The organism is Actinomycetospora sp. NBC_00405, assembly GCF_036044095.1.
Taxonomy (GTDB): domain Bacteria; phylum Actinomycetota; class Actinomycetes; order Mycobacteriales; family Pseudonocardiaceae; genus Actinomycetospora; species Actinomycetospora callitridis.
Genome location: NZ_CP107938.1, coordinates 1814703 through 2045388, shown reverse-complemented (window position 1 = coordinate 2045388; position 230686 = coordinate 1814703). Strand labels below are relative to the sequence as shown.

Here is a 230686-nt window from a genome sequence, read left to right as displayed (position 1 = left end):
CGCGCCGACTTCCTGCACCGGCACGTAGATCAGCCCCGTGTTGGGGCTGTACGCCATGTGCGTCCATTCCTTGCCGCCGGCCGGGCCCGGCCAGAAGTGCACCGGAACACCTTCCTCGTCCGGGTACACCTTCGGCGTGACCTTGCCGTCGGGGCTGATGTCGCCCCAGGTGATGCGGTCGACGAACGGGAACACGCGGACGAGCTCGCCGTTCGTGCGGTCGAGGACGAAGAAGTATCCGTTCTTGTCCGCGTGGGCGAGCAGCTTCCGCCCGTCCGGCGCGTCGAAGAGGACGTTCTCCATCGTCGAGTCGTAGTCCCACAGGTCGTGGGGCGTGAACTGGTAGTGCCAGCGGATCTCGCCGGTGTTCACGTCGATCGCGACGGTGCTGTCGGTGTAGAGGTTGTCGCCCGGGCGGACGCCGCCGTCGAAGTCCGGCGCCGGGTTGCCCGTCCCCTGGAACAGGAGCTCGAGCTCCGGGTCGTAGGAGGGGGTGATCCAGCAGTTCGCGCCGCCGCGCTGCCAGGCCTCGCCGTCGTCCGGCCAGGTCTCCGAGCCGGGCTCGCCCGGCTTCGGCACCGTGTAGCAGCGCCACTGGCGCTCACCGGTCTGGGCGTCGAAGGCGTCCAGGTGGCCGCGGACACCGAACTCGCCGCCTGCGCTGCCGACGATGACCTTGTCCTTGACGATCAGCGGGGCGACCGAGCCGGACTCGCCCGCGCGCACGTCGCCGTTGGTGACGTCCCAGACCAGGTCACCGGTCTCCGCGTCGAGCGCGATGAGGTGGGCGTTGAGGGTGTACATGTACACCTTGCCGTGGCCCACGGCGACGCCGCGGTTGACGTTGCCGCAGCACAGCGAGACGTCGTACGGGGAGGCGTGCTTGTAGCGCCACAGCTCTTCGCCGGTCTTGCCGTCGATGGCCCAGACCTTGCCCTCGGGCCCGGAGATGAACATGACGCCGTCCACCACGAGCGGGGAGGCCTCGAACGAGTAGGTCGAGGAGCCCGAGTGCAGACCCGTCGAGCCGGCCTGGAACACCCACGCCGGGGTCAGGCGCTTGACGGTGTCCTTGTTGATCTGGTCGAGCCGGCTGTGCCGCTGGGCGTCGTAGGTGCCGTAGTAGGTGATCCAGTTGTGCGGCTCCGAGGTCGCGTTCTTGATGCGCTCGTAGTCGACGTTGCTGACCTGAGGGGCGTTGCCCTTGACGGCGCTCAGGGTCTTGTGGGGGACGGCCTCGCCGGCGTCCACGTAGTCAGTCATTGACGAGTTCCTCTCTACGGGCGCGGCTGCGGGGGACGGTCGAGCTTGGCCGAGTCCGGCACCTCGCCACCAAAGACGAGCGCGGCGGTCAGCCCGCGGCCCTCGTCGTTGCCTGTGGTGGAGCCGTAGTAGTACGTGCCCGGTCCGCCCAGGTTGAGCCGCGCCGTGCCCTTGGAGTGGTTGACCATCCAAATGATCTTGGGGTCACCGTTGTTGGGCAGCACCGCGCAGTGCGTGTTCTTGTCGTCGTTGATCAGCGTGAGCTCGATCTCGCCGCCGTGCGGGAAGACGAGGATCGAGGGCTCGAAGATGAGCTGGTCCTCCGGGATGCGGACCGTGGCCCGCATGACCCCGTCCGATCCCTCCTCGGCGTAACCGATGCCGCCGGTACCGAGCAGCCGGCCGAGGGCCGTCCTGTTCTGTCCGTCCAGTCCCGCTGCATGCAGCTCGGACTCGCGATCGCTATCCGTGGCCGTCATCGGCCGTCCCTCCTCGTCACTAGCGGACTCCTTGCGCGCGGTGGCATGGCCACCACGTGAACCTGCCCGTCCCTTCCGTCGTCGACGGTCACCCCGGCCCGGGACGACCGGGAGCTGTGGGCTCTCCCGGCCGGACGGGCTGCGTGATGTCGACGCGGCGGACGGCGGGATCGACGTGCGGGGAGGAGGAGTGACTGCTGCCGGGGCTGATGCCTCCCGGCGCGAGCGCGTCCGTGGACGCATGCTCGGGCACTCCCATGTGCTCCTCCTGGCTGTCGCCGTCCCGGGGACACCTCGGAGACGGCGTACAGCAGGTGCCGCCACGGTCCAGGAGGACCGTCTGGCCGAGGGTGTCGACCGCTGGGCGGCAGGACACGACGTTCTCGGCGACGAGCGGAGCAAGCCTGCCGACCAACGGTGTGTGCTGAGCCACAGGTGACCATAGGGATGCGGTCCGTGGTCGGCAAGGGCCAGATTGGTCCGTCCGCCATCTCGATCATGGTGAAGGGGCCGTCCCGACCGGGCCCGCCAGGGGAAACGGCGGCCCGCGGCGAATCTCGGAGCCGTTCCGGTTTCCGGAAGCACACCGGAGCGTCACGGCTCGCCGCGCACGCTCGGGGGCACCTGGCCAACCCGCCAGGTTTCGTGTCCCGAGGTGTCCCGGGTCACCGCGCGGAGCTATGGTCGCGGCAGGGCGATGCCGGCGACGGGGACCGACATACAGGTCCGGCAGGAGGTCGATCGGTGGGCAGTTTCGCGGCGGCCGAGGCGCTCGCCCAGCTGCACGGTCCCGGGGACGACAGCGCCAGCGTCGAGATGAAGTCGCTGCTGATGCCCCCGGCGGGAGCGGCGGCCGAGGCGCTGACGGGACGCCCGTCCCCGACGTGGAGCGTGCGCGAGTCCTACCTCGTCGACACCCCCTCTTTGGACCTGATCCGCGCCGGCGTCGAGATCCGCCTGCGCCGCCGGGCCCGCGGGCGCTTCGATCTCTGCGTGTCCACGCGCCGCAGCGGCACGACGAGGCCGGAGACGATCCCCCGGGGAGCGCGTGTGGAGTACGACGTCGTGCCCGGGGGCGTGTGGCAGGACATCGAGGTGCGCCGCGAGATCGATCGCGCCGCGGCCGCCGCGGTGATCGCCGGCTCGGCCGAGTCGCGGCAGCTGCTCTCGCCCACCCAGCAGGCGTGGGCGTGCGGCGGCGGCAGCGAGGCCGTCGACGACGACCTGCTCAAGGAGCTCCTGGTCCACGGCCCGCTGGTGGTCCGGCGGGTCAAGGTCGCGGCCGCCGAGGGGCTGAGCCGGGCCGACCTCGAGCACTTCCGCTTCCCCAGCGGTCGGGAGCTCCTCGAGCTCTCCACCCGGTGCTGCCCCCCGGACGTGGTCGCGACCGCGGCGGCGTTCGAGCGGCTGATCTCCGAGCGCGACGTCACCTGCGCGGGGGAGTACGTGCAGAAGACCTCGGTGTGGGCCGGCGAGGTCGGCTACCACGCCGGTCGCTGATCTCCGGGCTGCTGATCTCCGGGCTGCTGATCTCCGGGCTGCTGATCTCCGGGCTGCTGACCCTCCGGGGGCTCCGGGCCTCGAACGGGGACCGGCCGGGTCGTGGCGCGTGTGGCTACCGGGGCTCGTGGTGCGCCCGGGATACCGTGACGGCATGGCAGGGCGGACCGAGACACCAGACAAGCGCGCGTCCCGTAGCCGCCCGTTGACCGGCGGCCGGACGCCGCGCCGCAGTGGCGCCGGCCCGGAGACCCCCACGCGGTCGCCCCAGCAGCGCCCGCCCTCGAAGGGCGGGCGCCGCGCCGCCGGCGGCTCGAAGGGCCGGACGACGAAGGGTCGTGCGCCCGCACGCCGTGGCGGTCCCGGGCCGATCGTGCGCACGTTGCGCGGCGGCTGGGTGCTCACCGCGCGCGGCCTCGGGTCCCTCGTCCGCACCCTGGGCCGCGCCCGGGACGTCGACGCCGCCCACCGCCGCGACGGGGTGGCCCTCGGGCTCGTGGTGCTCGCCGTCCTCACCGCCGCGGGCGTGTGGTGGGGGGCCGGCGGCCCGGTCGGCGCGGGCCTGGACATCGGCCTGCGGACGATCATCGGCGCGGCCGCCCTCGTCCTGCCCGTCGTCCTGCTGGGCGTCGCGGTCATCCTCCTGCGCACCGACCCGTCGCCCGAGACCCGCCCGCGCAGCGTGGTGGGCGCGCTCCTGCTGGGCGTCGCCGTGCTCGCGGTCTGGCACCTGGTCACCGGCGCGCCCCGCGACCTCGGCGGCCGGCGCGCCGCGGGGGGTGTGATCGGTGCCGTCGTCGCCGACCCGCTGGCCCGCGGCGTCACCACCTGGATCGCCGGCATCGTGCTCGTGCTCGTCGGGCTCTACGGCCTGCTGGTGCTCACGGGCACCCCGGTGCGCGAGGTCGGCGAGCGCCTGCGCGCCCTCGTCACCGGCGAGTACCCCGAGGACGAGTGGGGCGGCCCCGAGGACGTCGACGTCGACGGGGTCGACGGGGACGACGGCACGGCGCCGACCACGCGGATCCGTCGTCGACGTCGCGGGGAGGACGCAGCCTCCGAGGAGGACCCGGACGCCGCCGCGCACCCCGCCCGCCACCGCGAGCGCACGCCGGGCGCGGTGCCCGACCTGACGACGCCCCCCGAGGGCGCCGCGGCCGTCGTCGCCGAGCCCGCTCCCGCGCCGCCCGCCAAGAAGCGCAAGCCGGCCGCGGCGGCGCCCGCCGTCGTGCCCGACGTGACCGCGCCGCCGGAGACCGAGCCCGACCCGCAGGCCGCGGCGTCGTTCAGCTCCCAGCGCGAGCCCGGCGCGGACGACGACTACCGCCTGCCGCCGCCGGACCTGCTGATCCCGGGCGACCCGCCCAAGGCCCGCAGCGCCGCGAACGACGCGATGATCGAGGCGATCACCGGCGTCCTCGAGCAGTTCAAGGTCGACGCGGAGGTCACCGGCTTCACCCGGGGTCCCACCGTCACCCGCTACGAGGTCGAGCTCGGGCACGGCGTGAAGGTCGAGAAGATCACCGCGCTGCACCGCAACCTGGCCTACGCCGCCGCGACCGACCGGATCCTGCTGCTCGCCCCCATCCCGGGGAAGTCCGCGGTGGGCATCGAGGTGCCCAACGCCGACCGCGAGATGGTGCGCCTGGCCGACGTCCTGAACTCGCCGACCGCCCGTGCCGAGACCCACCCGATGGTCATCGGGCTCGGCAAGGACATCGAGGGCCGGATGGTCACGGCCAACCTGGCGAAGATGCCCCACCTGCTGGTCGCCGGCTCCACCGGCTCCGGTAAGTCGAGCTTCGTCAACTCGATGCTGGTCTCGCTGCTCACGCGGTCGACGCCGGACGAGGTCCGGATGATCCTCATCGACCCGAAGATGGTCGAGCTGACGCCCTACGAGGGCATCCCGCACCTGATCACGCCGATCATCACCTCGCCGAAGAAGGCCGCCACCGCGCTGGCGTGGCTGGTCGAGGAGATGGAACAGCGCTACACGGACATGCAGGCCAACCGTGTGCGGCACATCGACGACTTCAACCGCAAGGTGCGCTCCGGGGAGATCACCGCGCCGCTCGGCTCCGAGCGCGTCTACCGGCCCTACCCGTACATCATGTGCATCGTCGACGAGCTCGCCGACCTCATGATGACCGCCCCGCGCGACGTCGAGGACGCGATCGTCCGCATCACGCAGAAGGCCCGCGCCGCCGGCATCCACCTGGTGCTCGCGACGCAGCGCCCGTCCGTCGACGTGGTCACCGGCCTGATCAAGACCAACGTGCCGTCGCGGCTGGCGTTCGCGACGTCGTCGCTGACCGACTCGCGGGTCATCCTCGACCAGCCCGGCGCCGAGAAGCTCATCGGCATGGGCGACGCCCTGTTCCTGCCCATGGGGGCGGGCAAGACCAACCGCCTGCAGGGCGCGTTCATCGCCGACGACGAGATCAGCGCCGTCGTCGAGCACTGCAAGGAGCAGGCCGACCCGGACTACACCGAGGGCGTCACCACCGAGGCCGCCGGCGAGAAGAAGGAGATCGACGCCGACATCGGCGACGACCTCGAGCTGCTCGTGGCTGCGGCGGAGCTGATCGTCACCAGCCAGTTCGGGTCGACCTCGATGCTCCAGCGCAAGCTGCGCGTCGGGTTCGCGAAGGCCGGGCGGCTCATGGACCTGCTCGAGACCCGCGCCGTCGTCGGGCCGTCCGAGGGCTCGAAGGCCCGCGACGTGCTGTTCAAGCCCGACGAGCTGCCCGATCTCCTCGCGTCGCTGCGTGGCGAGCCTGCGCCGTCGGCGGGTGGGGGCGAGTCCGAGGACCCGGAGGACACCCGCGTGCCGGACGACGACATCTGAGGACTCCGTCGTCAGCGGTGTTCCCGCCGGCCGTGGTTGTGGGGGGATGCTGCGAGAACCGAAGCGTCCGCAGAGGACTCACCCCGAGCGGCCGTCCCGGTGCTGGTCGAGCCGGGCGCTCACGACCCCCGTCTCGTAGGCCAGCACGACGGCCTGGACGCGGTCGCGCAGGTCGAGCTTGGTGAGGATGCGCCCGACGTGGGTCTTCACCGTCTGCTCGGCGAGGACGAGCTGCGTGGCGATCTCGCCGTTCGACAGCCCCCGGGCGATCAGGACGAGGACCTCGCGCTCGCGCGCGGTCAGCACGTCGATCCGGGCGGACACGGCGCGGGCGGGCACGGCGCGGCTGGCGAAGTCCGCGATGAGCCGGCGGGTGACCGACGGCGCCAGCAGCGCCTCGCCACCGGCGACCACCCGCACCGCGCGCACCAGCTCCTCGGCCGGCGCGTCCTTGAGCAGGAAGCCGCTGGCCCCGGCGCGCAGGGCCTCGTAGACGTAGTCGTCGACGTCGAACGTGGTGAGCATGAGGACCCGGACCGCGTCGTGCCGGGCGATGATCCGCCGGGCGGCGGCGAGCCCGTCGAGGCGCGGCATGCGGACGTCCATCAGGACGACGTCGGGGGAGAGGCGGTCGACCGCCTCGACGGCCTCCTCGCCGTCCGCCGCGTGCCCGACGACCTCGAGGCCCTCCTGCGCGGCCAGCAGGGCGCCGAAGCCCTCGCGGACCATCGCCTGGTCGTCGACGACGAGCACACGGGTCACGGGGCGACCCCGACGGCGCGGCCGGACGGCAGCCGGGCGTCGACCGCGAAGCCTCCGTCCTCGGTGGGGCCGACGGTCAGCTCGCCGCCCACCGCCGCGGCCCGCTCGCGCATCCCGGGCAGCCCGAGGCCGGAGCCGGGTCCGGTCGCGTCCCGGCCCGGACCGTTGACGACCCGCACGTGGACCGCGTCGGGGCCGTGGTCGAGGGTGACGGCGACCGGGGCGCCCGCGGCGTGCCGGGACGCGTTGGCCAGGGACTCGGCGAGGATCCGGTACGTCGACAGGGCGGCGGCGGGACTCGTCGACGCGGGGTCGCCGGTGGTGGTCACGGTGAGGCCGACGCCGGCGTCGGAGGTCGCGGCGAGCAGGGTGTCGACGTCGGCGACCGTCGGCTGCGGGGCGAGGCGGCTCTCGTCGTCGGTGCGCAGGACGTCGAGGACGCCGCGCAGCTCGGTGAGGGCCTGGCGCGCGGCGTCGGCGACCGCGGAGAACTCGCCGGCGGACGCCTCGTCCACACCCGGGAGCCGGTAACGGGCGGTCTCGGCGCGCACCACCACCATCGACATCGAGTGCGCGACGACGTCGTGCAGGTCGCGGGCCACGCGGGCGCGCTCCTGGAGCACGGCGCGGCGGGACTCCTCGTCGGCGCGGAGCTCCTCGACCACGGCGATCTCGCGGCGCTGGGTGAGCACGCGGCGCAGGAGCAGGCCGACGCCGAGGACGACCGCCGTCCAGAAGACGGCGAGCCCGAACCCTTCGGGTGCCGCGCCGGTGGCCAGGACGAACGATCCGGCGAGCCCGACCGCGGCGACCGCGGCGGCCCACGGCGCGCACCGGCCGACGACGAGCGCGGTCAGGCCACAGAGGACCACCAGGTGCACCGCCTGGACCCCGCCGGCGTGCCCGGGAGCGGGGCCGACGAGCAGCGCGATGAGCAGGGCGCCGAGCGCCGACGCCCCCCAGGCGCGCCACGGGTGCTCGGGCGCGACGAGCACGGGGAGGGCCACGACGAGGGCGACGGGCAGGGCGGTGGCGGGCGTGACGGCGAGCTCGTTCAGCGACGTCGGCCAGGCGATCGCCAGCAGGCCCCCCGCGAGGACGATCCGCCCGGCCCACGACCAGCGACGCCGTCGCGCGACCCGGGTCCCGTCCATGGCCGGAGAGTAGGAGGACGGCACGGGCCGTGTCGTCACTCCCGGGTACCGCCTCCGGCCTCACCCCTGGGTATGACCCGCGACCCGTCACGGACCCGGGGTGGCCCCGCCAGGACGGCTCCGTGGCACGACGCCCGGCGAGGCCCCCGGCGATGATCGTTCCGGGCCATGACCAGCACCGATGGGGTCCGCGTCCGGCCGTCGGGGATCGCCGTCGTGCTCGCCGTCCTCGTCGCGCTCGGGGTGCTCCTGCTGTCCACCGGCACCGGGCGCGCCACGATGACGCAGCGCGGCCCCGAGGACACCGGGTCCGCCCGCGCGGTCGCCGACCTCACGGGCCCCGACCGCGCCGCCGCCCGGTTGCCGGCGTCGTTCCTCGCGGCGGCGGACCGCCCGCCCGCCGTGACCGGCGGGATGCTCGTCGACCCGGGCGGGGCGTGCTCCTCGCCGGTCGCGCTGCCGCCGGCGTTCGACGACGCCTGCCGGGCCCACGACCTCGGGTACGACCTGCTGCGCCACGCCGCCGCCGAGGGCGGGGCGCTCGGGCCGTGGGCCCGCGAGTCGCTGGACGCGCAGCTCGCCCGTGACCTCGGCCGCGCGTGCGACACCAGCGCAGTCGAGCCCGTCCGCTGCCACCTCCTGGCGGGCCTCGCCGACGTCGCCGTCCGCGTGAACTCCTGGCGCCAGGGCTGGAGCGTCCCCGTCGTCGAGCACGGCCCGTTCGCGCGGGACACGACGTGATCGGCGCGCTCCTCCTGGCGGTCTCGACCTACCCGCCGCTGCTGCCGCGCGGGGTGCTCGTGCAGCTCGTGGAGTCGGGGGTGCTGTGGTCGCTGGGCACGTGGCTCGGTCGGGGGCGCGCACCGCTGGGTCCCGTCGGTGTCGTCGTGACCGCGGCCTGGGTGGCCGTCACGCTCGGGCTCCAGGACGTCCAGAGCGTGGACCTGGGCCTCGACCCGGTCGGCTGGGCGCCCGCGGTGGTGCTCGGGACGGTCGTGCTGCTCGTCGCCCGGGGCGGCGTCTCGCGGGTGGCGGTCGTGCCCGCGGTCCTCCTGGTCGCCGTGGCCCTCGTCCCGCTCGCGCACACCCCGCAGGCGGCGGCGTCGCCGGCGTCCGCCGTGGCACCCGTGCTCGGGACGACGCCGGTGCACGTGGACCTCGCCCTCGGGCCGGGCGCAGCCGGCGACCGGGCGGAGACGGCGGTCCGCCGGCTCGCCGCGGAGGGCGGCCTGGCGCGGCGGACGCTGGTGGTCGTGGTCCCGACCGGCTCGGGCTGGGTCGACGCGGCCGCCCTCGACACCCTCGCCGACGCCACGGACGGCGACGTCGCCTCGGTGGCCGTCGCCTACGACGACGCCCCGAGCTGGCTGTCGTACCTGACCGCTCGTGAGGACGCCGTCGCCACCACCGACGCCCTGCTCGCGGCCGTCGCCCGGCACCGGCCGGCGGGCACCCGCGTCGTGCTCTACGGCCAGAGCCTCGGCGCCCTCGCCGGGGCGCAGGCGTGGGCGCGCCATCCCGAGCGGGCCGACGGGGCGTTCTGGGTCGGGCCACCGGCCGACACGCCGTCTTCTCCGGGCGCGGTCACGCTCGCGCACCCGACCGATCCCGCCGCCGTCTGGTCGCCGTGGCTCCTGGTGACGCCGCCGGAGCGGCCCGTCGCCCGGCCCTGGCTGCCGGTCGTCTCCTTCGCGCAGACCTCCGTCGACCTCCTCGGGGCCGTCAGCGCACCGGCCGGGTCGGGGCACCACTACGGCGCCGAGCAGCGCGCGGGCTGGGATCGTGTGCTGGCACGGTGATCGCCGTGGGGATCCCGTGGCCCACGGCGTCGACGACGCCCTGGTCCTCGGCCCGACCGCGGCTCTGTTCCAGAGGTCGAGGTTCTCGAGGTCGAGGATCTAGAGGTCGAGCAGCATCCGGCTGTTGCCCAGGGTGTTCGGCTTGACGTAGGCGAGGTCGAGGAACTCGGCCACGCCCTCGTCGGCCGAGTGCAGCATCTCGGCGTAGACCTCGGGGGCCACCGGCGAGCCCTCGATCTCGCGGAAGCCGTGCTGCTGGAAGAAGGGGAGCTCGAAGGTGAGCACGAACAGGCTGCGCAGGCCGAGGGCCCGCGCCTGCGCCACCAGCTCCTCCACGAGCGCGTGGCCGATGCCCGCGCCCTGCATGCGCGGGTCGACGGCGATGGTGCGGATCTCGGCGAGGTCCTCCCAGAGCACGTGCAGCGCCCCGCACCCGACGACCTCCCGCCCGCGCACCGCGACCCGGAACTCCTGGACCGTCTCGTACAGGGTGACCAGGGGTTTGCGCAGCAGGATGTTGTCGTCGGCGAACGAGTCGACCAGGGCCTTGATGCCGCGGACGTCGGCCGTGCGGGCCCGCCTCAGCAGGACCGGCGCGGCCGTCTCGGGCGAGGGGGTCACCGGACGCTCACACCGGCGGAGGGTAGGCCAGCCCCCGGGCCGATAGGCTGGGCAGGTGGTCGAGAGCTCCCCCGGTACCGATGAGCGTCCCCCACGGGTCTCGCTCGTGACCCTGGGGTGCGCCCGCAACGACGTCGACTCCGAGGAGCTGGCGGGCCGGCTGGCCGCGGAGGGGTGGGACGTCAGCGCCTCGGCGGACGGTTCCGGGGGGACGGACGGGGACGCGGACGTCGTCGTCGTCAACACCTGCACCTTCGTCGAGCAGGCGAAGAAGGACTCCGTCGACGCCGTCCTGGCGGCGGGCGGGGGCAACGCCCGGGTCGTCGCGGTCGGCTGCATGGCGGAGCGCTACGGCGCCGAGCTCGCCGAGGCGCTGCCCGAGGCGGCCGCGGTGCTCGGGTTCGACCACTACGGCGACCTGCCCTCCCGGCTCGACGACGTCCTCGCCGGGCGGCCCCTCGCCTCCCACACGCCCAGCGACCGCCGCACGCTGCTCCCGATCAGCCCGGTGAAGCGGCCCGAGGCGGTGCGCGACCAGAGCATCCCCGGCCACGAGTGGGTGCCGACGGTGCCGCGGCAGCGCCTCGACGACGCCCCCGTGGCCCCGCTCAAGCTCGCCTCGGGGTGCGACCGGCGCTGCAGCTTCTGCGCGATCCCGTCGTTCCGCGGCGCCTTCGTCTCCCGCGACCCCCGCGACGTCGTCGCCGAGGCCGCCTGGCTGGCCGACCACGGTGTCGCCGAGGTCCTGCTGGTCAGCGAGAACTCCACGTCCTACGGCAAGGACATCGACGCCCGCGGAGCCGCCGGCGGCGCGCTCGAGCGCCTGCTCGGCGAGCTGGCCACCGTGCCCGGGCTGCGGCGCGTGCGCGTGTCGTACCTGCAGCCGGCCGAGGTCCGCCCGCCGCTGCTCGCCGCCATCGCCCGCACGCCCCGGGTGGCGCCCTACTTCGACCTCTCGTTCCAGCACGCCAGCGCCGCGGTGCTGCGCCGGATGCGGCGCTTCGGGTCGCGCGAGACGTTCCTCGCACTCTGCCGCGAGATCCGCGCGCTGGACCCCGAGGCGGGCATCCGGTCGAACGTGATCGTCGGCTTCCCGGGCGAGACCGAGGAGGACCTCGCCGAGCTCGAGGCGTTCCTCGCCGAGGCCGAGCTCGACGCGGTCGGGGTGTTCGGCTACTCCGACGAGGACGGCACCGAGGCGCTCGGCCTGCCCGACAAGGTCGACCCGACGGAGATCGCGGCCCGCGTCGAGCGGATCACCCAGCTCGCCGAGCACGTCGCGGAGGACCGGGCCGCGCGTCGGGTCGGCACCACCGTGGAGGTGCTGGTCGAGCGGTACGACGCCGACGACGACTGCTGGGTGGGCCGCGCCCCGCACCAGGGCCCGGACGTCGACGGCGAGTGCCGTCTGGAGGGCGATCCCGAGCTGCTCGACGGGCTCGCCCCGGGCGTCGTGGTCCGGGGGCCGGTGACCGACGCCGAGGGGATCGATCTCGTGGTCGAGGCGCTGGCCGTCGTGACCGACGGTTCCGACAGTGCCGGCACCGAGCTCGCGTCCGACCCCGCCACCGGTGCGCCGGTCGGTGCCGGAGCGTGGTGACCGACGCCGGCCCGGGCGGACCGACCACCCCGACGGGCGTGGTCGCCCCGGTGCCCTTGGTCAACATCGCGAACGGGCTCACCGTGGTGCGCCTGCTCCTCGTGCCGGTCTTCCTCGTCGTGCTGTTCGTCGACCACGGCCAGAGCCCTGCGTGGCGGTGGGCGGCGTTCGCCGTGTTCGCCTTCGCGTCGCTGACCGACACGTTCGACGGTGAGTTCGCCCGCCGCTGGGGGCTCGTCACCGACTTCGGCAAGATCGCCGACCCGATCGCCGACAAGGCCCTCACCGGTGCCGCCCTGGTGGGGCTGTCGATGCTGGGGGAGCTCGCGTGGTGGGTGACGATCACCATCGCGGTCCGCGAGCTGGGCGTGACGCTCCTGCGGTTCTGGGTGCTGCGCCACGGCGTGATCCCGGCGAGCCGCGGCGGGAAGATCAAAACGGTGGTGCAGACGCTCGCGCTGGGCCTCGCGATCATGCCGTTGCCCGCGGTGCTCGAGCCCGCGGTCGCGGTGCTGATGGTCGCCGCCGTGGTGGTCACGGTGGTCACCGGCTTCGACTACCTCATCCGCGCGCTGCGCCTGCGGTCGCGGGCGAAGGCCCGCACCGCGGCGGTCTGACTCCGCGGTCCGAGGCTCCGAGGGGCGGTTCGGGGGGTGGTCCGACCGCGTTCGCCCTCGGCGAACGCGGCGGGGCTCGCGACGCGCACCCTGATCGTTGCGCGTCGGTACGGTGGACGGACACGGTCGTCGACGGCCCTCCCTCCGAGGTGCCGCAGGGGAACCCCGCGCGGCCGGTGGTGGGAGGTGTGGCATGTCGCTGCTGTTGCGGGAGGCCATCGGCGGGAGCATCCGCCGCGCCCGGACCGAGCGTCGCCGCACGTTGCGTGACGTCTCGAAGGAGGCGCGCGTGAGCCTGGGCTACCTCTCCGAGATCGAGCGCGGTCGCAAGGAGCCGTCGAGCGAGCTGCTCGCCGCGATCTGCGAGGCGCTCTCGCTGCCGCTGCCCGAGCTGCTCGACGAGGTGGCCGACGTCCTGCGTCCCGCGCCGCGCCCGGTCCCGGCCGGGGTCGGCGCCGGTGCCGGTGCTCGACGGGGCTTCGGGGACGGGCCCGGTGTGGACGCCGCGCTGCGCTCCGCGGTCGAGGAGGCCTTCGAACCCGCGAGCTCCGGGGATGACGCCTCGCCCGGCATGTCGGCCGGCATGTCCGCCACCCTCCCGGCCCCGCCGGAGCCCGAGGAGCCCGCCGCGCCGCGCACGGTGGCGCTGCCCGAGCCCGAGGGCCTGCCGCAGCGTGACGCCGACGAGGACGTCGTCGCGCCGGTGGAGGGGGCGACGACGGTGCGTCTGGTCGGTCTGGCGGGCGGTGCGACCAGCGGTCCGCGGTCGCCCGTGGTGCGCGTCGCGGCCTGAGCCGTGTGATCGGTGTGAGCGTCCGACCCGCGTGATCGTCGCCGATGGGCGGGTCGGTGGAAGCCTCCGCGAGGAGGTGAGACGATGGTCGTGAGACCAGGCGCGGCTGTCGCGGCCTGAGCCGTATCGACGTCACGAGTTGGGCGGGAGCAGATGGCCAACCCCTTCGTCAAGGCCTGGCGGTACTTCCTGGCCGCGTTCTCCTCGAAGATCGACGAGAACGCGGACCCGAAGGTCCAGATCCAGCAGGCCATCGAGGACGCACAGCGTCAGCACCAGACGCTGTCGCAACAGGCCGCGTCGGTGATCGGCAACCAGCGCCAGCTGGAGATGAAGCTGAACCGTCAGCTGGCCGACATCGAGAAGCTGCAGGCCTCGGCGCGGCAGGCGCTGGTGATGTCCGACGACGCGCGCTCCAAGGGCGACGAGGAGTCGGCGCGCCGCTACGAGCAGAGCGCCGAGCAGTTCGCCTCGCAGCTGGTCACCGCGGAGCAGAACGTCGAGGACCTCAAGACGCTGCACGACCAGTCGATCGGCGCGGCGCAGCAGGCCAAGCAGGCTGTCGAGCGCAACGCCAACATGCTGCAGCAGAAGATCGCCGAGCGCACCAAGCTCCTGAGCCAGCTCGAGCAGGCCAAGATGCAGGAGCAGGTCTCCGCGTCGCTGCGCTCGATGAGCGAGGTCGCGGCGCCGGGCAACACGCCCTCGCTCGACGAGGTGCGCGACAAGATCGAGCGGCGGTACTCCACCGCGCTCGGTCAGGCCGAGCTGGCGCAGAACAGCGTGCAGGGCCGGATGCTCGAGGTGGAGGAGTCCACCCGCGACTTCGCGGGCAAGAGCCGCCTCGACCAGATCCGCGCCTCGATGGGCGGCGGCGCGCAGATCCCGGCCGGGCAGGCGGCCCAGCCGCAGGTCCAGCCGGCGCAGCCGACGCAGGCCCAGCCTGCGCCGGCCCAGCAGCCCACGCAGAACACGCAGGCCCCGCGCCAGTACTGAGCTCCGGTCCCGGAGGTCATCCGCGCCGGGCCGCTGTGAAGCGGCCCGGCGTGGTGCCGGTGACGCGGCGGAAGTGCCGGGTCAGGTGCGGCTGGTCGTGGAACCCCGCGGCCGTCGCCACCTCGGCCGGCGACATCCCGCCGAGCACGAGGCGCCGCGCGAGGTCCACCCGTCGTCCCGTGAGGTAGCGGTGCGGCGGCAGCCCGAACTCGGCGCCGAACGCCCGCACGAGGTGCGTCGGGTGGGCGTGGAGCAGCCGCGCGGCCTCGTCGAGGCCGAGGGCCTCGGGGAACCGGGCGTCGAGGAGATCCCGCAGGCGGTGGGCGAGGCCCGGGTCGCGGGGTGCCGCGGCGCGCTCGTCACCGAGGTGGGCCGCGAGCCGCTCGGTGATGAACGCGAGCCGGCTCTGCGCCGCCAGCTCCTCACCGGGGCGGGCGAGCGCGCGGTGCAGCTGGTCGATGCGCCGGCGCAGCACCGGGTCGTCGAACGCCGGCCGGTCCACGGCGCGCCCCGTGAGCGAGGGGCCGTCCAGGGTGGTGTCGTCGAGGTAGACGACCCGTTTGCGGAACCCGCCGGGCACGGCCGAGCGCCCGTCGTGGGCGACGTGGGGCGGCAGCAGCGTCACCGACGTCGGCAGCGCGCCGTGCTCGTGGCGGTCGAGGTCGTAGCGCACGGCGCCGTCGTCGACGATCAGCAGGGTCCACGCGTCGTGGGTGTGCGACGGGTAGGCGTGCTCGGTGAACCGGGCGTGGAACACCTCGGTGACCCCCGGGACCGCCGGACGCCAGGCGCGGACGTGCTCGGCCGGGCCAGCCATGCCAGGAACGTACAAGACCGGCGCGGTGCGCCCCGGTGACGCTGACCCGGTGAGCAGCGCATTCGACACCAAGGTCGCCGTCGTCCTGCGGGACGACCTCGCCGGCTGGCAGGCCCTCAACGTCACCGCGTTCCTCGTCAGCGGGATCACCGCGGCGACCCCCGAGCTGATCGGCGAGCCCTACGCCGACGCCGACGGCACCGCCTACCTGCCGATGCTCGGCCAGCCGGTGATGGTCTTCGCCGGCGACGCCGCCGTGGTGCGCGCCGCCCACGGGCGCGCCCTCGGCCGCGGGCTGCGCATCGCGGTCTTCACCGCCGACCTCTTCGCGACGGGCAACGACGCCGACAACCGCGCCGCCGTGGCCAAGGTCGGTCGAGACGACCTCGACCTCGTCGGCATCGCCGTTCACGGACCCCGCAACGCCGTCGACAAGATCGTCAAGGGCGCGCGGATGCACCCCTGAGGTCGACGTCGTGAGGATGCTTCGGTTTCCGAAGCTCTCCGTGGTGGCGGGACGGGGTCGGCGGCGGCCTGACCGGGTGCTGCTCGCTCGCTAGTAGCGGGCCTGGCGGCTCGACTGCTGCTGGGGCCGGCGGCCCCGCCGGCGCTCGAGCGGGGGGTGCGGGCCGGGCTGGCAGGTGGGGCAGAAGTAGGCGATGCGGTCCTCGCGGTCCGGAGACCCCCTATCGGCGTGCTGTGTTTCTGCCTGCCCCGCGGTCCGGACGACGTCGCGGCACCGGCGGCACCCGCGCCCACCGCGCTCGAACACCCAGTGCTGGGCGTTCCCGCCGAGGTCGCCGGTCGTCGACTGTTCGGGACGCCAGGCGTTGCGTTCGAGCAGCTTGCGGGCCCAGGCGACGGCGTCGTGGACCTGGCGGTCGGACAGGTCGCCCACCGGAGTCCACGGGGAGACGCCGACCAGGAAGCAGATCTCGGCCTTGTAGAGGTTGCCGACCCCGCAGGCCACCCGCTGGTCGAGCAGGGCGGCGCCGAGCTCGCGGGCCGGGTCGGCGCGCAGGCGGCGTTCGATCTCGGCGGCCGCGTCGGGCCCCCAGTCGTCGCCGAGCAGGTCGGGCCCGAGGTGGCCGACCCAGGTGTCCTCGTGCGCGGTGGGCAGCAGATCGAGGTCGTGCAGCCGGTAGCCGACGGCGACGCGCTCGGGCACCTCGAGGATCGCCCGGATCTGGTGGTCGGCGCCGCCGCGCCAGGGACGGCCCGGCCGGTAGAGGTGCCACGTGCCGTCCATGCGGAAGTGGCTGTGGAGGCTGGTGGCGTCGTCGAAGCGGGTGAACAGGTGCTTCCCGACGCTGACCACCTCGAGCACGGTGCGCCCGGCGAGGTCGAGCTGCACGAGACGCGGGTGCCGCAGCTCCCCGCGCGTCAGTGTCGCGCCGGCCAGCGCGTCGTGCAGGCGCTTGCCGGCGAGGAAGACGGTGTCACCCTCGGGCACGTCGCCATCGTCCCACCAGGTCAGTCGTCGGGCCGACCGACGCTGACCTGCTGGTCCTCGACGCGGTCGCGCGGGTCGTCGGCCACGTCGACGGGGCGGAGCGCGCCGGCGAGCCGCTCGCGCAGCAAGTTCAGGTCGCGGGTGTGCGGGTCGCGTGGATCGATGGTCGTCCGGTCGACGCTCTGCAGCACGTCGACCAGCTGCTCGACCAGGCCGCGGGCCTCCGCGCCCAGCAGCCCGAGGTCGTCGCTGTCGAGGGCACGCGTGACGGTGCCTGCTCGCAGCGCGGCGGTGGCCTGGCGGACCGCCACCACCGGGGTGTCGTCGCTGGACATGGAGTCCTCCCGGACACGTCGTCGGTCCTGGCGGGGAGGGGTGCCACGCGTGGGGCGCGGCACAAACTCCGGACTCAGCTCTCCCTGATCAGCGCCTTGGGCGTCGCCAGCACGAGCGGGCGGTCGAGGGTGTCCTGGCCCGGGACGACGTGGACGGCCGCGGGCCGGGCACCGGCGAGGCCCGCGATGAGCAGGACGGGGCGCTCCGCACCGGGGTCCGCGGCGAACCCGCCGTCAGGATCGACGGGGATGACCGCGAGCTGCCGGCCGTCGTGACCCACGAGCGTCACGCGGGCCCCGGTCGCCGGGGCGCCGTGGTCGTGCAGGACCCGGCCGCGGACCAGCGCCGGTGCGGCGGCCTCGTCCGCCACCGAGCCGTCGGGCGCGTCGTCCCCGAACGACTCCACGCGCCGGGCCGGGTCGGGCAGGGAGGGCACGGCGAGGCTGACGAGCAGGGCGAGGACGGCGCAGCCCGCGGCGATGATCAGCGTGGTGCGCAGCGCCCCCAGCGAGGGCACGAGCGTGCCCTCGATCGGCACGGTCGACGCCGAGAGCACGACCGCCGCGACGGCCGAGGCCGTCGACGTGCCGATCGAGCGCATGAGGGTGTTGAGGCCGTTGGCGGCGGCGGTGCGGGTGGTCGGCACCGCCCGCATGATCAGCGCGGGGAGCGCTCCGTAGGCCAGCGCGACACCGGCGCCGATCACGGCGATGACCAGCGAGACCTGCCAGGCCGCCGAGAGCAGCAGGGTGCCGGCGCCGTAGGCCGCGGCGATGATCACCAGGCCGATCTGCAGCGACGTCCGCGGGCCCCAGATCCTCGAGATGCGGGCGGTGACCGGCGACATCGCCATCATGACGATGCCGTTCGGGGCCAGGGTGAGCCCGGCGACGAGCAGGCTCAGACCGAGACCGTGGCCGGAGGCGAGCGGCGCGGAGAGCAGCTGCGGGAAGACGACCATGCCGGTGAACATCGCGACGCCGACCGGGATCGAGATCAGGTTCGGCAGCAGCACCGCGCGCTGGACGTTGAGGCGCAGGTCCACCAGCGGGTCGCGGACGCGCAGCTCGTAGAGCGCCCACCCGACGAGGGCGACGACGGCGACGCCTGCCGAGCCCAGGGTCGCGGCGCTGGTCCAGCCCCATTCGGCGCCCTTGGAGACGGCGAGCAGCAGCCCGATGAGGCCGATCGAGAGGCCGACGGCGCCGCCGGTGTCGAAGCGCCCGCCGGAGCGGGTGGTCGACTCGGGAATGATCACGGCGACGAGCGCGAGGCCCGCGAGCCCCAGGGCGCCCGCCACCCAGAACAGGGCGTGCCAGTCGGCGATCTCGACGATCACGGCGGCCAGCGGCAGGCCCAGGCCGCCGCCGATGCCCAGCGTCGCGCTCATCAGCGCGATCCCGGACCCGAGGCGCTCGGGCGGGAGCGTGTCGCGCATGAGGCTGATGCCCAGCGGCACCGCGCTCACCGCGACGCCCTGCAGGGCACGGCCGACGAGGACGGGCACGAGGTCCGAGGTCACCGCGCACAGCACCGAGCCGACGACGAGCAGCCCGAGCGTGGCGAGCAGGACGCGGCGCTTGCCGATCATGTCGCCGAGCCGGCCGGCGATCGGCGTGGCCACCGCACCCGCGAGCAGCGTCGCGGTGATCACCCAGGACGCGGTGGCGGACGTCGTCGAGAGCAGCTGGGGGAGCTGCGGCACCAGCGGCACGACCAGCGTCATGCACAACGAGGCGACGAGCCCGACCGACGACAGGACCGTGACCACGAGCGCCGGGCGGGGTGCGCCGCTGCCCGATGCCGAGTCCACCGACTCCGGAGCGCCGGTGTTCGGCACGCATCCTCCCGGAGGATGTGAGGGGTAATTGGCTGTGCCAACCAACTGTAGACGGCGGGCATTCCTCGGGACACGTGTCTCTAGTCGCGCCCCGCGTCCGGTCCGGGCGGTTGCCGTCACCGCGTCCGCACCGATCCGCTACGGTCCGTGAGCATGATCGCGTCTCGACGGAGCGCCGCGGCGCTGGTCATCGTGGCCGCCCTCGCGCTCGGGGCCTGCGGCAACGGGGGGAGCGGGGGCGCGGGGACGACGACCCCGCCCGAGCCCAGCCAGCAAGAGCCCAGCCCGGCGGCCGCGCCCACCGGTGACCCCGGGCTGCCGCGCCGGCTCGCCGAGCAGAGCACCGGCGACGCGGCGTTCGCGCGGCTGGAGGAGCTGCAGCGGATCGCGGACGCGAACGCCGGCAACCGCGCGGCCGGGTCGCCGGGCTACGACGCGAGCGTCGAGTACGTCGCGGGTGAGCTGCGCCGGGCGGGCTTCCGGGTGGAGACGCCGAGCTTCCCGTTCGACACCTTCGCCGTGGACGGCGAGACCCTCACCGTGGGTGGGGCGCCCGGTCCGGCGGTCACCGCGCTGACCTATTCACCGGCGACCCCGCCCGGCGGCGTCACCGCGCCGCTCGTGGTGGCCCCGGACGCGCCGGCCGACCCGACGCCGGGCTGCGAGGCGACCGACTACGCGAACCTGCCCGCCCGTGGCGCGGTGGTGCTCGTGCGCCGCGGCTCGTGCACGTTCACGCAGAAGCAGCAGGTCGCGGCGGACGTCGGGGCGGCGGCCGTGCTCGTCGGCAACAACGCACCGGGCCCCCTCGGCGGCACGCTCGGCTCCGTCGCCGAGGGCCGCCTGCCCACCGGCGGGCTCCTGCAGGCCGACTTCGACGGGCTCGTCGCCCGCGGCGGCACCCCGATCGGCCTCACCCTGGCCACGCGCACGGCGACGGTGACCACCCGCAACGTGATCGCGCAGACCACCACCGGGCGTCCCGACGAGGTGGTCATGAGCGGCGCCCACCTCGACTCCGTCCCGCAGGGACCGGGGATCAACGACAACGGCTCCGGGTCGGCCGCCCAGCTCGAGCTGGCGATGCGGATGGGCGGTGCCCCGCCGGTGACCAACGCCGTGCGCTTCGCGTGGTGGGGCGCCGAGGAGAACGGGCTGCTCGGGTCGACGGCCTACGTGCAGGGGCTGACGCCCGAGGCGCGCCGCGACATCGCGGTGCTGCTCAACTCGGACATGCTCGCCTCGCCGAACCCCGCCTACCTGATCTACGACGGCGACGACTCCGACCGCGTGGGCGCACCGCCCGGCCCGACCGGGTCCGACGGCATCGAACGGACCCTCGCCGCGGCGCTCACCGCCACCGGTGTGCAGCCGCGCGGCACCGACTTCGACGGCCGCTCGGACTACGGGCCCTTCGTGGAGGCGGGCATCCCGTCGGGCGGGCTGTTCACGGGGGCCGAGGAGGTCAAGACCCCGGAGGACGCCGCGCTGTGGGGCGGCCAGGCCGGTGTCCCGTTCGACCGGTGCTACCACCAGGCCTGCGACACCGTCGCCAACGTCGACCGCGTCGCCCTCGACCGGATGCTCGACGCGCTCGCGGTCTCGCTGGGCACCTACGCGATCGACCTCGGCGGGCCGAACGGCGTCCCGTCGCGGGAGCAGCGGCAGACACGCTGACGACACGCTAAGGTTGCGCATCCCGCAACCCGCGGTGGCCCCGCTCTCGCGCCGCACCCCGCCGCCCGGTCGCTACCGTCCGGTCGGAGAGGATGGCGGTCGATGGCACGCACCGACGGCGACGGCGACGGCAAGGAGCCCGCGCTCGTCCGTTCGGTCGATCGCGCGGTCACCGTGCTCGAGGTCGTGGCGGCCCGTGGCGAGATCGGCATCACCGAGCTGGCCGAGGAGCTCGGGGTGCACAAGTCCACGGCCTCGCGGCTCGTGGCCGCCCTGGCGCGTCGCGGGCTGCTCGAGCAGAAGGGCGACCGGGGCCGGATCGCCCTGGGCTTCGGCGTCGTCCGCCTCGCGGCGGCGGCCACCGGCAGCATGGACCTCGCCCGTCTCGGCCAGCCGACCTGCCAGCAGCTCGCCGAGGTGGTGGGGGAGACCGTCAACCTCGCGGTGCACGACGGCGAGGCCGCCATCAACGTCGCCCAGGAGTTCGGGACGTCGTCGGTGACCACCCGCAACTGGGTCGGGCGACGCACGCCGCTGCACGCGACCTCGGCGGGCAAGGTCCTGCTCGCGTACATGAGCGACGCCGACCGCCGTGCGTTCCTGCGCCGGCGCCTCCCCCGCTACACCGAGTCGACGATCACCGAGGCGGCCGCGCTGCGCGCCGAGCTCACCCGGGTGGTCGACGAGGGGAACGCGCGGTCCTTCGAGGAGCTCGAGGTGGGCCTGCACGCCGTGGCCGTGCCCGTGTGGGGTGCGGGCGACGTCGTCGTCGCCGCACTGAGCGCCGCCGGCCCGGCCTACCGCCTGCCGCGCCGTCGTGCCCGCGCGATCGTCCCGGACCTCCGGGCGGCGGCCGAGGAGCTCTCGACCCGGCTCGGCTGGGTCGGCACCTCGTCCTGACGTGACCCGGCGTCCGGGGACGGACGCCTGCGACGTGAAGTCCCTGTGTGGTCTCGGAGGGATCGAGACCGCACCATGGGCGGATGACGACCACGTCGCCCCGCGGGGGGATCGCGGCCCTGTTCCGTCGCAAGCCCGTCGAGGAGATCGAGACGGGTCCCGACGCGGGCGGGACGGGCCTGAGCAGGACGCTCACCCTGCGCCAGCTCACGGCGATCGGCGTCGGCGGGATCATCGGCGCCGGCATCTTCTCGCTGGCCGGGCAGGTGGCCAACGAGACGGCCGGGCCCGCGGTGCTCCTGTCGTTCCTGGTCGCCGGCGTGGCGAGTGCGGCCGCGGCGTTCTCGTACGCCGAGTTCGCCGGGCTCATCCCGCGGGCGGGGTCGGCGTACACCTACGGCTACGTGGTGCTCGGCGAGCTCGTCGGCTGGCTGATCGGCTGGGATCTCCTGCTCGAGTACACCGCGATCGTCGCCGTGGTCGCCATCGGGATCTCCGGCTACTTCAACGACCTGCTCGGCTTCCTGGGCCTCTCGCTACCCGAGTGGATGCTCGGGGCGCCGGGCACCGAGTCCGACGGCCTGGCGCCGGGGACGCACAAGGTCGACCTGTTCGCGATGCTGCTCTGCCTGCTCATCGCGTTCGTGCTCAACCGCGGGATGCGCAACGCCGCCCGCGCCGAGACCGCGCTGGTCTACCTCAAGGTCGGCGTCGTGCTGCTCGTCGTGGTCGTCGGCGCCTTCCACATCGACGCCGGCAACTACAGCCCGTTCGCGCCGTTCGGGCTGGCGGGCATCTTCACCGGGGCCGCGACGGTGTTCTTCGCGGTCTTCGGCTACGACGCGATGAGCACCGCCGCGGAGGAGTCGCAGGACTCCCAGAAGCACATGCCGAAGGCGATCCTCTACTCGCTGGCGATCTCGATGGTGCTCTACGTGCTCGCCTGCCTCGTGCTCACCGGCATGGTCGACTACACCCGCATCGACGGCGAGGCGGCGTTCTCGCAGGCGTTCGCCGACGTCGGGCTCCCCTTGGTGGGGCTCATCGTCGCCGTCGGCGCGATCCTCGGCATCCTCACCGTGCTGTTCACGTTCCTCATGGGCGCGACGCGCGTGGGCTACGCGATGAGCCGCGACGGGCTCTTGCCGCCGTGGTTCTCCAAGACCAGCGAGAAGCACCGCGTGCCGAACCGCATCACCTGGGTGCTCGGTGTCGCGTCCGCCGTCATCGCCGGGTTCCTGCCCATCGGCGAGGCCGCCGAGCTGACCAACATCGGCATCCTGCTGGCCTTCGTCGTCGTCTGCATCGCCGTGGTCGTGCTGCGCTACCGGCGCCCCGACCTGCCGCGCTCGTTCCGCTGCCCCGGGATGCCGGTGGTGCCGATCATCGGCGTGATCTTCTCGCTCTGGCTGATCACGTTCCTCGACCCGCAGACGTGGCTGCGCTTCGCGGTCTGGTTCGTGGTCGGGCTCGTGATCTACCTCGTCTACGGCCGCCGTCGCTCGAAGCTGGCCCCGGGGAACGAGGTCAGCCCAGGTCCGGGTGGTCCTTGACCCACCAGAGGAACTGGCGGGCGTGGTCGAGGTCGACGAAGCGGTGGCCGACGAGCTCGACGAGCAGGTCGTTGCTCCAGTGCACGAGCCGCCCGATCGTCTGCCCCGTCGTCGCGGGGGCCGGGAGCTCGATGCCGAACACCCTGCGGGCGATCTCGCGCTTGCCCCCGGCCGGGCTCGAGTAGACGAGGATCGGCAGGAACCGCTCGGGCTCGGCGATGCAGAGCACCCGGGTCAGCATCGACTCGCGGAAGCCGGGCATGGCCGGCGGCTCGTCCGAGGTGATCAGCGTCGTCAGCCGGTCCTCCCGGGCCGCCGGCTCCTCGCCGCGGAGCAGGTACTCGATCACCCCGCGGAACGCCTCGGCCGCCTGCTGGTTTCCGAGGGACTTCCACTCGTCGTTGAAGCGGCTCATGTTCCCGGGCTTCGCCACGACCTTGCTGTTGGCGAAGTCCTTGAGCGCGACCGGCGTGGTGTACGGCAGGGCGTCGGCCTCGAACGCCTGCCTGTAGACGTCGCGGTAGAGCCCTGCCTCGGGGTCGGGACGCGGGAAGTCGGCCAGGAACTCCTTGCGCAGGCTCTCCAGGCGCACCAGGGCGCCGGGCGCCACGTCGTCGACGGTCGGGAAGCGGCGACGGGCCATGTCGGCACCCTCGACCGGGCGGGCGCCGCGGGACGGCCGCGAGCTGCCCGGGACCGACGTCCGGGCCCGGGGCGTGCTCGCGCCGGGGGTGGTCGAGCGGGGGGTGGTGCGGGTCGTGGTGCTGCGCGACCGCGTCGTCTGGCTGATCGCCCGCGGGGAGACCGGCTTGGCGCCGAGCACCCACTCGTGCCCGCAGCTGGTGCACCGCATCATGTTGCGCCCGTCGTCGGCCATCCCGAGGTACTCGGCCGCGGACTGTTCGCACGTGGGGCACGCCAGCGCCATACCGCTCCCTGCTGTTCGCCTGCTCGGTGTCGGCGCCCACCCTAGGCCCGCAGGCGCAGGCCCTTCGGGCTGTGCCGGAAGCCGGCGTCGGTGAGCACCTCGGCCAGAACCCCGTCGAGGGCCCCCGAGCCGTCGGCCTTCTCGACGGCGATGCCGCCGAGCCAGCCCTCGTGCACGGCCGTGGCCAGCGCGGACGCGGCGGCGGCGAGGGCGTCGCGCTCGCCGGTGAAGCTCAGCAGCGACTTGCCGCCCCGCTCGACGTAGATCGCCGGCTCCCCGTTCGCGAGCACGACGAGGGCGCCCGCCTTGCGCCCCGGACGGTGGGAGTTGTCCCCGGTCGTCGGCGGCCACTCCAGCGCCGCGCCCCACGGCTGGGCGGGGTCGGTGGCGGCGAGGACGAGGGCGGTCGGCGCGCTGCCGTCGTCCTCGAGGCGCGACTCGGCCCGCAGCCGGTCGATCGCGCCGGGTACCGCGAACTGCGCCGCGCCGAGGCCCTCGATGACGTAGCCGCGCCGCGCCCGGCCCGACTCCTCCATCGCCCGCAGCACCGGGTAGATGCCGGCGAACCCGCCGGTGACGCGCTCGGTGTCGAGCGCGCCGCGGGTGAGCACGCCGTGGCGCTCGAGGAACGCCTCGGTGCGTGCCTGGGCCCGCCGGGTCGGCTCCGCCTCGCGGACGGGCACGCCCGACCAGCGGCCCTGGGCCGTCGGCGGGCCGGTGCGCGAGGGCATGGGCGCGCGCCCGAGCCGGGCGTAGCGGCCCCGCGACGGCGAGCGGCGCTGCTTGTGCGCCCCGCCCCGCGAGCCCCCGCTGCCGCGCGACCCGCCGCCGGACACCAGCGCCCGGACCGGCGCGAGCGTGTCGTTGGTGGCGAGACCGGCCCACACGAGGTCCCACAGCGCGGCGACGAGCGTCGCGTCGTCGGGCAGGGCCGTCTCGGCCTCGCCGCCCTCGCGCAGCAGCGCCTGCGTGCGCTCGGTGAGCTGGCGGAAGAACAGCGCCCCGCCCGCGTCGAGCGTCTCGTGCAGCGCGCGGTGCAGGGGGGTGTCGACGTGCTCGTCCTCGGGGTCGGGCAGCAGCAGGTCCGCGAGGTCGGTGGGTGCCACCGCCAGCCACCCGTCGCCGCCGGCCAGCGAGCCGCACCCGGTCCACGTGACCTCCCCGGCGCTGGTGAGCTCGTCGAGCAGCGCGGGGGAGTAGCCGGGCAGCCGGGCCGGGAGCACGAGGCTCTCGAGCGCGCTGGCCGGGATCGGCGCGCCGGCGAGCTGCTCGACGACGCCCAGGACGTCGTCGGGACCGGGGGAGCGGCGCATCCGCTTGGGCCCGATGCCGTGCCACGACGGCAGGAAGCGACCCAGCGCCGCGGGCTCGACGGGCTCGACCTCGGCGCGCAGCCGGGCCAGCGAGCCGCGCCGCAGCCGGCGCAGCACCTCGGCGTCGCACACGTCCGGCCCCGTGGCGGGCAGGTCGGCCGGCACGCCGGGCAGCGGCGGCGCGCCCTCGGGACGCAGCTCGCCGCGCATGAGCCGGCCGGACGAGACCAGGCGGTCGACCACCCCGCCGACGACGGCGGTGCCGAGCGCGAAGCGGTGGGCCGCGGCGGCCACCGGGAACGGCCCGCGGGTGCGGGCGAAGCGGGCGATGAGGTCGCCCAGCGGATCGGCCACCGGCTCGGTGAACGCCTCGGGCACGCCGACCGGCAGGCCGGCGCCGAGGGCGTCGCGGAACCGGCCCGCGTCCTCGATCGCGATCCAGCGCTCCTCGCCGGCGACCCGCACCCGGATCACCCGGCGCGCGGACTCCAGCTCGGTGAGCCACTGCTCCTGCACACCGCGGGCCGCCGCCTCGGCGGTGGTGAGGTCGCCGACGAAGCGCAGCAGGTCGGCGGTGCCCTCGGCGTCGCGGACGTGGCGTTCCGGGTCGGTGCGCTGCAGCTGCCCCTCGATCTCGGCGAGGACGTCGCCGTCGAGCAGCTCGCGGATGGCCTCCGAGCCCAGGAGCTCGGCGAGCAGCGTGGAGTCGAGCGAGAGGGCGGCCGCGCGGCGCTCGGCCAGCGGGGCGTCCAGCTCGTAGAGGAACATCCCGACGTAGCCGAACATCAGCGTGCGCGCGAAGGGCGACGCGCTGGTGGTGGCCACGTCGACCACCTGCACCGCGCGCGAGCGCACGTCGCGCATGAGCTCGGCGAGCCCCGGGACGTCGTAGACGTCCTGCAGGACCTCGCGCATCGTCTCGAGCACCACCGGGAACTGCTCGAACCGGCTCGCGACGCTCAGCAGCTGGGCGGCCTTCTGGCGCTGCTGCCACAGCGGGGTGCGGCGGGTCGGGTCGCGCCGGGGCAGCAGCAGCGAGCGGGCCGCGCACTCACGGAAGCGCGCGGCGAACAGCGCGGAGTTGCTGACCTCGGCCGTGACCACCTGCTCGACCTCGTCCGGGTCGAGCAGCACGTCCTCGGCGGTGGGCATGATCTCCTCGCCGGCGTCGTCGAGGGCCTCGGGCAGCCGCAGGACGATGCCGTCGTCCGCGCTCGCCGCGGACACCTCCAGGCCCCGCGTCTCGCGGAACCGCGCCGCGATCGCCAGCGCCCACGGCGCGTTGACCTGCGCGCCGAAGGGGGAGTGCACCACGAGTCGCCAGTCGCCCAGCTCGTCGCGGAAGCGCTCCACGACGATGGTGCGGTCGCTGGGGACGTGGCGCGTGGACTCCTTCTGCTCGCGCAGGTAGGTCAGGAGGTTGGTCGAGGCGTTGGCGTCCAGCCCGGCGGCCCCGGTGCGGGCGTGGGCGGCCTCGTCGTCGGCCGCGGCGACCTCGCGCACGAACGCCCCGAGCGCGCGGCCCAGCTCGAGCGGGCGACCGGGGGCGTCGCCCTTCCAGAACGGCATCCGCGCCGGCACCCCGGGCGCGGGCTCGGCGACGACGCGGTCGCGCGTGATGTCGAGGACGCGCCAGCTGGTGGACCCGAGCAGGAAGGTGTCGCCCACCCGGGACTCGTAGACCATCTCCTCGTCCAGCTCGCCCACCCGGGACCCGCCGGTGCCGCCCTCGCCCGAGCCGGGCGTGACCACCGTGTACAGCCCGCGGTCGGGGATCGTGCCGCCACTGGTGACCGCGAGGCGCTGCGCGCCGGGGCGCCCGGCCAGCTGGTCGGTGACGCGGTCCCAGGTGATGCGCGGGCGCAGCTCGCCGAAGTCGTCGCTGGGGTAGCGCCCGGCCAGCATGTCGAGCACGGCCTGCAGCGCGGAGTCGGGCAGCCCGGCGAAGGGCGCGGCCCGCCGGACCAGCGACGTGAGGTCGTCGACCGACCACGGCTCCATCGCCGTCATCGCCACGACGTGCTGGGCGAGGACGTCGAGCGGGTTGCGCGGGTAGCGCATCGCCTCGATCTGGCCGCCGGCCATGCGCTCGGCCACCACGGCGCACGAGACGAGGTCGCCCCGGTACTTCGGGAACACCACGCCCTCGCTCACGGCGCCGACCTGGTGGCCCGCGCGGCCGACCCGCTGCAGCCCGCTGGCCACCGACGGCGGCGCCTCGACCTGGATCACGAGATCCACCGCGCCCATGTCGATGCCCAGCTCGAGGCTCGACGTGGCCACGACGCAGGGGAGGTGGCCGGACTTCAGCGCCTCCTCGACCAGGGTGCGCTGGGTGCGGCTCATCGAGCCGTGGTGGGCGCGGGCGACGATCACCTCGGCGGGCTCGGCCGTCCCCGACTGCCCGACCGCCTCGGCGGGGAACGCGGTGCCGACGACCGGCGCGACCTCGTCCGCCTCGTCATCGGTGTCGAGCTCCACGGGCGGCCGCTCGTCCTCCGCGGCGTGCGCCCGCTCGGTGGCGAGCTCGTTGATCCGCGCGGTGAGCCGCTCGGCGAGCCGGCGGGAGTTGGCGAACACGATGGTCGAGCGGTGCTCGCCGACGAGGTCGAGCACGCGCTCCTGCACCGCGGGCCAGATCGACGCCTTCTGCGCCGCGCCGGCGGCCGAGCCCTCGACCTCCTCCTCGACGCCGGGGCCCGAGGCGTTGTCTCCCCCGTCGAGGGCCGCCATGTCCTCGACCGGCACCTCGACGCGGACCTGCACGGTCTTGGCCGTCTCGGGGTTGACGATCCGCACCGGGCGCCCGCCGCCGAGGAAGGACGCGACCTCGTCGACCGGGCGGACGGTGGCCGAGAGCCCGATGCGCTGGGCCGGGGCGTCGAGCAGGGCGTCGAGGCGCTCGAGGCTGAGCGCGAGGTGCGCCCCGCGCTTGGAGGCGAGCACGGCGTGCACCTCGTCGACGATCACCGTGTCGACCCCGCGCAGCGACTCGCGCGCCGCCGACGTGAGCAGCAGGAACAGCGACTCGGGCGTGGTGACGAGGATGTCCGGCGGCGTGCGGTTGAAGCTGCGCCGCTCGTCGGCGGGGGTGTCGCCGGTGCGCGAACCGACCGTGACGTCGGGCTCGGTCATCCCGAGGCGGTGCGCGGCCTGGCGCAGCCCGGCCAGCGGCGAGCGCAGGTTGCGCTGGACGTCGACGGTGAGCGCCTTCATCGGCGAGACGTAGAGGACCCGGCAGCGGCGCGTGGCCTCCTCGGGCGGCGGCGTGGTGGCCAGGCGGTCGAGCGCCCAGAGGAACGCCGCGAGCGTCTTGCCCGAGCCGGTGGGCGCCACGACCAGCGCGTGCTGCCCGTCGGCGACCGCGTCCCAGGCGCCCTCCTGCGCGGCGGTGGCTCCCTCGAACGCGCCGGTGAACCAGTCGCGGGTGGCGGGGGAGAAGCGATCGAGGACGGTCACGGCTCCATGGTGCCCCGCACCCCCGACAACGACCCGCCGAGCACTAGCGTGGCCGGGTGACCGTCCAGGTCCCGACGGGGCCCGCGCTGCCGAGGCTGTTCGTGGTGCTCGTCGGCGGCGCCGCGGCCGTCATCCTCGTCGTCGGCCTCCGCTCGCTGGCCTGGCTCATCGGCCCGTCGTCGACGTCGACCCGCGTGCCGCGTGGCTCGGGGACCTCTTGTCGGCACGTCCCGCCGAGACAGCGAAAGCAGAGGACCCATGAGGATCGCGCTGGCCTTCCAGGGCGGCGGCAGCCACACCGCCTTCACCGCCGGGGTGGTGTCCCGGCTCGTCGAGCGCGGGGTGTTCGACGGCCACGAGGTCGTCGCGGTCAGCGGCACCTCGGGCGGGGCGATCAACGCGCTGCTGACGTTCGCGGCGCTGCGCGACGGTCGGCGCGACCGGATCCCCGCCGACCTCGAGGGCTTCTGGGAGGACAACGCCGCGAGCAACCCGCTCGAACGCTTCGGCAACGCCGTCACGGTCGGCGCGGGCGTCGCCCAGAGCCTCGGCCTCGCGCCGCCGCTGAACCCCTACCTCGTGCCGCCGGCGTTCGACGGCCGCGAGGAGTTCCGTCGGCTGCTGCGCCGCCACGTCGACTTCGACGCGCTGGACGTCCCGGACACCGACGCCCGCCACCCGCGCCTCGTCCTCGGCGCCGTCGACGTCCGCAGCGGCGCGTTCCGTGCGTTCGACAGCCGCCGCGACCGCATCACCCCGGACACCGTGCTCGCCTCCGCGGCGATCCCGACCCTGTTCCGCGCGATCCACGTCGAGGGCGGCCTCTACTGGGACGGGCTGTTCTCGCAGAACCCGCCCGTGGCCCCGCTGCTCGACGACGACCCCGACGAGCTGTGGGTCGTCCAGATCAACCCGACGCGGCGCGACGACGAGCCCCGCACGACCCTCGACATCGCCGACCGCCGCAACGAGCTCGCCGGCAACCTCTCGCTCTACCAGGAGCTCGCGTCGATCGAGAAGATCGACCAGCTCCTCGCCGCCGGCACGCTCACCGCGGCCAGCGGGTACCGGCAGGTCGCCGTGCGCGTGCTCGAGCTCGACCGCTCGATCGTCAGCGGGCTGCTCGGCGCCGCGTCGAAGGTCAACCGCGACGTGGTGTTCCTGCGCGACCTGCGCCGGCGGGGCGCCGAGCAGGCCGACGTCTTCCTGACCTCGCTGCGGTTCGAGGAGGCCTGGACGGGGGGCGACGTCGCGCGCCTCCGGACGCTCCTGGCCGGCGCCCGCCTCGAGATCGAGGCCCCGTTCGGGCGCGCCACCGACGACGCCGCGGTCCTGCTCGCCACCGCCGTCACCCGCGACGTCACACGCAAGGAGCTCGTCGGCGAGGAGGTCGTCTGGCGGGTGGCGGCCTCCGGGACGCCCGGCGTGCTCACCGTGTCCTTCGCCGGCGAGCGGCTCGTCTCCCTGCACCTCGGCCCGGTGCCGGAGGACGAGCGGTGAGTGCCCCGTGAGCCCCGAGGCGCTGGTCCTCGGTCTCGTCAGCGCCGTGCGTGCCGTGCCGCTGGCGATCGTCTACGCGGTGCTGCTCACCGAGAGCCCGCGGCGCCTGCTGACCGCGTACCTGCTGGCCGGCGCGACGATCAGCGTCGTGGTCGGCGTCCTCGTCGTCACCGCGTTCGGTGCGAGCACCCGGAGCTCGGAGCACACCGCCGGGCGCCTGGTCGTCGACGTCGTCCTCGGCGTCCTGGCCATCGTCTGGGCCGCCGCCCGCGGGACGGGACGTCTCCCGCGCCCGCGTCGACGGCCCGACCGCGAGCGCTCGTCGGTGCTCCCCGACGCGCTCGCGGCGCGCCTGAAGTCCCCGACGCCGACCGCCATGGCCGGAGCGGGCCTCGTGACCAACCTCCCGGGCCTCTACTACATCGCGGCGCTGGTGGCGGTGCTCCAGACCCACCCGAGCGCCGTGGGCGGGATCGCGCAGGTGCTCGTCTACAACCTCCTGCGCTTCGCGGTGCCGGCCGCGGTGCTCGTGCTGGTGATCTCGCGCCCGGACCGGACCCTCGAGCTCGTGCGCGCGGTGCACGCGTGGGGACGCCGGCACGCCACGGTCCTGCTGGTGCTCGCCGTCGGCGGGGTCGGGATCTACCTCACCGGCAAGGGCGTCCTGGGGCTGCTCGGTTAGTCCTCCGACGACAGCCCGGCGTCGTGGGCCAGCAGCGCCAGCTGAGTGCGGTTGTCCAGGTCGAGCTTGGACAGCGCGCTCGACAGGTAGGTCTTGACCGTCGAGAGCGAGAGCAGCAGCTCGCGGCTGATGCGCGCGTTGCTCCAGCCCCGCCCGACGGCCGCCGCGACGGAACGCTCCTGGTCGGAGAGGGCGGCCAGCCGGGCCCGGGCGTCCGGGCGTCCCGAGGCCCGCCCGGTCGCCGCCGCGATCAGGCGGCGGGTCACCGACGGCGACAGCGACGTGCCGCCGGCCGCGACCCGGCGGATGGCGTCCTCGATGTCGGCCGGCGGGGTGTCCTTGACCAGGTAGCCCGTGGCGCCCGCGCGCAGGGCGGCGAGGACGTCCTGGTCGGAGTCGAAGGTGGTGAGGACGAGGACGGCGGGCGCCTCGGGCCGTGCGAGGAGCTCGGTGGTCGCCCGGACGCCGTCGACCCGGGGCATGCGGAGGTCCATCAGCACGACGTCGGGACGGTGCTCGGCGACCGCCGCGGGCACCTCGTCGCCGTCGGTGGCCTCGCCGACGATCGCGATGTCGTCGGCCTCGCCGAGCATCAGCCGCAGTCCGGATCGCACGAGCGCGTCGTCGTCGACGAGGAGCACGCGGACCGGGGTCGGGTCGGTCATCGCGGCTCCATGACCGGCCAGGGCACCCGCACCGCGACGCGGAAGCGGTCCTCATCGGGGCCGCGGGAGAGCACGTGACCGCCCGCGAGGTCGACGCGCTCGGTGATCCCGAGCAGCCCGTTGCCGGGCGGCCGGACGGTGCCGCGGGCGGGCAGCGGGTTGGAGACCTCGAGCTCGGCCTCGCCGCCCGGCGCGCCGCGCAGCACGATCTCGACGGGCCGGCCCGGGGCGTGGCGGGCGGCGTTGGTGAGCGCCTCCTGGGTGATCCGGTAGAGCGTGCGCCCGCACTCGTCGGGCAGCGCACCCTCGGCCAGCTCGTCGCGCAGGGTCACCGGGGTGCCCGCGGCGCGCACGCCGTCGAGGAGGCGCCCCAGGTCGGCCAGGGTCGGCTGCGGCGGCCGCTGGGCGGGATCGACGCCGGCGCCGGCCTCGTCGTCGGTGTCGGGGTCGCGCAGGACGCCGAGGATCGCCCGCAGGTCGACCAGCGCGTCGCGCGCTCCCGCCCGGATGACCTCGAGCGCGTCGCGGATCTCCTCGGGCGAGGCGGACCGGCGGTGCGCCAGCGCCCCGGCGTGCAGGGACACCATCGACAGGCGGTGGGCGAGGACGTCGTGCATCTCGCGGGCGATGCGGGTGCGCTCGGCCGTCCGGGCCGCCTCGGCCCGCAGCGCCGCCTCGGTCTCGGCCCGTTCGGCCCGCTCGACCAGCGAGTCGAGCAGCTCGTGGCGGGCGCGGATCGCCGCCCCCGTCGCCACCAGCGCCGCGGTGATGACCACCGCCCACCCGACGTTGGCCCACGAGGTGCTCTCCTCGGTCGGGAGACGGAAGAGGCCCTGGACGGGCGCGATCGCGAGGGAGAGCACGGCGAGACCCACCGCCGTGGGCCAGGGCCGGCGGACCGCCAGGGAGAAGGTCGCCACGGCACCGGCGAGCCAGGCGCCCGTGCACGGGATCGTCAGCGCGAAGACGACGAGCGCCGAGCCGATGGGGGCGCGGCGGCGGGCGAGCAGCACGAGGGCGGCGAGAACCCCGCCGACCAGGTCGATCCACCACCACGCCGGCGCCTCGGTGGGCAGGACCGGGCGCTCCGGCCACAGCACGAGGTAGAGCCCGAGCAGGGCGACCGCCAGCGCGCCGGCGTCGTACAGACGCGGGGTCAGCCCGGTGGACGGCACGGTGGTCACGCTAGCGCCGCCGTCCGACACGCCGCCCCGGCCGAAGGTCGACCGGGAGCGGTCCCTTCGACGGTGATCTCCGGCCGGTGCGCCGTGGTCGCCGGCCCCGCCGTGCCGCGACGCTCGTCGGCATGACGCTCACGGCTCCGCCCACGACCGCTGGCCCGTCCGTGCCCGCCACGGTGCCGCGTCTCGCGCGGTGGCCCGTCGGCATCGTCGCCGCCGCCGTCGCCGCCGCGCACCTGGCTGTCGCGTGGCTCCCCGGTTGGTGGTTCGACGAGGCCCTCATGCTGGCGATCGGGCGCCACCACCTCGACTGGGGCTCGGTCGACCAGCCGCCGGTGGCCCCGCTGCTCGCGGCGCTGGCGGACCTGATCGCGCCCGGGAACGTGCTGGTGCTGCGCCTGCCGGCGATCGCCGCGACGGCTGCGGCCGTGGTGCTCGCGGCGCTGATCGCCCGGGAGCTCGGAGGCGATGCGCGGGCGCAGACCCTCACCGCGATCGCCCAGGCCACGGGCATCTGGACGGCGTTCACCGGGCACTGGCTGACCCCGTACACGCTCGAGCCCGTCACCTGGCTGCTGATCGGCTGGCTGCTCGTGCGGTGGTGGCGGGTCCGTGACGACCGGCTGCTGCTCGCGCTCGGCGTCGCCGTGGGGGTCGCGGCGCAGACGAAGTTCCAGGTGATCCTGCTGGGCGCGGTCCTGCTCCTGTCGGTGGCCGTGCTCGGTCCGCGTGCCCTCCTGCGTCGGCCGCACCTCTGGATGGGCGTCGGCCTCGCCGCGGTGATCGCCGCCCCGACCCTGGTCTGGCAGGCCCTCAACGGGTGGCCGCAGCTGCGGATGGCGCCGATCGTCGCCGCCGAGGCGGCCGACCTCTACCAGGGTCGCACCGGGGTCATGATCGGGCTGATCGCCTCGGCCGGGGTCGTGGGCGTCCCGCTGGTGCTCCTCGGGCTGTGGCGTCTCGCCCGCGACCCGGCGTTGCGGGAGCTGCGCCACCTCGCGCTCACCGCGGTGGTGCTCTACGCCGCGTTCTCGATCACCATCGGACGGCCGTACTACCTCGTCGGCCTGTACGGGCTCCTCGCGGCGGTCGGTGCCGTGGGCCTGCAGCGCCGGCGGGAGGCCGGACACCGCCGGGGACGGTGGGTCGCGTGGCCGGCGGCCGCGCTCGGCGCCGCGGCCGCGGGCGCGATGCTGGCGGTGTCGGTACCGGCGGCCGCGCCCGCGGTCGGCGAGCAGGTCACGCAGGCGACGACGCGGGCGTACGACGCGCTCCCGCCCGAACGGCGCGTGCACACCGGGGTGATGGCCGAGTCCTACATCTACGCCGCCATCCTCGACGTCCAGGCCCCGGAGGGGACGCTCCCGCCCGTGCTGAGCAGCAACCGCAGCTACGGGTGGTTCCCGCCGCCGGGCGACGACGTGGACTCGGTCCTCTACGTCGGGTCGACAGCCGACGAGCTGCGGCCGTGGTTCGCCGAGGTCCGGCCCGTCGCGGAGGTCGGGAGCCCCACCGGCCCGGGGGCGCAGGTGTGGCTGGCCACCGGCCGGCTGGCCCCGTGGGACGCCGTCTGGCCGAGCCTGCGCCACCTCGACGTGCAGTGAGGAGGCCCTGGTCACCGCCCGCGGTTCTGGAACCACCAGCGCAGCAGGACGACCAGCGCCGCGAGCATCCCGAGCAGCGCCACGACCGCGCCGACGGTGCCCCCGAGGGAGTCGAAGGCCGTGGTGGTGAGCAGGAGGTCCACGCCCCCGAGGTTATCGTGGGGCCCGTGCGGCTGACCCATTTCCGCCGGCTCATGGACGACGAGTTCGGGGCCGTGCGTGCCGGCTCCATCGCCCGCGACCACGTCTTCGGCGCGCTCCGCGGGCGCACCGTCGAGCAGGCCCTCGAGGACGGCGACGAGCCCCGCGACGTGTGGCGGGCGGTGTGCGCCGAGTTCGAGGTGCCGGCCGAGAGGCGCTGAGCAGACCCGACACGCCGGTCGGCGACCGGGGCTCGGTATCGAACAGGTGTTCGTCTACCCTCCTCCGTACGGCCGTCGTGCGGCGTCAGCGTCGCCGTCGTCCGTCCACAACCGTTCCGTTCCTCCACAGGGCGGTCGGTCCGGCTCCACCGTTGTCGGACCCCCCGCCTAGCGTCGGCGCCAGAGAGTCGACCCCTGACCCCTGACACCCCGACCTTCGACGCAAGGTGGCACTCCATGGCACAGGCACCGGATCGCGACAAGGCGCTCGAGCTCGCCCTCGCCCAGATCGACAAGCAGTTCGGCAAGGGCTCGATCATGCGGCTCGGCGACGACGGCCGGGCGCCGGTCAACGTCATCCCGACCGGATCGATCGCCCTCGACGTGGCGCTCGGCGTGGGTGGGCTGCCCCGCGGCCGGGTGGTGGAGATCTACGGCCCGGAGTCCTCGGGCAAGACGACGGTCACGCTGCACGCGGTGGCCAACGCGCAGGCCCAGGGCGGCATCGCGGCGTTCATCGACGCCGAGCACGCGCTCGACCCGGAGTACGCCAAGGCCCTCGGGGTCGACACCGACGCGCTGCTGGTCTCGCAGCCCGACACCGGTGAGCAGGCGCTCGAGATCATGGACATGCTGATCCGGTCGAACGCGCTGGACGTGATCGTCGTCGACTCGGTGGCCGCGCTCGTGCCGCGCGCCGAGATCGAGGGCGACATGGGCGACAGCCACGTCGGTCTCCAGGCCCGCCTCATGAGCCAGGCGCTGCGCAAGATCACCGGTGCGCTGCACGCCTCGGGCACCACGGCGATCTTCATCAACCAGCTCCGCGAGAAGGTCGGCGTCATGTTCGGCTCGCCGGAGACCACCACGGGTGGCAAGGCGCTGAAGTTCTACGCCTCCGTGCGGCTCGACATCCGCCGCATCGAGACGCTCAAGGACGGAGCCGACGCGGTCGGCAACCGCACGCGGGTCAAGGTCGTGAAGAACAAGGTGGCCCCGCCGTTCAAGCAGGCCGAGTTCGACATGATCTACGGCAGCGGCATCTCCAAGGAGGGCTCGCTGATCGACATGGGTGTCGAGCAGGCGATCGTCCGCAAGTCGGGCGCCTGGTACACCTACGAGGGCGATCAGCTGGGGCAGGGCAAGGAGAACGCCCGCAAGTTCCTGCGCGAGAACCCCGACGTCGCCGACGAGATCGAGAAGCGCATCAAGGAGAAGCTCGGCATCGGGGCGAAGCTCGACGCCGAGGCGCCCGCCGCGGCGCCCGTCGACTTCTGAGTCGGATGGGCCTCGGTCAGGGGGTCGGGCGGCGGCGGTCGTCGCGGGGACGCGCGCCGGAACCACCCGACGCCGACCGTCCCGATCACGCGGCCGATCCGCCCGCCGACCCCGAGTCGGTGGCGCGCACGATCTGCCTGAACCTGCTCACCACCCGGGCCCGCTCACGTGCCGAGCTGGCCGGCGCCCTGGCCCGCAAGGACGTGGACGACGACGTCGCCGGGCGGGTGCTCGACCGCCTGGGCGCCGCCGGCCTGGTCGACGACGCCGCGTTCGCCGAGCAGTGGGTGTCCTCGCGGCACCGGCACCAGGGCCTCGGCAAGCGGGCGCTGGCGGGGGAGCTGCACCGCAAGGGCGTCGATCGCGAGACGGCCACCACGGCGGTCGAGGAGATCGGCCGCGACGACGAGCGCGCCCGCGCCCGGGCGCTGGTCGACCGGCGGCTGCCCTCGCTCGCCCGCTTCGAGCATGCGGTGGCAGCCCGCCGGCTGGTCGGGATGCTCGCGCGCAAGGGCTACGACGCGGGCGTGGCGTACGGGGTCGTCCGCGAGGCGCTCGCGGAGCGGCCGTCCCCGGACGAGACCGGGGATGAGGCGCTCGACGACCTGCTGTCCGATCCGGACGCGGACCACCGCTGACGCTCGCCGACGTCTCGATCACGCGACGTGGCCATCGTCACGCCCCGAGACGGGGGTGACCCGGGCGACACCGGGGTTTGACGCGTCGTAGTGTGCGGCCCACCACAGAGCGTCGCCGCGCCGTGGTTCCCTGCGGCTCTCCGCCCCGTACCGCGGCGGTCCCGGCGACGCGGAACGTCATCGCAGACGAGGACCGGGGTGCCGTGACCACCACACACGACTCCGGGACGTACCGGCCGCCGGCGCCGGGACGACCCGACATCCGACAGCGAACGCTGCGCACCGACCGCTGGTGGCTGCCGCCGCTGGCGAACGCGCTGGGCCTGGCCACGTTCGTCGTCTACGCGACGATCCGGTCGCTGTGGGGCTCCGCGTACTACGTGGAGGAGTACCACTACCTCTCGCCGTTCTACTCGCCGTGCGTGAGCGCCTCGTGCATCCCGGAGGCGAGTCACCTGGGCCAGTGGTTCGGCGAGATGCCCTGGTTCCTGCCCTACGCGCTCGTGTCGCTGCCGTTCCTGCTCGGCTTCCGGCTGACCTGCTACTACTACCGGAAGTCGTACTACCGGGCGTTCTGGTCCTCACCGCCCGCGTGTGCGGTCGCCGAGCCGCACGCCTCGTACTCCGGTGAGACGCGGTTCCCGCTGATCCTGCAGAACGCGCACCGCTACTTCTTCTACGTCGCGTTCGCGATCTCGATCCTCAACACCTACGACATGCTGCTCGCGTTCCAGAGCACCGACCCGGCCACCGGGCAGACGTCGTTCGGGGTGGGGCTGGGGACGCTCATCCTGCTGATCAACGTGATCGGGCTCTGGCTGTACACGCTCTCGTGCCACTCCTGCCGCCACATCACCGGCGGACGGCTCAAGCACTTCTCGAAGCACCCGGTTCGCTACAAGCTCTGGACCGGGCTCTCGAAGATCAACACCCGCCACATGCTGTTCGCCTGGCTGACGATCGGGACGCTGATCCTGGCCGACCTGTACGTGATGCTCGTGGCGAGCGGCACCATCTCCGACCTGCGGATCGTGAACTGATGACCGACCCGGGAACCACCACCGCGTTCGAGGCGGCCGGCGCGCCCACCACCGGCGAGGCCTCCGTCACCCACCACACCTACGACGTCGTCGTCATCGGCGCAGGCGGTGCCGGCCTGCGGGCCGCGATCGAGGCCCGCCTGCGCGGCAAGCGGGTCGCGATCATCTCGAAGTCGCTGTTCGGCAAGGCCCACACGGTCATGGCCGAGGGCGGGATCGCCGCGTCGATGGGCAACGCGAACCCCCGCGACAACTGGGAGGTCCACTTCCGCGACACCATGCGCGGAGGCAAGTTCCTCAACAACTGGCGCATGGCCGAGCTGCACGCCAAGGAGGCGCCGCAGCGGGTGTGGGAGCTCGAGACCTACGGGGCCCTGTTCGACCGCACGCCCGAGGGCAAGATCAGCCAGCGGAACTTCGGCGGGCACCAGTTCCCGCGGCTCGCCCACGTCGGCGACCGCACCGGGCTCGAGCTCATCCGCACCCTGCAGCAGAAGATCGTCTCGCTGCAGCAGGAGGACTTCGCCCGCACCGGCGACTACGAGTCCGACCTCGCGGTCTACCACGAGTACACGGTCACCGAGCTGCTCAAGGACGGCGACCGGATCGCCGGCGCCTTCGGCTACCGGCGCCCCACCGGCGAGCTGGTCTGCTTCCACTCCGCCGCGGTCGTGCTCGCCACCGGCGGCGTCGGCAAGTCGTTCAAGGTCACCAGCAACTCCTGGGAGTACACCGGCGACGGGCACGCGCTCGCCATGCGCGCCGGCGCGAAGCTGCTGAACATGGAGTTCGTCCAGTTCCACCCCACGGGGATGGTCTGGCCGCCCAGCGTCAAGGGCATCCTCGTCACCGAGTCGGTGCGGGGAGACGGCGGCGTCCTCAAGAACTCCGAGGGCGAGCGCTTCATGTTCAACTACATCCCCGAGGTGTTCCGCGAGCAGTACGCCACGAGCGAGGACGAGGGCGACCGTTGGTACACCGACGCGGACAACAACCGTCGCCCGCCGGAGCTGCTCCCGCGTGACGAGGTCGCCCGCGCGATCAACAACGAGGTCAAGGAGGGCCGCGGCTCCCCGGCCGGCGGCGTCTACCTCGACGTCTCCAGCCGCATGCCGGCCGCGGAGATCACCCGGCGCCTGCCGTCGATGTACCACCAGTTCAAGGAGCTGGCGGACGTCGACATCACGGCGGGGCCGATGGAGGTCGGGCCGACCTGCCACTACGTCATGGGTGGCGTCGAGGTCGACCCCGACACGGCCGCGTCGGCGGTGCCGGGACTCTTCGCCGCGGGCGAGGTCGCGGGCGGGATGCACGGCTCGAACCGCCTCGGCGGCAACTCGCTGTCCGACCTGCTCGTGTTCGGCTGCCGCGCCGGTGCCGGTGCCGCGGCCTACCTCGACGGGCTCGGCGAGATGCCGTCGGTCAGCGAACAGTCGATCACCACGGCCCGCGAGGACGTCGAGCGCCCGATCCACAACTCGGGTGGCGAGAACGCCTACACGGTCCACCAGGAACTGCAGCAGACGATGAACGACCTCGTCGGCATCATCCGCAAGGCCGACGAGATGGAGCTGGCGCTCAAGAAGCTCCACGAGCTCCGTGACCGGATCCCGCGCGTCGCGGTCGACGGACGCCGGGCCTACAACCCCGGCTGGCACCTCGCGCTCGACCTGCGCAACATGCTCATGGTCAGCGAGTGCATCGCGATGGCCGCGCTCGAGCGTCAGGAGAGCCGCGGCGGCCACACCCGCGACGACTACCCGACGATGGACGAGAACTGGCGCCAGGAGCTGCTGGTCTGCTCGCTGCGCGACGGCGAGGTGCACCTCGAGCACCAGCCCCAGCCGTCCATGCGCACCGACCTGTTCGACCTCTTCGAGCTCGACGAGCTGAAGAAGTACTACACCGGCGACGAGCTGGGCGGCCACCGTTCGGACGCGCCGCCACGGCAGTCGCGGGGCACCGAGGACGCGGGCGGCGACCCGGGCGGCGAGCTCACCGGAGGGGGAGCGTAGGCATGGGCTACCAGGCACAGTTCAAGGTCTGGCGCGGCGACGCCGAGGGCGGCGACTTCGTCGACTACGCCGTGGACGTCGAGGAGGGCGAGGTCGTCCTCGACATCATGCACCGCATCCAGGCCACCCAGGCCGGTGACATGGCGGTGCGGTGGAACTGCAAGGCCGGCAAGTGCGGGTCGTGCAGCGCCGAGGTCAACGGCCGCCCGCGGCTGATGTGCATGACGCGGATGTCGACGTTCGAGGAGGACGAGGAGATCAGCGTCGCGCCGATCCGGACCTTCCCGGTGATCCGCGACCTCGTCACCGACGTCGACTTCAACTACGTCAAGGCCCGCGAGGTGCCGGCGTTCGCGCCGCCCGAGGGCGTCGCTCCGGGCGAGTACCGGATGTTTCAGGTGGACGTGGAGCGCTCGCAGGAGTTCCGCAAGTGCATCGAGTGCTTCCTGTGCCAGAACGTCTGCCACGTGGTGCGGGATCACGAGGAGAACAAGCAGGAGTTCTCCGGTCCGCGCTACCTCATGCGGATCGCCGAGCTGGACATGCACCCGCTCGACGTGCGCAACCGCAAGGAGGACGCGCAGGAGGAGCACGGCCTCGGGTACTGCAACATCACCAAGTGCTGCACCGAGGTCTGCCCCGAGCACATCAAGATCACTGACAACGCGCTGATCCCCATGAAGGAGCGCGTCGTCGACCGCAAGTACGACCCGCTGGTGTGGCTCGGTAAGAAAATCTTCAAGCGTCAGGAGCTCGAGCAGCGCGGCGCCACCGGCGCCCGTTCGCTGGATGCCCCGGGGCCGGACAACGGCTCCGCGCTCGACGCCGACCACATCGCGCACATCGAGCAGCGCGGGGGCGCGCAGGCCTGACGCCCTCCGGTCGCCCGTCGGCCCGGGTCCGCTGCGGCGGGCCCGGGCCGCGGTGCGTCAGGGCCCCGGCTCCGTCGGGTCCGGCTCCGTCGTCTCTTGCCCCGTCGTCTCCCGGCCCGTCCCTGGTGAACGCCCGAACGCCGCGAGGCCGAGGGCGAACAGGCCGGCGAGCGCCAGCACGGGGACGAGGAGCAGCGGCAACGTCGTGCGCCACGGCCAGCCGTCGTCGACGAGTGCGGCGCGGGCCGGCGCGTCGGGATCCACCACGGTCGCGACGACGTCGCCGGGCTCGAGGTCCTCGCGCGGCGTCGCGACCTCCGTCCGGACGTCGTACGGGGCGGGGAGCGCCACGACGAGGTCGTCCATGCGACCGAGCCGGGAATCGTGGTCGGCGGCCACGACGGTCGCCGGCACGGACTCGCCACGGGCGAGCAGCACGGCGGCGTCCCACGTCGCCGTCCCGGCGTTCACCGCGGCCCACACGGCACCGACGAGGAGCAGGAGCCCCCGACGAGGTCGGTGATCCGGTGGATGCGCGAGCCGCGGGGCGGGGCGGCCGGTTCGGGGTCCACGCTGCCTCCTCGACGGCCGGGGTCACCGAGAGTAAGAACGGAACGGACGGACTTCCACGGTGGACCCTCAGAGCTCGCGGCGCATCGCCGTTCGGGGCCAGCGGTCCAGCCCCTTGGCGATCTCGGAGCCGCGCACGGCCCGCAGGCCCGGGCCGAGCTCGTCGTCGGCGAGCGGCCGGAAACCCAGACGCGCGTAGTAGGGCCCGTTCCAGGGGACGTCGACGAACGTCGTCAACGTGACCGCGTGGTGGCCGTCTGCGCGGGCCCGGGCGAGGAGGTCCTCGACGAGCCGCGCCCCGAGCCCGCGGCGCGCGTGGTCCGGGTGCACCGAGACCTGCTCGAGGTGGGGTTCACCGTCGACGACGTCGTCCATGAGGTAGCCCGCGACGGCGCCGCCGTCCTCGATCACCCACAGCCCGCCGCGGTCGAGCGCTCCGCGCAGCACGACCGTCGAGGGCGGGTCGTCGTCCGCGATCGGGTCCATGCCGAGGTCGCGGAACGGGGCACCGGCGGCGATCTCGAGCTCGCGGAGGGTCCCGAGCTCGTCGGGCCGCGCCGGCCGGATCGTCCCGTCGGTCACGCGTCGTCGGGTCGCTCGATCGCGACCGCGATGACGGCCGGGTTGCGCCGCGAACGCCGCTCGAGCCAGTTCGCCAGCGCCGACAGCAGCAGGCACAGGGTGATGTAGATGACCGCGACGACGAGGGCCACGGGGATCAGCGGCGAGCCGAGGGCGGCGTTGGAGCCCAGGAACTGCGCCTGGAACAGCAGCTCGGGATAGGTGATGAGGAACCCGAGGGCGGTGTCCTTGAGCAGCACCACGAGCTGGCTCACGATCGAGGGCAGCATGGAGCGGACGGCCTGGGGGAGCAGCACGAACCGCATGACGCCGGACTTGCGCATCCCCAGGGCGTAGGCGGCCTCGGACTGTCCCCGCGGCACGGCCAGCACGCCCGCGCGGAAGACCTCGGCGAGGACCGCGCCGTTGTAGAGCATCAGCCCCAGCACCACGGCCACGAAGGTCGACACGTTGATGCCGGCCGAGGGCAGGCCGTAGTAGAAGAGGAACATCAGCACGACGAGCGGCACGGCGCGGAACAGCTCGACGACCGTGCTGCACACCGACCGCAGCGGGCGGTGGTCCGAGAGCCGCCCCAGCGCCAGCAGCGCGCCGAGCGCCAGCGCCAGCGCGGCACCGGTCGCGAACGCCTGCAGCGTCTTGATCAGCCCGTCGAGGATCGCCAGCTGCACGTTCTCGTAGAGGACCCACTCCCACACGCGGGCGTCGAGCTGACCCGTGGCCGCGAGGCGCCAGACGAGGACCCCGAGCAGCGCCAGGACGACGGCGAGCGTGACGGCGCCGGCGACGGTGTTGCGGGCCCGCGCGCGGGGCCCGGGGACGTCGAAGAGGACCGCGGTCGGGGCGCTCACCGGGCCACGCTCCAGCGCTTCTCGAGCCGGCGCTGCAGCACCGTCAGGGGGATGACGAGCACGATGAACCCGAGCGCGACCCAGAGGAGGGCGACCAGGGTGGAGCCGCCGCGCTCGTTGACCGCGCGGTAGAACCCGCCGGCCTCGAACACCGAGAAGCCGGCGGCGACGGTCGTGTTCTTGAGCAGCGCGATCTGCACGCTGGTCAGCGGCGGCATGACCGAGCGCACCGCCTGGGGCAGCACGACGAGCGTGAGGGTCTGGGTGAAGCCGAACCCGAGGGCGCGGGCGGCCTCGGCCTGGCCCTCGGACACGGTGCTGATGCCGCCGCGCACGGTCTCGCACACGAAGGCGGCCGTGTAGAGCGAGAGCCCGATGACGGCGAGGAGGAAGAACGGCAGGTAGAAGAAGAGCTTGGTGAACCCGAGGGCGAAGAAGAACAGCACGAGGGTCAGCGGGGTGTTGCGCAGCAGGGTCACGTACACGGTGCCCGTGGCGCGCATCGCGGGCACCGGGCTGACGCGCATCGCCGCGAGGACGACGCCGAGGATCAGCGACGCGATCGCCGAGCACACGAACAGCCCGATGGTGCCGCCGAAGCGGGTCAGGAACTCACCGAGGTTGCCGAACAGGACGTCCACGTGTGGCCTCCATGGCTTCGCCACGTGAGTGATCCGGGTCGCCACGACGACCCGGATCACTCACGAGCGCGAAGCGCCTCAGTAGCGCTCGATGGGCGGGGGCTGGGGTGCCGGGGTCCCGGAGCGGCCCAGCGTCTCGTTGTAGAGCCGCGTCCAGGTGCCGTCGTTCTCGGAGGCCTGGAGCAGGTCGTTGACCTTGTTGCGCAGGGCGGCGTCGTCACGGTTCATACCGATGCCGTACGGCTCCTCGGAGAACGTCACGCCGACGACCTTGAGCTGGTCGGGCGTCTGGGCGGCGTAGCCCTGCAGGATCGCGTTGTCCGTGGTCACGGCGTCGACCTGGCCGCCGCGCAGGGCGTCGACGCACTGCGAGTAGTTCTGGAACTCGACCACGTTCTGGGTCAGGTTCTGCTGGCGCACCCGCTGGATCGGCGTCGACCCGGTGGCCGAGCAGACCCGCTTGCCCTGGAGCGTCTGCGGGCCGGTGATCGTCGTGTCGTCGGCGCGGACGAGCAGGTCCTGGCCGGCGACGAAGTACGGGCCGGCGAAGCCCACGCGCTGCTTGCGGCTGTCGTTGATCGTGTACGTGCCGACGTAGAGGTCGACGTCGCCGCGGGAGATCGCGTCCTCGCGGGCGGCCGACGGGATGACCCGGTACTCGATCTGCTCGGGGGAGAAGCCGAGCCCCGCGGCCACCATGCGGCCGATCTCGATGTCGAACCCGGTGTACTGCCCGGTGGTCGGGTCCTGGATGCCGAGGCCGGGCTGGTCGTTCTTGACGCCGAGCACGAGGCGGCCGCGCTGCTGCATCGCGGCGAACGTCGGTGAGCCGGGCACCTGCACGTTCTGGGCGACCGGCACGCCGGCCACCGGCTGGCCGCCGGGGCTGCCCTCGCGACCGCACGCCGCGCCGAAGGCGAGCGCGACGACCGCGAGGAGGACGCCGAGGGTCCGGACAGAGACGACGCGTCTCATGACGGCTCCGATCTAGTGGGTGAGGATCTTGCCGAGGAAGTCGCGGGCCCGTTCGGTGGCGGGCCGGGAGAAGAAGCTGTCGGGCGTGGTGTCCTCGACGATCTCGCCGTCGGCCATGAACACGACGCGGTGCGCCGCTCGGCGGGCGAAGCCCATCTCGTGGGTCACCACGACCATGGTCATGCCGTCCTTCGCGAGGCCCGCCATGACCTCGATGACCTCGCCGACCATCTCGGGGTCGAGCGCCGAGGTGGGCTCGTCGAACAGCATCACCTTGGGCTCCATCGCGAGCGCGCGGGCGATGGCCACGCGCTGCTGCTGGCCACCGGAGAGCTGGGCGGGGAACTTCTGGGCCTGCTCGGCGATCCCGACCCGGTCGAGCAGCGCGTGTGCCCGCTCCTGCGCCTCGGCCTTCGAGACGCCACGGACCCGGGTCGGGGCGAGCACGACGTTGTCGAGGATCGTCAGGTGGGCGAACAGGTTGAACTGCTGGAACACCATGCCCACGTCGGCGCGCAGCTTCGCGAGGTCCTTGCCCTCCTCGGGCAGCGGGGTGCCGTCGATCTCGACGGTGCCGCCGTCGATCGGCTCGAGGCGGTTGACCGCCCGGCACAGAGTCGACTTGCCCGATCCCGACGGCCCGAGCACGACGACGACCTCGCCGCGCGCGACCTCGAGGTCGATGTCCTTGAGGACGTGCAGGTCGCCGAAGTTCTTGTTGACCCCGGCCATCCGCACCATCGGGGCGCTGGAGCTCGCTGCGCCTGGGGCGCTCTGGTCACTCATCGCCACCGGTCCTCCTCGCTGTGCCACCGACCCGGTGGTGCGGAACGTGCCAGTGCGCCGAACCGGGCGTCCACGCTCTTGAGGAAGACTTAGGGTTACCGGGCCACCCCGTGGCGACGGTGACACCGGGGGAGGTGGGCCGGGAGGAGCGCGGCAGTGCGAGTGCTCGTGGTGGAGGACGACGACCGCGTCGCCGCGGCCCTGCGCGCCGCCCTCGAGCGCCACGAGATGCAGGTGGAGCGGGTCGCGCGCGGGCTCGCCGTGCCGGCGCACCTCGCCGGCACCGACGTCGTGCTCCTCGACCTCGGCCTGCCCGACGTCGACGGCCTCGAGGTGTGCCGGCGCATCCGCGAGGCCGGCGACGTACCCGTGATCGTGGTCAGCGCCCGCGGCCGGGTCGACGAGCGCATCCTCGGGCTGCACCACGGCGCCGACGACTACCTGGTCAAGCCCTACGACGTCGGGGAGCTGGTCGCCCGCATCCACGCCGTGCGCCGCCGTCGCGGCGTCGTGCCCCCGACCGGCGGGCCCCCCGCCGCCGTGGCGGAGCTCGGCGACGGTGTCGTGCTGGACCGGGCCCGGCACGCGCTGACCGTCGACGGGGAGGAGGTCGCGCTCTCCCGCAAGGAGTTCGCCGTCCTGGCCCTGCTCGCGGAGGCCGACGGCGCGGTGTGCACCCGCGACCGGCTGGTCGCCGAGGTGTGGGGCCGCCGCTGGCCGGGCGCCGACCGGACGCTCGACGTCCACGTCGCCACCCTGCGCACCAAGCTCGCCCGCCCCGGGATCGTGGCGACGGTGCGCGGGGTCGGGTACCGGCTGGCCGCCGGGGCCGACCGCCGCAGCGGGGCCTGACGGGGTGCGTACGCGACTGCTCGTCGTCTTCGGGGTCCTCGTGGGCCTGCTGGTCGTGGGCCTCGGCGCGCCGCTGGCGGGCGCCGCGGCGTCGGCGGCCACGTCGCGGCTGTTCGCCGACCGGCTGGGGGACACCACCCGGTTCGCGGCCCTGGCCCAGCGCGCGGTCACCGACGACGAGCCGGGGGCGCTGGCGGGCGAGCTCGCCCGCTACGACGAGCTGTACGGGATCGCCGCGGTGGTGCTCGACCGCGAGGGCCGGGTGCTCACGGCGTCGCGCCCGGAGGTGTCCGACGCGACCGTGGCGCGGGTGCAGCTCGCCCTGGTGGGGCAGCGCTCCGAGCCCCCGGACACCGTATGGCCCTGGGACACCGCACCGCTGCTGCTCGCCGAGCCCGTGCTGGTCGGCGGCGAGGTGCGGGGAGCCGCGGTCACGGTCTCGCCCACGGCGCCGGCGCGATGGGAGACGCTGCGCGCCTGGGCCGCGCTGGCCGGGGCGGCGCTCGTGGCACTCGGCATCGCCGCGGGGCTCGCGCTCCCGCTCGTGCGCTGGATCCTCGCCCCCGTCGAGAGCCTCGACAGGGGCACGGCCCAGGTCGCCGCGGCCGTGCGGGCGGGCCGGGCGCCCCGCCCGGTCGGCGACGACCACGGCCCGCCCGAGCTGCGGCGACTCTCCCGGCACTTCGACCAGATGGCCGTGGGCGTGACGCACGCGCTCGAGTCGCAGCGTGCGTTCGTCGCCGACGCCGGCCACCAGCTGCGCAACCCGCTGACCGCCCTGCGGCTGCGGCTGCAGAACGTCGGCGCCGCCCTCGCCGTGCCGGACGCCCGCGTTGACGACGCCCTGCGCGACGAGCACGGCGCGGCGCTGGAGGAGACCGATCGCCTGGCCTCGGTGCTCGACGCGCTGCTGGCGCTCGCGCGCGCCGAGGGCCGTCCGCCGCAGCCGGTGCCGATGCCGATCGACCCGGTGCTCGACGAGCGGGCGGACACGTGGGGCGTGCTCGCGGAGCACGAGAGCCTGTCCCTGCGTCGCCTCGGCCCCGGCGGGCTGGTGGCGCGCTCCGACGTGGACTCGGTGGTCGCGGTGCTCGACGCGGTGCTCGACAACGCGCTCAAGTACGCCCCGCCGGGCACCGACGTCGAGCTCTCCACGGCGCGGGTCGACGGCTGGGTCGAGATCGGCGTACGCGACCACGGCGACGGGATCGATCCGGGCGAGCTCGCCCGCGCCACCGACCGGTTCTGGCGCTCACCGGCCCAGGACGGCAGCGCCGGCACCGGCCTCGGGCTCGCCATCGCCGCCCGCTCGGCCGAGCGGGTCGGGGGCGAGCTCCTGCTGCAGTTGCCCGAGGACGGGGGCCTGCGCGTCGTGCTGCGCCTGCCGCCGGCCGCGGCGCCGGAGGCGGACGGAGAGCGGGCCGAGGCGGCGGCCGGCTCGGCCGACGCCCCCGTCTCCGATGCCCCCGTCTCCGATGCCCCCGTCTCCGATGTCCCCGTCCCCGATGTCCCCGTCTCCGGGGCGGCCGCATCCCGGTCGGCCGTGGATCAGAGCCCCTTGACCGCCCGGTAGGCGGCGACGGCCCCGGGGTGCAGCGCGACCGGCTGGGTGCCGATCGCCGAGCGCGGGTCGATGCTGCGACCGGCCGGATCGGCGACGGCAAGGGCCTCGCGCCCCTCGAGGAGCGCGCGGGTCAGCGACTCGGCGAGGTCCGGGGCCATGTCGCCGGTGACGAGCAGGACGTTGCGGACCGAGGCCACGCTGACGGGGTCGACGAGCCCGTAGGTGCCGGCGGGGACCGTGGTGACGTCGTAGACGGGGTACCGGGTGCGCAGCCGTACCGTCTCCTCGCCGAGGTCGAGCAGGCGGACCGGGCGGGTGGCGGCGAGCCGTTCGACCCCGGCGGTGGGTACGCCGCCCGACCAGAAGAAGGCGTCGATCTCGCCGCGTGCGAACGCTGCCGCCGACTCGTCGAGCCCGAGCATCACCGCCCGCATGTCCCGCTCGGCGGTCAGACCCACCGACGAGAGCAGGCGCGGGGCGACGACGAGCACGCCGGAGTTGCGGGCGCCCACCGAGACCCGGCGTCCCGCGAGGTCGGCGAGCCGGCGGATCGGCGACTCCGCCGGGACGACGATGTGGATCGCGTCGTCGTGCACCCGGGCGAGTGCCTGCAGCGGGTGGCGGGGACGGGCGCCGTCGACCGCGCCGTCGACCGCGACGTCGGCGGCGCAGAAGGCGACCCGCGCCCGGCCGGAGACGAGCATGCCGACGTTGTCGACCGAGCCCTCGCTGCCGAGGACCCCCGTCGGCACCCCGGGGTCGATCCGCCAGAGCTCGGCCATCGCCTCGCCGAGGCGCCGGTAGACCCCTTGCGGTCCGCCCGTGGCCACGACCACGGACGTCCTGTCGGGCGGGGCGCACCCGACGCCGAGCAGCGCTACGCCGCCCAGACCAGCCCCGAGGACCGTGCGGCGACGCAGGCCCCGGGTCATCGCGCCATGGTGCAGCATGCCCCCGTGACCGACGACACCACGAACGCCCCGACGACCGACGGATCCGGCGGTGGATCGGGCGGCGGCACGAGCCTGGTCCGCGCGATCGGGCCCAAGCTGCTCGTGTTCTTCATCATCGGGGACATCCTCGGCACCACGATCTACGCCCTCACCGGCACGGTGTCGGAGCGGGTCGGCGGGGCGTTGTGGCTGCCGTTCCTGCTGGCCTTCGTCGTGGCCTTCATGACGGCGTTCAGCTACCTCGAGCTGGTGGGCAAGTACCCCCGCGCCGCGGGCGCCGCCCTCTACACGCAGCTGGCCTTCAAGCGACCCTTCATCACGTTCCTCGTCGCCTTCACGGTGATGTGCTCGGGGATCACCTCCGCGGCCTCGGCCGCCCAGGCCTTCGGCGGACGGAACCTCGAGACGATCGTCGGCGAGCTGCCGAGCTGGGTCACGCCGCTGGTGGTCGTCGCCTTCCTCCTCATGCTCGCGGCGATCAACTTCCGCGGCGTGGGCGAGTCGGTGAAGGTCAACGTCGTGCTCACCTCGATCGAGCTGCTCGGCCTGCTCATCGTGATCGTGCTCGGTGGCTACGCGGTGCTGAACGGGCTGGGTGACCCGTCGCGGCTCACCGAGTTCGCGGCGTCGGCCCCGGAGAGCTCGATCTTCTCCGAGCCCGCCGTCCTGCTCGCGATCTCCTCGGCCACCGCGCTGGCGTTCTTCGCCATGGTCGGCTTCGAGGACTCGGTGAACATGGCCGAGGAGACCGTCGACCCGCCCAAGACGTTCCCCCGCGCGATGCTGCTCGCCATGGGGATCACCGCGACGATCTACCTGGTCGTGGCGGTCATCGCCTCGACGCTCGTGCCCACCGAGCAGCTCGCGGAGGCCGAGAGCGGGGCCCTGTTGACGGTGGTGCAGACCGCCTCGCCGGCCTTCCCGGCGATCCTGTTCGCCGCCATCACGCTGTTCGCGGTGACGAACACCGCGCTGATCAACATGATGATGGCCAGCCGGCTGCTCTACGGCATGGCGAACGAGCGGATCATCCCGAACGCGTTCGCCAAGGTGCACCCGGGACGTCGCACCCCGTGGTTCGCCATCGTCGTGACCAGCGGCCTCGCGATCATCCTGGTCCTGCTGCTCGACATCTCCGAGCTGGGCAGCATGACGTCCCTGCTCCTGCTCGTCGTGTTCACCATCGTCAACATCGCGGTGCTCGTGCTGCGTCGCGACCCGTCGGACCACGAGCACTTCCGGACCCCGACGGCGATCCCGGTGGTCGCCGCCGTGCTGTGCGCGTTCCTCGCCAGCCCCTTCTCCGGGCGCCCGCCGAAGGAGTACCTGTTCGGCGGCATCCTGATCCTCCTCGGCATCGTGCTGTGGGGCGTCAACCGCGCGACGGTGGGCAGGGTCGACGACTTCGACGCGGAGCGGCTCGGCAAGTGACGGGCGCCTACCCTGGGCGGTGATGACCGCAGGGATGAACGCCGGCCGGCCCCGCTTCCACATCCGGACCCACGGGTGCCAGATGAACGTGCACGACTCCGAGCGCCTGGCCGGGGTGCTCGAGGAGGCGGGCTACGAGCACACGCCCGACGCCGACGGCGCCGACCTCGTCGTGTTCAACACCTGCGCGGTGCGCGAGAACGCCGACAACAAGCTCTACGGCCAGCTCGGCAACCTCGCGCCCGAGAAGGCCCGCCGGCCCGGGATGCAGATCGCCGTCGGTGGCTGCCTGGCGCAGAAGGACCGCGACACCGTGGTCCGCAAGGCCCCCTGGGTCGACGTCGTCTTCGGCACGCACAACACCGGGTCCCTGCCCGCCCTGCTCGAGCGGGCCCGCCACAACGGCGAGGCGCAGGTCGAGATCCTCGAGGCGCTCGAGACCTTCCCGTCGCACCTGCCGGCGCGCCGCGACTCCGCCCACGCGGGCTGGGTCTCGATCTCGGTGGGCTGCAACAACACCTGCACGTTCTGCATCGTGCCCTCGCTGCGCGGCAAGGAGGTCGACCGGCGACCGGGCGAGATCCTCGCCGAGGTCGAGGCGCTGGTCGCCGAGGGCGTGCTCGAGGTGACGCTGCTCGGCCAGAACGTCAACGCCTACGGGGTCGGGTTCGAGGACAGGGCGACGGGACGGACGGCGTTCGCCGACCTGCTGCGCGCGTGCGGGGGGATCGAGGGCCTCGAGCGGGTGCGCTTCACCAGCCCGCACCCCCGCGATTTCACCTCCGACGTCATCACGGCCATGGCCGAGACCCCGAACGTGTGCCCCCAGCTGCACATGCCGCTGCAGTCCGGCTCGGACCGCGTGCTCAAGGCGATGCGCCGCTCCTACCGGGCGAAGCGCTACCTCGACATCGTCGCCGAGGTCCGCGAGGCGATGCCCGACGCGGCGCTGACCACCGACATCATCGTCGGCTTCCCGGGCGAGACCGAGGAGGACTTCGCCGAGACGCTGCGCGTGGTGGAGGAGTCGCGGTTCTCGCAGGCCTTCACGTTCCAGTACTCGCCGCGCCCCGGCACGCCCGCGGCGACGCTGCCCGACCAGGTGCCCAAGGCCGTCGTCCAGGAGCGCTACGACCGCCTCGTCGACCTCCAGGAGCGCATCTCCCTCGAGCTGCACCGCGAGCAGGTCGGCCGGGAGCTCGAGCTCGTCGTCTCGACCGGTGAGGGCCGCAAGGACGGGGTAACCCACCGGATGAGCGGACGCGCCCGCGACGGGCGGCTCGTGCACTTCACTCCTGTCGGCTGCGCCGTCGACGGCGAGGTGCGCCCCGGCGACGTCGTCACGGTGCGGGCCACCTACGGCGCGCCGCACCACATCGTCGCCGACGGTGACGTGCGCCTCCACCGGCGCACGCGCGCCGGTGACGCCCACGCCGCAGGGCAGCGGCCGACGACACCGCGCACCACGGGTCTCGGCCTGCCGGCGCTCGGGCCGCCGCCCGCTCCGGCCACGCCCGCCACCGGCTGCGGGGCGGGTCCCGAGGGGCCCGGCTCCCCTATCGGCGTGCTCGTCTGATGCTGCGTCTCCCCGCCACCCTCACGGAGGTCTGACGGTGACCGATCCCCGCACCACCGATCCCGACAGCACCGATCCCCACACCGGCCGGCCCCGCACCGACTTCCCGCCGCCGCGGGACGCGCGGGTCGACTTCGGCGCCGGCGCCCTGGTCGCCGCCGTCGCCGTCCTCGTCCTGCTGCTCGCCGCCGTGCTGCCCTGGACCGGTCTGGGCGCCTCGGGCTGGGAGGTCGTGCTCGGCCGCCCGGGCGTCACTGTCCTGCCCCGGCTCTTCGGCACGCTCGCCGTGGTGTTCGGCGTGGTCGGCACCGCGGCCACGCTGCTGACCGCCCGCTGGCCGCTGGTCTTCGTCACCGCGGCCGGGTGCGCGATCACGTCGGTCACCGGCCTGTGGGCGATCTGGTCGCAGAACACCTCGGCCGGCACGGGCCCGGGCGGCGGGCTCTGGCTCGCCCTGCTGGCGATGATCGTGCTCGCCGGCCGCTGGGCGGGGTACGCCTTCTCGCGGCGGTAGCCCCCTACCGCGCCGGGTCTACCGCGTCGCCTGCTCCGCCGCGGCGAGCCACTCGCGCCACTGGGCGGCCTGGCGCTCCGCCTCCTTCGCGCGACGGTGGTCGCCCGCGGCGTGCGCCTTGGCCGCCTGCGCCTCGTACCCCTCGACGCGCGAGCGGAACTGCGCGACGCGAGCCTCGGTCTCGGGATCGACCGCCTGCCAGCGGCGGTCGACAGCCGCGCGCACCCGGTCCTCGACCTCCTTGAGGCGTCCGGCGAACTCGCGCACCCGCTCGCGGGGCACCTTGCCGATCGCGTCCCACCGCTCCTGGACGTCGCGCAGCGCCGCCCGGGCGGCGTCGACGTCGGACAGGTCGATCCTCGCGGCCTCGGCGAGCAGCGCCTCCTTGGCCGTCGCGTTGCCGGTGAACTCGGCGTCGCGGGCGGAGAACGTCTCGGACCGGCGGGCGAAGAACCTGTCCTGGGCGCCGCGGAACCGCGCCCACAGCGCGTCGTCGGCGTCCTTGCTGGTGCGCCCGGCGGCCTTCCACTCCGCCATGAGCTCCTTGTAGCGCCCGGCGGTGGGGCCCCAGTCCTCGGAGTCGGTGAGCGCCTCCGCCTCGGCGACCAGCTCCTCCTTGCGGGCCTTCGCCGCGGTGCGCGCCCTGTCCAGCTCGGCGAAGTGCGCGCCGCGGCGGCGGGCGAAGGTCTCGCGGGCCCGGGAGAAGCGCTTCCAGAGCGCGTCGTCGGTGCGCCGGTCGATGCCCGTGACGGCCTTCCACTCGTCGACCATGGCTGCGAAGCGGTCACCGGCGTGCTTCCAGCGCGTGGTCTCCTCGGCCAGCGCCTCGGCCTCGGCGATGAGCGCCTCCTTGCGGGCCACCGCGTCCTCGCGGGCCCCGGCGCGGGCCGCGCGCTCGATCTCGTCGGCCTGCTCCGCGGCGGCCACGACGGCGTCGAGCCGGGCGGCGAGCCCCGCGACGTCGCCGACCACCGCCGCGTCGGTGAGGCGCTCGCGCAGGGCGGTGGCGCTGCGCAGCGTCGCGCGTGCCTCGCCGCGCCCGGAGGTCAGGCGGCGGACGAGCAGGTCGGCCTCGGTGCGCAGGTCGTCGAAGCGCAGCGCGAAGTGGGCCAGGCCCTCCGTGGCGTCGCCGGCCTGCCACGAGCCGACCGCCCGCTCGGTCACGGCGCCGTCGGGGCCCTCGACCCGCAGCCAGACCGTGCCCTCGTCGTCCACGCGGCCCCATCGGCCCGGGTCGGCGGCCGCTGCCGGCACGGACGGGAAGGTGGCCGGTGTCGCGTCGGGGGTCGGTGCGGGGGTGGCCGCGGGGGCCGCCGAGGGCGTCACCGTGGGCGGGGCCGCGCCGCCGGGAGCCGCGGTGTCCACGGCGCCCCGAGCCTGCTCGTCGGTCATCTCCGGCCGACACCTCCCGCTCCTCGGCGTCCGGGCATTCAAGCAGGTCCGGCGGTCACGCCGGAACTCCCTTCCCGGTCAGGTGGGGTGCTGCGGGGTCCGGGGCCCCTCCGGAATCCCGTGTCGGGGATCCCGGTCTGGGATCATCCCCGGGATGATCCGCCCGATCGCCCTGGTCGGCCCCACGGCGACCGGCAAGTCCGACCTCGCGCTGGATCTCGCCGCCGCCCTCGACCGCCGGGGGACCGGGGCGGAGGTCGTCAACGCCGACGCCATGCAGCTCTACCGCGGCATGGACGTCGGCACCGCCAAGCTGCCGCCCACGCAGCGCCGCGGCGTACCCCACCACCTGCTCGACGTCCTCGACGTCACCGACACCGCCACGGTCGCGGCCTACCAGCGCGACGCCCGCGCGGCCGTCGACGCGATCCGGGAGCGGGGCCGGGTCCCGCTGGTCGTGGGCGGGTCGGGCCTCTACGTCCAGGCGGTGCTCGACGACCTGCGCTTCCCGACCACCGACCCCGCGGTGCGCGCGCGGCTGGACGCCGAGCTCGCGACGGTCGGGCCTGCGGCGATGCACGCCCGGCTCGCCGACCGCGACCCCGACGCCGCCCGCGGGATCCTCGCGAGCAACGGGCGCCGCATCGTCCGCGCCCTCGAGGTCGTCGAGGTCACCGGCCTCCCGTTCGCGGCGAGCCTGCCCCGGCCGGGCGCCCCCCGCCACGACGCCCTGCTCGTCGGGCTCGACCGTGACACCGCCGTCCTGGACGAGCGGATCGAGATCCGCGTCGACGGGATGCTCGCGGCCGGGCTCGTCGACGAGGTCCGCGCGCTGGCCGGGCGCGGGCTGCGCGAGGGGGCCACCGCCTCGCGGGCCGTCGGCTACCGCGAGGTGCTCGAGCACCTCGACGGGACGATCGACCTCGACGAGGCCCGGCGCCGCACGGTCGTCGCCACCCGGCGGCTCGTGCGGCGTCAGCGATCGTGGTTCCGGCGCGACGAGCGGATCTCCTGGCTCGACGCCGGCGAGGCGGACGCGGACGCCGTCCTGGCCCTGCACCGGGCCTCCGGGAGCCACCCGTAGAAGACGGGGTCCGTCGTCAGGTGCGGCTGAGGGTGTGGCGTCCGGACGCGCCCGGCAGCGCGACGTCGCGGTACTGGGGTCCGGTGGCGCCGCCGAGGGCCTCGACGTGCGGGGTGCCGTGCCACTGGACGACGAGCAGGTGCGGGCGCCCGGCGTCCCGGGTGTCGACGGTGTAGGACCCGTCGCCGCCGGAGACCGCCCGTCCGAGCTGCTGCCCGTCGGCGTCGACGACGGTGAGGACGGCTCCCGGCGCCGGCTCCTCGCCCCGGCGGACGACGCCGGCCAGCGCCGGGCGGTGCAGCGGGGCGGGCGCGGTGTCCGGGTCGTGCACGGCGGGCCCGGCCGGCGGCACCTCCTCGACGTCGATCGTGGTGCGTAGCGGGACCTCGCGCAGGAACAGCACCGCGAGGAGGGCGACGAGCGCCAGCGGGGAGGCCGCGAGGAACACGTGGGCGATGGCGTCGCCGTAGGCGTTCTCGATCACGCCCCGGACCGGTCCGGGCAGGGCCGCGAGGTCCGGGATCTGGCCGGCGGAGCCGGTGGCCGAGGCGGGGAGGCCGAGGGCACCGAGGCCCTGGGTGATCGAGGTCGTCACCTGGGTGCTCAGCAGCGCGCCGAGCGCGGCCACACCGGCGGCACCGCCGAGCGAGCGGAAGAACGCGACGGTGGAGCTGGCGGCGCCCATCTCGCTCATGGCGACCTGGTTCTGCACGGCGAGCACGAGGTTCTGCTGGGTGGCACCGACGCCGACGCCGACCATCGCCATGAACACGGCGAGCACCGGGTAGGACACCGTCGCGCTGACCAGGAGCCCCTCGCCGAGGAGCCCGACGGTGAGCAGGACGCCGCCGCCGACGAGGTAGGGCTTCCAGCGTCCGTAGCGGGTGATCAGCTGGCCGACGATCGTCGAGGCCAGGAACAGCCCGCCGATCATGGGCAGGGTCAGCAGGCCGGCCTCGGTGGCCGACGCGCCGCGGGCGAGCTGGAAGAACTGGCTGAGGTAGACCGTCGACCCGAACATGGCGACACCGACACACAGGCCGGCGACGGTGGCCAGGGCGACCGTCGGGTTGCGGAACAGGTGCAGCGGGACGATCGGCTCGCGGACCCTCGACTCGACGACCACGGCGAGCACGAGGGCGAGGACGCCGCCGCCGACCCAGGCCACCGACGCCCACGAGCCCCACGCGAACTGCTTGCCGGCGAGCGAGGTCCAGCCGAGCAGCGCCGAGACGCCGGCCGCGATCAGGACCGCGCCGAGGTAGTCGATGTGCACCTCGCGCCGGACCGTCGGCACCGTCAGCGTGCGCTGCAGGACGACGAGCGCGACCACGGCGATCGGGACCGTGACGTAGAAGCACCAGCGCCAGCCGATGCTGTCGACGATGACGCCGCCGATGAGCGGGCCACCGACCGTCGCCACGGCCATGATCGCGCCGAGGTAGCCGGAGTACCGGCCCCGCTCGCGCGGCGGGATGATCGCCGCGATCACGACCTGGGCCAGGGCCATGAGCCCGCCCATGCCGAGCCCCTGCAGGACGCGGAAACCGATGAGCGCCTCGGTGTTCGTGGTGAGGCCGCAGAGCATCGAGCCGACGATGAAGACCGTGATCGCGATCTGGACGAGCAGCTTCTTCGAGAAGAGGTCGGCGAGCTTGCCCCAGATCGGTGTCGAGGCGGTCATCGCGAGCAGGGAGGCGGTGACCACCCACGTGTACTGCGCCTGCGACCCGCCGAGGTCCGCGAGGATCCGGGGCAGCGCGTTGGACACGATCGTCGACGACAGGATCGCGACGAACAGGGCCATGAGCAGGCCCGACAGCGCCACGAGCACGTGGCGGGTGCCCGGCGCGGCCGGGGCGGGGGCGGGGCTGGACACCGCGGACGGCGCCGTCGCGGGTGCGGACATGGGGGTCTCCGGAGGGGAGCGGGGGTGGTGGACGCGGCGCGGATGGACGGGCCGCGTCAGGGCGCCCGGGAGGGGTGGCGCAGGCCGGTCGCCAGCAGGTCGAGGGCGTCGTCGATGACGTCGCCGAGGTCGTCGTGCTCGTCGGAGCCGAGCCAGCGGTCGGTCGCGACCCGGATGGCCGCCATCACCGCGGCAGCGGTCAGCGCGGGGTGGAGGTCGTCCGGGGCGAGGCCGGTGCGCCCGGCGAGCACAGCCTGCAGGCTGTGCTCGATCTGGGCGTGGGCCGCGAGCTGGTGGGGCAGGAGCGCGGGGTTGGCGCGCACGAGCCGGACCTGGGCGACCCACTCCTTGGGCGGGGCGGTCTCGCCGAGCAACTCGCGCATGACGGCCCGCAGCGACGCCATCACCGCCTCGTCGGCCGGGCGCGCGGCGAGGCGGTCGGCCAGTTCCCGGGCGTGCTCGACGCCGGCGGCGACGACCGCCTCCTCCTTGGAGGAGAAGTAGTTGAAGAACGTCCGCGGCGAGACCTCGGCGGCCTCGGCGATCTGCTCGACGGTGACCTCGGCGAGCCCGTGCCGGACCGCGAGGTCGAGCGCGGCCGTGCCGAGCTCACGCCGGGTCCGGAGCTTCTTGCGCTCGCGCAGTCCCGTGGTCACGAGGACGACATTACGCCGAACTTGCAGTCTCTGCAGATTTGCAGGGCAAGCTGTTTTGCAGGTCACGCAAGGCCTCAGTCGCCGATAGTCTGGGGAGCGTGGAGTTCGTCAAAGGGCACGGCACCGAGAACGACTTCGTCGTCCTCCCCGACCCCGACGGCGCGATCGACCTGGACGCCGACGACGGCGCGCTGGTGCGCGCCCTGTGCCACCGCCGGCGGGGCATCGGCGCCGACGGGGTCCTGCGCGTCGCGCGCACCGACTCGCCCGCCGCGGCCGTGGCCGGGATCGACACCGGCGCGGCGACGTGGTTCATGGACTACCGCAACGCCGACGGCTCGCTCGCCGAGATGTGCGGCAACGGGGTGCGGGTGTTCGCCCGCCACCTCGTCGACGCGGGCCTCGTCGCCCCCGGCACCCACCCCGTCGCGACCCGCGCCGGCACCCGCTGGGTGACCGTCGACCACACCGGCCCCGTCACCGTCGACATGGGACCCGCCGTGATCGGGCCCGGGTCCTCGACGGTCGTCGACGGGGTCGAGCTCTCCGGCGTCGCGGTCGACGTCGGCAACCCGCACCTGGCCTGCGTGACGTCCACCGATCTCGACGCCCTCGACCTGGCCCGGCCGCCGCGGTTCGACACCTCGCTCTTCCCGCACGGCGTGAACGTCGAGGTGCTCACCCCGCTGACACACGGGGCGGTGCGCCTGCGGGTGCACGAACGCGGTTCGGGCGAGACGCGGTCGTGTGGCACCGGGACCGTCGCGGGCGCCGTCGCCGCCCTGCACGCGGCGGGTCGGGGCACCGGGGCGGTCACCGTCCACACCCCGGGCGGCACGCTCGTCGTGGGCGTCGACGGGGCCACCACGACCCTCACCGGCCCCGCCGAGCTCGTCGCTCACGGCACCTGGGGTGCCCCCGTGCCCGCGACGGCCTGAACGCGCGGTGGTTTTCGCGTTGCCGGTCGTGGAACCATGGGTCGCAACATGACAGAACCCGCACCGCAGGACCCCCGCGCATCGACGTCGCCCCTCGTCCGGGGCGGCCGTCGCGACCGCGCCAGCGACATCCGGCTCGACCCCCTGGCCCCGGACCCGGACCCCGACGGCTCTCCCGAGGAGCCCACCGGGGGTGCGCTCGATCTCGAGGAGCGCTCGTCCCTCCGGCGCGTCCCGGGGCTCACGGGGTCGTCCACCGAGCTCACCGACGTCACCGAGGTCGAGTACCGGCAGCTGCGCCTCGAGCGCGTCGTGCTCATCGGCGTGTGGACCGAGGGCACTTCCCGGGAGGCCGAGGCCTCGCTCGTGGAGCTGGCCCGCCTGGCCGAGACGGCGGGCTCCGAGGTCCTCGACGGCCTCATCCAGCGCCGCAAGAACCCCGACCCGGGCACGTTCGTGGGCTCCGGCAAGGTCGCCGAGCTCCGCGAGGCCGTGCAGGCCACCGGCGCCGACACCGTCATCGCCGACGGCGAGCTCTCGCCCGGGCAGCTGCGCCAGCTCGAGGAGAAGCTCAAGGTCAAGGTCGTCGACCGGACCGCGCTGATCCTCGACATCTTCGCCCAGCACGCCCGCTCCAAGGAGGGCAAGGCGCAGGTCGAGCTGGCCCAGCTGCGCTACTTCCTGCCCCGCCTGCGCGGCTGGGGCGAGTCGCTGTCCCGCCAGGGCGGCGGCGCCGGCGGTGGCGGCGGCGCGGGTGGTGGCGGCGTCGGCACCCGTGGTCCCGGTGAGACCAAGCTCGAGACCGACCGCCGGCGCATCCACCGCCGGATCTCCAAGCTGCGGCGCGAGATCGAGGACATGTCCACGGTCCGCGAGACGAAGCGCGGCCGCCGGCAGGCGCGCGCCGTGCCCGCCGTGGCCATCGCCGGCTACACCAATGCCGGCAAGTCCAGCCTGCTCAACGCGATCACCGACGCGGGCGTGCTGGTCGAGGACGCGCTGTTCGCGACCCTCGACCCCACCACCCGGCGCTGGGAGACCGCGGACGGGCGCGAGGTCACGCTCACCGACACCGTCGGCTTCGTGCGCCACCTGCCCCACCAGCTCGTCGACGCCTTCCGCTCGACGCTGGAGGAGGTCGGCGGGGCGGACCTGCTCCTGCACGTGGTCGACGGGTCCGACCCCTCGGCGCAGGACCAGATCGCGGCGGTGCGCGAGGTGATCGGGGAGCTCGAGGGCCCGAAGCCGCCCGAGCTGCTCGTGGTGAACAAGGTCGACGCCGCCGAGCCGATGGCGCTCGCGCAGCTGCGGGCGGCGCTGCCCGGCGCGGTGTTCGTCTCGGCGACCACCGGCGAGGGCCTCGACCGCCTGCGGGCGCGGCTCACCGAGGAGCTGCCGCACCCGGACGTCGAGCTCGAGGTGGTGCTGCCGTACACCGAGGGCGCGCTGGTCGCGCGGGCCCACGGTGAGGGGGAGGTGCTCGCCGAGCGCCACACCGCCGACGGCACGGTGCTGCACGCGCGGGTCTCCGAGGAGCTCGCGACGTCGCTGCGGCGCTCGGCGGTCGACCCGGCCCACGTGCTCTGAGGCGGGTCCTGCTCGTCCTGCTGGTGCTCGCCGGGCTCGTCGTGCCCGGGGTGGTCGTGCCCGGGGTGGCGCTGGCGGACCCCCGGGTCCGCTGCACGCTCGACGACGAGCGGCTGGCCGAGGCCTCCGGGCTCGTCGCCGAGCCCGGGGGCACCTACGCGGTGGTCAACGACAGCGGCAACGCGAGCACCGTCTACGTGCTCGACGACCGCTGCGCCGTCATCGGCGAGCGCGAGGTGCCCGAGAAGGGTCGCGACGTCGAGGACCTGGCCCGCGGCGCCGACGGCACCCTGTGGATCGCCGACATCGGGGACAACGGTCGGCGGCGTTCCTCGGTGGCCGTGCTGCGGCTGGCTCCCGACGGGGCGGAGACCGTCTCGCGGTTCGCCTACCCCGACGGCGCGCACGACGCCGAGTCCCTGCTGGTGCCCGGCGACGACCGCCCGGTGATCGTCACCAAGGACCTCAGCGGGCGCAGCGGGGTCTACGTGGCCGAGCAGGCCCCGGACGGCTCCGACGACTCCGGCGACTCCGACGAGCCCCGGCCGCTGCGGCGGGCCGGCGAGGTCGTGGTGCCCGGCGAGGCGATCACCAGCGTGGGCTCGGGCACCTACACCGGCGGCGCGCTCTCCGCCGACGGCCGGGTCGTCGCGCTGCGCACCTACACCGACGCCTGGCTCTACCCGGCGCCGGGCGGCACCGCGACCGCCGAGGACGTCGTCACCGCGCTGGCGTCGCCGCCGGTGCGCGTGCCGCTGTCCGGCGAGGTCCAGGGCGAGGCGCTGGCCTTCGCGCCGGACGGGACGCTGCTGGCGACGGGGGAGACGCCCTCGGGCGAGCGGCCGGCGCCCCTGCTCGCCGTGCCCGGGGCGACGACGCTGGCGACCGAGGGGACGCCGGCCACGTCCGCCGGCAGGCCGGCCCCGGAGCGCGCCGGCCTCCCGGAGCCGCTCACCACCATCGGCGTGGTCGTCGCCGTCGCCCTCGGGGTGTTCGCGCTCGTCGCCGTCGTGGCCGTGGTGCGCCGGCGCACGTCCCGGTAGCAGCGAACGCCCCGCTCGCTGCTTCTACGCGCGCGAACTCCCCGTTCGCTCGTCCGGATCCGTCAGCGGCAGCGTCAGCCGCCCGGCGAGCAGCGGGCAGCCGACGACGCTCGGGGCATGTCGTCGGGATCCCCGGAACCGAGCCGGTTCGTCCTCGAGCCGGCCGTCCTCGCCGCGGTGTGCGGGGCGCTGCCGGCGCTGCTCCTCGTCGCTGCGGTGCTCGTGGCGGCCGGCGTCCGGCGAGCATGGCGATCAGCCCCGCATCGCGCGCCGGACCCCTCGTCTCCGGCCCGGCCCACGGACGACTCCCCGCCCTGCTGCTCGTCATGACGGGGCGAGCTGTGGTCACCCGGCGGGTGCTCTCGGTGGCGATGATGTTCGGCGGCGCCCTGATCGGCGCCGTCCTCGTCCTGGACGCCGGGCTCGCCCGGGCGCTCCTGCCGGCCCCGGTGGTCCTCCTGGTGATCGCGCTCGTGCTCGCCGTCGTGGTCCGCCGCCCCGCGCCCGGGCAGGAGGGCGCGGCGGGCAGATCGGTCGGAGGCGTCAGAGTCGGCGCAGGACCGCCACGACCTTGCCGAGCACGGTGGCGTCCTCGCCCGGGATCGGCTCGAAGTTCACGTTGTGGGGCATCAGCCAGACCCGGCCGTCCTTGCGCTTGAAGGTCTTGACCGTGGCCTCGCCGTCGATCATCGCGGCCACGATCTCGCCGTTGTCGGCGACGGGCTGCTGGCGGACGACCACCCAGTCGCCGTCGGTGATCGCGGCGTCGACCATCGAGTCGCCGGCGACGCGCAGCAGGAACAGCGACCCCTCGCCGACCAGCTCGCGCGGCAGGGGGAAGACGTCCTCGACGGCCTGCTCGGCGAGGATCGGCCCACCGGCGGCGATGCGGCCGACGACGGGCACGAACGTCGGGGCGGGCCGGTCCGCGCGGATCTCCTCCGTGTGGTCGGCGGTGTCGGCGCCCTCGAGCTCCTCCGGCAGGCGCACGTCGAGCGCGCGCGGGCGGTTGGGGTCGCGGCGCAGGTAGCCCTTCTTCTCCAGCGTGCGCATCTGGTGCGCGACGGAGGAGGTGGACGTCAGCCCCACCGCGTCGCCGATCTCGCGCACGCTCGGCGGGTAGCCCTGACGCTCGACGTGGTCGCGGATGACCTCGAGGACCTTGCGCTGCCGCGGCGTCAGGCCGGGCGACGCGTCGGCGTCGGCGGGCTCGGGGAACGGGTGCACCCGCGCGGCGACGACGGCGTCGGCCGTGGCCCCCGACTCCTCGGGCCCGCGTGGGCCCTGGGGCGTACGTGCCATGACCGTGTCCTTTCCGATGTCGTGTCCGGCGTCGAAGGGACGCCGCGCCCGCGTGGCGGGGTTGCGCTGCGAAGTTAGCGCCGAGGACCGACGGGATCAAACACGTGTTCGAACGACACGCCGGGCGATCCGTCGACGTTGTCGGGGGTCGATGCTAGACATCGCACACGCGTTCGATCGAACGCGTGTGCGAGGCGAGGAGGTCGACATGTCCGTGGGGACCACCGGTGCGCGGGACCGGCGCGACGCCGAGGTGTCGGGTCAGGGGACGGGGCCCGCTGGGCCCGCCGCGCCCGTCGGCCGGTCGGCGGCGCGCCCGCAGCCCGCCGGGACGCGCCCGGCGCGCCCCGAGGACGCCCGCGGCCCGGTGCGCCCGGCCGGTCGGCGCGGCCCGGCCGTGCTGCCGCCCGTCCGGCCGCGGGTCGCCGGTGGCGGCGCCACGCCCGCCCGTCCCGCGCGTGCGCTCGAGGCCCCGGTCGCCCCGGCGGTGCTGCGGCGCCGGCGGATCGTCGCCGTCGCGGTCCTCGGTGTCGTGCTGGGGGTGCTGCTCGGCGTGCTCGTCGGGTTCGTGGTGCCGCTCGTCGGCGCCGCTGCTCCCGTCCCGTCCGGCACCACGGTCACGGTCGTCGGCTCCGGCGAGTCGCTGTCCGACGTCGCCGGCCGCATCGCGCCCGGGTCCGACGCGGACGCGGTCGTCGGCCGGATCCGCGAGCTCAACGAGCTCGACGGTTCCTCCCTCGCGCCCGGGCGTCCGCTCGTCGTGCCGGCCCCCGCGGCCGCCGGGTGAGGCCTGTCTCCGCCGGGGCTCCGTGCTCCCCGGCGACCTGCGGCGATGTGCCACGTCGCCCTCCGGTGGGCGCGGGCGTCCGCGTGATCAGGCCGTCCTCGCGGTCGTCGTCGGTGTCTCCGACGGTCGTCAGCGCGGCCTGATCGCACGGCGACCCCGGACACGTCCGGGGGGCGCCGCGCCCCGTCTTCACCCACTCGGGCACCGGCCGTCCCGCCTCCGCCCGCCCGTCCGGGCCCGACGTCCGCTCGGCGCCCGGGGGCGCGGGGGCGGTCCGTGGAGTTGCGCGGCGCGTCCGCGCGTCGCTACCGTCCCACCCCAACATCTAGTGGTTACACTGGTGTAGTTAGTCCACAGCTTGTGCACATGGTGGTGAGACGCTCCACAGGGTCATCCACCGCACGACGGTGGTCGATCCACGGGTGAGGGCCTTCGATCCACGGATCGGGCCCGGTGATCCCCAGTTCCGTCCCCAGGGACGGGGTGGGGAGCCGGGTCCCGGTGCAAGGGTTGGGGACAACTCCGCCGGTGGCCGCGCGCGACGAGGGGAGGGGGTGTCGGCATGCGGTGTCCGTTCTGCCGGAACACCGACTCCCGCGTCGTCGACTCGCGCGAGGCGGACGAGGGTCAGGCGATCCGGCGCCGCCGGTCGTGCTCGTCGTGCGGCAAGCGCTTCACCACGGTCGAGGAGCCGGTGCTCGCGGTGGTCAAGCGCAGCGGGGTCACCGAGCCCTTCAGCCGGGACAAGGTCGTGCGCGGCGTGGCCCGCGCCTGCCAGGGGCGCCCGGTCGACACCGACGCCCTCGCGCAGCTGGCGCACCGGGTCGAGGAGTCGGTCCGCGCGTCGGGCACCGCGGAGGTGCCCAGCCAGGAGGTCGGCATGGCGATCCTGGGCCCGTTGCGCGAGCTCGACGAGGTGGCCTACCTGCGGTTCGCCAGCGTCTACCGGAACTTCTCGTCGGCGGCCGACTTCGAGGCCGAGATCGCGGACCTGCGCGCCACGCGGGCCGGCGGTGTCGGGGGTCGGGGCGACACTGCGGGGACGACCGGGGACGACGTCGGGACCGCCGGGACGACAGCCGGAGCACGGGCCGGGGACTAGCGGTCGCAAGAACAGGGACGGGTCGGAGCGTGGGGAAGCGCCGCCGGGACGTCGGGGAACGAACAGAGGGATGACATCGATGACCGAGACCGTCGGCACCACGTCCGAGGAGTCGGGCACAGCTGCGCCCCGGCGCGGCCTGACGATCGAGCGTGTCCACACCACCGCGGGGGTCCATCCCTACGACGACGTGGCCTGGGAACGCCGTGACGTGGTGATGACGAACTGGCGCGACGGCTCGGTCAACTTCGAGCAGCGCGGCGTCGAGTTCCCGCAGTCCTGGTCGCTCAACGCGGTCAACATCGTCACCAGCAAGTACTTCCGCGGCGCGCTGGGCACCGAGGCGCGCGAGTCGAGCCTGCGCCAGCTCATCGACCGCGTCGTGGGCACCTACACCGAGGCCGGCACGCGGCACGGGTACTTCGCCACCCCCGCCGACGCCGAGGTGTTCTCCCACGAGCTCACCTGGATGCTGCTGCACCAGTACTTCAGCTTCAACTCGCCGGTGTGGTTCAACGTCGGCACCAGCTCGCCGCAGCAGGTCAGCGCCTGCTTCATCCTCTCGGTCGACGACACCATGGAGTCGATCCTCAACTGGTACCGCGAGGAGGGGCTGATCTTCAAGGGCGGCTCCGGCGCCGGCCTGAACCTCTCGCGCATCCGGTCGTCGAAGGAGCTGCTCTCCTCGGGCGGCACCGCGTCGGGCCCGGTCTCGTTCATGCGGGGTGCCGACGCCTCGGCCGGCACCATCAAGTCCGGCGGCGCCACCCGCCGCGCGGCGAAGATGGTCGTCCTCGACGTCGACCACCCCGACGTCGCCGAGTTCGTCGCCACCAAGCGCGACGAGGAGCGCAAGATCCGCGTGCTGCGCGACGCCGGGTTCGACATGGACCTCGGCGGGTCCGACATCGCCTCGGTGCAGTACCAGAACGCGAACAACTCGGTGCGCGTCTCCGACGAGTTCATGCGCGCGGTGCAGTCCGGCTCGGAGTTCGGCCTGCGGGCGCGGATGACCAACGAGGTGATCGACACCGTCGACGCCAAGCAGCTGTTCCGCAGCATGGCCGAGGCCGCCTGGGAGTGCGCCGACCCGGGCCTGCAGTACGACGACACGATCAACGACTGGCACACCTCGCCGGAGTCGGGGCGCATCACCGCGTCCAACCCGTGCTCGGAGTACCTGCACCTGGACAACTCCAGCTGCAACCTCGCGTCGCTGAACCTCATGAAGTTCCTCGGCGACGACGACACGTTCCGCGTGGACGACTTCGTGCGCTCGGTCGAGCTGGTCATCACCGCGATGGACATCTCGATCTGCTTCGCCGACTTCCCCACGGAGGCGATCGGCGACACCACGCGCGCGTTCCGCCAGCTGGGCATCGGCTACGCCAACCTGGGCGCGCTGCTGATGGCCACCGGCCGGGCCTACGACTCCGAGGGCGGCCGCGCGCTCGCGGCGTCGATCACCTCGCTGATGACCGGCGCCGCCTACCGGCGCTCGGCCGAGCTCGCCGGCGCGGTCGGCCCCTACGAGGGCTACGCCCGCAACGCCGACGCCCACCGCCGGGTCATGCGCAAGCACGCCGCGGCCAGCGACGCGATCCGCACGGTGCACCGCGAGGACGCCCGTGTCCGCGACGCGGCCACCCGCGAGTGGCAGCACGGCCTCGAGGTCGGGGCGCGCGACGGCTGGCGCAACGCCCAGGCCAGCGTGCTCGCCCCCACCGGCACCATCGGCTTCATGATGGACTGCGACACCACCGGGGTGGAGCCGGACTTCTCGCTGGTCAAGTTCAAGAAGCTGGTCGGTGGCGGCTCGATGCAGATCGTCAACCAGACCATCCCGCGCGCACTCGACCTCCTGGGCTACCAGCCCGAGCAGAGCGAGGCGATCGTCGAGTACATCGCCGAGCACGGCCACGTCATCGACGCCCCGGGACTGCGCCCCGAGCACTACGAGGTGTTCGACTGCGCGATGGGCACGCGCTCGATCGCCCCGATGGGCCACGTGCGGATGATGGCCGCGGTCCAGCCGTTCATCTCCGGCGCGATCTCCAAGACCGTCAACATGCCCGAGCAGGCGACGGTGGCGGACATCGAGGAGATCTACTTCGAGTCCTGGAAGCTGGGCCTCAAGGCGCTCGCGATCTACCGCGACAACTGCAAGGTCGGCCAGCCGCTGTCGACGGGCAAGACGAGCGGCAGCACCACGGAGAAGACCACGGGCGAAGCGGGCACGGCGGTCGCACAGGAGCACCGGCCGGTCCGCCGGCGGCTGCCCAAGAAGCGGCCGAGCCAGACGGTGTCGTTCACCGTCGCCGGTGCCGAGGGCTACATGACCGCCGGCAGCTACCCCGACGACGGCCTCGGCGAGATCTTCGTCAAGATGTCCAAGCAGGGCTCGACGCTGGCCGGCGTCATGGACGCGTTCTCGATGGCCATCTCGATCGCGCTGCAGTACGGCGTCCCGCTGGAGACCTACGTCTCCAAGTTCGTCAACATGCGCTTCGAGCCGGCGGGCATGACCGACGACCCGGACGTCCGTATTGCCACCAGCGTCGTCGACTACCTGTTCCGCCGCGTCGCGCTCGACCACCTGCCCTACGAGAAGCGCGCCCAGCTGGGCATCTTCTCGGCGGACGAGCGCTCGGCCCAGGTCGCGGCCACCGACTACGGCACCGGCGCCCCCGCGGCCCCGGCGGCGGACCCGGTGGACGTCGAGTCGCTGCGGACGTCGCTGGACATCTCGACGGACAAGGCCGAGGCCCCGGACCGCCGCCGGGCCGACGTCTCCGTCGGCAGCTCCACCGAGCTGCTCGAGCTGCAGCAGGGCAAGGCGGCCGACGCGCCGCTCTGCCTCACCTGCGGCACGAAGATGCGGCCCGCCGGCTCGTGCTACGTCTGCGAGGGCTGCGGCTCCACCAGCGGCTGCAGCTAGATCGTCCGCTCCCCGGCCCCGCCAGGGGCGCCCGGCCGCACGCCTGCCGGGCGCCCCTCGCGGAGGGTAGGTTCGCCCCGTGTCACGTGATCACGAGGCTGAGCAGGCGAACAAGGACCGGGTCGGCGCGGCGTTCGACGCCTGGGCGACGGGGACGGGAGGTCCGTTCGACCTCCTCGCCGACGACGCCACCTGGACGATCGTGGGCAACAGCCCGGTCTCGCGGACCTACGGCAGCAAGGCCGAGTTCATCGGGACGGTGATCGAGCCGTTCAACGCCCGCATGTCCGAGCCCCTCGTACCGTCCGTGCGCCACCTGTTCGCCGACGGCGACTGGACGATCGTCCTGTTCGACGCGCAGGCCACGCGGCGCGACGGAGCGCCCTACCGGAACACCTACACCTGGTACCTGCGCTTCGGGCCCGACGGCGCGGTCGTCGAGGTGATCGCCTTCTTCGACACCATCGAGTTCACCGACCTCTGGCAGCGGGTCGACCCCGCCTGACCGGGTGAGGGGTTGGAGCGAGGGTGACCTTCGCTCCCGGACCCGCGAGCTCAGCCGATGGGAACGACCGTCGCCGAGAGGGCGCGGTGATCGGAGAGCGGCGGGTGGTGGACGGACGGGCCGGAGGCGACGACGCCCCGGCCGAGCAGGTGGTCGATCTGGCGGCGTGGGGCGTCGGCGGGGAAGGTCCGCCCGGTCACCAGGCCCTGCAGCCCGCTGGAGAAGCGGGCGCGCCGCGGGCCGAGGTTGAGGTCCCCGGTGATCACGACGGGGCCGGTGCCGCGCAGCGCACGGGCCAGGTGCCGAAGCTGGACGAGGTTCCAGCCCGGGATGAAGGTGAGGTGCGTGGTCACGACGGTCACCGGGCCGTGCGGCCCCTCGATGCGGGCGGCCACCGCGGTCCGCGGCTCGTCGCGCACCCACACGAGCTCCCGCGGGTGGCCGAGGAGCAGCGGGACCGGTCGGGGCAGGCGCGGCAGGGGCAGCACCCGCCACTCGGTCACCGGCAGCCGCGAGAGCAACGCGATCCCGTACGCCGGGGTCTCGCCGGGATCGGCGACGGGCGACGGCTCCCAGTCGCCGGGCACGCCCAGCAGGGTGGCGGCGAAGCGGTGCTCGACGGCGCCCATCGCCTCCGCGGCCACGGCGGTGAGGTCGGCGCCGCCCGACCGCGGCTGGGCACGGTCGACCTCCTGCAGCCCGAGCACGTCGACGTCGAGCTCCTTCACCGCCTCGGCGTAGCCGTCGACGTCGGCCGGCCCGGTGGCCGTGGCGGCGCCGTGCAGCACGTTCCAGGTCCCCAGTCGCACGGTCCCAGGGTGCCCCCCCGGGTTCGTCGCCGATCAGCTCGGGTAACGAAACCGGGGTGAGCGGACCCCACGAGCCCGAGCATCCACCCGCCGGTGCCGGGCGGCGCGAGGCGCTCAAGCGCGTCGCGGTCGCCCTGCGCGGCGGCGGTGTGGGCTTCGCGCTGGCCGGCGGCTACGCGGGGTGGGCCCTCGGCGGGCCGGAGCCGGAGAAGGACGTCGACTTCGTCGTCACCGAGGCCGAGGCGGAGAATGCGGCGACGGTGCTGGCCGAGGCCGGGCTCGACGTGCGGCACCCGCCCGAGGACTGGCTGTTCAAGGTCTACAGCGACGGCGCGCTGGTCGACGTCCTCTTCCGCCTCGCGGGCGAGAGCGTCGACGAGGAGCTGCTCAGCAGGGCGACCGAGCAGGAGGTGCTCTCGGTGTCCATGCCCGTCGTCAGTGCCACCGACCTGATCATCGGCAAGCTCGCGGCGCTCAACGAGCACGCCTGCGACCTGGCCAAGGTGCTCCCCACCGCCCGCGCCCTGCGCGAGAAGATCGACTGGGAGCGCGCCGAGGTCGCCACGGCGTGGAACGACATCGCCGTGGCCTGCCTGTTCCTCCTGCGCCGGATCGGGGTGGCCCCACCAGGGGCTGCGCCCCCGTGAGTGACCCGCGTCGTCGGGACGACCCGGATCACTCACGTGGGCGCAGCCCATAGAGGATGAGCGGGTGTTCGACCTGCGCCGGGTCACCGCCACCCGGTACGTCACCCCGCTGCGCGAGGGCGGGTCGCTGCCCGGGCTGGTGGAGGCCGACGACCTCGGCACCTACGTCGCGAAGTTCACCGGCGCGGGCCAGGGCGCGAAGGCGCTCGTCGCCGAGGTCGTGGCCGGCGAGATCGCGCGGCGTCTCGGGCTCCGGGTGCCCGAGCTCGTCGTCCTCGACGTCGACCCCGTCATTGCCCGCGCGGAGCCCGACTGGGAGGTCCAGGAGCTGCTCGCCCGCAGCGGCGGGCCCAACCTCGGCATGGACTTCCTCCCCGGTGCCCTCGGGTTCGACCCCGTCGCGCACCGCGTCGACCCGCTCGAGGCGTCGCGGGTGCTGTGGTTCGACGCGTTCGTCGAGAACGTCGACCGCTCCTGGCGCAACCCCAACCTGCTGCGCTGGCACCGCGAGCTGTGGCTGATCGACCACGGCGCCTGCCTGTACTTCCACCACTCCTGGGCGCGGGCCGCGTCGGTGGTGTCGCGCCCCTACGACCTCTCCGACCACGTCCTCGCCCCCGCCGCGACCGCCCGGGCCGAGGCCGACGCCGAGCTGTCGGGGCGAGTCGACGAGGCGATGCTCACCGACGCGGCCGCGCTCATCCCCGAGGAGTGGCTGGACGACGTGGCGCCCGAGGACTACGTCGAGCACCTGCTCGCCCGGCTCGCGGCGCGCGAGGCGTGGGTGCCGCGATGAGCCGGGAGACCGAGCGCGACACCTTCGAGTACGCGCTGCTGCGCGTGGTGCCCGACATCGAGCGCGGCGAGCTGGTCAACGTCGGCGTGCTGCTCTATTGCCGGCACCGCGAGCACCTCGCCGTCCGGACGCACCTCGACGCCGAACGCCTGCACGCCCTCGCCCCGTCGGCCGACCTGGAGGCGGTGCGCGACGCGGTGGCGGCCTGGGAGGGTGCGGTGCGCGGCGAGGGCCCGTCCGGCGTGCTGTCGGCGGGGGAGCGCTTCCGCTGGTTGATCGCCCCGCGCAGCACCGTCCTGCAACCGGGTCCCGTGCACACGGGGCTGACCGCGGACCCGGACGCGGAGATCGAACGCCTCCTCGCCCGGCTGGTCCGCCCGCCGTCCTGAATCGCTCCGTTGTTTCCCTCGGTGCCCCGAGGGGGGAGTCCTTCCCCCGATCGGTCGTACGCCCCCGTGACGGGAACGGTGGCGCGCCCGACCGCGACGGAGGAGGACACGGTGGCGGACGAGGTCCGGTGGCTGGAGACGGTGGGGTCCGGGGACGTCGAGGAGGTCGGGGGCAAGAACGCCTCGCTCGGTGAGCTCATCGGCAACCTCGCCGAGGTGGGCATCCGGGTGCCCGGCGGGTTCGCGACGACGGCGTCGGCCTACCGCTCGTTCCTGCAGGTCAACGGCCTCGACGAGCAGATCGCGACCGTGCTCGGTGAGCTCACGGACGGGAAGCGCGAGCTCGCGGACGCGGGGGCGGCGATCCGCGGGCTCTTCGACACCGCCGAGTTCCCCGAGGCCACGGCCGAGGCGATCCGGTCGGCGTACGCCGAGCTGGGTGAGCGCCACGAGACCGACGACGTCGACGTGGCCGTGCGCTCGAGCGCCACCGCCGAGGACCTGCCCGACGCCAGCTTCGCCGGCCAGCAGGACACGTACCTCAACATCACCGGGGCGGACGCGCTCCTCGCGGCCTGCAAGGACTGTTACGCGTCGCTGTTCACCGACCGCGCCATCAGCTACCGCGTCGAGCAGGGCTTCGAGCACACCGACGTCGCGCTCTCGATCGGCGTGCAGAAGATGGTGCGCTCGGACCTCGGGTCCGCCGGCGTCATGTTCACGATCGACTCCGACACCGGCTTCCCCGACACCGCGATCATCAACGGCGCCTGGGGCCTCGGCGAGAACGTCGTCGGCGGCGAGGTCACCCCGGACCAGTGGACGGTCTACAAGCCGTTCCTCGACCGGGAGGAGCTGACGCCGATCCTGGTCCGGACCGTCGGGGCGAAGGAGCGCAAGCTCGTCTACACCGACTCGGGGGACGAGCCGACCACCAACGTCGACACCGACGACGAGGAGCGCCGCACGCTCGTCCTCGACGACGACGAGGTGCTCGCTCTCGCCCGTTGGGGCGTGACGATCGAGGAGCACTACGGGCGCCCCATGGACGTCGAGTGGGCCAAGGACGGGCGCACCGGCGAGCTGTTCGTCGTCCAGGCCCGCCCCGAGACCGTGCAGTCGCGCGCCGGCGCCGGGACGCTCTCGACGTTCCACCTTGACGAGACCGGTGAGGTGCTCGTCTCCGGGCTCGCGATCGGCCAGGCGATCGCCGCGGGCGAGGTGCAGGTGATCGCGTCGGCCGACGACGTGGACTCGTTCGAGGACGGCAAGGTGCTGGTCACCGAGATGACCGACCCGGACTGGGTGCCGATCATGAAGCGCGCCGCCGGGATCGTCACCGACCGCGGCGGCCGCACCTCGCACGCCGCCATCGTCAGCCGCGAGCTCGGCGTGCCCGCCATCGTCGGCACCCAGGACGCGACCGAGCGGCTCGCCGCGGGCCGCGAGGTCACGCTGTCGTGCGTCGAGGGCGACGAGGGGCACGTCTACGACGGGATCCTCGCGTTCTCGGAGCGCGAGCTGGACCTCGAGTCGGTGCCCGGGACGAGCACGCGCGTGATGATGAACATCGGCAGCCCCGCCGCGGCGATGCAGTGGTGGCGCCTGCCCGCGCACGGCATCGGGCTCGCGCGCATGGAGTACCTGGTCAACAACGTCATCCAGGCCCACCCGCTGGCGCTGCTGCACCTCGACGACGTGGAGGACGACGACGCGCGGCAGCAGATCGAGGAGCTGACCGCGGGCTGGCCCGACACGGCCGAGTACTTCGTCGACCACCTCGCCCGCGGGATCGCGACGATCGCCGCGTCGCAGTACCCCGAGCCGGTCGTCGTGCGCCTCTCGGACTTCAAGACCAACGAGTACGCGGGACTCCTCGGTGGCACGCAGTTCGAGCCCGAGGAGGAGAACCCGATGCTCGGGTGGCGCGGGGCGTCGCGCTACTACAGCGACGACTACAAGGAGGCGTTCGCGCTGGAGTGCCGCGCCCTGGACCGCGTGCGCACGTCCATGGGCTTCTCCAACGTCATCGTCATGGTCCCGTTCTGCCGCACGCCGGAGGAGGCCGACCGCGTCCTGGAGACCATGGCGGAGTTCGGGCTCGAGCGGGGCCGCGACGGCCTGCAGGTCTACGTGATGGCGGAGATCCCGTCGAACATCCTGCAGGCCGACGAGTTCGCCGACCGCTTCGACGGCTTCTCGATCGGGTCGAACGACCTCACCCAGCTCACCCTCGGGATCGGCCGCGACGACGACCGGCTCACGCACCTGTTCGACGAGCGCAGCCCGGCGGTCAAGAAGATGATCACGATGCTGATCGAGGCCGCCCACGCCAAGGACCGCTACGTCGGCATCTGCGGCCAGGGCCCGAGCGACCACCCCGACCTCGCCGAGTTCCTCGTCGAGCAGGGCATCGACAGCATGTCGCTCAACCCCGACAGCGTCCTGACGGTGATCGAGCGCGTCGCGGAGGCGGAGTCGCGGCGCGACGGGGGCTGAGAAATGTCAGCGGCGTGGCGCCGCAGACGTTGAGTGTCCGTATCGCCACGCACTCGAATGCGAGCTGTTCATCCGGCTGCGGGAACGTGGGCCGCATGCTCAAGGCGGTGGCGGCCCTGCTCGTCGCTGGCCACCGCGACGGGGTGCGGCGGGGCACCGGCGACCTCGGTCCGGCCGGCCCCGTGCTCGCCCGCCGTCGCGATCACCGGCTTCTCCGACGCCTCGACGGCGCAACGTACGGCGCGCGGCGGACCTCCCCGCTCACCGGGCTGTCGGGGCTGGCGGTCGACCGGGACGGCTCGCTGCTCGCCCTGAGCGACCGCTCGGTGCTGTTCACCCTCGACCCGCGGTCCCGGGAACCGCGCGCCGCGACCCCACTGGCGGACGGGGCGGGCGAGGCCCTCGACGCCGAGGCCCTCGCCGTCGACGCCGACGGCACGCGCCTCGTCACGTCGGAGGCGACGCCGGCGGGCCTCCGGTTCGACACCGCGGCCGGCCGGTCGGCCGCCTCGACGCGCATGCCTGCCCGGACCTCGCAGCCTCGACGCAGCAGGCGCAGGCCGATCCGCTGCTCGACGACGTCGAGGGGATGACGGTGCTCGGCCGCACGCCGGACGGGGCCCTGCGGGTGCTCCTGGTCAGCGACGACAACCAGGACGCCGAGCAGACGACCCGGCTCTACGATCTCGAGGTCCGCCTTCCGCCGGCGTGATCTCCGGAACCCGCCCGTGCGCGGCGGCGCCATGCGGTGGAAGGTGTCGCCGTGACCGAAGACGCTCACCCCGGCCCCATCCGCGCCCTCGTCCTCGGGGGAGGGGGACTCGCCGGCATCGCCTGGGAGGTGGGCGTCCTCGTCGGCCTTGCCGAGGGCGGCGTCGACCTGTCGCTGGCCGACCGCGTCGTCGGCACCTCCGCCGGCTCCGTCGTCGGGACCCTCCTGACCACGGGCGTGGACCTCGCGGCCGTGCACGAGGAGCACCTCGCCGGAGCGTCCGAGAGCTCCGGCCCGCCCGCGACGCTGGACATGGAGGCGCTCGGCGCCCAGCTCGCCGCCGCGATGGACGGCGCCCGCGACGCGGGGGTGATGCGGGCGCGCCTGGGCGCCTGGGCGCTCGCGGCGGACACCCCGCCCGAGTCCGGGCGGCGCGCGATCATCGACGCCCGTCTGCCGGTGAAGGAGTGGCCCCGCACGGACCTGCGGATCTCCGCGGTCGACGCGGAGACCGGGGAGCTGGCCGTGTTCACCCGCGACGCGCGCGTCGAGCTGGTCGACGCCGTCGCGGCGAGCTGCGCCGTACCCGGCGTGTGGCCGCCGATGACGGCGGCGAAACGGCGCTACATCGACGGGGGCGTCGCGTCGGTGGTGCACGTGGCCCGGGCCGACGACGACGGCTTCGAGATCCAGGGCGCGGCCGACCGCGTGCTCGTCGTCGCCCCGCTCGACCCGCCGGCGGGGGGACCGTTCCGCTCGGTGACCCAGGAGATCGAGCAGCGGCAGGAGAGCCACCCGGACACCGACGCGCTCGCGATCCTCGCCGACGAGACCTCCCTCGCGGCGTTCGGCACCAACGTCCTCGACCCGTCGACCATGCCGGCCTCGGCACGGGCCGGACGGGCACAGGGCCAGGCGTGGGCCGACGAGGTCGCCCGGCGCTGGTCGTGAGCACACCCGTCGCCACCGCGACGACGGCGCGGCGCGGCGGCGCCTTCGCGGCGTTCGCCGTCCTCCTGCTCGCGGCCAACCTCCGTCCCCCCGTCGTCGGGGTCGCGCCGCTGGTCGACCAGGCGCGCGACGACCTCGGCGTCTCGAGCGGCGTCGCCGGCCTGCTGACCAGCCTCCCGGTCCTCTGCTTCGGTCTGCTCGCGCCGATCGCGCCGCGCCTCGCGCGTCGCTGGGGACTCGAGCGCCTGATGGTGGCGGCGCTGCTGGTGCTCACCGCGGGCATCGCGCTGCGCCTGGTCGACGCGCTCGCCGTCATCCTCGTCGGGAGCGTGCTCGTCGGGACGGCCATCGCGGTGGGCAACGTGTCGTTGCCGACGCTGGTCAAGCGCGACTTCCCGCACCGCACCGGCGCGATGACCGGCGCCTACTCGATGGTGCTCACCGGTGGCGGGGCGCTTGCCGCCGCCGTCACCGTGCCCCTGCAGCGCGTCACGGGCCTCGACTGGCGGTACACGCTCGGGCTGTGGGGCCTGCTCGCGCTGGTGACGCTGGCGGTCTGGGTCCCCCGCGCACGCCGTCGCACGGTGCCGTCGAGCCCGGTGGGGGAGGCCGCGGCGATGCGTCGCGGGCTGCTGCGCGACCCGCTGGCCTGGCAGGTCACGCTGTTCATGGGCCTGCAGTCGCTGCAGTTCTACGCGACGTCGGCGTGGATCCCGACGATCTACGTCGACGCCGGGCGCAGCCCCGCCGAGGCCGGACTGCTGCTCTCGCTGGCCGGGATCGTGGGGCTCGTGTTCTCGGCGACGATGCCCTCGCTGGCGATGCGCCGCCCGAGCCAGAGCGCGCTCGTCACCGTCACCTGCCTGTTCTACGTCGCCGGCTACGCCGGGCTGATCCTCGCGCCCGGCACGCTGCCCGCGCTCTGGATGGTGCTGCTCGGCGTCGCGCAGGGCTCGAACATCGCCCTCGGACTCCTGCTGATCACCCTCCGCTCGCCGGACACCGCGCACACCGCCGAGCTCTCGGCCATGGCCCAGGGCATCGGCTACACGCTCGCGGCCGTCGGCCCCTTCGGTCTGGGCGCGCTCCACGACCTCACTGGCGGGTGGACGGTCCCGCTCGTGGTGATGGCGGTGCTCGTGGTGCCGACCATCCTGATGGGTATCGGCGCCGGCCGCGACCGGCACGTGCTCACGCTCTGAGCCCCGTCACCCGATCATCGCGGCCAGCCCGTCGAGCGCCCGTTCCAGCCCGAAGCGCCAGGCCCGGTCGGGATCGCGGGCCGAGCCCTGCGCGGCACCGGCGGCGGCGCCGACCCGGGTGGCGCGCGGAAAGCGCTCGGGGTCGAGCACCTCGGCGAGCACCGGGGCCCGCGCGGCCCACCAGGCGGCGTCGTCGGGGGTTCCGTCGTCCGTCGCGGTGGCTGGCAGCGCCGCGGCGCGGGTGACGTCGAGCAGGAAGGTCAGGGCGGCGTCGCGGTCGACGTCGTCGAGGTCCGCCAGGTCGTCGAAGGCCGCCAGCTCGTGCTCGTACTTCGCGGTCTCGCCGGGGCCGAGCACGGGACGCCGGGGGTCGACGCGCGCCGCCCACGGGTGGGCGCGGTAGAGCGCGCGGTTCTCCTCGGCCACCGCCGTGAGGCGCTCGCGCCAGGGTTGACCGGCGGTGTCGCGGCGCGGCATGGCGGCGTAGGAGGCGTCGACGACGAGGTCGGCGAGCTCGTCGCGCCCGGGGACGTAGGTGTAGATGGTCATCGGCGCGACGCCGAGCTCGGTGGCCAGCGCGCGGATCGTCAGGCGCACCAGCCCGTCCGCGCCGCCGGCATCGGCGAGCGCCGTGGCGGCGCGCACGACCGCGTCGAGGTCCAGACCGCGCCGGGGACCGCGGGTGGCCGGGGGATCGGCGCGCCACAGCAGCGCGAGCGTGCGGGCGGGATCGGCGCTCATCGGCGGCACCCTCTCATTTTTTCGTGTACAACGTACGATGTACAGCGTACGGAGAAAGAGGGTCCATGAAGATCAGTGCGTCCGCCGTCTCCCTCAACGTCGCCGATCCCGAGGCCTCGGGGGCCTTCCTCGTCGAGCACTTCGGTTTCGAGCAGGCCATGGCCGCCGACGGCTTCGTGTCGCTGGCGCGTGAGGACGTCGGCATGTCCGTCGTCTTCCTGCGCACCGGGCTGGAGTCCCTGCCCGTCGACCAGCGCGACGAGCACGCCGCCGGGCTGATCCTCGCGTTCGTCGTCGACGACCTCGAGGGCGAGCTGGCCCGGCTGGAGTCCGAGGGCGTGGCGATCACCATGCCGCTGACCCCCGAGCCGTGGGGCGAGCGCGCGTTCCAGGTGCGCGACCCCAACCGCGTGATCGTGCAGCTGGTCGACTGGGAGGGCGAGGTCGCGCCGGGCTACTGATCGCGGAGGTCGGGGCGCTCGGCAGGATGGGGACGTGGAGATCGTCCTGAGCGCCGTGCGCCCCGACTCGCCCGACGGGCTGACCGCCCTGCGCGCCTACGCCGGCGAGCTCGCCCGCCGCTGGCCGGAGAAGGCGCCCGAGCCGTCGTGGTCGCAACAGTTCCTCGCCGACGACCCCCTGGCCCTCGCCCCACCGGCCGGGGTCCTCGTCGTCGGGAAGCAGGGCGAGCGGGTCGTCGCCTGCGCGGGCCTGCGCTTCGAGGGGGTCGACGTCCCGCCGGGCGCGGGCGAGATCAAACGCATGTGGGTCGACCCCGAGGTGCGCGGCCAGGGCCTGGCCACGCGCCTGCTGCACCACCTCACCGAGCTCGCCCGCGAGGCCGGGCTCCGCCGGCTGGTGCTCGACACCGCCGACGACCTCGTCGAGGCCCGCGCGCTCTACGCCCGCGAGGGGTTCGTCGAGACCGAGCCCTACAACGCCAACCCCTACGCCGCCCACTGGTACACGCGCGACCTCTGGTGATCGGCGGCCCTCAGCCCACCTGCCGCCAGCAGAACTCGAAGACGAGCGCCCACTGGAACGCGCGCTGGGCGTTGTCGGCCGCGCCGCCGTGGCCGCCCTCGATGTTCTCGTAGTACTCGACGTCGTGGCCGTGCTCGCGCATCCGGGCCACGGCCTTGCGGGCGTGGGCGGGGTGGACGCGGTCGTCGCGGGTCGAGGTCGTGACGAGCACCGGCGGGTAGGCCTCGTCGGCGCGCAGGTTCTGGTACGGCGAGTACTGCGCGATCCACGCCCATTCCTCGGGCTTGTCGGGGTCGCCGTACTCGGCCATCCACGACGCCCCGGCGAGCAGCAGGTGGAACCGGCGCATGTCGAACAGCGGCACCATCACCACGATCGCCCCGAACAGCTCCGGGTAGCGGGTCAGCATCACGCCCATGAGCAGGCCGCCGTTGCTGCCGCCGTGGATCGCCAGCTGCGACGCCGTGGTGATCCCGCGCTCGACGAGGTCCCGGGCGACCGCCGCGAAGTCCTCGTACGCCCGGTGGCGGTGCTCGCCGAGCGCCGAGGTGTGCCACGTCGGCCCGTACTCGCCGCCGCCGCGGATGTTCGCGACGACGTAGGTGCCGCCCCGGGCGAGCCAGCCCCGTCCGATGATCCCGCTGTAGCCCGGGGTCAGGGCGATCTCGAAGCCGCCGTAGCCGGTCATCAGTGCGGGGCCCGGGGTGTCGGCGACCCGGCCGACCACGAAGTACGGCACCTGGGTGCCGTCGTCGGAGGTCGCGAAGAACTGCCGGACCTCGAGGCCGCTCGCGTCGAAGCGCGCGGGCGCCGTGCGCAGGACCTCGGGCTCCGGGTCGGTGTCGCGCCCCAGCTCGCCGCGCAGGAACGTCGAGGGCTGCGTGTAGCCGTCGGTGTCGAGGAAGTACTCGTCGCTCTGGTCGGGGTCGACGCCGATGAGGTCGACCGAGCCGAGATCGGGCCCGGCCGGCAGCTCGCGGCGCGCCCAGTCCTGGTCCGGGGTGAGCACCTCGAGACGCGTGACGACGTCGGTGAGGACGGCGAGCACGAGGTGGTTCTTCGTCCAGGCGTGGTAGCTCAGCGAGCGGCTGGGGGTGGGGGCGAAGAGCACCCGCGCCGAGCGGTCGCCGGCGAGGTAGCCCTCGAAGTCGAAGCAGAGCAGGGAGCCGGCGGCGTGCTCGACGCCCTCGACGCTCCAGGGCGAACGCGTGCGCACCAGCAGCCAGCTGCGCTCGACGTCGGTGTCGGAATCCGGCGGCACGTCGAGGAGCACCTGCGTCCCGTCCGGGCGCAGGAGGTACTCCTCGGTCGTGTGGAAGTCGGGGCTGCGCCCGACGAAGTCGCGCTCGTGGCCCGGGGTGTGGTCGTGCGAGGCGAAGGCCGACACGTCGGTCTCCTCGGCGGTGAACACGACCTCGGCCTCGGCGACCGGCTGATCGCGTCGCCAGCGGCGCATCACCCGCGGGTAGCCCGACGTCGTCTGAGAGCCGGCTCCGAGGTCGGTGCCGACGAAGACGGTGTCGGCGTCGATCCACCCCACGCGGCTCTTCGCCTCGGGCAGCGTGAACCCGTCGGTCACCCAGGTCCTCGAGGCGAGGTCGAACTCGCGCACCACCGTCGCGTCCGCGCCGCCGCGCGAGAGCTGGACGAGGGCGCGGTCGTAGTCGGGATAGCGGACGGCGGCGCCCGCCCAGACCCAGTTCTCGTCCTCCTCCGCCGCGAGGGCGTCGAGGTCGAGCAGCAGCTCCCAGTCGGGCTCGCCGGTGCGGTAGCTCTCGAGTGTGGTGCGCCGCCACAGCCCGCGGGAGTGCTCGGCGTCCTGCCAGAAGTTGTAGAGCAGCGCGCCGCGGCGTCGCACGTACGGGATGCGGTCGTCGGCGTCGAGCACCGCGCGCAGACCGTCGCGGAGCTCGCCGAAGCGCTCGCCCCCGGTGAGGACGTCCAGCGACTCGGCGTTGCGCTCCTTCACCCAGGTCAGGGCCTCGTCGCCGGTGACCTCCTCGAGCCAGAGGTAGGGGTCGTCGGGGGTCCCGTCCGGGCTGGCGGTGGTCGCGGGGGAGCTCACGCGACCATCCTCACCCATCGCCGGGCCCCGACGCTCGTGGGTGAACTAGTCCTCCCGCCCGTGGCGCAGGAGCTCGCGCCACTCGGCGGCGCTCCAGTGCGCGGGGGCGGTGCGGGCGAGGAACGTGCGCAGCGCGCGCAGGACCTCGCGCGGGTGGGTGTGGAACGGGAAGTGCCCGGCGCCCTCGAACACCTGCAGTTCGCTGCCGGGCATGGCCTCGTGGGCGAGCTGCGCGTGCTCGACCGGGACGATCATGTCGTCGGAGCCCCACAGCAGGAGCGTCGGCATCCCCGCGGTGAGGTAGCAGCGGTCGAGCATGGTGACCACCTGGCCGCGCCAGTCGACGACGGCGCGCAGGGTGCGCAGGAACGCGCTGCGGCTGGTGGCGTCGGGGAGGGCGTCGACGAGCCGGACCAGGTCCTCGGCGTCGCGGCCCAGCGGGTGGTCGAGGCGGGTGAGCGCCCACATCACCGCCTCGGTCTGCGTGCGCATGCCGGGCAGTCCCAGCATCCCGAGCACGAGCTGCGCGCCGGGCAGCGAGGCCGCGCGCAGGGCCGGGCTCACCGACTGGGAGACCCCGCCGGCGCCGATGAGCACGATCCGTTCGGTGCGCTCGGGGTACTGGTAGGCGAACTGCATCGCCACGCCGCCGCCGAGCGAGTGCCCGACGAGGGTGGCGCGGTCGACGTCGAGGACGCCGAGCAGGTCGCGCATCCCGTTCGCGTACGCCGCGACCGAGTAGTCGCCGCGCGGCTTGTCCGAGCCGCCGTGCCCGAGCAGGTCGGGGGCGAGGACGGTGTGGTCGCGGGCGAGGTCGTCGAGCAGGGGACCCCACGTCGACGAGTCGTCGCCGATCCCGTGGATGAGCAGCAGCACCGGACCGGAGCCGGCCATCCGGAACGCACGGCGGTACCCGTGCACGGTCCGGTACTGCAGGGCCCATCGCTCGCCCGGCACGTCCCGCAGGACGGGGCCGGGCGAGGGGGGTCCGGACGGCGGGCGGCGGAGCAACACGGCCGGTCCTCCGACCTCCTCGGTCTCGTCGTCAGCGGGACCGGAAGCCTAGGGGCGCGGTGTGACGCGAGGTCACCGCCGTGTTGCTGCCACGTGACGGGTTGCCGCCACGTCACGGTCACCCGGCCGTGCCCGTCTCGCTCCCGCTCGGGTCGGCGTCGCCGCCCGAGGTGGTCGGCTCACCCGCGGGCTCGCCGGCGAGGAGCAGGTAGAGCCGGCGACGGGTGTCGTCGAGCAGGCGGACCGCCTCGGTCACCTGCTCCTCACGCCCGACCTGGGCGACCTGCGAGACGGCGCCCATGACGAGGCCGACCGACTCGCGCAGCGCGCCGAAGCCGTCCTCGGCCGCGGCGGAGTTCCACACGGCGTCGAGCTCCTCGCGGTGCTCGTCGACGTAGGTGCGGCCCGCGTCGGTCAGGTGGATCACCGACCGGCCCTCGGCCTTCTCGGTGCGCACCAGGCCCTCGTCGGCCAGCTGCGACACCGTCGGGTACACCGAGCCCGGGCTGGGGCGCCAGGCCCCGCCGGAGCGCTCGGCGATCTCCTGGATGATCTGGTAGCCGTGCATCGACTCCTCGGCGAGCAGCGCGAGGACCGCCGTGCGCACGTCACCGCGCGCCCGTCGTCCACGGCCGCCGCCGCGCGGGCCGCCGAAGCCGCCCGGACCGCCGAAGCCACCACCCGGTCCGCCTCCGGGGCCGCCGAAGCCGCCCGGACCGCCGAAGCCCGGGCGCCCGAAGGGGCCGCCCCGCTTCCCGCGGCGGAACCGCTCGCGGGGATCGCCCGCGTCTCCACCGAACATCGCCGCGCGGGCGAACCCGCCGTGGCGACGCCGCTCGCGGCCGTGGGGGCCGTGGGGGCCGTGGCCCCGGTGTCCGTGCGGGCCGTGCCCGCGTTCTCCCTCGTCCCGGCGCTCGCCGGGCGTCTCGTGGGTCGTCATGTCGCTCCTCCTTCATTGTTCGATCGCGACACGTCAACGATATATCGCGACTGTCGCGAGTGCAAGGTGCCCGAGGAGGAACGGGAGGGTCCTAGTGGTCGGCGGCGCGCTCCACCGTGACCGCGAGGGCGGCGAGCAGGTCCTTCGCCGAGTCCAGGCTCAGCTCCACCGCGACCCGGGCGCCCGGGCCCCGGCCGGGGTTGAGGAAGTCGATGTTCACGGTGTGCTCGTCGGGCGCGTGGACGGGGTGGTCGTAGTAGACGGTGGCGGTCTCGAGCGGGAACCAGCCGTCGGGCCCCTTGCCGCTGGACTTCGCCAGCGCGAGCTCCTCGGTGCTGTAGGTACACATGCGGCTCACGCCCCCAGGTGTCGTGCGAGGAAGTCGCGGATGCGCTCCCAGCCGTCGACGGCGGCGGCCACCCGGTAGCTGGGCCGGTCGACGGAGAAGAACGCGTGCCCGGCGTCGTCGTAGCGGTGGAACTCGTAGGTCTTGCCCGCCTCCCGGAGCAGCTTCTCGAGCTCGTCGACCTGATCGGGGGAGGGGTGCGCGTCCTCGTTGCCGAACAGGCCGAGCAGCGGCGCGCGCAGCTCGGGGATGCGGTGACCGAACGGGCTGACCCGCAACGGGAACCCCTCCGGTGGCGCGCCGACGACGAAGGCGCCGTAGCAGTCGATCGCGGCCTGGAGGTCGACCTCGATGCCCGCGAGGACGGCCTGGCGCCCTCCCGAACAGAACCCGATCGCGCCGACCCTCCCGTTGCTCGTGGGCAGCGAGCGCAGCCAGCGGGCGGTGCCGGCGGCGTCGCCGACGAAGCGCTCGTCGGGCACCCCGCCCTGGGCGCGCGCGGTGGCGGCCGCGTCGTCGGGCGCGGCGCCCGGGGCCTCGCGCGTGTAGAGGTTCGGGCAGATCGCGTGGTAGCCCATGGTCGCGAACCGCCGCGTGATCTCCTTGGTCGCGGCGTCGTAGCCGGGCATGTGGTGGATGACGATCATCCCGCCGCGGGGCGTGCCGTCCATCGGGCGCGCCGTGTAGGCCTCGATCTCGTCGTCCCCGTGGCCCCGGATGCCGATCGTCTCGGCCAGGACCGCGTCGTGCTGCATGTGAGCTCCGCTCTCGTGGGTGCCCGTGCCCCGGTGCTCCCGCCGGTCGCCGGGAGCGCACCGCTCACCCCCTCATCACGCATGCGGGAGGGGGCGAGAGGGTAGGTCGAACGATAAGGAAGTCGACGTTCCCGTCCCACCCCGGGACGGGTGGAGCAGGAGGAACACCGGATGGACCTGTCGCGTACTCGAGACATCTTCGAGCGGCCGGGGCCGTTCGCGACGGTCTACCTGGAGGCCGTGCAGGCCGGCGAGAACTCGGCCAAGCAGGTCGAGCTGCGCTGGCGTGATCTGTCGAAGCAGCTCCAGCAGGCCGGCGCCGACGACAAGACCCTCGCCGCGCTGGACGAGGAGCTCGGCGGCAAGCGCGCCGGCTCGATCACCGAGGTCGGCCGGGTCCTCGTGGCCTCGGCCGACGGCATCCTCTTCGACGACGAGGTCGAGGCCGTCGACGCCGCGGGCGACATCGCCGTGTGGTCGCCGCTGCCCGAGCTCGGGCGGTACTACCGCAGCCAGACCGGCTCGGTGCGCGTGCTGCTCGCCGTGGTCGACCAGACCGGCGGCGACATCTACCAGGTGATCGCCGACAACAGCGAGGGCGCACGCGAGCTCTCCGAGGAGACCGTCAAGGGTCAGGCGATCGAGACCGTCCACAAGGCCCGCGGCGGCGGCCCCGGCAACCGGACGCGCCAGAACCGCCACGAGATGGCGTCCTACGAGAACGCGGACGCGGTCGTGAAGGGCCTGCGCAGCGCCGCCTCGCAGTTCCGGCCCGAGGTCATCGTCATCGCCGGTGAGATCCAGGGCCGCTCGGCGGTGCGCCAGGAGCTCACCGGGGACCTCGCCGACATCACCCGTGAGATCGAGGCCGGCAGCCGCGCCGCCGGCGCTTCCGAGGACGCGCTCGAGGGCGCCCTGCTGACTGTCACCGGCGAGATCGCCACCGAGCGCGAGTCGGGCGTGCGCCAGCGCTTCGAGGAGGGCAAGGGCCACGCCAACGCGGTCGAGGGCCTCGAGCCGGTGCTCGAGGCCGCGCGGACCGGCGCGGTCGACACGCTCCTGCTGGTCGACGGCCAGGACGTGCCGGGAGAGCTGTACGCGGGGTCGTCGCCGGAGGCCATCTCCACCGACCCGGCGAACCTCGCCGAGATCTCCGACACCGAGCCCGTCGCCCGGCCCGCGGAGCAGGTCCTGCTGCGCGCCGTCGGTGCCCTGGGCGGCCAGGTGCAGGTCCTCGGCGGCGGCACGTCGCTGCAGGACGGCGTCGGCGCGATCCTGCGGTTCCCCACCGGGAGCTGATCGGACCAACCTCTCTGTCAGCGGCGTGGCGCTACGGACACTCAACGTCTGCGGCGCCACGCCGCTGACATGTGTCCGGGCGTCCGTTCAGACCAACAGCGCCGCGAGCTCCCGAGCCGCGGTACGGGCGTCGTCGAGCGTGACGTAGGGCGCGGCGAAGCCGAAGCGCAGCAGATCCGGCGGGCGGGCGTCGACGACGACCCCCCGCCGGGCCAGCGCCGCGCACAGGCCCTCGGCGTCGGGGACGCGCACGGCGGCGTGCCCGCCCCGACGTCCGTGCTCCCGCGGGGTCACGACGTCGACCCCGGCCGGCAGCGCCTCGAGGAACGCGTCGCCGAGCGCCAGGGACGCTGCGTGCACGTCGGCGAGCGCGACGCCGTCGAAGACCGACAGCGCGCCGTCGAGGGCGAGCATCGAGAGCATCGGCGGCGTGCCCACGCGGAGGCGCCCGACGCCGGGCGCCGGGGTCCACGCCTCGGTCATCGTGAAGGGCTCGGCGTGGCCGGTCCAGCCGGTCAGCGGCGGGTCGAGGACGTCGTGGTGGCGGGCGGCGACGTAGACGAACGCGGGCGCGCCCGGGCCGCCGTTGAGGTACTTGTAGGTGCAGCCGACGGCCAGGTCGACGCCGAGGCCGTCGAGGTCGACGGGCAGGACGCCGACGGCGTGCGACAGGTCGGCCACCACCACCGCGCCGGCCGCGTGCGCACGCTCGACGATCGCGGCGAGGTCCCACCGCTCGCCGGTCCGGAAGTCGACGGCGGGCACGGCCACGACGGCGGTGTCGGCGTCCGGGGCCAGCGCGTCCGGCGCCGCGGTGACGAGCGTCAGCCCCGTCAGGCGCGCCACCGACGTCGCGAGGTAGCGGTCGGTGGGGAAGTGGCCGGCGTCGGAGAGCAGCACCGAGCGCCCCGGCCGGAGCCGGGACGCGGCGATCAGCGCCCCGAAGAGCTGCACCGACGTCGAGTCGCCGACCACCGTCTGCCCGGGCACGGCGCCGACGAGCGCGCCCACCCGGTCGCCGAGGCGTTGGGGCGTCGCCCACCAGCCGCTGTCCTCCCAGCCCGCGACCCCGACCCTCGCCCACTGCTCGTCCACCGCCGCGAGCACCGCGTCCCGCGCGGCACGGGGCTGGGCGCCCAGGGAGTTGCCCGCGAGGTACACCGCGTCGCCGCCGTCGGGGGCGCGCGGGAGGACGAAGGCGTGGCGCGCGAAGCCGGGCTCAGGCGAACTGTTCGAGGGCACGGATCTTGTTCGTCGCGTCGAGGGCGGCGACCTTGTAGGCCTCCGAGAGCGTCGGGAAGTTCAGCACCGCGTCGACGAGGTAGTCGACGGTGCCGCCACAGCCCATGATCGCCTGGCCGATGTGGATGAGCTCGGTGGCCGAGGTCCCGAACACGTGTACGCCGAGCAGGGCGTGGGTGTCGGGGGAGACCAGCAGCTTGAGCATGCCGTAGTCGTCGCCGACGATCTGGCCGCGGGCGAGCTCGCGGTAGCGCGAGATGCCCACCTCGTAGGGGACGGCCTGCTCGGTGAGCTCGGCCTCGGTGGCGCCGCAGTAGCTGACCTCCGGGATCGTGTAGATCCCGAACGGCGAGACCGCGGTCATCGACGCCCCGCCTTCTTCTTGGGGGTGCTCGCCGAACGCGTGGTACGCGGCCTGCCGGCCCTGCTCCATCGACGTCGCGGCGAGCGCGGGGAAGCCGATGACGTCGCCGACGGCGTAGATGTGGGGCACCGCGGTGCGGAAGTGCTCGTCGACCTTGAGCCTGCCCCGATCGTCCACCTCGAGCCCGGCGCGCTCCACCGAGAGCTGGTCGGTGACGCCCTGGCGGCCCGCCGAGTACATCACCGTCTCGGCCGGGATCTTCTTGCCGCTCGCGAGCGTCGTCACGGTGCCGCGCTCGGACACCGAGACCCCGGAGACCTCCTCGCCGAACCGGAAGGTGACCGCGAGGTCGCGCAGGTGGAACTTCAGCGACTCGATGACCTCGGCGTCGCAGAAGTCGAGCATCTGGGGCCGGCGCTCGACGACGGTCACGCGGGTCCCGAGCGCGGCGAACATCGAGGCGTACTCGATGCCGATCACCCCGGCGCCGACGACGACCATGCTGGCCGGGATCTGCTCCATCGCGAGGATGCCGTCGGAGTCGACGACGCGGCGGTCGTCGAACTCGACCTGCGGAGGCCGCGCGGGCCGGGTGCCGGTGGCGACGACGATCTTCGCCGCGGTGACCGTCTGGTGCTCGCCGCGAGATCTCTTCGCGTCGCTGCGCTCGCCCCGCGGCTCGCCGACGACCTCGACGGCGTGCTCGCCGACGAACCGGGCGGCGCCGCTGAGCAGGTCGACCCGGTTGCGCTGCAGCTGCGCGCGGATCACCTCCTCCTCGCGGCCGATGACGAAGTTGGTGCGCGCGAGCAGGTCCTGGACGGTGATGTCCTGCTTGACCCGATAGCTCTCGCCGTAGAGCCCGCGCATCGCGTAGCCGGTGAGGTAGAGGACGGCCTCGCGCAGGGTCTTCGAGGGGATCGTGCCGGTCTGCGTGCAGACGCCGCCGATCATGCCGCGCCGTTCGACGACCGCGACGCGCTTGCCGAGCTTGGCGGCCGCGATCGCCGCCTTCTGCCCGCCGGGACCCGAGCCGATGACCAGCAGGTCGTAGTCGTGGGACGTCTCGGGGCCCCCAGTCGAACCGTCAGCGACGGCAGCCGTGACGTCGGTGGCGGAGGCGTCCGTCGGGGGATCCACGGGGTGCACGGCCCCACCCTCGCCGCCGCCGGGGGCCCCGGCAAGCGGATCGCGTGACGGTACGGGGAACCGCGGTTGTCCACAGGCCCGGAAACCCGATGGATCCGGTGGGGCCGCCGCTGCGTCCGAACCCGTGTGAGCACCGACCACCGCCCCGGCCGCCCGTCGTCCGACGCCCCGCCCGGCACACCGACCACCGCCCCCGGCCCCCTCCGACTCCGCCTGCACGAACCCGGCGAGCTCATCGCCGCCGTCCCGCACCTGCTCGGCTTCCGCCCCGTGGAGTCCGTGGTGATCATCGCCGTCCACGGGGGCGGCCGGCGTCGACGGCTCGGCGTGGTCGCCCGGGCCGACCTACCCGGCCCCGACGACGTCGAGGCCGTCGTCGAGGGCTGCGCGGCCCGGGTGGTGCCCACCGGCCCCGTCGAGATCGCGGTGATCGTGGTCGCCTCCGGCCCGGACGACGGCGAGCCACCCCGGCCCGACGTCGCCGACGCCGTCCGCGAGGCCTTCATCCGGCGCGGGGTCGCCGTGCCCTCACGGCTGTGGGTGCCCGCGATCGCCACCGGGGCGCCGTGGCGGTGCTACCCGCCGTGCGACTGCCGGGGCGCCGTCGCGCCCACCGAGGACTCCCCGCTCGCGGCCGCGGCGGCCTGGCTCGGGCAGGTCACCTACGCCTCGCGTGACGAGCTCGAGGCGTCGCTGGCGCCGGCGGGGTCGCACCACCGGATGCCCGAGCTGCTCGCCGCGGAGTTCGAGGCCGCCGCGCTCGACCGGGAGCTGGCCGGGCAGGCGGCCGCGCGCCGGGATCTCGACGCGGTCGTCACCGCACGCGGCGAGGTGGCCGCCGGCCGGGTGCTCGGCGACGCGGAGATGGCGCGCGTCGCGGTGGCGCTCACCGACCCGGACGTCCGGGACACCGTGATGGGCTGGGCGCTCGACCCCGACGAGGCGGTCGCGGCGGCCGCCGAGCAGCTCTGGACCCTGCTGGTGCGGGCCGTCCCGGCGCCCGAGGTCGCCGAGCCCGCGATCCTGCTGGCCTGCGGGCTGCTCGTGCGCGGCGGCTCGGCGCTCGTGGGGGTGGCGCTGGAGCGGGCGCGCCGCGCCGACCCGGGCCACCGGCTCACCGGGCTCGTCGAGGCGCTGCTCGCGTCGGGCGCCGGGCCCGATGCGGTGCGCACGATCATCCGCGAGGCCAGCGCCGAGTCGGGTGCGCGGCTGCGAGGTCGGGCGGGGTGACGCGGGCTCAGGCCCGCGCGCGGGCGAAGGCCCAGGCGTCGGCGACGATGCCGTCGAGGTCGGTGCGGGTGGGCTTCCAGCCCAGCTCGGCGCGGGCCCGGGCCGACGACGCGACGAGCACGCCCGGGTCGCCGGCGCGCCGCGGCGCCACGCGCGCCGGGATGGCGTGGCCGGTCACCCGGCGGCAGGCCTCGATCACCTCGAGCACCGAGAAGCCCTGCCCGTTCCCCAGGTTGCACACGAGGTGGCCGTCCGCCTCGCGCACCGACCCGGCGTCGCCGCGGGCCAGCAGGTCCAGCGCGAGCACGTGGGCCTCGGCGAGGTCGTCGACGTGGATGTAGTCGCGCACGCAGGTGCCGTCGGGCGTCGGCCAGTCGTCGCCGTAGATCGCGATCTCGTCGCGCTGCCCGAGGGCGACCTGGAGGACCAGGGGGATGAGGTGGGTCTCGACGGTGTGCCGCTCGCCCAGCGCGCCGGTGCCGCCCGTGTCGCCGCTGCCGTCGGTGCCGTGCGCCCCGGCGACGTTGAAGTAGCGCAGGCTCACGGCGCCGAGCGCGCCGCCCGAGGCCGCGGTGTAGTTGCCGATCGCGAGGTCGACGGCGAGCTTCGTCGCGCCGTAGGTGTTGGTCGGGCGCGTCGGCGCGTCCTCGGTGATCGGGGAGCCCTCGGGCTCGCCGTAGGTGGCCGCGCTCGAGGAGAACACCAGCCGCGGCACGTCGTGGCGCCGCAGGGCGTCGAGCAGCGCGACGGTGGTCACGACGTTGCCGTGCCAGTACTTCGCGGGCTTCTCGGCTGACTCGCCCACCAGCGAGCGCGCCGCGCAGTGCACCACGCCGTCGACGTCACCCGCGCCGAGCACCTCGTCGGCGACCTCCGCGACGTCGCCCACCACGAGCCGCGCGCCGTCGGGCACCGCGTCCCGGTGCCCGGTCGACAGGTCGTCGACCACCACCACGTCGTTGCCCGCGTCCAGCAGGTACCGGGCGCACACGCTGCCCACGTACCCAGCGCCCCCCGTCACCACCAGCGTCATGCGGCCAGTGTGCCGGGCCCACCGGCGGGGGCCCGGCGGGGGGAGGAGCTACTGGGCGCGCACCAGCACGGCGTGGGCCACCAGCGGGTCGACCTGCGCGCTCGAGCCCTTGTGGCCGACACCCACGGCGTCGCCGAAGCGGGGGATGGCCACGACGTCGACGTCGCTGCCCGGCAGCACGCCGGCGCTCTTGAGGTCGGCCATGAGCTGCTCGTTGAGCTGGATGTGCTCGGCGATGCGGCGCACCTCGACCTTGCCGCCGCCGCCGCGCGCGAACTCGTCGAGCCGCACGAGACCCGCCTCGTCGGGCGTCGGGGTGCGCGTCGGGGCCGCGGGCTCCTCGCCGTCGCTGTTGCGGAGGGTCTCAAGGCCGGGGATCGGGTTGCCGTACGGCGACACCGAGGGCTCGCCGAGCAGCGTGAAGAGCTTGCGCTCGACGGCGTCGCTCATGACGTGCTCCCAGCGGCACGCCTCGACGTGCACGTGCTCCCACTCGAGCCCGATGACGTTGACGAGCAGCAGCTCGGCGAGACGGTGCTTCCGCATCACGGCCACCGCCTTGGCGCGCCCGCCGGGGGTGAGCTCGAGATGACGATCGCCCGCGACGTGGACCAGGCCGTCGCGCTCCATGCGGGCGACGGTCTGGCTGACGGTGGGACCGCTCTGCTCCAGACGCTCGGCGATGCGGGCCCGGAGGGGGACGACCCCTTCCTCCTCGAGCTCGTAGATCGTCCGGAGGTACATCTCGGTGGTGTCGATGAGGTCGTTCATGCACACCCCTTTCCGCTCACCAATAGTACCGACGCCGTCCGACACCGATACGGCGGCGAGGTGGTGCCACAGGGCACGATCGACGCATGGACACCGAGTCGGGTCCCCTGCCCACCCCCGTCGTGCCCGTCGACTGGCTCCGGGACGCCCTCGCGCGCTCCGAGGGACGCCCGGTGGTGCTCGACGTGCGGTGGACGCTGCGGCCGCCGCCCCGCAACGCCAAGGAGCGCAAGGCCGCCGCCCGCGAGGACCCGCCGGGCCTCGTCGAGCACGAGGCCGGGCATATCCCCGGCGCGGTCTACGTCGACCTCGACACCGAGCTCGCCGGCCCGCCGGGCCCCGCGGGCCGCCACCCACTGCCCGACCCCGACGTGCTCGAGGAGACCCTGCAGCGCGCCGGCGCCGTGGACGACTCCGAGATCGTCGTCTACGACGGCGGCGACGGGATGGCGTCGTCGCGGGCCTGGTGGGTGCTGCGCTGGGCGGGCATCCGGCCCGACCGGGTCGCGGTGCTCGACGGCGGCTGGCCGGCGTGGGTGGCCGCGGGCGGCGAGGTCTCGACGGTCGTCGGGGGCGTGCGCCGCCCCGGCACCCTGCGCGTCGACGCCGGCGCGATGCCGGTGCTCACCGCGTCCGGCGCGGCCGACGTCGCCGCGGCGCGCGACGCCGTCCTGCTCGACGGGCGCGCCGCCGAGCGCTTCCGGGGCGAGACCGAGCCGATCGACCCGGTCGCCGGCCACGTGCCCGGGGCCGAGAACCTGCCGGCCGCCACCCTCATCGGCGACGACGGCCACTGGCGTGCCGCCGACGACGCGGCGTCGGTGCTGCGCCCCTTGGTCGAGGAGGCGGGGGCGGTCGGCGCCTACTGCGGCTCCGGGGTGAGCGCGGCGATGCTCGTGCTCGGGCTGGAGCACGCCGGCCTGCGGACGCCCGCGGATCCCGCCGGGCTCTACGTCGGGAGCTGGTCGCACTGGTGCGGCACGGGACGGCCGGTGGAGACCGGCCCCGGTACCGTCGCCACGTGAGCAGATCCGGAGCCCCGACGGTCGACCCGGCCCGCGTGGCCGTGGTCTGGGACGAGAGCCTGCTGGGCTACAAGCTCTCCGAGTCGCATCCGCTGCACCCGGTCCGCCTCGACCTCACGATGCGCCTCGCGCGCTCGCTGGGCGTGCTCGACGGCGTCGACCTGCTGACCCCGACGATGGCGCCCGACGAGGAGCTGCGCCGCGTCCACGTGGCCAGCTACCTCGAGGCCGTGCGGGTCGCCCCCGAGCGCGGTGACGACATGGTCCACCAGCTCGGGACGTCCGACAACCCGATCTTCGAGGGCATGCACGAGGCGAGCGCCCTGGCCACCGGGGCGTCGATCGCCGCGGCCCGGGAGATCGCCGAGGGCCGCGCCGACCGCGCGATCAACATCGCCGGCGGGCTGCACCACGCCATGGCCGACCACGCGTGGGGCTTCTGCGTCTACAACGACTGCGCGGTGGCGATCTCCTGGCTGCTCGACCACGGCTACGACCGGATCGCCTACCTCGACACCGACGTCCACCACGGCGACGGCGTCCAGGCCGCGTTCTACGACGACGACCGCGTGCTGACGATCTCGATGCACCAGCACCCGCGGACGCTGTGGCCCGGCACCGGCTTCGCCTCCGAGCTCGGCGGCGGCCGGGCGTCGGGCACGGCGGTCAACCTCGCGCTGCCGCCCGGCACCCGCGACCAGGGCTGGCTGCGGGCGTTCAGCGCCGTCGTCCCGTCGTTGCTGGGCTCCTTCCGGCCGCAGATCCTCGTCACCCAGTGCGGGGTGGACACCCACCACGAGGACCCGCTGGCCGAGCTGTCGCTCACCGTCGACGGCCACCGCGCGATCTACAGCAGGCTGCGGGAGCTGGCGGCCGAGTACTCGGACGGCAAGTGGCTCGCCCTCGGCGGGGGCGGCTACGGGCTCTTCCGTGCCGTGCCCCGGTCCTGGACCCACCTGCTGGCCACCGTCCTCGACCGCGACGTCGAGCCGAACCGCCCGATCCCCGCGGACTGGACGTCGTACGCCACCGGGAAGACCCGGCGCCCCCTGCCGACGTCGATGACCGAGGACGCCCCCACCGACTTCGAGCGCTGGGGCGGCTTCACCGAGGTCGAGGTGGACCCGTTCCTGCTCGAGACCCGCCGCGCGGTGTTCCCCCTGCACGGCCTGGACCCGGCGGACACCCGCGACTGAGACCCCGACGAGGGCGAGGATGACCGAGATCGCCGACCCCGACGCCACGACCGCTGAGGTCCGGGCGGTGCCCGACGCGCCCTATCCCGCGCACTGGGAGGCCGACGTCGTGGCCTCCGACGGCGCGACGGCACACCTGCGCCCGATCTCGGCCGACGACGCCGAGGACGTGGTCGCGTTCCACGGGCGGCTGTCGGACCGCACCCGCTACTTCCGGTACTTCAGCCCGTACCCGCACATCCCCGAGCGCGACCTCAAGAACTTCGTCGAGGTCGACCACCACGACCGCGTCGCCCTCGTGCTCTGGCTCGGCCGCGAGATCATCGCGATCGGGCGCTACGTGCGGCTCGCGCAGACCACGGCGGCCGAGGTCGCGTTCGTGGTGCGCGACGACCACCAGGGCCGGGGTCTCGGGTCGATCCTGCTCGAGCACCTCGCCGCGGCCGCCCGCGAGTGCGGCCTCACGCGCTTCGTCGCCGAGGTCCTCACCGAGAACCACCAGATGGTCCGCGTCTTCCGCGACGCCGGGTTCGAGGTCAGCCGCGCGCTCGAGGGGTCGACGCTGCACCTGGAGTTCGACGTCGCGTCCACCTCGCGGGCCCGCGAGGTGCAGCTGTCCCGGGAGCAGCGCGCCGAGGCCCGCAGCGTCGCCAACGTGCTCTCGCCGCGCTCCGTGGCCGTCGTGGGCGCCTCGCCCGACGAGACGAAGATCGGCCATGTCGTCCTCGCGAACCTCCTGCGCAGCGGGTTCACCGGCCCCGTCTACCCGGTGCACCCCGAGGCGCGGTCGGTGCGCGGGGTGCGCGCGTACCCGTGTGTCACCGAGATCCCCGACGACGTGGACCTCGCCGTCCTGGCGGTCCCGCCGGACGAGGTGCCCGGCGTCTTCGACGCGTGCCTCGAGAAGGGGGTACGGGGGCTCGTCGTCATCACCTCGGGCTTCGGCGAGACCGGCCCGACCGGCCTCGCCGCGCAGCGCGAGCTGGTCACCGCCGCCCGCGCGAACGGCATGCGGGTGGTGGGGCCGAGCGCGCTCGGCGTCGTCAACCTCGCCGCCGAGGTGTCGCTCAACGCCTCGCTCGCGCCGCGGCTGCCCCCGCCGGGCCGGGTGGGCTTCTTCTGCCAGTCCGGCGCGCTCGGCATCCAGATCCTCGCCGCCGCGGCCGAGCGTCGTCTGGGGCTGTCGTCGTTCGTCTCGGCCGGCAACCGCGCCGACCTGTCGGGCAACGACCTCATGCAGTACTGGGACACCGATCCCGACACCGACGTCGTGCTGCTCTACCTGGAGACCTTCGGCAACCCGCGCAAGTTCGCCCGGGTCGCGCGCCGGCTCGCCCGGCAGAAGCCCGTGATCGCGGTGAAGAGCGGGCGCCACGTCGCCGCGGCGCCGGGTCTCGCGGGCAGCGCGCAGCCCATCGACGAGGTCGCCGTGGGCGCGGTGTTCGACCAGTCCGGGGTGATCCGGGTCGACTCGGTCGACGAGCTCTTCGACGCCGCCCAGCTGCTCGCGCACCAGCCGCTGCCGCCGGGCCCGCGGATCGGGATCGTCGGCAACTCCACGGCGCTGGGCGTGCTGGCCGCGGACGTCGTGCTCGCCCAGGGCCTGTTCCTCGCCCGGGACCCCGTCGACCTGGGGACGTCCAGCGGCGCCGAGGAGCTGCGCGCGGCGGTGGCCGACCTCCTCGCCGACGACCAGTGCGACGCCCTCGTCGTCGTCTACGTCCCCGCCATCACCACCGACGCCACCGACCACGCCCGGGCCCTCGCCGACGCCGTGCGCGGCGCGGAGAAGCCGGTGGTCTCGACGTTCCTCGCCTCGGAGGGCGTGCCCGAGGTGCTCACCGTCTACGACGGCGAGCACGGCGGTCCGCAGCGCGGCAGCATCCCGTCCTACCCGAGCCCCGAGCGCGCGGTGCTCGCGCTCTCTCGTGCGGTGCGCTACACGCAGTGGCGCTCGCGGCCGGTCGGCGACTTCGTCGTCCCGTCCGGCGTCGACGTCGAGGCGGCGCGCACGCTCGTCGCGGCGATCGATCCCGGCCCGCGCACGCTGCTCACCGACGAGCAGGCCGACGCGCTGCTGCGCTGCGTCGGCGTGGTCGTGGCACCGTTCCGCCGGGTGCGGTCGGCCGACGACGCGGTGGCCGTGGCGCGGGAGCTGGGCGGTGCGGTCGTGCTCAAGACCGCCGATCGCGGGTGGCGGCACCGCAGCGACCTGCGCGGGGTGCACGTGGGGCTCACCGAGTCCACCGCGATCGCGAGCGCCTACGAGCAGCTCGTCGAGCTCTCGGGCTCGGACGAGGTGTACATCCAGGTGCAGGCCCCGCCCGGCATCCCGTGCGTGGTGGAGGTCCGCGACGACCCGTCGTTCGGCTCGCTCGTGTCGTTCGGGCTCGCCGGGGTGGTGGGGGAGCTGCTCGGCGACCGCGCCTACCGCGCCACGCCGCTCTCGACGATGGACGCGGCGACGCTGGTGCGCGCGCCCCGGGCCGCCCCGTTGCTCGACGGCTACCGCGGCGCCCGGCGGGCGGACCTGCCCGCGCTCGAGGACCTGGTGCTGCGGATCGGCGTGCTCGCCGACGCCGTGCCCGAGATCCGCTCGCTCGTGCTCGACCCGGTGCTCGCCGCCGAGCGCGGGGCGCACGCCACCGGCGTCACCGTGGTGCTCGGCCCGCCGCCGGGTCCCAGCGACGTCGGGCCGCGCCGTCTGCGCTGACGCGCTCAGGGTCCAGAGCACCCGAAAGTGCTCACGGGTGCGCAGCACGCCGCGGACGGCGGCGCCCTACCGTCGGACGCACCATGCGCCACGCACCCGCGATCCCGACGGCCCTGCGCCTCGGTCTGCTCGCCGCCGTCGTCCTGCTCGCCGCCGGTTGCGGTGAGGCGGGGGAGACGCCGACACCCCCGACCGCGGCCACGATCCCCACCGGGGCGCCGCCGGTGAACCGCCCCGTCCCGGCGGTCCCGGACCCGCTCGTGGCGACACCGCCCGCGGGCACGACGGTGCTGCCGGTCGAGCGGGTCGACGCCGGGGCGCTGCCGGCGGGGCTGCCGACGCTCGTGTGGACGCGCGGGGACCGCACCGTGGGCGTCTACGGACGCGCGGGCGGGTGCACGAACGCGCGGCTGGAGGTCGTCGAGCAGGGCGCGGAGCGTGTCGTCCTGCGGGTCGTCCAGTTCACGACCGGCCCCGGACCGTGCACACGCGAGGTGCTCTACCCGCCGCTGGAGGTCACTCTCGACGCCCCGTTGGGCCAGCGTCCGGTGGTGCTGACCGGGCAGGTGCCCTGAGGGCGGAGGGGGGACGCACCCCGGAAAGTCGGAAGACCGGGCCGGCCCCCGACCGTCCCGGTCTCCCGTCGCGAGGCGAGGTCGGGTTGCGACCTGCCGTCGTGGATTTGGCCGAGCCGGTGGACCCCACGTGAGTGGGGTCACACCCGGCCCGTGCACCTCAGACTGCCGTTACCGGCCAGTCACCGTCAATGCGCAGTTCGGGCGGCACGGTCCGGAACGATCCCGACACGGTGCGTTCCCGAACGCACGGTCGGGGCCCGTCAGCGCCCGGCTCAGCACTCAGCTCGCGGCGTACGCCCTGAGCCGGCTGGCGCGGTCGCCGTCGCGGAGCTTGACCATGACCTCGCGCTCGATCTGGCGCACCCGCTCGCGGGAGAGCCCGAACTGCCGGCCGATCTGGTCGAGCGTGCGCGGCTGCCCGTCGTCCAGGCCGTAGCGGAGCCGGATGACGTTCTGCTCCCGCTCGTCGAGCGTCGCGATGACGCGGCGCATGTCGTCGTGGAGCAGGCCGGAGATGACCGTCGACTCGGCGTCGGTGGCCTCGGCGTCCTCGATGAAGTCCCCGAGCGGGGCCTCCTCCTCGGAGCCGACCGGCATGTCCAGGCTCACCGGGTCGCGGCTGTGGTCGAGGAGGTCCGAGACCTTCTCCACCGCGATGCCCGACTCCTCGGCCAGCTCCTCGTGGGTGGCCTCGCGGCCGAGGGTCTGGTGGAGGTCGCGCTTGATGCGGGCGAGCTTGTTGACCTGCTCGACCAGGTGGACGGGCAGGCGGATGGTGCGGGCCTGGTCGGCCATGCCGCGGGTGATGGCCTGGCGGATCCACCACGTCGCGTACGTCGAGAACTTGAAGCCCTTGGCGTAGTCGAACTTCTCGACGGCACGGATCAGCCCGAGGTTGCCCTCCTGGATGAGGTCCAGCAGCGGCATGCCGCGTCCCGTGTAGCGCTTGGCCAGCGAGACGACCAGGCGCAGGTTGGCCTCGAGCAGGTGCGCGCGGGCCCGACGGCCGTCGCGGGCCACGGCCCGGAGGTCGGTGGCGCGCTGGGCATCGAGGTCCTCGGACTGCTCGAGCAGGTGCGCCGCGTAGACGCCCGCCTCGATGCGGCGCGCCAGGTCCACCTCGTCGGCGGCCGTCAGCAGCGCGGTTTTTCCGATACCGTTGAGGTAGACGCGGACGAGGTCCGCCGCAGGGCCCTGGGCGTCGAGGTCGCTCTCGGCAGACCCGGTCGGCGTGGCCGCCTCGGGGCCGGTCTGCGGTGCGAGTGTCGCCGTCATTGCTTCCTCCCTGCGCGGCGCGAAGGTGCTGTGGCGCCGCTACATCTGGTCGAACGCGTCGGGGACGGCGTTCGTTCCCGTCGTGGGATACAACAGTGGGGTGCCCGGTGTGGCGTGCCCGACGCATGGCGCGCGCCACCCGCGGGCAACTTGTTCCGGATCTCCAACTCGACGGCCCGAGCGCGCCTGCGCTACGTCTCCACGAGCACCGTGAAGGGGCCGTCGTTGCTCGATACAACGCGCATGTCGGCCCCGAACTTCCCCTCCCCGACGGGCGCCCCACGCCGGCGTAGCGCCGCGACCACGTCGTCGACCATCGCGCGCGCCACCGCCGGCGGTGCGGCCGCCGACCACGAGGGGCGCCGGCCCTTGCGCGTGTCGCCGTAGAGGGTGAACTGGCTGACGACGAGCAGGCCCGCCCCGGTCTCGGCGCAGGAGCGCTCGTCGCGCAGGAGGCGCAGCTCGTGGAGCTTGCGCGCCATCGTCTCCGGGGCGTCGGGACCGTCGTCGCGGTGGACGCCGAGCAGCACGAGCAGCCCCGGGGCGTCCAGCGCGCCGACGACCTCGTCACCGTCGGGGCCCTCGACGGTGACGCGGGCCCAGGCCACGCGGCTCACGACGGCCCGCACGTCACCCTCACCCGCACTCGAGCATCCCGTGCCGGACCAGGTCCCGGACGACGGGCAGGGTGGCCTCGACGAGCTCGTCGGCGTCGCGGCCGTGGGCGAGCGCGAGCAGCTCGAGGAGGTCGCGGAGCGGGAGGTACCCGCGGCACCCGGCCAGCAGCGCGGCGCCCAGCTCGTCGACGTCGTGGCGCCACTGCGGGCCGTCGAGGCGCACCAGCGTCGCCGCCACCTCCGACCAGCCCTCGTCGGTGGGGACGAGGCCGCGCTCGAGGGCGACGGTGTCCGGCACGCGGGGCCGCGTGTCGAGCAGGGCGTCGCCGGGGTGCCGGGCGAGCCACGCGGTCCGGTCGAGCCACGCCTCGATCTCGGGGCCCAGCGGGTCGTCGTGGGACTGGCGGAGGTCCTCGCAGACGACCGTGCCCGCGACGTCCGGGGCCGTGCGGCGCAGGGTCACGAACCCGAACCCGATCGCGTGGACGCCCTCGCCGGCCAGGAAGTCCAGCCACCGCTCCGAGAGCGCCGTGCCCTCGGGCGAGGCCGGGTCGACGCCCGCGTCGCGCAGCCAGGTGCCCACGTGCAGCGCGGGGTCCGCGACGTCGCGCTGCACCACCCACGCGTCCAGACCGCCCGGCGCGGCGGCATCGGCGGCCTCCGCGAGCCAGGTGCGCGGGCGCTCGGTCCAGTCGTCGGAGGTGATCAGCCAGGAGGCGAGCAGCTGGGCGACGCCGCCCTCGGTCAGGAAGCCGGGCAGACGGCCCACCAGCAGCGCGCTCGCCCCGTCGCCGCCGAGCCCGGAGTCGCGGTAGACGTGGTCCACCTGCGGCGGTCCGGGCACGAACGGCGGGTTGCTGACGATCTGGTCGAACCGGCGACCGGCCACCGGCTCGAGCCACGGGCCGTCGAGGAGCTCGGCGTCGACCCCGGAGAGCGCGAGCGTCACCCGCGCCATGTCCAGCGCGCGGGTCGAGACGTCCGTGGCCGTCATCCGGCGCGCGTGCCCGGAGCAGTGCAGCACCTGCACCCCGCACCCGGTGCCCACGTCCAGGAGCGTGTCGACGGGGCGGCGGACCGTCGCCCGCGCCAGCGACAGCGACGCCGCGCCGGTCCCCAGGACGTGCTCGCGGTCGGCGGTCCGGCCTGCGGGGTCGACCTCGAGGTCCGAGAGCACCCACCACGGCGCCGCGTCCGGGACGGCCGCGTCGCCGTGCGGGCGCAGGTCCAGCGCGGCGCAGACCTGCCCGTCCCGGTCGGCGAGCAGCCCGGCGGACACGGCCTCGTCGACGTCCGCGGGCTCCAGCGCCGCCGCCACTTCGTCCCGCGGCACGGCGTCGCCCAGCAGGAACAGCCGGATCAGCGTCCCCGCGGGGCCCGCGTCCCGGATCGCCCGACGGGCCGGCGTGGTCTCGCCGCGGTCGAGCGCGTCGCGCGCCGCCGGACCGAGGAGTGCGGCCACCCGGTCCACCGTGAACCCCGTTCGCACCAGTGCGGTGCGTAAGCCACGCCACATTTGGGCATCAGGGACGACGACACCCTCCGTGACAGCGATGTCCGGATCGGGGAGGTCTGGTCGGGGCACGTACGTGATCGTCACACTGCAGCCGCAGGCGATCATCGCCACCCTGACGCGACTTCTCCGACCGCACCGTTGCCTCGAGCAGGGATGTGCGTGACGGTACGCACACAGCAAGGGGCACCAGGCGTCGACGGCGCTCGTCGGTGCCCGTGACGACGACCGGGAGGCACACGCGGATGTCGGAAGCGACCACCAGCCAGGAGGGGAAGACCTACCCGCCGGACTCGGAGCTGTCGAAGACGGCCAACGTGCGGCCGGAGATGCTGGAGCAGGACCTCGAGGAGTTCTGGAGCCAGCAGGCCCAGGACAAGATCAGCTGGTTCGAGCCCTTCGACACGGTGCTCGAGTGGAACCTGCCGTATGCGAAGTGGTTCGTGGGCGGGAAGCTCAACGCCTGCTACAACTGCGTCGACCGCCACGTCGAGAACGGCAAGGGCGACAAGGTGGCCCTGCACGTCGTGCCCGACGACGGCCCGGACTCGTCCGAGGCGCGGGACATCACCTTCTCGCAGCTGCAGGAGCAGGTGGTCAAGTTCGCCAACGGGCTCAAGAAGCTCGGTGTCGGCAAGGGCGTGCCGGTCGGCATCTACATGCAGATGATCCCCGAGGCCGTCGTGGCCATGCTGGCGTGCGCCCGCCTGGGCGCGCCGCACACCGTGGTGTTCGGCGGGTTCAGCGGCAAGGCCGTGGCCGAGCGCTGCAACGACCTCGAGTGCAAGGTCCTCATCACCCAGGACGAGGCGATGCGTGGCGGCAAGTCCGGCGCGCAGAAGACCAACGCCGACGAGGGTCTCGACGCCGGCCCGACCACCGTCGAGAAGGTCGTCGTCGTCAAGCGCTCCGGCGCGGACATCCCGATGGGCGATCGCGACGTCTACCTCGACGACCTCGTCGCGGACGTCTCCGGCGACGCGTCGGACTGCCCGTGCGAGCCGATGGAGTCCGAGGACCTGCTCTTCCTGCTCTACACGTCGGGCTCCACCGGGAAGCCGAAGGGCGTCGTCCACACCACCGGCGGCTACCTGGTCGGCTGCGCGACGACCCACAACCTGGTCTTCGACGTCAAGGACGACTCGGTCTACTGGTGCGCGGCCGACATCGGCTGGATCACCGGCCACAGCTACATCGTCTACGGGCCGCTGGCCAACGGGTGCACCTCGGTGCTCTTCGAGGGCGTCCCCGGCTACCCGGGCAAGGACGTCTGGTGGAGCATCGTCGACAAGTACGGGGTGACGATCCTCTACACCTCGCCGACGGCGATCAAGTCGCACATGAAGGCCGGCGAGCAGCACATCGAGGGCCACGACCTGAGCTCGATCAAGATTCTCGGGAGCGTCGGTGAGCCGATCAACCCGGACGTCTGGGAGTGGTACCGCGAGCACGTCGGCAGCGGCAAGGCGCCGATCATGGACACCTGGTGGCAGACCGAGACCGGGCACATCCTGATCACGCCGCTGCCCGGGATCACCACGATGAAGCCGGGCATGGCCCAGCAACCGTTCCCGGGTGTGCGTCCGGAGGTCCGCGACGACGAGGGCAACCAGCTCGGCGTCGAGCAGACCGGCAACCTCGTGCTGACCCAGCCGTGGCCGGGCATGATGCGCACGCTCTACAACGACGACGAGCGCTTCAAGGACACCTACTGGTCGAAGTACTCCGACGCGTACTTCGCCGGTGACGGCGCCAAGTACGACGCCGACGGCGACATCCAGCTCATGGGTCGCATCGACGACGTCGTCAACGTGTCCGGCCACCGTCTCTCGACCTTCGAGGTCGAGAGCGCCCTGGTCGAGCACGCCGACGTCGCCGAGGCCGCCGTCGCGGCGCGCAAGGACGACGACACCGGGCAGGCGATCGTCGCCTTCGTGTCGCTCAAGGGCGACAAGGAGGGCACCGAGGAGCTGGAGCAGGCGCTGCGCGAGCAGGTGGCCCAGTCGATCGGCAAGCTCGCCCGTCCCGCGACAGTGATCTTCGCCAGTGACCTGCCGAAGACGCGGTCGGGGAAGATCATGCGGCGGCTCCTCAAGAACCTCGCGGAGGGCGAGGAGCTGGGCGACACGTCCACACTCGTCGACCCGACCGTCGTGGAGGAGATGCAGAAGCAGATGAACAGCTAGGTGCGCTCCGCGCATGTGACGTGCTCACATGCCGGAGGCACAGGAACGAACGGCGCTCTCGTTGCACTCGATGCAGCGGGAGCGCCGTTCGTTCGTTCGGAGGCTCGCGTCGAGGGTCGGCACCGAAGATCAGGGGCGCGAGACGCACCTCGCGTGCGTTCGTGAGGTGGACGGCGCGCCCGTGATCTCCCAGGTAGCCGGGCAACGGTTCAGCTGACGGCGGGCGGCTGGAGGTCGGCCGCGGGCTCCGGGTCGCGGACCTCGGGCTGCGGCGGCTCCTCGCGACGCAGCACCGCGAGCTGCTCGGTGATCCGGCCCATGATCCGGTCGGTGGCTGCCTGCAGGGCGGTGCGCCCGATCCGTCCCTCGCGCAGGTCGTGGAGGACGACCGGCGGGCCCGCGAGGACGCGCAGGGTCGCGCGCGGGTAGAGCGTGCCGAACCTCGCGCTCGGCGGGAGCAGGTGGTTGGAGCCCCACTGGGCCACGGGGATCACCGGCGCCCCGGTCTCCAGGGCCATGCGCGCGACGCCGGTGCGCGCCGGGCGGGGCCATCCGTCGGAGTCGTCGGCGAAGCCGCCCTCGGGGTAGACGACGACGACCTCGCCCTGCCGGACCGCCTCGACCGCCGCGCGGTAGGCCTCGATACCGGAGGCGCTCCGGTCGACGGGGATGTGCCGGCCCCCGCGCAGCGGCGCTCCGACCACCGTCTGGCCCCACAGCTCCTTCATCGCGAGGAAGCGGGGCACGCGGCCCTGGGCCATGCAGTAGGAGACCAGGACGATCGGGTCGACGTGCGAGAGGTGGTTCACCGCGAGCAGCGCGCCCCCGGACGCCGGCACCTGGCGCCCGCCACGGAAGTCCCAGCGCGCCACGGCCATGAGCACCGGCCAGAGCAGGTCGATCGCGAAGCCGTACCAGAAGCCGCGGTCGGTGCGGGGGTAGAGCGCGAGGATCGCGAGCTTGCGCCACAGCCGCATCGGCCGCCCCGGACGACGCCGATCGTGGGCCTGGGAGATCCGGCGGAGCCGGTCCTGACGCGCCATGCCGCAGATCATGTCTCTCGACGCAGGCGGTCGCATGTGTGGATGTCCTCAGACGACGTCGAAGCCGGGACGGAGGAGCAATTGGCCGCCGACGAAGAGATCGACGATCGCGACGACGATGAACAGGAGCTGCCACACCACGCCGGGGATCAGGGTCTTCCCGGCGAGGGTGTTGGAACCGCCGCCAGCTGGTAGCCGAAAAGCCCAGACGGCTCCGGCGATGAGGAGGAACCACACCACGAAGGTCGCGGCAAACGCCTGCTGCTGCCCGCTTCCGTAGAAGAGTGCGGCGCCGAGGCCGAGGATGACCAGGAGCGGGATCGTGAAGGCCAATGGGCCTCGCGCCGCGACCAGGGCGAGGAGCGAGAAAATCGTCACGGCGAGGAGGACAGCCCACGGGTTCCCCGAGGCGATCAGGGCCGCGCCGGCCAGCCCGAGCAGCGACGGGGCGACGTACCAGGCGACGAGGACGATGACGGAGACGATCCAGCCGCGTCCGCCGATGACCGCAGTGCCGGTCAACGGCCCCTTCTCCGCGATCGCGAAGCCATCGGTGCGCTGGGCGAGTCCGACCAGTGCGAGTAGCTGCCCTCCCACCGCGGCGTAGGCGTAGAAGGTCCTCCCGATGTACGTCGAGAAGCACACGAACAAGAGCGCGATGAACCCCGCTCCGAACGCGACCGGTTCCCCCACGATCGGGACGTCGTTGACCCCCAGTCCTACCCCCATGGAGTGAATCGCAGCACGTTCCGTACTCACATCACCCGGACGACACGCCGCCTACACCCGATCGCGACGAGGCAACTGTGACGGATGCGAACCGGGCGAACCGGTGGCCGCTTCCGCCCGATCCATGGGACGTCGCGACGGAGGGAGAACACGGTGGGCGCAGGGGCAGCACAGCGGGTGGCGGGGGCGGTCGGGGCGTTCCTCGAGGGCCCGGTGCCGGTGCGCATCCGGGCGTGGGACGGCAGCGAGGCCGGGGCGGCGCCGGGGCCCGGCGTGCCGACGGTGGTGCTGCGCTCGCGGCGGGCGCTGCGTCGGCTCCTCTGGGAGCCGGGCGAGATGGGCCTGGCGCACGCCTACGTCTCGGGCGACCTCGACGTCGACGGCGACCTCGCCGAGGGGCTCTCGGCGATGTGGGCGCTGGTGAACTCGGGGACGATCACGAAGCGCCGCCCCGGTGCCCGCGAGCTGCCGGGGCTGGCCGCGCAGGCCGTGCGTCTCGGCCTGCTCGGCACCAGGCCGGCGCCCCCGCCCGAGGCCATCAGGATCAAGGGGCGACTGCACAGCAAGCGTCGCGACCGGGCCGTCATCGCCCACCACTACGACGCCGGCAACGCGTTCTACAGCCTGCTGCTCGACGACTCGATGGCCTACTCGTCGGGCTACTGGACGTCGGAGGACAGCACCCTCGAGCAGGCGCAGCGCGACAAGCTCGACCTGGTCTGCCGCAAGCTCGACCTCGCGCCCGGGCGCCGGCTGCTCGACATCGGCTGCGGTTGGGGCTCGCTCGCCGTGCACGCCGCGCGCGAGTTCGGCGCCCAGGTGCGGGCGGTGACGATCTCGCGCGAGCAGCGCGACCAGGTCAACGCCCGGATCCGCGCCGAGGGCCTCGCCGGGCAGGTACAGGTCGACCTGCTCGACTACCGCGACGTCGCGGAGAAGATCACCGCGGTCGACGGCCCGTTCGACGCCGTGAGCGCGATCGAGATGGGCGAGCACGTCGGCGACGCGCACTACCCGGTCTTCGCCGCGACCCTCCACGGCGCGCTCCGGCCGGGCGGGCGGGCGCTCGTCCAGCAGATGTCGCGCGGGGCGAACGCGCCCGGCGGTGGCGCCTTCATCGAGACCTACGTGACCCCGGACATGGTGATGCGCCCCGTCGGCGACACCCTGACGTTCCTGCAGCGCTCGGGTCTCGAGGTCCGCGACGTGCACGTCATGCGCGAGCACTACGTCCCGACGATCCGGGCCTGGCTCGCGACGCTCGAGGAGCGCTTCGACGAAGCCGTCGGGCTCCTCGGCGAGCGCGGCGCGCGGATGTGGCGGCTCTACCTGGCCGGCGGCGCGCTGGCGTTCGAGGAGAACCGCATGGGCGTCGACCAGATCCTCCTCGTCCGCCCGACCGACCGCGGCCGCAGCGGCATGCCCGCCACCCGCGACGACTGGTCGGTGCGGGCGCCTTCGGGCGCGGGTACGCCGGGCTCGTGAGACCAGCCGTCGACCTGGCCGCCTTCGGCCTCCTGCTCGCGGCCGCGGTGGCCGGCGTCGTCGTGGTGTTCGCGGCGACGCTGGTCGTCGCGCGCCTGGCCGGGCGGCACAGCGTCGTCGACGTGACCTGGGGCCTGGGCTTCGTGGTCGTCGCCGTGATCGCCTACGTGACCTCGGGCGTCCTCGGCGTCGGCGACACCGTGGTGCGCACCGTCGTGCTCGCGCTCGTGGCGGTCTGGGGCCTGCGCCTGGCGATCTACATCGGCTGGCGCAACCACGGGAAGGGCGAGGACCCGCGCTACGCCGAGATGCTCGGCGACGACCACCCGCCGGGCGCGGTGACCGCGTACGTGCTGCGCAAGGTCTACCTGCCGCAGGCCGGCGTCATGCTCGTCGTCTCCCTGCCGGTGCTGGCCGCGATGGTGCGGGCGTCGACGGTGCTGCCCGTGGTGATCGTCGGCGCGCTGCTGTGGCTGGTCGGGTTCGCCTTCGAGTCGGTCGGCGACGCCCAGCTCGCGTCGTTCAAGGCCGACCCGGACAACAAGGGCAAGGTCATGGACTCGGGGCTCTGGCGCTACACCCGCCACCCGAACTACTTCGGCGACGCCTGCGTCTGGTGGGGCGTCTTCGTCGTCGCCGCGGGCCACCCGCTCGCCCTGGTCACCGTCGTCGGGCCGCTGCTGATGACGTACCTGCTCACGTCCGTGACGGGCAAGGAGCTCACCGAGAAGTCGATGTCGCAGCGACCGGGCTACGACGAGTACGTCCGTCGCACCTCGGGCTTCCTCCCGCTGCCGCCGGGCTCCCGCCCGGCCCGCGCCACGTGAGGCGGTGCGGACCGGACGGGGCAGAGCCGGGTCGGGGTCAGGCGCCCTGGCGCTCGCGCAGGGTGGTGAGGGCGTCGTCGGCGTGCAGGTCGAACTTCATCTCACTGCCGATCACCTCGAGCACCGTGCGGTCGGTGTCGATGACGAAGGTCTTGCGCTTCACCGGCAGCGCCGGCAGCCACGACCGCTTCGCGCCGAACTGCTTGGCGACGGCGCCGTCGGGATCCGAGAGCAGGGGATAGTCGAAGGAGTTCGTGGTCGAGAACGTGTGCTGCTTCTCCACCGAGTCGGCGCTGATGCCGACCCGCTGGGCCCCCACCGCGGCGAACTCGGACGCGAGATCGCGGAAGTGACAGCTCTCCTGGGTGCAGCCGCCCGAGGAGGCCAGGGGGTAGAAGAACAGCACCACCGGACCGTCGGCGAGCAGCCCGGACAGCGTCCGGCGGGCGCCGGTGTCGTCGGCGAGCTCGAAGTCGGGGGCGATGTCTCCGGCCTTCATGGGATTCCTTCCGGGAGGCGGGGATGTCTCGGGACGCGTACGTCCCCGGCGCACGGGGGGTTCGGCGCCCGTGACACGGGCGTGTCCACGGTCGATGATGGGGCGGTGGGCACGGTGACCTCGCATCCGGTCGAGCGGCACCTGCTGCGGGCGCGCGACCTGGCCGACCGGGCCTACGCCGAACCCCTCGAGGTGCCCGATCTCGCCCGCGCCGCCGGGCTCAGCACCGCCCACTTCAGCGACCGGTTCACCGCGGCGTTCGGTGTCACCCCCCACGCCTACCTGCTCACGCGTCGGCTGGAACGGGCCGCGGCGCTGCTGCGCCAGACCGACCACACGGTCGCCCGGGTCTGCGCCGAGGTGGGCCTGAGCAGCGTCGGTAGCTTCACCGTCAGCTTCCGGCGCATGTTCGGGCGCACCCCGACCGCCTACCGGACGGCGTTCCCGCCCGCGCACGACCACGCGCTCGTGCCGGAGTGCGTGACGCGCCTGCACGGGCGCCCGCAGAACCGGAGTTCTCGAGAGGACCCGCGCGCCGCAGGTCCCTAACGTCGGGGACGTGCTCGCCATCCACTGCATCAACGTCTGGGTCCACGACCAGCGGGTCGCCCTGGAGTTCTGGACGCGCAAGGTCGGGTTCGAGCTCCGGGCGGACGCGACCTTCCCCGAGCTCGGCGGCTTCCGCTGGCTGACCGTCGGGCCCCCTGGGCAGGCCGACCTGGAGCTCGTGCTGATGGCGGTCCCGGAGCCGCCGGTGCTCGCGCGCGAGCAGACCGAGCTCATCCGCTCCGTGATGTCCCAGGGCCTGGCCGGTGCGATCTTCCTGGCGACCGACGACGTGCGGCGCGACCACGAGCTGCTCACGGCCCGGGGAGTCGAGTTCACCGAGCCACCCGAGGCGCGGCCCTACGGCATCGACGCCGGGTTCCGCGATCCCTCGGGCAACCAGGTGCGGTTGACCCAGGCCCTCACGGACGGGGCTCCGGCATGAGCACCAGCACGCTCGACGCGATGGTCGCGGCCGAGTTCGCGGCGCTGGCGGACGCGCTCGAACCGCTCGGGCCGGACCGCTGGTCGGCGGACTCGCTGTGCGCGGGGTGGTCGGTCGCCCACGTCGTCGCCCACCTGACGATGGCGGCGCGCTACCCGGCCGACCGCTTCGCGGCCGAGCTCGCCGCCGACGGGTACGACTTCACCCGCACCTCCGACCGCCTCGCGGCCGCCGACGCGGCGCTGCCGCCCGCCGCGCTGGTCGCGGACCTGCGCAGCGACACGATGGCCTCCTTCGCCCAGCCCGGCGGCGGGATGGCCGGCTCGCTGAGCCACGTGGTGATCCACGGACTCGACGTGACGGTGCCGCTGGCCCTCGGGCGGGTCGGTACCGACGAGGCCGCCGCGGCGGTCCTCGATCAGCTCGTCGCCCCGGGCGGGCGCACCCTCTTCGGGGTCGACACGGCGGGTCTCGCCCTGAGCGCGACCGACCTCGACCGGACGCACGGGCGGGGGACGCCGGTGGCCGCGAGCGCCGCCGAGCTGATCCTCGCGCTCGCCGGCCGGGAAGGTGGTGCGCGCCTCGACCGCTGAGGCGGCTCCCGGACCGCATCCCCACGCCGCAGGCCGCAGGATGGAGACGTGACGCTCCCGCGCCTCGACCGCGTCCGCCCCGCCACCCGGCGTCCCGTCACCGGGGCCGTCGTGGTCCTCCACGGCGGGAGCCCGGACAACCGGGAGGCCGCCGACGGCCTGCGGCTGCCCTACCTGCGGATGGTGCCGTTCGCGCGGAGCCTCGCAGCCGCCGGAGCCCGCCGCGGGGTGGACGTCGGCCTGCTGCGCTACCGCTACCGCGGCTGGAACGCCCCCGACCTCGACCCCGTGCAGGATGCCCGCTGGGCCCTGCACGACCTGCGGCAGCGTCACGGCGACGTGCCCGTCGTGCTGGTCGGGCACTCGATGGGCGGCCGCACCGCGCTGCGCGTCGGCGGCGACGAGGGCGTGGTCGGCGTCGCCGGGCTGGCGCCGTGGATCGAGCGCGACGAGCCCTGGGAGCACCTCGCGGGCCGGACGGTGCTGATCGCCCACGGCGACCGCGAGCGGATGACCTCCCCGCAGGCCTCCCGGTGGTTCGCCGGCCGGGTGGCGACCATCTCCGATCGCGTCGCCCGCTTCGACGTCCTCGGCGACGGCCACACGATGCTGCGCCGTGCGTCCGACTGGCACGACCTCGTCACACACTTCGCCCTCGGAGCCCTCGGACTCGAACCGTTCACCGAGCCCGTCGCGAAAGCGATGGCGGCAGGGGACCCGGACGGACTGGAGGTCCCCCTGGAGAATCCGTAGGGATTCGGGTGAGGAGCAGGCATGCGGGAGCGGGTCGCGGTCGTCGGTGCGGGGGTCTCGGGACTCACCGCGGCCTACCTGCTCCAGCGGCGGTACGACGTCACCCTGTTCGAGGCGGAGGGCCGTCTCGGCGGGCACGCGCACACCCACGAGCTCGACACCGTCGCGGTCGACTCCGGGTTCATCGTCCACAACGACGTCACCTACCCGAACCTGCTGCGGCTGTTCGCCGAGCTCGGGGTCGCGACGCAGGACTCCGAGATGAGCATGAGCGTGCGCGACGAGGCCACCGGCCTCGAGTACGCCGGCGCCCGGGGGATCACGGGCCTGTTCGCCCAGCCGCGCAACGTCGCCAACCCCCGCTACCTGCGGATGCTCGGCGAGGTCCTGCGCTTCCACCGCCAGGCCCGCGCGGTGGTGGACGGGACGTCGCCGCTCGCCGAGGACATCACGTTCGGCGAGTTCCTCGACGCCGGCGGCTACTCGCCGTACTTCGTCGAGACCTTCGCGGTGCCCGTGGTGTCCGCGGTCTGGTCGTCGGGGCCGGAGCTCTCGCGGCAGTACCCGGCGCGCTACCTGTTCACGTTCCTCGCGAACCACGGGATGCTCTCGATCGGCGGCTCGCACCGCTGGCGCACCGTCGTCGGCGGCTCGCGCACCTACGTCGAGCGGGCCGCGAAGGGCCTGTCGGCGGTGGAGGTGTCGACGCCGGTCCGGGCGATCGTGCGCAGCGGGGACGAGGTCCGCGTCCGCGACGACGCGGACGTCGAGCGCCGCTTCGACCGCGTCGTCGTCGCCACCCACGCCCCGGACGCGGTGCGCCTGCTCTTCGCGCCGACCGCCGAGCAGGTCTCGGTGCTCGGGGCCTTCCGCTACTCGCCCAACGAGACCGTGCTGCACACCGACACCTCGGTGCTCCCGCGCGCCGAGGGGGCCCGGGCGTCGTGGAACCTGCTGCGCGTGCCGGGGGAGTCGAAGGTGCTGGTCAGCTACGACATGACCCGTCTGATGCGGTTGCCCGGCATGGAGACCTACGTCGTCACCCTCAACGCGACCGACCGGATCGACCCGTCGAAGGTCATCGCGCGCATGGACTACGAGCACCCCGCCTACACCCCGGAGTCGGTCGCGGCGCAGCACCGGCTGCCGGGTCTGAACGACGACCGGATCGCCTTCGCGGGCGCGTACCACGGCTGGGGCTTCCACGAGGACGGCTGCGCCTCGGGGGTGCGCGCCGCCGCCGCCCTCGGCGTGACGTGGTGAGCGGGCTCTACGAAGCCGAGGTCGGGCACCAGCGCCGCGAGGGCCTCGACGACGCCTTCACCCACCGGCTCTACCTGTGGCTCGTCGACCTCGACGACCTGCCCCGCCTGCCCGCGCCGTTGCGGCCGTTCGCGCGGTTCCGGGCCGCCGACCACCTCGGGCACCCCGACCGCACGATCCGCGAGAACCTCGACGCGTTCCTCGCCGCGCGGGGCGTGGAGCGGCCTGCGCGGGTCCTCATGCTCGCCCACGCCCGCGTGCTCGGGTGGGTGTTCAATCCGATCACGCTCTACTGGTGCCGCGACGCCGACGGCGCGCTCGTCGCCGTCGTCGCCGAGGTGCACAACACCTACGGCGGGCGCCACCACTACCTGCTCGACGTCTCCGACGACCCGGAGGCGGGCCGCGCCCGCGTCGACAAGGACTTCTACGTCTCGCCGTTCTTCCCCGTCGACGGCGAGTACTGGATGCGCGTGCCGGAGCCGGGGGAGACGCTCTCGGCGACGATCGTGCTGCGCCGCGAGGGCGGGACGGCGTTCGTCGCCACGCTGCGCGGCCGGCGGCAACCCGTCACGGCGCGCACGGTGCTCGCCGCCGTCCTGCGGCACCCGGCGGTGACGCTGCGCGTGTCGGCGGCCATCCGGCGCCGGGGCATCCGGTTGTGGGCCCGCGGCCTGCCGGTGATCGCCCGCCGGCCCGTCGACACCGCGCGAGGACTGGATCAGCTCGAGTCGACCGGGGCCGGGTCGGCCCGGCACACTGGGCGCCCGTGACCGCTCCGCTCACCATCCGCGTCGCCGAGGCCGCCGACGTGGACTCCCTGCTCGCCCTCGTCCACAGCGCCTACCGGGGTCCGTCGGGCCGCGAGGGCTGGACGTCCGAGGCCGACCTCATCGACGGCCCGCGCACCACCCGCGAGCTGCTGGCCGCCGACGTGGCCGACCCGTCGATGTCCGTGCTCGTCGCCGGCGACCTGCTCGGCTGCGCCGCCGTCACGCACGAGGCCGGCGCGTCGACGGCGTCGTTCGGCCTGTTCGCGGTGCGGCCCGGTCTCCAGGGCGGGGGCGTCGGGTCGGCACTCCTCGCCGCGGCCGAGGACCACGCCCGCGAGCGGGGCGCGACGGTCATGGAGATGCTCGTCATCGACCGCCGCGAGGAGCTCATCGCCTGGTACGAGCGCCGGGGCTACGCGCGGACGGGGGAGAGCCGCCCGTTCCCCTACGGCGCGGAGGGCGTGGGCGAGCCGCGGGACGGCGACTTCAGGTTCGCCGTGCTCGCGAAGAATCTGGGACGCTGACCCGGTGCCCGACCTGACCCTCGCGCAGGACGCCGACGCCGACGCGGTCCTGAGCTCGAACCCGCTCGCGCTGCTGATCGGCATGCTGCTCGACCAGCAGTTCCCGATGGAGCGCGCGTTCGCCTCGCCCGCCATGCTCACCGAGCGCCTCGGCGGCCCGCTCACGGCCGCCGGGGTCGCCGAGTACGACACCGAGGCCCTCGTCGCCGCGTTCACCGGCCCGCCGGCGCTGCACCGCTACCCGCGCTCGATGGCCGAGCGCGTGCAGGCGCTGTGCCGGACGATCGTCGCCGACTGGGGTGGCGAGGTCGAACGCCTGTGGACCGACGCCGCCGACGGCCGCACGGTGCTGGCGAACCTGCAGTCGCTGCCCGGCTTCGGCAAGCAGAAGGCGCAGATCTTCACGGCGCTGCTCGGCAAGCAGTGCGATGTGCGCCCCGAGGGCTGGCGGGAGGCCGCGGGCTCCTACGGCGACGACGGCTCGCGCCGCTCGATCGCCGACGTGGTCGACCCCGTCACGCTCGGCGAGGTGCGCGAGTTCAAGCAGGCGCAGAAGAAGGCGGCCAAGGCCGCGAAGGCCGACGCGCCCTCCTGAGCACCCCCGGGTGGCGCCCGGGGCGCCCAGGGTTGAGTCTGATGGGTGCGGGCATCCGCGCAAGAGCGGTGCCGAGGAGGCGACGAGTGTGAACCGACGTCAGGACGACGACGGGCCGATCCTGATCACTCAGGCCCAGGTCTCGTACGACGAGGAGTTCGCGGCGCGCAAGAAGCGCTATTCGCTGATCATGGCGTGCCGCATCCCGTGCCTCATCCTCGCCGGGGTCTTCGGCATCGCCTTCCAGTGGCCGTGGGTCGCGGTCGCGTTCATCGTGCTGTCGGTGCCGCTGCCGTGGGTCGCGGTGCTCATCGCGAACGACCGCCCGCCGAAGAAGGCCGAGAAGGCCAATCGCTACCGCAAGAGCCACCGCGAGCTCGACAGCGTGCCGGACGCGCAGATCATCGAGGCCGCCGAGGTGCTCGACCAGCGCGCCGAGTGGCCCCGCCAGTCCCAGCAGGACGGCCCGGCCCACGAGCCACCGCGCACGGGCACCGGGGGCTGACCTCGCCCGGCGCGTTCCGGACGGTGACGTCCGGCCGGTGATGCCCCGACCCGCGTCAGGCACCCCGCACGACCGGGGTGGGCAGGGGCGCGATCTGGGGGGCGCTGCGCGGCAGGGGCGTGACACCCGGCAGCGGCCCCAGCCCGCCGGCGGGAGCCGGGAGGCGCGGCGCGGACGGGCGTTGCTCCGGCGCGGCGTGCCGGGGGCCCGATGCCGTGTCGTCGTGCGCGGTGTCGTCGTGCGCGGTGCCGTCGTGTGCGGTGCCGTCGTGTGCGGTGCCGTCGTGTGCCGGGACCGCGGGGCGCGGCTGGTGGGCGTTCGCGTGGGTGGCGAGGGCGTGCACGAACGTCCGTGATCGCGGGACCTGATCGGCGATGTCGGTGGACCCCGCGGCCGCGGCGTCCTCGGCGGGACCCTGGACGCAGCGCCGCGCGCTGTTGATGCAGTCCGCGCCCTCCTCGGCGCGGCGCTCGGAGGACAGGTACTCCAGCAGCGCGTGGTCGGTGATCGGGTTGTGGCGCTGCTCGGGGAAGCTGTCGATGGCGAACTGACGCCTGGGCGGCGGGTCCTCGTAGGTCACCGTGATCCGCAGCGCCGGCACGGGGATGAGGTCCTCCTCGCACTCGCCGCTCTCGTCGGGGTACTGGATGTGGGTGGCGTGGTCCTCCGAGTCCAGGTCCTGGCCGTTCCAGCAGCTCGGGAAGTCGTAGACGCGCTGCAGCGACGACCCCTCGGGGCACATCGGGTAGAGGTCGGTCATGCGCCGGCCGGACCCGGTGCAGGTGAACTTGGCGTTGCTGCCCTCGCCGCCGGTGGTGGCCGCCTTGGCCGACCCCGTGACCAGCGCGATGTTCAGCGGCATGGCCTCGGTGCGCCGGGTGCCGTGTCCGTGGAACGTGTAGTCGACCGAGGACGGCTCGATGAACGACCCCACGTTGCCGTCGAGGCTGCCCCCGTCGGCCCCGACGTCCGGCCCGACGCCGCGGAGATCGCGCAGCACCGGCCAGAAGATGGGGGAGCGGTCGCCGTTCGTGCACGTCGTGGAGGACTCCTCGAGCGTCTCGTCCTCCGAGGCGAAGTTGGTGCCCTCGTTGCCGGCGTAGTCGTGGGTGTGCTGGGCGCCGTTGCGCACGCCCGGGGCGATGATGAAGTTGTCCGAGTTGTGGTGCGCGCTCATCGCGCACCGGATGCTGTAGCTGCCGCCGGAGAAGACGCCGCCCGCGCCGCGTCGGCCCACCGAGCGGACGTTCTGGATGTCCACGAACTCCTCGGCGCCGGGGCGGCCCGCCTTGTCGCGGTTGGGGAACTGCTCGGCGTCCTCCCCGCCGGCGTCCTCCCCGCCGGCGTCATCACCGCCCTGACCCGCACCGCCCTGGTCCCCGCCGCCCTGCTCCTCGTCCTGCCCGCCCTCCTCCTGATCGGAACCACCGCCGGGACCAGAGCCCGAGTCCTCCTCGGAGCCCGTCCCGGACCCGGAGTCGCCGGAGCCCTCGTCGTCCTCCGCGATCGCGACCAGGCCCCCGTGGGAGACGAGCGGCGTCCCGGCGCCGGCCGCCACGCCGATCACCAGGCCCGCGACGGCGAGCACGGCGAGCAGGAGCACGGGGACACGGCGCGGACCGCGGGCGGGGCGCTCGAGCGCGTCCCACGGGCTCGCGGGCGTCTCCGCGCCCGCCTCAGCTCGCGCCTGCGCGCCCCGCCGCACCCGGGGCGAGCGCCCCCACCGCGACCCGCTCATGACCCTCCGTCCGACACCCCGGCCTCCGCGTCGCGGACGCTAGCCGCGGCCCGTGCGGCCCGGTGGCGGTTTCGCGGAACTCGTGGCGCGAGACCGGACCGGGCCCGACCAGGGGTCGGCGCCCGGTGGCGCGGGGTGCGGCCACGGGCCCGTGCCGGGGCGGGCCTGCCGGGCGATCGGCACGGGCCCGGACCAGGGTCCCGACCGGGGCCCCGGCCCGGCGCGGACCGCGGGTGCCGGGCCGGGCGGCATGTCGAGCACACGCACCGGCCCCGAGGCCGCATCGAGCGGGCGTGGACGTGCGCCACCCCGGCGCGCGCCGGCGGGCTGCGGCGGGGCGAGGGGGCGGATCTCGGTGCGCTCCGGGTCGTCGCCACCGGTGGTGACGAGGGCCGGCGGACCCCAGCCGTCAGCCCGTGCGGGCCGGACCGGCACCGGCCCCGCCGAGGCACCCCGCCGTAGGTCGAGCAGCGGTGTCCAGGGCCAGTACTCCTCGAGGCGGCGGCAGCGGGCGCACCCCAGCCCCAGCACGAGGCCGAACACGAGGTGCCCGACGAGCGAGAGGAGCACGGTGGCCGGCGTCAGCGGGAACATCTGCTGCTGCCCGCGCGGGGCCAGCGCCACCGTGGCGACGAGGCCCGTCCACACGGGGAAGACCGCGAACGTCACCGACGCCGCGACGGTGGCGCGGTCGCCCCACCGGCGCAGCCCGGTGGCGGCGACGAGCACGAAGAACGCGATTCCGATGCCGCCGCCGTCGCCGACGTAGCGCCACAGGTAGCCCACGACCGCGCCGACCACAGGGGACCCGGCGTCGGCGGCGGAACCGGAGCCGAGGATCCAGGTGCCCACGCGCGGGATGAAGTCGCCCCACCAGCCCAGCAGGTAGACGGTGTCCAGCCGCACCGCGTCGTAGACCAGCGTCGCCAGCACCCCCCACATCGCCCCGGAGAGCAGCAGCCGCTCCTCGCCGGACGGGGAGAACACGCCGAGCAGCAGGGTGACCAGCGTCAACGGCACCACGAGCAGGCCGGCCGTCACGTTCATCGGGGCGATCCCGAACACGTGCGCGGAGATCGCGAGCAGCGGCAGCGCGGCCACGAGGAGGTGCAGGCCCAGGCGGAGCAGGCGCGCGCGGTGCTCGGCGACGAAGGCGTGGACGGCCTCGCGCCGCGACCCCGGGCCGTCGGGCAGCTCGCCGGCCAACCCGTCGAACGACACCGCGGACGGCACCGCGGACGGCCAGGGGGCGGGCGGCCGGGCGAACGGACGCGCCACGCCGGGGCGACCGAGGGGATGGGCCGACCGGGCCGGCTCGGCCATGAGCGCTCCTCCTCGATCGGGGACGGGTGCGCTCACCTTGACAGCCCGGTCGGCGGTGTGGGTGCCGTTCGGTGCGATCCACCCCGGGCGTCCGGGGACTCCGCACGACGGGCCTCCCGGCGTGCCCCCACCGTCGGGGTCGTGGGGCATCATGGAGCCATGAGCCAGACCACCGTGCTTCCCGACACCCGGCCCCAGGGGACCGACCGCACGGGTGACGACGACCCGAAGATGTTCCACTACGTCCGGAAGAACAAGGTCGCCGAGTCGGCGGTCACCGGGTCGATGGTGGTGGCCCTCTGCGGCGAGACCTTCCCGGTCACGCGCTCGCCCAAGCCGGGCTCGCCCGTCTGCCCGGCCTGCAAGGAGATCTTCAGCAAGATGCGGCCCGGCGACGACGGCGAGTAGGTCGCTGGCGGACCTCTCCGACGGCCGCCCGGGAACCGGGCCGCCGTCGTCCCCGTCCGACGTCTGCCCGGAGGGCCCTTGACCACCCGTACGACCGGTAGCCCGACCAGTACGGAGACGGCAGCGGCACGGCCGCTGCGCACCTGGCAGCGCCGTGCGCTGACCCGGTACCTCACCGACCGCCCGAAGGACTTCCTGGCCGTCGCGACGCCCGGCGCGGGCAAGACCACGTTCGCGCTGAGGGTGGCGGCCGAGCTGCTCGGCGACCGCTCCGTCGACACGGTGACGATCGTCTGTCCCACCGAGCACCTCAAGCACCAGTGGGCCGAGGCCGCCGGTGCCGCGGGCCTCGCGATCGACCCCGAGTTCTCCAACGCCGTCGGGCGCACCTCGACCGACTTCCGTGGTGTCGCCGTCACGTACGCGCAGGTCGCCGCGCACCCCGTGCTGCACATGAACCGCACCGAGGGCCGTCGCACCCTGGTGATCTTCGACGAGATCCACCACGCGGGCGACGCCAAGTCCTGGGGCGAGGCGACGCGCGAGGCGTTCGCGGGCGCGACGCGCCGGCTGGCGCTGACCGGGACACCCTTCCGGTCCGACGACAACCCGATCCCGTTCATCGCCTACGAGCCCGACAGCGTGGGGGTGCTGCGCTCGCGGGCCGACCACTCCTACGGCTACGCCGACGCGCTGGCCGACGGGGTCGTCCGCCCGGTCGTCTTCCTCGCGTACTCGGGCCAGGCGAGCTGGCGCACCAGCGCGGGCGAGGAAATGACCGCCCGTCTCGGCGAGCCCCTCACCGCCGAGCAGAACGCCCGCGCCTGGAAGACCGCGCTCGACCCCAAGGGCGAGTGGATGCCGGCCGTCCTCCAGGCCGCCGACACCCGCCTGACGCAGCTGCGCGGCGGGGGCGTCCCGGACGCCGGCGGGCTCGTCATCGCCACCGACCACACCACGGCCAAGGCCTACGCCGCGCTGCTGCGCCGCATCGCGGGCGAGGAGCCCGTCGTCGTGCTCTCGGACGACCCGAAGGCCTCCGGGCGCATCGCGGAGTTCGGGCGCACCAACGAGCGCTGGCTCGTCGCCGTCCGCATGGTGTCCGAGGGCGTCGACGTCCCGCGGCTGGCCGTCGGCGTCTACGCCACCAGCGCCTCGACGCCGCTGTTCTTCGCGCAGGCCGTCGGCCGCTTCGTCCGGTCGCGGCGGCCGGGGGAGACCGCGAGCGTCTTCCTCCCGAGCGTGCCGTCGCTGCTCACGCTGGCCAGCGAGCTCGAGGTGCAGCGCGACCACGTGCTCGGCCAGCCCCACCGGCCGAAGGAGGGCTGGGAGGACGACCTCCTCGAGGCGGCCAACCGCACGGAGGACGAGCCGGGCGAGCAGGAGAAGGCGTTCGAGTCGCTGTCCGCCGAGGCCGAGCTCGACCAGCTGATCTACGACGGGTCGTCCTTCGGCACCGCGGCCGGCGCGGGCTCGGCCGAGGAGCAGGACTACCTCGGGCTGCCCGGGCTCCTCGAGCCCGATCAGGTGCGGGCGCTCCTGCGGCGTCGCCAGAGCGAGCAGCTCGACCGCGAGGAGGAGTCGGCCGCGCCCGCGACGGCGGCCCCGGAGCCGTCCCCGTCGCCGGTCCGCGAGTTCCGCCGCGACGTCGGCGTGGCCGAGCGGCTCAAGGAGCTCCGGCGCGAGCTCAACGCCCTCGTCGCCGCGCACCACCACCGCACGGGCAAGCCGCACGGGGCGATCCACGGCGATCTGCGGAAGTACTGCGGGGGGCCCGCGACGCCCATGGCCTCGCTCGAGCAGATCGAGGAGCGCATCGCCACGCTGCGGTCCTGGCGCTGATCTCTACGCAGAGTGTCTGATCTTTAACCTGTGGTGCACATCACACTCCGTGGTGAGCGGGCGCTGTCGCGGTCGTCGCCGTCCGACATCCCGCCGTCATGCTGTTCACCGGAGCGTCACGATGCCGACGGGCCCGACGGTGCGGGCGAGGCGGGCGCGGTGCGAAGCAGCTGGACCGGGAACGCGGACCGGACGCCCGGTTCCCCCCGGCCTCGGAGCGGACCGCATGATCGCGGCCGAGCGCGCCGCCCGTGCCGGTCGGGGAGCCCGCCGGCGGCGGGCAGGAGCACGACGTCCGACCCCGCACACGACGACGGGCGAGGACCCTGAGGTCCTCGCCCGTCGTGGTCTCGATCTGCGGCTGTGGTCTTCTGCGAAGAAGTCGCTGGTCAGCTGGCCGTCATGCGCTCTCACCGGCCTGGACGTCCACCGACAGCTCCTTCAACTTGGCCTCGTGGGCCCGGGCGTGGTGCCCGCAGAAGAGGAGTTCTCCACCGGAGGGCAGTACGGCGCGGACCTTGGCCGCTGCACCGCAGCGGTCGCAGCGGTCCGAGGCGGTGAGTTCTGGCCGGGTCAGGGTGCCGGGCATCGTCATCTCCCTCCGTCGGGGTCCGTGACTCTCGTCCCGGGCCCGCGAGATCCGGTCATGCGACCGTCCCTCCACTGTGTCAGACGCTGCCCGCGACCGCTCGTGTTCACGCGCCGCTTTGTCATCCGTCACGAACCGCTCATCGGAGGTGGAGAACCGTTCGTTCCGGGGTAGGGGCGACAACCACCCGTTGGTGAGTCGATCTCGAGCGACGAGTGGTGACGGGGCCCCGCCGCTCCCGGCTGCCCCCGCCGGTCACGGCGGGACCGTCGGGGTCGCCCACTAGCCTGTGGCCACCACACCGGGACGGTGACAGGAGACTGCGGTGGGCGACACGGCGGAGCGGGCGAGCGAGCTCGTCGAACAGCTGCGGGGCGTGGGCGTCGCCGGCGTCACCGTCGTGTGGTGCGACAACAACGGCATCCCGCGCTCCCGGACGGTGCCGCTCGCGTCGCTGCCCGAGGTCGCCGAGACCGGCATCGGCGTGAGCACCGTGTTCGCGATCTTCGACACGAATGACGGCATCCAGTACGGCGCGCCGGGCCGCGAGACGCCGTCGGGCGACGTGCGCCTGGTGCCCGACCTCGACCGCCTGACGCCGCTCGCCGGCCAGCCGGGCATGGCGTGGGCCCCGGGCACGCAGGTCGACGTGGACGGCTCGCCGTGGCCGTGGGACCAGCGCTCCCTGCTGGCGGCGACGGTCGACGGGCTCGCCGAGCGCGGCTACACCGCGCTGGTCGGCTACGAGATGGAGTTCGCGGTCTCCGCCCCGAGCCCCGACGGCGCGGTGGTGCCCGCCTACCGGGGCCCGGCGTACAGCCCGCACGGCCTGCTCGAGATCGACGCGTTCGCCACCGACGTCCTGCGCGACGCCGAGGCCAACGGGCTGCGCATCGGGCAGTTCCACGCCGAGTACGGGCCGGGGCAGGTCGAGCTCTCGCTCGGCGCCACCGACCCCGTCCGGGCCGCCGACGAGCAGCTCCTGGCCCGCCAGACCGTCCTGGCCGCCGCCGCGCGCCATGGGCTGCGCATCAGCTTCGCGCCGCTGCCCTCGCTGCAGCTCGCGGGCAACGGCTGGCACGTCCACAGTTCGCTGTGGCGCGACGGCGTCAACCTGCTCGCCGGCGGCCCCGAGGGGCCCGGGACGGCCGGCAGCGGCTACATCGCGGGCCTCCTGCGCGACCTGCCGGCGCTCGCCGCCGTCACCGCGCCCTCGATCGGCTCCATGGCGCGGCTGCGGCCGGGCTTCTTCGCGGGCGCCTACGGCTTCTGGGGCATCGAGAACCGCGAGGCCCCCGTCCGCTACGTCGTGGGCTCGCCGCTGCTCGGCGCCGACCACGCCAACGTCGAGCTCAAGGTCTCCGACGCCTCGGCGAACCCGTACCTCGCCCTCACCGCGCTGCTGACCTCCGGCGTGGCCGGCGTCGAGGAGAACCTCGTCCCGCCGTCCCCGATCGCGGCCGACCCCGGCACCTGGAAGAAGAAGGAGCGGGTCGCCGCGGGCGTCGAGAAGCTGCCCACCACCCAGGCCGACCAGGAGGCCGCGCTGCTCGCGAACCCCCGCATCACCGAGGCCCTGGGCGCCGAGCGGCTCGGGGCGTTCCTCGCGGTCCGGCGCGCGGACGGGGCCTGGGCGGCCGAGCGCGAGCCGGAGGACGTCCTCGCCGCCTGGCGCTGGCGCTACTAGACCGACCGCTACCGGCCGAGCAGGACGTCCAGGATCGCCTCGTGCGCGGCCGGGCGGGCGATGAGCAGGTCGGGGGAGTACGGGTCGTCGGCGCCGAAGGGCAGCGGCGAGCCGTCGAGGCGGGTGACGCGCACGCCCGCGCCCTCGGCGACCGCGGCGGGCGCCGCGTTGTCCCACTCGTACTGCCCGCCCGAGTGCAGGTAGGCGTCGACGAGGCCGTCGACCACGGCCAGGGTCTTCACGCCCGCCGCGGACATCGCGACGGTCCGCACGGGGAATGCGGCCGCGAGCCGGCGCAGCTCCATCGGGGGCCGTGAGCGGCTGACGGTGACCGACAGGCCGGCCTCGGGGTCGACGGGGGTGTCGGGCAGCGGCCGGACGGTGGCGGAGTCGGCGAGCTCGCCGCGCGCGGGCAGGGAGACCGCGCCGGCGACGAGCGTGCCGTCGACCACGAGCGCGACGTGCACCCCCCACTCGTCCCCGCCGCGGCCGTAGCCGCTCGAGCCGTCCAGCGGGTCGACGATCCAGAGCCGGTGCGCCCCGCGGCGCGGCGCGGGGTCCTGGGTGCCCTCCTCGGAGAGGACCGCGTCCTCGGGCCGGTGGCGGGCGAGCGCGCCGATCAGGTAGTCGTGCGCCTCGGCGTCGCCGCGGTACTCCCGCTCCCGGCCCGTCGAGGTGTCGTCGCGCAACGTCATCAGCAGCTCGCCCGTGGCCTCGGCGAGCTCCCGGGCCAGCGCGGCGTCCTCGGCGACGGTCGGCTCGTCACCCGGGGCTGACGGACGAGGTCCCCCGTCGGTGTGCTCCTCCGGATGCTGCGTCCTCGGCTCCGGCGGCAGATCCCTCGCGGCACTCACCCCCCGATCCTGCCCGACGCCGCGCGGCGTCACCCGGTGGGGATCAGCCGCCCTCGGCGGCGGTGAGGACGCCGGCCAGCTCGTGCAGCACGGCGGCCCGCGCGTCGTCGGACCCCGGGGCCGTGTCGTCGCGCTGGTCGAGCAGCAGGCGGGCGAGGCTCGCGAGGCTGATGACCTGCGCGGCGAACTCCTCGGGCCCGGCCAGTTCGCCGAGGAGGCCGCCGACCGCCTGGATGTCGTTCGCGTCCATGCCCTGGATCAGGGCCACCGAGCGGCGGTGGACCTCGGCGGGATCGGGGGCGGGCAGGCCGTCGGCGGCGGGATCGGGATGCACGCCGCCAGCATCCCAGCCGCGGCCGGGCGCCCGCGGAGGGCTCAGCGCTTCCCGCGGAACTCCCGCCACTTCTCCTGGCCGGCGTCGAGGACGCCCTTGGTGATCCCCTTCGCGGCGCCGTGGGTGACGCCCTCGGTCATCGACCTCGGCAGCTCGTCGAGGCCCTTCCCGCCCTTCGCGTGCAGGTCGAGCCGGTTGGTGGCCTCGGCGAAGCGCAGGTAGGTGTCGACGCTGGCCACGACGATGCGGGCGTCGATCGTGACGATCTCGATGCCCACGAGCGAGATCTTGGCGAAGACGTCGATGACCAGGCCTTTGTCGAGGATCAGGTCGAGGACTTCGGCCAGCCCGCCCTGGGGGGAGCGACGAACGCCGCCCGATGCCGGGCTCATGGTCACGACCGGGAGTCTAGGAACCCGGCCCCTGCGCGGCCATCGACCGGACGGCCCCGAGATCGCCATCGTGCGGACGATCTCCCCGGACACGACGACGGCCCCCGGGCCGGAGCTCGGGGGCCGTCGTCGTGAGCGTCTAGTCCAGGTAGTCGCGCAGGACCTGCGAGCGCGACGGGTGGCGCAGCTTCGACATCGTCTTCGACTCGATCTGACGGATGCGCTCGCGCGTCACGCCGTAGACCTGGCCGATCTCGTCGAGGGTGCGCGGCTGGCCGTCGGTGAGGCCGAAGCGCAGACGCACCACGCCGGCCTCGCGCTCGGAGAGCGTCGCGAGGACCGACTGCAGCTGGTCCTGCAGCAGCGTGAAGGACACCGCGTCGACGGCCACCACGGCCTCGCTGTCCTCGATGAAGTCACCGAGCTGCGAGTCGCCCTCGTCGCCGATCGTCTGGTCGAGCGAGATGGGCTCCCGGGCGTACTGCTGGATCTCCAGCACCTTGTCCGGGGTGATGTCCATTTCCTTGGCCAGCTCTTCAGGAGTGGGCTCGCGCCCGAGGTCCTGGAGCAGCTCACGCTGTATGCGGCCGAGCTTGTTGATGACCTCGACCATGTGCACCGGGATGCGGATGGTGCGCGCCTGGTCGGCCATCGCGCGGGTGATGGCCTGGCGGATCCACCACGTCGCGTAGGTCGAGAACTTGTAGCCCTTGGTGTAGTCGAACTTCTCGACCGCGCGGATGAGGCCGAGGTTGCCCTCCTGGATCAGGTCCAGGAACGCCATGCCGCGGCCGGTGTAGCGCTTGGCCAGCGAGACGACGAGGCGGAGGTTGGCCTCGAGCAGGTGGGACTTGGCGCGCTCGCCGTCGCGGACGATCCACCGCAGGTCGCGCCGCATCTGCGTCGCGAGCTCCTGCTGGGCCTCGGCGACCTTGCGCAGCCGCTCGGAGGCGTAGAGGCCGGCCTCGATGCGCTTGGCGAGCTCGACCTCCTCCTCGGCGTTGAGGAGGGCGACCTTGCCGATCTGCTTGAGGTAGGCGCGGACCGAGTCGGCCGAGGCGGTGAGCTCGGCGTCCTTGCGCGCCTGGCGCAGCGCCTCGGACTCCTCCTCGTCCCAGACGAAGTCGCCGGACTTCTTGTCCTCCTCGGTGGGCTCCTCGGTCTCGACCTCGGTGGCCTCGACGACCTCGGCACCGAGCACGACGACGTCCTCGGTGAGCTCCGAGGCGGCGGCCTCGAGCTCGGTGCCCTCCAGGCCCTCGAGGTCGGCGCCCTCGGGCTCGTCGGCGGCGCCGTCGGCGTCCTCCGCCCCCTCGGGGGCGTCGGCCTTCGCCGCGCCCTTGCCCTTGGCCGGGGCGGCCTTCTTGGTGCCCTTGGCGGAGCGGGTGGCCTTCTTCGCAGGGGCCGTCGCGGGCGCCTCCGCATCCTCGGGAGCCGCGACCACACCGACCGGGCCCGCAGGGGCCTCGGCGGGGTCGGCGGCGTCGGAGACGCGGCGTCGGGTTGCGGACTTTGCGGCTGCCACAGACGACCTTTCGTGACGAACGGCTGCACGGCGGTGGGATCGACGGGCCGGGCCGCCGGAGGGCCACCCGGAAGGGGGAGGGGTACGCCAAGGTCCCCGTCCCCCGGGTGTACCGCCTCGGCTCACCATCCATTGTAACGAGCGTCGGGCGAGTCCGTCGCACCTCACAGGTCCGACGACGGACGAGTCCTCGTCGCGGCCGGTCACGGTATCGATTCCGAGCGTCCGCACGGGCGCCCCGGCCCGTGGTCCGGGCGTCGCCGGGCCGCCACCTGCGTGTGGTCGGATGCTCCTCATGGACTCCCCGCTGCACGAGGAGGTGCTCGAGGGTCTCGCCGTGACGATCGCCCGCGAGACCGCCGCCCTGGCCCTCACGGTGCGCGAGCGGGCCGTCGCCGACCCCGGCCGGCTGGACACGAAGAGCTCGGCCACCGACGTCGTCACCGAGGGCGACCGGGCCTGCGAGGCCCTGGTCCGCGAGCGCCTGGCCGCCGCCCGGCCCGACGACCTCGTGCTCGGCGAGGAGGGCGGCACCAGCGGCACGCCGGCCCCGGGCCAGGTCCGCTGGATCGTCGACCCCATCGACGGCACCGTGAACTACACCCACGGCCTGCCCTGGTTCTCGGTCTCGATCGGGGCCGAGGTGGACGGGGTCGTCGTCGCCGGCGCGGTGGTGGAACCGGTCTCGGGGCGCGTGTGGCGCGCGGCGCGCGGTCACGGCGCCTTCCGCGACGACGTCCCGCTGCGGGCCTCGGGCCTGGAGGACCTGCGCCTCGGCGTGGTCGGGACGGGTCTGAACTACGACCCGGTGCGCCGCGGTCGCCAGGCGGCGGTGCTCGCCCGGATCGCGACGTCGATCGGGGACGTGCGTCGCACCGGCTGCGCCTCGCTCGACCTCTGCGCGGTGGCCGCGGGGTGGCTCGACGGTTTCTACGAGCACGGCCTGCAGCCCTGGGACGTCGCGGCCGGGTCGCTGATCGCCGAGGAGGCCGGGGCGGTCGTGCGCCTGCCCGGTGCCGACAGCGACGGTCTGGGCGCCGAGGCGACGCTCGCCGCCCCGCCCGGGATCACGGCGGCGCTCGTGGCCCTGCTCGTCGCCGAGGGCGCCGGCGGGATCTAGGAGCTGCAGTCGACCGTGCGCAGGGCGGTCAGCGTGGCGTCGTCGGGCGTCGGGGCCGGGGCGCCCGAGCCGTCGGTGGCCGTCTGGCGGCCCAGCGCCCCCAGGGCCTCGGTGACGGGCTGCCCGGGCGAGATGTCGCGGAAGTCGTCGCCGAGCGCCAGGTCGACCTCGCTGCCGGTGCGGCCGTCGGACACGAGCTCGGCGCACGGCACCACGAGGCTCAGCGTGCGCGCCGCGGAGGCGCCCTCGGGCCCGTAGCGGATCTGCCCGACGCAGGAGAGATCCTGCGCGGGGTAGAAGGGGTCGTTGTCGGGCGGGGCCGCCTCGGCGATGCCGAGCTCGCCGAGCTCGGCGGCCGCCAGCTGGGCCTGCCCGCGCTGCCCGGCGCCGTTGAGGACCTTCACGCGCACGTCGCCGGGCGCGGCGGCCTGCTGGTCGTCCAACGCGTCGGACGCCTGCGGCGCGCCCGCGCCCGCCACCGGCGACGCGTTGCAGGACGTCACCGAGCCCGCCGTGGAGTTGGTGAACACGATGGTCCAGGTGACGATGCTCGCCACCGCGAGCACGGCCACCAGCACCGTGGCCGGCACCATGTTGCGCCGACGGTAGACGTCGCGGACGCGTGACGTCCCCGCCTTGAACGTGCCGACCACCGACGCCCCTTCCCGCCCCGACCGCGGCGGGAGACCTCGGCCCGCCGCGTCGGGGCCAGAGTAGTGGTCCCCGTCCGCGACCGACCCCGGCCGCGGCCCGGCGTGGCGGGGCCGGTGGTGGTCGGTGGCGAGGGGCCCGTGACCTGCGGGTTGCCGGGTCGTGTCCGTTCCGCCGCGCCGCTGACACCGGGGTCGGCTGACCGGGCGGGGTCGCGTGGGTTACCCTCCCGCCGCTCCGCAGCCTCTGCGCGGACGTCGCGTTCGTCCGCGCCGGGTCACCCGGTGAGAGCCGGGTCACTTTCCCGGTCCGGCACAAACGGCCGTCCTCCCGCGTTGTGCTGCCGCACGACAGAGATACCTCCGGCAGCAACCGGGCAAGACCGAGGGTGGGAAACCGCATGGCGACCGACTACGACGCCCCGCGCCGCAACGAGACCGACGAGATGGGTGAGGACTCCCTCGAGGAGCTCAAGGCCCGGCGCAACGAAGCGCAGTCCGCCGCCGTCGACGTCGACGAGACCGACACCGCAGAGAGCTTCGAGCTCCCCGGGGCCGACCTCTCCGGCGAGGAACTGACGGTCCGCGTACTGCCCAAGCAGGCTGACGAGTTCACCTGTGGAAGCTGTTTCCTCGTCCATCACCGCAGCCGCCTCGCCGACCAGCGAGGAGGCCTCTTCATCTGCCGCGATTGCGCAGCTTGATCACCGGAGCGCCGCGATCAGGTGCTCCGGACGACGGGTGGAGATGACCCAGTAGGGGGTGGGGTCGTCCGGGTCGAGCACCTCGATCCGGACGACGGGCCCCACCCAGGGACGGTGCAGGACGAACGCCTGCGGGTCGAGCTGGGGGCCGAGTGCCTCCCGCTTGGCCTCGCCGGTGACGACGTCGACCCGTCCGACCAGCGACACCGGGAGATGGGCCTCACCGGCGCGCAGCTCGCGCACGGCCCGGTCAGCCCCTCCCGACGGCGTGCCGACCCCGACACGCACGCGGCCCAGCCAGATCAGCACGGCCACCGCGAGCGGCAGCAGGAGCACGTAGGGCAGCCAGGAGCGCACGCCGGGATAGCCCATGTGCAGCTCGGCCGCCAGGAGCACCGCGATCAGCAGCGCCGGCGGCCACCACCACCACGGCACCGTCAGGCGCTCGTCGTGGTCGGCCCCGTCTCCGGGGCCCGCGTCGGATCCCGGTGAGGGCCGTGGGGAGCTCACGGCACCCAGAGTAGTCTCGCGCGCCGTGGTGCAGGTCGACCTCGTCCGCCTCGATCCCGGGCTCCCCGTGCCGGCGCAGGCCCGTCCCGGTGACGCCGGCACGGATCTCGCAGCCGCCCACGACGTGACCCTCGCTCCCGGCGAGCGCGCCCTCGTGGGCACCGGGATCGCGCTGGTGCTCCCCGAGGGCTACGCGGCCTTCGTGATGCCCCGCTCGGGGCTCGCCGTCCGCGAGGGCATCGGGCTGCTCAACGCGCCCGGCACGATCGACGCCGGGTACCGCGGCGAGGTCAAGGTGTGCCTGGTCAACCACGACCCGGCCCGCACGGTGAGCCTGCGGCGCGGCGACCGCGTCGCCCAGCTCGTCATCCAGCGGGTGGAGGAGACGGTGTTCCGGGTCCTCGAGGGCGTCGACGACGTCGAGGCCCTGGCCGCGCACGCGCCGTCGGCCCGGGGGGAGGGCGGCTTCGGATCGACCGGGGCCGCCGGCGGGGGACGTCGTACGGAAGGAGACCAGCGGTGAGCGAGGACGTGCGGGGTGGGCGTCACCGGCAGCGCGCGGGGCGGGTGGCCCAGGTCGGCGTCGCCGCCGACCCCGCGGGGCGCCGTCACCACCAGCGACAGGGCCCGTGGGACGCCGAGGAGGCGCCGCGCGACGGTCGGCTGCGTCTGGACCTCGGCTCGGTGCAGCTGCCCGTGCCGCGGGGGGCCCGTCTCAAGGCCGAGCCCGACCCCTCCGGCCCGCTGCGGGCGGTGCACGCGATGGTCCCCGAGGGCCGGCTGACGGTCAGCGCCTTCGCCGCGCCGCGCACCGGGGGCCTCTGGCCCGAGCTGGTCGAGGAGCTCGCCGCCCAGCTCCAGAAGGAGGGCGCGACGATCCGGCGCGACCGCGGGGAGTGGGGTCGCGAGCTGGTGGCCCGCAACGGCACCACCGTGGCCCGGGTCATCGGCGTCGAGGGACCCCGGTGGATGCTGCGCGGCGTCGGCACCGGGCCGGTCGAGCACGCCCTCAAGCTGCACGGACTCCTGCGCGAGATGCTCCGCGGCACGGTCGTCGTCCGCTCGTCGGACGCGCTGCCGGTGCGCTCGCTGCTGCCGCTCGACGTGCCCGAGGACGTGCCGGAGGAGTTCGCCGACTCGCTGGTCGAGTCGATGCCCACGAAGCCCCGGCAGATCACCCGGCCCGAGGGTCCGGTGATCCCGATGATGCTGCCGCAGCGGCCCGGGGCGGGCACCTCGCCGGGCCGCAGCTGAGCAGGTCGTGAGCTGCAGGACACGGGCGACCGATCGCACACGACAGGACTATTCTCGGGAGCAGTCCGCGGCCGACGGCGCCCGATCGAGGCGACGTCCGCGGTGACGGCACAGGAGCGGTCATGAGCGCCGAGAGCGGATTCCTGCGACGCATGGTCCGTCGGCTCACCTCCGACGTCGGCGACCTCGACGCGGACGACCTGTCCGCCGAGGCCGTCCGGTCCGGGTGCAACCGTGCGTGCGACTCGAGCACGGGTGAGGCGGTGACCGTCAAGGGCCGCCTGCGCTCGGTGGAGATCTGTCCGCGCGGCTCGGTGGCCACGCTCGAGGCCGAGCTCTTCGACGGCACCGACGGCGTCACCCTCGTGTGGCTGGGACGCCGCCGGATCCCGGGCATCGAGCCGGGTCGCACCGTGCGCGCCAGCGGGCGGGTGGCCGTCCGCGACGGGCGGAAGGTCATCTACAACCCGTACTACGAGCTCCAGCGGACGCACTGAGTACCGTGGCCCCACCGGCCGCCGGCCGGTGCGGGACGCCCCGCCCGGGGCCGTCCGCCGTCCTCCGGGAGACCGCCATCCGACCCGAGACGCGCTCCTCCGATCCCGGCCCGGCGTCCGACCCCGCCGGCCCGGTCGAGCCGATCGACCCGCCCACGGGGCCCGTGCGCGGCCTCGGCGGTGAACCCGGTGCCCCGCGCCGCGAGGAGCCGGAGACCGAGGCCCTGGGCACGCCGGTGGTGCGGGACGGGGCCCGCGACGGGGCCCGCGACGACCCGGAGCCGGATGCGGACGACGCCCCCGCGCCCCGCAACCCCACGCTGCTCGACCAGATGGGCGGGATGTCGGGGATCGTGGCCTCCGGCGTCCCGGTGGTCGTGTTCGTCGTCGCGCAGGCCGTCGCCGGCAACCTCGTCGCGTCGATCGTCGCGGCGGTCGCGTCCGCGCTCCTGGTGGCCGGCTGGCGGCTCACGCGCGGCGAGGCGGTCCAGCCCGCCCTGTCCGGCCTGCTCGGCGTCGCGGTCTGCGCGTTCGTCGCCTGGCGCACGGGCGAGGCCAGGGGCTTCTTCCTGCTCGGCATCTGGACGAGCCTGGTCTACGGCGGCGTCTTCCTGCTGTCGGTGATCGTTCGGCGGCCGCTGGTCGGGGTCATCTGGCACCTCGTCAACGGCGAGGGCCAGGCGTGGCGCCGGGACGTCGCGGTGCGCCGCGCGTTCGACATCGCGTCGCTGGCCTGGGTCGTCGTGTTCGGTGCGCGCTTCGTCGTCCAGCGCTGGCTCTACGACTCCGTCTACGCCGACACCTGGCTGGGCTGGGTCCGCATCGCGATGGGCGTGCCGCTGGCCGCCGTCGCCGCCGCGGTCACGGTGTGGGCGGTCCGGCGCAGCCGTCGGGCCCACACCGACGGCCGGTCACGACCCGAGACCCGGCCCCACTCCCGTCGGGCCCGCTAGCTCGCCTGCGGCTCGCCCTTGAGGACGCGCTGGATCTCCTCCTCGAGGTCCTCGGCGGCGACGAACATCAGCTCGTCGCCCGGCTCGATCGGGTCGTCGGGCTGGGGCACGATCACGCGGCCGCCGCGCAGGATCGCGACGAGGGCGGCCTCGCGGGGCAGGGGCACCTCGCGCACGGCGCGCCCGGCCAGCGGGGTGTTGGGCGGCAGGGTGACCTCGACGAGGTTCGCGGTGCCCTGACGCAGCGTCATCAGGCGCACGAGGTCGCCGACGGACACGGCCTCCTCGACCATCGCCGCGAGCATGCGCGGGGTGGACACGGCCACGTCGACGCCCCAGGCGTCGGTGAACAGCCACTCGTTGCGCGGGTCGTTCACGCGGGCCACGACGCGGCGCACCGCGAACTCGGTCTTCGCGAGCAGGGAGACGACGAGGTTGACCTTGTCGTCGCCGGTCGCCGCGATGACGACGTCGCAGCCCTGCACGCGGGCCTCCTCGAGGGAGGCGAGCTCGCAGGCGTCGGCGTGCACCCACTCGGCCTGCGGGACCGCCTCGGGCTCGACGTGGGTGAGGTCGCGCTCGATGAGCATCACCTCGTGCTCGGCCTCGACGAGCTCGGCGGCGATGGAACGACCGACCGCCCCGGCCCCGGCCACGGTCACACGCATCGGTCGTTCCTCCCCGGCATCGTCACGCCTCGCCCCTCTCCGGCGACGCCGCCGCCGCGGCGGTGACCGCGGCGACCGTGCCGCTGACCGCGGCCGTGTACACGACATCCTCCGCCTGCAGGACCGTCTCCGGGGTGGTGAGCACGCCGGTGCCGAACCGGACGATGAAGGCCACGCGGCTGCCCGTGGCCTCCTCGAGCTCGGTGACCGGCCGGCCGGCCCAGTCCTCGTGGAAGTGCACCTGCATGATCGCGACGGTGCCCGACGGGTCGCGCCAGGCCGTGGCCACGCCGTCGGGCAGCAGCATCCGCAGGAAGCGGTCGGTGGTCCACGGCACCGTGGCGACGGTGGGGATGCCGAGGCGCTCGTAGACCGCGGCGCGCTTGGCGTCGTAGATGCGGGCGACGACGTGGGAGACGCCGAAGGTCTCGCGGGCCACGCGCGCGGCGATGATGTTCGAGTTGTCCCCGGAGGAGACCGCGGCGAAGGCCTCGGCGCGGTGGATTCCCGCGGCCGTCAGCGTCTCGCGGTCGAAGCCGGTGCCCACGACCTCCTGGCCGTGGAAGTCGCTGCCGAGGCGGCGGAACGCCTGGGCGTCGCGGTCGACCACGGCCACGTCGTGGCCCAGCCGCTCCAGGGCCAGCGCGAGGGAGGACCCCACGCGCCCGCAGCCCATCACGACGATGTGCACGCCGCCTCCCGATCCTCGCTCGGCCGCGCCGGAACCTCCCCGGACGGGCGGTGCGCACCGTATCTCCCCGGACGGCGTACCCACCGATGCGCTGCTCGGTGTGTACGCGCCTACGCTCGCCACGTGTCCAAGCTCGCCACGGCGACCAAGCGCCTGCTGCTCGGCCTGCCGTTCCGCAGCGACGAGCTGCAGGGCACGCTGTTGCGCAAGCGGGTCGCCCTGCCCGTGTTCGCCTCCGACGCGCTGTCGTCGGTGGCCTACGCGCCGCAGGAGGTGCTGATCACCCTGTCGCTGGCCGGGCTGGGCGCCTACGCGCTCTCGCCCTGGGTGGGCGCGGCGGTGATCATCGTGCTCGGCACGGTCATCGTGAGCTACCGCCAGAACGTCCACGCCTATCCGTCCGGTGGCGGGGACTACGAGATCGCGACGGTGAACCTCGGCAAGTACGCCGGGCTGACCGTGGCCAGCGCCCTGCTCGTCGACTACACGCTCACGGTGGCCGTGTCGGTGTCGTCGGCCGCGGACAACCTCGGCGCGCTCGTGCCGTTCGTCGGCGACCACAAGGTGCTCTTCGCGGTGGCGGCCATCGTCGTCCTCACCGCGATCAACCTCCGCGGCGTCCGGGAGTCGGGCGCGACGTTCGCGATCCCGACCTACTGCTTCATCGTCTGCATGGTCGGCATGATCGTCGTCGGTGCCCTGCGGCTGGCCTCCGGCGACGCCCTGGTCGCCCCGAGCGCCGGGTTCGGGGTGCTCCCCGAGGGCGGCGGCGACTCCACCGACGACCTCACCCAGCTGGCGCTCGTCTTCCTCGTCCTGCGCTCGTTCACCCAGGGCTGCGCGGCCCTGACCGGCGTCGAGGCCATCAGCAACGGGGTGCCGGCGTTCCGCAAGCCCAAGTCGCGCAACGCCGCGACCACGCTGGCGCTGCTCGGGCTGATCGCGGTCTTCCTGTTCTCCGGGATGATCGCCCTGGCCCGCGCGTCGGGCGTGGTCATGGCCGAGCGGCCGGGCGACCAGCTCGTCGGCGCCCCGGCCGACTACCGGCAGGAGACGCTGGTCGCGCAGCTCGCGCGGACGGTCTTCGACGGCTTCCCGCCCGGCTTCTGGGCCGTCACGATCTTCACCGCGCTGATCCTCGTGCTCGCCGCCAACACCGCGTTCAACGGCTTCCCGGTGCTCGGCTCGATCCTCGCGCAGGACCGCTACCTGCCCCGCCAGCTGCACACCCGCGGCGACCGGCTGGCGTTCTCCAACGGCATCCTGTTCCTGGCCTTCTTCGCCGTCGTGCTGGTGGTGGGCTTCGGTGCCGAGGTCACCGCGCTGATCCCGCTCTACACCGTCGGCGTCTTCGTCTCGTTCACCCTGAGCCAGACCGGCATGGTGCGGCACTGGACGCGCCTGCTGGGCACCGAGACGGACGCGACCGAGCGCTCCCGTCTCCGGCGCTCCCGCTGGGTCTCGGGCTTCGGCACGGCGATGACCGGCACGGTGCTGCTCGTCGTGCTGGTGACGAAGTTCGTGGTGGGCGCGTGGATCGCCATCGTGGCCGGGCTCCTCGCGTTCCTCCTGATGCTGTCGATCCGTCGCCACTACGACCGGATCTCCGAGGAGATCGCCGCCCCGGACGTGATGACCAGCACGCTGCCCAGCCGCAACCACGCGATCGTGCTCGTCTCGCAGCTGCACATGCCGACGCTGCGGGCGGTGGCCTACGCCCGCGCCACCCGCCCGGACGTGCTCGAGGCGCTGACGGTCAACGTCGACGACGGCGACACGCGGATGCTGGTCGCGCAGTGGGAGCGCCGCGACATCCCGGTGCCGCTCAAGGTCGTCGAGTCGCCCTACCGCGAGATCACCAAGCCGATCCTGCAGTACGTCAAGCGCATCCGGACCGACAACCCACGGGACGTGGTCACCGTCTTCATCCCCGAGTACGTGCTCGGGCGCTGGTGGGAGCAGCTGCTCCACAACCAGAGCGCCCTGCGGCTCAAGGGCCGCCTGCTCTTCCAACCCGGGGTGATGGTGGTCAGCGTGCCGTGGCAGCTCGAGTCGTCGAAGCGGGCGGCGGCCCGCCGTCCCCCCGGCGCGCCGGGATCGGCGCGCCGCGGCTACGAGCCCCCGCCCGGTGCCGGCGGGCCCGCGGTACCGGCCGACGCCGCCCCGCCGCCGCCGCCGAGCCCCGCGACGGCCGGGCGCTCGCCGTCCCGGCGCACCGCCGGCGGGCGCGACGAGACTCCGGCGCGGCCGCGATGAGCGCGCCCGCCGAGGGGGCCGCCGAGCCGGCCGTCACCGACTGGACCGACCAGCTGCTCGAGCTCGACGTCGGGGCGGTCGCGCACGGCGGCCACTGCGTCGCACGCCACGAGGGCCGGGTGGTCTTCGTGCGCCACGCGCTGCCCGGCGAGCGGGTGCGGGCGGCGGTCACCGAGGACGCCGGCGGCTCGTTCTGCCGCGCCGACGCGGTCGCGGTGCTCGTGGCGTCGCCGCAGCGCGTCGAGCCGCCCTGCCCGTGGGCGGGGCCCGGCGGCTGCGGTGGTTGCGACTGGCAGCACGCCGAGCCGGCCCTCCAGCGTGACCTCAAGGCCGTCGTCGTCGCCGAGCAGCTCTCCCGCCTGGCCGGGATCGAGCGCGAGGTCACCGTCGAGGAGCTGCCCGGCGGGCCCCTGGACTGGCGCACCCGGATGCGGATGGCCGTCACCGACGACGGGCGGCCGGGACTGCGGGCGCACCGCAGCCACGAGGTGCTGCCGGTCGGCGACTGCCCGATCGCCGCGCCGGGGGCGCTCCTGCCCGTGCTGGAGCGGGAGTGGACGCCGACCGCGGAGGTCGAGATCGTCCGGGACGCCGCGGGCGAGGTGCACGCCGCCGAGCTGTTCGAGGGCGTCCGGCACCCCGCACTGGGCAGCGGCACCGCCCACGAGCAGGCCGCCGGCCGCGAGTGGGAGCTGCCCGCGGAGGCGTTCTGGCAGGTCCACCCGCACGCTGCCGACGCGGTGGTCGGCGCGGTGCTCGAGGGCGTCGGCGACGTCGCGCCGGGCGCGTGCACCTGGGACCTCTACGGCGGCGCCGGGCTCATCGCGGCCCCGCTGGCCGGGCGCGTCGGGCCGGAGGGTCGGGTGGTGCTCGTCGAGAGCGACCCCGCGGCGACCGCGGCGGCGGGGCGGTGCCTCGCCGACCTGCCGGCGGTGCAGGTGGTGCGGGGACGGGTGGAGAAGGTGCTGGACGGGCTGCCCGGGCCGCCCGCGGTGATCGTCGCCGACCCGCCGCGCAAGGGACTGGGCCGCGGCCTGGCCGGCCGGCTCGCCGAGCAGGGCGCCGAGCGGATCGTCCTCGTCGCCTGCGACCCGGCGGCGCTCGCCCGCGACGTCGCCGCGATGGGCGAGCACGGCTACCGGTTGGACACGCTGCGTGCATTCGACGCATTCCCGATGACCCATCACGTCGAGTGCGTCGCAACCGTGCGCCGGATGTGACGTACTCCGGTAGACAGGGACCGGCGGCGTCGAGGGAGTCACCGGTGAGCGGGAGCCTGAGCGGAAGCCTGGTCAGCGCGGGCCTGGTGCCGGCGGGGCCGGTCAGCTTCCTGGACGGGGTCCGGATGATCGACCACCACTGCCACAGCGTCGTCGACGGTCCGCTGGACCGGGCGGGCTTCGAGGCGCTGCTCACCGAGGGCGCCGCGCCGGCCCCGGGCACGAGCGGCTTCGACTCGGCGCTGGGGTTCTCGGTGCGCCGCTGGTGCGCGCCTGCGCTCGACCTGCCCGCCCACGCGGACCCCGACGACTACCTCGCCCGCCGCGCCGAGCTCGGGCCCGAGGAGGTGACCCGCCGGTTCCTCGGCGGGGCCGGGGTGGGCGCGGTCTTCGTCGACCACGGCTTCGCGGCCGGCGGCCTGCTCGCCCCGTCGGCCCTCGGTGCGGCGGCCGGCGCGGCGGTGGGCGAGGTGGTCCGGCTCGAGGCGGTGGCCGAGGCCGTGGCGGACGCGGGCGTCGACGCGGCCGGCTACGGCGACGCCGTGCGCGACGCCGTCGCCGCCCGCACCGACCCCGGGGCCGTGCCGACGCCCGTCGCCACCAAGAGCGTGCTGGCGTACCGGGCGGGCCTCGACGTCGACCCGACCCGCCCGGAGGCCGCGGAGGTGAAGAAGGCGGCCGACGGGTGGCTGCGGCGTCGCGCCGAGACCGGTGAGCCCCTGCGCGACCCCGTGCTGCTGCGCCACGGCCTCTGGACCGGCCTGGACACCGGGCTGCCGCTGCAGATGCACACGGGGTTCGGCGACCGGGACGAGGACCTGCACCGCGCCAACCCGGCGCTGCTCGTCGGGCTGGCCCGCCTCGTCGAGCCGCTGGGCGTGCCGCTGATGCTGCTGCACTGCTACCCGTACCACCGGGAGGCGGCGTGGCTCGCCCAGGTGTTCACCGGCGTGCACGTCGACGTCGGCCTGGCCGTGCCCTACGTCGGCCCCCGCGCCGCCACCGTGGTCGGCGAGCTGCTCGAGCTCGCGCCCTTCGGGAAGGTCCTCTACTCCTCGGACGCGTTCGGCCTGCCCGAGCTGCACCTGCTGGGGGCGCTGCGTTTCCGTTCGGCGCTGGGTGGTCTATTGGAGCACCTCTGCGCGACGGACGAGCTCGCGCCCGCCGATGCCGAACGGGTGGCCACCATGATCGGGACCGACAACGCGCGCCGGGTCTACGGGCGGATGCCGGCGTGAGTCGGCCCCAGCCCGCGGCCCCCCAGCCCACGGCGCCGCAGCCCACGACGCCGCAGCCCGCGACCCCGCAGCCCGCGACCCCGCCCCGCGTCGCCCCGGCGCTGCACGCCGCGCTCGAGGACGAGCTCGACGCGGCCGTGGCGCTGCGGCACGCGCTGCACCGCGACCCCCGCCTGTCCGGGGACGAGGCCGACAGCCGCGACCTCGTGCTCGGCGCGCTCGCGGACGTCGTGCCGGACGGGCGCACCCCCGACCCGGTGGCCGACACCGGGGCGATGCTGCGCCTCGGCCCCCCGGCCGACAGCGGGACGCCGGCGGTGGCGGTGCGCGCCGAGCTCGACGCCCTTCCCGTCGTGGAGCGCACCGGCCTGCCGTTCAGCGCCACCGGCGCCGCCGCCCACGTGTGCGGGCACGACGTGCACGTCGCGGCGCTGGTCGCCGTGGCGCGGGCGATCGGACGAGCGGGCGCCGACGCGCTCCCCGCGCCGCTGCTCGCGGTCTTCCAGCCGCGCGAGGAGAAGGCCCCGTCCGGTGCCGCGGACGTGGCCGCCGACCCCGCCTTCGTCGCCCACCGGGTGGGGGCGGTGCTCGGCGTGCACGTCCAGCCCGAGCTTCCGCGCGGCACGGTCTCGGTGCGCGGCGGCCCGGTGAACGCCTCGGCCGACGAGATCGAGATCGAGGTGCACGGGCGCGGCGGGCACGGCGGCTACCCCCACCGCACGCGCGACCCCGTGCTCGCCCTCGCCGAGATCGTCGCCGGCGTGCACCACATCGTGTCCCGGCGCGTCGACCCGATGGCCGCCGGTGTGATCACCATCGGGCAGATGACCGCGGGCTCGGCGCCCAACATCATCCCCGAGACGGCGTCGGCACGCGGCACCGTCCGGGCCCTCGACGCCGACCGGGACGAGATGCTCGCCGCGGTCCGCGACGTCGTGGAGGGCACGGCCACGGCCTACGGGTGCACCGCCACGCTCACCGTGGTGCCCAACGAGCCGGCCGTGGTCAACGAGGACGCGCTGGCCCGCACGGTCGCGGCGTCGCTCGGCGGGCGCCGTCGCGAGGACCATGCCGGCGGCCACGGGAGGGGTCAGGGCAACGGGCACGGGGACGCGGCCGGCGCGGGGGAGCCGACCGGCCTGGTGCTCGACACCACGTTCCGGTCCTGCGGCGCGGACGACTTCTCGCACTACGGTGATGTGCTGCCGTCGTTGATGCTGTTCGTGGGCACGACCCCGGCCGGGTCCACCCCGGGCGAGGGCCCCGGCCTGCACCACCCCGAGTTCTCGCCCGACGACGCGATGGTCGGCGAGGTGGCCCGCGCGCTCCTCGCCTCGGTCGTCGCCGCGGGCGCGGCGCTCGTGGACACCACCGCGGAGCCTGCGGACCCGCTGGTCTAACCCGAGGCCGGCCCAGCCAGACCCAGCTCGTCCCCACCCCCGGATCCAGGGGCCGACGAGCCCTCGTGAAGGAGATCAGGCGTGACCGAGATCCAGGCGTTCGCCCGCGAGTTCCTGCGCGACCCGTTCAACGTCGCCGCGCTGTTCCCCAGCCTCGGCCCCCTCTGCCGCCAGGCCGCGGCGCCGCTGCCCGAGACCGGCGACCCGGTGGTGCTCGACCTCGGCGCCGGGACCGGCCAGGTCACCGACGTGATCCAGGAGCGCCTGGGCGGGCGCGGCCGGCACATCGCGGTGGAGTTCAACCCCCGCATGGCCGCCGTCCTGCAGGAGCGCCACCCCAAGGTCGAGGTGATCTGTGACGACGCGAACGCCGTCGTCGAGCGCCTGCTGGCCGAGGGGGTGCGCACCGACCTCACCGTCTCAGGGCTCCCGTGGCCGGTCACGTCCCCGAAGGACCGCACGATCTTCCGCCCGCTGGCCCGCCTCGCGGCCCCGGGCGGCGCGGTGACGCAGCTCGCCCACGCCTGGATCCGCTTCTTCCCGGCCGCGAAGCAGGTGCAGCGCAACCTCGAGACGCACTTCGAGGAGGTCGTCGTCACCCGCACGGTGATGGCGAACATCCCCCCGGCTGTGGTCTACGTCGCCCGGCGGCCGCGAACCTGATGGTCGCGCCGTCGACGACGATTCGGGCGAACTGCGCCCTGTCCGCGCGTCCGTAGACTGGGCGGGCCGTTGACCCCCGGCGGAGCAGAGGTGACCCCGTGACGTTGATGGACCGTGTCCGCACCCCCGCGGACCTGCGCGGTCTCGACGCGGACGAGGTCGTCGCCCTCGCGTCCGAGATCCGCGCGTTCCTCGTCGACCGGGTGTGCCGCACCGGCGGGCACCTCGGGCCGAACCTGGGTGTGGTGGAGCTGACCCTCGCCCTGCACCGGGTCTTCGACTCCCCGCGGGACGCGCTGATCTACGACACGGGCCACCAGAGCTACGTCCACAAGATCCTCACGGGTCGTGCGGGCGACTTCGGCGGGCTGCGGCAGGTCGGCGGGCTCTCGGGCTACCCGAGCCGCACCGAGAGCGAGCACGACCTGGTGGAGAACTCCCACGCCTCCACCGCGCTGTCGTGGGCGGACGGCCTCGCGAAGGCCGACGCGCTCACCGGGCGCGACCGCTCGGTGGTGGCCGTCGTCGGCGACGGGGCCCTCACCGGCGGGATGTGCTGGGAGGCGCTGAACAACATCGCCGCGGCCCCCGACCGGCCCGTGGTGATCGTCGTCAACGACAACGGGCGCTCGTACTCGCCGACGATCGGCGGGCTGTCGCGCAAGCTGACGGCGCTGCGGCTGCTGCCGCGCTACGAGCAGGCCCTCGAGCACGGCAAGCGTGCCGTGCAGGGCCTGCCGCTGGTCGGCCCGACGCTGTACTCGGCGCTGCACGCCGCGAAGGCCGGGATGAAGGACGCCCTGAGCCCGCAGCCGCTGTTCGCCGACCTCGGGCTGAAGTACCTCGGGCCCGTCGACGGCCACGACGTCGAGGCCATGGAGCACGCCCTGCGGGTCGCCCGCGACTTCGGCGGCCCGGTCGTCGTGCACGCCGTGACCGCGAAGGGCCGGGGGTTCGCGCCCGCCGAGGCCGACGAGGCCGACCTCATGCACTCCCCGGGGCCGCTCGACCCCGAGACCGGGGTCCCGGTCGGGCCGAAGCCCCGGGACTGGACCGCGGTCTTCACCGAGTCGATGCTCGAGCTCGGGCGCGAGCGCTCCGACGTCGTCGCGATCACCGCGGCGATGCAGGGCCCCACCGGCCTGACGCCCTTCGGCGAGGCCTTCCCCGAGCGGTTGTTCGACGTCGGCATCGCCGAGCAGCACGCGATGACCTCGGCGGCCGGGCTCGCCGCGGGCGGCCTGCACCCCGTCGTCGCGATCTACTCGACGTTCCTCAACCGCGCGTTCGACCAGCTGCTCATGGACGTCGCGCTGCACCGCGCACCCGTGACGATCACGCTCGACCGCGCCGGGGTCACCGGCAGCGACGGCGCGAGCCACAACGGCATGTGGGACCTCTCGATCCTCGGGATCGTGCCCGGCCTGCGGGTCGCCGCGCCCCGGGACGCGGTGACGCTGCGCGAGGAGCTGCGCGAGGCCGTCGGCATCGACGACGGGCCGACCGCCCTGCGCTGGTCGAAGGGCGCGGTGCCCGCCGCGGTGCCCGCGCTGCGCACGCTCGGCCCGGCCGAGGGGCCCGGGCGCGTCGACGTCCTCGCCGAGCCCGGCCGTCCGTCGCGCGCCGCGCCGCGGCCCACCGCGGTGGACCGCCTGCCCGACAGCGTCGTGCCCGACGTGCCGGACGTCCTGCTCGTGTGCGTCGGGGCGTTCGGCGAGCTCGGGGTGCAGGCGGCCGAGCGGCTGACCGCGCAGGGGATCGGCGTCACCGTCGTCGACCCGCGCTGGGTGCAGCCCGTGCCCGAGGCGCTCGTGACGCTGGCCGGCGAGCACCGTCTCGTGGTCACCGTCGAGGACGGCGGACGCCACGGCGGCGTCGGGTCGGCGATCGCCGACGCCCTCGCCTCGGCGGAGGTGGACGTCCCCGTGCACCGGCTCGCCCTCGATCAGGAGTTCCTCGCCCACGCCTCGCGCGGCCAGGTGCTCGCCGGCGCGGGGCTCACCGACGCCGACGTCGCCCGGCGGATCACCGAGTGGGTCTCGGGGCGCGACACGACGCTCGTGCCGGACGCGGACACCGTCGCGCGCTGACCGCTCGTTCCCGGCCTCCGCTTTCTCAGGGGCTGCTCAGGAGACCTGTGGCACCGTGGAGATGTGCGAGTACTGATCGTGGAGGACGAGCAGGCCCTGGCCGACGCGCTGGCCCGTGGCCTGCGCCGCGAGGGGATGGCGGTCGACGTCGCGTACGACGGCGACGAGGGCAGCGAGAAGGTCGGCGTGACGCGCTACGACGTCGTCGTGCTCGACCGCGACCTGCCGGGACGTTCCGGTGACGAGCTGTGCGCCGAGATCGTCGGCGACGTCACGCGCGTCATCATGCTGACGGCGAGCGGCGCGCTGCGGGACAAGGTGGAGGGTCTCGCGCTCGGCGCGGACGACTACCTCGCCAAGCCCTTCGACTTCCCTGAGCTCGTGGCGCGCGTCCGCGCCCTCGGCAGGCGCGCCACCCCCGCGGTGCCGCCGGTGCTGCGCTCCGCGGACATCGTGCTCGACCCGGCGAAGCGCACCGTGACCCGCCGCGGCTCGGTGCTCGAGCTCACCCGCAAGGAGTTCGGGGTGCTCGAGGTGCTCATGGCCGCGGGCGGCGCGGTGGTCAGCTCCGAGGAGCTGCTCGAGCGGGTCTGGGACGAGAACGCCGACCCGTTCACCACCACGGTGCGGGTCACGGTGATGACCCTGCGCAAGAAGCTCGGCGAGCCGGGGATCATCGACACCGTCGTCGGCTCGGGCTACCGGGTGCCGGCGGGGTCGCCCGCGGTGGTCTAGGGCTGCTCCAGCCCTTCACGGGGCCGCCTCCGGGCGCCCCGTAGCGTCACGGCCGTGTCCGCCGCCTCGCCCGCCCTGCGCCGCGGACCCGGGCTCCGGGTCCGGCTGACGCTGGTCGCCACCGGCCTCGTCGCCGTGGTGGCCGTGGTGATGGTGTGGCTCGGCTGGATGCTCGTCGGCGAGGTCGCGGCGGGTGTTCCCCAGCTCCCGCCCGACACCCCCGTCACCGTCGACGGCGTGCGCGTGCCGGCCGGGGAGCTGGCCGACGCGCTCGGGAAGTCCGCCCGCACCGAGGTGCTGCGGGTCGGGTCGATCGCGTTCGCGATGGTCGTGATCGCGGCGGCCCTGGTGTCCTGGGTCCTGGTCCGGCGGGTCCTGCGCCCGTTGCACGAGGTCACCGCCGCCGCGCGCAGGCTCTCGGCGGAGTCGCTCGACGCCCGCATCGGGCTGACCGGCCCCCGCGACGAGGTCGCCGAGCTGGCCGCCACCTTCGACGCGATGCTCGACCGCCTGCAGGCGGCGTTCGAGGCGCAGCGCCGCTTCGTCGCGAACGCGAGCCACGAGCTGCGCACCCCGCTCGCCGTGCTGCGCACCGAGGTCGACGTGACCCTCGCCGACCCCGAGGCCGACGTCGCCGAGCTGCGGCGCATGGCCGAGGTGATCCGCGAGGCCACCCGACGCGCCGAGCACCTCGTCGCCGGCCTCCTGCTGCTCGCGCGCACCGAGGCCGCCGACGCCGTGCCGACCGAGCCCGTCGACCTCGCCGAGACCGTCCCGATCGCGCTCGACGCGGTGCGCGCGGAGGCCCGCGACCGGGGGCTGAAGATACGGACCGACCTCGCCTTCGCGGGGGTCGCCGGCGACGCCGCCCTGCTCGGGCGCATCACGGGGAACCTCGTCGAGAACGGCGTGCGCCACAACGTCGAGGGGGGCTGGCTGACCCTGCGCACCGGGGTCGAGGACGGGCACGCGGTGCTCGCCGTGGCGTCGTCGGGACCCGTGGTCTCCCCGGAGACCGTGGCCGAGCTGTTCGAGCCCTTCCGCCGCGGCGCCGGCCGCACCGGTACCGGCACCGGCCTGGGCCTGTCGATCGTGCGCGCCGTGGCCCACGCGCACGGGGGACGCGCGTCCGCCGAGCCCGTCGAGGGCGGCGGGCTCGCGGTGACCGTGGCGTTGCCGCTGGATTCCCGGACGAGCGCCTGATTACATTGTTGCGATGACACCGACGCTGTACGAGTGGGCCGGCGGGACCGAGGCGTTCCGCCGTCTCATCGACGCGTTCTACGACCGGGTCGAGAGCGACGACCTGCTGAGCCCGCTCTTCCCGGGCGGGGTCACCGAGGAGCACCGGGCGCACGTGACCCTCTGGTGGGCCGAGGTGTTCGGCGGGCCGGCGGCCTACACGACCTCGCTCGGCGGGTACGAGCGGATGCTCGCGCACCACCGGGAGCTCGGCATCACCCCCGACCAGCGCCGACGGTTCGCCGAGACGATGGGCCGGGCGGCCGACGACGCCGGCCTGCCCGACGATCCCGAGTTCCGCGCCGCCTTCGTCGGCTACGTCGAGTGGGGCACCAGGCTCGCGCTGGCCAACTCGCAGAACGGCGCCGACGTCGTCGAGCAGGCGCCCGTCCCGCAGTGGGGATGGGGCGTGGCGCCGCCGTACCAGCCGTCCTGAGCTAGGACGGCTCGTCGACAGGGGCCGGCTGCGCCCTGAGGGCCTCGGCGAGCAGGGGAGCGGCGAGCTCCGCCTGCCAGGGCCGTGCGCCCAGGTCCGCGAGGGCCGCGGCCACCGTCCCGGCGTCGGCGGTGCCGGCAGCGTCGGGGAGCTCGGGCGGTGACCAGCACAGACGGCGCACGAGGTCGGGCGTCACGAGGTTCTCCACCGGGGTGCCGGTGCGCTCGGACAGCCCCGCGAGGGCGGCCCGGGCGGCGGCGAGGCGCGCGGCGGCGGCCGGGTCCTTGTCGCCCCAGCGGTGCGCGGGCGGCGGGCCGTCGGGCTGCGCGGCGGCCGCGGGCCACTGCGTGCGGTCCAGCGCGCGGGCGCGGGCGATCGCCGACCACCAGCGATCGCCCAGGCGGCGCTGGGCCCGCCCGCGAAACACCGGCATCGCGATGAGCTCCTCGCGGCCCGCGGGCTCGCGCAGGGCGGCGTCGACGATCGCGGCGTCCGGCAGCAGGCGGCCGGGGGCGACGTCGCGGGCGGCCGCGAGCTCGTCGCGGGACTCCCAGAGCTCGCGGACGACGGCGAGCTGCGCGGGCCGGCGCACCTTGTGCATCCCCGAGGTGCGACGCCACGGCTCGGCGCGGGGCGGCGGGGGAGGGGCGAGGCGCACGGCCTCGAACTCCTGCTCGGCCCAGACGGTCTTGTCCTGGCGCTCGAGGTCGGCGGCCACCGCGTCGCGCAGCTCGATCAGCAGCTCGACGTCGAGGGCGGCGTAGGTCAGCCAGTCGTCGGGCAACGGGCGGCGCGACCAGTCGGCGGCGCCGTGGCCCTTCTGCAGCCGCACGCCCAGCAGGTGCTCGGTGAGGGGACCGAGCCCGACGCGGGGATAACCGACGAGGCGCCCGGCGAGCTCGGTGTCGAAGAGGGAGTCGGGGCGCATGCCGACCTCGGCCAGGCACGCGAGGTCCTGGGAGGCGGCGTGCAGCACCCACTCGACGCCGCGCAGGGCGTCGCCGAGCACGGAGAGGTCGCCGCCGCACGCGATGGGGTCGACGAGGAAGGAGCCGGCGCCCTCGCGGCGCAGCTGCACCAGGTAGGCGCGGGCCGAGTAGCGGTAGCCCGAGGCCCGCTCGGCGTCCACCGCGACGGGGCCGCTGCCCGCGGCCAGACGTGCGGCGGCGTCCGGGAGCGCCGCGGCGTCCTCGATGAGTGGGGGTACGCCCTCGGCCGGTTCGAGCAGGTCGACGGCCGTGTCCTCGGCGGGCTCGGCCCGGTTCTCGGCCTGACCCGGAGCCCCGGCCTGCTCGCTGTGCGAAGTGTTGGCCGTCACGGACGGTGGAGTCTGCCCGCTCCCGGCGCCCGGCGCAGGGACAACAGTGGATCTCGACGGCGTGTCGGGCCCGGCCCGGTCTCCCGGAGCCAGGCCACGGACCCCACCGGCGTTCCCGGCGGGGTCCGTGGACCGGCTGGCCGGGGTCGGCCGCTCCGAGGAGGAGCGGGCCGACCCCCGTGCCCTCGCGCTCAGCGGATGACGCCGGCCCGCATGGCCAGCGCGACCATCTGTGCCCGGTCGCCCGTCCCGAGCTTGCGCCCGATGCGGGAGAGGTGGCTCTTGACCGTCAGCGCCGAGAGGCTCAGCGCGTCGCCGATCTCCTTGTTGGATCGTCCGTCGGCGACCAGCTGGAGCACCTCGACCTCACGGGCCGACAGCTCCCGCGGGGTGTTGTCCGTGGCCGGCACACGCGTGCCCGCCGCGAGCAGCGGGGCGACCGAGGGGTCGGCGTAGAGGCCGCCCTCGAGCACTCGCCGCACGCCATCGGTGACGACGCCGGGAGACGCCGACTTGAGCAGGTAGGCCTGGGCGCCGGCCTGGAAGGCCGCACGCACCGCCGACGGGTCGTCGGAGGCCGCCAGCACCACGACACGGTTCCAGCCCTGCGCGCGGAGCTCGGCGATCAGGTCCAGGCCACTGCCGTCCGGCAGGCCGAGATCCAGGATCGCGAGATCGCACGGCCCGCTGGCCAGTGCTCGGGTGCGGGCCTCGGAGATCGAGGCCGCCTCGTGGACGGTGCCCGCGCCCATCGAGGAGAGCCGCTGTGCGATCGCCTCGCGCAGCAACGGGTGGTCGTCGACCACCAGGACAGAGAACATCTCTTCCCGCGGATGCGGGACCATGGCCGGCGGCAACAAGCCGCTTGCGACGCCGCGAAGGGCCATGCCTGGGCCCACGGTTGCCACGTCGAGTACCTCCTAGAAGTCGGTCTTGCCCCCCGACATTCCGCACCGGGCCCCCGAACCATCGACCGCGCCGCCGATCGGACGAGGAAGTGCGTGCGAGAGAAGATATCCCCCCGGGCGAGTTAACGAGAGCATCAGGGCCAACTTCGCTCGGTGGAGTTTCGTGCGTTACGCGGCCGCGGTCACCCTTTGGAGTGGACAGACGACACGGAATCGTCTCTACGTAACACTGCGTGTAACTGCCGCTACGGAGAGTGCTGAGTAGCGCCGACCGGCACAGAGCGGCTGCAACCAACGACCCAACGTCGGCGCGTGACGGGTGGAGCGGGTTCGGGCTGATCGGACGCCTGCCTGTGCATCTCATCGCGAACGTGCGATGACCTGCAAGGGGTTGCTGAAATTGCGGAAGCGATACCGGTAGTACCGGAAAAATGTCAGCCGGATCGTCCGGCGCGACGCGTACCGAGTGTCGTCACGCCCTCCGGCGGAAGTCCCGCGGCGATGGCGAGGACACCTGCGAACGCATCGCCGTGCGCCGTGAGGACGTCCTCGGTGGGCGTCCAGGACGCCCGCAGCTCGAGATCGGTGGCGTGGCTCGGGCCGCTGATGTCGCCGAAGCGCACCGAGGCCGTCTGGGTCACCGTGCCGCCCAATGCGGTCCACGCCGCCCCGGAGTCCTCGAGGGCGCCCGTGAGCCACGACCACGCGACCTCGGGCAGCATCGGGTCGCCGGCGTGCTCGGGGTCGAGTTCGGCGCGCACGAAGGTCACCACGCGCAGCGTGCCGTCCCAGGCGTCCTGGCCCTCGGGGTCGTGCAGGAGCACGAGGCGCCCGGTGACGACGACCTCGGAGTCGTCCACCTCGCCCACGCCCGGCGCGGGCGGGCCCGCGAGGACCTCGGCGCTCCAGGCCGCCGAGTACGGCGCCAGGCGCTGCGGGGGCCGCATCGTCCGCAGCTCGATCTCGGGACGCGTCCGGAGATCGGCGAGGGACTCCACCGCGCGCCGGAACGTCTCGGGGTGGGTGGTGGGCGCCGTCACCTCGACGACAGTAGGCCGAACGGGTTCTTTCCGGCACCTCCCACGCCGAGGGGTCCCGTGCGTCCCTCGTCCACCACCCGACCCGCTCGTCCCACCGGCGCGGCAGCGAGGGCGTCCCTCGCTGCCTCCGACGCAGCCGGGGCGGCCCTCGCTCCCGACGGCGGAGGGCGCCGTGGGCGTGGGACGATGAGGACACTATGAGCAGCGGGATCGCGGGCACGGCCACCGCAGGCGGCACGAAGGGCGGAGCGGCGCGACGCCACCTGCCCGACGCCCCGTTCCTCGCGGCCACCCGTCGCGGGCGCCCGTCGCGGCGCCCCGTGTGGTTCATGCGCCAGGCGGGCCGCTCGCTGCCCGAGTACCGCGAGCTCCGCAAGGGCACCGGGATGCTCGAGGCCTGCCTGACCCCCGATCTCGCGTGCGAGATCACGCTGCAGCCCGTGCGCCGCTACGGCGTCGACGCCGCGATCCTCTTCTCCGACATCGTCGTGCCGCTCAAGGCCGCCGGGGTCGGGGTGGACATCGTCGCGGGCACCGGGCCGGTCCTGGAGCAGCCGGTGCGCACGGGTGCCGACGTCGCCGCCCTGCCGGCCCTGGACGCCGAGGGCGTCGCGCCGGTGGCCGACGCGGTGCGGCTGCTCGTCCGCGAGCTCGGCGACACCCCGCTCATCGGCTTCGCGGGCGCGCCCTTCACCCTCGCGTCCTATCTCGTGGAGGGCGGCCCGAGCCGCAACCACGAGCGCACCAAGGCGCTGATGCACGCTGAGCCGGACACCTGGCACGCGCTGTGCTCCAGCCTCGCCGACACGACGCTGACGTTCCTGCGCGCCCAGGTCGACGCGGGTGTCGACGCCGTGCAGCTCTTCGACTCCTGGGCCGGCGCGCTCTCGGAGCGCGACTACCGCGAGCTGGTGCTCCCGCACTCCACCCGCGTGCTGCAGGGGCTGGCCGACACGGGCCTGCCGCGCATCCACTTCGGTGTCGGCACCGGCGAGCTGCTGGGCGCCATGGGCGAGGCCGGCGCCGACGTCGTCGGGGTCGACTGGCGGCTGCCGTTGGACGTCGCCGCCGCCCGCGTGGGGCCGGGCCGGGCGCTGCAGGGCAACCTCGACCCGGCCCTGCTGTTCGCCGGGCAGGACGTCGTCGACCGCGAGGTGCGCCGCATCCTCGCCGAGGGCGCCACCGCCGAGGGCCACGTGTTCAACCTCGGCCACGGGGTGCTCCCCGAGACCGATCCGGACGTGCTCGCGCGGGTCGTCGACCTGGTGCACGAGACACCCGTGCCAGCCACACACGAGCCGTGAGCCGCGTCCTCGTCGTCGGCGGCGGGGTCTCGGGCCTGGCCGCGGCGCACCGTCTGCGCACCCTCCTCGGCGCCGAGGCGGACATCGTCGTCGTCGAGGCCGCGCGCTCGCTGGGCGGCAAGCTCACGGCCCTGGAGATCGGCGGCCGTCGTGTCGACGCGGGCGCCGAGGCCTTCCTGGCGCGGCGTCCCGAAGCGGCGGCGCGGATCGTCGAGCTGGGCCTCGACGATCAGCTCGTGCACCCGGGGCCCGCGGCGTCCGCGCTGCGCGTCGGTGGCCGCACCGTCGGGCTCCCGCCGCGCACGGTCATGGGCGTGCCCGGGGACCCGGAGGTCGCCGCCGGCGCGCTGTCGCCCGAGGGGCTCGCGGCGCTGCGCGCCGACCGTCCCGGCGCGTGGGAGCCGGGCGGCGACGTCGCCGTCGGCGAGCTCGTGCGGGCGCGGCTCGGGGACGAGGTGGCCGACCGTCTCGTCGACCCGCTGCTCGGCGGCGTCTACGCGGGACGCGCCGACGCGCTCGGGGTGCGCGCGACGGTGCCGGCGCTGGCCGCCGCGCTCGACGCCGACCCCCGCTCGCTACTCGCTGCCGCGCGCTCGTGCCTGCCCGCGCCCCCGGTCGAGGGCGCGCCGCCCCTCCCGGTCTTCGGCACCCTCCGCGGCGGCCTCGCCGACCTCCCCGCCACCCTCGCCCTCGCCGCCCGTGCCGAGCTGCGCCTGGGGCGGACGGTCACGGCGCTGGCCCGGACCGCGACGGGCTGGCGCGCCGAGCTCGGCGAGGACGGGCCCCCCATCGAGGCCGACGCCGTGGTGCTCGCCGTCCCGGCCCCGGCCGTGCGGCGCCTGCTCGCCGACCACGCCCCGGCCGCCGCCCGGGCCGCCGGCGAGATCGAGGTCGGGTCGTCGGCGCTCGTGCTGCTCGCCCTGCCCGCGGCGGCCGCGGCCCCGCTCGCCGGGCGCTCCGGGGTCCTCGTCGGGGCGGGGGAGCGGCGGCCCGACGGCCTGCCCTGGACGATCAAGGCCGCCACCTTCAGCGCGCAGAAGTGGCCCCACCTGGCACCCGCTGACGACCCCGACGACACCTCCGTGCTGCGCCTCTCGATCGGACGGCACGGCGACGCGGCCTCGACGTCCGCGCTGCGCCGCGACGACGACGACCTGGTGAGCGCCGCCCGCAGCGACCTCGGTGCGCTCACCGGCATCGAGGAGGTGCCGGTCGAGTCCGCGGTGGTGCGCTGGCCGGGCGGCCTGCCCCAGTACGGCGTCGGGCACGTCGAGCGGGTCGCGACGCTCGAGGACGGCGTCGCCGGGCTGCCGGGGCTCGCGATCGCCGGTGCGGCCCTGCACGGCGTCGGGGTGCCGGCGTGCCTCGCCACCGCCGACGCCGCGGCCCGGCGGGTCGCGGCGCACCTGGCCGCCACGGTCGCCCGCGGGTAGGTCGCCCGCGGGTAGCTCGCCCCCGAGCAGGTCATCCGGGCCACACTGCGCCCATGGACGATCTCGCCGGTGCCCTCGGGGCCCGGGACGACGGCACCCTCGACGACGAGGAGCGGACGACCTTCATCGTCGACACGCTCGCGGAGGCGTTCTCCGACCTCATGGCGGCTTCGCCGGCGGCGTTCCGCAACAAGTTCCGCAAGATGGCGGCCGAGCCGTTCGCCTTCTACCGGGGCAGCGCCTGCCTCTACTACGCCGACGTCGCCCGGCTCGAGGACCGGTGGGTCGACGAGCGCACCCGCCGCGTCTGGATCCAGGGCGACCTGCACGCCGAGAACTTCGGCACCTACCTCGACGGCGACGGCGTGCTGGTGTTTGACGTCAACGACTTCGACGAGGCCTACGTCGCGCCCTGGACCTGGGACCTGCGTCGACTCGTGGCCAGCGTCGCGCTCCTGGGCTGGTCCAAGGCGTTCTCCGACGCCGACATCGACGCGCTGAACACCGCCTACCTGCGGGCCTACCTGGAGGCGGTGCGCTCCTTCTCCGGCGGCTCGGGGGAGCGCGAGTTCGCGCTGACGCGCCGCAACACCGACGGTCCGATCCACGCGGCGCTGCAGCACGCGCGGGAGAGCAGCCGCCGCGGCCTGCTGGACGCGATCACCGAGATCGAGGGCGAGGACCGGATCTTCCGCGACGGTCCGGGCGTGCGGCGTCTCGACGACGGCGAGCGCGACGAGGTCCTCGCCGCCTACGCCGACTACCTGGAGACCATCCCGCCCGCCAAGCGGTGGGCGGACACGGCCTACGTCGTCCACGACGTCGTCGGGCGCAGCGGCTTCGGGATCGGCAGCGCCGGGCTCCCGGCCTACAACGTGCTCATCGAGGGGCCGAACGAGGCGCTCGACTACGACGTGGTGCTGTCGATGAAGCAGGCGGTGCGGGCGGCGCCGAGCCGGGTGGTCGACGACGGCGAGGTCGCGTCCTGGTTCCGGCACCACGGGCACCGGACGGCGCTGTCCCGCCGGGCCCTGCAGGCCCACGCCGACCGCCTGCTCGGCTGGACCGTGCTGGGCGGGGTCGGCTACGTCGTCGCCGAGCTCTCGCCCTACGAGGACGACCTCGACTGGGACGACCTCACCGAGCCCCGCGAGCTGCGCGACGTCCTGCACCACCTCGGCCACGCGACCGCGCGGGCGCACTGCGTGTCGGACACCGACGCCGAGCAGGGGCTCGTGGAGGGCCAGGTCGAGGACGCGGTCCTCGCCGTCGTGGGCGGGGAGGACGACGCGTTCGTCGCCGACCTCGTCGCCTTCGGCCGCGACTACGCCGCCGTCGTGCGCGAGGACCACCGCCGCTTCGTCGAGGCGTTCCGCGAAGACCGTGTGCCCGGCGTCTCCAGCGCGGAGGAGTCGCTGTAGGGGGTGGCACGATGGAGGGCGTGGCACGGCTGAACTACGACGAGCTGAACTCGACCGTCCGGTACGCCATGTGGTCGGTGTTCCGCACCGACCCGGCGCGCCTGCCCGAGGACCGCGCGGCCCTCGGCGAGGAGCTCGCGGGCGTGCTCGAGCAGCAGGAGGGCAAGGGCGTCGCCGTGCGCGGCGTCTACGACCTCGCGGGCATGCGCGCCGACGCCGACTGGATGGTCTGGACGCACGCGCCCGAGATCGAGTCGCTGCAGGCCGCCTACTCCGCGCTGCGGCGCACCGCGCTGGGCCGCGCGTCGACCCCGGTCTGGTCGTCGACGGCGCTGCACCGCCCGGCGGAGTTCAACAAGAGCCACCTCCCGGCGTTCATCGCGGGGGAGGAGCCCAAGGGCTACCTCTGCCTCTACCCGTTCGTCCGCTCGCTGGACTGGTACCTGCTCCCCGACGAGGAGCGTCGCCAGATGCTCGCCGACCACGGCAAGGCCGCCCGCGGCTACGCCGACGTCCGCGCGAACACCGTGCCCGCGTTCGCCCTCGGTGACTACGAGTGGATCCTCGCGTTCGAGTCCGACCAGCTCGACCGCATCGTCGACCTCATGCGCGACCTGCGGGCCACCGAGGCCCGGCGTCACGTGCGCGAGGAGGTCCCGTTCTTCACCGGTCCGCGGGTCTCCCCGGAGCAGTTGGTGACGTCCCTCCCCTGACGACGAGCCCTGATCGTCCCTGATCAGGAAGGCCGTCCGACTCGTCGGGGATGCCGCACGGCGATCACGCTCTGTCCTCACGCACCGCAACGTGTCATATTCTCCACGTGGCGACGGTGGGCTTCCTCCATGTGGCGGCCGCGCACGTCCACGCCGCACGGCGCCTCCTCGCCGAGCACGCGCCCGGCGTCGTCGACGTCCACCTGGTCGACCGCCACCTGCTCGATCCGACGATCGACCCGTGCAAGCGGGTCGCCGCCCGCGTCGGTGAGCTCGTCGGGCGCGATGTGGACGCCGTGGTGTGCACCTGGCCCGCCCTGCTCGGCGACGTGGCCCGCGCGGCGCGCGACCGCGGCATCGCCGCGATCGGTGTCGAGGAGTTCGCGGGGGTGACCGGCGGGGCCGGCATCCCGGCCCTCACTCGATGAGGTGCCAGGTGATGAGGTCGTGGATCTCGGCGGCCTGCTGCTCGCCCCGGCAGGTCACCTCGTAGAAGGTCCGGCCGATCTGGATCGCGACCGTGCGCGAGAAGATGTTCTCGTCCTCGTTCGACACGTACGCCACGGTCGTGATGCGGCTGTACGGCGCCGTGATGAGCGCCGCGCGGCCGCCGGGGAACGCGGTGTCGAGCAGGATGACGCGGCGGTTGGTGACCCCGCACAGCGCGATGCCGGCGCTCTCACTGGCGTAGACGCCGTCGATGTGCTCCTCGGGCATCAGGCTGTCGCGGATGACGTCGTACTGGACCGTCTCGTCGAAGCGTGGCAACCGCGCCGAGAGGGGATGCGGCCGGCGCGGGTGGTCGGGCGAGGAGCCCGGACGAACGGGGCGGGTCATCGACGGCAATGGTCCTCTCCTGGACGCGGAGGCGGTGGGCCGTCTCCCGACGCTAATCGCCGGAAGCGGGCACACCGTTGCGCGGGTGGTGTCAGCCACCGGCGACAAGGCGGAATGCCTCGTTCCGGGGGCGTCGCCTGGTCCGGTCGGACCAGCCGTCAGCGGTACTCCAGCAGGAGGTGCTGTCCCCACCGTGCCATCGACAGCGGCCGAACGGCGTCCTCGTGCTCGTCCACCCACTCCCACACCGCCCGCAGCTCGGCGTCGTGGTCGAACAGGTCGTCGAAGTAGACCAACGTGCCGGGGCGCAGGTGGGCCTCCAGCCAGTCGAGCACCTCGCGGCTGCTCGAGTAGAGGTCGCAGTCGACGTTGACCACCAGCTCGTCGTGCGGGGGCAGCTCGCGTCCCGGGAGGGTCTCGGAGAACCAGCCCGCCACGACCTCGACCCGCGGGTCGGGGATCTCGGGCACGCGGCCGGTGGCGAAGCTCCCGGCCGGGGCGTCGGCGTGCCAGTCGTGGGGGAGACCGTCGAAGCTGTCGAACCCGACGAAGCGGGCCCCGGGCGCGTCGACGTGCTCGCTCCACCACTGCAGCGTGCGGCCCTCGTGGACGCCGAACTCCAGGTAGAGCGGCCGCGCGGAGCGCAGGCGCCCGACGATCTCGGCGAACACGTCGAACCGGTCGCCGCGGTTGGGGACGTGGACCTCGAGCTCCCGCATCCAGCTGCCCTGCTCGAGGGCGCCGAGCGCGGTCCTCAGGCCGGCGAGGTGCCGCGGAGTGAGCAGGCGGCCGGCGCTGACGAGCAGACGGCGGGGCTGGATCGGGGCCAGGTGGCGGGCGAGGGCCCGCAGCACCCGGCGGGGGCGGTCACGCGTGGTCAGACGCTCTCGACGGGTCAAGGTGGGGACGGACATCGGAAGACGACCGTAACGTGCCCGCCGACCGATCGGGTCGGGCCTTCGACCCGGACCGACTCAGCTCGTCGACTCGAGGGGCTCGAGGCGCAGGCTCACCGAGTTCATGCAGTAGCGCTGGTCGGTGGGGGTGCCGTAGCCCTCGCCGCTGAACACGTGGCCCAGGTGCGAGTGGCAGGTCGCGCACAGGACCTCGACGCGGGTCATGCCCATCGCGCGGTCCTCGCGCAGGATCACGTTGTCGTCCGCCGAGGGGGCGTAGAACGACGGCCACCCGCAGTGGGAGGCGAACTTGGTCTCGGAGCGGAAGAGCTCGGCCCCGCAGGCCCGGCACGAGTAGACGCCCTCGGTGAAGACCTCGTCGTACTCGCCGGTGAAGGGCCGCTCGGTACCGGCCTGGCGCAGCACCGCGTACTCCTCCGGGCTGAGCTGCTCGCGCCACTCGGCGTCCGACTTGCTGACCTTGGGGGTACCGATCGATGCGTCACTGCTCATGCGTCCAGGCTAGGCGCTCGTGGGAGCTCGCGCCGCCGAGTCAGGAGAGCGTCAGGACTACGTGCTGAGGACGACCTCGAGCGCCTCGAAGATGACGTACCCGGTGCCCAGCAGGACGAGGGTGACCAGGACCACGGCGGCCAGTCGGCGGGCGCCGTCCGCCCGGTTGGCCGACTCGGCGAAGTCGCGCACCCCGGCCAGCTGGCCCTCGACGGTGAAGGTCGACGGGCTGGCCTTCTCCATGCGGTCGAGGTGCGCAGCAAAGGCGCGCGCCTCGGGATCGTCGGGGTCCAGTCCGATCAGATCGTCGGCGAACCGGCCGGGCGGACCGGCCGTCTCACCGGCGCCGCGACCCCGGAAACGATCTCCGGAGGGACCTTCGGACAGGCTCACCTGGCCACGGTACCCCCCGACCGGGCCGATCAGGCCTACCCTGTCAGGCATGACCACGGACACCTCGGCGTGCACGACGCTCGACGCGCAGCTGTGCTTCGCGTTGCACGACGCCTCGCGTGCGATCTCGGCGTCCTACCGCAAGGGCCTCGCACCACTCGGTCTGACCTACAGCCAGTACGTCGTCCTGCTGGTGCTCTGGGAGCACGGGCCGGTGACGATGGGGAGGCTCTGCCGCGAGCTGCACCTCGACAGTGGCACGCTCTCGCCGCTGCTGCAGCGCCTCGAGGAGCGCGGGCGTGTCGTGCGCCGCCGCCGCCCCGAGGACGAGCGCACCGTCGAGGTCTCCTGCACCCCCGACGGCCAGGCCCTCCGCGAGCCGGTGATGGCCGTCCAGCGGCGCGTGCAGGCCGAGACGGGGCTCCCGATCGAGGACCTCATCCGGCTGCGCGGGGAGCTGCAGGTGCTGGCCGACCGGCTGCGCACCGCCGACGAGAGCGGCGTGACCGGCGGGGAGTAGTTCCCCCTCCCGCATGTGGCTAGCCTCTCGCGGGTGGCGAAGTCCCCGGCGGAGGAGATCGACGTCGACGGCATCGCCGTGCGCGTCAGCAACCCCGACAAGATCTACTTCCCGGACCGGGGCATCACCAAGCGCCAGGTCGTGGAGCACTACGTCGCGGTCCGCGAGCCCCTGCTCGCCGTGCTCTACGAGCGGCCCACCCACCTGAAGCGCTTCGTCGACGGCGTGACCGGCGAGTTCTTCTACCAGAAGCGCGTGCCCAAGGGCGCCCCGCCGTGGCTCGAGACGGTGGAGGTGCGCTTCCCCAGCGGGCGGCCCGCCGAGGAGATCTGCCCGACGGTCACCGCCGCGCCCGTGTGGGCGGCCAACCTCGGCACCTTCGACTTCCACCCGTGGCCCGTGCGCCGCGGCCGGGTCGACGAGCCCGACGAGCTGCGCATCGACCTCGACCCCCAGCCGGGCACCGACTTCGCCGACGCGGTGCGCGTCGCCGGGGTGCTGCGCGAGGTGCTCGACGACGCCGGCCTGCAGGGTCACCCGAAGACCTCGGGCGGGCGCGGCATCCACGTGATGGTGCCGGTGCGCCCCGAGTGGGACTTCGTCGGCGTCCGGCGCGCGGTGATCGCCCTGGCCCGCGAGGTGTGCCGGCGCATCCCCACCGAGGCCACCGTGGACTGGTGGAAGGAGGAGCGCGGCGAGCGCGTCTTCCTCGACTACAACCAGGCCGCCCGCGACCGCACGATCGCCTCGGCGTGGTCGGTGCGCGGCACCCCCCGGGCCACGGTGTCCATGCCGCTGCGCTGGGACGACCTCGCCGACGTCGACCCCGACGACTTCGACGTCCTCACCGCCGCCGGCGTGCTCGCCGAGCGCGGCGACGCCCACGCCGGGATGCACGACGACCCGCGGGGCCTGGAGACCGCGCTCGAGTGGGTCGAGCGCGACCAGCGCGACCACGACCTCGGGGACCTGCCCTACCCGCCGGAGTACCCCAAGATGCCCGGCGAGCCGAAGCGGGTGCAGCCCAGCAAGGCACGCGCCGACACGACGGGGAAGACGGTCACCTGAGCACCCGCGCCGGGGTCGTCTCCGCCCGCCTGGCCGCGCAGCACCTCGACCGTCCTGTCGCTGTACGCGCGGATCGCCGGCACGACGGCGGACGCGTGGGAGGACCCCGCCCTCGTGCAGGTGTGGGGTCCGCGCGGCGCGGTGTGGGTCGTGCCCGCGGCCGACGTCGCGAGACCCGACGCGGGGTTCCCGCTCGACCTCGCGCGACCGATCGAGGTGGGCTGGACGGGCCCCTGAGCGCGGCGGCCGTCCGTCTCCGGGGACCGTGTCCCCGGGACACGGTCCGACCGCCCGCTACTGTGCCGCAGGCCCGCACGGGCGTGCCGCGGCGGTGAGGGAGCGATGCTGGAGGTCGGGGTCCCGGTTCGGTCACGCGACGTGGCCGCGGCGGCGGGCCTGGCGCTGATCCTCGCCGTGGTCTCGTGGCACACCGCGACGAACCTGGGCGGGGTGCCCGGCGGCGTGGTCTACGCCGTCGCGTGCGCCGTGGTGATCGTCGCGGTCCTGCCCGCCGCCACGCGGGCCGTGTCCCGGGCCCCCGCGTGGGTGCTGCCGAGCCTCGTGGCGGGCGTCGTCGCCGTCCTCGTCGCGCTCTTCGTCCTCGGCTTCCCCGCGGCCTACGGGCACGACATGGGGGTGGGCAGCGACCGGTCCGACGCCCTCGACGTCGCGCTGGCCCGGCTCGCCGGCGGCCGCTACCCCTACGAGGGGGTGACCTACCTCGGCAACCCGATCACCCCGCTGCCCGGCGCGCTGCTCATGGCCGCCCCGTTCGCGTGGCTCACCGGCGACGCGGCGTGGCAGAACGTCGCCGGGCTGCTGCTCCTGCTGCCGCTGCTCAACGGTGGGTCGTGGCGCCGTGTGGGGCCGACCCTGCTGTGGGCGTGCGTCGCCCTCGGCGGGCTGGAGGTCGTGCGGGAGTTCGTGGTCGGCGACGACCTCGTGACCGGCGCGGTGCCCGCGGTCGCGGCGGCCGCGTGGACCCTCGCCCTCGCCCGGGGCGCGTCGGCCGGCGCGCTCGTCGCGGCGGGGACGGCCCTGGGGATCGCGACCTGCACCCGCCCCCACCTGGCCCTGGTCGTGATGGTGGTGGCCGCGGCGGTCGGAGTGCTCGCGGGGTGGCGGCGGGCCCTGCTGGTGGGCGCGACGGCGAGCGCGGTGTGGGCGCTGCTGATCGTCCCGTTCCTGCTCGGCGGGTCGGCGCGGTTCTCGCCCTGGCACGTCGCGGCGAAGGTCACCGGGGACCGCGGGCTGACGATCGGGATCGTCGTCGTCGGGCTGGCGGCGGCGGCGCTGCTGCTCACCGCGCTCGTACTGGCCCGGCCGTCCTCGCCGAGCGCCGTGGGCTGGTTCTGTGCCGCGGTGCTGTTCGCCCCCTCGGTGCTGTCGCTGGCCCGGCGGTTGGCGGGCGGACCGGCCGGGGAGCTCGACCTGACCCTCGGCGCCGCGGCGGTGCCCTTCGCCCTGTGGGCGGTGTGCGCTCGCCGCACGGCCCCGGACGCCGCGCCGGACCCGCCGACGGTCCGGCCCCTCGTCGGGGCGTCGTGACGCACGGCGCCATGAGGCACGGGGCCGTGAGGGACGGGCTCGTGGGGCACGGGACGCGCCGGATCGCGCTCAGCCTCGGCGCGGGCGTCGCCGCGGCGTCGCTCGTCGTCCTGACCCTCGGGCTCCCGACGGGCCGGACCTTCGGGGTGGAGGACAACGGCGACGGCTTCCGGCTCTTCTGCGGCCTCGGGATGGTCCCGCGCACCGTGGACCGGATCGCGGCCTGGAAGGGCGGCGTCGTCACGGACTTCGCCGTGGTGGCGAGCCCGACGTGCGGCATGTCGACGCCGTCGTCGGCCGCGCTCGTGCTCCGGGCGGCGATGCTCGGAGGCGACGGCTCGGTGGCGCTCTCGACCGTGGCCTGGTGGTACGCGGCGCTCGTCGGGCTGGTCGTGGCGTCGGCGGCCTGGGCGGCCTCGGCGTCGGGTCCCGGACGCGCCGCGGTGCTGCTCGTCCCGGTGGCCCCGCTGGCCCTCCCGGCGTTCACGCGGTTCTTCGTCTCCACCTACGGCGAGCCCGCCGGGCTGCTCGGCGCCCTCGCGGTGGCGTGCGGGGTCGCCGCGCTGCTGGTGACGCGCCCCGAGCAGCGGGCGGCCCGCACCGTCGCGCTGACCCTGACCGCCCTCGGCGGCGCGGTCGCCGCCACCGCGAAGGTGGGCTACCTCCCGGTCCTCGTCGCCGCGGTGGTCGCGTGCGCGGTGGTGACCGTGGGCCGCCGGCGGCGGCTCGGCCCCGTGATCGCCCTGGTCACGGTCCTCGCGGTCGCCGTGCCGGTCGGTGCCGCCGTGCAGTTCCAGGACCAGGTCTACGGCGGGGCGAACGTCCACGACGTGGTGTTCACGCTCGCGCTGCCCGAGCTCGGTCCCGACGGCCCGGCCGCGCTCGGCCTGCCGCCCGAGGCCGCGGACGTCGCCGGCGACGGGTTCTTCAACGGCCCGCCGCTCCCGACCGCGGACTGGTGGGTCCGGGCGATCGGCGAGGACGCCGACGCCACCCGCGCCGCCGCCCACGGGGCGCTGATCCGGCACCCGGACGCGCTGCTGCGGGGCCTCGGGGCCGGGCTGCAGGCCACGACCCGCGCGGACCTGCCCTACCTCGCCGCGGGCCCCGGCGACCCCGCACGGCCCACCGGCCTCGGCGGCGACGCCGGCTGGTCCGGGTCGCGCGGACCGGCCCTCCGCGAGGTCCTCGACGACACCCCGTGGCCGGCGTGGCTCCCGACGGCGCTGGTGCTGCTCGCCGCCGCCGCGGCCGGCACCTCGGTCCTGTGGCGGCGCCGGGAACCCGCGGCCGCGCGCTGGTGCCTGGCCGCCGGCCTCGCCGCGGTCACCGCGCTGGGCCTCGTCGCGGCGGCGGTGCTGGGGGACGGGTACTTCGAGGTGTTCAAGCACGTCTGGCTCGCGGCCTACCTGCTCGTCCTGAGCGGGCTGGGCCTGCTCGGGGCCGGCGGCGCCGTGGTGTGCCGCGCGCTGCGCGTGCGCTACGCCCGTCGACCCGCGTCGGCGCTCTGATCTGGAAGGGTCGGTGTGCGCGGTCCGGCCCCGGGGACGTCGACGAGGAGCACCAGATGGACGACATCGACCGGTACCTCCCGCCCTGGACCGCGGACCTCGCCCGCGCCCGGCGCCAGACCATCGGCACCCTGCTGGCGCGGACCGCGCTGAAGTACGGGGCGAAGCTCGCGGTGGTGCACCGCGACACCCGCCGGACGTTCGCCGAGCTCGACGCCGACGCCAACCGCGTCGCGAACGCCCTCGCCGAGCGCGGGGTCGTGCGGAACCAGCGCGTGGCGATCTACTCGCACAACTCCTACGCCTTCGTCGTCGCCTACTTCGCGGTCGCGCGGCTGGGCGCGATCTCGGTGCCGGTGAACTTCAACTTCGTCGCCCCCGAGGTCCGCTACGTGCTGGAGGACAGCGGAGCGACGGCGGCGATCGTCGAGGACGCGCTGGTCGACACGCTCGGGGCGGCCCAGGTGGCCCTGTCCCTGGGGGTGGTGATCGGGCACCGGCCGGGCTGGACGTCGTTCGACCGGCTCCTGGAGCACGGCGACGCCACCCCGCCGGACGTCGAGATCGGCGACGACGACCCCGTGCAGCTGCTCTACACCAGCGGCACCACGTCGGCCCCCAAGGGCGCGATCATGACCAACCGCAACCTCATCGCCCAGTACGTCAGCGACATCGTCGACGGCGAGTACCACCGCGACGACGTCGAGCTGCACGCGCTGCCGCTCTACCACTGCGCGGCCCTGCACGACTTCCTCACGCCCGACGTCTACCTCGGCGCCACCAGCGTCATCGTGGACGCGGCCGACCCGGAGCTGATCCTGCGCACGGTCGAGGCCGAGGGGATCACGAAGATGTTCTGCCCGCCGACCGTCTGGATCCGCCTGCTGCGCTCGCCGTCGTTCGACCGGCACGACCTGTCGTCGCTGCGCAAGGGCTACTACGGCGCGGCGATCATGCCGGTGGCCGTCCTCGAGGAGCTGGGCCGGCGTCTGCCCGGCGTCCGCCTCTTCAACTACTACGGCCAGACCGAGCTCGCCCCCAACGCCACGGTCCTGTTCCCCGAGGAGCAGATCGCGAAGGCGGGCACCGCGGGGCGCCCGAGCCTGAACGTGGAGACCCGGCTGCACGACGAGGACGACCGGCCGGTGCCGGTGGGCCGGGTCGGCGAGATCGTGCACCGCACGCCGCACGTGATGCGCGGGTACTGGGGCAAGCCGGACGCGACGGCCGAGGTCTTCCGCCACGGCTGGTTCCACAGCGGCGACCTCGGGGTGATGGACGCCGACGGCTACCTCACGATCGTCGACCGCAAGAAGGACATCATCATCACCGGCGGGGAGAACGTCGCGAGCCGCGAGGTCGAGGACGCGATCTACTCCCACCCCGCCGTCAGCGAGGTCGCCGTCTTCGGGGTGAAGCACCCCGAGTGGATCGAGGCGGTCGCCGCCGCGGTGGTGCTGCGCGACGGGGCGAGCGCCACCGGCACCGAGATCGTCGCCCACGCGCGGGAACGCCTCGCCGGGTTCAAGGCGCCCAAGTACGTCGTGCTCGTCGACGAGCTGCCGAAGAACCCCAGCGGCAAGATCCTCAAGCGCGAGCTGCGGGACACCTACGCCGGTCTCGCGGACCTCGAGGCGCCGTAGTCCCGTGGAGGGGTCACGGGTAGAGGGTCACGTGTAGTACGGCTTGTGCGGGATGGCCGCGTCGTTGGTCTGCTGCTCGAAGTCCACCCAGATCGCCCCGTCCTCGATCTTGCACGCGTAGGTCGGGATCGGGTCCACGGCCGGGACGCCGGTGGGGATGCCCGTGTGCAGGTCGAAGCGTGAGTTGTGGGCCGGGCAGATGAGGGAGTCGTCCTCCTGCAGGTAGCCCTCGTTGAGCGGCTGCTGCTGGTGGGTGCAGGTGTTGTGCACGGCCACCGCCTCGTCCTCGTAGAGCCGGACGACGCAGATGGGCTGCCCGCCCATCTGGACGACCATCATGTCGCCCTCGTCGAGCTGGTCGTCGTCCGCCACTGCTTCCCAGGCCATGGTGGTGGTTCCTCTCGGTTCGCGGGTCGGACTCACTCGGCCGGACGACGGGACCGCGGCGCCGGGGCGGAGCCGCGGACCTCGATCCAGCCCTTGCGCACGCGCGCGGGCAGGACGGGCTGGGGGTGGTGGGCCGGTCCGCGCACGATGCGTCCGTCACGGAGGTCGAACACCGAGAAGTGCAGCGGGCAGGTGACGGTGCAGCCGTCGGTCTCGCCGCGGTGCAACAGCGCCCCGGCGTGGCTGCACACGTCGTCGATCGCGTGCACCTCGCCGTCGCGCCGGGCGAGGAGCACGTGCCGGCCCTCGACCTCGACGCCCGTCACGCCGTCGGTGGGCAGGTCCTCCTCGGCGACCGCCCGGACCCAGCGGGTCGGTCCGGTGGTCGTGGCCACGCGGTTGACCATCACGGCCCGGCCCTGGACGAGGTGGCCCCCGATGTAGGCGGCCACGACGGTGACGCCGAGGCTCGCGGCGCCGAGGGCGCGGCCGGTCGGCCGGTGACCGGAGAGCCGGGCGGCGAGCGACGCGCCCTGCAGGCTGACACCCGCCACGTTGAGGAGCCCGTGGAACAGCCCGACGCGGCGGTCCTCCCCGTCGCTGACGCTCCAGTCGACCCACCCGGTGGCGGCGGTGGCGGCGGCCGCGGCGAGCCCGGCGGCGCTGAGCGTCGACGACGGGTCGAGCCGGCGATCCCCGGGCGCCACGTCCTGCCCGGCCGTGTCGAGCAGCACGGAGGCGGACCAGAACCCGATCGGGAGGTCACTGAGCGCGGGGTGCAGCGAGTGCCCGAGCCAGCGGCCGCCGTGCATCAGCTCGAGGACGGGGTTGCTGCGGAAGCGGTCGTAGACGGGGTCGACGACGGCGGTGGCGCGGTCGTTGACCTTCTGCAGCCACGGCCACCGGGTGATCTCGGCCAGGGCGCGCTGGTGCCACGCCGAGGCCGCACCGGAATCCGCCATCCATCGCTCCCGGTGCTCGATGTCGATCTCTCGGTCGCGACGATCGTCGCACCTCGGTGTGATCCACACCATACGTCGGCAGGGGTGTCCTCCGGCGCCGGAGGTCCCGACCTGCTCCAGAGTTCGGCCAGGTGGAACCCTGTAGTCCGTCGACGGCCCTGAACCCGGGAAGAGCACCGCGATGAGCCGCAACGAGACGCTCGTTCGACTGAGGCCGTCCGAGCACGGCGTGCCGCCCCACCGGCGTTCGGCCTTCGCCGTCTTCGCCTTCGCGCTCGCCGTGGGGGCGATCGTCCACGAGTGGAACAGCACGTTCACCCCGTGGGTCGCGATCCCGGTGGTGGTCGCCTCCCTCGCGGTCCTGGTGCGTCCGGCGTCGCCGGTCCGGCTGATGGTGCTGATGGCGACGCTGGTCGCCGAGTGCGTCAGGCAGCTGCCCGATCCGGTCAACCACCAGGTACTCCTGGGGGTGCTCGGCACCGCCCTCGGACTGTGGTGGCTCGGGCTCCTGGCGCGGTCGTCGGACGTCGCGCTCGACCCCGCGGCCCTCTACGACCGGATTGCGCCCTTCCTGCGGGTCGGCTTCATCCTCATGTGGTTCCTCGCGGCCCTCGCGAAGCTCAACGCCGGGTTCATGGACACGGCGTCGACCTGTGCAGTGTGGATCCTGGAGTCGATCCCGCTCGTCGCCGTCCCGCCGGCCGTGGTCCCGGCCGTCATCGTCGGGACGCTGGCCGTCGAGCTCTCGCTGCCGATCCTCCTGACGTTCCATCGCACGCGACCGTTCGCGCTCCTGGTCGCGCTGCCGTTCCACGCCCTCTCGGCCCTCGCCGGGCACTCGTGGTTCTCGGGGCTCGCCTGGGCCTTCTACGCCCTGTTCCTGCCGCCCGCGGTCCTGGCCCGCGCCACGCTCGTCGCCCGCACGCTCCTGCCCCGGTGGCTGCGGCGGGCCGTGGACGCGACGGCGGCGCGGCCGTGGCCCGTGGTCGTCGGGGGCGCCGTCGCCTTCGTCGTCGGTCACGAGGTCCTCGTGCCCGTCCTCGGTCCGTACGCCGGAGGAGCGCGGAACTGGGGCGCGATCCTCGTCTGCCTGGGCTGGATGGCGTTCACCTCGGTCGTCCTGTGGCGACTGCGTGGTTCATGGTTCCCGGGAGCTTCGCGCCCGCGCGCCGGCCTGGCCGTGCGCCCCGTGGTGCTGGTGGTCGGACTCCTGGCCCTGGTCCTCAACGGAGCGAGTCCCTATCTCGGTCTGAAGACCACTGCGGCGTTCACGATGTTCTCGAACCTGCGCACCGAGCCGGGGCACTGGAACCCCCTGCTCGTGCCCGAGTCGGCCCGGGTCTTCGGCTGGCTGGACGGCGGCGACGTGCGTTTCGTGCGCACCGACGACCGGGCGATGCAGGCCGAGCTCGCCGACGACGAGACCGGGCACATCGTGCTCATGGGTGCCCGTCGGATCGCGGCCCAGTATCCGGGCGCCACGGTGGTCTACACGGTGGACGGGGTGCCCCGCACCGCCGCGCCCGTCTCGTCGGATCCCGTGCTGGGCAGGCCCCTGTCCCTCGCGCAGGAGTGGTTCGGCGCGACCCGGTCCTACGGGACCGCCGAGCGGACCTGCCTGCACTGACGGGGAGCGTCAGAGCTCCTTCTCGCCGAAGAACACCGCGATGTGGTTGCCGTTGTACGCCGGGACGGCGCGGTACCCGGCGTCGGCGAAGAGCGCGCGGCTGTGCCGTTGCTCCGCGCCGGCGTCGAGCCGCACGCGGGCGTAGCCGAGCTCCCGCGCCGCGTCCTCCAGCGCCACCAGCAGCGCCCGGCCCACCCCGCGCGACCGGGCCCCGGGGACGACGTACATCCGCTTGATCTCGGCGACGTCCGGCCCCAGCGGGCGCACCCCGCCGATCGCGACCGCCTCCCCGTCGTCGTACCCGACGAGGAAGCGGCCGCGGGGCGGCGCCATCTCCTCCGGCGTCGTCACCGACCCCGGGCGCGCGGAGCGCCCGGGGTACTGGGTGTCGAGCAGGGCGTTGAGCTCGGCGAGCAGCTCACGTCCCGGGGAGCGGTCCGAACGCCCGGCCCGGAACTCCAGGGTCACGGCTCAGGAGACCCCGAGCTTCTCAGCGGCCATCCGCGTGCCCTCCACGCGGTTGGCGATCTTCTGGAACGCGACGTCGCGGGCGTAGTCGGGCGACCCGTGGTTCGGCTTCTCGTCGATCGAGAAGGGCGAGAACCCGCAGTCGTCGGTGGACCCGAGCTGCTCCTTGGGGATGAAGTCCGCGGCCCGGACGAGACGGCCGGCGACCTCGTCGGCGCTCTCCACCCGCGGGTTGCCGGGGTTGATCACGCCGATGTAGGCCATCTGCGTCACGCCGTCGGCGTCGGTGCGCAGGTTCTTGCCGATCGACTCGTAGACCGGGTCCTTCTCGCGCTCGCTCGCGAGCTGGATGAGGAAGTAGCCGGCGTTGATCTTGAACATCTCGGGCAGCAGGTTGTTGTAGGGCACGTCGGCGGAGTGCACGGAGTCGCGGTCGCCGCCGGGGCAGGTGTGGATGCCGATGGACCTGCGCTCCTCGGCGCTGAACCGCGCCATGACGCGGTTGTTCAGCTCGATGAAGTGCGGGAGCAGTCCGGCCCCGGTCCAGGGGTTGCGCGGGTCCTCACGGGTGGCGAGCCGGCCCTCGGTGAAGTCCACCGACACGCGGGCCGCGCCGGCGGCGAAGGCCTCGCGGATGTCCTTCTCGCACTCGTCGATGAGCTTGGCCTCGAAGTCCTCGCGGCTGTAGCCGTCCACCGGGTCCTTGAGCGGATAGAGCAGCGCGAGCATCGACGGCGCGATCACCGCCTGCTTCATCGGCGCGTTGGCCTTGCCGATCGACTTCTTCAGCGAGTCCGCGGCGTAGTTCTGGTACTCGAACGGGCCCTTCACCAGCTTCGGCAGCTGGCGGCCGTGGCCGTCGGCGAAGATCGCGAAGAACTGCCCGCCGGGCCCGAGCGAGGGGGCCAGGCCGGTGCCGGCGAGGGTGTCGGTGATCGGGTACGTGGCGAACGAGGACCAGCGCTGCTCGCCGTCGGAGATGATCGGCGCGCCGGTCGCTTCGTAGCGGTCGATGGTGTCCTGGACCGCGGCCTCCTGCTCGGTCTCGAGGGCCGACTTGTCGATCGTCCCCTCGTCGTAGGCGGCGTAGGCGTCCTGGAGCTTCTGCGGCCGGGGCATCGAGCCGACCGGTTCTGTGGGGATGCCGGTGGCGGTGCGGGGGTCGTAGGTGGCCATGGTGACTGGCTCCGAATCTCTGGTGAATCGGGCGAACACCCGGCCTCCGACGCTATGAGGTGACCTGGATCACGTCAACGCGTCCGCTCGGGCATGGCTGCGGTCCGCCGTCTCAGTCCGCGGGCCGCCCCAGCAGGGGCCGGACGAGCGCGCGGATCGCGTCCGACGGCGGTAGGCCGAGCTCGGCGCGCAGCAGCGTCCGGAAGGTCTCGTACTGGGTGAGGGCCTCCGCCCCGTTGCCCTCGGCGAGGTGCACCTCGATGACGCGCCGGTGGGCGCTCTCGCGCAGCGGCTCCTGCGCCACCGCCTCGAGCCCGGCGCGCAGGGCGTCGGCGAACCGGCCGGCCGCGCACGCCCGCGCGCAGCGGTCCTCGAGCGCGTGCAGGCGCAGCTGACGGTGGCGCTCGCGCTCGACCAGCACCCAGTCGTCGCCCCACCCGGGCAGGAGCTCACCGCGCGGCATCGGGGCGTCGAACACGCCCCCGTCGTGGGCGGCGGGGGCGTCGTCGTCGAGGGCGTAGAGGTCCACGTCCGCGTCCCGGTGCAGCGACACGTTCGTCGCGTCGGCCTCCACGAGCGCGGCGCGCTGCGGGGCGGGGACCTTCCAGAGCGTCGAACGCAGCCGGGTCAGGGCCTGCCGGTCGGTGACGTCCGGCCACAGTGTGCCCGCGAGCTGGTGCCGGCGGACGGGACGCCGGGCGAGGGCCAGGAACGCGAGGACGCGCTCGGCGGTGGGCGTCAACCGCACGTCCTCGTCGCCGACCCGGCACGCGAACCGGCCGACGAGATACAGGTGTGCCGCCCGAGGGGGCATCGGCACGTCGAGCGTCATTCGCCGCCGTTCCCGCCGGACCTCCCACAACGGGTCCGGCTGTTCGAGGAAGTGGCCGGCCCGCACGGGGCCGGGGAGGGCGGCGCGACTGTCGGCCTCAACGCGCACGGCTCACGGTAGGGACACCTCACCCGACCGGCGACTCGGACGGACGTACCGGGGCGGGCAGGGAACGGGTGCCCATCGGAGACGTGATCGAGACACCGGGGAGACGGCCTGGAGACGGCGGGGGGACGGCGGGGGGACGGTGGGGGGACGCGGTGGGGACGCGGCGGGAACGGTTCCGGCGACGTCGAGGGGCACGGCCGGGGGACGGGGGCCTCCGAGGGTGCAGCTCACACCGATCGACCCTCGAGAGGATCCCCGTGTTCTTCCATGTGCAGCGCCTGATCAACGAGATCGTCCCGGACGAGCCGGACCCGGCGGCCGCGAACGCCCTGCAGGAGGGGCTGGGCGGTCAGTTCGGCGAGATGCGCACGATGATGCAGTACCTGTTCCAGAGCTTCAATTTCCGCGGGGCCACGGCCAAGCCGTTCCGCGACCTGCTCTACGGCGTGGGCACCGAGGAGATCGGCCACGTCGAGCTCATCGCCACGACCATCGCCCGTCTCGTCGACGGCTCGCCCCGCTACCAGGGCAACCCCACCCACCTCGACGAGCCCGGTGAGGGTGGCGCGACGCCGCTCTCGGTGGCGCTCGGCGGCGGCAACATCCACCACTGGCTGGTGGGCGCCCAGGGGGCGCTGCCGGTGGACGCGCAGGGCGACCCGTGGACGGGCAAGTACGTCTACGACAGCGGCAACCTGCCGCTGAACCTGCTCTACAACCTCATGCTCGAGTCGACCGGGCGCCTGCAGAAGTGCCGGCTCTACGAGATGACGGCCAACAAGACGGCGCGGTCGACGATCGCGTACCTGATCGTGCGCGACCAGGCCCACGAGAACGCCTACGCGAAGGCCCTCGAGGCGCTCGGCGTGGAGTGGAACAAGCTCCTGCCGATCCCGAAGACCAACGCGGAGCGCTTCCCCGAGGTCAAGACGCTGCTGGAGCAGGGCCTGCAGTCCAAGCAGTACACGTTCAACATCGACCAGCTCAACGAGGCCGCGAAGGTCTTCAACGGCCCCTCGCCGTCGAAGGACGGCACGGAGCTCTCCACCGAGCAGGCCCCCGAGGGCGCGCCCATGGAGATCGCGGTCGAGCGTCCGGAGGAGTTCGGGCCCGGGCTGGACAGCGAGCTCATGGAGCTCGTCCAGGCCACCGCGGACATGGAGATGTCCACCCCCGCCGGCCAGTACGGGCCGACCGGCAGCTGATCACCAGCTGACGCCCGTCACCGGCCCGTCGCCGGACGGCCCGAGCCCTCGTGGGTTCGGGCCGCCCGGACCGGCCGCCCTGCCCGGAGAGGTCGATGACCGTCGCCCCACCGCACGTGACGCCCGCCCCGGACGTCGGGACCCCGACCACCGACGCGAGCCCGGCCCCGAGCCCGAGCCCGAGCCCGAGCCCGAGCCCGACCCCGAGCCCGACCCCGGCTCCCGGCCGGATCCGCCGGCTGCTCCCGCTGCTCGGACCCGCCGTCGTCGCGGCCACCGCGTACGTCGACCCCGGCAACTTCGCGACGAACACGCTCGCCGGCGCGTCCCACGGCACCCTGCTGCTCTGGGTGGTCGTCACGGCGAACCTCATGGCCGTCCTCGTCCAGTACCTCTCGGCGAAGCTCGGCGTGGCGACCGGCCGCAACCTCCCCCAGCTGTGCCGCGAGCACTACCCGCGCCCGTTGACCCGGATGCTGTGGGTGCAGGCCGAGGCCGTCGCGATCGCCACGGACCTCGCCGAGGTGGTCGGCGGCGCGATCGCGCTGAACCTGCTGTTCGGCGTGCCCCTGCTGCCCGGCGGCATCGCCGTCGGTGTCGTCGCGTGGGCACTGCTCGCGGTGCACCAGCGCCGCCCCCGGCGCTTCGAGCTGCTCGTCGTCGCCCTCTTCGTCGGCGTCGTGGTCTGCCTCCTCACGACCCTCGGACAGACCTCGCCCGACCCCGCCCTCGTCGCCGGCGGCCTCGTGCCGGGCCTCGACGGCACCGGCAGCCTCGTGCTCGCCACCGGCATCCTCGGCGCGACCGTGATGCCGCACGTCATCTACCTGCACTCCGACCTCACCCGCACCGCCCGCCGACGCGCGGGCGGGACGCGGGCCGCGCTGCGGGGCCAGCGCGTCGACCTCGCCGTCGGGATGGGCACCGCGGGCGTGCTCAACGCGGTGATGCTCGTCGTCGCCGCGACGGTGTTCTTCCGCCCGGGGGTCGAGGCCCCCGAGGACCTCGAGGGTGTGCACGCCGGGCTCGGCACCCTCGCGGGGCCGCTCGCGGCCGGGGCCTTCGCCGTCGCGCTGCTGCTGTCCGGCCTCGTCTCGTCGGGCGTCGGGACCTACGCCGGGCAGGTGATCATGGACGGGTTCCTGCGCCGTCGGGTGCCGCTCTGGGTGCGCCGCGCGGTGACGCTCGGGCCTGCGCTGCTCCTGCTCGGCCTCGGTACCGACCCGACGCTCGTGCTGCTGATCTCGCAGGTCGTCCTCTCGTTCGGGATCCCGTTCGCCCTCGTCCCGGTGCTCGAGCTCGGGCGGCGCCGCGCACTCATGGGCGCGCTCACCACCCGCCCCGCGGTCACGGCCGTCGCCGGGGTGCTGGCCGTGGTGGTGATCGGCGTCAACGCCCACCTCGTCGTCACCGTGCTCGCCTCGGGGCTGTCGTGACGCCCCTGATGTCGGGAGAGCCGTCGGGGGAGCCGTCGGGGGTGTCGCCGGGCGTGCCGCCGGGCGCCGCGCTGATGGTGCGCGTGTGGTTCGACGAGGGCGAGCTGCGGGTGCGCCTGACCGCCACCGACGACCTCGAGGGCCCGGCGCGCACCCTCGGCGTCGCCGGGGACGTGGAGGACGCGTGCGACCTCGTCCGGACGTGGCTGACGACCGTCGCGGCGACCGGGCGCGGAGCGTGACTCCGCCGGTGGGCCTTCTCCCAGCTCAGCCGGGGTGCGGCCCGCGCCGGGGGCGGGTGATGACCGACTCAGCGTCAGGGACACGGCAGGATGGGTACCGATATGCCATGACCGGCATGCCGGAGGAGGCGACGATGCACACCGACGAGACGCGTACCGACGCCGAGGGTGGGACCACGATGGGCCACGACGCGACCGACGGCGGGACGACCACCGCCACGATGCCCGAGCTCGTGGGCCTGCCGGCCGCCGAGGCCCACGACCGCGCCCTGGACGCCGGCGTGCTCGCCGTCGGCCGCAACGCGGTGCACACGGGCGCCGGGCGCGCCCACGTGGCCGACCAGGAGCCGGCGGCGGGCGAGGAGCTCGAGCGCGGCGCCGAGGTCGGCATCTGGATCGCGGGCGGCGCCGCACGGCCCGCCACGGGCCCCGACCCGGACGACGGCCCTGACGGCGGCGGCGGTGGCGGCGGTGTCCGCCCCGAGCCGAGCCCCGTCGGACCCGCCGGGGGCGGATTCAACGGCTGATCGGGCCCCGGGTGGGGTCGACCACTCGCCGCGCTCGACCCGGGGATCAGCGGCCTACGATTGAATCGTGTACCACGTATCTCTGAGCTACCGCGGTCGGCGCGCTCTGGGAGCGTTCGTGCGGCCCGAGGAGCTCGACCTCATCCGCGCGCTGCGGGCCCAGGGGCGCGCCGGCACGGTGTCGGTGCTCGACTCGCGGGCGCGGCCGATCGTGGTCCACGTCGAGCGACTCCTCTGCGACCCCGAGGTCCTCGGCTACGGTGCCGATCCGCTGGGTGACGCCGTCGCCCCGCAGGCTCCGCTCGTGCGGAGCTGATCGAGGAGACCGATCCCCGGGGGCGCCGTGCACGCCGACGACGTGATCGAGGGCGTGCGCGGGTCCGTCGAGGCGGGCCTGGTGCCCGGCGCGATCGTCGGGGTCCGCCACCACGGTGGGACGAGCCTCGCGGCGCTCGGCAGCACCCGCCCCGGCGGGGACACCCCGCTGTGTCCCGACGCGGTGGTCCGGCTCAGCTCGAACACGAAGCCCCTGGTCGCGGCGCTGGCGATGCAGCTCGTCGCCGACGGGGCGTTCGCGCTCGACGAGCCCGTCGACCGCCTGCTGCCCGAGCTCGCCGGTCGCCGGGTGCTCCGGAGCCTCGACCTCTCGCCGAGCGATCCCGCCCGCGACACCGTGCCCGCGGAGCGCCCGATCACCGTCGAGGACCTGCTGACGATGCGCATGGGCTTCGGCTTCGTCACCGAGGGTCCGTGCCCCACCCTCGACCGGGCGGCGGCCCTCGGGCTCGGCTTCGGCCCGCCCGACCCGCACGGTCCGCCCGGTCCCGACGAGTGGATCGCGCGGCTCGCGACCCTGCCCCTGCTCGACCAGCCCGGCCGTGCCTGGCGCTACGAGCTGTCCGCCGCGGTGCTCGGCGTCCTCGTGGCTCGCGCCGGCGGTCGTCCGCTCGGCGACCTGCTCGCCGACCGTCTCCTCGCCCCGCTCGGCACGGACGCGACCGGGTTCGTCGCCGATCCGGCCCGTCTCGTCCCGGCGTTCGCGCGCGACGAGGACGGGGTGCTCGTCGACTTCGACGGCGTCACCGACAGCCGCTGGCTGACACCACCGGCGTTCCCCGACGGGCGGGGCGGGCTGGTCGGCACCGCCGAGGATCTGCTGCGCTTCGCGGGCATGCTCCTCGACGGCGGTGCCGGGATCCTCGATCCCGCCGCGGTCGCGGCGATGACGACCGACCGTCTCACGCCGGAACAGCGCGCCGCGCCCGCGGCCGCCCCGTTCCTCGACGGCGGGGGCTGGGGACTCGGGGTCGGGGTGGTGGAAACGCCCGCCGGGCCCCGCTACGGCTGGGCCGGGGGCCTCGGCACGCTCTGGTACTCCTGGCCGCGCCACGACCTCGCCGCGGTGCTCGTGACGCAGGTCTTCCCGCCCACGGGACCGGTGTTCGAGGCCTTCACGCGGACGATCGAGGAGGGGCTGGCGCGGTAGGTCGCGCCGTTCTCGTGGTCAGTGCGCGCCGACGAGGGCCGGCCACGGTCGCGGGTTGCGCCACGGCACCGGGTCCGGGCGCGCGGGACGCCAGCCCCAGGGGCCCGTTCCGCGGCGGGTGGCGGGCGACGGACGCCCGTCGCCGCCGTCCCGCGGGACGGGGGAGGGGCGGCGCGGGGCCCGGGGCGCGGGGACGTCGTCGACGACGGGCTCCGGGACGACCGGGACCTCCGGAACCTCCGGGACCTCCGGGACCTCCGGGACCTTCGCGGGCTCTTCGGCGGCTTCCGGGATGAGCTCCTCGACGAGCTCCTCCGCCGGGGCGGGCTCGGGCGTGGGCTCCGGGGCGGGCGTCGGCTCGGGCGTGGGCTCCGGCGTGGGCTGCGGTGTGGGCGCCGGCATCGCCAGCCAGGCCTCGGGGCGCTGCGGCTCGGGTTGCTGGGGCTCGGGTTGCTGGGGCTCGGGTTGCTGGGGCTCGGATTGCTGCGGCTCGGGTCGGCGCACGGGCTGGCGTTCGGGCTCGGGTCGGCGGGGCGCCGGGATCGGGGCGTAGGTCGTGCCCGGGGCCGCGCGGCCGGGAGCGCTCCGGCGGGCCGGGAGGTCCTCGATCATGCCGTGCGGGCCGGCCGAGGCCGCGGGTGCCGCGGCCGGCACGACCACGGTGCGGGCGACCTCGCGTCGCCCGCCCGGGACGGCGCCGCGTCCGTGGCGGTTGCGCAGGCGACGGCGGGTCTCGGCGGCCGAGGGGCCCCGCGTGCCGTCGAGCGCCGCCGCGAACGCGAAGACCAGTCCATTGGCCAGGCCCAGGGCGAGGAGCCCGAGACCCATGAGGCCGCCCGGCTCGATGAGGTCGCCCGGGTCGGGCCGCTCGAGCTGGCCGCCGTAGGGCAGGGAGATCGTCGCCGGCTCCGCGGCGGCGGCCGTCCGTCGCGGCGTGTCCTCGGTGACCGCGTCCGCGAGGAGGACGAGCAGCGTCCCGACGCAGAGGCCCATCCCGAGCACCGTGGCGAAACCCGCGGCGAGTCTGCGCAGGGGTGAACCACGGTCGGCAGCTCGCTCGGCGAGCGGCGCGGCGTACGCCATCGATCCCCCCTGGGCAGGTCGTTGCCCAGGCTCTACCCCGTGATCCACAGGCCGCGATCCCTCAGCCTCTAGTTCACCCTGATGGTGGCTCGATGATCGGCGTGTCTCTCGGCGTGTCCGTCCGCGCGCACGGAGTGGGCGATCGTCGTGCTGTCACCTACGGCCGTTCGAGTGACCTCGTCACGCTGCGACCGCGGCCGCGCGGGCCTCGGCGATCTCGAGGAAGTGCGGATTGTGCATGACGCCGAGGACGTTGCCGAACGGATCGACCACCGACGCGGTGACGAATCCGCCGTCGCCGTGCTCGGTGAGCGGCTGGTACTCCGTGGCCCCGAGCGCGAGCAGGCGCGCGATCGTGTCGGGCAGATCGTCGACGTGCCAGTGGACGACCGCGCCGGCGGGGCCCGTCGCGTCGCGCGATCCCGAGGGGGCGAAGCGGCGGTCGATGATCCCGAACTCGTCGGCGTCGTCCCCGACGCGGAACTCGACGTACGCGGGCGCGGCCGGCGCCGGCGGCATCGCGTAGTAGGCCTCGGTGTCGAACACCTGCGCGTACCAGTCGCGGGCGGCGACGACGTCGTCGGCGAACACGTTCACGGTGGCGAATCCACGGAACACGGGCTTCTCCTCGGGGTGCAGTGCGGTGGTGTGACCGCTCAATGAACGTAGCCGGTCACAGAGTGACCGGTCAACGCACTTTGCTGGTAACTTCTCCGTCGTGGATCCACGACTGACCGCTCTCGGTCGCACGCCGCCCCCGGAGCCGCTGGGCCTCGTCACCGACCTGCTCGACACCTGGTTCGGGCGCACCGCCGACGGGGTGGGCGAGGACGCTCTGCGGACCCCGGCCGACCTCGCCGCCTGGTGCCGGGCCCGGGGCGCGGAGGTCGCGGACGCCGCGGTGGGGTCGGACGATCTCGATCTCGCGCGGGCGATCCGGGCCGGTCTGCGCACGGAGCTCGCGCGGCACACCGATCCCGCACTGGCCGTGGACGCCGAGGCCGTGGAGCGGTTCGACGACGCCGCGGCCGGGCTAGGGCTGCGTGTGCGGGCCGACCCGTTCCGTCTGGAGCCCGACGAGGAGCGCGCCGCCCGGCGGGTGCTGGCCACGGTCGTCGCGGCTCCCATGGCGGTGGACGAGCGCACGTGGGCGCGCCTCAAGGCCTGCCGCGACCCGCTGTGCCGGACGGCGTTCTACGACGGCTCCCGCAACGGCTCGGGTGTCTGGTGCTCGATGAGCGCCTGCGGCGCGGCGGCCAAGCAGCGTGCGTTCGTCGAGCGGCGGCGGGTGAAGCGGGCGGGGGAGCGGGGTTTTTCATGAACCGGCCCATGGTTGTCGGGGGTCGGTTCTAGAATCGAACGTATGAGCGAAGGCGTGGGTGTCGTGGAGCGCGAGGCGCTCGCGGCTGCCCGCGCCGAGGAGATCGCCGGCAATCAGGCCTACTACCGGCGCCTGGAGCGCATCGCGGAGATGGCTCGTCTCGGGCTCGCGGCGGTGACGGGGGACCGCAGCACCGAGCGGTTGCTGCAGGAGAACTGGCGGCTGGACCCGTCGAAGGCCGGGCGGCTGGTCGCCGAGGCCGAGGACCTGGCGCCGCGCTTGTCGCTGCACGGTCAGCCGCTGCCGCCGCGGCTGCCGTGCACCGCGACGGTGCTGGCGTCGGGGGAGATCTCCCCGGAGCACGTGGCGATCATCCGCCGCACCATGACCAAGATTCACAGGATGGAACATGTCGACCCGGCCGAGGTGCCGGCCGCGGATGCGTATCTGGCGGAGAAGGCGACGCTGTTCCCGCCGGCGACGTTGCGGCGGCTCGCCGAGGCGCTGCTGGCCAAGCTGGACCCCGATGGTGCGGCGCCGGACGAGGACGCCGACCTGTTCGACGACCTGACGATGACCTCGGGTCAGGACGGCACCCTGGAGATGCGGATCCGGATCCACGACGCGGTCGACGCCAAGTCGATCCGCGAGGGCATCGGGGTGCTGGCCACCCCCACCGGTTCGGATGATCACCGGTCGTTGGGGAACCGGCAGGCGTGCGCGTTCAAAGAGGTGTTCGCCGACGCCCTCGGACCCCAGGGGCTGGTCACCGACACCCGCCAGAACGAGACCGAGCCGGCCACCGACACCGACCCCGACCCCGACCCCGACCCCGACGCCGAGTTGGACGACAAGTCAGACGCCGAACCCGCGGGCGAGCCTGACCTCGAGGACGCGCTGATCCCCGAGCCCCGCCGCCCCGAACCCGCCGCGCCCGGACCGGAGACGGTGCGCGGACCCGGGCGGGCGCTGTTGACGATCACCATGGACCACCGCTGGCTCCAGCACGCGACCGGGCACGGCACCCTGGACTCCGGGGCGCTGTCCGACCCGGCCACCGTCCGCCGGTGGGCCTGCGACGCCGACATCGTCCCCCTCGTCCTGGGCTCGAAGTCCGAGCCGCTGGACATCGGCCGTCGCTCCCGGTTGATCCCGGATGCGATGCGTCGGGCGCTGACCTTCCGCGACGGCGGCTGCGCCTTCCCCGGCTGCACCCGCCGACCGAGGCGTTGCCACGCCCACCACATCGACCACTGGGGTGAGGGCGGACCGACCTGCCTCGACAACCTCACGCTGCTCTGCCGGCATCACCACCAGGTGATCCACCACGGCCACTGGACGATCGACATGATCGACGGGCTCCCCTGGTTCACCCCACCACCCTGGATCGACCCCGAACGACAGCCCAGACCCGGCGGACGATCAGCCATGGTCACGGCGTGATCGGCGCGCCCAGCAGCTCCCGGCACGGCCCGAGGCCGTCGACCTCGGCCGTCCAGGCGGGCCGCTGCCACGTCTGCGGCGTCAGCCGGCTGCGCAGCAGCACCGCCGCGCGTCCGCGCCGGACGTGGTGCTCGACGCCGTCGGGCACGTAGCCGAGGCGTTCCGACACACGACGGGAGGCGACGTTGTCGGCGAAGGCACTCGTCCGCGCCGCGCGGGCGCCGAGATGGTCGAAGGCGAGACCGATGACGGCGTGGCGCATCTCGGTGCCGAGGCCTCGGCCCTGCATCGAGCGGGTCAGCCACGAGCCGCTGCGGACCTCGCCGAGGACGGCGAAGTCGGTCGCGGCGAGCGTCTGCATCCCGATGACGCGGCCGGCGTCGCGGACGAGGAAGTTCACCGACCAGCGGGTCGGCCCGATCTCCGCACGACAGCGCCAGGCGTACTGCATGATCCCCCGCGCGAAGCCCGGATCGCCGGCGTCGTCGGTCCACGGCTCGAGGAACGGCATCTCGTCGGCCGGGTGCACCCCGTCGATGGCGCGATCGGCGAGCGCGGCGAGCCCGGCGTCGTCGTCGGGACGCAGCTCGAGCCGCGGGGTGCGCACGACGAGCTCCACGAGGGGCCAGTGCCGGACGGGATCGGCCGGGTCGGTCGCCGACATCCCGCCCATCCTGACCGTCCGGGGGACACAGGTGTGGCTTTCTCGCGCGAGGTCTGGCATCACGGGGACTCGTGCCTGATCACGCGTGGCCCGGCGAGGTCGTCCACGACGCCCTCGGTCTCGTGCTCGGACCCGACGAGGGGGCCGTGCCGGTCGAGGACGTGGTCGGGCTCGCCCTGCGCCGCAACCCCCGGCGCGCCCACCTGCCCGTGTCCCGGGTGCTCGGCAAGCATCTGCCCACCGAACCACGGCGGACGCGGGCGGCGGCCGACGACCTCGCCGACACGATCCGGCGATGTCTCGCGGAGACCGCGACCCCTGCGGGCGGCGCGCCCGTCGTGCTCGGGTACGCCGAGAACGCCACCGCCCTGGCCCATCTCGTCGCCGACGGGCTGGACGCCGACCACGTCGTGCACACCACGCGGCGGGTCGTCGCCGGGGCGTCCGTGCTCGTCGCCCTCGACGAGCAGCACAGCCACGCGCCGCAGCACGTGCTCGTGCCCGACGACCCGGGGCGCTGGACCCCCGACCGGCCGCTGGTCCTCGTCGACGACGAGCTGACCACGGGCCGGACCGCCGCGACGACCCTGCGCCTGCTGCACCGCGTGCTCCCGCGCCGGCGCTACGTCGTCGCGACCCTGGCCGATCTGCGCACGCCCTCCGACGACGCCGTCGAGCGGGTCGCCCACGACCTCGGCGTGCGGATCGACGTCGTCGCCTCCGCGCGGTCCCGGCTCGACCTGCCGGCCGACGTCCTCGACCGCGCCGCCCACCTGCTCCGGACCTGGGAGGACGGCACCGCCCGACCCGAGGGGCGGGCCGAGACGGTGACCGTGCACCTCCCGCTCGACGGCGCGGCCGAGGGCGCGCGACACGGGCTCGACCGCGACGGACGCGCCGCACTGGACCGCGCCGTCCCCGGAGCCGCCGCCACCCTCGCCGACGCCCTCGGGCCCCGCCCCGGCCGCGTCCTCGTCCTGGGCTGCGAGGAGCTCCACTACCTGCCCCTGCGCCTCGGCGAGGCCCTGGCGGCGGACGGCGCGGACGTCCACCTCGGCGTGACCACCCGCTCGCCGCTCGTCGCCCGCGACGTCCCCGGCTACCCGGTGCGCTCCGGCCTCGCGTTCGCCGCCCACGACGTCGCGCTCGGACACGCCCCGGAGCGCTACGCCTACGGGCTCGGGGCCCCCGGGCGGGGCCGCTACGACGCCGTCGTCCTCGTGGTCGACGCCGCCGCCCGGACGCCGGTGCTGCGTCGTCCCGACGGCCTGCTGTCCCGCCTCGGTGCGGTGACCACGCGCATCGTCGAGGCCGTGGTGCCGTGTCGGGGACCCGGGCCGGGGGGACCGCCGGTCCGTCCGCGCGCGGCCGCCGCGCGCCGCGGCCCGGAGTTCGGTTCGTTCGCCCGCGAGGAGGTGGGCTGGCTGCTCAGCGACCTGTCGGCGGTCGCCCTCGAGACGCCGACGGCCGAGCGGGAGGCGGCGCTCGGCAGCGGCCGGCTCCACTACTCGGAGAGCCTGCCGCAGGAGCCCGCGCCCGCCCCGGCGTACGAGCGGGTGGTCGCCCGGGCGCTCGAGCGGTCCGCCGCGCCGGTGGCCGAGGCCGTCGGCGTCCTCGCCGACCGCGTGCTCGCGCTGCGCGGGCGTGGGGCGGTGCTGGTATCGCTGGCGCGGGCGGGCACGCCGGCCGGGGTGCTGGTGCGCCGGTGGGCCGCGCGGGTCCGGGGCGTCGTACTGCCGCACTACGCGATGAGCGTGCTGCGCGGGCGGGGCCTCGACCGCGCCGCCCTCGACGCCCTGGTCGCGGTGCACGACCCGGCCGCGCTCGTCCTCGTCGACGCCTGGACCGGCGCGGGCGGCATCGTCGACGAGGTGGCCGCCGACCTCGCCCGCTACGCCCGCGAGACCGGCGTCGTCGTCGACCCGACCGTCGCGGTCCTCGCCGACCCCGCCCACCGGGCCACGCTGTACGGCTCGCGCGAGGATCTCCTGGTGCCGCAGGCGTGCCTCAACGCCACGGTCGGCGGCCTTGTCTCGCGCACGGTCGACCGTCCGGACCTGCTGCCGCCCGGCAGCTACCAGGGCGCCAAGTCCTACCCCGGGCTCGCCGGCGTCGACCGGACCGCGACCTTCCTCGACGCCGTCAGCGCCCACTTCCCGACCGCACGGCCCCCCGCCGCGGCCCTGCCGTCCGACCCGGGGGACGACGCCCGGGGACCGAAGTACCTGGCTGCGCTCGCCGTCGACCTCGGGGTGACCGACCCGCGCCGGCTCCGCCCCGGTATCGGCGAGACGACACGGGCGCTGCTGCGCCGCGACCCCGCAGCGGTCCACCTCGCGCCGGACGCCGGGCCGGACCTCGACCCCGTGCGCCACCTGTGCGCCGAGCGCGACGTCCCGATCAGTCCCCTGCCCGACACGGTCGCCGGCGTCCACTCGCCCTACCGCTGTGTCGGCGTCCTGCGCCCGTGGCGGGCGGGGTGAGCACGCTCGTCGCCACCGACCTCGACCGCACCCTCGTGCACTCGGCCCGCGCGGCCGGCCCGGACGTGCCGGGCGACGTCCTGTGCCTGGAGCGCCGGCGCGGGGTGCCGACCGCGATGCTCACGCGCCGGACCGCCGCGACGCTGGTCGAGCTCGCCCGGCGCACGACGTGGGTCCCCGCCACCACGCGCTCGGTCGCCGAGTTCCGGCGCCTCGGCCTCGGGCGGGCTCTCGGGACCACCCCGCGCCACGCGGTCTGCGCGAGCGGCGGTGTGCTGCTGGTCGACGGCGCGCCCGACCCGGCGTGGGACGCGCGGGTCCGGCACCTGCTCGCCGGCGGTGCATCGGTCGCCGAGGCCGCCGACCTGTTCGCCCGCCACCTCGCACGCCTCGACTCCGGGACGGCGGAGCCGGTGCGCGACGCCGACGGCGTCCTGCTCGTCGCCCGCGTGGCCGACCCGGGCGCGGGCTGGCTCGACGACCTCACAGCGGACTGCGAGGTCCGAGGGTGGCGGGTCGCGACGCACGGCGCGAAGGTCCACCTCCTGCCGGCAGGCCTGGACAAGAGCGTCGCGGTGGCCGAGGTCCGGGAGCGGGTGGTGGCCGCGCGACTGCTGGCCGCCGGGGACTCGCCCCTCGACGCGGACCTGCTCCTCGCCGCCGACGCCGGTGTCCAGCCCGCCGACGGGGCCCTGCACGCCGCGGGCTGGCGCGCCGGGCACGTCGCCGTGACGCGCGGCGTCGGCCTGGCGGCGGGGGAGGAGATCGCCGCCTGGCTCCTGGCGCGGGCGGCCCAGGTGTGACGAGGCGTGACCTCAGGCGAAGTGCGTGCGGGGCCGCTCCCGGGCGACGCCGTCGACGCTGACGTCGACGCGCTCGTCGTAGAACGCGATGAGGCCCGCGATCCGGGCGACGGCGGCCGCGGGGTGGTCGTAGGACCAGGCGAGGTCGTCGTATCGGCCCACGGGGGTGCGCACCGACCAGTACCGGCTGGTCACGCCCTTGTACGGGCAGGCCGTCGAGGTCGGCGAGAGCTCGAGGCGCGTCATGTCCACGGCCATCGGGTCGAGGTAGGCGCGGGTCGGCAGCCCGGTCTCGAAGAGCAGGACCGGTGCGTCGGACTCGGCGAGCAGCACGCCGTCGAGCTCCACCCGCACCCGGCGCCGGGAGCGCAGCGCGTCCACGCGCGCGTACGGGTTGCGCGGGTGGACGTGGACCTCCTCGTCCTCCTCGAACCAGGCGTCGAACGCCGACCAGGTCAGCGCCAGCATTCCGTCGACCTCCCGGTGCTCCGGGTCCGCCGCGAGCGCCGCAGGGGCGACGTCCGCGGCCGGCACGAGCCACCGCGGGTACCAGGGGTGCTCCCAGACGTAGCGTGCCTCGAGGGTGTCGACGACGACCTGCCCGTCCAGCCGCGCCCGCACCCGTCGCGGGCACGGCTCGACGTGGCCGACGTCCACCGCCGGGCCGGGGTAGCCGGTCACCGTCGCACCGCCAGGCTCGTCCCCGGGAAGCGCGCCTCCACGATCCCGCCCGGTGCCAGCGGGACCGCGCGGGTCAGTCCGCCGGTGATCACCAGATCGCCCTCCTCCAGCGCCTCGCCGCGCGCGGCGAGCCGGCCCTCCAGCCAGGCCACCGCGGTGTGCGGGTGCCCCATCGCCGCGTCCCCGCGGCCGGTCGCCTCGAGCGTCCCGTCCCGCCACAGCTCGACGGGCATCTCGGCAAGATCGGTGTCGGATTCGCCGTCCAGGAGGTCCCCGACGACGACCCCGGCGGCCGAGGAGCCGTCCGCGGTGTTGGCCGCGAGGGTGAAACGGTAGTCGCGCCAGACGGAGTCGACGACCTCGAGCACCGCCCGTGCGCCGGCCGGACGGCCGTCGGCACCGATGACGATCCCGATCTCGGGCTCCACGCGCGGCTGGACGAGGTCGGGTGGCACCGCCGTCCCGGGCGGGATGACCATCGAGTCCAGGAGCGGGCCGAGGTTGGGGGAGTCCACGCCCATCTGCTCGCGCATCACCGACGACGTGTAGCCGAGCTTCCACCCGATCCGCCGCGCGCCGCGGCCCTCCCGGAGGCGCGTCAGCGCGCGCTGGACCGCGTAGGCGGTCGGGAGGTCGAGCTCGTCGGGGGACGGGGCGTCGAGCAGCTCGCCGGCCCGGTGCGCGTCGTCGAGCCACGCCGCCCACGCGGGGACGTCCACGGCCCGGCCGGGATCGGTGTGCGCCGCCACCGGCCGATCATCCCACCGCTGCGGCGGAGCGTGCGGCCAGCGCGGCCAGGTCGCCCGCCGCCACCGACACCGGCGGCAGGGCGAGCATCGCCCGCTGCGCCCACCGGACCTCGGCGCGGATCGCGCCGTCGTCGAGCACGGAGCGCACCGTCGCGGCCACGGCCTTGGGGTCCGGCGCGCTGCGCCGCCCGAGCCCGAGCGCGTCGACCCGGTCGGATTGGCCTCCTGGTCGCCGAACTGCGGCAGCACGACCATCGGGACGCCGTGGCGCACGGCCTCGCGGATGCTGTTGTAGCCGCCGTGGGTCAACAGGAGATCCGCACACGACAGCAGCAGCGGCGGCGTCCCCGACCCGGGACGCCCGGCGACGATCACCGCCCCCCGCACCCGCCAGAGCGACGATCTCCGGTCGTGCACGGCCGATCGTGAGAGGCTTCTCGCGTGAGCACCCCGGGCCGACGTTCCGGCCCGGACGAGGGGCGGTCGCCGGGTCTGGACGACGAGGCCGACCGCTGGCTCATCGGCAAGGTCCGGGCCGGCGACCGGGGCGCCTACGAGGAGCTCGTCCGCCGGCACCGCAACCGGATCTACCGGATCGCGCTGCGCATGCTCGGCAGCTCCGCCGACGCCGACGACGTCGCGCAGGACGTCGTCATCCAGCTCTGGACGGCCCTGTCGGGCTTCACCGGCGGCGCCGCCTTCACCACCTGGCTCTACCGCGTCGTCGTCAACCGGTGCCTGAACCACCGCCGCGGTCAGCGGCCCCACCAGGAGCTCTCCGACGCCGACCACCCCCCGGTCGCGGGCCCGGAGCGGCAGGTCCTGGCCGGTGAGGAGCTGCAGGCCGGGCTCCGGGCGATCGCCGCCCTGCCCGAGGACCAGCGCGTGCCGCTCGTGCTGATCCAGCTCGAGGGACTGTCCTACCGGGAGGCCGCGACGGTGACGAAGACGACCGAGGCCACCGTCCGGGGGCGGCTCGCCCGTGCCCGCGCGACGCTGATGTCCGAGATGAAGGACTGGACATGACCCAGGAGCGCACCCCCGCCGGTGCCACGATGCCGGCCTCGCGCCGCCTGCCCTGCGGACGGGACACCGACGCCCTCGTCGAACAGGTCGCCGACGGCGCGGGCGACCGGCGCGACGCCCACCAGCGCACCTGCCCGCACTGCCAGGCGGCGCTCGCCGAGTTCGACCGGCTCTGGGCCCCGGTGCGTGCGGTGTCCGACCACCGCCCGCGCGCCCCCGAGGGCCTGCTCGACGAGGCGCTGCGCAGCATCCGCGGCGTGGCCGCCGACCCCGAGTTCGGGCGCATCGAGAGCGACCGCGGCCGCACACGGGTCAGCGCGCGGGTCGTCGTGGCCCTGGCGCGCCACCTCGCCTCCCGGGTCCCGGGGGTGCGCGTGGCGCTGAGCCGCCTCGTCGCCGCCGGCGAGGGTCCGGAGACGAGCGTGATCGACGGGCCCGGGCCGGAGGTGACGGCGGGCGTCGTCGGCGGCTCCACGGTCGTCGCGATCACGCTCGCCGCCGACTACGGGCAGGACCTCGAGGCGCTCGGGACGCGCATCCGGGCCGTCGTGGCGGACGGCATCCGCGCCGTGACCGGCCTCGAGCCCGTCGCGGTGCAGGTGCACGTCGACGACGTGCTGCTCTAGGTCGGGATCTCGGCCGGGACCTCTAGACCGGCCTCGGGGCGCCCGGGTTGTGGCACCGGTCGCCCAGCGGGCCGAGCACCGGCTTCACGTCCACCACCGGCGTGCCGTCGATCGCCTCCAGGTCGGACACCCGCAACACGTCCCCGTCGACCGCGAGGACGCGGACGTGGTGGAGGCCGAGGGGGTTCGGGCGGTCGGGGGAGCGGGTGGCGAACACCCCGGTCACGGGGAGGGAGGGGTCGCTGCGCGGGTGCACGGCGAGCACGTCCCGATCGGCACGGTCCAGCCAGGTGATCAGCAGGATCTCCTGGCCGACGACGAGGTCGCCCAGCGCCGGGACGAGGTCGGGCGCGAACCGCACGACGGCCTCGGGGCCGCCCTCGTCGCCCTGGCACGGGGCCTCGCGGCGGTCGGTGAGGGTCGAGGAGACCCGGCCGAGCACGCGCAGGACGGGGGCGGTCCCATCGTGAGTCCCGGCATCTCCGCTCATCCGAGCACCGTAGGCCGGACGGCCCGCGATCCGTACCCTGCGCAGGTGCCCCGCGTGACCTCACCCCGCGCCGAGGCGACGGCCGCGACGCGGGCGGGGCTGGTCGAGGCGGCCACCGAGCTCTTCGCCGCCCGGGGCTTCGCCGAGACGTCGATCGACGACGTCGCCGCCGTCGCCGGCATGACCAAGGGCGCGGTCTACCACCACTTCGCGGGCAAGGCGGCGCTGTTCGAGGCCGTGTTCTCGGCCCAGGAGACGGCGGTGCACGAGCGGCTGGGCGCGGCGCTCGACGGCGCGCCCGACCAGCTCACCGGCGCCCGCGCCGCGCTCACGACGTTCCTCGAGGCCTGCACCGAGCCGACGTACGGGCCGATCGTCTTCCGCGACGGGCCGCTGGCGCTGGGGTGGCAGCGCTGGCAGGAGTGCGAGCGGGACTACGCCTACGCGCTGATCGCGCGGGTGCTCGACGGGCTCGCGCGCGAGGGTCACCTGGCCCGTGCACCGGGGGCGTCCTACCCGGCGGTCGTGCTCGGGATGCTCTCCAGCGCCGGCCAGCTGCTCGGCCAGGCGCCGCCCGAGCAGCACGCGGCGCTGCGCGAGGAGCTGCTCGGTTTCTTCGACCAGGTGCTGGCCGGACTGACCGGCGGCCGGTCCTGACGACAGCCGGCCCTGAGGGCGTCTAGGGGTGCGGCTCGCGCTCCTGACGCAGGGCCACCGTCGTCCCCGCCGCCGTGTGCCGGATCGCGACGCTGTCGACGCTGCGGTGCATGAGCACGAAGCCGCGCCCCCGCGTCGCGTGCGACCCCGGTTCCGCGGGCACGGACCCCTCCGACCAGTGCCCGTTGTCGGTGACCCGGACGTTCACCGCGTCGGCCTCGGCCCACAGCGTCAGCTCGACGGTGCCCTCGGCGTCCTCCGGGTAGGCGTGCTCGACGGCGTTCTCCACGGCCTCCGACACCGCGGTCAGCACCCGTTCCCGGGCCTCCTGCTCCAGGTCCAGGCCGGCCAGCCAGTCCCGTGCCTCGTGGCGCATCCGTTGTGCCTCGTCGGCTCGCGCGGGATGCACCACCCGCGCGAACTCCACCGCGTCCGTCATTGCTCGTCCCCCGCCCGCGTCGTCCCCTGCGAACCGCAGGCGACCGTTCGACCACCACGTGTCATCGCGGCTCGGCATGCCCACCGTGACGGGCCGATCACTCCGAGGTCGACCGTCGATCTCGCGAGCGGTGCGTGCCGCGCGATCGACGGGTGAACGGTCGGCGACGGCCGGCGCCGGGCGGCCGACCGGGTGAAATACACGCTCGGCATCCGGGGGTACGGATCTGGCCCATCCGGGGTCAGGGCCTCAGGAGGGCGTCCGAGATGATCTTCCGCTGGATCTCCGAGGTGCCCTCGAAGATGGTCGTGAGGCGCGCGTCGCGCCAGTAGCGCTCGACGGAGTGCTCGGTGGTGTAGCCGTTGCCGCCGAAGATCTGCAGGGCGTCGCTCGTGACGCGTTCCGCGGTCTCCGAGGCGAACAGCTTGGCCGACGACGCGGCGACGTCGCCGCCGGGCGCGCCCTCGTCGAGCAGCCACGCCGCCTGCCACCACAGCGTCCGGGCGGCGTCGACGGCCGCGGCCATGTCGGCGAGCTTGTGCCGCAGCGCCTGCTGGTCGGCGATCGGGTGGCCGAACTGCTCGCGGCGGCGGCTGTAGGCCACGGCGTCCTCGAGGGCGCCGCGCGCCAGCCCCACGGCCCGGGCCGCGGTCTGCACCCGTGCAGTGCCCAGCCACCGGAGGCTGTCCTTGAAGCCCTGGCCCTCGTCCTGGCCGGTGTCCTGCAGCGCGTCGGCCGACAGGCGCAGGCCGTCGAGCTGCAGTTCCCAGGTCGTCAGGCCGAAGTAGCCGATCTTGTCGATGGGCGTGCCGGTCACGCCGTCGGGGAAGCTCCCGCGCTCCTTGGGCACGAGGAAGAGCTCGAGTCCGTCGGAGCGGCTCTCGCCCTCGCGCGGCGGGCGGGTGCGGGCGAGCAGGTGCAGGAAGTCGGCGGAGCGGGCGTGGCCCACCCAGCGCTTGGTGCCGTCGACGACCCAGCCGTCCCCGTCACGCCGCGCGGTGCACTCGACTCCTGCGAGGTCCGACCCCGCGTGGGGCTCGGAGAAGGCGATCGCCCCGATGTAGCGGCCCGCGGCGCTGGCGCGCAGCAGCTCGGCGCGCCGCTCGGGGTCGGGCGAGGCGCAGCCGGTGCCGTTGCCGCGGGCGATGATGCTGCCGACGCTCATCCAGGCGCGGGCGAGCTCCTCGGAGACGAGGCAGTACTCGACCACCCCGAGGCCCAGCCCGCCGTGCTCGGCGTCGACGAGGATCCCGAAGAACCCCAGCTCGCCCATCCGGTCGAGCAGCGACTGCGGGATGTCCTCGCGGCGCGGGTCGAGCTCGTCGGCGACCGGCAGGACCTCCTCCATCGCGAACGTGCGCGCGGTGTCCTGCAGGGCGCGCCGCTCCGGGGTGAGCAGCGGCGCCGCCACCGGCGCCTCGGTGCGCACCTCGTCGAGGCCCCGGCGCTTCCAGGTCGCCCGCTCGTTCACGCGCCCACACCCGTCGCGTCGACGCAGAGCGTCCACAGCGCCGCCCGGGCCTGGGGGCTCTCACCGCCGCGGGGCAGGTAGTGCGTCGGGCGGGGGGCGCGGTCGTGCCAGAAGACCCCGGTGCTGTGTCCGGGCTCGGCGGCCGCCTGCAGCCACACGACGGTGTCGGCACCCTGGGCCTCGGTGCGCAGCAGGGGGCCGGTGACGCGGTGGAAGCCGGGCATGGAGCTCGCGACGCCGGGGGTGTCGGCCCAGCCCGGGTGCATGCTGTGCACGACCGTGCCGTCAGCGGCCAGGTCGTCGGCGAGCAGCTCGGCGAGCACCACCTGCATCCGCTTGGTACGGGCGTAGGCCGCGCCGCCGGAGTACGTGCCCCGGCGGAACTCCGGGTCGTCGATGTGCAGAGCCGCGGTGTACATGCCGCCGGAGGAGACGAACACGACCCGCGACGGGGCGGTGGGGCTCGCGCCGGACCGCAGCACGGGGCGCAGCTCGCGGGTGAGCAGGAAGGGCCCGAGGACGTGCGTGGCGAGCGCCGTCTCGTGGCCCTCGGCGGTCTCGGTGCGCTCGGGGGGCATGACGCCGGCGTTGTGGACGAGGCCGTGCACCGCGGCCTCGCGGTCGCGCACCTCCGCCGCGTAGCGCCGGACGTCGGCCAGGGACGACACGTCGCAGGCGGCGACGTCGACGGCGGCGCCGGGGTGGTCGGCACGCACCGCGGCCGCCGTCTCCTCGCCCCGCTCGGGGTTCCGCACCACCATCTCCACGCGCGCGCCGAGCGCGACGAGGCCGCGGACGGTGGCCGCGCCGAGGCCGCCGCCGGCGCCGGTCACGAGGATCGTGCGCCCGGAGAGGCACCCGGTCGGCAGCGTCGACCAGCCCGCCCGCCGCACGGTGTACCCCAGTCGGGAGTAGCCGGGCACCACCAATCGGTCCAGCGCGGCATCGACGAGGCGGGGGAGCTGCACGACGCGCAGGTTACGCAGGTGGGCCGTGCACGGCCCGGTAGGTCACGAACCTCTCAGGGGGGACAGACCGTCCCCGCCTGGGGCAGGACGGCGTCGCGCAGGTAGCCGCCGACCGCGTCGCGGATGCAGGGCGTGGCCGGGTAGGCGCCGTGCCCGGCACCGAGCCAGGTGACGAGCGTGGCCGAGCCCAGCTGCGTCGTGACCCGCTCCGAGCCCGCGAGCGGGGTCACCGGGTCGCCGCGGGTGCCGACCACCAGCGACGGCGGACCGGCCGCGGGGCCCACCTCGGGCGCCTCGGTGGGCACCGGCCACGACCCGCACAGCAGGGCGTCGTGGGCGAAGTACGCCCCGAAGAGCGGGTCGGCGGCGCGGGCCCGTTCGGCGTCCGTGGCGACCTGGTCGGGCGTCGGGCGCTCCACGGTGTCGTTGCAGGTGAGCAGCACGTCGGCGTCGAAGCCGCCGCCGTCGACCTCGAGCGGCGCGAGCAGGCCGAGGATGCCTGCCGGGTCGCCCTGGCCCGCCGCCGCGATCGCGGTCGCGAGCACGGGCCACTGCCCAGGCTCCGCGAGGCCCGTGACCAGCGCGCGTGTGACCGTGCCGTCGGTGACGCGTCGGCCGTCCGCGCCGGTCAGGGGCGCCGCGTGCAGGTTCGTGAGGATGCCGGTGACGACGCTCGCCGGGTCCGGGCCGAGCGGGCAGTCCGGGCGCGCGGTGCAGTCGGAGGCGAACGCGGTGAGCGCCTCGCGGGCGGCGGCGGCGCGCTCGCGGGCGCGCTGGGAGAACGTCGTGGTGGGGTCGGCGACGCCGTCGAGCACCGTGCGGCCCACCGACGCCGGGTACCGGCGCGCCCAGGTGGCGAGGACGCCGGCGCCGTCGCCGACCCCGACGACGTGGAGCCGGTCGACCCCGAGCGTGATCCGGACCTCCTCGAGGTCCTCGGCGTCGACGCCCGTGCGGTAGTCGGTCAGGGCGTTCTCGAGCACCTGGGTGCAGGTGCGCGCCGCGGTGGTCGCGGCCTCGCGCAGCGGGGCGAGGGACACCGGGTCGGCGGCGAGCGGGTCGGCGTCGACGAGGGCCTCGCGCGTGCTGGGCGTGATGCAGTCGACCGGCTCGGAGTTGCCGGTGCCGCGCAGGTCCACCCCGTAGAACGCGGTCCCCGCGAGCATCGGGGCGGGCGCGGTCGCGGCGAGCCGCACGGCCCGCTCGGAGCCGGTCGGCCCGCCGGCCTCGCCGACCACCGCGACCGGGACCGGCCCGCCCGGGGGCACGGGGCCGACCGTCACCTGCAGCACCCCGACCTCGGCGCGCGACGAGCCCCCGCCGCGGCCGCCGACCGGCACGCTCTGGCACCCGAAGCGCAGGTCCCGCCCGCCGAGGGCGGCGGCGCCCATCGAGGTCCGGATCTCGGAGGTGCAGTCGGTGAACCCGGCGGGCGCCGCGGGCGCGGGCAGCAGCGGGGGGAGCAGGGACGGCGGCGGTCCGGGCAGCGCGGTCTCCGGGGCGGGCACCGGCGTCATCGGGTCGTCCACCCGGGTGGCGACGGGCGGGCGCTGCGACGGCCCCACCGCGCACGCCCCGAGCAGCAGGGCGGCGGCGAGCACCACCAGGACGACCTTGGGCACGGGACCGACGGCAGCCCGGGTCGTCGGACGGGGCACGCAGCGCTCCTCGCGATCTGATCTCCGGATCGGACTCCGGGAGTCTGACTCCCGGGGGCGGTGCCCGGTGTGAGGGGGCGGCCCGCGCGGCATGATGCCCTCGTGGACCTGCCCGTCATGCCGCCCGTGTCCCCGATGCTGGCCAAGGCCGTGGCGGAGATCCCCGCCGGGCAGCGGTACGAGCCGAAATGGGACGGCTTCCGGTCGGTGATCTTCCGCGACGGCGACGAGGTCGAGATCGGCAGCCGCAACGAGAAGCCGATGACGCGCTACTTCCCGGAGCTCGTCGAGGCCTTCACCGCCGCGCTGCCCCCGCGCTGCGTCATCGACGGCGAGATCGTCGTCGTCGACGCCGAGGGGACCGGGCTCGACTTCGAGGCGCTGCTGCAGCGGGTGCACCCCGCCGTCTCGCGGGTGCGCAAGCTGGCCGTCGAGACCCCGGCGCACTTCGTCGCGTTCGACCTGCTCGCGCTCGGCGACGAGGACCTCACCACGCGGCCCTTCACCGAGCGCCGCGAGCGCCTCGCGGAGGTCGTCGGCGGGCTCGAGCGCCCCGACGTGCACCTCACGCCGATGACCGAGGACATCGACACCGCCCGGGACTGGTTCGAGCGCTTCGAGGGCGCGGGCCTGGACGGCCTGATCGCGAAGAAGGCCGACCTGACCTACCAGCCCGACAAGCGGGTCATGAGCAAGATCAAGCACGAGCGCACCGCCGACTGCGTCGTCGCGGGCTATCGGGTGCACAAGTCGGGGCCCGACGCCGTCGGCTCGCTGCTGCTCGGGCTGCACACCGAGGACGGGTCGCTGCAGAGCATCGGGGTGATCGGGGCCTTCCCCATGGCGAAGCGCCGCGAGCTCTTCGCCGAGCTCCAGCCGCTCGTGACCTCCTTCGAGGGCCACCCCTGGGCGTGGGCCGCGCAGGAGGAGGGCACGCGTACGCCGCGCGAGGCCGAGCACAGCCGGTGGAACGCGCAGAAGGACCTGTCGTTCGTGCCGCTGCGCCCCGAGCGCGTGGTGGAGGTCAAGTACGACCACATGGAGGGCGTCCGCTTCCGGCACACCGCGCAGTTCAAGCGCTGGCGCCCCGACCGCGACCCGGCCTCGTGCACCTTCGAGCAGCTCGAGCGTCCGGTGCGGTTCGACCTGGCCGAAGTGCTCACCGCTCGTTGATCCGCCGAAGCGGGTCGGCGGTGGCCGCTCGGTAGAGCGGCTACTGCACCCGCGCCGGCGTCGGCGCCGAGGTGGCGTCGAGCTCGAGGCGCACGGCCGTGGGCAGGGCGGACACCGCGAAGGCCTCGCGGGCCCGGGCGAGCACCCGGCCGTCGAGGTCGGCCCACACGTCGCGGACGTCGGTGCCCTCGACGAGCGTGAGGGACAGGCGCAGCGCCGGCTTCTGCGGGGTGCCGACGAGGCGGGCGCGGGCCCGGCTCACGCCGTCGATGAGCTCGGCGTCGTGACGGACGGCGTCGCAGATCGCGGCGTGCTCGACGGTCAGGCGCTCACCCGGCAGCTCGGAGAGCGAGACGTCAGGGCGCGGCTCGGGCCGCAGCGAGCGCAGCGTCCACCACAGGCCGATCAGGAAGAGCACGACGCCGATACCGATGGCGATCCACCGGGCGGCGGTGACGTGCGTGGACGCCCACTCGACGATCATCGGGTCGATCACCGGGCGCTGGGCGCGGAAGCTCCCGAACACCCCGAAGCCGACCAGCAGGGCGAGCACCGACGCGGCGACGAGGACGAGGCCGAGGACCGTGGTCAGGGTGCGGTCGCCGCCGGCGGAGCGGGCGACGGCGGCACGCGAGCGGCGGCTCACTTGACCCCCTTGGTGGTGGTGACCGACACCGCGACGCGCGGGCGCCGGGCGAGCGGCAGGCGGGCCAGCGTCGTCTCGACGAGCTCGCGCACGGTGTCGCGCACCTCCGCCGCGGGGTCGAGGGTGGCGGCCTTGACGGTGACCTTCTTGGCCGACGCCACGACGGACGCCGACACGACCTCGTCGTGGGCCCGCACCTCGTGGCCGACGGCCCGGGCGATCGAGCGCGGCGACGTCGTCACCGTGACCTCGGGGACGGGGTCGGCGAGGAAGACGTCGTGGCGGCGGGCGACGAGCCCGAGCATCAGCACGAACAGGCCGATGACGCCGATGACGATCGCGGCGGCGCGGACGCCGCCCGACTGCCAGGTCAGGCCCTCGGCGGCGGTCTGCCACGTCGGCCACGGCACGATCAGCGGGCTGGAGGTCGGCGAGACCCAGAGCGTCACCGTCTCGACCACCACCGCCAGGCCGACGAGGGCCAGCAGGAGGCCGAGCAGCGGCGCGAGCACGCGCAGGAGCAGGCGCACTTCTCACTCCGTCCGGGAGGTCGGGGTCCGGGGGGTCGCCCGGGCGGCGGGGTCGGTGAGGGCGGAGACACCGATGTCCAGCGAGCGGACGCGGTAGGGCGTGAGGGCCTGCACGCGCTCGCGGACGTGGTCGCGCACCGCGGCGGCGCTCTCGGTGATGCGGGCCGGGTAGGCCAGCGGCACCTCCAGGCGCAGGTCCACCTGCTCGCCGTACCCGGACACCTTGGCGCTGGCGCCGGACTCGCCGAGGTCCAGGCCGGCGAGGCGGCGCTGGGTGCGCACGGTCCCGGCGGTGTGGTCCGCGGCGTACTCCGCGATCTTGCGGACGACGGAGAGCGCCACGTCCAGGCGCCCGCGCTCCGCAGCCTCCTCGTCGTCGGCCGGGGAGCCGGCCGGGGAGTGGGCCAGGGCCACAGCGGCGCCGGGCGCCGCGTCCGTGCCCCGCGTCGTCTCGGTGAGGGGCACCGTCCCGGCGCGCGACACCGGGGTGGTGGGCGCGTCGCCCGGGGCCTGGTCCGGCGTCGGACCCGGGGCCGCCGGACCGTCGGTCGGGGTGCTCATCGGTCGCGGCCGCGCCCGACGAACTGGTTGACGTCGAGCTCGCCGTCGAGCACGCGGCCCACGACGAAGCCCAGGACCCCGAGCACGAGGGCGATGAAGAAGCCCTGCAGGCCGCCGGCGGCGGCCGCCACGCCCAGGATGAGGCCGACGAACATGCCGGCACGGGTGGCGCTCATGACCACTACCTCCACGGTGTGCGTCGCCCCGCGCTGCGCGGGGCGGGAACGATCTAGAGCACGCGGGCGGACCCGCGGCGGGGGTCGTACCGGCGGGCGAGGCGACGGCCCATCCGCCCGAGGCGGGCGAGCCGGCGGTCGGACACGACGACGATCGGCGCGTCGAAGCGGGGATCGTCGTCCCCGCCCGGTGCCTGCCGCAGCCTCGCCCGGAACGCGGCGAGGCCCTCGGCGAAGGCGGCCGGGTCACCGCCGACGTCGGGGTGGTGCGTGCGCACGAACGCGCGCAGCTCCGCCCGGACGCCGACGGTCGACGGGACGTTCATTCCGGCAGTTCCACGTCGGTGACGATCACGTCGACCCGCCGGGACCCGTGGGCCCGGGCGACGATGCGCCGCAGCTCGGCCGCCGTCTTGTCGACCGGGGCGCCGTAGTGCAGGACCACGGCGATCCGGTCGGGCTCGTCGCCCTCGCCCAGCACGATGCCGGGCAGGCGACGTCCGGGCAGGTAGCTCGCCACCGTCCCGTACGGACCACCCGAGAGGGCCGCGACGCCCGGGTGGGCGAGCAGCTCCTCGGCGATCCGTTCGGGCAGCGGCCCGAGACCGGGTGCCTCGGGGGTGCCCGGGGCGACGGCGGTACCGCTCGGGTGGGCGGTCCGCCGGGGGTCGGGAGTGCTCACTCGACGCGGGTGCTGGGCTGCGCAGGCGCCTGCTGCCCCGAGTCGTCGTCGCTGTCGTCGCCCGGCATGTGGATGTCGTTGACGGCGATGTTGACCTCGATGACCTCGAGGCCCGTCATCTGCTCGACGGCGGCGATGACGTTGCGGCGGACCGCGCGGGCCAGCTCGACGATGCCGGCGCCGTACTCCACGACGATGTCGAGGTCGATCGCGGCCTGCTTCTCGCCGACCTCGACCTGTACGCCGGCGGCCTGCGAGGTGCCGCTGCCGCCGGGGATGCGCTCGCGGATCGCGCCGAAGGCGCGGGAGACCCCGCCGCCCATCGAGTAGACGCCGGAGACGTCGCGCGCGGCGATGCCGGAGATCTTCTGCACCACGCCGGAGGCGATGGTGGTCTTGCCCTGCCCCGTGTCGTCGGCGAGACGGGCCGGGGTGCTGCTGGTCCCGGTCCGACCGCTCGACACGGCTGCGGCCTCGGAGCCGGTGGCGGTGCTGGGGCTCTGCGTCATGGTGGGGCGCTCCCTGGTGCGCGTCGCTGGGAAGGATCTCTGGAGGGATCTCCGAGGAGATCTCTACGAACCGGAGGACCCGATGGTCTGCCGATCCGATACCCGTGGGACCCACCAGCGGCCGGGTCGTCATGGATCGTCACCCGAAAGAACCACAAAGGTGACCGCCGTCTCCTACGGACGAGCGCCGCCGACCTGGTAGCGCAGGAGCAGTCCGTCGTCGTGGGCGACGACCGACGCCAGGTGCAGCGGCCGGGGACCACCCGATCCGGCGCCGGCGACGATGCGCCCGGCGGTCCCGCCCTCGAGCTGCGGCGCGAGGCTCAGACAGAGCTCGTCGACGCAGCCCGCGTCCAGCAGCGCGCCGAACAGCGCAGGCCCGCCCTCGCACAGCACCCGGGACAGGCCCCGGTCGGCGAGGGCGGCGACCACCGCGGCGGCGGTGGAGCCGGGGCCACCGCCGACGTCGACCACCTCGGCCCCCGCCGCGGCCAGGGCGCTGCGCGTGCTGTCGGGCGCGATGTCCGGCACGGGGCCGGTGAGGAGCACGAGGGGGGCGACGGCGGTGTCGGTGAACAGGGGTGACGCCGGGTCGAGGTCCCCGCGGGTGCTGACGACCGCGATCGGCGGCACCGGCGCCTGACCACGCGCCCGCCGCCGCGCCTCGCGCTCGGGGGAGGTGCGCGCGCCCCGGTAGCTCTCGGCGCGCACGCTCCCCGCCCCGACCAGGACCACGTCGGCGAGCTCGCGCAGCAGGCCGAACACCGTCCGGTCCCCGGGGGCCGCGAGCCCCGACGAGACGCCCTCGACGGCGACGGCCCCGTCCGCGCTGGCGACGAAGTTGACGCGCAGCACGCCCTCGGGGTGGGCGTAGAGCTCGGCGAGGCCGTCGCGGTCCAGCTCGCGCTCGGGCGCGGCCCGGGGGCTCGTGCCCTCGAGCGGCCAGACCAGCCTCACTGGATCTTCCTCACTGGGTCGTCCTCATTGGGTCTTCCTCACTGGGCCTTCTGCCTCAGCTCGTCGATCGCCCGCGAGGCCTCCGACTTGTTCAGCCCCGTCGGCGGCTCCTCGCCCGCCTGCTGGGCCAGGGTCTCGAGGTAGCTGGCCTGCGGACCGGTCATGGGCTCGTCGCCGGTGACCCAGTCGGTGGTGGGGCGCTCCTGGCGCGAGAGGTCGGGCTGGGTCCCGTCCCCGCCGTTCCCGTCGCCGGTGCCACCGGCGGGGGTCACCGACCCCTGCAGCCGCTCGATCTCGTCGGACGCCTGCGCCTTGGTCAGCCCGGTCGGCGGCTCCTCGCCGGCCTGGTGGGCGAGCGTCTCGAGGTAGCTGGCCTGGGGTCCGGTCATCGGCTCGTCGCCGGTGACCCAGTTCGCGTTGTCCTTCTCGGCGGAGGAGGTGGTGGACGGGTCGGTGCCCTGCTGCTTGACCTCGTGCGGGTCGGTCACGGAACTCTCCTCGGTGATAGTGGAGTCATCGAACAGGCGTTCGACCTCCATCGGTTACCCCGTCGCGACACGCGAACACCTCGGGCGGATGTGCCACTAGGGTCCGGATCATGACCGGCTCCGCCGAACGGGACGAGCTGCGCCCGGTGTTCTCCCGCCCCGCCGAGCTGGGTGACCGCCTGGGTGACCGGCCGCGCGACCGGCTGGGCGACGACGAGATCCTGCCCGCCACCGCGTACCAGATCGTCCACGACGAGACGATGCTCGACGGCAACGCCCGCCTGAACCTGGCGACGTTCGTGGGCACGTGGATGGACGACCACGCCGGGCGGCTCTACGCCGAGTCCGCCGACAAGAACATGATCGACAAGGACGAGTACCCGAGCACCGCGGCCATCGAGGAGCGGTGCTGGCGGATCCTCGCCGACCTCTGGCGGGCGCCGTCGCCCGACGCGGCGATCGGGACCTCGACCACCGGGTCGTCCGAGGCCTGCATGCTCGGCGGCCTCGCGTTCAAGCGGCGCTGGCAGCACGCGCGCCGGGCGGCCGGCGCGTCGACGGAACGCCCCAACCTGGTGATGAGCTCGGCGGTCCAGGTGTGCTGGGAGAAGTTCTGCAACTACTTCGACGTCGAGCCGCGCTACGTCCCGATCACCGACGAGCGCCCCGTCCTCGACGGCCACGACCTCGCGTCCCACGTCGACGAGAACACCATCGGCGTCGTCGCGATCATGGGCGTCACCTACACCGGCATGTACGAGCCGGTGGAGCAGATCGCCGCCGCGCTGGACCGCATCCAGGCCGACACCGGCCTCGACGTCCCGATCCACGTCGACGGGGCGTCCGGCGCGATGGTCGCGCCCTTCCTGCAGCCCGAGCTGCGGTGGGACTTCCGGCTCGAGCGGGTGCACTCGATCAGCACGTCGGGCCACAAGTACGGCCTCGTCTACCCGGGCGTCGGCTGGGTGGTCTGGCGCGAGCGCCGGTGGCTGCCCGAGGACCTCGTCTTCGACGTCAGCTACCTCGGCGGGAGCATGCCGACCTTCGCGCTGAACTTCTCGCGCCCCGGAGCCCAGGTGCTGCTGCAGTACTACCAGTTCCTGCGGCTCGGCCGGGCCGGGTTCACCGAGGTCCAGCGCGGCTCACAGGCCGTCGCCCGCCACCTCGCCGCCGGCATCGCCTCGATCGGGGCGTTCGACCTGTGGAACGACGGCTCCGACATCCCGGTGTTCGCGTGGCGGCTGAAGCCGGGGCACACGGACAGGTGGACGCTGCACGACCTCTCCGACCGGCTGCGGATGCGGGGCTGGCTGGTGCCGGCCTACCCGCTGCCCGACGCCCTGTCCGACCGCACGGTGCAGCGGATCGTGGTCCGCAACGGCCTCTCCGGCGACCTCGCCGACCGCCTGCTCGACGACATCACCACCGCCACCGCCTACCTCGACCGGCTCTCGTCGCCCATGCCCGCGGAGGGCCAGCAGCCCTCGTTCCACCACTGATCCCGGTCCGGACCCGGGGCCCGACCAGCCCCGACGCGCCACGCACCGGGTGTCACCCGGACGGTGGCCGCGTCGTACCCCTCGGTAACGCCCCTTGGCGTCCCGGTGTGTCGCCCGGCAGACTGACCGGCGTGTCGGGATCGATCACGAGGGCAGCGGGCTCAGGGGGCCACCAGGCCTCGCCGCGCTCTCCGGGCGACGTCGCCGCGGCCGGGATGCCCGGCCGCGACCCCTACGGCGCCACGGACAGGCGTTCCAGACGCTGAACGGCGTCACGGGGCAGCCGACGACGCAGCGTCGTAGACACCGTGACGACGCGGTGACGGCCGGTTGCCGCCACGTGGCGATGAGCACTCTTTCGGAGGCGTCCACCCCGTGCGCTGCGGCGGCGGCGGAGGTTAACGTCAGGTTGCCCCTCCGGTCGTCCACCGCCGACCGGTGCGCCGGGCTGTCTCCGGGTGAGCGTCACGCTCCCCACCCATGTCCACCCCCGCCGGGCGACCGGCGACCACCACCTGCACGAGAACGATGGGAGGGGCCACGTGGCTGAGACCGGACGCGTTGCGCAGCGGACGGGGACCCTCGCGAAGGGTCGTCCGGCCGAGGGCCTCTACGACCCGGCCTTCGAGCACGACGCCTGCGGCGTCGCCTTCGTCGCCGACATCGCGGGCCGTCGCGACCACAGGACGGTCAGCCGTGGCCTCACGGCCCTCATCAATCTCGAGCACCGGGGTGCCCGGGGCGCCGAGCCCAACACCGGTGACGGCGCGGGGATCCTGATCCAGGTCCCGGACGGGCTCTACCGCCCCCTGCTGGCCGAGGCGGGCGTCGAGCTCCCGCCGGCGGGTCGGTACGCGGTGGGCAACGCCTTCCTGCCCGCGGACGCCGACCCCGCGGACCTCGAGGTGATCGTCGCGCGCGTCGCCGCCGAGGAGGGCCTGGAGGTCCTGCACTGGCGCGACCTTCCCGTCGACCCCGACGGCGCCGGCATCGGCCCCACCGCCCGCGCCGTCATGCCGCGCTTCCGCCAGCTGTTCGTGGGCCTGCCGCCGCACGTGGACGAGGTCGTCGACACCCCCAACGCCGGCGACGACGACGCGGGCATCGTCCTGACCCTCGAGCGCCGCGCCTTCGCCCTGCGCAAGCGCGTCGAGCACGAGTCGCGCACCGCGGGCGTCGAGACCTACTTCCCGAGCCTGTCCGGGCGCACCGTCGTCTACAAGGGCATGCTCGCCGAGGAGCAGGTCGAGCCGTTCTTCGCCGACCTCGCCGACGAGCGCACCACCAGCTCGATCGCGCTGGTGCACAGCCGCTTCTCCACCAACACGTTCCCGGCGTGGAGCCTCGCGCACCCGTACCGCTACCTCGCGCACAACGGCGAGATCAACACGCTGCGCGGCAACCGCAACTGGATGGCCGCGCGCGAGTCGATGCTCGCCACCGGCGCGTTCGGCGAGGCCGAGCTCGACCGGCTGTTCCCGATCGTCACCCCGGACGCCAGCGACTCGGCGACCTTCGACGAGGTGCTCGAGCTGCTGCACCTCGGCGGGCGCACGCTGCCGCACGCCGTGCTGATGATGATCCCCGAGGCGTGGGAGAACCACGCCGAGATGGACACCGCGCGGCGCGCCTTCTACCGCTACCACTCGACGCTGATGGAGGCCTGGGACGGCCCGGCCCTCGCGGCGTTCACCGACGGCTCGGTGATCGGCGCGGTGCTCGACCGCAACGGCCTGCGTCCCGCCCGCTACTGGGTCACCGAGGACGGGCTGGTCGTCCTGGGCTCCGAGGTCGGCGTGCTGGACATCGACCCGGCGACGATCGTGCGCAAGGGCCGCCTCGAGCCCGGCCGCATGTTCCTCGTCGACACCGTCGGACGACGGATCGTCGACGACGACGAGATCAAGGGCGAGCTCGCCGCCGAGCACCCCTACGACGAGTGGCTGCACGCCGGGATGGTCGAGCTCGCCGACCTGCCGTCGCGGTCGCGCGACAAGTTCGACCGCCACGTGCTGGTGCGCCGCCAGCAGACCTTCGGCTACACCGGCGAGGAGGTCTCGCTGCTGCTGCGCCCGATGGCGCAGGGCGGGGCCGAGGCCACGGGCTCGATGGGCAACGACGCCCCGCTCGCCCCGTTCTCGTCGCGCAGCCGCGTGCTGTTCGACTACTTCATCCAGCTCTTCGCGCAGGTCACCAACCCGCCGCTGGACGCCTACCGCGAGGAGCTCGTCACCTCGCTGCAGGTGCACCTCGGGTCGGAGACCAACCTGCTCGACGCCTCGCCCGCGTCGTGCCGGCGCGTGGTGCTGCCGATGCCGGTGGTGGACGACGACGAGCTCGCGCAGCTCGCCGGCATCAACGACGACGGCGACATGCCGGGCTTCGCGCCCTACCTCGTGTCGGGGCTCTACGACGTCGCGGGCGGCGGGGACGCGCTGCGCGCCCGGCTCACCGAGATCCGCGAGGAGGTCTCCGCGGCCGTCGAGGACGGCGCCCGGGTGATCATCCTGTCGGACCGCCACTCCGACGCCGACCACGCGCCGATCCCGTCGCTGCTGCTCACCGGGGCGGTGCACCACCACCTCGTCCGCGAGAAGACCCGCACGCGCGTCGACCTCGTCGTCGAGGCCGGCGACGTCCGCGAGACCCACCACGTCGCGCTGCTGCTGGGCTACGGCGCGAGCGCGGTGAACCCCTACCTCGCCCTGGACACCGTCGACGACCTCATCGACCGCGGCGTGATCACCGGCGTCACCTCCGGCACCGCGACCCGCAACGTGGTCGAGGCGCTGGCCAAGGGCGTGCGCAAGGTGATGAGCAAGATGGGCGTCTCGACGGTCGCCTCGTACGTCGGCGCCCAGATCTTCGAGGCCATCGGGCTGGGCACCGAGGTCGTCGAGGACTGCTTCGCCGGCACCACCTCGCGTCTCGGAGGCGTGGGCTACGACGTCCTCGCCGAGGAGGTCGCGATCCGCCACCGCCAGGCCTGGCCGGCCGACGGCGTGCGCCCCGACCACCGCGAGCTCTCCGTCGGCGGCGAGTACCAGTGGCGCCGCGAGGGCGAGCTGCACGTGTTCAATCCGCACACGGTGTTCAAGCTCCAGCACTCCACGCGCACCCAGAACTACGACACGTTCAAGGAGTACACCCGCGCCGTCGACGAGCAGAGCTCGCGGCTGATGACGCTGCGCGGGCTGTTCGGCTTCAAGGACGGCGCCGACACCGGCCGCACCCCGGTGCCGATCGACGAGGTCGAGCCGATCTCCGAGATCGTCAAGCGCTTCAACACCGGCGCCATCTCCTACGGGTCGATCTCGCAGGAGATGCACGAGGTCCTCGCGATCGCGATGAACCGTCTCGGCGGGCGCTCGAACACCGGTGAGGGCGGCGAGGACCCCGGCCGCTTCACCCGCGACGCCAACGGCGACTCGCGGCGCTCGGCGGTCAAGCAGGTCGCGTCCGGGCGCTTCGGCGTCACCAGCGAGTACCTCGTCAACTCCGACGACATCCAGATCAAGATCGCGCAGGGTGCCAAGCCCGGCGAGGGCGGCCAGCTGCCCGGCCACAAGGTCTACCCGTGGATCGCGAAGACCCGGTTCTCGACGCCGGGCGTCGGGCTGATCTCGCCGCCGCCGCACCACGACATCTACTCGATCGAGGACATCGCCCAGCTCATCCACGACCTCAAGAACGCCAACCCGCGGGCGCGCGTGCACGTCAAGCTCGTCTCGCAGGTGGGTGTCGGCACGGTCGCGGCAGGCGTGTCCAAGGCGCACGCCGACGTCGTCCTGATCTCCGGGCACGACGGCGGCACCGGCGCCTCGCCGCTGAGCTCGATCAAGCACGCGGGCGGGCCCTGGGAGCTCGGCCTCGCCGAGACCCAGCAGACGCTGCTGGCCAACGGCCTGCGCGACCGGATCGTCGTGCAGACCGACGGCCAGCTCAAGACCGGCCGCGACGTGGTCATCGCCGCGCTGCTCGGTGCCGAGGAGTTCGGTTTCGCGACGGCGCCGCTGGTGGTCTCGGGCTGCATCATGATGCGCGTCTGCCACCTCGACACCTGTCCGGTCGGCGTCGCGACCCAGAACCCGGTGCTGCGCCAGAAGTTCGACGGCAAGGCCGAGTACGTCGTGGCGTTCATGGAGTTCATCGCCCAGGAGGTGCGCGAGCACCTGGCGGCACTGGGCTTCCGGAGCATCGAAGAGGCCATCGGGCACACCGACGTCCTCGACACCCGGGCCGCGGAGTCGCACTGGAAGGCCGAGGGGCTCGACCTCTCGCCGGTGCTGCACCGGCCGGACGTGCCCGCGGCCACCGTGCTGCACCAGGCGGTGCCCCAGGACCACGGCCTGGAGAAGGCGCTGGACCACACCCTCATCCAGCTCGCCGAGGGCGCGATCGCCGACGGCACGCCGGTGCGCCTGGAGCTGCCGGTGCGCAACGTCAACCGGACCGTCGGCACCATGCTCGGCTCCGAGGTCACCCGGCGCTGGGGCGGCGCGGGCCTGCCCGACGACACCATCGACATCACGTTCACGGGGTCGGGCGGGCAGTCGTTCGGCGCGTTCCTGCCGCGCGGCGTGACCATGCGCCTCATCGGCGACACCAACGACTACTTCGGCAAGGGCCTCTCGGGCGGACGGCTCTCGGTGCGCCCGCACCCCCACGCCCCGTTCGTCGCCGAGCAGAACATCGTCGCCGGCAACGTCATCCTCTACGGCGCCACCGCCGGCGAGGCGTACCTGCGCGGCAAGGTCGGCGAGCGCTTCTGCGTCCGGAACTCCGGCGCGGTGGCCGTCGTCGAGGGCGTCGGCGACCACGGTTGCGAGTACATGACCGGCGGGCGTGCGGTGATCCTCGGGCCCACCGGGCGCAACTTCGCCGCGGGCATGTCGGGCGGGATCGCCTACGTGCTCGACCTCGTCGAGGGCCGGGTGAACCACCAGATGGTGGAGCTCGAGGTCGTCGGCGAGGAGGACCTCGCCGAGCTGCGTGCGATGGTGGAGCGGCACTACGCGCTCACCGACTCGGCCGTGGCGCACGCCCTGCTGACCGACTGGGACGCCGCCGGACCGCGCTTCACCAAGGTGATGCCGACCGACTTCAAGCGGGTCCTCGAGGCCACCGCCGACGCCGAGCGCAACGGCCGCGACGTCAACGAAGCGATCATGGAGGCCGCTCGTGGCTGACCCCCGTGGATTCATGACCACCGGCCGGGAGCTCCCGCGTCGCCGGCCGGTCGACATCCGGATCCGTGACTGGCACGAGGTCTACGAGGAGCTCAACCCGACGACCTTGCGCAAGCAGGCCGGGCGCTGCATGGACTGCGGCATCCCGTTCTGCCACCAGGGCTGCCCGCTCGGGAACATGATCCCCGAGTGGAACGACCTGGTGTGGCGCGACGACTGGGCCGAGGCCATCGAGCGCCTGCACGCCACCAACAACTTCCCGGAGTTCACCGGCACGCTGTGCCCGGCCCCGTGCGAGTCGGCCTGCGTGCTCGGCATCAACTCCGACCCCGTGACGATCAAGCAGGTCGAGATCGAGATCATCGACCGCGCCTGGGACGAGGGGTTCGTCCGCCCGCAGCCGCCCGAGATCAAGACCGGGAAGTCGGTCGCCGTCGTCGGCTCCGGGCCCGCCGGGCTCGCCGCCGCGCAGCAGCTCACGCGCGCCGGGCACGACGTCACCGTCTACGAGCGCGCCGACCGCATCGGCGGGCTCCTGCGCTACGGCATCCCCGAGTTCAAGATGGAGAAGAAGCGCCTCGACCGCCGTCTCGAGCAGATGGTCGCCGAGGGGACGCGGTTCTTCGCGGGCGTCGAGGTCGGCGGCCCGGCCGAGGGCGACCTGTCGGTCGAGAAGCTGCGCGCCGACCACGACGCCGTCGTGCTCTCCGTGGGCGCCACCGCCTGGCGGGACCTCCCGATCACCGGGCGCGAGCTCACCGGCATCCACCAGGCGATGGAGTACCTGCCGCCGTCGAACAAGGTCCAGCAGGGCGACTACGAGCGCTCGTTCATCGACGTCGAGGGCCAGCACGTCGTGGTCATCGGCGGTGGCGACACCGGCGCCGACTGCGTGGGCACCGCCCACCGCCAGGGCGCCGCGTCGGTCACCCAGCTCGAGATCATGCCGATCCCGCCGTCCGAGCGGCCGAACACCAACCCGTGGCCGACCTACCCGATGATCTTCCGGGTGTCGTCGGCGCACGAGGAGGGCGGCGAGCGCCTGTTCTCGGTGAACACCGACGAGTTCCTGGGCGACGAGCACGGCCACGTGCGCTCGCTGCGGCTGGTCGACGTCGAGCGCGTCGACGGGCGCTTCGTCCCCGTCGAGAACAGCGAGCGGGAGATCCCGGCCGACTTCGTCTTCCTCGCGATGGGCTTCCTCGGCCCGCAGAAGGAGGGCCTGCTCGACAGCCTCGGCGTCGAGTACGACGACCGGGGCAACGTGCGCCGCGGCGACGACTACCAGAGCTCGGTGCCGGGCGTGTTCGCCGCGGGCGACGCCGGGCGCGGCCAGTCGCTGATCGTGTGGGCGATCGCCGAGGGGCGCTCCGCCGCCGCCGGCGTCGACGCCATGCTCACCGGCCGCGACGTCCTGCCGCGCCCGATCGACCCGACCGACCGCCCGCTGGTCTAGCGACCTCGCGCGCTCAGGCCCCGACGAGCGCCGGGGGCCGGGTTCCGCAGCGAACGCGCGGTTCGCTGCTTCTATGCGCGCGAACTCCCCGTTCGCGGCGGGCGGAAACGGCTCCGGAGGCGATCCGGGCGATCACGTCGGGGTCCTTGAGCAGACCGCAGTGCCCGAGGCCGTCGACGACGACGGTCTCGGCGCCCTCCGGGGCGGCGCTGTGCACGTCGACCACGACGTCGGCGCGCGAGGCGACGGCCAGCCAGGGGATGCCGGCCGGCACGGCGGGGGAGCCGGCGCGCAGGTCGCGGACGGCGCCGACGGGGAACAGGTGCGCCCAGCGGGTGCCCCGTAGCGGCGCGGCGACGGTGACGACGCGGGTGACGACGCCGTCGAGGCGTCCGCCGGCGAGGCTCGCGGACACGATCACGCCGCCGAGGCTGTGACCGACGAGCGTCACCGACCGGGCGCCGCTGCGCCGGGCGAGGTCGGTGACCTCGTCCGCGAGCTGCGCGCCGAGGGACTCCACGCCCGAGGTCCACGTGTAGCGGTGGGTGACGACGGCGACGCCGGGCCCGCCGAGCGCGGGGATCATCGCGTCCCAGCAGTCCGGGCCCGCGCCGAAGCCGTGCACCAGGACGACGAGGGAGCGGGCCGCGGCGACGGGGGTCTCGGGCGTCGCGCTCTCGGTGCCCACGGCGGCGAGCAGCAGGGTGGTGGAGACGGCCGCGGCCACGCGCAGCGCCGCCCGGGCCTCACGGAGATGGCCGCGGAGGTGATCGTGTACCGACGACGGACCCATGACCCACCTCCGTGTCCAGGAGCCGGGTCCCTCGCCCGGCATCTCTCCTGGTCACGATCGTGATCGGCGGCGGGCCACGCGTCGGGAGGGCCTACCCCTCTTCGGGGTGGGGTCCTCCCTAGAACCTCTCGACGACCGGGCCGGTCAGGCGGGTCGCGGCGTCCGCGTCGCGGCGATGGCCGGGATGGTGACGCGCAGGCGGTGCGGGGCGACCTGCCAGTAGCGGCGCTCGGGGTCGGTGCGGCGCCAGCGCTCGGCGAGCTCGGTGACGCGCTGCTCGTCGACCGGGGCCGGACGGGACCGCCAGCGGCGCGAGCGTCCGCGCACCAGCGTGTCGAGGGCGGCCCACGCCTCGTCGGCCGAGCCGTGGACGCTCACCGCCGCGGGGCCCTCGCCGTCGCCGAACAGCACCGTGTAGGCACTGACCGCGTCGTAGGTCACCTGAGCTCCTCCCGGAGCCGTCCGACGGCACCGCGGACGCGGGACCGGTGTGGGGCGGCTCCGCTCCATACAAGCCGTCCGGGGTCGCCCCGACGAGCGCGACGGGCGGTGTCGCGCCGAGCTGAACCGATTCCGCGTCGGGTGGTCCGCCCACCCGTGTGTCCCCCGTCCGGACGTGCCGCCTGCCGCAGCGGGAGCACAGGGGACCAGCGCGGGGTTTCGGGCGCCGTCAGACCGCCGTCGTGCGCAGCAGGTGCATGGTGATGAGGCGCTCGCCCATGAGCCGGCCGATGATCCGGTCCTGCTCGGCGGCCTGCTGCCACGCCGGGTGGTCGCGGTGGTGGCGTGCGATGTACTCCTCGACGCGGTCCGCCCGCTCGCTCCAGGCGATGGGCGCCCCCGGCAGGCGGGCGGCGTCGACCTCGTCGTCCACCCGGAAGCCGGCGTCGACGATCTGGCCCTCCAGCTCCTCGCGGGTGGGGAAGTCGTTGCCCTCGGGCTCCTCGGGCAGGGGCTCGCCGGCGTGGAGCAGCACGAGCAGCCCGAGGCGTCCGCCCGGCACGAGGACGCGGCGCAGTTCGGCGAGCATCCGGGCGCGCTCGGCGGTGACGCAGAGGACGCCGAGCGACCACGCCGCGTCGACGCCCGCCGTCACGATCGGCAGGTCCTCGGACGCCGCCGCGGCGACCGGGAAGCCGAACAGGCGGCGTGCCGACTGCGCCGCGTGCACCATCGGCTCGGTCAGCACCGGGCGGCCCGACCAGCGGCCCTCGAGGTGTTCGGACAGCCAGGCGGCGGGCCCGCCGAGACCGGCGCCGGAGTCGAGGAAGCGCTGGTCGCCGTGCAGGTCGAGCCCGCCCGCGATCCAGGCGAGGTCGGCGGGTGAGCCGCTGCCCCGGCACCCCGCGGGGATCGCGTGGTCGTGCCCGAGCGCGCGCACGGCCTCCTCGGTCCAGGCCGCGACCGTGTCGAACTCGGCCTCCATCGCGGAGTCGCGCGCCGACCCGAGGTCGTCGTCGGTGCTCACGCGCGCCGCCCCGCGAGTCGGGAGGCGATCTCGGCCTTGACCTCGGTGCCGACGCGCCAGCCCTGCGCGGAGGCGCGGCCCGAGAGGTTCACGCCGACCACCCCGGGCACCGCGAGCATCGCCTCGGCCTCGGCGACCGCGGCGTCGATCCCGGCGGCGAGCGGATCGGGGGCGTCCAGCACGGCGGCGACCGCCTCGGGGTCGAGGGCGAGGCCCGGGAAGGCGGACAGCACGGCGGCGGTGTCCTCGTCGGTGTAGACGGCGACGCCCGCGATCACCGGCAGGTCGGCGCCCGCGGCGCGTGCCGCGGCGAGGAAGGACGCGAGGTCCTCCGGCGACCCGACGTGGTTGGCGACGGCGAGGGTGGCGCCGGCCCGCTGCTTCTCCGCGAGCGCCTCGGCGCGCCGCTCGGCGGGCGGGGCGGCCGGGACGACGGCGACGGCCGCGGGGACGCCCGCGGTGGCGGCGAGGTGCGCGAGGCGGGTGCTGTCGAGGTCGAACACCTGGGTGATCTCGGGCCGCACGTCCGGACCCCGCGCGTCACCGGTGACGCAGAGGACCCCGGCGACGCCGAGCTCGGCCAGCCCCGCGAGCTCCTGCTCGAGCACCGCGCGGTTGCGGTCGCGGCAGGTCAAGGTGATCCACGGGGCGCCGCCGGCGGCGAGGATCTCCGCCGCGATCATGGTCGGCGGGAAGTCGGGGGAGTGCTGGTCCTCGCCGATGAGCAGGCCGTCCGAGACCGGCGCGAGCGTCTCGATGACGGCGCGCGTGGCCCGCAGGTCGTAGGGCGGGGCGGTGAGGTCGGTGAGCACGACCGGCGCCGGGTCCGGGGCCGGGGCGGCGGGGACCGGTTCCGGCCACGACCGGATCGCAGCCGGACCGGACGGGTCGCACCACGGGCACGGGAGGCCGGCGTCCAGCTCGCAGGACCCGTCGCCGCGGACCCCGCCGCAGGGGCCGAAGACCATCCGTTTCGGACAGCCCGGGGTGGGCGGGTCGATCAGCGTCGGGGTCATCGCGGTCGATGTACCGCCGCGCGACCCGGGACAAACCCCGCGGAGCGGGAGGACACACACGGCCAGGGAGCTCCCTGCGCCGGTCTCAGCGGAGGTAGATCACCGCGGCGACGACGAGGGCGGCGAGCACGAGCAGGGCGACGACGGCGATCACGACGGTCCGGGTGCGCCTCGGGCCGGCCTGCGGTCCGGCGCCTCCCGGCATGCGCGTCACCATCGTCGGCGCGTCGGGGGGCTGCGGTCCGGGTGTCGGGGCTCCCGTCGGCATCGGACGGGGTCCGACGGGACCGGGCGGGCGGGGCGGGCCGGCCCGGGGGTCGGGCGGCGGTCGCTGTCCGGGAGGAGGCCCGGGCACCGGGGTTCCGGGCGGGGTTCCGGGCGGGGGCATCGGCGGACGGGGGCCGGGGCGCGCGGGGCCACCGCGGTCCGGGCCACCGCGGTCCGGGCCGGCGTGGCCGCCCGGGGCGGGGCGCGCGTGGTAGCCGCTGTCGACGCCGCCCGGGGGGCGGGCCGGTCCGCCGGGTCGCCCGGGCGGCGGCGCACCCGGACCGGCGGGGCTCCCGGGTCCGCGGCCCGGTCCCGGCCTCGGTGGGGCCGGCGCCGGGGCCTGCGCCGGGGCCTGGGCCGCCGCGCGGGCGGCGAGGTCGCGGGGCAGCGCGCGGGTCGCGGCCACGGGGTCGGGGGAATGCACGACGGTGGGGTTCGGGGCGTCGGAGGCCGGCAGGGCGGCCGGGGACAGCGGCGGGCTCGTGGGCCGGGTCGCCCCGTCGGCACCGACGGGGCGCGCCGCCGCGAGGCCGCCGACCGCCGCCGACCCCCGGGCCGCGACGACGGCGGCGCCGAGCGCGACGGCGTGCTTGGGGTGGCTGTCGACGACGGTGCGGCAGCCCAGCGCCTCGCCGACCATCCGCGCGACGAGCGGGATGCGCGACGACCCGCCGACGAGCAGCACCGCCGTGAGCGCGTCCGCGCCGACGCCCGCGGACTCCAGCGCCCGGCGCAGCGCGTCCACCGTCGAGGTCAGCGGCGCGCGGATCATCGCCTCGAACTCGTCGCGGGCCACGGTCACCTCCTCCTGCCGCGTGGGCAGCAGGACCGGGACGTGCGCGCGGTCGTCGACCGACAGCGTCTCCTTGGCCACGACGCAGTCCTGCCGGACGCGGGCGGCGGCGGCGCGGGCCCGGGAGTCGTGCGCGTCCAGCTCGCTCACCGCACCGCCGCAGGCCTGGTCGACGCGGCCGACGACGGCCTCGTCGAAGTCGACGCCGCCGAGGTGCTCCATGCCCTCCGGCACGCCGAGGATCTCGACGCCCGCCGCGCGCCCGCGCAGGACCGCGGCGTCGAACGTGCCCCCGCCGAGGTCGTAGACACCCAGCAGCTCGCCCTCGGCCAGACCGCGCGTGACGCCGAAGTGCACGCCGGCCGCCTCGGGCTCGGTGAGCATCGGCGGGTCCTCGAGCCCGGCCTCGGCGGCGACGTCCTCGAACAGCCCGCGCCGGTAGGGACCCCAGTTCGCCGGGTGGGTCAGGACGACCCGCGACGGCGGCTCGCCCTCCTCGGCGGTGATCCGCGCGAGGACGTCGCGCAGCATGGCGGCGAGGAGCTCGCCGGCCGGGCGGGCCTCGCCGCCCAGCGCGACCGGCGTCGGGTCGCCCAGACGGCGCTTGACCCCCCACGCGACGTCGCCGGGACGGCTACCCGCCTGCCGCGCCGCGGCGTCGCCGACGGCCAGTGACCCGTCGTCGCGGCGCAGGACGACGGAGGGTTCGGTGACCGTGCGGTCACCGAGCGGCACCATCTCGACCCGCTGCCCGTCCCGGGAGATCGCCGCGGCCACGAAGGTCGTGCCGAGATCGATCCCGAGGCTGTACGACACGTCCCCTCCTCCGGCAATCTTGACGGATAGTAACGTCGCGGCCCGTTCATCGGCGACAGATCGACGGTCGGTGACCAGTATGGGGGTGGTGATGCGCACGCGCCGTGATCGGCGAGGACGGGTGACGGGGCGTCCTCCCCGCGTCCGTGCGGGCTCCTCCCTCTGGCGCAGCACCCGGTCGCGGGACGAGGCTTCCCCGATGACCCCGGGGCGTGACGACGCTCGCCGGAGCGCGGAGCGGTGGCGCGATCGGCAGACGCTCGAACGACGGCTGCACGACGGACCCGCGCAGCGGCTCTCGGCCCTCACCCTGCGCCTCGGGGTGCTGCGCGCCGACGCACCGGGCCGGAACGGCGACGACGCCTGGCGCCGGGGTCTGGACGTGTTCCAGTCCGAGCTCGAGAGCGCGCTCCAGGAGCTTCGCGAGGTGGCCGGCGCGCTCTACCCGCCGCTGCTCGACGAGGCCGGCCTCGGGCCCGCACTGCGCGAGCTGGTCAGAGCCACCGGGGCGGTCGCCCGCGTCGACGTCGCCGACGTCCGGTGCGGGACCGCCGCCGAGGGCGCGGCCTACTTCGCCGTCGCCGCGTGCCTGGCCGCCGCCGACGACCTCACCCCGGACCGTCGGGAGATCGGCATCCGCGTGCGCGTGGAGAACGACGACCTGGTCCTCACCCTGACCGGGGTCGACCCCGACCAGCGCCGGCCGGTGCTCGACGAGGCCGCGCCCCTGGGCGGCGGCGCGGAGCTCACCGGACCGGCCGAGATCACCGCGAGGTTCCCGTGCGCGTAGCCGTGGCCGAGGACGGCGCCCTGTTCCGCCAGGGGCTCGTCCTGCTGCTCGAGGCGGCGGGGCACGAGGTCGTGGCCTGCGAGGCGGGCGGCGACCCGCTGGTCGCGCAGCTCTCGACGATCCCCGCCGACGTCGCCGTGCTCGACATCCGCATGCCCCCCGAGCCCGACGGCGGGCTCGTCACCGCGGAGCGGCTGCGGGCGGCGCACCCGGACATGGGCCTGCTCTTCCTGTCGCACTACGCCGAGTCGCACTACCTCATGCGCATCCTCGAGATCGGCACCGATCGCATCGGCTACCGCCTCAAGGAGAAGGTGGGCAGCGTCGACGTCCTCTCCGACACGCTGAGCCGCATCGCCGACGGCGAGATCGTCATCGAGCCGGAGCTGGCCAAGCGGCTCGTCGAACGCCCCCGCAGCGAGAAGCGGGACCTCGTCGCGTCGCTCTCGGAGCGCGAGCGCGACGTGCTCAAGCTGATGGCCGAGGGCCGGTCCAACAACGGCATCGCGTCGACGCTGTTCGTCAGCGCCAAGGCCGTCGAGAAGCACGTCGCCAACATCTTCGACAAGCTCGGCCTGCACGCCGACACCTCGGCGCACCACCGCCGGGTGCAGGCCGTCCTGACCTACCTGCGCTCGCAGCGCGGCGACGCCTGATCACCATGCGCACGGCCGGACGACTCGTGCGGCCGGTGCTGCTCGGCGGCGTCGTCGCGGCCGTGCTGGTGGTCGTCGCGGCGCTCGGGGCGCTGCTCGCGGGCCCGGCGCTCGCCACCGTCGTGGGCCCGTTCGTCGCCGCGGCGGTCGCCGTGCCGGCGGCGCGGGCGGCCCGGCCGTGGGCGGACCGGGTCGCCGGGCGTCTCGGCCCGCGCCCGGCGCCCACGCCCTACACCGTGCTCGCCGACACCGCCGCCCGCGTTCGCGAGGGCTCGCTGACCGACGCCCTGCCGGGCCTCGCCCGCGTGCTGGGCGAGGGCACCGCGGCCGAGCGGGCGATCGTGTGGCTGGTGGTCGGCGACGTCCTGGTCGCCGAGGCGGCGTTCCCTCCGGACCAGCGACCGGGCGAACGGGTCGCTTCGCTGGGCGCCCTGCTGGCCCGTCCGGGCGTCGACCACGCGGTGCCGGTGCTCGACGGCGAGCGCCTGCGGGCGGTGCTGACCATCGGCAAGGCCGGGCGACCGGTCACCGCCGGCGACCGGCGCCTGGTGCGCGACGTCGCGGGCGGCGCCCACCTGGTGCTGCAGGGCGTCGCGCGGGGCGCCGAGCTCGCCGCCCGGGTCCGCCGCGTCGACGAGCTGGCGGCCGAGACCGCCGCGTCGCGCCGTCGGCTGGAGGTCGCGCGCGAGGTCGAGCGCCGACGTCTGGTCACCGAGCTGCGGGGCGCGACGGCCGACCGGCTCGCGGCGTTCCGGCAGTCGATCACCGACGCTGCCGACGCCCTGGAGGACGCCGACGACGAGGACGCCCCCGAGATGGCGCGCCACCACGTCGAGGAGGCCCGCGAGCGGCTGACGGAGCTGATCGACCGCTTCCGGGTCATCGCCCGCGGCGTCCACCCCGCCGTCCTGCGCGAGCAGGGCCCGCGCTCGGCACTGGAGGAGGTGATCGCCGACCTGCCGCGGCCGGTGCACCTCTCCGGGCGGCTGGCCGAGCGGCTCCCGTGGGAGATCGAGTCCGGGCTGTACTACGCCGCCGCGTCGGCGATCTCGCTGCTCGCGGCGCGGGGCGGGCGCCCGCCGCTGGAGGTGCACCTCGACCGGCACGGCGACGTTGTCGAGGTCCGGGTGACCGACGACGACCCCGACGACGCCGACGAGCTGCGCGCGGCCCTCGCCGACGACGTCGACCGCCTCGCCGCGCTCGGCGGCGCGCTGGACCTCGTCGACCACGGCGGGCGCCTCGAGCTCCGCGCCTGGCTGCCGGACCGGTTGCGGCCGGTCGTGCTGGACGCCGGGGGGACGGAGCCCGACCGGGGTGGGGGTGTCGCATGACCGGGACCCTCGCGCCGCCGACCTCCCCGGCCCCCGACGACGCCCGCGGCGACGCCGGAGCGACCTCCCGCTGGGCCGTGCCGGCGTGGTGGGTGGCCCTGGTCGCCTGCTCCGCGCTGACGCTCGTCTGGCTCGCCCTCGGGGCGCTGGTGGCGCTCGCCGCCCACGTGCCCGCCGTGGGCGGCGCGGTCGGCGCCGCTGCGGCCGCGGGCAACGCCTGGGCGGCCGGCGTCGTCGCGGCGGGCGAGCTCGGCGAGCCGGTCGGGCAGGCGGTGCTGGACTACCTCGCGAGCGCGGTGAACCTCGTCGTCGCCGTCGTGCTCTGGCGGCGCGGCGGGCGCACCTGGACCATCCGCCTGCTGATCCTCGCCATGATCGGGTCGGCGGGCGCGTTCAACCTCCAGGCGCACGCCGCGACGCTCGTCGTCCGGCGCGGCTCCGGGCTCGAGATCGGCGAGCTGCACCAGGTCCTGCTGCACGGCGTCGCGAGCGCGGCCTACGTCGGCGCGCTGCTGCTGTTCCCGGCCGGCGTGGCGGCCGTCCGCGGCGGACAGCGCCTGCTGGTCGCGCTCGCGGGGATCGCGCTGTTCGTCGCCGGTATGGGCACCGCGTTCCTCCCGCACACGGTGAGCTGCGTGGTGTTCTTCGGGTTCGGGGTGCCGCTGGTGGGTGCGCTGGGCGTGTCGCGCCACCTGCGCACCGGCACGAGTCCCGAGCGTCGCGACCAGGCACGGCTGCTGATCACCGTGCTCACCGGCGTGCTGGCGACGGCCACCGTGCTCGCCCTGGTCACCGTCGTCATGGCCCTGCTCGGCCAGCCGGGGCTCACGCTCGACGACCCGACGGCGCGCCACGACGGGGGCGCCGGCGCACCGACGGCGCTGCTGTTCTGGTTCGCCCGGCTCTCGGCGGCGGCACTCGCGCTCGCCGTCCTGGCCGCCTACCGGCCGTGGGTGCGCTCGGCCGCCGACCGGCTGCACCGCGCGCTGACCACCGTCATCGTGGTGGTCGCGGTCGGCGGTGCCGTCGCGCTGGTCCTCGCGGTCGCGCGCGGGGGACCGGTCGCGTGGGCGGTGAGCGCGGTCGTGGGCGCGCTGGTCTACCTCGCCGTGTCGGCGCGTGCCGACCGGCTCGTCGAACGCCTGCTGCACGGACGCCGCCCGACCCCGTACCGCGTCCTGCTCGAGATCACCGAGCTCACCCGCACCGCCGCGCCGGGCACCGAGCTCGACCACCTGCCCGAGGCGATCGGCCGGCACCTCGGCGCGCGGACGGTCCAGCTGACCGCGCACCGCCCCGGCCTGCGCGACCGGGTGTTCCGGTGGCGGCGCGAGGACGCCGGCGAGGCCGACGCGTCGGTCGTCCTCCCGATCCGGCACCGCGAGGACGAGGTCGGCGTGCTGGCCGTCGACGGCGAGGCGGTCGCGGGCGGCAGCGAGCGCCGGCAGCTGCTCGCGGACGTCGCGGACAGCCTCGGCGCCGTGCTCCAGGCCCACCGCGTCGAGATCGAGCTCGAGCGCCAGCTGCGCGCGGCGGTGGCGCACGGGGAGCAGATCGCGACCTCCCGGCGGGCCGCGGTGGCCGAGATGGACGGAGAGCGCCGGGCCCTCGAGCGCAACCTGCACGACGGCGCCCAGCATCACCTGGTCTCGCTGCGTCTCGCGCTCGGGCTCGCCGAGCACCAGGTCGGCGCGGGGCAGCTCGACGCCGCCCGGGACCGGCTCGGCCACATCCTCGAGCAGGTCGACACCGCCGAGGCGGTACTCGCCGAGACCGCCACCGGCGTCTCGTCGGCGACCCTCGCCGAGCGCGGGGTCGTCGAGACCCTGCGTCTCGAGACGGCGGGCACCGACAGCACCGTCACCGTCGACGCCACCGGCATCCCGCCCGGGCGCCGCTACGACACCGACGTCGAGGCGGCCGTCTACTTCTGCTGCCTCGAGGCGGTGAACAACGCCCGCAAGCACGCGCCGGGGGCCCCGATCACGATCACCTTCGCCGAGGTCGACGGCGTCCTGCGCTTCTCCGTGCGCGACGACGGCCCGGGGTTCGCGATCGACCCGTCCGCCGCTGGCCACCGGCGGGGCATGCGCAACGTCGCCACCCGCATCACCGCGGTCGGCGGCACCGTCGCGCTCGACTCCGCCCCGGGGCGGGGAACCACGGTCGCCGGCTCGATCCCGGTGGCGGACACCCCCACCTCGACAGACCCCGACCCGGACCCCGACTCCGCCACCGGCCCGATCACCCTGCCCGCGCACGCCCCCGAGGTGGGAGCGAGGGACGCCTCGGCTGCGTCCGACGCAGCGAGGGACGCCCTCGCTCCTGACACCCCGGACGCGGCGCCGGAGAGCAGCGCCTTCCTCGACACCGTCCGCGACCTGCTCGACGGGCTCGAGGTGCCGCCGCCGGCCGCCCCGCGGATGCGGGAGATCGTGGCCGAGCTGCACGCCGCGCCGGAGCCCGGCACCCCGCGCCTGCCCGCGCCCCTGCGCGCCCGCCGCGCCCTCGACGGCCTCGAGGCCCTCGCGCGCCGGGGCACCGGGGGCCGGGACTGGTCGTGGCAGGTGCTCTACGCCGTCGAGCGCGCCCGGCTGGCGGGCGCGCGCGAGCTCGCGGAGGGCGAGCTCGCCGACGCCCTGCGCCGCGGGACGGTGGTGCTCCCGGCGGGCGAGCAGGCCGCCGCGGAACGGCTCACGGGCGGCGCCGGGACGTCCGCCGCCGCCCGTCTCGGGCTGGCCGACGACGCGGGACCCGAGGACCTGCGCCGCGCCGCGCAGGAGCAGATCGCCACGTGGAAGGCCCGCGCCGGGCACCCCGCGTCGTCCCGCGCGGTGCGCCAGGCCGCGCTCGTCCTCGCCGGGGTGTGCGAGGCCGTGCTCGCCGACACCGCCCCGGCGAGGGCGCGGGACTGAGCAGGACTAGCCCGTGTTCCGCATCCCCGCCGAGATCCCGTTGACCGTCAGCAGCAGGGCCCGCTGCAGGTCCGGGTCGGGCTCGTCGACCTTGCGGCGCTCCGCGAGCGTGTGCACCTGCAGGTGGTGCAGCGGCTCGAGGTAGCCCTCGCGGATGTCCAGCGTGCGGCGCAGCAGTGGGTTGCCGCCCAGCAGCTCGTCACCGGGGGTGAGCTTGAGGACCTCGCGCTCGGTCGTCCGGTGCTCCGCCTTGATGATCTCGAAGACCTCCTGCAGCTCGGGGTCGACGAGCTCGGAGACGTAGAACCCGGCGATGCGCATGTCGGTCTTCGCCAGCGTCATCTCGACGTTGGAGATGAGGTTGGCGAAGAACGCCCAGTCCCGCATCTCGTCGATGACCTCGGAGTAGCCGGCGTCGTGCGCGGCCTTGAGCCCGCTGCCCAGCCCGAACCAGCCGGGCACGATCATGCGGGTCTGGGTCCAGCCGAACACCCACGGGATCGCGCGCAGGTCCGCCAGGGACGTCTGGCCGCCGGCGCCGGGGCGCTTGCCCGGCCGTGAGCCGACGTTGAGCATCGAGAGTTCGTCGACCGGCGTGGCCTGGGTGAAGAAGTCCGGCAGGCCCTCGTGCTCGATGAGCTTCGTGTAGGCGTCCTGGGCGGCGTCGGAGATGACGTCCATAGCCTCGTCCCAGCGCTTGAGCGTCGCTGCCTCGACCCGCGAGGTCTGGTGCAGCAGCGTCGCGTCCAGCACCGCCGAGAGCATGATCTCGAGGTTGTCCTTCGCGAGCGCGGGCAGCGAGTACTTGTCGGAGATGACCTCGCCCTGCTCGGTCACCTTCATCACCGCGTCGACCACGCCGTGGGGCTGGGCCGCGATCGCCTCGCCGGCCGGGCCGCCGCCGCGCCCGACCGAACCCCCGCGGCCGTGGAACAGGCGCAGGCGCACGCCGTGCTTGGCGGCGACGTCGCGCAGCTGGCGCTGGGCCGTGTGGATCGACCACTGCGACGTGGTCAGACCGGCGCCCTTGTTGGAGTCGGAGTAGCCCAGCATCATCTCCTGGACGTCGCCGCGGGCCGCCACGAGCGCCCGGTACGACGGGTCGGAGAGCATCCCGTCGAGCAGATCCCCGGAGATCTTCAGCTCGGTCGCGGTCTCGAACAGCGGGACGATGTCGATCGACGCGGCCGCCTCGACGGAGTCGCCCTCCCCGCCGGTGATCTCGACGAGGCCCGCCTCCCGCGCGAGCACCGCGACGGCGAGGATGTCGTCGACGTTCTGCGCCATCGAGATGACGTAGGTGTGCATGGCTTCCTCGCCGTAGGTCTCCTGCACCGTGCGGATGCAGTCGAAGACCTCGAGCGTCTCCTTGAAGCTGTCGTCCCCGATGCCCTCCCAGTTGCGCCGCGGGGTCAACGCCCGGCGCCCCGCCAGCTCCTTCGAGAGCACCTCGGTGCGCCCGGCGTGGTCGAGCTCGCCGTACGGGGTGTCCAGCTCGCCGAGCCGGTCGAACAGCGACTGCAGCGCCGTGTGGTGGAAGTTCGTGTGCTCGCGGACGTCGACGCTGGCCAGGTGCAGCCCGACGGCGTTCGCCGAGCGCATGACGTCGCGCAGGCCGCCGTCGGCGATCCGCTCGCCCTGGTGGGCGCGCAGCGAGCGGTCCATGACGACGAGGTCGCGCAGGTACTCGTCGGCCCCGAGGTAGTCGCGCCCCGGCTGGTGCGGGGTGCCCTCGACGTAGCGGCGGCGGGTGTTCTCCAGCCGTGCGTGGACGTAGGAGCACTTGAGGCGGTAGGGCTCCTCGGCGTTGAGCCGCACGAACCGGTCGTGGACCTCCGGCAGCGCGCGGCGGTCGCGGGCGAGGCTGCGGCGCAGGTCCTCGCTGACCCCCACCAGCCGCGTCGACACCGACAGCTCCTGGACGAGGTCCTCGATCAGCTCGGACTGGATGCGCACGCCGCGCTCGCCGTAGATCCGCATCGCCTCGAGCGTCAGCTCGGCGGTGACGTTGGGGTTGCCGTCGCGGTCGCCGCCGACCCAGCAGCCCAGGACGAGGGGCCGCGAGCCCTCCGGCAGGTGCAGGCCCACGCGGGCGAGCTGCTCGTCGAGCTCGCTGAGCACCTCGGGCACGGAGCGGCGTCCGAGCTGGTCGAGGTAGTAGGACACCGAGCGGGCCTCGTCGAGCACCGTCGGACGTTCGGGGCGGATCTCGTCGGTCTGCCAGATCAGGTCGACGAGACGGTGCAGCCTGACCTCGGCCTGCTCCTCGGGCAGGCCGCGGGCCAGGACGTCCGCGATCGCCCGGAGCTTGCCCAGCACCGACTGGCGCTGGGCCTCCGTCGGGTGCGCGGTGAACGTCGGCTTGACCTCGAGGCGCGACAGCGCGGTGTCGAGCTCGTTCGGGTCGGCGTCGGCGACGAGCCGGTCCACGACCTCGTGCAGGGGGCCGCGGCCCTCCGCGTGCACCGCGGCCCGCTCCTCGGCGCGGTGCAGCTGCTCGGCGAGGTTGGCGAGGTGGAAGTACGTCGCGAACGCCCGCCCGAGCACCGCGGCGGTGCCCGGGTCGAGCTCGCCGAGCAGGTCGCGGATCTCGGTGTCGCCCGCGCCCCCGTGAGGATCGTGGCTCGGGACCTCGCGTACGAGCCGGCGGACCTTCTCGACCAGCTCCAGCATGTCGTCGCCGTGCTGGGCCGCGACCGTGCGCCCGAGCAGCGTCGAGAGCAGACGGATGTCCGCGCGCAGCGCGGAGTGCTCGGATTCGGAGGCGACGGTGCCCTCGGTGGAGACGCGGTCGGCTCGCGCGGAGCGCTGTCCGGTGTCGCTCATCGGTCGTCCTCCTGGTCGGCGTTCCCTCCTGGTGGGTCCGCGACGGTGGGGACGCCGACAGATTGTGCCCCCGATCGGCGGCGCCGACACCCCCGAGGGTCACCTCGCGCCGGCGACCTCCGGGAGGAGGCCGAGGCCGGTGAGCAGACCGTGGTGGTCCCAGAGCGTCCGGTACTCGGTGATCCGCTCCTTGCGCACGGCGACCACCGAGATCGCGAGGACCTCGACGTGCCGGCCGGTGGGGGCGACGCCGGGCAGCAGCCACGGCAGCTCGCGGTCGTGGGTGAAGGCGACGCGGGCCTCGTCGACCACACGGAACCGGTCGCCGGTGCGGGAGACCCGGGTGGTGGTGAGGTCGGCGGGGCGGTGGGGGAGGACGTCCTCGGCGAGGTGGCGACGCAGGGCGTCCGCGCCGCGCGCCCCGGTGCCCGCCGGCAGCGTCGAGAACGCCACGTCCGTCGCGACCCGTGCCATCGCGGCCTCGAGGTCGCCGTCGCCGAAGACGGCGGCGGCGAAGGCGTCGCGGGCCCGCTCGACCGCGACCATGAGGTCCTGGACGGCCTTGGTCACCTCCCGATGGTCGCACCCGGACCGTGGGTCCGGCAGCGGATGCCTCGGGCCGGGTCAGGTCAGGGCGTCGAGCCGCCGGGCGAGCAGGTCGCGCTCCACGTCGTTCGCCGTGAGCATGGCCGCCTCCCCGAGCGCGACCCGCGCCTCGTCGGGCCGCCCGGCCCGGCGCAGCAGCTCCCCGCGGGCGGCGGCGAGGTAGCCGTACCCGGCGAGCCGGGGCTCGTCGGCCAGGGCGTCCAGCGCGGCGAGGCCGGCGTCGGGGCCGTCGGCGAACCCCAGGGCGACCGCCCGGTTGAGGGCCACGACGGGCGTCGGCCAGCGCGCGGCGAGCACGTCGTAGAGCCCGACGATCTCGACCCAGTCGGTGTCGTCGGCCTCCCGCGCATCGGCGTGCACGGCGGCGATCGCGGCGAGCACGGCGTAGCGGCTCACGGGCCGGGCCGGCAACGCCTCCAGGACCAGGGACCGGCCCTCGGCGATCATCGCGGCGTCCCATCGGGACCGGTCCTGGTCGGCGAGCAGGACGAGCTCGCCGTCGGGGCCCGTGCGGGTTCCGCGACGTGCGTCGGTGAGCAGGACGAGCGCGAGCAGCCCGGCGACGTCGGGGTCGTCGGGGAACCGCGAGCGCAGCAGGCGCGCCAGGTCGTGGGCCCGGTCGAGCAGGTCGTCGCGGACGAGCGTCGCCCCGGTCGGTGCCGTGTGGCCGGTGGTGAGCACGAGGTGCACCACGCTGAGCACCCCGCCGAGACGGCGCGGCATCTCGTCCGCGCCCGGCACGCGGAACGGCACCCCCGCCGCCGCGATCTTCTTCTTCGCCCGGGTGAGCCGCGCGGCCATCGTCGGCTCGGTGACGAGGAACCCGCGCGCGATCTCGGGCGTCGAGAGCCCGCCGAGGAGGCGCAGGGTCAACGCGACCCGTGCCTCCGGGGTCAGCGCGGGATGGCAGCACGTGAACAGCAGCGCGAGCAGGTCGTCGGGCGGTGCTCCGAGGGGTTCCGGGGCGACCTCGTCGACCACCAGCAGCGGCAGCGCCCGCTCGGCCACGGCCGCCCGGCGGTGGAGGTCGAGCGCGCGGCGCCGGGCCGCGGTGGTCAGCCACGCGCCCGGTCGCGCCGGGACACCGTCGCCCCACGCGACCAGCGCCTGGGCGTAGGCCTCCTGCACGCACTCCTCGGCGAGGTCGAGGTCGCGCGCGACGCGCACCGTCGCGGCGAGCACGGAGGCCCACTCGCGACGGTGCGCGTCGGCGACGGCCCCGGCGGGGTCGGCGCTCATCGCGGTCTCACATGTCCCGCAGCGGTCGCACCTCGACGCCGCCGAACGGCGCCGGCACCTCCCGGGCCAGCGCCAGCGCGGTGTCGAGGTCGGGCACCTCGACGAGGTAGTAGCCGCCGAGCGCCTCCTTGGTCTCGACGAAGGGCCCGTCGGTGACCAGGGCGTCCTCGCCCGCGGCGAACCCGTCGCGATCCTGGCTGCCACCTCCGCCCGGGCTGCGCACCGTCGTGGCGGTCGCCGTCGGGTGGAGCCACCCGCCGCCGCGCAGCACGTCCCCGTGCGCCGCGCCGAAGCGGCGGTGGGCGGCCAGGATCGCGCCGGCCTCGTTCTCACCGACCGCCGCCCAGGAGGCCTCGTCCTCGTACAGCAGGATCAGGTACTGGCCCATGTCGTCTCCTCGACTCCCGGGGCCCCGCGGCGGGGCCCTCATCATGACGTCGCGGAGCGGTCACGGGAATCGACAGGTCCCGCCCCTGGGCACTGCGCCTCCGGGGCACTGCGCCTCCGGGTCACCGCCGGTGGTGGTGGGTGACGACGGCGCCGGTCGGGACGGTCGCCACGGACTCGGTCGACCAGGTCGACGCCGGGAGCGGGCCGTCGAACATCGGCAGGCCGTCCCCGAGGATCGCCGGCACCCGGATGATGCGCAGCTCGTCGAGCAGGTCCGCCGCGAGCAGGGCCCGGATCACGCTGACGCTCGAGAGCACCGCGATGTCGCGACCGGGCGCCTCGCGCAGCGCGCGGACCTCGCCCTCGAGATCGCGCGCGACCCGGGCGTTCGACCAGGTCGCCCCGGTGAGCGTGCGGGAGACGACCACCTTCTCGACGTCGTCGAACCAGCGGGAGATGTCGCGGCTGCGCGGGTCGGCGGCGGGGTCGTCGGCCACCGCGGGCCAGTACCCGTGGAAGCCCTCGTAGTTGGTGCGGCCCAGCAGGACGGTGTCGACGCGGCCGTAGAAGCCGGCGAAGCCGGACGCGCACTGCTCGTGCAGGGCGGTCTCGATCAACCAGGACATGTCCCCGTCCGGGCCGGCGGCGTAGCCGTCGAGGGAGAGGGTGATGTTGGCGCTGACGGTGCGCGGCATGGCGTACTCCTCGGGTGGCGGACCCCGTTGCGGGTCGATCACCACGACGTCGAGCGGGGGCGACGCCGTCGGTCAGGGTCGCCGGACCTCGGACGATCGAGCACGGAACCTCGAGATGGCAGCCCCGATCGTCCCGTGCCGTCTCACGAGGGGCACCTTGCGCATGATCGCCCGGCGTCGGGGCCTGCGGAACGTGCCCCTGGCCGCGGGTTGCCGGGGGCCGCGCGCGGGGCATACCGCCCCTGATGAGCACCACCGTGGGCAACAGCCCGTACGCCGAGTCCAGCGGATCCTTCAAGCGGCGCGGACCGCGGTTCACCGACCGGATCGTCGCCTCGCCGTCCTCGGAGCAGGAGTGGCAGGCCGAGCCCGGTCGTTACCGCCTGGTCGCGTCCCTGGCCTGCCCCTGGGCGCACCGCTCGGTCATCGTGCGGCGCCTGATGGGGCTCGAGGACGCGATCTCGCTGGCGATCGTGGACCCGCTGCAGGACGACCGGTCGTGGCGCTTCTCCCTCGACGAGGACGGCCGCGACCCGGTGCTCGGCTACCGGTACCTCTCGGAGGCCTACCTCGCGCGCGACCCGGAGAACGGCACCGAGAACGGGGTGTCCGTCCCGGCGATCGTGGAGGAGTCCAGCGGGCTGCTCGTCACCAACGACTACCCGCAGATCACGATCGACCTCGGGATCGAGTGGGCGAAGTACCAGCGCCCCGGCGCGCCGACGTTGTACCCGGAGGAGCTGCGCGAGGAGATCGACGAGGTCAACGAGGGCGTCTTCCACGACGTCAACAACGGCGTCTACAAGGCGGGCTTCGCGACGAAGCAGGCGCGCTACGAGGAGGCGTACACGGCGCTGTTCGCCCGGCTCGACGAGCTCGACGAGCGCCTGGCCGACCGGCGCTACCTCGTCGGCGGCCACATCACAGAGGCCGACATCCGGCTGTTCACCACGCTGGCGCGCTTCGACCCGGTGTATCACGGCCACTTCAAGTGCAACCGGCAGAAGCTCTCCGAGTTCGAGAACCTCTGGCCGTACGCCCGCGACCTGTACCAGACCCCCGGTTTCGGGGACACGGTCGACTTCGACCACTTCAAGCGGCACTACTACCAGGTGCACACGTCGATCAACCCGACGCAGATCGTGCCGCTGGGCCCGGAGCCCTCGGTGTGGCTCGAGCCGCACCACCGCGAGCAGCTCGGCGGCACGCCGTTCGGCCCGGACGGCACCCCGCCCGAGCCGCTCGACGGCCCGCTGCGCCCGCTGCCGCCCCTCGACATGTGAGCGAAGTTCCCGGCGATAGCCGGGAACTTCGCTCACGGGTCGTCAGCCCTTCGACGCCACCTCGTCGGCGTACTTGTTGGTCATGTGCTCGACGGCGGCCATCTGGGAGGCCGAGTGGCCCTCGCGCGCCGCGGCGGCCCGGGACTTCGCGGCCAGGGTCGACTCGGCGTGGGTGCGGCCGGACCCCTGGAAGTGGGGGACCACCTGCTCGGCGACGAGCTCCCAGGACCGCTTCGTCGCCTGCGGGTTGGCCCACTCGTGGCCCATGAGCAGCATGCAGCCGAACCCGCCCGACTGGTCGGCGAGCCGCTGGACCTGCGCGCGGCCGTCCTCGGGCGTCCCGATCGCCCCGATGCCGGCCTCGTTGACGAAGTCGATCATCTCCTTGACGTCGCCGCCCTCGACGGCCATCTGCGGGAAGGCCGCCGTCTTCTGGAAGTAGCGGAACCACTCCTCGATGCCGAACTCGACGTCGCGGTAGGCCTGCTCGCGGGTCTCGGCGATGTGCATGAGGCCGACGAGACGCCAGCCCGAGCGGTCGGGGGTCGGCTGCCCGAAGTGCGCCGCGCGCTCCTCGACCACGCTCCAGTGGTGGGCCAGGGCGTCGAACCCGTCCTGGGTCAGCGTCGCGCCGATCGAGAGCAGCCCGGTGCCGTGCCGGCCGGCGAGCCGCGGTCCGGTCGGCGAGGCCACGGCCGCGACGGCCATGTCGAAGCGCGGCTCGGTGTAGGGCCGCAGCTGCAGCTGGGCGTCGACGAGGTTGTGGGTCTTCGTCTGCTCGGTGACGCTCTCGCCGGCGAGCAGTCGCATGATGATGTCGAGGTTGACGTCGAGCAGCTCACGCGTGTCGGTCGGGTTCAGGCCGATCATCGCGGAGTCCGAGGGCAGCGAGCCCGGCCCGACGCCGAGCATCGTGCGGCCGCGCGTGAGGTGGTCGAGCAGCACCATCCGGTCGGCCACCCAGAGCGGGTTGTGGTAGCTGACCGACGTCACCCCGGTGCCGAGCTTGATGTTCTTGGTGCGCTCCGCCGCCGCCGCGATGAAGATCTCCGGCGAGGCGATGATCTCGGTGCCGGCCGAGTGGTGCTCGCCGATCCACGCCTCGTCGATCCCGAGCCGGTCGAGGTGCTCGACCAGCTCCAGGTCGCGCTGCAGCGCGAGCGTGGGATTGATGCCCGCGGGGTGGAAGGGGGCCAGGAACGTGCCGAAGCGCAACCTGCTCACCGGTGCGTCTCCTCTGCGATCGGGGTGTCGTGGGGGGTCGACACCGCGACGCTACGCATGACTCGTGTCACACGTCGATGCCTGCGCCGCCCCCACATGTCGCCGTGCTCCACCGGGGAGCCTCGGGGCGTGAGTGCACCCAAGAACGTCGCAGAGCACGTGCTCGACCGTCTGGCGCAGTGGGGCGTCCACCGCTTCTACGGCTATCCCGGCGACGGCATCGGCGGTTTCTTCACCGCGCTGCCCGAGCGTGACGACGCGGAGTTCATCCAGGTCCGGCACGAGGAGACCGCCGCGTTCGCCGCCTGCGCCGACGTGAAGTACGGGGGCTCGGCGATCGGCTGCTGCGCGGTCACGAGCGGGCCCGGCGCGGTCCACGCGCTCAACGGCCTCTACGACGCGAAGCTCGACCACCAGCCCGTCGTCGCCCTGCTCGGGCACACGGCGCAGACCGCCCAGGGCGGCGGGTACTACCAGGAGCTGGACCTCGGGGCCCTGTTCTCCGACGTCGCCGGCTACCTCGCCGAGGTGAAGGACCCGAGCCAGGTCCGGCACGTCGTCGACCGCGCGTGCCGCACCGCGCTCGCCGACCGCACCGTCGCGGCGATCATCCTGCCCTCGGATGTGCTCGAGCAGGACGCGGTCGTCGAGCCGCCCGACGCCCACGGCTACTACCACACCTCGGCGGTCCCCAGCTCCGCGATCACGACGCCGCCCGAGGCCGCGCTCGACGCCGCGGCGGAGGTGCTGAACGCGGGGGAGAAGGTCGCGATCCTCGCCGGCGCCGGCGCCCTCGGTGCCTCCACCGAGCTGACCGAGGTCGCCAACGCGCTGGGCGCCGGGATGGCCACGGCGCTGCTCGGCAAGGGCGTCGTCGACGAGCGCTCGCCCTGGAACACCGGCGCGATCGGGCTGCTGGGGACCACGGCGTCCTACCACCTGATGCGCGAGTGCGACACGCTGCTGATCGTCGGCTCGACGATGCCCTACACCGAGTACTACCCGGCGCCGGGCCAGGCGCGCGCGGTGCAGATCGACGTCGACGGCTCCCGGTGCGGCATCCGTTACGACACCGAGGTCAACCTCACCGGCGATGCCGCGGCGACGCTCAAGGCCCTGCTCGGGCGCCTGCGTGAGCCCACTGACTACAGCTGGCGCGCCCAGGTCGAGCGCTGGACCGCCGCCTGGGACGCCTACTCCGTCCAGCGCGCCCACGCCCACACCAGCGCGCTGAACCCGGAGCTCGTCGTCCGTGAGCTCTCCGACCGCCTGCCCGACGACGCGCTGCTCGCCGTCGACTGCGGCACCGCGACGTCCTGGTACGCCCGGGACATCACGCTGCACGGGCGCCAGTACGGGTCGCTGTCGGGCACGCTGCTGTCGATGGGCGGCGGCATGCCGTACGCGATCGCCGCCAAGCACGCCCACCCCGACCGACCCGTGGTGGCCCTGATCGGCGACGGCGCGATGCAGATGAACGGGGTCAACGAGCTGATCACCGTGCAGCGCTACTGGGAGACCTGGAGCGACCCGCGGTTCGTCGTCCTCGTGCTGTCCAACGACGACCTGTCCTACGTGTCCTGGGAGACCCGCGGGATGCTCGGCGAGGCGCCCGATCCCCAGTCGCAGGCCATCCCGGACGTGCCGTACGCGCAGTGGGCGATGCTGCTCGGGCTCGACGGGATGGAGCTGCGGGCCCGCGAGCACATCGGCCCCGTGTGGGACCGTGCGCTCGCGTCGGACCGGCCGTTCGTCGTCGACGCGAAGGTCGACAAGAACATCCCGCTGGTGCCGCCGCACGTGACGATCCAGCAGGCCCTCAACACCGCACACTCCCAGCTGGCCGACGGCGACGCCCTCTCGATCATCGCCAACGGCGTGAAGGAGACGGTCGGCGCCAAGGCCCGGTCCGTGCTCGGTCTTCCGCCCCGTGAGTGATATTCCCGGCCATAGCCGGGAACTTCACTCACATGGCCAGCAGGGGAAAGGCGTTCGTCGCGTCGCTGTCGGGGACGTCGCTCGAGTACTACGACTTCGCCGTCTACGGCACCGCCTCGGCGCTCGTCTTCCCGCAGCTGTTCTTCCCCGGCTCGGACCCGCTGACCGGGACGCTGCTGGCCTTCACGACCTTCGCCGTCGGCTACATCTCGCGACCGGTCGGCGGCTTCGTCTTCGGGCGCCTCGGCGACACGCTCGGGCGCAAGCGGGTCCTGGTCACCACGCTGCTGCTGATCGGGTTCGCGACCGTCCTCATCGGTCTGCTGCCGACCTACGAGACGATCGGTGTCACCGCGCCGATCGTGCTCGTGCTGCTCCGCTTCGCGCAGGGCGTCGGGGTCGGCGGTGAGTGGGGGAGCGCGGTCCTGCTCTCCGGGGAGTTCGGCGATCCCCGCAGGCGCGGCTTCTGGTCGTCGGCCGCCCAGATCGGCCCGCCCGCGGGCAACCTGCTGGCCAACGGCGTGTTCGCCGTCCTCGCCGCGACGCTCACCGGCGACCAGCTGCTCGACTGGGGCTGGCGGGTCGCGTTCCTGCTCTCGGCGCTGCTCGTCGCGTTCGGCCTGTGGATCCGCCTCACGCTCGAGGACACCCCGGTGTTCCGCGCCCTGCAGGCGTCGGGCGGGACGTCGTCGACCCCGATCCGCGAGGTCATCAGGACCCAGCCGCGCGGGCTGGTCGCGGCGATCCTCTCGCGCCTCGGGCCCGACGTCTCGTACTCGCTGCTGACCGTCTACGTGCTCACCTACGCGACCCGCACCGCCGGCTTCGAGCGTGCGCAGGTGCTCTCCGCGGTGCTCATGGGCTCGGCGCTCCAGCTCGGCCTCGTGCCGGCGTTCGGCGCCCTGTCCGACCGGATCAACCGGCGCCTGGTCTCGGCGGTCGCCGTCGTCGGCGCCGGAATCTGGGTGTTCGTGCTCTTCCCCGCGGTCGCGTCGGGGTCGTTCGGTCTGCTGGTGCTCGGCGTCGTCGTCGGTCTCGTCCTGCACGCGGCGGCGTACGGGCCGCAGGCGGCGTTCATCACCGAGCAGTTCTCGCCGCGCCTGCGTTCCTCCGGCTCCTCGCTGGGCTACACCGTCGCCGGCGTCCTCGGCGGCGCCGTGGCCCCGCTGCTGCTCACCTCGCTGCAGGCGGACCTCGGCTGGGCCGCCGCCGCGGGCTACGTCGCGCTGGCGTGCCTGCTCTCGGTCGTCGGCCTCGCCCTCGGCCGCGACCACGACCCGCGCGAGGACGAGGAGCTGTCCGCGGCGGCCGCCCCTGCGGATGCGGCGGCCGATCGCCCGTAGGGTCGCCACCATGGCGGTCACCGTGGACAACACCGACGACCTGACCCGCGCCCCCGGCGCGGCGGTCACCCCCGACACCCTGCCGAACGACCTCGACATCACCGATCTCGTCGTCGGTGGCGGGGCCGAGGCCGGACCGCGCGACACCGTGCAGGTCCAGTACCAGGGCATCCGCGTCTCGGACTCCGGCGAGTTCGACTCCTCGTGGGGCCGCGGCGGTACGCCGGTCGAGTTCCCGCTGAACGGGGTGATCGACGGCTTCAAGCTCGGCATCTCCGGGATGCGCGAGGGCGGCCGGCGCGTGCTCGTCGTCCCGCCGCACCAGGGCTACGGCGCCCGCGGCGTGCCGCCGGTGATCCCGGCGAACGCGCACCTCGTCTTCGTCGTGGACCTGGTAAAGGTCAACTAGTCCCGAGCACGGACGCGAGCAGCGCCGCGGCGCGCGCGGCGCCGTCGCGGGGGATCGGGGCGGATCGGACGGGCGTCGCGAGCGCCACCGCGATCGCCGCGGCGATCGACTCCGGGGTCGCGGTGGCGTAGTCCATCCGCGTCCCGGCGCCGAGCCGGTCGAGCCGGTGCGGCACGTGGATCTGCTGCTCGAAGTGGTGAGCCAGCGGGAAGTACAGGAACGGACGGCCCGCCTCGGCGAGTTCCATCGTCGTCGTGAGCCCGCCCTGGACGACGGCGACGTCGCAGGCCGCGAGCTCGCGTTCGAGGTCGGGGACGTGCCCGCGCACCTCGACGCCGTCGGGCACCGGCACGCTCGCCGGGTCGATGCGGGGCCCGGTCACGAGCACCATCCGCAGGCCCGGCACCCGCTCCCGGGCGCACGGGAACGCCGCGGCGACCCGGCGCAGCAGGGCGGTGCCGACTCCCGAGCCGCCGACGGTCACCACGCACACCGACTCGTCGTCCCGCCACCCGAGCTCGGCCCGCAGCCGCTCGCGGTCCCGTGGCGGCCCGGCCGTCGACACCCACCCCGCGAACGCGAAGTGCTCGCTCGTCCAGTCGCGCACCGTGGGCAGCCCGGGCCCGAGGGGACGGGTCACCAGGTCGTGGGGCTCGCCGACGAACACCGACAGGTCGCGCAGCCGCGGGTAGCGGGCGACGTGCTCGACCATCTCGGCGTTGTGGTCGGCGGTCAGCGCCGCCTCCTCGACGCCGCCGTCGGGCACCGGGAGCCAGCCGACGACGTCGGTCAGCCAGGCGTAGGGCGAGCGCTTGAGCTCGGGGTTCTCGTGCAGGAAGTGGTCGATCTCCCAGCCCTCGTCGGCGATGACGAGGTCGTAGTGCTCGGCCTCGACGACGTCGTGGAAGACGTGGAAGTTCGCCAGCAGGATCTCGTCCATCCGCCGGATCGCCTGGAAGGCGTGCAGGTCGTGCTCCCCGGCCTCCGACTCGATGTGGGCGCTCTCGGCCGCCAACGACCGGCTCGCCGGGTGGAGCCGGTCGTCCGGACCGAGCACCGTGGTCACGGGGTGCTGGGCGAGCCAGTGGACCGCGACGTCCGGGCACCGCTGCCGCAGGGCCTCCGCGATGGCGACGTCGCGGCGCGCGTGCCCGAGCCCGATCGGCGAGCTGACGAGCAGCACCCGGCGCTCCCGCGCGCGGGCCGGGACCCAGCTGACCCGCCCGGGGCGGGGCCCGCCGAGCGACCGGACGAAGTCGCGGATCAGCAGGTTGACCCGCACCGGGTCCCGCACGGTCGGGGCGTGGCCGCCGCCGGGGATCGAGACGAGCGACCCGCCCGTCCACGCGGCGACGGCCACACCGCCGGAGTACGGCGTGACGGCGTCCGCGTCACCGTGCACGACGAGCACCGGGCAGCGCACGGCGCGGCAGATCGCCTCGGCGTCGGCCTCGGTCGGCTCGGCGATCCCCGGCACCGTGTCGATCAGGGTCTCCGCGTCGGTCTCGAGGCCCCACCCGACGAGGTCCTCGACCTGCTTCGTCGAATGCGGGTCGGTCACGACCCGGGACATGAAGAACTCGACCCAGCCCCGGAAGTCGGCCCGCCAGTAGTGCGCGTTGGCCTTCTCCCACCCCTCGTGGGTGTCGCGGACCTCGTCGAATCCCGGCGGCAGCGGCCACGGCAGCGCCGTGCCGATCGCGACGACACCGGTGACCCGCTCGGGATGCCACGCCGCGAGCTGGAGCGCGTGGCGCGCGCCCATCGAGACCCCCACCGCCACGGCCCGCTCGGTCCCGGTGGCGTCGAGGACCGCCACGGCGTCCGCGATGTGCTCGCGGTCGAGGTGGGCGGCGGCACCGCGCGGACGGTCGGACGTCCCGTTGCCCCGGCCGTCGGCGGTGACCACCCGGAAGTGCCGCGCCAGGAACGGCGCCTGGAGCTTCCACTGCCGCATGTGGACGATCGCCCACGACGTGAGCAGGAGCACCGTCGGCGCTCCCTCGGGACCGTCGAACACCTCGTAACCGACGCGGACGCCGTCACGTTCGACCGCGCCGACGTCGTCCGGTTCCCTCGCGCGCACGTCGTCCCCCTCGGCCGGTGCCTACGGACGGATCTCGTAGACGTGGTTGAACGGGGTCTGCGCGGCGATGCGGAACCGCGTGAACCCCGCGTCGGTGGCCACCTGGCGCAACGCTGCCGGACCTGCCTGGGCGCCCAGGCTGTAGCCGCCCGGCTGGGAGCGGCCGGCGGCGACGCAGATGAAGGAGGAGAACCCGTAGTAGACCCTGCTGACCGGGTTCAGGTTCTCCGCGAGGGAGTCACCGGCGATCGGCTCGATCATCAGCCAGGTGCCGTCCGGGGCGAGGGTCTCCCGCACGTGGCGCGCGGCGGTGAGCGGGTCGCCCATGTCATGCAGGCAGTCGAAGAACGTCACGAGGTCGTAGCCGGAGCCCGAGAACGTCTGGGCCGGCGCGGTCTCGAACGTCACGCGGTCGGCGACCCCGGCGTCGGCCGCGCGCTTGCGGGCGGTCTGGATCGACGCGTCGTGGTAGTCCGAGCCGATGAACGTCGACGCCGGGTAGGCCTGCGCCATGAGCACCGTCGACGACCCGTGGCCGCAGCCGACGTCGGCGACGCGCGCGCCGGCCTGCAACTTCGCCTCGACGCCGTCGAGGGCCGGGATCCACTCCGCGACGAGGTGGGCGTTGTAGCCGGGACGGAAGAACGTCTCGCAGCCGACGAACACGTCGTCGTCGTGCTCGTGCCACCCCATGCCCGCGCCGGAGCGGTAGATCTCGGTGATACGCGGCTCGGCCCGCAGCGCCCCGAGGGCGAGGACGAACGCCCCGGGCAGGTAGACGGGCCCGTCGGGGTCGGTCAGGGCGAAGGCCTGCTCCTCGGTCATCGAGAAGGTCCCGGTCGTCGGCTCGTACTGGACGTAGCCGCCCGCGGCCTGCCCGGCGAGCCACTCGCTGATGTAGCGGGGCGTCGTGCCGGTCCGTTCGGCGAGCTCCTCGGCCGTCGCCGGCCCCTCGGCGAGCGCGCGGTAGAGCCCGAGCCGGTGGCCCACGACGATCCCGCCCGCCGCCATCGTGGCGCCGAGGTCGCCGACCACCTTGCCGACGAACTCCATCGCCTTGTCCATGTCCACGGTCATCGCTCGGCCCTCCCTCTCGCCCGGGGCTCCTCCCCGGGACGCGGCCACGATGACCGCGGCCGTTGCGCGCTCGTTGCGCCTGCCGTTGCGCCTACACCCGCGCGGGCGCCGTGGTCGCGATCCGGTCCACCCGCTCCGCCAGGTGGCGCCAGCCGTGCGCCCGCGCCGCGGCCAGCAGGGGCGCGAGCGTGCGGCGCGCGCGGGCGGGCCGGTCCCGCGCGATCCAGGCCCGGGCGACCGAGACGTAGGCGTCGGCGCCGAGCAGCCAGGCCGCCGCCGGCGGTGCCGTGACGCCCGCGAGCAGGCTGTCCGCCTCGACGAGGGGCGTGTCGTCGCCGTGCCCGGCCGCGATCTCGGCGAGCGGGGCGAGACAGCGGACGCGGCAGGCCGCGGCGCCGTCGCGCCCGGCGAGCGCCAGACCGCGCCCGGCCACGGTCCGGGCCTCGGCGACGTCCTCGGTGCTCCCGCGCTCCAGGAGCGTCGCGGCGAGCAGGGAGCAGGCGGTGGGCGTCCACCACCGGTGCCCGGCCTCCCCGCCGCGCGCCACCGCCCGCCGCCCGACATGCAGGGCCTCGTCGAGGTCACCCTGCAGGCGCGCGACCCACCCGAGGTGGGCGTGGAACCAGACGTCGTGACCGCCGTACCCCGAGTGCTCCGTCACCGCGACCGCCTCCGCGATGCGCGCCCGGGCCTCGTCCCACCGGCCGGCGGCGACCGCCGGGAACGACCCCTCGAACACGGCCCACTGCAGGAGCCCGCGGTCCTGGAGGCGCCGGGCCAGCGGCTCGAGCTCGTCGACCACCCCGGCGAGCTCGTCGACCATGCCCGCGTAGGCGTAGGCGGTCTTGAGGCCGTCGAGTCCGAAGAGCAGCGCCCGGTCCCCGCCGGTCTCGCGGGCGACGGCGAGCGCCCGCCGGCCCTGGTCGAGGGCCTCGCCGAACCGCAGATCGTTGGCCGCCAGCACCGCGAGGCGGCCGCGGAGGTCGGCCTCGGCCACGCGGTCCCCGAGCGTCGCGGCCCGCCGGAGGCCACCGCGGAGGTACGTGACGCACTCGGCGGGCGGGATGCCGAGCGCGATCGGCACGTCGCCGCCGAGCTGGCGCAGCACCGCCATCTCGAGGCGCCGGTCGCCGGCCTCCCGGGCCGCCTGCGCCGCGCTCCGCAGGTCGGTCCACGCCTCCTCGGGACGCTCGAGGCCCTCCCGGGCGCCGGCGCGCGCCAGGAGCACCCGGCCGACGATCTCGAGGTCGGCGACGCGCTCGGCCGCGTCGAGGGCCCGGTCGTGCAGCGACTCGGCGTCGCCCATCGCGCCCCGGCGCGCGGCGGCCTCGCCCGCGAGGAGCAAGGCGCGCGCCGCCCGCGGCCAGTCCTCGGCCGCCGCGGCGTGGGCCCCGACCGCCTCCGGTGTCGCGGACAGCAGGTCGGCCGCGCGCCGGTGGTGCAGGCGGCGCACGGGATCGGGCGTGCTGGCGTGGAGCACCTCGTGCACCAGGTCGTTCGCGAACTCGTACGCGGCGCCGGTCGGGATCAGCAGGCGTGCGTGGGCGGCGCGCTCGCACCGGCGGGCGATCTCCGGCACCGGGAGCTCCAGCAGGCCCGCGGCCACCTCGGGGTCGAGGGACGCGCCGAGGACCGCCCCGGCCCGCAGCAGCTCCTCGACCTCCGGCCCGAGACGCCGGACGCGCGCGAGCACCGCGGCCTGGAGGGTCTCGGGCACGCCCACCTCGCCGGAGTCGAGCCCGCGCAGGGTCTCGACGACGAACAGCGGGTGCCCGCGGGTACGGCGGTGGATCGTCGGGGCCAGGTCACGACGCCCGACCCGGTCGGCGAGCGCGACGACCGCGGTGGGGTCCAGCGGGCCGAGGTCGAGGCGCTCGGCGACGTCGTCGAGGTGCGCGAGCGCCGTCGCTCCCTCCTCGGCGCGCACCGTCGCGCACACGAGGAACCGGGCACCCCCGGGACGCAGGGCGAGGAAGTGCAGCAGCTCCACGGTGGCCAGGCCGGCGTTGTGCAGGTCGTCGACCACGAGCAGCAAGGGCGCGGTCGCGGTGACGTCGACGAGCAGAGCGGCGAGCGCGGCGAACACCCGGCGCGGCTCGGGGCGCTCGAGCGACGACGACCCGTCGGGCACGAGGTCCGGGAACAGGGCCGCCAGCACCTGCGCGCGGGGGCCGTCCACCGGCCGGGGTCCCGGGAGCGCGGCGAGCACCGGGCCGAGCGCGTCGACCACGGGCTGCAGGAACAGCGAGCGCTCCGCGGCGTGGCAGCGCGCGGACGCCACCCGCCCGCCGGTGGCCGCGGCCAGCTCCGTGACCTCGGTGGCGAGCCGCGTCTTGCCGATCCCCGCCTCGCCGGCGAGCAGCACGAGCCCGGACTGCCCGCGGGTCGCGGCGTCCCAGCGCCGGGTCAGCCGGGCGATCTCGTCGGTGCGGCCCACGCAATGGCGCGCGGACGGCGGACCCGCCCGCGACGCGGGCCCGTCCCGGGCGGCTCCCTGGTCCCGCAGGAGCGCGAGGTACTCCTCGCGAGTCCGCGGTGCGGGGTCGACGCCCAGCTCGTCGGCGAGCTCGGTCCGCAGCCGGTGGTAGTGCTCGACGGCGCGCGAGGGCTCGCCGGCGAGCTGGTGGGCCCGCATGACCAGGCGGTGGGCCGACTCGTCGAACCGGTCGGCGCCCACCGCGTCGGCGCCGGACCGCCGGGCCCGGTCGGCGTCGCCCATGCCCAGAGCGGCCCGGGCGTCGGTGTGGCGGGCCCGCCGGACCAGCTCGCGCCACTCCGCGCGGGCCGCCACGACCCAGGGCTCGTCCGCCTCCTCGGGCAGGGGCTCCCCGGTGCCCAGCAGCTCGAGGGCCCGGGCAGCGGTGCTCGCGGCGAGCCCGGCGGCCCCGTCGGCGAGCCGCCGGTCGGCCTCGTCGAGCAATCGGGCCGCCTCGTCGAGGTCGACGGTGACGCCCGGGGCCGCGCCGAGGCGGTAGCCGCACCGGTCACCCAGCAGGATCTCGGGGTCCAGGCGGCTGCGGAGTCGGCTGACGAGCGTCGCCACGCCGGCGGCGGGGTGGCGCGGCGGCCGGCCGGTACTGCCGTCCCACAGCTCCTCGGCCAGCTGGTCGCCGGTGAGCACCGCCGGTCGCCGCGCGGCGAGCAGCGCGAGCAGCCGCCGCTCCTTCGGGCTCCCGATGCGCAGCGCCTCGGGCGGCGAGCCCCGCTCCACGCGCAACGGACCGGCGAGCCGGACCGTGACACCCATCACCACACTATGCGACCGGCGGCTCGCCGTGGCAACGGCTGGGTCGCCCGTTCAGCGCAGCGATCGGGCGAAAGTCTGACTCCGAGTGACGGTCAGGCCCCGAACGTCGCGGGCTGGCCCGTCGCCTCGATCACCGACATCCACAGGTCGCCGTCCGGGTCGACCTGGTTGCGGTGCCCGGTGATCAGCGCCATCGGGATGTGCACGAACCGGCGGCGCCAGCGGACCACGACGGTCTCGGTGCGCCCGGCCATCCCGGCGTGCACGGCCGCGTGGGCGAGGCGGACGCAGTAGACGCTGTCGTAGGCGTTCGCGGCAACGCTGCGGATCGCGTAGCTCGGGTCGAGGTAGCGCACCGTCGGCGGGAGGTCGACCCCGGTCAGGTGCTCGGTGATCTTCTCCTTGAGGTAGATCCCGATGTCGCCGAGCTTGGCGTTGCCCGACGCGTCCGTGGTCCCACCGTCCTGCTCGAGGAGCTCCTGCCCGGCGCCCTCCGCGACCACGAGGACGACCTGGCCGTGACGGCGGACGTGGTCCTCGACGCGGCGCAGCACCCCGTCCGGCCCGTCGAGCACGAAGGGCACCTCGGGGATGAGCACGAAGTCGGCGTCGTTGTTGGACAGCGCCGCGTAGCAGGCGATGAAGCCGGAGTGCCGGCCCATCAGCTTGACGATGCCGACGCCGTTCTCGGCGGCCTGCGACTCGACGAACACCGACGCGATGAACTCGGTGGCCTGCGCGAACGCCGTCTGGAACCCGAAGCTCTGGTCGGTGTAGGGCAGGTCGTTGTCGATGGTCTTGGGGATGCCGACGACCGCGATGTCGAGGCCGCGCTCGTCGATGACGCTCGTCAGCTTCATCGCGCCGCGCATGCTGCCGTCGCCGCCGATGACGAACAGGACGTCGATCCCGAGCTCGACCAGGGTGTCGACCATCTCCCCGGGGTCCTGCTCGCCGCGCGAGCTGCCCAGGATCGTGCCGCCGTCGTTGTTGATGTCCCGGACGGCGTGCAGGTCGAGCTCGACGACGCGCTCGCGGTGCTTCGGCGTCAGGCCCGCGTAGCCGTTGCGGAAGCCGTAGATGTGCGCGACGCGGTAGTGCTCGGTGAGCTCCTGGACGATCCCGCGGATCACGTCGTTGAGCCCGGGGCACAGGCCCCCGCAGGTCACGATGCCGACGTTCGTGGCGTCCGGGTCGAAGTAGACCTTCCGGCGCGGCCCGGCCGCCTCGAGGCTGGGCAGCTGGTCGATGGGCACCCCGCGCTCCAGCAGCACGGAGACGGTGTCGTCCACGAGCACGCGGTCGTCCTCGTGGACGTAGTGCGGCGACGTGCGCTTGGTGGCGAGCATCTCCGCGAACGGCGAGTCGTAGCGGCAGTCACCGAGGCTGCGGACGCGCAGATCATCGAGCTCGAGCGTCACGGCGGACCCCCCGGGGTCGTCGAGAGAACGGTCGGGACGGACTGCCCGCCACGCCGCGGGGCCGTCGTCACGCTAACCCAGGACCGGGAACGATTCAGGCGCCGGGGAACAACCTCACGAGATCGCTCCTCGACCGCATCCCGAGCTTGCGGTAGACGCGGGTGAGGTGGTTCTCGACGGTCTTGCGGGAGACGAACAGGGCCGCCGCCGCCTCGTCGTTCGTCCGCCCCTCGGCGACGACCCGCGCGACCTGGAACTCCTGGGGCGTCAGGGCCGACCAGACCGTCTCGTGACCCGTCCGGCGCGGCGGGGGAGCTCCGGCGGCCGCGAGCTCGGCCTCGGCGCGGGCGGTCCAGGGCCGGGCACCGAGGCCCACGAAGAGCGCGTGCGCGTCGCGGGCGGCGGCGCGGGCCGCGGCGGGCCGTCGCAACCGTCGCAGCGACTCGGCCTCGGCGAGCAGGGTGCGGGCCCGTTCGAACGGCTGGTCGCTCCGGGCGTGCGCCGCGTGGGCACACGCGAAGGCGTCCGCCGCGTCGTCGTCGCAGGTCGCCAGGATCCCGCGGCAGCGCGCGGCGGTGGCGGCGGGGAAGGCGAGGCCGGTCCCGGCCTTGTCCTCCCACCACGCGAGCACCTCCCGGGCGCGGTCCGGCGCACCGCTGCGGACCAGCGCCTCCACGAGGTCCGGTCCGTAGGGCACGACGTTGCTCGCGCCGAGGCCGTCGGCCGTCGCCCGCCGGTGGGCGCGCTCGAGGTGGCCGACGGCGTCCTCGGCCTCCCCGACGGCCAGCGCGGCGAGGCCCTCGACCGCCGGGACGTAGGTCAGCAGGCAGTCGACGCCGTGCGAGCCGATCTCGCCCAGGACCCGCCGGGTGCGCTCGCGACAGCGGTCGACGTCGCCGACCATTGCGTCGAGCCGGGCGAGGATCAGCAGCGCGACCGCCGCGGTTCCGCGTTCCCCGCGCTCCTCGGCCCACTGCAGGGCCTCGACGGCGTCGGCGCGCGCGGCGGGCCAGCGGCCGCGCCAGAGGTCGACGTCCGCGCGGACCGCGTGGGCGAACGCGAGCATCGCGCCGACGCCGTGGCGCCGTGCGGCGGCGAGCAGCGTGTCGATCCGCCGGTGCGCGTCGGCGTAGCGCTCGACGTAGACCTCGGTCTGGGCGCGCAGGGCCTCGTCCTGGAGGTCCCAGGGTGTCGCGCCGAGGTGGCCGAGGCCGTCGAGGATCGGCAGGGCCGACTCCGGTTCCCCGCTCAGGACCAGGGCGTGCGCCTCGGGCGCCCGGCGAGCCGGTGTCCCGCTCGGCGTGAGCGACGCCGCGGTGCGGACGAGGGCGAGCACGTCGCGCACGCGCCCCGCCATGGCGGCGGGCGCCGTGGCCTCGGTGTAGAGGGCGGCGGCTGCTGCGGGGTCCTCGGGCGCCACGCGCTCGGCGGCGCGCACGAGGTCGTCGACGGCCCGCCCGGGGTCGCCGAGCCAGGTGGTCGCCCTGCTCCGGACGATCTCGGCCCGCGCGGCGAAGGCATCGTCGTCGTCCAGGGCGACGGCCGCCTCCGCGTGGCCGGCGGCGAGGTCGAGCGACCCCGCGAGCAGGAACTCCCGGGCGGCCGCGAGCAGCCGGTCGGCGCGATCCCAGCGGTCGGTGCTCAGCTGCGCGGAGCGCGCCCACGCCTCGGCCGCGCTCCCGTGCCCGCCGCGCTCCGCCGCCGAGCGCGCCGCCGCCGCGAGCCGCTCGCCGACGACGTCGTCGGTGCCCTCGACGCGCGCCGCCTCGTGCCAGGCGCGCCGGATGCCGGTGGTGCGCGCGGCGAGGGCCTCGTGGACGCGGCGCGTGAGGGGTGGGTCCGCCGCGAGGAGCACCGGGCGGAGCAGCGGGTGGCGCAGGTCCGGGCCTCCCTCGTGCGCCCGGAGCAGGCCGGCTTCCTCACCGGGCTGCAGGTCGTGGGCGGCGAGGCCGAGGTCGGCGAGGACGAGGTCGACCTCGTCGGCACCCGCCGAGCCGGCGGCGGCCAGCACCGTGACCGCGGTCCTCGACGACTTCGGCAACGCCTCGAGCGCGGCCGTCCAGAGAGCCTCGAGGGTCGGCCCGGCGCGCGGGGGGACCGCCGGGCCGAGGTGACGGGCGTTCTCCACCAGCGCGAGCGGATGGCCCGCGAGGCAAATGACGAGGCGGTCCACCGCGACCGGCGCCAGCTCGCCGCTGAGTCGGCGCAGGAGCTCGCGGCTCTCCGTGCCCGACAGGCGTCCGACGTCGACGACCAGCGCGCCCGGCACCACGCGGCGCTCGTCGCGCGTGGCGAACACGAGGGCGACCCGCGGCGACTGCAGCCGCCGGGCCACGAACAGGAGGACCTCCGTCGACGGCTGGTCGACCCACTGCAGG

General features: G+C 74.5%; 216 protein-coding genes and 2 pseudogenes (2 of these 218 only partly in view). 117 read left to right on the top strand and 101 right to left on the bottom strand.

Features of this window, described 5'->3' with window-relative positions; translation table 11 throughout:
• Both OG774_RS10080 and OG774_RS10075 read right to left on the bottom strand, forming a co-directional pair.
• Window positions 1–1263: the 5' portion of a PQQ-dependent dehydrogenase, methanol/ethanol family gene (locus OG774_RS10080; RefSeq protein ID WP_328309051.1), read on the bottom strand. Its footprint begins 426 nt before the window's first position; the window shows 1263 of its 1689 coding nt (coding positions 1–1263); it begins with the start codon at window positions 1261–1263; its stop codon lies beyond the left edge, outside the window.
• Between the two features lie 14 nt (window positions 1264–1277).
• Window positions 1278–1742, bottom strand: a complete 465-nt coding sequence (locus OG774_RS10075; RefSeq protein WP_274193504.1) for an MSMEG_3727 family PQQ-associated protein — start codon at window positions 1740–1742, stop codon at window positions 1278–1280.
• 744 nt (window positions 1743–2486) lie between these two features.
• Between OG774_RS10075 and OG774_RS10070 the strand changes: the two genes are divergently transcribed.
• Both OG774_RS10070 and OG774_RS10065 read left to right on the top strand, forming a co-directional pair.
• Window positions 2487–3242 (top strand): hypothetical protein, encoded by a 756-nt coding sequence (locus OG774_RS10070; RefSeq protein ID WP_328309047.1) that lies wholly within the window; start codon window positions 2487–2489, stop codon window positions 3240–3242.
• Window positions 3243–3396: 154 nt separating this feature from the next.
• Window positions 3397–6093: a DNA translocase FtsK gene (locus OG774_RS10065; protein ID WP_328309045.1), complete on the top strand. Its 2697-nt coding sequence runs from the start codon at window positions 3397–3399 to the stop codon at window positions 6091–6093.
• A 78-nt stretch (window positions 6094–6171) separates the two neighbouring features.
• Here the strand turns inward: OG774_RS10065 and OG774_RS10060 are convergent, their stop codons facing one another.
• Both OG774_RS10060 and OG774_RS10055 read right to left on the bottom strand, forming a co-directional pair.
• Window positions 6172–6855, bottom strand: a complete 684-nt coding sequence (locus OG774_RS10060) for a response regulator transcription factor (protein ID WP_328309043.1) — start codon at window positions 6853–6855, stop codon at window positions 6172–6174.
• Window positions 6852–8009 (bottom strand): sensor histidine kinase, encoded by a 1158-nt coding sequence (locus tag OG774_RS10055; protein ID WP_328309041.1) that lies wholly within the window; start codon window positions 8007–8009, stop codon window positions 6852–6854. Before OG774_RS10055 ends, OG774_RS10060 begins: the two co-directional genes overlap by 4 nt.
• 168 nt (window positions 8010–8177) lie before the next feature.
• On the opposite strand from OG774_RS10055, the gene OG774_RS10050 reads away from it, so the two are divergent.
• A complete protein-coding gene (locus OG774_RS10050) occupies window positions 8178–8750 on the top strand; it encodes a hypothetical protein (protein WP_328309039.1) in 573 nt (190 codons plus the stop codon).
• Complete coding sequence (locus OG774_RS10045; protein ID WP_328309037.1) at window positions 8747–9808, top strand: alpha/beta-hydrolase family protein; 1062 nt, start codon at window positions 8747–8749, stop codon at window positions 9806–9808. The genes OG774_RS10050 and OG774_RS10045 overlap by 4 nt, the downstream gene beginning before the upstream one ends.
• A gap of 99 nt (window positions 9809–9907) precedes the next feature.
• Here the strand turns inward: OG774_RS10045 and OG774_RS10040 are convergent, their stop codons facing one another.
• Complete coding sequence (locus OG774_RS10040; protein ID WP_328309035.1) at window positions 9908–10429, bottom strand: amino-acid N-acetyltransferase; 522 nt, start codon at window positions 10427–10429, stop codon at window positions 9908–9910.
• 55 nt (window positions 10430–10484) lie between these two features.
• Between OG774_RS10040 and rimO the strand changes: the two genes are divergently transcribed.
• The 4 genes and pseudogenes from rimO (at window position 10485) to OG774_RS10020 (ending at window position 14435) form a co-directional block, all read left to right on the top strand.
• Complete coding sequence (gene rimO, locus OG774_RS10035; RefSeq protein WP_328309033.1) at window positions 10485–12029, top strand: 30S ribosomal protein S12 methylthiotransferase RimO; 1545 nt, start codon at window positions 10485–10487, stop codon at window positions 12027–12029.
• Complete coding sequence (gene pgsA / locus OG774_RS10030) at window positions 12023–12646, top strand: CDP-diacylglycerol--glycerol-3-phosphate 3-phosphatidyltransferase (RefSeq protein WP_328309031.1); 624 nt, start codon at window positions 12023–12025, stop codon at window positions 12644–12646. The genes rimO and pgsA overlap by 7 nt, the downstream gene beginning before the upstream one ends.
• Window positions 12647–12839: 193 nt before the next feature.
• A pseudogene (locus OG774_RS10025) lies at window positions 12840–13055 on the top strand (helix-turn-helix domain-containing protein); the annotation flags it as partial.
• Window positions 13056–13592: 537 nt separating this feature from the next.
• The gene (locus OG774_RS10020; protein WP_274193513.1) at window positions 13593–14435 is read left to right on the top strand and encodes a PspA/IM30 family protein; all 843 of its coding nucleotides are present in this window, start codon (window positions 13593–13595) and stop codon (window positions 14433–14435) included.
• Between the two features lie 16 nt (window positions 14436–14451).
• Here OG774_RS10020 and OG774_RS10015 read toward each other — a convergent pair whose 3' ends face one another.
• On the bottom strand, window positions 14452–15252 hold the full coding sequence (locus tag OG774_RS10015) for a helix-turn-helix transcriptional regulator (RefSeq protein WP_328309028.1): 801 nt from the start codon (window positions 15250–15252) through the stop codon (window positions 14452–14454).
• On the opposite strand from OG774_RS10015, the gene OG774_RS10010 reads away from it, so the two are divergent.
• Window positions 15251–15718 (top strand): DUF2000 domain-containing protein, encoded by a 468-nt coding sequence (locus OG774_RS10010; protein WP_328309026.1) that lies wholly within the window; start codon window positions 15251–15253, stop codon window positions 15716–15718. The two genes, OG774_RS10015 and OG774_RS10010, sit on opposite strands and share 2 nt — an antisense overlap.
• Before the next feature lie 90 nt (window positions 15719–15808).
• On the opposite strand, the gene OG774_RS10005 is transcribed toward OG774_RS10010, so the two are convergent.
• The 3 genes from OG774_RS10005 to OG774_RS09995 form a co-directional block, all read right to left on the bottom strand.
• Complete coding sequence (locus OG774_RS10005) at window positions 15809–16705, bottom strand: DNA-formamidopyrimidine glycosylase family protein (RefSeq protein WP_328309024.1); 897 nt, start codon at window positions 16703–16705, stop codon at window positions 15809–15811.
• Window positions 16706–16725: 20 nt separating this feature from the next.
• A complete protein-coding gene (locus OG774_RS10000; RefSeq protein WP_328309022.1) occupies window positions 16726–17040 on the bottom strand; it encodes a hypothetical protein in 315 nt (104 codons plus the stop codon).
• Window positions 17041–17114: 74 nt separating this feature from the next.
• The gene (locus OG774_RS09995; protein ID WP_328309020.1) at window positions 17115–18881 is read right to left on the bottom strand and encodes an MFS transporter; all 1767 of its coding nucleotides are present in this window, start codon (window positions 18879–18881) and stop codon (window positions 17115–17117) included.
• A 153-nt stretch (window positions 18882–19034) separates the two neighbouring features.
• Here OG774_RS09995 and OG774_RS09990 point away from each other — a divergent pair, with 153 nt between their 5' ends.
• The 3 genes from OG774_RS09990 (at window position 19035) to OG774_RS09980 (ending at window position 23011) form a co-directional block, all read left to right on the top strand.
• Complete coding sequence (locus OG774_RS09990; RefSeq protein WP_328309018.1) at window positions 19035–20558, top strand: M28 family metallopeptidase; 1524 nt, start codon at window positions 19035–19037, stop codon at window positions 20556–20558.
• A 102-nt stretch (window positions 20559–20660) separates the two neighbouring features.
• Complete coding sequence (locus OG774_RS09985) at window positions 20661–21458, top strand: IclR family transcriptional regulator (RefSeq protein ID WP_328309016.1); 798 nt, start codon at window positions 20661–20663, stop codon at window positions 21456–21458.
• Between the two features lie 83 nt (window positions 21459–21541).
• The gene (locus tag OG774_RS09980; RefSeq protein ID WP_328309014.1) at window positions 21542–23011 is read left to right on the top strand and encodes an amino acid permease; all 1470 of its coding nucleotides are present in this window, start codon (window positions 21542–21544) and stop codon (window positions 23009–23011) included.
• Here OG774_RS09980 and OG774_RS09975 read toward each other — a convergent pair.
• Both OG774_RS09975 and OG774_RS09970 read right to left on the bottom strand, forming a co-directional pair.
• Entirely contained in the window at window positions 22986–23939 is a 954-nt protein-coding gene (locus OG774_RS09975; protein WP_328309012.1) for a hypothetical protein, read from the bottom strand. The two genes, OG774_RS09980 and OG774_RS09975, sit on opposite strands and share 26 nt — an antisense overlap.
• A gap of 41 nt (window positions 23940–23980) precedes the next feature.
• Window positions 23981–28711 (bottom strand): ATP-dependent helicase, encoded by a 4731-nt coding sequence (locus OG774_RS09970; protein ID WP_328309010.1) that lies wholly within the window; start codon window positions 28709–28711, stop codon window positions 23981–23983.
• 258 nt (window positions 28712–28969) lie between these two features.
• On the opposite strand from OG774_RS09970, the gene OG774_RS09965 reads away from it, so the two are divergent.
• Window positions 28970–30211: a patatin-like phospholipase family protein gene (locus tag OG774_RS09965; protein ID WP_328309008.1), complete on the top strand. Its 1242-nt coding sequence runs from the start codon at window positions 28970–28972 to the stop codon at window positions 30209–30211.
• Window positions 30212–30218: 7 nt separating this feature from the next.
• Window positions 30219–30893 carry a GAP family protein gene (locus OG774_RS09960; RefSeq protein WP_328309006.1) on the top strand — a complete coding sequence of 225 codons (675 nt, stop codon included), beginning with the start codon at window positions 30219–30221 and terminating at the stop codon, window positions 30891–30893.
• Here the strand turns inward: OG774_RS09960 and OG774_RS09955 are convergent.
• A complete protein-coding gene (locus OG774_RS09955) occupies window positions 30890–31558 on the bottom strand; it encodes a response regulator transcription factor (RefSeq protein ID WP_328309004.1) in 669 nt (222 codons plus the stop codon). The genes OG774_RS09960 and OG774_RS09955 overlap by 4 nt on opposite strands.
• Window positions 31555–32733: a sensor histidine kinase gene (locus tag OG774_RS09950; RefSeq protein ID WP_328309002.1), complete on the bottom strand. Its 1179-nt coding sequence runs from the start codon at window positions 32731–32733 to the stop codon at window positions 31555–31557. The genes OG774_RS09955 and OG774_RS09950 overlap by 4 nt, the downstream gene beginning before the upstream one ends.
• A gap of 131 nt (window positions 32734–32864) precedes the next feature.
• Between OG774_RS09950 and OG774_RS09945 the strand changes: the two genes are divergently transcribed.
• Entirely contained in the window at window positions 32865–34343 is a 1479-nt protein-coding gene (locus OG774_RS09945) for a glycosyltransferase family 39 protein (protein ID WP_328309000.1), read from the top strand.
• Between the two features lie 11 nt (window positions 34344–34354).
• On the opposite strand, the gene OG774_RS09940 is transcribed toward OG774_RS09945, so the two are convergent.
• A complete protein-coding gene (locus tag OG774_RS09940) occupies window positions 34355–34486 on the bottom strand; it encodes a hypothetical protein (protein ID WP_274193530.1) in 132 nt (43 codons plus the stop codon).
• Window positions 34487–34510: 24 nt separating this feature from the next.
• On the opposite strand from OG774_RS09940, the gene OG774_RS09935 reads away from it, so the two are divergent.
• The 6 genes from OG774_RS09935 (at window position 34511) to OG774_RS09910 (ending at window position 40548) form a co-directional block, all read left to right on the top strand.
• Window positions 34511–34705: a DUF3046 domain-containing protein gene (locus OG774_RS09935; RefSeq protein ID WP_274189193.1), complete on the top strand. Its 195-nt coding sequence runs from the start codon at window positions 34511–34513 to the stop codon at window positions 34703–34705.
• Window positions 34706–34942: 237 nt separating this feature from the next.
• Entirely contained in the window at window positions 34943–35983 is a 1041-nt protein-coding gene (gene recA / locus OG774_RS09930) for a recombinase RecA (RefSeq protein ID WP_274193531.1), read from the top strand.
• A gap of 5 nt (window positions 35984–35988) precedes the next feature.
• Window positions 35989–36621, top strand: a complete 633-nt coding sequence (locus OG774_RS09925) for a regulatory protein RecX (RefSeq protein ID WP_328308994.1) — start codon at window positions 35989–35991, stop codon at window positions 36619–36621.
• 203 nt (window positions 36622–36824) lie between these two features.
• Complete coding sequence (locus OG774_RS09920; protein ID WP_328308992.1) at window positions 36825–37661, top strand: hypothetical protein; 837 nt, start codon at window positions 36825–36827, stop codon at window positions 37659–37661.
• A complete protein-coding gene (locus OG774_RS09915; RefSeq protein ID WP_442873966.1) occupies window positions 37661–39676 on the top strand; it encodes a fumarate reductase/succinate dehydrogenase flavoprotein subunit in 2016 nt (671 codons plus the stop codon). The genes OG774_RS09920 and OG774_RS09915 overlap by 1 nt, the downstream gene beginning before the upstream one ends.
• A gap of 2 nt (window positions 39677–39678) precedes the next feature.
• Entirely contained in the window at window positions 39679–40548 is an 870-nt protein-coding gene (locus OG774_RS09910; RefSeq protein WP_328308990.1) for a succinate dehydrogenase/fumarate reductase iron-sulfur subunit, read from the top strand.
• Window positions 40549–40605: 57 nt separating this feature from the next.
• Here the strand turns inward: OG774_RS09910 and OG774_RS09905 are convergent, their stop codons facing one another.
• The 6 genes from OG774_RS09905 to OG774_RS09880 form a co-directional block, all read right to left on the bottom strand.
• Window positions 40606–41031 carry a DUF3592 domain-containing protein gene (locus OG774_RS09905; RefSeq protein WP_328308988.1) on the bottom strand — a complete coding sequence of 142 codons (426 nt, stop codon included), beginning with the start codon at window positions 41029–41031 and terminating at the stop codon, window positions 40606–40608.
• A 156-nt stretch (window positions 41032–41187) separates the two neighbouring features.
• Window positions 41188–41700 (bottom strand): GNAT family N-acetyltransferase, encoded by a 513-nt coding sequence (locus OG774_RS09900; RefSeq protein WP_328308986.1) that lies wholly within the window; start codon window positions 41698–41700, stop codon window positions 41188–41190.
• Entirely contained in the window at window positions 41697–42551 is an 855-nt protein-coding gene (locus tag OG774_RS09895) for an amino acid ABC transporter permease (RefSeq protein ID WP_328308984.1), read from the bottom strand. Before OG774_RS09895 ends, OG774_RS09900 begins: the two co-directional genes overlap by 4 nt.
• Window positions 42548–43192: an amino acid ABC transporter permease gene (locus OG774_RS09890; protein ID WP_328308982.1), complete on the bottom strand. Its 645-nt coding sequence runs from the start codon at window positions 43190–43192 to the stop codon at window positions 42548–42550. Before OG774_RS09890 ends, OG774_RS09895 begins: the two co-directional genes overlap by 4 nt.
• A 78-nt stretch (window positions 43193–43270) precedes the next feature.
• Complete coding sequence (locus OG774_RS09885; protein WP_328308980.1) at window positions 43271–44167, bottom strand: glutamate ABC transporter substrate-binding protein; 897 nt, start codon at window positions 44165–44167, stop codon at window positions 43271–43273.
• A gap of 12 nt (window positions 44168–44179) precedes the next feature.
• Window positions 44180–44908 (bottom strand): amino acid ABC transporter ATP-binding protein, encoded by a 729-nt coding sequence (locus OG774_RS09880; protein WP_328310874.1) that lies wholly within the window; start codon window positions 44906–44908, stop codon window positions 44180–44182.
• A gap of 201 nt (window positions 44909–45109) precedes the next feature.
• On the opposite strand from OG774_RS09880, the gene OG774_RS09875 reads away from it, so the two are divergent.
• Window positions 45110–45805: a response regulator transcription factor gene (locus OG774_RS09875; protein ID WP_328308978.1), complete on the top strand. Its 696-nt coding sequence runs from the start codon at window positions 45110–45112 to the stop codon at window positions 45803–45805.
• Between the two features lie 4 nt (window positions 45806–45809).
• Entirely contained in the window at window positions 45810–47378 is a 1569-nt protein-coding gene (locus OG774_RS09870) for a sensor histidine kinase (RefSeq protein ID WP_328308976.1), read from the top strand.
• Here the strand turns inward: OG774_RS09870 and OG774_RS09865 are convergent.
• On the bottom strand, window positions 47354–48301 hold the full coding sequence (locus tag OG774_RS09865) for a TAXI family TRAP transporter solute-binding subunit (protein ID WP_328308974.1): 948 nt from the start codon (window positions 48299–48301) through the stop codon (window positions 47354–47356). The genes OG774_RS09870 and OG774_RS09865 overlap by 25 nt on opposite strands.
• Window positions 48302–48325: 24 nt before the next feature.
• On the opposite strand from OG774_RS09865, the gene OG774_RS09860 reads away from it, so the two are divergent.
• From OG774_RS09860 to OG774_RS09850, 3 genes are read left to right on the top strand one after another with little or no spacing between them, the layout of a single operon-like run.
• Window positions 48326–49753 carry an APC family permease gene (locus OG774_RS09860; RefSeq protein WP_442873965.1) on the top strand — a complete coding sequence of 476 codons (1428 nt, stop codon included), beginning with the start codon at window positions 48326–48328 and terminating at the stop codon, window positions 49751–49753.
• Between the two features lie 34 nt (window positions 49754–49787).
• Entirely contained in the window at window positions 49788–51329 is a 1542-nt protein-coding gene (gene miaB / locus OG774_RS09855; protein ID WP_328310870.1) for a tRNA (N6-isopentenyl adenosine(37)-C2)-methylthiotransferase MiaB, read from the top strand.
• Window positions 51330–51366: 37 nt separating this feature from the next.
• Window positions 51367–51843, top strand: coding sequence for an Rv2732c family membrane protein (locus tag OG774_RS09850; protein WP_328308972.1), 477 nt, complete (start codon window positions 51367–51369; stop codon window positions 51841–51843).
• Window positions 51844–51861: 18 nt separating this feature from the next.
• On the opposite strand, the gene OG774_RS09845 is transcribed toward OG774_RS09850, so the two are convergent.
• The gene (locus tag OG774_RS09845) at window positions 51862–53235 is read right to left on the bottom strand and encodes a DUF349 domain-containing protein (RefSeq protein ID WP_328308971.1); all 1374 of its coding nucleotides are present in this window, start codon (window positions 53233–53235) and stop codon (window positions 51862–51864) included.
• A 154-nt stretch (window positions 53236–53389) separates the two neighbouring features.
• Here OG774_RS09845 and miaA point away from each other — a divergent pair, with 154 nt between their 5' ends.
• A complete protein-coding gene (gene miaA / locus OG774_RS09840; protein ID WP_328308969.1) occupies window positions 53390–54319 on the top strand; it encodes a tRNA (adenosine(37)-N6)-dimethylallyltransferase MiaA in 930 nt (309 codons plus the stop codon).
• Between the two features lie 16 nt (window positions 54320–54335).
• On the opposite strand, the gene OG774_RS09835 is transcribed toward miaA, so the two are convergent.
• Complete coding sequence (locus OG774_RS09835; protein WP_328308967.1) at window positions 54336–56228, bottom strand: MDR family MFS transporter; 1893 nt, start codon at window positions 56226–56228, stop codon at window positions 54336–54338.
• A gap of 56 nt (window positions 56229–56284) precedes the next feature.
• A complete protein-coding gene (locus OG774_RS09830; RefSeq protein WP_328308965.1) occupies window positions 56285–56884 on the bottom strand; it encodes a TetR/AcrR family transcriptional regulator in 600 nt (199 codons plus the stop codon).
• Window positions 56885–56973: 89 nt separating this feature from the next.
• On the opposite strand from OG774_RS09830, the gene dapF reads away from it, so the two are divergent.
• Genes dapF through OG774_RS09815 form a run of 3 tightly spaced genes read left to right on the top strand, consistent with a single transcriptional unit; the run spans window position 56974 to window position 60452 of the window.
• The gene (gene dapF, locus OG774_RS09825) at window positions 56974–57822 is read left to right on the top strand and encodes a diaminopimelate epimerase (protein WP_328310868.1); all 849 of its coding nucleotides are present in this window, start codon (window positions 56974–56976) and stop codon (window positions 57820–57822) included.
• A 48-nt stretch (window positions 57823–57870) separates the two neighbouring features.
• A complete protein-coding gene (gene hflX / locus OG774_RS09820; protein ID WP_328308963.1) occupies window positions 57871–59409 on the top strand; it encodes a GTPase HflX in 1539 nt (512 codons plus the stop codon).
• A 23-nt stretch (window positions 59410–59432) separates the two neighbouring features.
• Window positions 59433–60452: a hypothetical protein gene (locus OG774_RS09815; RefSeq protein WP_328308960.1), complete on the top strand. Its 1020-nt coding sequence runs from the start codon at window positions 59433–59435 to the stop codon at window positions 60450–60452.
• A gap of 543 nt (window positions 60453–60995) precedes the next feature.
• Here OG774_RS09815 and lexA read toward each other — a convergent pair.
• A complete protein-coding gene (lexA, locus tag OG774_RS09810; RefSeq protein ID WP_328308958.1) occupies window positions 60996–61754 on the bottom strand; it encodes a transcriptional repressor LexA in 759 nt (252 codons plus the stop codon).
• A gap of 208 nt (window positions 61755–61962) precedes the next feature.
• Between lexA and OG774_RS09805 the strand changes: the two genes are divergently transcribed.
• The 4 genes from OG774_RS09805 (at window position 61963) to OG774_RS09790 (ending at window position 67086) form a co-directional block, all read left to right on the top strand.
• Window positions 61963–62541, top strand: a complete 579-nt coding sequence (locus OG774_RS09805) for a LysM peptidoglycan-binding domain-containing protein (protein WP_328308956.1) — start codon at window positions 61963–61965, stop codon at window positions 62539–62541.
• 562 nt (window positions 62542–63103) lie between these two features.
• Window positions 63104–63643, top strand: a complete 540-nt coding sequence (nrdR, locus tag OG774_RS09800) for a transcriptional regulator NrdR (RefSeq protein ID WP_328308954.1) — start codon at window positions 63104–63106, stop codon at window positions 63641–63643.
• Window positions 63644–63722: 79 nt separating this feature from the next.
• Window positions 63723–66581, top strand: a complete 2859-nt coding sequence (locus OG774_RS09795; RefSeq protein ID WP_328308952.1) for a vitamin B12-dependent ribonucleotide reductase — start codon at window positions 63723–63725, stop codon at window positions 66579–66581.
• Between the two features lie 79 nt (window positions 66582–66660).
• A complete protein-coding gene (locus OG774_RS09790; RefSeq protein ID WP_328308950.1) occupies window positions 66661–67086 on the top strand; it encodes a nuclear transport factor 2 family protein in 426 nt (141 codons plus the stop codon).
• Window positions 67087–67136: 50 nt separating this feature from the next.
• Here the strand turns inward: OG774_RS09790 and OG774_RS09785 are convergent, their stop codons facing one another.
• Window positions 67137–67895, bottom strand: a complete 759-nt coding sequence (locus OG774_RS09785; RefSeq protein WP_328308948.1) for an endonuclease/exonuclease/phosphatase family protein — start codon at window positions 67893–67895, stop codon at window positions 67137–67139.
• 56 nt (window positions 67896–67951) lie between these two features.
• On the opposite strand from OG774_RS09785, the gene OG774_RS09780 reads away from it, so the two are divergent.
• From OG774_RS09780 to OG774_RS09745, 8 genes are all read left to right on the top strand, one after another.
• Window positions 67952–68542 (top strand): nucleotidyltransferase, encoded by a 591-nt coding sequence (locus OG774_RS09780; RefSeq protein WP_328308947.1) that lies wholly within the window; start codon window positions 67952–67954, stop codon window positions 68540–68542.
• A gap of 64 nt (window positions 68543–68606) precedes the next feature.
• Window positions 68607–69338, top strand: a complete 732-nt coding sequence (locus OG774_RS09775) for a HipA family kinase (protein WP_328308945.1) — start codon at window positions 68607–68609, stop codon at window positions 69336–69338.
• Window positions 69335–69727, top strand: a complete 393-nt coding sequence (locus OG774_RS09770) for a DUF3037 domain-containing protein (protein WP_328308943.1) — start codon at window positions 69335–69337, stop codon at window positions 69725–69727. Before OG774_RS09775 ends, OG774_RS09770 begins: the two co-directional genes overlap by 4 nt.
• 111 nt (window positions 69728–69838) lie before the next feature.
• A complete protein-coding gene (gene ppsA, locus OG774_RS09765) occupies window positions 69839–72226 on the top strand; it encodes a phosphoenolpyruvate synthase (RefSeq protein ID WP_328308941.1) in 2388 nt (795 codons plus the stop codon).
• A gap of 95 nt (window positions 72227–72321) precedes the next feature.
• A complete protein-coding gene (locus OG774_RS09760) occupies window positions 72322–72819 on the top strand; it encodes an esterase-like activity of phytase family protein (protein ID WP_328308939.1) in 498 nt (165 codons plus the stop codon).
• Window positions 72816–72938, top strand: a complete 123-nt coding sequence (locus OG774_RS09755; protein WP_328308937.1) for a hypothetical protein — start codon at window positions 72816–72818, stop codon at window positions 72936–72938. Before OG774_RS09760 ends, OG774_RS09755 begins: the two co-directional genes overlap by 4 nt.
• 51 nt (window positions 72939–72989) lie before the next feature.
• Window positions 72990–73889: a patatin-like phospholipase family protein gene (locus tag OG774_RS09750; protein ID WP_328308936.1), complete on the top strand. Its 900-nt coding sequence runs from the start codon at window positions 72990–72992 to the stop codon at window positions 73887–73889.
• Window positions 73886–75091, top strand: coding sequence for a CynX/NimT family MFS transporter (locus OG774_RS09745; protein WP_328308935.1), 1206 nt, complete (start codon window positions 73886–73888; stop codon window positions 75089–75091). Before OG774_RS09750 ends, OG774_RS09745 begins: the two co-directional genes overlap by 4 nt.
• Window positions 75092–75097: 6 nt before the next feature.
• On the opposite strand, the gene OG774_RS09740 is transcribed toward OG774_RS09745, so the two are convergent.
• Window positions 75098–75832, bottom strand: a complete 735-nt coding sequence (locus OG774_RS09740; RefSeq protein WP_328308934.1) for a TetR/AcrR family transcriptional regulator — start codon at window positions 75830–75832, stop codon at window positions 75098–75100.
• A 65-nt stretch (window positions 75833–75897) separates the two neighbouring features.
• Between OG774_RS09740 and OG774_RS09735 the strand changes: the two genes are divergently transcribed.
• Window positions 75898–76293: a VOC family protein gene (locus OG774_RS09735; RefSeq protein ID WP_328308932.1), complete on the top strand. Its 396-nt coding sequence runs from the start codon at window positions 75898–75900 to the stop codon at window positions 76291–76293.
• A 34-nt stretch (window positions 76294–76327) separates the two neighbouring features.
• The gene (locus OG774_RS09730; protein WP_328308930.1) at window positions 76328–76816 is read left to right on the top strand and encodes a GNAT family N-acetyltransferase; all 489 of its coding nucleotides are present in this window, start codon (window positions 76328–76330) and stop codon (window positions 76814–76816) included.
• A 10-nt stretch (window positions 76817–76826) separates the two neighbouring features.
• Here OG774_RS09730 and OG774_RS09725 read toward each other — a convergent pair whose 3' ends face one another.
• The 5 genes from OG774_RS09725 to OG774_RS09705 all read right to left on the bottom strand — a co-directional run bounded on the left by OG774_RS09725 (window position 76827) and on the right by OG774_RS09705 (window position 81936).
• Complete coding sequence (locus OG774_RS09725; RefSeq protein ID WP_442873964.1) at window positions 76827–78899, bottom strand: prolyl oligopeptidase family serine peptidase; 2073 nt, start codon at window positions 78897–78899, stop codon at window positions 76827–76829.
• Between the two features lie 27 nt (window positions 78900–78926).
• Complete coding sequence (locus tag OG774_RS09720; RefSeq protein WP_328310866.1) at window positions 78927–79775, bottom strand: alpha/beta fold hydrolase; 849 nt, start codon at window positions 79773–79775, stop codon at window positions 78927–78929.
• 238 nt (window positions 79776–80013) lie between these two features.
• Complete coding sequence (locus tag OG774_RS09715) at window positions 80014–80835, bottom strand: PadR family transcriptional regulator (protein WP_328308926.1); 822 nt, start codon at window positions 80833–80835, stop codon at window positions 80014–80016.
• A 91-nt stretch (window positions 80836–80926) separates the two neighbouring features.
• Window positions 80927–81184 carry a DUF6295 family protein gene (locus OG774_RS09710; protein WP_328310864.1) on the bottom strand — a complete coding sequence of 86 codons (258 nt, stop codon included), beginning with the start codon at window positions 81182–81184 and terminating at the stop codon, window positions 80927–80929.
• Window positions 81185–81189: 5 nt separating this feature from the next.
• The gene (locus tag OG774_RS09705; protein ID WP_328308924.1) at window positions 81190–81936 is read right to left on the bottom strand and encodes a dienelactone hydrolase family protein; all 747 of its coding nucleotides are present in this window, start codon (window positions 81934–81936) and stop codon (window positions 81190–81192) included.
• Between the two features lie 171 nt (window positions 81937–82107).
• On the opposite strand from OG774_RS09705, the gene OG774_RS09700 reads away from it, so the two are divergent.
• Window positions 82108–83235, top strand: a complete 1128-nt coding sequence (locus tag OG774_RS09700) for a baeRF2 domain-containing protein (RefSeq protein ID WP_328308922.1) — start codon at window positions 82108–82110, stop codon at window positions 83233–83235.
• Between the two features lie 87 nt (window positions 83236–83322).
• Here the strand turns inward: OG774_RS09700 and OG774_RS09695 are convergent, their stop codons facing one another.
• Together OG774_RS09695 and sthA are read right to left on the bottom strand one after the other, a co-directional pair.
• Entirely contained in the window at window positions 83323–84477 is a 1155-nt protein-coding gene (locus OG774_RS09695; protein ID WP_328308920.1) for an aminotransferase class V-fold PLP-dependent enzyme, read from the bottom strand.
• Window positions 84455–85888, bottom strand: a complete 1434-nt coding sequence (gene sthA / locus OG774_RS09690; protein ID WP_328310863.1) for a Si-specific NAD(P)(+) transhydrogenase — start codon at window positions 85886–85888, stop codon at window positions 84455–84457. The genes OG774_RS09695 and sthA overlap by 23 nt, the downstream gene beginning before the upstream one ends.
• 228 nt (window positions 85889–86116) lie before the next feature.
• Between sthA and OG774_RS09685 the strand changes: the two genes are divergently transcribed.
• Window positions 86117–87220 carry a DUF4192 domain-containing protein gene (locus OG774_RS09685; protein ID WP_328308918.1) on the top strand — a complete coding sequence of 368 codons (1104 nt, stop codon included), beginning with the start codon at window positions 86117–86119 and terminating at the stop codon, window positions 87218–87220.
• A 7-nt stretch (window positions 87221–87227) separates the two neighbouring features.
• On the opposite strand, the gene galE is transcribed toward OG774_RS09685, so the two are convergent.
• A complete protein-coding gene (galE, locus tag OG774_RS09680) occupies window positions 87228–88253 on the bottom strand; it encodes a UDP-glucose 4-epimerase GalE (protein ID WP_328308916.1) in 1026 nt (341 codons plus the stop codon).
• A gap of 48 nt (window positions 88254–88301) precedes the next feature.
• The gene (locus OG774_RS09675; protein ID WP_328308915.1) at window positions 88302–89024 is read right to left on the bottom strand and encodes a metal-dependent transcriptional regulator; all 723 of its coding nucleotides are present in this window, start codon (window positions 89022–89024) and stop codon (window positions 88302–88304) included.
• Window positions 89025–89110: 86 nt separating this feature from the next.
• Between OG774_RS09675 and OG774_RS09670 the strand changes: the two genes are divergently transcribed.
• The 4 genes from OG774_RS09670 to OG774_RS09655 all read left to right on the top strand — a co-directional run bounded on the left by OG774_RS09670 (window position 89111) and on the right by OG774_RS09655 (window position 94533).
• Window positions 89111–90049 carry a sulfurtransferase gene (locus OG774_RS09670; RefSeq protein WP_328308913.1) on the top strand — a complete coding sequence of 313 codons (939 nt, stop codon included), beginning with the start codon at window positions 89111–89113 and terminating at the stop codon, window positions 90047–90049.
• On the top strand, window positions 90046–91245 hold the full coding sequence (locus OG774_RS09665) for an acetoin utilization protein AcuC (RefSeq protein ID WP_328308911.1): 1200 nt from the start codon (window positions 90046–90048) through the stop codon (window positions 91243–91245). The genes OG774_RS09670 and OG774_RS09665 overlap by 4 nt, the downstream gene beginning before the upstream one ends.
• Before the next feature lie 19 nt (window positions 91246–91264).
• The gene (locus tag OG774_RS09660; protein WP_328308909.1) at window positions 91265–93958 is read left to right on the top strand and encodes a bifunctional acetate--CoA ligase family protein/GNAT family N-acetyltransferase; all 2694 of its coding nucleotides are present in this window, start codon (window positions 91265–91267) and stop codon (window positions 93956–93958) included.
• 83 nt (window positions 93959–94041) lie between these two features.
• Window positions 94042–94533 (top strand): hypothetical protein, encoded by a 492-nt coding sequence (locus OG774_RS09655; protein ID WP_328308907.1) that lies wholly within the window; start codon window positions 94042–94044, stop codon window positions 94531–94533.
• A gap of 282 nt (window positions 94534–94815) precedes the next feature.
• Here the strand turns inward: OG774_RS09655 and OG774_RS09650 are convergent, their stop codons facing one another.
• From OG774_RS09650 to OG774_RS09640, 3 genes are all read right to left on the bottom strand, one after another.
• Complete coding sequence (locus OG774_RS09650) at window positions 94816–95811, bottom strand: sigma-70 family RNA polymerase sigma factor (protein ID WP_328308905.1); 996 nt, start codon at window positions 95809–95811, stop codon at window positions 94816–94818.
• A gap of 191 nt (window positions 95812–96002) precedes the next feature.
• Window positions 96003–96440 (bottom strand): D-aminoacyl-tRNA deacylase, encoded by a 438-nt coding sequence (dtd, locus tag OG774_RS09645; RefSeq protein ID WP_328308903.1) that lies wholly within the window; start codon window positions 96438–96440, stop codon window positions 96003–96005.
• Between the two features lie 7 nt (window positions 96441–96447).
• Entirely contained in the window at window positions 96448–97944 is a 1497-nt protein-coding gene (locus OG774_RS09640) for a DUF7782 domain-containing protein (RefSeq protein ID WP_328308901.1), read from the bottom strand.
• A 242-nt stretch (window positions 97945–98186) separates the two neighbouring features.
• On the opposite strand from OG774_RS09640, the gene acs reads away from it, so the two are divergent.
• Window positions 98187–100127, top strand: coding sequence for an acetate--CoA ligase (acs, locus tag OG774_RS09635; RefSeq protein WP_328308899.1), 1941 nt, complete (start codon window positions 98187–98189; stop codon window positions 100125–100127).
• 209 nt (window positions 100128–100336) lie between these two features.
• On the opposite strand, the gene OG774_RS09630 is transcribed toward acs, so the two are convergent.
• Complete coding sequence (locus tag OG774_RS09630; protein WP_328308897.1) at window positions 100337–101170, bottom strand: lysophospholipid acyltransferase family protein; 834 nt, start codon at window positions 101168–101170, stop codon at window positions 100337–100339.
• A 48-nt stretch (window positions 101171–101218) separates the two neighbouring features.
• Complete coding sequence (locus OG774_RS09625) at window positions 101219–101863, bottom strand: M50 family metallopeptidase (RefSeq protein ID WP_328308895.1); 645 nt, start codon at window positions 101861–101863, stop codon at window positions 101219–101221.
• A gap of 189 nt (window positions 101864–102052) precedes the next feature.
• Here OG774_RS09625 and OG774_RS09620 point away from each other — a divergent pair, with 189 nt between their 5' ends.
• Together OG774_RS09620 and OG774_RS09615 are read left to right on the top strand one after the other, a co-directional pair.
• Window positions 102053–103384, top strand: a complete 1332-nt coding sequence (locus OG774_RS09620) for a cyclopropane-fatty-acyl-phospholipid synthase family protein (RefSeq protein ID WP_328308893.1) — start codon at window positions 102053–102055, stop codon at window positions 103382–103384.
• Window positions 103381–104211 (top strand): DUF1295 domain-containing protein, encoded by an 831-nt coding sequence (locus tag OG774_RS09615; RefSeq protein WP_328308891.1) that lies wholly within the window; start codon window positions 103381–103383, stop codon window positions 104209–104211. Before OG774_RS09620 ends, OG774_RS09615 begins: the two co-directional genes overlap by 4 nt.
• 37 nt (window positions 104212–104248) lie before the next feature.
• On the opposite strand, the gene OG774_RS09610 is transcribed toward OG774_RS09615, so the two are convergent.
• Window positions 104249–104710 carry a peroxiredoxin gene (locus OG774_RS09610; RefSeq protein ID WP_328308889.1) on the bottom strand — a complete coding sequence of 154 codons (462 nt, stop codon included), beginning with the start codon at window positions 104708–104710 and terminating at the stop codon, window positions 104249–104251.
• Between the two features lie 114 nt (window positions 104711–104824).
• Between OG774_RS09610 and OG774_RS09605 the strand changes: the two genes are divergently transcribed.
• The 9 genes from OG774_RS09605 to OG774_RS09565 all read left to right on the top strand — a co-directional run bounded on the left by OG774_RS09605 (window position 104825) and on the right by OG774_RS09565 (window position 110707).
• The gene (locus OG774_RS09605; protein ID WP_328308887.1) at window positions 104825–105259 is read left to right on the top strand and encodes an AraC family transcriptional regulator; all 435 of its coding nucleotides are present in this window, start codon (window positions 104825–104827) and stop codon (window positions 105257–105259) included.
• A gap of 10 nt (window positions 105260–105269) precedes the next feature.
• Complete coding sequence (locus tag OG774_RS09600; RefSeq protein ID WP_328308886.1) at window positions 105270–105701, top strand: VOC family protein; 432 nt, start codon at window positions 105270–105272, stop codon at window positions 105699–105701.
• Window positions 105698–106294, top strand: a complete 597-nt coding sequence (locus OG774_RS09595) for a maleylpyruvate isomerase family mycothiol-dependent enzyme (protein WP_328308885.1) — start codon at window positions 105698–105700, stop codon at window positions 106292–106294. The genes OG774_RS09600 and OG774_RS09595 overlap by 4 nt, the downstream gene beginning before the upstream one ends.
• A 48-nt stretch (window positions 106295–106342) precedes the next feature.
• Window positions 106343–107047, top strand: a complete 705-nt coding sequence (locus OG774_RS09590) for an alpha/beta fold hydrolase (protein ID WP_328308884.1) — start codon at window positions 106343–106345, stop codon at window positions 107045–107047.
• A gap of 21 nt (window positions 107048–107068) precedes the next feature.
• Window positions 107069–108310 carry an NAD(P)/FAD-dependent oxidoreductase gene (locus OG774_RS09585; protein WP_328308883.1) on the top strand — a complete coding sequence of 414 codons (1242 nt, stop codon included), beginning with the start codon at window positions 107069–107071 and terminating at the stop codon, window positions 108308–108310.
• Window positions 108307–109083, top strand: a complete 777-nt coding sequence (locus OG774_RS09580; protein ID WP_328308882.1) for a DUF1365 domain-containing protein — start codon at window positions 108307–108309, stop codon at window positions 109081–109083. Before OG774_RS09585 ends, OG774_RS09580 begins: the two co-directional genes overlap by 4 nt.
• On the top strand, window positions 109080–109607 hold the full coding sequence (locus tag OG774_RS09575) for a GNAT family N-acetyltransferase (RefSeq protein WP_328308880.1): 528 nt from the start codon (window positions 109080–109082) through the stop codon (window positions 109605–109607). The genes OG774_RS09580 and OG774_RS09575 overlap by 4 nt, the downstream gene beginning before the upstream one ends.
• Before the next feature lie 4 nt (window positions 109608–109611).
• Window positions 109612–110202 carry an HhH-GPD-type base excision DNA repair protein gene (locus tag OG774_RS09570; protein ID WP_328308878.1) on the top strand — a complete coding sequence of 197 codons (591 nt, stop codon included), beginning with the start codon at window positions 109612–109614 and terminating at the stop codon, window positions 110200–110202.
• Between the two features lie 88 nt (window positions 110203–110290).
• Complete coding sequence (locus tag OG774_RS09565) at window positions 110291–110707, top strand: DUF3099 domain-containing protein (RefSeq protein WP_328308875.1); 417 nt, start codon at window positions 110291–110293, stop codon at window positions 110705–110707.
• Window positions 110708–110762: 55 nt separating this feature from the next.
• On the opposite strand, the gene OG774_RS09560 is transcribed toward OG774_RS09565, so the two are convergent.
• A complete protein-coding gene (locus OG774_RS09560; protein ID WP_328308873.1) occupies window positions 110763–112445 on the bottom strand; it encodes a DUF1996 domain-containing protein in 1683 nt (560 codons plus the stop codon).
• A 39-nt stretch (window positions 112446–112484) separates the two neighbouring features.
• Window positions 112485–113768 (bottom strand): hypothetical protein, encoded by a 1284-nt coding sequence (locus OG774_RS09555; RefSeq protein ID WP_328308871.1) that lies wholly within the window; start codon window positions 113766–113768, stop codon window positions 112485–112487.
• A gap of 159 nt (window positions 113769–113927) precedes the next feature.
• On the opposite strand from OG774_RS09555, the gene OG774_RS09550 reads away from it, so the two are divergent.
• Together OG774_RS09550 and OG774_RS09545 are read left to right on the top strand one after the other, a co-directional pair.
• Complete coding sequence (locus OG774_RS09550; protein ID WP_328308869.1) at window positions 113928–114176, top strand: DUF3039 domain-containing protein; 249 nt, start codon at window positions 113928–113930, stop codon at window positions 114174–114176.
• Between the two features lie 78 nt (window positions 114177–114254).
• Window positions 114255–116018, top strand: coding sequence for a DEAD/DEAH box helicase (locus tag OG774_RS09545; protein ID WP_328308866.1), 1764 nt, complete (start codon window positions 114255–114257; stop codon window positions 116016–116018).
• A gap of 400 nt (window positions 116019–116418) precedes the next feature.
• Here the strand turns inward: OG774_RS09545 and OG774_RS09540 are convergent, their stop codons facing one another.
• Window positions 116419–116613 (bottom strand): DUF7455 domain-containing protein, encoded by a 195-nt coding sequence (locus OG774_RS09540; protein WP_274189263.1) that lies wholly within the window; start codon window positions 116611–116613, stop codon window positions 116419–116421.
• Between the two features lie 319 nt (window positions 116614–116932).
• On the opposite strand from OG774_RS09540, the gene OG774_RS09535 reads away from it, so the two are divergent.
• Window positions 116933–118294: a glutamine synthetase family protein gene (locus OG774_RS09535; RefSeq protein ID WP_328308864.1), complete on the top strand. Its 1362-nt coding sequence runs from the start codon at window positions 116933–116935 to the stop codon at window positions 118292–118294.
• An 8-nt stretch (window positions 118295–118302) separates the two neighbouring features.
• Here the strand turns inward: OG774_RS09535 and OG774_RS09530 are convergent, their stop codons facing one another.
• The 4 genes and pseudogenes from OG774_RS09530 to OG774_RS09515 all read right to left on the bottom strand — a co-directional run.
• A complete protein-coding gene (locus OG774_RS09530) occupies window positions 118303–119148 on the bottom strand; it encodes an inositol monophosphatase family protein (protein ID WP_328308862.1) in 846 nt (281 codons plus the stop codon).
• A 43-nt stretch (window positions 119149–119191) separates the two neighbouring features.
• On the bottom strand, window positions 119192–119482 hold the full coding sequence (locus OG774_RS09525; protein ID WP_328308860.1) for a hypothetical protein: 291 nt from the start codon (window positions 119480–119482) through the stop codon (window positions 119192–119194).
• Window positions 119483–119523: 41 nt separating this feature from the next.
• A complete protein-coding gene (gene gvpJ / locus OG774_RS09520; RefSeq protein WP_328310861.1) occupies window positions 119524–119874 on the bottom strand; it encodes a gas vesicle protein GvpJ in 351 nt (116 codons plus the stop codon).
• A gap of 139 nt (window positions 119875–120013) precedes the next feature.
• Window positions 120014–121417: pseudogene (locus tag OG774_RS09515) on the bottom strand (RNA polymerase sigma factor); the annotation flags it as partial.
• A 277-nt stretch (window positions 121418–121694) separates the two neighbouring features.
• On the opposite strand from OG774_RS09515, the gene OG774_RS09510 reads away from it, so the two are divergent.
• On the top strand, window positions 121695–122519 hold the full coding sequence (locus tag OG774_RS09510; protein WP_328308858.1) for an inositol monophosphatase family protein: 825 nt from the start codon (window positions 121695–121697) through the stop codon (window positions 122517–122519).
• Here OG774_RS09510 and cei read toward each other — a convergent pair.
• Entirely contained in the window at window positions 122516–123172 is a 657-nt protein-coding gene (gene cei, locus OG774_RS09505; RefSeq protein WP_328308856.1) for an envelope integrity protein Cei, read from the bottom strand. The genes OG774_RS09510 and cei overlap by 4 nt on opposite strands.
• Before the next feature lie 398 nt (window positions 123173–123570).
• Between cei and OG774_RS09500 the strand changes: the two genes are divergently transcribed.
• Complete coding sequence (locus OG774_RS09500; protein WP_133825164.1) at window positions 123571–123873, top strand: DUF4193 domain-containing protein; 303 nt, start codon at window positions 123571–123573, stop codon at window positions 123871–123873.
• Here the strand turns inward: OG774_RS09500 and OG774_RS09495 are convergent, their stop codons facing one another.
• Entirely contained in the window at window positions 123874–124383 is a 510-nt protein-coding gene (locus OG774_RS09495; protein WP_328308851.1) for a DUF3093 domain-containing protein, read from the bottom strand. It lies immediately after the preceding gene.
• Between the two features lie 25 nt (window positions 124384–124408).
• Between OG774_RS09495 and dut the strand changes: the two genes are divergently transcribed.
• From dut to OG774_RS09475, 4 genes are all read left to right on the top strand, one after another.
• Complete coding sequence (gene dut, locus OG774_RS09490; RefSeq protein ID WP_328308849.1) at window positions 124409–124906, top strand: dUTP diphosphatase; 498 nt, start codon at window positions 124409–124411, stop codon at window positions 124904–124906.
• Window positions 124903–125637 (top strand): DUF3710 domain-containing protein, encoded by a 735-nt coding sequence (locus OG774_RS09485; RefSeq protein WP_274193612.1) that lies wholly within the window; start codon window positions 124903–124905, stop codon window positions 125635–125637. Before dut ends, OG774_RS09485 begins: the two co-directional genes overlap by 4 nt.
• 122 nt (window positions 125638–125759) lie before the next feature.
• On the top strand, window positions 125760–126134 hold the full coding sequence (locus OG774_RS09480) for an OB-fold nucleic acid binding domain-containing protein (RefSeq protein ID WP_274189274.1): 375 nt from the start codon (window positions 125760–125762) through the stop codon (window positions 126132–126134).
• A gap of 5 nt (window positions 126135–126139) precedes the next feature.
• Entirely contained in the window at window positions 126140–127087 is a 948-nt protein-coding gene (locus tag OG774_RS09475; RefSeq protein ID WP_328308846.1) for a DUF3159 domain-containing protein, read from the top strand.
• Here the strand turns inward: OG774_RS09475 and OG774_RS09470 are convergent.
• Together OG774_RS09470 and OG774_RS09465 are read right to left on the bottom strand one after the other, a co-directional pair.
• Window positions 127084–127755: a potassium channel family protein gene (locus tag OG774_RS09470; protein ID WP_328308844.1), complete on the bottom strand. Its 672-nt coding sequence runs from the start codon at window positions 127753–127755 to the stop codon at window positions 127084–127086. The genes OG774_RS09475 and OG774_RS09470 overlap by 4 nt on opposite strands.
• A 22-nt stretch (window positions 127756–127777) precedes the next feature.
• Complete coding sequence (locus OG774_RS09465) at window positions 127778–128446, bottom strand: potassium channel family protein (RefSeq protein ID WP_328308842.1); 669 nt, start codon at window positions 128444–128446, stop codon at window positions 127778–127780.
• A 123-nt stretch (window positions 128447–128569) separates the two neighbouring features.
• On the opposite strand from OG774_RS09465, the gene OG774_RS09460 reads away from it, so the two are divergent.
• The 9 genes from OG774_RS09460 to OG774_RS09420 all read left to right on the top strand — a co-directional run bounded on the left by OG774_RS09460 (window position 128570) and on the right by OG774_RS09420 (window position 139726).
• Window positions 128570–130702, top strand: coding sequence for an APC family permease (locus tag OG774_RS09460; protein WP_328308840.1), 2133 nt, complete (start codon window positions 128570–128572; stop codon window positions 130700–130702).
• On the top strand, window positions 130699–131922 hold the full coding sequence (locus OG774_RS09455; RefSeq protein ID WP_328308838.1) for a class I SAM-dependent RNA methyltransferase: 1224 nt from the start codon (window positions 130699–130701) through the stop codon (window positions 131920–131922). Before OG774_RS09460 ends, OG774_RS09455 begins: the two co-directional genes overlap by 4 nt.
• A gap of 44 nt (window positions 131923–131966) precedes the next feature.
• Complete coding sequence (locus tag OG774_RS09450; protein WP_328308836.1) at window positions 131967–133160, top strand: amidohydrolase family protein; 1194 nt, start codon at window positions 131967–131969, stop codon at window positions 133158–133160.
• On the top strand, window positions 133157–134560 hold the full coding sequence (locus tag OG774_RS09445) for a M20 metallopeptidase family protein (protein WP_328308834.1): 1404 nt from the start codon (window positions 133157–133159) through the stop codon (window positions 134558–134560). Before OG774_RS09450 ends, OG774_RS09445 begins: the two co-directional genes overlap by 4 nt.
• A gap of 81 nt (window positions 134561–134641) precedes the next feature.
• On the top strand, window positions 134642–135223 hold the full coding sequence (locus OG774_RS09440) for a class I SAM-dependent methyltransferase (protein ID WP_328308832.1): 582 nt from the start codon (window positions 134642–134644) through the stop codon (window positions 135221–135223).
• 98 nt (window positions 135224–135321) lie between these two features.
• On the top strand, window positions 135322–137313 hold the full coding sequence (gene dxs, locus OG774_RS09435) for a 1-deoxy-D-xylulose-5-phosphate synthase (RefSeq protein ID WP_328308830.1): 1992 nt from the start codon (window positions 135322–135324) through the stop codon (window positions 137311–137313).
• A gap of 63 nt (window positions 137314–137376) precedes the next feature.
• A complete protein-coding gene (locus tag OG774_RS09430; RefSeq protein WP_328308828.1) occupies window positions 137377–138048 on the top strand; it encodes a response regulator transcription factor in 672 nt (223 codons plus the stop codon).
• 54 nt (window positions 138049–138102) lie between these two features.
• Window positions 138103–139251 (top strand): sensor histidine kinase, encoded by a 1149-nt coding sequence (locus tag OG774_RS09425; protein ID WP_328308826.1) that lies wholly within the window; start codon window positions 138103–138105, stop codon window positions 139249–139251.
• Window positions 139252–139264: 13 nt separating this feature from the next.
• On the top strand, window positions 139265–139726 hold the full coding sequence (locus OG774_RS09420; RefSeq protein ID WP_328308825.1) for a group II truncated hemoglobin: 462 nt from the start codon (window positions 139265–139267) through the stop codon (window positions 139724–139726).
• Between the two features lies 1 nt (window position 139727).
• Here OG774_RS09420 and OG774_RS09415 read toward each other — a convergent pair whose 3' ends face one another.
• From OG774_RS09415 to OG774_RS09405, 3 genes are all read right to left on the bottom strand, one after another.
• Entirely contained in the window at window positions 139728–140954 is a 1227-nt protein-coding gene (locus OG774_RS09415; protein WP_328310859.1) for an HRDC domain-containing protein, read from the bottom strand.
• A gap of 281 nt (window positions 140955–141235) precedes the next feature.
• Window positions 141236–141952 (bottom strand): response regulator, encoded by a 717-nt coding sequence (locus tag OG774_RS09410; protein WP_378014962.1) that lies wholly within the window; start codon window positions 141950–141952, stop codon window positions 141236–141238.
• Window positions 141953–142386: 434 nt separating this feature from the next.
• Window positions 142387–142992, bottom strand: a complete 606-nt coding sequence (locus OG774_RS09405; RefSeq protein WP_328308822.1) for a DUF3000 domain-containing protein — start codon at window positions 142990–142992, stop codon at window positions 142387–142389.
• Between the two features lie 197 nt (window positions 142993–143189).
• Between OG774_RS09405 and hemE the strand changes: the two genes are divergently transcribed.
• The 5 genes from hemE to OG774_RS09380 all read left to right on the top strand — a co-directional run bounded on the left by hemE (window position 143190) and on the right by OG774_RS09380 (window position 148291).
• Window positions 143190–144296 (top strand): uroporphyrinogen decarboxylase, encoded by a 1107-nt coding sequence (gene hemE, locus OG774_RS09400; RefSeq protein ID WP_328308820.1) that lies wholly within the window; start codon window positions 143190–143192, stop codon window positions 144294–144296.
• On the top strand, window positions 144293–145729 hold the full coding sequence (gene hemG / locus OG774_RS09395; RefSeq protein ID WP_328308818.1) for a protoporphyrinogen oxidase: 1437 nt from the start codon (window positions 144293–144295) through the stop codon (window positions 145727–145729). Before hemE ends, hemG begins: the two co-directional genes overlap by 4 nt.
• Before the next feature lie 53 nt (window positions 145730–145782).
• Complete coding sequence (locus OG774_RS09390; RefSeq protein WP_328308816.1) at window positions 145783–147150, top strand: DUF2252 domain-containing protein; 1368 nt, start codon at window positions 145783–145785, stop codon at window positions 147148–147150.
• Between the two features lie 20 nt (window positions 147151–147170).
• A complete protein-coding gene (hemQ, locus tag OG774_RS09385) occupies window positions 147171–147863 on the top strand; it encodes a hydrogen peroxide-dependent heme synthase (protein ID WP_274189292.1) in 693 nt (230 codons plus the stop codon).
• A gap of 107 nt (window positions 147864–147970) precedes the next feature.
• Window positions 147971–148291, top strand: a complete 321-nt coding sequence (locus OG774_RS09380; RefSeq protein WP_328308811.1) for a hypothetical protein — start codon at window positions 147971–147973, stop codon at window positions 148289–148291.
• Here OG774_RS09380 and OG774_RS09375 read toward each other — a convergent pair.
• The 4 genes from OG774_RS09375 to OG774_RS09360 form a co-directional block, all read right to left on the bottom strand.
• Entirely contained in the window at window positions 148281–148700 is a 420-nt protein-coding gene (locus tag OG774_RS09375; protein ID WP_328308809.1) for a PH domain-containing protein, read from the bottom strand. The two genes, OG774_RS09380 and OG774_RS09375, sit on opposite strands and share 11 nt — an antisense overlap.
• A 158-nt stretch (window positions 148701–148858) precedes the next feature.
• Window positions 148859–149614: a class I SAM-dependent methyltransferase gene (locus tag OG774_RS09370; protein ID WP_328308807.1), complete on the bottom strand. Its 756-nt coding sequence runs from the start codon at window positions 149612–149614 to the stop codon at window positions 148859–148861.
• Window positions 149615–149674: 60 nt separating this feature from the next.
• A complete protein-coding gene (gene msrB / locus OG774_RS09365) occupies window positions 149675–150109 on the bottom strand; it encodes a peptide-methionine (R)-S-oxide reductase MsrB (protein WP_328308805.1) in 435 nt (144 codons plus the stop codon).
• 57 nt (window positions 150110–150166) lie between these two features.
• Window positions 150167–150502 carry a hypothetical protein gene (locus OG774_RS09360; protein ID WP_328308803.1) on the bottom strand — a complete coding sequence of 112 codons (336 nt, stop codon included), beginning with the start codon at window positions 150500–150502 and terminating at the stop codon, window positions 150167–150169.
• A 49-nt stretch (window positions 150503–150551) separates the two neighbouring features.
• On the opposite strand from OG774_RS09360, the gene OG774_RS09355 reads away from it, so the two are divergent.
• The 6 genes from OG774_RS09355 (at window position 150552) to OG774_RS09330 (ending at window position 156792) form a co-directional block, all read left to right on the top strand.
• Window positions 150552–151022 carry a MarR family winged helix-turn-helix transcriptional regulator gene (locus tag OG774_RS09355; protein WP_274193634.1) on the top strand — a complete coding sequence of 157 codons (471 nt, stop codon included), beginning with the start codon at window positions 150552–150554 and terminating at the stop codon, window positions 151020–151022.
• A 33-nt stretch (window positions 151023–151055) separates the two neighbouring features.
• The gene (ligD, locus tag OG774_RS09350) at window positions 151056–152090 is read left to right on the top strand and encodes a non-homologous end-joining DNA ligase (RefSeq protein ID WP_328308800.1); all 1035 of its coding nucleotides are present in this window, start codon (window positions 151056–151058) and stop codon (window positions 152088–152090) included.
• Window positions 152091–152204: 114 nt separating this feature from the next.
• A complete protein-coding gene (locus OG774_RS09345; RefSeq protein ID WP_328308798.1) occupies window positions 152205–152327 on the top strand; it encodes a hypothetical protein in 123 nt (40 codons plus the stop codon).
• A 141-nt stretch (window positions 152328–152468) separates the two neighbouring features.
• Window positions 152469–153638 (top strand): hypothetical protein, encoded by a 1170-nt coding sequence (locus tag OG774_RS09340; protein ID WP_328308796.1) that lies wholly within the window; start codon window positions 152469–152471, stop codon window positions 153636–153638.
• Between the two features lie 41 nt (window positions 153639–153679).
• On the top strand, window positions 153680–155149 hold the full coding sequence (gene wsfD / locus OG774_RS09335; protein ID WP_328308794.1) for a glycan biosynthesis hexose transferase WsfD: 1470 nt from the start codon (window positions 153680–153682) through the stop codon (window positions 155147–155149).
• 56 nt (window positions 155150–155205) lie between these two features.
• Window positions 155206–156792: a fatty acyl-CoA synthetase gene (locus tag OG774_RS09330; protein ID WP_328308792.1), complete on the top strand. Its 1587-nt coding sequence runs from the start codon at window positions 155206–155208 to the stop codon at window positions 156790–156792.
• A 27-nt stretch (window positions 156793–156819) separates the two neighbouring features.
• On the opposite strand, the gene OG774_RS09325 is transcribed toward OG774_RS09330, so the two are convergent.
• Both OG774_RS09325 and OG774_RS09320 read right to left on the bottom strand, forming a co-directional pair.
• Window positions 156820–157179, bottom strand: coding sequence for a Rieske (2Fe-2S) protein (locus OG774_RS09325; protein WP_274193639.1), 360 nt, complete (start codon window positions 157177–157179; stop codon window positions 156820–156822).
• Window positions 157180–157211: 32 nt separating this feature from the next.
• Window positions 157212–158141, bottom strand: coding sequence for a non-heme iron oxygenase ferredoxin subunit (locus tag OG774_RS09320; protein WP_328308788.1), 930 nt, complete (start codon window positions 158139–158141; stop codon window positions 157212–157214).
• 181 nt (window positions 158142–158322) lie between these two features.
• On the opposite strand from OG774_RS09320, the gene OG774_RS09315 reads away from it, so the two are divergent.
• A complete protein-coding gene (locus OG774_RS09315) occupies window positions 158323–159768 on the top strand; it encodes an HTTM domain-containing protein (protein ID WP_328308786.1) in 1446 nt (481 codons plus the stop codon).
• A 9-nt stretch (window positions 159769–159777) separates the two neighbouring features.
• On the opposite strand, the gene OG774_RS09310 is transcribed toward OG774_RS09315, so the two are convergent.
• The 3 genes from OG774_RS09310 to OG774_RS09300 form a co-directional block, all read right to left on the bottom strand.
• Window positions 159778–160236, bottom strand: a complete 459-nt coding sequence (locus OG774_RS09310) for a GNAT family N-acetyltransferase (protein WP_328308784.1) — start codon at window positions 160234–160236, stop codon at window positions 159778–159780.
• Window positions 160237–160239: 3 nt separating this feature from the next.
• Window positions 160240–161412, bottom strand: coding sequence for a 5-methyltetrahydropteroyltriglutamate--homocysteine methyltransferase (locus OG774_RS09305; protein ID WP_328308782.1), 1173 nt, complete (start codon window positions 161410–161412; stop codon window positions 160240–160242).
• 112 nt (window positions 161413–161524) lie between these two features.
• Entirely contained in the window at window positions 161525–162226 is a 702-nt protein-coding gene (locus OG774_RS09300; protein ID WP_328310857.1) for an AfsR/SARP family transcriptional regulator, read from the bottom strand.
• Between the two features lie 383 nt (window positions 162227–162609).
• Here OG774_RS09300 and OG774_RS09295 point away from each other — a divergent pair, with 383 nt between their 5' ends.
• From OG774_RS09295 to OG774_RS09270, 6 genes are all read left to right on the top strand, one after another.
• The gene (locus OG774_RS09295) at window positions 162610–163557 is read left to right on the top strand and encodes a manganese catalase family protein (RefSeq protein WP_328308780.1); all 948 of its coding nucleotides are present in this window, start codon (window positions 162610–162612) and stop codon (window positions 163555–163557) included.
• A 95-nt stretch (window positions 163558–163652) separates the two neighbouring features.
• Window positions 163653–164993 (top strand): Nramp family divalent metal transporter, encoded by a 1341-nt coding sequence (locus tag OG774_RS09290; RefSeq protein ID WP_328308778.1) that lies wholly within the window; start codon window positions 163653–163655, stop codon window positions 164991–164993.
• Window positions 164990–165235: a hypothetical protein gene (locus OG774_RS09285; protein ID WP_328308776.1), complete on the top strand. Its 246-nt coding sequence runs from the start codon at window positions 164990–164992 to the stop codon at window positions 165233–165235. Before OG774_RS09290 ends, OG774_RS09285 begins: the two co-directional genes overlap by 4 nt.
• A gap of 107 nt (window positions 165236–165342) precedes the next feature.
• Window positions 165343–165762, top strand: coding sequence for a PASTA domain-containing protein (locus tag OG774_RS09280; protein ID WP_328308774.1), 420 nt, complete (start codon window positions 165343–165345; stop codon window positions 165760–165762).
• A gap of 67 nt (window positions 165763–165829) precedes the next feature.
• Window positions 165830–166078, top strand: a complete 249-nt coding sequence (locus tag OG774_RS09275) for a hypothetical protein (RefSeq protein WP_328308772.1) — start codon at window positions 165830–165832, stop codon at window positions 166076–166078.
• Window positions 166079–166105: 27 nt separating this feature from the next.
• Window positions 166106–167248: a serine hydrolase domain-containing protein gene (locus OG774_RS09270; RefSeq protein WP_328308770.1), complete on the top strand. Its 1143-nt coding sequence runs from the start codon at window positions 166106–166108 to the stop codon at window positions 167246–167248.
• A gap of 18 nt (window positions 167249–167266) precedes the next feature.
• On the opposite strand, the gene OG774_RS09265 is transcribed toward OG774_RS09270, so the two are convergent.
• Together OG774_RS09265 and OG774_RS09260 are read right to left on the bottom strand one after the other, a co-directional pair.
• Window positions 167267–168331 carry a hypothetical protein gene (locus OG774_RS09265; protein WP_328308768.1) on the bottom strand — a complete coding sequence of 355 codons (1065 nt, stop codon included), beginning with the start codon at window positions 168329–168331 and terminating at the stop codon, window positions 167267–167269.
• Window positions 168332–168511: 180 nt separating this feature from the next.
• Window positions 168512–168949 (bottom strand): VOC family protein, encoded by a 438-nt coding sequence (locus tag OG774_RS09260; protein ID WP_328308766.1) that lies wholly within the window; start codon window positions 168947–168949, stop codon window positions 168512–168514.
• 100 nt (window positions 168950–169049) lie between these two features.
• Here OG774_RS09260 and OG774_RS09255 point away from each other — a divergent pair, with 100 nt between their 5' ends.
• Complete coding sequence (locus OG774_RS09255; protein WP_328308764.1) at window positions 169050–169652, top strand: CGNR zinc finger domain-containing protein; 603 nt, start codon at window positions 169050–169052, stop codon at window positions 169650–169652.
• A gap of 12 nt (window positions 169653–169664) precedes the next feature.
• Window positions 169665–171095 (top strand): HNH endonuclease signature motif containing protein, encoded by a 1431-nt coding sequence (locus OG774_RS09250; RefSeq protein ID WP_328308762.1) that lies wholly within the window; start codon window positions 169665–169667, stop codon window positions 171093–171095.
• On the opposite strand, the gene OG774_RS09245 is transcribed toward OG774_RS09250, so the two are convergent.
• Window positions 171085–171759 (bottom strand): GNAT family N-acetyltransferase, encoded by a 675-nt coding sequence (locus tag OG774_RS09245; protein ID WP_328308760.1) that lies wholly within the window; start codon window positions 171757–171759, stop codon window positions 171085–171087. The genes OG774_RS09250 and OG774_RS09245 overlap by 11 nt on opposite strands.
• 71 nt (window positions 171760–171830) lie before the next feature.
• Here OG774_RS09245 and OG774_RS09240 point away from each other — a divergent pair, with 71 nt between their 5' ends.
• Together OG774_RS09240 and OG774_RS09235 are read left to right on the top strand one after the other, a co-directional pair.
• Window positions 171831–174242, top strand: coding sequence for a phosphoribosyltransferase domain-containing protein (locus OG774_RS09240; RefSeq protein ID WP_328308758.1), 2412 nt, complete (start codon window positions 171831–171833; stop codon window positions 174240–174242).
• Window positions 174239–175045 (top strand): HAD family hydrolase, encoded by an 807-nt coding sequence (locus OG774_RS09235; protein WP_328308756.1) that lies wholly within the window; start codon window positions 174239–174241, stop codon window positions 175043–175045. Before OG774_RS09240 ends, OG774_RS09235 begins: the two co-directional genes overlap by 4 nt.
• Before the next feature lie 12 nt (window positions 175046–175057).
• On the opposite strand, the gene OG774_RS09230 is transcribed toward OG774_RS09235, so the two are convergent.
• From OG774_RS09230 to OG774_RS09220, 3 genes are read right to left on the bottom strand one after another with little or no spacing between them, the layout of a single operon-like run.
• Window positions 175058–175726, bottom strand: a complete 669-nt coding sequence (locus OG774_RS09230) for a DUF427 domain-containing protein (RefSeq protein WP_328308754.1) — start codon at window positions 175724–175726, stop codon at window positions 175058–175060.
• Window positions 175723–176475 carry a 2-keto-4-pentenoate hydratase gene (locus tag OG774_RS09225; protein WP_328310855.1) on the bottom strand — a complete coding sequence of 251 codons (753 nt, stop codon included), beginning with the start codon at window positions 176473–176475 and terminating at the stop codon, window positions 175723–175725. The genes OG774_RS09230 and OG774_RS09225 overlap by 4 nt, the downstream gene beginning before the upstream one ends.
• Window positions 176476–176482: 7 nt before the next feature.
• On the bottom strand, window positions 176483–176635 hold the full coding sequence (locus tag OG774_RS09220; RefSeq protein WP_328311222.1) for a hypothetical protein: 153 nt from the start codon (window positions 176633–176635) through the stop codon (window positions 176483–176485).
• Window positions 176636–176916: 281 nt separating this feature from the next.
• Between OG774_RS09220 and OG774_RS09215 the strand changes: the two genes are divergently transcribed.
• Complete coding sequence (locus OG774_RS09215) at window positions 176917–177501, top strand: RNA polymerase sigma factor (RefSeq protein WP_328308752.1); 585 nt, start codon at window positions 176917–176919, stop codon at window positions 177499–177501.
• The gene (locus tag OG774_RS09210) at window positions 177498–178127 is read left to right on the top strand and encodes an Asp23/Gls24 family envelope stress response protein (protein WP_328308750.1); all 630 of its coding nucleotides are present in this window, start codon (window positions 177498–177500) and stop codon (window positions 178125–178127) included. Before OG774_RS09215 ends, OG774_RS09210 begins: the two co-directional genes overlap by 4 nt.
• Before the next feature lie 22 nt (window positions 178128–178149).
• Here OG774_RS09210 and tsaA read toward each other — a convergent pair whose 3' ends face one another.
• Window positions 178150–178617, bottom strand: a complete 468-nt coding sequence (tsaA, locus tag OG774_RS09205; protein ID WP_328308748.1) for a tRNA (N6-threonylcarbamoyladenosine(37)-N6)-methyltransferase TrmO — start codon at window positions 178615–178617, stop codon at window positions 178150–178152.
• A gap of 54 nt (window positions 178618–178671) precedes the next feature.
• Here tsaA and OG774_RS09200 point away from each other — a divergent pair, with 54 nt between their 5' ends.
• Entirely contained in the window at window positions 178672–179274 is a 603-nt protein-coding gene (locus OG774_RS09200) for a TetR/AcrR family transcriptional regulator (protein ID WP_328308746.1), read from the top strand.
• 22 nt (window positions 179275–179296) lie between these two features.
• On the opposite strand, the gene OG774_RS09195 is transcribed toward OG774_RS09200, so the two are convergent.
• The 4 genes from OG774_RS09195 to OG774_RS09180 all read right to left on the bottom strand — a co-directional run bounded on the left by OG774_RS09195 (window position 179297) and on the right by OG774_RS09180 (window position 183810).
• Window positions 179297–179713 carry an ATP-binding protein gene (locus tag OG774_RS09195; RefSeq protein WP_274197011.1) on the bottom strand — a complete coding sequence of 139 codons (417 nt, stop codon included), beginning with the start codon at window positions 179711–179713 and terminating at the stop codon, window positions 179297–179299.
• Window positions 179714–179954: 241 nt separating this feature from the next.
• The gene (locus OG774_RS09190) at window positions 179955–181184 is read right to left on the bottom strand and encodes an acyl-CoA dehydrogenase family protein (RefSeq protein ID WP_328308742.1); all 1230 of its coding nucleotides are present in this window, start codon (window positions 181182–181184) and stop codon (window positions 179955–179957) included.
• The gene (locus tag OG774_RS09185; RefSeq protein ID WP_328308740.1) at window positions 181181–182152 is read right to left on the bottom strand and encodes an SDR family NAD(P)-dependent oxidoreductase; all 972 of its coding nucleotides are present in this window, start codon (window positions 182150–182152) and stop codon (window positions 181181–181183) included. The genes OG774_RS09190 and OG774_RS09185 overlap by 4 nt, the downstream gene beginning before the upstream one ends.
• Before the next feature lie 53 nt (window positions 182153–182205).
• The gene (locus OG774_RS09180; protein WP_328308738.1) at window positions 182206–183810 is read right to left on the bottom strand and encodes an alpha/beta hydrolase; all 1605 of its coding nucleotides are present in this window, start codon (window positions 183808–183810) and stop codon (window positions 182206–182208) included.
• Between the two features lie 102 nt (window positions 183811–183912).
• Here OG774_RS09180 and OG774_RS09175 point away from each other — a divergent pair, with 102 nt between their 5' ends.
• Complete coding sequence (locus OG774_RS09175) at window positions 183913–184983, top strand: ATP-dependent DNA ligase (RefSeq protein ID WP_328308736.1); 1071 nt, start codon at window positions 183913–183915, stop codon at window positions 184981–184983.
• Window positions 184984–185023: 40 nt separating this feature from the next.
• Here OG774_RS09175 and OG774_RS09170 read toward each other — a convergent pair whose 3' ends face one another.
• From OG774_RS09170 to OG774_RS29810, 9 genes are all read right to left on the bottom strand, one after another.
• Window positions 185024–185629: an alkaline shock response membrane anchor protein AmaP gene (locus OG774_RS09170; protein ID WP_328308734.1), complete on the bottom strand. Its 606-nt coding sequence runs from the start codon at window positions 185627–185629 to the stop codon at window positions 185024–185026.
• Window positions 185626–186159, bottom strand: coding sequence for a DUF6286 domain-containing protein (locus tag OG774_RS09165; protein WP_328308732.1), 534 nt, complete (start codon window positions 186157–186159; stop codon window positions 185626–185628). The genes OG774_RS09170 and OG774_RS09165 overlap by 4 nt, the downstream gene beginning before the upstream one ends.
• 3 nt (window positions 186160–186162) lie before the next feature.
• Window positions 186163–186720 carry an Asp23/Gls24 family envelope stress response protein gene (locus tag OG774_RS09160; RefSeq protein WP_328308730.1) on the bottom strand — a complete coding sequence of 186 codons (558 nt, stop codon included), beginning with the start codon at window positions 186718–186720 and terminating at the stop codon, window positions 186163–186165.
• Window positions 186717–186896 (bottom strand): hypothetical protein, encoded by a 180-nt coding sequence (locus tag OG774_RS09155; protein ID WP_274197018.1) that lies wholly within the window; start codon window positions 186894–186896, stop codon window positions 186717–186719. Before OG774_RS09155 ends, OG774_RS09160 begins: the two co-directional genes overlap by 4 nt.
• Before the next feature lie 53 nt (window positions 186897–186949).
• Window positions 186950–187222 carry a hypothetical protein gene (locus OG774_RS09150; protein WP_328308726.1) on the bottom strand — a complete coding sequence of 91 codons (273 nt, stop codon included), beginning with the start codon at window positions 187220–187222 and terminating at the stop codon, window positions 186950–186952.
• Complete coding sequence (locus tag OG774_RS09145) at window positions 187219–187578, bottom strand: hypothetical protein (RefSeq protein WP_328308724.1); 360 nt, start codon at window positions 187576–187578, stop codon at window positions 187219–187221. The genes OG774_RS09150 and OG774_RS09145 overlap by 4 nt, the downstream gene beginning before the upstream one ends.
• On the bottom strand, window positions 187575–188087 hold the full coding sequence (locus tag OG774_RS09140) for an Asp23/Gls24 family envelope stress response protein (protein ID WP_274197021.1): 513 nt from the start codon (window positions 188085–188087) through the stop codon (window positions 187575–187577). Before OG774_RS09140 ends, OG774_RS09145 begins: the two co-directional genes overlap by 4 nt.
• Before the next feature lie 174 nt (window positions 188088–188261).
• Window positions 188262–189044, bottom strand: coding sequence for a pyrimidine reductase family protein (locus tag OG774_RS09135; RefSeq protein WP_328308720.1), 783 nt, complete (start codon window positions 189042–189044; stop codon window positions 188262–188264).
• A 38-nt stretch (window positions 189045–189082) separates the two neighbouring features.
• Complete coding sequence (locus OG774_RS29810; protein WP_442873963.1) at window positions 189083–189532, bottom strand: DUF3072 domain-containing protein; 450 nt, start codon at window positions 189530–189532, stop codon at window positions 189083–189085.
• A gap of 110 nt (window positions 189533–189642) precedes the next feature.
• On the opposite strand from OG774_RS29810, the gene OG774_RS09120 reads away from it, so the two are divergent.
• From OG774_RS09120 to OG774_RS09110, 3 genes are all read left to right on the top strand, one after another.
• Window positions 189643–191031, top strand: a complete 1389-nt coding sequence (locus OG774_RS09120; RefSeq protein ID WP_328308718.1) for a glutamate decarboxylase — start codon at window positions 189643–189645, stop codon at window positions 191029–191031.
• Window positions 191032–191573: 542 nt separating this feature from the next.
• The gene (gene gltB / locus OG774_RS09115) at window positions 191574–196220 is read left to right on the top strand and encodes a glutamate synthase large subunit (RefSeq protein WP_328308716.1); all 4647 of its coding nucleotides are present in this window, start codon (window positions 191574–191576) and stop codon (window positions 196218–196220) included.
• Entirely contained in the window at window positions 196213–197676 is a 1464-nt protein-coding gene (locus tag OG774_RS09110) for a glutamate synthase subunit beta (RefSeq protein WP_328308714.1), read from the top strand. The genes gltB and OG774_RS09110 overlap by 8 nt, the downstream gene beginning before the upstream one ends.
• A 13-nt stretch (window positions 197677–197689) precedes the next feature.
• Here OG774_RS09110 and OG774_RS09105 read toward each other — a convergent pair whose 3' ends face one another.
• The 5 genes from OG774_RS09105 to OG774_RS09085 form a co-directional block, all read right to left on the bottom strand.
• Window positions 197690–198469, bottom strand: a complete 780-nt coding sequence (locus OG774_RS09105; protein WP_328308712.1) for an alpha/beta fold hydrolase — start codon at window positions 198467–198469, stop codon at window positions 197690–197692.
• Between the two features lie 144 nt (window positions 198470–198613).
• The gene (locus OG774_RS09100; protein WP_328308710.1) at window positions 198614–198910 is read right to left on the bottom strand and encodes a hypothetical protein; all 297 of its coding nucleotides are present in this window, start codon (window positions 198908–198910) and stop codon (window positions 198614–198616) included.
• A gap of 229 nt (window positions 198911–199139) precedes the next feature.
• Window positions 199140–199937: a class I SAM-dependent methyltransferase gene (locus OG774_RS09095; RefSeq protein WP_328308708.1), complete on the bottom strand. Its 798-nt coding sequence runs from the start codon at window positions 199935–199937 to the stop codon at window positions 199140–199142.
• The gene (locus tag OG774_RS09090) at window positions 199934–200953 is read right to left on the bottom strand and encodes a methylenetetrahydrofolate reductase C-terminal domain-containing protein (RefSeq protein WP_328308706.1); all 1020 of its coding nucleotides are present in this window, start codon (window positions 200951–200953) and stop codon (window positions 199934–199936) included. Before OG774_RS09090 ends, OG774_RS09095 begins: the two co-directional genes overlap by 4 nt.
• An 85-nt stretch (window positions 200954–201038) precedes the next feature.
• Window positions 201039–202829, bottom strand: a complete 1791-nt coding sequence (locus OG774_RS09085; RefSeq protein ID WP_328308704.1) for an Hsp70 family protein — start codon at window positions 202827–202829, stop codon at window positions 201039–201041.
• 199 nt (window positions 202830–203028) lie between these two features.
• Between OG774_RS09085 and OG774_RS09080 the strand changes: the two genes are divergently transcribed.
• Genes OG774_RS09080 through OG774_RS09065 form a run of 4 tightly spaced genes read left to right on the top strand, consistent with a single transcriptional unit; the run spans window position 203029 to window position 208524 of the window.
• Window positions 203029–203619: a histidine kinase gene (locus OG774_RS09080; RefSeq protein ID WP_328308702.1), complete on the top strand. Its 591-nt coding sequence runs from the start codon at window positions 203029–203031 to the stop codon at window positions 203617–203619.
• The gene (locus tag OG774_RS09075; protein ID WP_328308700.1) at window positions 203610–204275 is read left to right on the top strand and encodes a response regulator transcription factor; all 666 of its coding nucleotides are present in this window, start codon (window positions 203610–203612) and stop codon (window positions 204273–204275) included. The genes OG774_RS09080 and OG774_RS09075 overlap by 10 nt, the downstream gene beginning before the upstream one ends.
• 5 nt (window positions 204276–204280) lie before the next feature.
• On the top strand, window positions 204281–205609 hold the full coding sequence (locus OG774_RS09070) for a hypothetical protein (RefSeq protein WP_328308698.1): 1329 nt from the start codon (window positions 204281–204283) through the stop codon (window positions 205607–205609).
• Window positions 205606–208524 carry an ATP-binding protein gene (locus tag OG774_RS09065; RefSeq protein WP_328308696.1) on the top strand — a complete coding sequence of 973 codons (2919 nt, stop codon included), beginning with the start codon at window positions 205606–205608 and terminating at the stop codon, window positions 208522–208524. The genes OG774_RS09070 and OG774_RS09065 overlap by 4 nt, the downstream gene beginning before the upstream one ends.
• A gap of 6 nt (window positions 208525–208530) precedes the next feature.
• Here the strand turns inward: OG774_RS09065 and ppc are convergent, their stop codons facing one another.
• The 5 genes from ppc to OG774_RS09040 all read right to left on the bottom strand — a co-directional run bounded on the left by ppc (window position 208531) and on the right by OG774_RS09040 (window position 214280).
• A complete protein-coding gene (ppc, locus tag OG774_RS09060) occupies window positions 208531–211350 on the bottom strand; it encodes a phosphoenolpyruvate carboxylase (protein WP_328308695.1) in 2820 nt (939 codons plus the stop codon).
• A gap of 99 nt (window positions 211351–211449) precedes the next feature.
• Window positions 211450–211920, bottom strand: coding sequence for an ester cyclase (locus tag OG774_RS09055; RefSeq protein WP_328308694.1), 471 nt, complete (start codon window positions 211918–211920; stop codon window positions 211450–211452).
• Window positions 211921–211974: 54 nt separating this feature from the next.
• The gene (locus tag OG774_RS09050; RefSeq protein ID WP_328308693.1) at window positions 211975–213195 is read right to left on the bottom strand and encodes an RNA polymerase sigma factor; all 1221 of its coding nucleotides are present in this window, start codon (window positions 213193–213195) and stop codon (window positions 211975–211977) included.
• Between the two features lie 7 nt (window positions 213196–213202).
• On the bottom strand, window positions 213203–213583 hold the full coding sequence (locus OG774_RS09045; protein WP_328308691.1) for a YciI family protein: 381 nt from the start codon (window positions 213581–213583) through the stop codon (window positions 213203–213205).
• Window positions 213584–213704: 121 nt separating this feature from the next.
• On the bottom strand, window positions 213705–214280 hold the full coding sequence (locus OG774_RS09040; RefSeq protein ID WP_328308690.1) for a dihydrofolate reductase family protein: 576 nt from the start codon (window positions 214278–214280) through the stop codon (window positions 213705–213707).
• A gap of 245 nt (window positions 214281–214525) precedes the next feature.
• Here OG774_RS09040 and OG774_RS09035 point away from each other — a divergent pair, with 245 nt between their 5' ends.
• Window positions 214526–215563 carry a glutathione S-transferase family protein gene (locus OG774_RS09035; protein ID WP_328308689.1) on the top strand — a complete coding sequence of 346 codons (1038 nt, stop codon included), beginning with the start codon at window positions 214526–214528 and terminating at the stop codon, window positions 215561–215563.
• Between the two features lie 42 nt (window positions 215564–215605).
• Here OG774_RS09035 and OG774_RS09030 read toward each other — a convergent pair whose 3' ends face one another.
• Complete coding sequence (locus OG774_RS09030) at window positions 215606–216787, bottom strand: LLM class flavin-dependent oxidoreductase (RefSeq protein WP_274197041.1); 1182 nt, start codon at window positions 216785–216787, stop codon at window positions 215606–215608.
• 129 nt (window positions 216788–216916) lie between these two features.
• Between OG774_RS09030 and OG774_RS09025 the strand changes: the two genes are divergently transcribed.
• Genes OG774_RS09025 through OG774_RS09015 form a run of 3 tightly spaced genes read left to right on the top strand, consistent with a single transcriptional unit; the run spans window position 216917 to window position 220477 of the window.
• Entirely contained in the window at window positions 216917–218725 is a 1809-nt protein-coding gene (locus OG774_RS09025) for a thiamine pyrophosphate-requiring protein (protein WP_328308688.1), read from the top strand.
• A 32-nt stretch (window positions 218726–218757) separates the two neighbouring features.
• Window positions 218758–220068, top strand: a complete 1311-nt coding sequence (locus OG774_RS09020; RefSeq protein ID WP_328308687.1) for an MFS transporter — start codon at window positions 218758–218760, stop codon at window positions 220066–220068.
• A gap of 10 nt (window positions 220069–220078) precedes the next feature.
• Window positions 220079–220477 carry an FKBP-type peptidyl-prolyl cis-trans isomerase gene (locus OG774_RS09015; RefSeq protein WP_328308685.1) on the top strand — a complete coding sequence of 133 codons (399 nt, stop codon included), beginning with the start codon at window positions 220079–220081 and terminating at the stop codon, window positions 220475–220477.
• Here OG774_RS09015 and OG774_RS09010 read toward each other — a convergent pair.
• From OG774_RS09010 to OG774_RS08990, 5 genes are all read right to left on the bottom strand, one after another.
• A complete protein-coding gene (locus OG774_RS09010) occupies window positions 220470–222563 on the bottom strand; it encodes an alpha/beta fold hydrolase (protein ID WP_328308683.1) in 2094 nt (697 codons plus the stop codon). The genes OG774_RS09015 and OG774_RS09010 overlap by 8 nt on opposite strands.
• Window positions 222564–222584: 21 nt before the next feature.
• A complete protein-coding gene (locus tag OG774_RS09005) occupies window positions 222585–223640 on the bottom strand; it encodes a methyltransferase domain-containing protein (RefSeq protein ID WP_328308681.1) in 1056 nt (351 codons plus the stop codon).
• Window positions 223641–223731: 91 nt separating this feature from the next.
• A complete protein-coding gene (locus OG774_RS09000; RefSeq protein WP_328308679.1) occupies window positions 223732–226887 on the bottom strand; it encodes an ATP-binding protein in 3156 nt (1051 codons plus the stop codon).
• Window positions 226888–226979: 92 nt separating this feature from the next.
• Window positions 226980–228308, bottom strand: a complete 1329-nt coding sequence (locus OG774_RS08995; RefSeq protein ID WP_328308677.1) for an ATP-dependent 6-phosphofructokinase — start codon at window positions 228306–228308, stop codon at window positions 226980–226982.
• Window positions 228309–228402: 94 nt separating this feature from the next.
• A protein-coding gene (locus OG774_RS08990) for a LuxR family transcriptional regulator (protein WP_328308675.1) crosses the window boundary here: on the bottom strand, window positions 228403–230686 show its 3' portion. 416 nt of this gene lie beyond the right edge of the window; the window shows 2284 of its 2700 coding nt (coding positions 417–2700); the start codon falls outside the window, past its right edge; its stop codon occupies window positions 228403–228405.

Bases quoted from the DNA above. Each gene is read 5' to 3' on its own strand.
- OG774_RS10075 (WP_274193504.1), bottom strand. From the start codon at position 1,742: ATGACGGCCACGGATAGCGATCGCGAGTCCGAGCTGCATGCAGCGGGA.
- OG774_RS10065 (WP_328309045.1), top strand. From the start codon at position 3,397: ATGGCAGGGCGGACCGAGACACCAGACAAGCGCGCGTCCCGTAGCCGC.
- OG774_RS10055 (WP_328309041.1), bottom strand. From the start codon at position 8,009: ATGGACGGGACCCGGGTCGCGCGACGGCGTCGCTGGTCGTGGGCCGGG.
- OG774_RS10050 (WP_328309039.1), top strand. From the start codon at position 8,178: ATGACCAGCACCGATGGGGTCCGCGTCCGGCCGTCGGGGATCGCCGTC.
- OG774_RS10020 (WP_274193513.1), top strand. From the start codon at position 13,593: ATGGCCAACCCCTTCGTCAAGGCCTGGCGGTACTTCCTGGCCGCGTTC.
- OG774_RS10010 (WP_328309026.1), top strand. From the start codon at position 15,251: ATGCCAGGAACGTACAAGACCGGCGCGGTGCGCCCCGGTGACGCTGAC.
- OG774_RS10015 (WP_328309028.1), bottom strand. From the start codon at position 15,252: ATGGCTGGCCCGGCCGAGCACGTCCGCGCCTGGCGTCCGGCGGTCCCG.
- OG774_RS10000 (WP_328309022.1), bottom strand. From the start codon at position 17,040: ATGTCCAGCGACGACACCCCGGTGGTGGCGGTCCGCCAGGCCACCGCC.
- OG774_RS09990 (WP_328309018.1), top strand. From the start codon at position 19,035: ATGATCGCGTCTCGACGGAGCGCCGCGGCGCTGGTCATCGTGGCCGCC.
- OG774_RS09985 (WP_328309016.1), top strand. From the start codon at position 20,661: ATGGCACGCACCGACGGCGACGGCGACGGCAAGGAGCCCGCGCTCGTC.
- OG774_RS09980 (WP_328309014.1), top strand. From the start codon at position 21,542: ATGACGACCACGTCGCCCCGCGGGGGGATCGCGGCCCTGTTCCGTCGC.
- OG774_RS09975 (WP_328309012.1), bottom strand. From the start codon at position 23,939: ATGGCGCTGGCGTGCCCCACGTGCGAACAGTCCGCGGCCGAGTACCTC.
- OG774_RS09965 (WP_328309008.1), top strand. From the start codon at position 28,970: ATGAGGATCGCGCTGGCCTTCCAGGGCGGCGGCAGCCACACCGCCTTC.
- OG774_RS09955 (WP_328309004.1), bottom strand. From the start codon at position 31,558: ATGACCGACCCGACCCCGGTCCGCGTGCTCCTCGTCGACGACGACGCG.
- OG774_RS09945 (WP_328309000.1), top strand. From the start codon at position 32,865: ATGACGCTCACGGCTCCGCCCACGACCGCTGGCCCGTCCGTGCCCGCC.
- recA (WP_274193531.1), top strand. From the start codon at position 34,943: ATGGCACAGGCACCGGATCGCGACAAGGCGCTCGAGCTCGCCCTCGCC.
- OG774_RS09925 (WP_328308994.1), top strand. From the start codon at position 35,989: ATGGGCCTCGGTCAGGGGGTCGGGCGGCGGCGGTCGTCGCGGGGACGC.
- OG774_RS09915 (WP_442873966.1), top strand. From the start codon at position 37,661: ATGACCGACCCGGGAACCACCACCGCGTTCGAGGCGGCCGGCGCGCCC.
- OG774_RS09910 (WP_328308990.1), top strand. From the start codon at position 39,679: ATGGGCTACCAGGCACAGTTCAAGGTCTGGCGCGGCGACGCCGAGGGC.
- OG774_RS09885 (WP_328308980.1), bottom strand. From the start codon at position 44,167: ATGAGACGCGTCGTCTCTGTCCGGACCCTCGGCGTCCTCCTCGCGGTC.
- OG774_RS09880 (WP_328310874.1), bottom strand. From the start codon at position 44,908: ATGGTGCGGATGGCCGGGGTCAACAAGAACTTCGGCGACCTGCACGTC.
- OG774_RS09865 (WP_328308974.1), bottom strand. From the start codon at position 48,301: ATGACCCGGGGCCTGCGTCGCCGCACGGTCCTCGGGGCTGGTCTGGGC.
- miaB (WP_328310870.1), top strand. From the start codon at position 49,788: ATGAACGCCGGCCGGCCCCGCTTCCACATCCGGACCCACGGGTGCCAG.
- OG774_RS09845 (WP_328308971.1), bottom strand. From the start codon at position 53,235: ATGACCGACGAGCAGGCTCGGGGCGCCGTGGACACCGCGGCTCCCGGC.
- miaA (WP_328308969.1), top strand. From the start codon at position 53,390: ATGATCCGCCCGATCGCCCTGGTCGGCCCCACGGCGACCGGCAAGTCC.
- OG774_RS09835 (WP_328308967.1), bottom strand. From the start codon at position 56,228: ATGTCCGCACCCGCGACGGCGCCGTCCGCGGTGTCCAGCCCCGCCCCC.
- hflX (WP_328308963.1), top strand. From the start codon at position 57,871: ATGACAGAACCCGCACCGCAGGACCCCCGCGCATCGACGTCGCCCCTC.
- lexA (WP_328308958.1), bottom strand. From the start codon at position 61,754: ATGGCACGTACGCCCCAGGGCCCACGCGGGCCCGAGGAGTCGGGGGCC.
- OG774_RS09805 (WP_328308956.1), top strand. From the start codon at position 61,963: ATGTCCGTGGGGACCACCGGTGCGCGGGACCGGCGCGACGCCGAGGTG.
- nrdR (WP_328308954.1), top strand. From the start codon at position 63,104: ATGCGGTGTCCGTTCTGCCGGAACACCGACTCCCGCGTCGTCGACTCG.
- OG774_RS09795 (WP_328308952.1), top strand. From the start codon at position 63,723: ATGACCGAGACCGTCGGCACCACGTCCGAGGAGTCGGGCACAGCTGCG.
- OG774_RS09770 (WP_328308943.1), top strand. From the start codon at position 69,335: ATGAGCCGGGAGACCGAGCGCGACACCTTCGAGTACGCGCTGCTGCGC.
- OG774_RS09760 (WP_328308939.1), top strand. From the start codon at position 72,322: ATGCTCAAGGCGGTGGCGGCCCTGCTCGTCGCTGGCCACCGCGACGGG.
- OG774_RS09755 (WP_328308937.1), top strand. From the start codon at position 72,816: ATGACGGTGCTCGGCCGCACGCCGGACGGGGCCCTGCGGGTGCTCCTG.
- OG774_RS09740 (WP_328308934.1), bottom strand. From the start codon at position 75,832: ATGAGCGCCGATCCCGCCCGCACGCTCGCGCTGCTGTGGCGCGCCGAT.
- OG774_RS09735 (WP_328308932.1), top strand. From the start codon at position 75,898: ATGAAGATCAGTGCGTCCGCCGTCTCCCTCAACGTCGCCGATCCCGAG.
- OG774_RS09725 (WP_442873964.1), bottom strand. From the start codon at position 78,899: ATGGGTGAGGATGGTCGCGTGAGCTCCCCCGCGACCACCGCCAGCCCG.
- OG774_RS09720 (WP_328310866.1), bottom strand. From the start codon at position 79,775: ATGGCCGGCTCCGGTCCGGTGCTGCTGCTCATCCACGGGATCGGCGAC.
- OG774_RS09715 (WP_328308926.1), bottom strand. From the start codon at position 80,835: ATGACGACCCACGAGACGCCCGGCGAGCGCCGGGACGAGGGAGAACGC.
- OG774_RS09710 (WP_328310864.1), bottom strand. From the start codon at position 81,184: ATGTGTACCTACAGCACCGAGGAGCTCGCGCTGGCGAAGTCCAGCGGC.
- OG774_RS09705 (WP_328308924.1), bottom strand. From the start codon at position 81,936: ATGCAGCACGACGCGGTCCTGGCCGAGACGATCGGCATCCGGGGCCAC.
- OG774_RS09700 (WP_328308922.1), top strand. From the start codon at position 82,108: ATGGACCTGTCGCGTACTCGAGACATCTTCGAGCGGCCGGGGCCGTTC.
- galE (WP_328308916.1), bottom strand. From the start codon at position 88,253: ATGACGCTGGTGGTGACGGGGGGCGCTGGGTACGTGGGCAGCGTGTGC.
- OG774_RS09675 (WP_328308915.1), bottom strand. From the start codon at position 89,024: ATGAACGACCTCATCGACACCACCGAGATGTACCTCCGGACGATCTAC.
- OG774_RS09670 (WP_328308913.1), top strand. From the start codon at position 89,111: ATGGACACCGAGTCGGGTCCCCTGCCCACCCCCGTCGTGCCCGTCGAC.
- OG774_RS09660 (WP_328308909.1), top strand. From the start codon at position 91,265: ATGACCGAGATCGCCGACCCCGACGCCACGACCGCTGAGGTCCGGGCG.
- OG774_RS09655 (WP_328308907.1), top strand. From the start codon at position 94,042: ATGCGCCACGCACCCGCGATCCCGACGGCCCTGCGCCTCGGTCTGCTC.
- OG774_RS09650 (WP_328308905.1), bottom strand. From the start codon at position 95,811: ATGACGGCGACACTCGCACCGCAGACCGGCCCCGAGGCGGCCACGCCG.
- OG774_RS09640 (WP_328308901.1), bottom strand. From the start codon at position 97,944: ATGTGGCGTGGCTTACGCACCGCACTGGTGCGAACGGGGTTCACGGTG.
- acs (WP_328308899.1), top strand. From the start codon at position 98,187: ATGTCGGAAGCGACCACCAGCCAGGAGGGGAAGACCTACCCGCCGGAC.
- OG774_RS09630 (WP_328308897.1), bottom strand. From the start codon at position 101,170: ATGGCGCGTCAGGACCGGCTCCGCCGGATCTCCCAGGCCCACGATCGG.
- OG774_RS09610 (WP_328308889.1), bottom strand. From the start codon at position 104,710: ATGAAGGCCGGAGACATCGCCCCCGACTTCGAGCTCGCCGACGACACC.
- OG774_RS09595 (WP_328308885.1), top strand. From the start codon at position 105,698: ATGAGCACCAGCACGCTCGACGCGATGGTCGCGGCCGAGTTCGCGGCG.
- OG774_RS09585 (WP_328308883.1), top strand. From the start codon at position 107,069: ATGCGGGAGCGGGTCGCGGTCGTCGGTGCGGGGGTCTCGGGACTCACC.
- OG774_RS09560 (WP_328308873.1), bottom strand. From the start codon at position 112,445: ATGAGCGGGTCGCGGTGGGGGCGCTCGCCCCGGGTGCGGCGGGGCGCG.
- OG774_RS09555 (WP_328308871.1), bottom strand. From the start codon at position 113,768: ATGGCCGAGCCGGCCCGGTCGGCCCATCCCCTCGGTCGCCCCGGCGTG.
- OG774_RS09550 (WP_328308869.1), top strand. From the start codon at position 113,928: ATGAGCCAGACCACCGTGCTTCCCGACACCCGGCCCCAGGGGACCGAC.
- OG774_RS09540 (WP_274189263.1), bottom strand. From the start codon at position 116,613: ATGACGATGCCCGGCACCCTGACCCGGCCAGAACTCACCGCCTCGGAC.
- gvpJ (WP_328310861.1), bottom strand. From the start codon at position 119,874: ATGAGCCCGGCATCGGGCGGCGTTCGTCGCTCCCCCCAGGGCGGGCTG.
- OG774_RS09510 (WP_328308858.1), top strand. From the start codon at position 121,695: ATGGACTCCCCGCTGCACGAGGAGGTGCTCGAGGGTCTCGCCGTGACG.
- OG774_RS09500 (WP_133825164.1), top strand. From the start codon at position 123,571: ATGGCGACCGACTACGACGCCCCGCGCCGCAACGAGACCGACGAGATG.
- OG774_RS09480 (WP_274189274.1), top strand. From the start codon at position 125,760: ATGAGCGCCGAGAGCGGATTCCTGCGACGCATGGTCCGTCGGCTCACC.
- OG774_RS09470 (WP_328308844.1), bottom strand. From the start codon at position 127,755: ATGCGTGTGACCGTGGCCGGGGCCGGGGCGGTCGGTCGTTCCATCGCC.
- OG774_RS09455 (WP_328308838.1), top strand. From the start codon at position 130,699: ATGAGCGCGCCCGCCGAGGGGGCCGCCGAGCCGGCCGTCACCGACTGG.
- OG774_RS09420 (WP_328308825.1), top strand. From the start codon at position 139,265: ATGACACCGACGCTGTACGAGTGGGCCGGCGGGACCGAGGCGTTCCGC.
- hemE (WP_328308820.1), top strand. From the start codon at position 143,190: ATGAGCAGCGGGATCGCGGGCACGGCCACCGCAGGCGGCACGAAGGGC.
- OG774_RS09390 (WP_328308816.1), top strand. From the start codon at position 145,783: ATGGACGATCTCGCCGGTGCCCTCGGGGCCCGGGACGACGGCACCCTC.
- OG774_RS09375 (WP_328308809.1), bottom strand. From the start codon at position 148,700: ATGACCCGCCCCGTTCGTCCGGGCTCCTCGCCCGACCACCCGCGCCGG.
- OG774_RS09370 (WP_328308807.1), bottom strand. From the start codon at position 149,614: ATGTCCGTCCCCACCTTGACCCGTCGAGAGCGTCTGACCACGCGTGAC.
- msrB (WP_328308805.1), bottom strand. From the start codon at position 150,109: ATGAGCAGTGACGCATCGATCGGTACCCCCAAGGTCAGCAAGTCGGAC.
- OG774_RS09355 (WP_274193634.1), top strand. From the start codon at position 150,552: ATGACCACGGACACCTCGGCGTGCACGACGCTCGACGCGCAGCTGTGC.
- OG774_RS09330 (WP_328308792.1), top strand. From the start codon at position 155,206: ATGGACGACATCGACCGGTACCTCCCGCCCTGGACCGCGGACCTCGCC.
- OG774_RS09325 (WP_274193639.1), bottom strand. From the start codon at position 157,179: ATGGCCTGGGAAGCAGTGGCGGACGACGACCAGCTCGACGAGGGCGAC.
- OG774_RS09320 (WP_328308788.1), bottom strand. From the start codon at position 158,141: ATGGCGGATTCCGGTGCGGCCTCGGCGTGGCACCAGCGCGCCCTGGCC.
- OG774_RS09315 (WP_328308786.1), top strand. From the start codon at position 158,323: ATGAGCCGCAACGAGACGCTCGTTCGACTGAGGCCGTCCGAGCACGGC.
- OG774_RS09305 (WP_328308782.1), bottom strand. From the start codon at position 161,412: ATGGCCACCTACGACCCCCGCACCGCCACCGGCATCCCCACAGAACCG.
- OG774_RS09300 (WP_328310857.1), bottom strand. From the start codon at position 162,226: ATGCCCCCTCGGGCGGCACACCTGTATCTCGTCGGCCGGTTCGCGTGC.
- OG774_RS09290 (WP_328308778.1), top strand. From the start codon at position 163,653: ATGACCGTCGCCCCACCGCACGTGACGCCCGCCCCGGACGTCGGGACC.
- OG774_RS09280 (WP_328308774.1), top strand. From the start codon at position 165,343: ATGACCGGCATGCCGGAGGAGGCGACGATGCACACCGACGAGACGCGT.
- OG774_RS09265 (WP_328308768.1), bottom strand. From the start codon at position 168,331: ATGGCGTACGCCGCGCCGCTCGCCGAGCGAGCTGCCGACCGTGGTTCA.
- OG774_RS09245 (WP_328308760.1), bottom strand. From the start codon at position 171,759: ATGTCGGCGACCGACCCGGCCGATCCCGTCCGGCACTGGCCCCTCGTG.
- OG774_RS09210 (WP_328308750.1), top strand. From the start codon at position 177,498: ATGACCCAGGAGCGCACCCCCGCCGGTGCCACGATGCCGGCCTCGCGC.
- tsaA (WP_328308748.1), bottom strand. From the start codon at position 178,617: ATGAGCGGAGATGCCGGGACTCACGATGGGACCGCCCCCGTCCTGCGC.
- OG774_RS09195 (WP_274197011.1), bottom strand. From the start codon at position 179,713: ATGACGGACGCGGTGGAGTTCGCGCGGGTGGTGCATCCCGCGCGAGCC.
- OG774_RS09160 (WP_328308730.1), bottom strand. From the start codon at position 186,720: ATGAGCACCCCGACCGACGGTCCGGCGGCCCCGGGTCCGACGCCGGAC.
- OG774_RS09155 (WP_274197018.1), bottom strand. From the start codon at position 186,896: ATGAGCGCCACCCGTGCCGGCATGTTCGTCGGCCTCATCCTGGGCGTG.
- OG774_RS09150 (WP_328308726.1), bottom strand. From the start codon at position 187,222: ATGAACGTCCCGTCGACCGTCGGCGTCCGGGCGGAGCTGCGCGCGTTC.
- OG774_RS09140 (WP_274197021.1), bottom strand. From the start codon at position 188,087: ATGACGCAGAGCCCCAGCACCGCCACCGGCTCCGAGGCCGCAGCCGTG.
- OG774_RS09120 (WP_328308718.1), top strand. From the start codon at position 189,643: ATGACCGGCTCCGCCGAACGGGACGAGCTGCGCCCGGTGTTCTCCCGC.
- OG774_RS09105 (WP_328308712.1), bottom strand. From the start codon at position 198,469: ATGGGTCCGTCGTCGGTACACGATCACCTCCGCGGCCATCTCCGTGAG.
- OG774_RS09090 (WP_328308706.1), bottom strand. From the start codon at position 200,953: ATGACCCCGACGCTGATCGACCCGCCCACCCCGGGCTGTCCGAAACGG.
- OG774_RS09080 (WP_328308702.1), top strand. From the start codon at position 203,029: ATGACCCCGGGGCGTGACGACGCTCGCCGGAGCGCGGAGCGGTGGCGC.
- OG774_RS09070 (WP_328308698.1), top strand. From the start codon at position 204,281: ATGCGCACGGCCGGACGACTCGTGCGGCCGGTGCTGCTCGGCGGCGTC.
- OG774_RS09065 (WP_328308696.1), top strand. From the start codon at position 205,606: ATGACCGGGACCCTCGCGCCGCCGACCTCCCCGGCCCCCGACGACGCC.
- ppc (WP_328308695.1), bottom strand. From the start codon at position 211,350: ATGAGCGACACCGGACAGCGCTCCGCGCGAGCCGACCGCGTCTCCACC.
- OG774_RS09050 (WP_328308693.1), bottom strand. From the start codon at position 213,195: ATGAGCGCCGACCCCGCCGGGGCCGTCGCCGACGCGCACCGTCGCGAG.
- OG774_RS09045 (WP_328308691.1), bottom strand. From the start codon at position 213,583: ATGGGCCAGTACCTGATCCTGCTGTACGAGGACGAGGCCTCCTGGGCG.
- OG774_RS09040 (WP_328308690.1), bottom strand. From the start codon at position 214,280: ATGCCGCGCACCGTCAGCGCCAACATCACCCTCTCCCTCGACGGCTAC.
- OG774_RS09035 (WP_328308689.1), top strand. From the start codon at position 214,526: ATGAGCACCACCGTGGGCAACAGCCCGTACGCCGAGTCCAGCGGATCC.
- OG774_RS09020 (WP_328308687.1), top strand. From the start codon at position 218,758: ATGGCCAGCAGGGGAAAGGCGTTCGTCGCGTCGCTGTCGGGGACGTCG.
- OG774_RS09015 (WP_328308685.1), top strand. From the start codon at position 220,079: ATGGCGGTCACCGTGGACAACACCGACGACCTGACCCGCGCCCCCGGC.
- OG774_RS09005 (WP_328308681.1), bottom strand. From the start codon at position 223,640: ATGACCGTGGACATGGACAAGGCGATGGAGTTCGTCGGCAAGGTGGTC.
- OG774_RS09000 (WP_328308679.1), bottom strand. From the start codon at position 226,887: ATGGGTGTCACGGTCCGGCTCGCCGGTCCGTTGCGCGTGGAGCGGGGC.